Source organism: Paracoccus sp. 228, from assembly GCF_000967825.1.
Lineage (GTDB): Bacteria > Pseudomonadota > Alphaproteobacteria > Rhodobacterales > Rhodobacteraceae > Paracoccus > Paracoccus marcusii.
In genome coordinates this window covers 37,168-266,211 of the sequence record NZ_JYGY01000001.1, presented here as the reverse complement: position 1 = coordinate 266,211, position 229,044 = coordinate 37,168, and the positions used below count along the sequence as shown (strand labels likewise).

The window sequence follows — 229,044 nt, the reverse complement described above, 5'->3', positions numbered from 1 at the left end:
GAGGCAAGTCGCCTCAGATCGTCTTTGACGACGCCGACCTGGACCGGGCGATCCCGGTTCTGGTCGGGGCCTGCATGCAGAATGCCGGGCAGACCTGTTCGGCCGCGTCGCGCGTTTTGGTACAGGCCGGTGTCTATGACGAGGTGCGTCGCCGCATGTCCGACATCTTCAACGGGCTGGTGGCAGGACCGGCGCCCGACAGCCACGACCTGGGTCCGCTGGTGTCGTCGCGCCAGAGGCGACTGGTGCAGGATTTCATCGATCTTGGCACCCGCGAACTAACCTTGGCGGCACAGGGGCGCCTGCATCCTGACGCGGCGGCCGGCGGCCATTTCGTGCGACCCACGCTGTTTGCGGATGTACCCCCCGATCACGCCTTGGCGCAGCAGGAGATCTTTGGCCCGGTGCAGGTCATGATGCCCTTTGCCGATGAGGCGGAGGCCCTTCGCATTGCCAACGGCACCGAATACGGACTGGTCGCCGGCATATGGACCCGCGACGGGGCGCGACAGCTGCGCCTGGCGGGCCGGCTGAACTGCGGCCAGGTCTTCATCAACAACTATGGCGCGGGGGGGGGGGTCGAGCTGCCCTTCGGCGGCATCGGCAAGTCGGGGCATGGTCGCGAAAAGGGGTTCGAGGCGCTGTACGGCTTCACCCGCACCAAGACCATCGCGATCCACCACGGTTGAAAGGCAGGGCGCCATGCGCCCCGCCTTGGCGATCAGAACACCGTCACCTGTGTGCCGATCTCTGCGACCGCATACAGCTTTTCGACATGCTCGTTATAAAGGCCATAGCAGCCCGACGACGACCGCCGCCCGATCTTGCGCGTGTCATGGGTGCCGTGGACCAGATAGGCCGGCCAGCCCAGGTACAGGCCGAACTTGCCCAACGGGTTTTCGGGCGCGCCCCCCTCGACCCGCTGCGGCAGGGTCGGATCCTTGACGCGCATGCTGGGCGTGGGCGTCCAAGGCGGGTTGGCGACCTTGCGCACGATCTCGGTCTGGCCGCGGCGGGTCAGTTCGTCTGTCATCGGGATCGCGCAGGGAAAGACGAAATGCACGCTTTCGTCACCCGACCAGAAATGTACCGCACGCGAGGTCACGTCGGCCAGCAGGACCCCCTTGCCCAAGGACGGATAGAAATCCTGCCAATGCCGCGCGCGGAACGACGACTGGTTGCGCTGCGGTCCCGGGTTTTCCTGGCCATAGGCCATGGCGGGGATCAGGACGCCCGTCGCCGCAAGACCCTGAAGGAAGGTTCTTCGGTCGCCGAAGGGACGATTCGTGGACATGCTGCTGCCTCGTGCTTGTGTTGGGCTTTTCAGCGACAATAGCCCCGCGCGTGCCTTCCCCCAAGCCCCCGCCGCAAGGTTGGCGGCCCACCCCGGAGATTCTGCAACAGATGCAGGGGCACGCGGCCGATCACGCCTGCGGCAACGGTCCCGCGGGACGCACCGCCTGCAACAGCGCGTTCAGCGCCGCCCGGCTGAGCGGCTTGACCAGCGACCGGTCCATCCCGGCCTGACGAAAGCTTGCCAGATCCTCTGGCATGGCATGGGCCGTCAGGGCCACGATGGGGCAGTCGCGGTTGGGGCCGTCACCCGCGCGAATGCGCCGGGCCGCGTCGATGCCGTTCATGCGGGGCATGCTGATATCCATCAGGATGAGGTCGAACCGACGCTGTTGGGCGGCGGCGACGCCGGCAAGGCCATCCTCGGCCTCGGTCACCTCGCATCCTTGGCGGCGCAGCATCTCGCGGGCAACCAGACGGTTGATGGCATTGTCCTCGACCATCAGAATGCTGAGGCCGGGACAGTCCGGACTGGCCACCGCCTGCTGGGGCACCGTGTCGGGCGCAACGGGCGCAGGCTCCAGGGGCAGCGTGATCCGGAACGCGGTCCCCCTGCCCGGCTGGCTTGAGACCGTGATCTTTCCGCCCATGGCATCGACCAGGCCCTTGACGATGCTGAGGCCAAGTCCCGTCCCCTCGACCTTGCGGTCAAAGGTCGAACCCAAGGTGACGAACGCATCGAAGATCCTGTCCAGATCGTCTGCGGGGATGCCAATACCCGTATCGGTCACGCGCAACGTGACGTGTCCCGGCGGCCCCGACGTATCGACCAGCACGGTGATATGTCCGTTCTCGGTGAACTTGATGGCGTTGCCGACCAGGTTCACGACGATCTGTTCCAGCCGCGCCGCATCGCCCAGGACCGGCGCCATATCGTCGCCGGAATATACCGCCATCAATTGGTTGCCCGCCGCCTGTGCCTGCGTCTGCAGACCCAGGATCGCCGAATCGACCAAGCTGCGCAGGTCGACCGGGTTCCGGGCCAGAACCAACTGCCCGCTGCGCGCCCGCGAGGTGTCCAGCACATCGTTGACATGGCCCAGCAGCATGCGGCCGGAATGCTCCATCGCGGCGACGTACTGGCGCTGGCGGTCGTCCAGTTCGGTCAGGCTCAGCAGGTCCAGCAAGCCCAGAATGCCGTTCAGGGGGGTCCGCATCTCATGGCTCATCACGGCGATCATGCGCGTCTTGGCCTGTTCGCCCGCGACGGCGCGGTCACGGGCCTCGATCAGTTCGGCCTCCTCGGCCGCCCGTCTGGACACGTCGCGCACGAAGGCGACCACCAGCGGTCCGTCCTCTCCTCGGGCGACCGACATGGACAGTTCGACGGGGATGATCCGGCCTGACTTGTGCCGGGCGGCGGTCTGCATGATATCGGGCCCGCCGGCGCGCGGGCGGGTGGTGCCGTCACGGACCCGGGCCAGAACCTCGCGCACCTTGGCACGCCGGTCGTGCGGGGTCAGCAGGTCGACGACATCGGCGCCCACGGCCTCGGCCCGGTCATATCCGTAGATGCGCTGTGCTGCGGCGTTGAAGCCCAGGATCCGCCCATCGGGGCGCGCCACCAGGATTGCGTCGATCGACGCCTCGAACAGCGAATTCAGTCGATTACTGACCGCGGCGATGCGGCGGTTTCGTTCGCCTGCGCTGCGCACCATCGCGGCTAGGACCACGACGCTGCCCGCCAGCACCATGAACAACGGAACGACCAGCAGCGACAGGGTCGTCAATGCGCGGGCCACACCTTCGCGGCGCAGCGCGGATTTCTCGGCGAACAGCCGCACCCCCTCCAGCGACACCTGCCTGACCAGGGGCACGGCGGCGTCGACGATGGGCATGATCCGGGGCAGCCCCGCGATCAGTCCCGCGTCATCGCCGTCGATCACCGGCACGGCGGCGTCCAGCCCGGACTGGATCGCCTGCAGCGCGGTCGAGATGCCGGGTTCCGCGCGCAGGTGGTCATAGGTCCGCCCCTGCTGCAGCGTCTGGATGCGCGAATAGAAGATGTCGAACCGCTGCCGCAGATCCCGTGCCTGATCCGCGCCGGCACCCGGCGCGGCCAGCAGCAACGCGGCACGCTGCAGGGCCAGAACCTCGACCTCGGACTGGGCCAGGAACCATTGGGTGTTGTCCGTGGCCGCGGTCCCCATCTCGTCGATCTGACGGCGCGCATCGACCTGCAGCAGCCAGACGACCAGCCCCAGGGCCAGGATTACGCAACCGAAGAAGGCGGGCATCATCCTGACCGCCCGCGCGATGCGCGGGGGATGCAGGTCGGTGCCCACCGCGTTGATCACCGCACGGCCTCGATCCGGACCAGCTGCCAGATGCTGCGGGCATAGGTCACCTCGGACTGCAGCGCAGGATCGGAATCATAGGGATAGATGACCCAGAGCGGCCCCTTGTCGCGCACGGACATCGCCTGCCCGTCCTGCTGGAACGCGACGATGGGATAATCCGCCGTCACCTCGTCCACGGGAATCTGCACGGCGTAGTCATTGATCGCCACGGCCGAGACCGTGCCCTCATCGATGCCCGCATCGGTCAGGATCGTCTGCAGCGGGACCCCGGTGAAGGTCGGCTGCCCCTCCGTCCAGATGGTCGAGGTGGCAAAGCTGACCGGCCCAAACGCCTGAAGCGCCGCCTGGTCATAGGTCTGCGTGCCGTCCGGGCCGACCACGGTCAGCAACGGATCGTCGGCCAGCGCCGGACCCGCCAGCGCAAGCAAAAGGGAGAGGGCTGCGATCTTCATGGGACTGCCTTCGACAGGGTTGGTCGGGGTTGCGGTGTCGCGTCATCTTGACGCCCGCCGCGCCATTCTGGCAGCGAATCCTTTCTAAAATGCTATCGATTGACCGATGCCCTTTACTGGTATGGAAGTATGGTATAAATTTGGGGAAAAGGGCTCGACATGATTCCGATCCGCGCTGCCACGACCGCCCAGCAGGTCCATGACTGGTTGTACCGCTGCGTCCTGCGCGGCGACCTGCTGCCGGGCACGCGCCTGTCGGAGACGGAGATCGCGGCGCAGGTCAACCTGTCGCGCCAACCCGTGCGCGAGGCCTTCATCCGGCTTGCCGCCGATGGCTTGGCCGAGGTGCTGCCCCAACGGGGCACCTATATCGGGCGCATCTCGATGCGGGCGGTCCTGTCGGCGCGCTTCATCCGCGAGGCGGTGGAAAGCGACCTGGCCCGCCATGTGGCCGCCACCCGCCCCGACCTGACCGCGATGGCCGCCGAATTGACCGTGCAGGAAAGGTGCGATGTCGAAGGCGACGTGCCGGGGTTCATCGAATCGGACGACCGGTTCCACCGCGCCATGGCCTTGGCGGCGGATCAGGGCGCCGTCTGGCAGGATCTGGAACGGCTCAAGGCCCAGATGAACCGCCTGCGGCACCTGTCGATGCGCGTCTTCGACCGCAGCCAGACCATCGCCCAGCACCGTGCCGTCCTGACCGCGCTGCAGGCCGGCGACGCCGATGGCGCCGAAGATGCCATCCGCACGCATCTGCGCCAGATGCTGACCGAACTGCCGCAGATGGCCGCGGCGCATCCCGACTATTTCACCGACTGAAAGATCCCAAAACATGCCGCAAGCCGACCCCATCCGCATCCTGTCCATCGGCGAGGCCATGGTCGAGATGTCGCGCGCCCCAGATCCGGATCTGTGGCGGATGGGCTTTGCCGGCGACACGCTGAACACGGCCTGGTATCTGCGCCGCCTGTTGGACGACGCCTGGCAGGTCGACTATCTGACGCGGGTCGGCACGGGCGACTTTTCGACCCGGATGGTCGAGTTCCTGCGGGCCGAAGGGCTGGGCACCGCCCATGTCAGCCGTCAGCCCGATGCCGAGATCGGCCTCTATGCGATCAGCCTGACGAACGGGGAACGCAGCTTCTCCTACTGGCGCGACACGTCCGCGGCGCGGCGGCTGGCCGACGACCCGACCCTGCTGCACGCCGCCCTTCAGGGCTGCGCAATGGCCTATCTATCGGGGATCACGCTGGCGATCCTGCCCCCGCAGGGACGCATCGGCCTGATTCAGGCGCTGGACCGGGCGCGGCAGGCCGGCACCACGGTCGTCTTCGACACCAACCTGCGCCCGCGACTGTGGGCCGACGTGGACACCATGCGTGCGGTCACGCAGGACGCTGCCGGCCGCGCGGATCTGGTCCTGCCCAGCTTCGACGACGAGGCCGCGCTGTTCGGCGATGCCGATCCGCAGGCGACGCTGGACCGCTATCTGGCCCTGGGCGCGGGCCAGGTGGTGGTCAAGAATGGCGGTGGGCCGATCCGGTTCGGCGGGCGCGATGGTGCGGGCCACATCGACGATCTCAGCGTCGAGCCCCCGGTCGACAGCACCGCCGCGGGCGACAGCTTCAATGCGGGCTATCTGGCGGCACGGCTGACAGGGGCCGATTGCGCCGGTGCCATCCGGGCCGGGCACGCGCTTGGCCGACAGGTGATCCGCCATCCGGGCGCGTTGATCCGGCAGGCGGTCGAGGACGCGCGGCGCTGACTACAGCACCGCGCCGATCTGCCAGGGCAGGAACTCGTGGTCGCCCAGGCCCAGGGCCTCGCTTCGGGTGACCTGGCCCGATGCGGTGCGCAGGATCAGATCGACGATCTGGCGGCCCTTGTCGTCAAGGCTGACGCCGGACAGCACGTCGCCGCAGTTCAGATCCATATCGTCGCGCATTGCGGCGAACAGGGCATCGTTCGTCGCCAGCTTGAGGGTGGGCGCGGGTTTCGACCCGAAGGCTGATCCGCGCCCGGTGGTGAACACGATCAGCTGGGCCCCCCCGGCGATCTGACCTGTGGCCGAGACCGGGTCGTAACCCGGCGTGTCCATGAAGTTCAGGCCCGGCGCGGTGATGGGTTCGGCATAATCCAGCACGGCGTTCAGCGGCGTGGCGCCCGCCTTGGCCACCGCGCCCAGGGATTTCTCAAGGATCGTCGTCAGCCCGCCCGCCTTGTTGCCGGGGCTGGGATTGTTGTCCAGCGAGGCACCGTTCATCGCGGCATACCCCTCCCACCAGCGCAGGCGGGCCAGCAGACGGTCGGCCAATGCGGGGTCGGCGGCGCGGTCCAGCAGCAGGCGTTCCGCGCCGTGGATCTCGGGCGTCTCGGACAGCACGACCGATGCGCCCTGCGCGGCCAGGATATCGCAGGCCACCCCAAGTGCGGGGTTGGCCGTGATGCCCGAAAATCCGTCCGACCCGCCGCATTGCAGCCCGATCCGCAGGGCCGATGCCGGGGCGGGTGCGCGCGTCACCGCATTAACCTGCGGCAGCATCTGGCGGACGCGGGCCTTGATGGCGTCGATGGTCGCGCGGGTGCCACCGTTGTCCTGGATCGTCAGCCCATGAAAGCGCGCGGCCTGGCCCAACTCCTGCTTCATGCGGGCGATCTGCATCACCTCGCAGCCCAGCCCTACGAACAGCGCGGCCCCGACGTTCGGGTGCCCGGCATGCCCGGTCAGCACCCGCTGCAGCGCGATCCACCCCGGACCGCTGTCGGCCATCCCGCAGCCCGATCCGTGGGCAAAGGCCACCACCCCGTCAACATTCGGATAATCGGCCAGCGCGCCCTCGGCCTGCAATTCGTCGGCGGCGCGGCGGATGACCGTCGCCGAACAGTTGACCGTCGCCACCAGCGCCACGAAGTTGCGCGTGCCGACCTGTCTGCCGTCGCGGTGATAGCCCTGAAACTGCAACTCCGGCCCGCGATGCCGGTCAAGAGCCGCCCGCGCGGCCGCAAGCCCGGCGCCGGGGGACTGGTCGCGGTCGTGATCACCAAAGGCCAGGTTGTGGCTGTGAACGTGATCGCCCGCCGCGATGTCGCAGGTGGCATAGCCGATCACCTGCCCGTACTTCACCACCGCCGCCCCCCGCGCGATGTCCGCGCGGGCGATCTTGTGTCCGGCAGGCGCCACGCCGCGCGTGGTCAGGATGGCGACGGTGTCCGACGGGTTCAGGACCAGCGGTTCAGCCACTTGCGGCGACCCGCGCGCCATCACGCACCAGCTTCGTCAGCGCATCGGTCAGCTCCGCGCGGAACCCCGTGTCGTCGCGCAGCACGGCGGGAAAGACCTGCGACAGGGCCAGGAACCCGTCGACCGTCGCCGCCGGATCGTCGCGCCACAGCGCGGCCATCTGCGGGGCCAGCGGGTCTTTGACCTCGATCGTTCCACCCGTCTTGTCGCGCCCCGAGGCATAGCGCATCCAGGCCGCCACGGCCAAGGTCAGCCCCGGTACGGGCCGCCAGGCGGCGCGGCCTTCGGCGATGGTGCCAAGGATGCGCTGCGGCATTTTCTGGCTGCCGTCCATGGCGATCTGCCAGGTCCGGTGACGGATTGCCGGATTGGCATAGCGCGCCGCCAGCGCGTCGGCATAGGCCGCAAGGTCGGTGCCCGGCGGCGGCGTCAGCGCCGGGATGATCTCGGACCGCCACAGACGGTCGACGAACTGCGCCATCACCGGGTCGGCCATCGTGTCGGCGATGGTCTGGTGCCCGGCCAGATAGCCCAGATAGGCCAGGCTGGAATGGGTGCCGTTCAGCATCCGCAGCTTCATGTGCTCGAACGGCGTCACGTCGTCGACCAGTTGCACGCCGACCGCACCCAGGTCCGGGCGACCGTTGCAGAACCGGTCCTCGACCACCCATTGGCGGAAGGGTTCGTGCATCACCGGGGCCTCGTCACGCCGGCCCGTCAGGGTCTCGACCCGGTCCAGATCGGCGGGCGTGGTGGCCGGAACGATGCGGTCGACCATGGTCGAGGGGAAGGCCCCTTGCGCCTCGATCCAGGCGGCGAGATCGGGGTCGATCAGCCGCGCCAGGTCCAGCACGACGCCACGCACGACATGGCCGTTTTCCGGCAGGTTGTCGCAGCACAGCACGGTAAAGGGCGGGATGCCCGCCGCGCGGCGCGCCTGCAGGGCCCGGACCAGAAAACCCGGCGCCGATCTGGGCAGCGGATTGTCCAGATCGTAGCGGATGTCAGGGTGATCGGCGTTCAGCCGCCCCGTGGAAGGCTTATGGCAATAGCCCTTTTCTGTGACCGTCAGGCTGACGATCCGCACCGCGGGTGCGGTCATCGCGTCCAGCACGGCCTGGGGGTTTTCCGGCGCGACCAGAACGTCGCGCAGCACGGTGACGACCTGCGCGGTCTCTCCCTCCGGGCCCAGCTGCAGCGCGGTATAGGCCCAGCCCTGCGGGGCCAGCCGGTCGCGCGTGCCGGGCGATTGCAGCGACACGCCGACGATCCCCCAGTCACCGCCCGAAGCCGCCATGGCTTGTTCGACATAGATGGCGCCATGCGCGCGAAAGAACGCGCCCAGGCCCAGATGAACGATGCCCGCGGGTTCGGCGGACGGGGTATGGTGCAACCTAGCGGGCAAGCCAGCCTCCATCGACGTTGAGGATCGCGCCGTTGACGTAATCGGACGCGGGCGCGGCCAGGAACACGGCGGTCTGGGCGATATCCTCGGGGCGACCCCACCGGCCTGCGGGGATGCGCTCCAGGATGGCGCGGCTGCGGTCGGGATCGGCGCGCAGTGCCTGCGTGTTGTTCGTCTCGATATAGCCCGGCGCGATGGCGTTGACGTTCAGCCCGCGCCCGGCCCATTCGTTGGCCATCAGCTTGGTCAGCCCCGCCACGCCATGTTTCGACGCGGTATAGGACGGCACCCGGATGCCGCCCTGAAAGGACAGCAGCGACGCGATGTTGATGATCTTGCCCCTTCCCCGTGGCAGGGCGGCGCGCGCAAAGGCCTGGCAGGTAAAGAACAGCGCCTTGGCGTTCACGTCCATCACCGCGTCCCAATCGGCCTCGGTGAAATCGACCGCATCGTCGCGGCGGATGATGCCCGCATTGTTCACCAGGATGTCGATCGGCTGGTCCGCGAACACGTCGCGCGCGGCCATCGGATCGGCGAAATCCAGGGTCAGCGAGCGCCCCGCCTTGTCAGACACCTGGCCCATCATCGCCACCGTCTCGGCGCAGTCGCGCCGGCCACTGGCGATCACGTCCGCCCCGGCCTGCGCCAAGGCCACGGCGATGGCTTGGCCGATGCCGGTATTCGCGCCGGTGACCAGGGCTGTGCGTCCCTCAAGGGAAAAGGGGGTCACCGCAGGTCCTCCGGCTGGATGAAGTCCATGTCGGTGTAATCGACATTGTCCCCCGCCATCGCCCAGATGAAGGTGTATTCGCCAATGCCCGCGCCGGAATGGATCGACCAGGTCGGCGACAGCACCGCCTGTTCGTTGGCCACGAACAGGTGGCGCGTCTCTTGCGGTTCGCCCATCAGGTGCAGGACCCGCGATTCCGGCGCCATGCCGTGATAGAGGTATGCCTCCATCCGGCGGTCATGGACGTGGGCGGGAATGGTGTTCCAGACCGACCCTTCCTGCAGCGAGGTATAGCCCAGCACCAGCTGGCAGCTTTCCATGACCAGCGGGTGGATGAACTGCTTGATGACGCGCTTGTTCGAGGTCGCGGTCGCGCCCATCTCGACCTTCTTGGCCTGATCGACGGTGATCAGCCGATGCGGCAGCGCGCGATGGGCAGGCGCCGAGGTGATGTAGAACCGCCCCCCGCCCGAAAACGTCACCGCCCCCGCACCCATGCCCAGATACAGCACGTCGCCATTGGCCATGTCCCAGCCCTGCCCCGCGGCCTCTACCCGGCCCGGCCCGCCGATATTGACGATGCCCATCTCGCGGCGGTCCAGAAAGCTGGGCGTGCGGGTCTCGTCGATGGCGTCCAGGGTCAGGGGCGCCCCGTCCGGGACCGCGCCGCCAACCACGAAGCGGTCGTAATGCGTATAGGTCAGGCGGACCTGACCGGCGGCGAACAGACCCTCGACCAGGAAATGCTGCCGCAGCTGGGCGGTGTCCATGCCGCGGGCGTGGTCCGGGTGGATCGCGTGGCGGGTTTCGACATGGGTCATCAGGGGTCCTTTCACAGAAAATCGTCGCGGCGGGGGGTGAAGCTGTCGATCAGCACACCCTCCTCCAGGCACAGGCAGCCGTGTTCGGCGCCCGAGGGGATGATGAAGGCGTCGCCGGGCCCGACCTCGGACGACTGGCCGTCGACGGTGAAGCGGTAGCGGCCCGACTTGACATAGGTCGACTGCACATGCGGATGGCTGTGCAGCGCGCCCCGGTCGCCCGCCGCAAAGGCAAAGCGGACGACCATCAGGTCCGGCGCATGGGCCAGGACGGTGCGGACGGGATCGGTCATTGCGACACCTTCATCAGCGGAACACGGAGGGCAGCCACAGCGACAGCGCCGGGACATAGGTGACCAGCATCAGCGTGGCGAAGGCCGCGCCGTAGAACGGCCAGATCGTGCGCATCGCCTGCCAGATGCTGATGCGGCCCACCGCGCAGCCCACGAACAGCACCGCGCCGACGGGTGGCGTGCACAGGCCGATCCCCAGGTTCAGGATCATGATGACCCCGAAATGCACCGGATCGACGCCGAAGGCGGTGGCGACCGGCAGAAAGATCGGCGTTGTGATGACGATCAGCGGCGACATGTCCATGAACGTCCCCAGGATCAGAAGGACGATGTTGATCATCAGCAGGATCACGATGGGGTTGCTGGACACGCTCTGCAGGATCTCGACCAGCTGTGTCGGCACGCGCAGATAGGCCAGCAGCCAGCCGAAACAGGCCGCGCAACCGATCACCAGCAGCACCATGGCGGTGGTGCGCACCGCGCCCTTGGTCGCCTCGACGAATTCGGACCAGGGCAGGCTGCGATAGACCAGGGCCGTCACCAGCAGCGCATAGACCACCGCCACGTTCGAGGACTCGGACGCCGTGAACCAGCCCGACCGCACGCCCCCGAAGATGATCGCGATCAGGATCAAGCCGGGCATGGCGGACACGAACAGCGCGCCCAGCATCCGCAGGCCCGGGAACGGCTCGGTCGGATAACCCTTCCGGCGCGCGACCCACCAGGCGGTGACCATCAGCGATACCGCCAGCAGCAGGCCCGGAATGATGCCGGCGGTGAACAGGTCTGCGATGGACAGACGGCCCCCGGCGGCGATGGAGTAGATGATCATGTTGTGGCTGGGCGGGATCATCAGCGCGATGATGGAACTGACGACCGTGATGTTCACGGCGTAATCGACGTCGTATCCGCGCGCCTTCATCTGGGGGACCATCAGGCCGCCCACCGCGCTGGCGTCGGCCGCGGCCGACCCGGACACGCCGCCGAACATCAGCGAGGCCATGATGTTGACCTGGCCCAGCCCGCCGCGCATGTGCCCGACCATCGCACCGGCCAGCGCCACCAGGCGCCGGGCGATGTCGCCCCGCACCATCAGGTCTCCCGCGAAGATGAAGAACGGGATGGCGATCAGCGCAAAGACCGAAATGCCACTGTTCAGGCGCTGGAACACCACCACCGGCGGCAGTCCCATATAGAGGACGGTCAGAAAGCTGGCCACACCCAGGCAGAAGGCCACCGGCGTGCCGATCATCAGCAGCGTCACGAAGCTGCCGAACAGGATCCACAATTCCATGATCTCAGGTCCTTTCGCGGGGGCGCGCAGCCTTGCCGTCCAGAAGGTCATCGGCGCGCACCGCACCCGGCGCGCCGTCGACGACGCCGTCCGCGGCATCGTCCATGTCACCAAAGCGCATCGTCTTCAGCCCGGCGGCGCGGCGCAGGATGCGTTCGACCGAAAACAGCATCAGCAGGATGCCGCCCCCGATCAGCGGCGCGAAATCCCACAGGCGCGAAATGCCGATGCCCGGCACCACGCCGCTGGCCGCACGCGCCGCCAGCTGCCAGCCGAACCACGCCATGCCGAAGCCGAAGGCCGTCACGACCACGTCGGACAGGCTGTGGAACCACGGCCGCCAGCTTTCCGGCACGACCATCAGGCCGACGTCGAAGGACAGGTGATAGCCTTCCTTGACCCCCACGGCGGCGCCCAGGAAGATGAACCAGCCCATCAGCATGACGGCGGCCGGTTCGGCCCAGAACAGGCTGGACCCCATCACGTAACGGAAGAACACCTGCGCAAAGACAAAGGCGGTCATCAGGACCAGCCCGATCCCCGCCAGCCACAAGGCCGCCTGCGCGACCGCGCCGGTCAGCGTGGCAAATCTGATCATCCCCTCGCGCATCGCGCATCCCCCGGAAAAGAAAAGGCCGCCCGCGAGGTCCGCGGGCGGCGTGATGTCACTGGGTCGCGCGGATGCGTTCGACCAGGTCCTTGTTCTCGGGGGTGGTCACGTACTTGTCGTAGACGGGCACCATCGCCTCGATGAACGGGGTCTTGTCGATCTCGGTGATGACCTCGGCACCGGCGGCGGTCACCTTGTCCAGCGATTCCTGTTCCTGCGCCGCCCACAGGTCGCGCTGCAGGGTCGAGGAATTCTGCGCCGCCTCGCGCAGGATCGCCTGATCCTCGGGGGTCAGCTTGTCCCAGCTGGTCTTGGACATCGCGACCAGTTCGGGAACGATCAGGTGCTCGTCCAGGGTAAAGTACTTGGCGACCTCGGCGTGGCCCGAACTGTCATAGCTGGGAAAGTTGTTCTCGGCCCCGTCGATCACGCCGGTCTGGATGCTGGAATAGACCTCTCCATAGGGCATCGGCGTGGCGTTGGCGCCAAGCGCGTCCATCATGTCGACGAACACGTCGTTCTGCATGACGCGGAACTTCATCCCCTCGAGGTCGGCGATCGACTGGATCGGCCGCTGCGAGTTGTAGAAGCTGCGCGCCCCGCCATCATACCAGGCCAGCGCCACCAGATCGCGCTCCTCGAACGCGGCGGCGATCTCCTCGCCGATGGGACCGTCCAGGACCGCGTGGCTGTGTTCGACGGACGTGAACAGATAGGGCAGCGACATGATCTGGGTGACCGGCACGATGTCGTTGAACGACCCGAAGCTGGCGCGGACCATGTCGATGACGCCGAACTGGGTCTGCTCGATCGTGTCCTTTTCCTCGCCCAGCTGGGACGACGGGAACACCTCGATGCAGATGCGGCCGTCGGTCTTCTCGCGGACCTCCTCGGCCATGGCCTTGACGCCCTCGACCGTCGGATAGCCGTCGGGATGGGTGTCGGACGACCGCAGCGTGATCTCGCAGGCGGTGGCGAAGCTGGCCGAGGCCAGCAGGCCCGCCAGGGTTGTCATCAGCAGTTTCATGTTATCCTCCCAGATACAGATGCTCAAAGCTTGTAGGCCCGCTTGGCCAGGCCATAGGTCAGGTCGCGCGCCACCTCGGGGGCCTCGTCCTCCTCCAGACGTCCCGATGCGACCAGGTCGGCCAGCCAGGCGCAATCGACCCTGCGCGCCACGTCGTGACGGGCCGGGATCGAACAGAAGGCGCGCGTGTCGTCGTTGAACCCCACGGTGTTGTAGAACCCCGCCGTTTCCGTGGTCATCTCGCGAAAGCGGCGCATCCCTTCGGGGCTGTCGTGGAACCACCAGGCCGGACCCAGCCGCAGGCAGGGCCAGACCCCGGCCATGGGTGCCAGTTCGCGGGCATAGGCGGTCTCGTCCAGCGTGAACAGGATCACCGTCAGGCGCGGGTCCATGCCCACCGCATTCAGCAGCGGCCGCAGCGCGGTCACGTAGTCGGTGCGGCCAGGGATGTCGAAGCCCTTGTCGCGGCCGAACATCGCCAGCACGTCGTCGGAATGGTTGCGGCGCGACCCGGGGTGGATCTGCAGGACCAGCCCGTCGTCAAGGCTCATGCGCGCCATCTCGGTCAGCATGTGGCCGCGGAACGCGTCGGCCTCCTCTGCGGTGCAGGTGCCGCGCAGGGCCTTGGCGAACAGCGCAGCGGCCTGGTCGCGGGGCAGATCCTCGGTCCGGGCCGACGCGTGGCCATGGTCGCTGGACGTCGCGCCATGGTCGATGAAGAACGCCCGACGCGCCCGATGCGCGTCCAGGTATCCATCCCAGGTCGCGGTGTCGAACCCGGTCTGCTGGCCCATCAGCGCGACATTGTCGACGAACCCGGCCATCTCGGGGTCGATCACGCCGTCCGGACGATAGGCGGTGATGACCCTGCCCCCCCAGTCGCTGTCGCGGATCATCCGGTGCCAGCGCAGATCGTCGGTCGCGGCCTCGGTCGTGGCGATCGCCTCGATGTTGAAACGGTCGAACAGCGCGCGGGGCCGGAATTCGGGCCGGGCCAGGCAATCGGCGATGTGATCGTAATACCAGTCAGCCGTGTCTTCGGACAGGCGGCGGTCGATGCCGAAGACGTGCTGGAAGCTGTGGTCCAGCCACAGGCGCGACGGCGTGCCGCGAAACAGCGGATAATGCCGCGCGAACAGCCGCCAGATGGTCCGGCCATCCGTTTCGGTCGGCCCGCCATCAGCGCGGGGCACCCCGAGGTCGGTCAGCGCCACCCCCTGCGAACACAGCATGCGGAACACGTAATGATCGGGCGTCACGAACAGCTGCGCGGGGTCGGGGAATGCCTCGTTTTCCGCAAACCAGCGCGGATCGGTATGGCCGTGCGGGCTGACGATCGGCAGGTCGCGCACCTGTTCGTACAGCGCGCGGGCCAGATCGCGGGCGCGGCCATGGGTCGGGAACAGGCGGTCGTCGTGCAGCAGTGTCATGTGATCCCCCTCCGACTCACTTGCCATTCCGCTAGTCGTCTAATATGCTAGTTTACAGGTTCGGTCAACGCGGGGATGATCATGTCGGTTCAGGAACTGGACAGCTTGCCACCGCTGCAGGATCTGCGCCCCCGCACCGTCACCGACCAGATCTTCGAGCATCTCTATGCACGGGTCGTCGGGCTGGACCTGCCCCCCGGCGCGAAGCTGTCCGAGGCCGAGGTCGCGGCCCGGACGGGCGTATCGCGCCAACCGGTGCGCGACGCCTTCTATCGGTTGTCGCAGCTGGGCTTCATCCAGATCCGCCCACAGCGGGCGACCACCGTCACCCCGATCTCGACCGAGGCGGTGATGCAGGCCTATTTCATCCGCAGCGCGCTGGAACAGGCGACCATGCGGGTCGCGGCGCTGACGTTGCAGCCGTCGGACTGGGATGGCCTGGAACGCCTGATCGATCTGCAGGAGGCCGCCAGCCGGGAGGACCGGCGCAGCGATTTCCATGCCTTGGACGACCAGTTCCACCGCGACATCTGCGCGGCGGCGGGCAAGGAATTCGTCTGGAACCTGGTGCGCGACAACAAGGGCCACATGGACCGCGCGCGTTTTCTGTCGCTGTCCTACGGCGCCTCGACCGCGTTCATCGAGCATCGGGAAATCCTGGCCGCCCTGCGCGCCCGCGATCCCGAGGCCGCCGCAGGCGCCCTGCGCGACCATCTGAGCCATATCGAACACATCCTGGAACGGCTGCGCATCGACCAGCCGGGCATCCTGGCCTAGCCGGCCGGGACCACCAGCACCGCCCGGAAATCGTTGACGTTGGTCAGCGTCGGCCCCGTGCAGATCAGGCTGTCCGTCGCGTCGAACAGGCTGTAGCTGTCATGCCCCGCCAAGGCCGCGCGCATGTCCAGGCCCAGCTCCGCGACCCGCTGCGGCAGATCGGGGCCGATGATGGCGCCTGCCGCGTCCTCGGTCCCATCGATGCCGTCGGTGTCCGCGGCAAGCGCGTGGATGCCCGGCTGCCCGCGCAGCGCCACGGCCAGGGACAGAAGAAACTCGGTGTTGCGCCCGCCGCGGCCGGGATCGCCCAGACCGATGGTCACGGTAGTCTCTCCGCCCGACAGCAGGACCGCGGGGGCCGTGGCGGGGGTGCCATGGGCGGCGGTGGCGCGGGCGATGCCGGCCATGGCGATGCCCAGCTGCGCGGCCTCTCCCTCCAGCGCGTCGCCCAAGAGGACGGGCGTCACCCCGGCCCGTTCCGCCACGCGGGCGGCCGCCAGCAACGACATCTGCGGCGTGGCGATCAGGCGGTAATCGGCGTCGAAGGCCGCGGCGGGCTGCGGCGGCGCCATCAGCAGATCACGCGCCGCCTGCGGCAGGTCGGGGCCTAGCCGGTCGACCAGCCAGGACAGGTCCTGTCCGGCGGTGGGGTCCGGCACCGTCGGACCGGACGCGATGGCCGCCGGATCGTCGCCCGGAACGTCGGAAATCGCCAGCGTCACCAGCCGTGCGGGCGCGGCCGCCTGCGCCAGCCGCCCGCCCTTGATCGCCGACAGGCGCCGGCGAACGCGGTTCATGTCCTCGATCGTCAGGCCCGACCGCAGCAGCAGGCGGTTGACCACGATCTTGTCCTCCAGCGTCAGCGGCGCGCGGGGCGCCGCCATCAGCGCCGACCCCCCGCCCGAGATCAGCGCCAGCACCAGGTCGTCCGGTCCCGCCGCCTTGGCCGCAGCCAGGATTCGTTCGGCGGCATCCTGCGACGCCGCGTCAGGCACCGGGTGGGACGCCTGGCACACCGTGATGCGCCGCGTCGGAACCTGGTGCCCATGTCGTGTGACCACGATGCCGGACAGGTCGACATCGGGCCAGGCGGTCTCCAGCGCGGCGGCCATGGCGGCGGCGGACTTGCCCGCGCCCACCACGATGCAGCGGCCCTGCGGCTTGGGCGGCAGATGATCGGCCAGCACCTGCGCGGGATCGGCGGCGCCCACCGCCGCATCGAACATGTCGCGCAACAGCGCCTGTGCCTGGTCCTGGTTCATTCCGCCTCCGTCGGTGATCGCGTCGCCCGGGGGCACGCCTGTGGCGCCATCATAGGGATGGTGCCGCGGTTTGCCAGCACCGCCGCCGCTGGCCCATGCCCCGCCGATCTGCTAGGGCGCCCCGGATTGCGGCCCCGCGCCGCCCCAACCCGCCCGAGGCCCCGGTGACCCAGCATGTTCTGCGCAGCGTCCTTCGCGACGGCACCGGCGATCTGCACGCCACGCTGGACGCGCAGGTGGGCGCGCTGGACAGCCCGACGGCCTATCTGGCCTATCTGCGCGGCAGCCACGCGTTTCGCAGCGCCATCGATCCGCTGCTGGAGGCCGGCTCGGCCCGGATCGGCTGGCGGCCGGTGATGCTGTCGGATGCGACGGCGCGTGATCTGGCGGACCTTGGCGCAGGGCGCTCAACCCCGGTGACCCCGCCCGCCCTGCCCGACGCTGCGGCCGTCGCGGGCGCGCTGTATGTGGTCGAGGGGTCGTCCATCGGTGCGACGCTGATCGCGCGCAGGGCGGCGGCCTTGGGATACACCGCGGGCCACGGTGCGTCTCACCTGGCGCTGCAAACGGGCGATCCGCGCCGGTGGCGGCGGTTCCTGGACTGGCTTCATGCCGCGGACCCGGACCCCGCGCGGGCGGTCAAGGCAGCGCGGGCAGTGTTCCAGACCGCCATGACTGCATTTACGCAACGGTAAACGAAAAGCAATTGGACGGCTGACGTGGTCCGCCTTAGAAATCCGAAATGTCCACAGCCCTGCCCAACCCTGCCGATGCCCGTGATCTGACTGCCTGCGACCGCGAACCGATCCATGTTCCCGGATCGATCCAGGCGCATGGCCACCTTCTGATCGTCGACCCGGGCGATGGCCGGATCGTCGGCGCCGCGGGACGTGCCGACGGCCTGACGCGCGACCTGATCGGCCAGACCCTGTCGCAGGCGCTTGGCGGTGTGCTGCGCAATGCGATCGACGATCTGCCCGATATCGGTCCCGTTCCCCTGGCACCCGTGATGATCGAGGGGGCATCCTGGGACCTGCTGGCCTATCGCAGCGGCGGGCATGTCGTGATCGAGATGCTGCCCGCGCTGGATCAACCGCCGCTGGATGCACGTTTCCTGGGCCGGATGCAGGCGCTGGACGCGGTGCTGGAACGGGCGTCGTCCCTGCCCGACCTGATGCGGAACGCGGCGGGCGTGTTCCGCCAGCTGACCGGCCACGCGCGGGTGATGATCTATCGCTTCATCGACGACGAGGCCGGGGCCGTGGTGGGCGAAAGCCGTGCCGAGGGCATGGGCACGTTCATGAACCACCATTTCCCGGCATCCGACATTCCCCGCCAGGCGCGCGCCCTCTACGTGCGCAACCGCGTGCGGGTCATCGCCGACGTGCATGCCCCGGTCCAGCCGATCACCGGCAGCGTTCCCGGGATCGAGGCCATCGACCTCAGCGATTCGATGCTGCGCAGCGTCTCTCCGGTGCACCTGCATTATCTGCGAAACATGGGGGTGGGTGCATCGGCGTCGATGTCGATCATCAAGGACGGGGCGCTATGGGGTCTTGTCGCCTGCCACCATCCCGAACCGCGCGACCTGTCGCTGGCCACGCGTCTGGCCTGCCAGTCCCTGGCCGACAGCCTGGCCCGCCAGATCCGCCTGCGCGAGGAGACGGTCCTGTACCGTGAACGCATCCGGCTGCGCGCGCACGAGGATACCGTGCTGGCCCGCCTTGGTCCTGACGACCAGCTGGACCAGTTCTTCGCGCAATCCGCGGGACCGCTGGCCGAGCTGGTGGGCGCCGACGGCTTTGCCGCCGTTCAGGGCAACGAGTTGTTCTCGTCGGGCAGCTGCCCCGATCCGGCGGCGCTGCGCCATCTGGCCGACCATGTGCGCCAGTCGGCGGCGATCACCCCCTTTGTCAGTTCCGACCTGGAACGCGTCATCCCTGCGGCGGCGGCCTATCGCGACGTCGCCAGCGGCATGCTGTCGGTCACCATGTCGACCGAGGTGCCGACGATCCTGATGTGGTTCCGCGCCGAAAAGCTGCAGGTCGTGACCTGGGCCGGCAACCCGCACAAGGACGTCCCCACGGTCCCCGGCGCCACGCTGGAGCCGCGCGCATCCTTTGCGGCCTGGTCCGACGAGGTGCGCGGCAAGTCGCGCCCCTGGACCGCCGCCGAGGTCGAGGCCGCCAGCCGCCTGGTTCGCCTGATGCTGGAAGCCCGCAGCTCGCGGCGCATCCGCCGGCTGAACGCCGAACTGTCCATCACGCTGCGCGAGAACGAGAGCCTGATCCAGCAAAAGGAATTCCTGCTGCGCGAGGTCAACCACCGCGTCCAGAACAGCCTGGCCCTGGTGGCATCCTTCCTGCGCATGCAGGGCCGCGGCGCCGATCCCTTGGTCCGCACCCAGCTGGACGAGGCGCAAAGCCGACTGTCGGCCGTCAGCCTGGTCCATCGCCGCCTTTATCAGGACGACAGCGCCCAGATCGTGGACCTGGCGATCTATCTGGACGACCTGCTGCGCGACATGAAATCGTCGCTGGACCCGGCTTGGGCCGACGCGATCCAAACCGAATTCGCGCCCATCCTGGTATCGGCGGATCGTGCGGTCAGCATCGGCCTGCTGACCAACGAGATCGTCGCGAATGCGATCAAGTATGCCTATGATGGCCAGCCCGGCCCGGTGTCGGTCGTGCTGTCGCAGACGCGCAACGGGATGCTGTTGTCCGTGACCGACAACGGCGTGGGGTCGGACGGGTCCATCAAGGGCACCGGCTTTGGCATGCGGATGGTCGCGTCGCTGGTCGAGCAGCTGGGCGGCAAGCTGCAGTCGGACACGAATGCGCCCGGTCTGCGGGTGGTGATCACCGCTCCCCTGGACTGACGCCCCATTGCGCGGCGAAGGCGGGCGAGGCCACGAAGCTGCCGGGTTCGGGCGACACGGGGGGCGGATCGCACACGCCCTCCTCTAGATATTTCAGCGCGGCGACGAATCCCGCCGATGAGAACGGCTTGGCGATGACGCCATGCGCGCCGTCGAAATCGTCGGGGATCTTCTTCGGGTTGGCCGTGACAAAGACCACGATGGTGTCGGGCCACTGCTTCTGGATGGCGCTGTTGACCTGCAGGCCGGTGCTGCCGCGTGCCAGCTGCATGTCGACCAGCGCGACGTCCGGGGCCTTGTCCGTGGGCAGGGCCATCACGTCCTGCAGCGACGATGCCACGGCCAGCACCTGATGTCCGGCATCCTCGATCATCATCTCGATATCCATCGCGATGATGAACTCATCCTCGACCACGAGGATCGACAGCGGCGGCTTGGGGCGGTTCATGGAATTTCCTTGTCGATGACGACGCTGACCTGAATCGACCCCATATCGGTCCTGGACCAAGCCACGCGCGTTCGTGTCTGTGCGGCAAGCCGAGAGATGATCTGTTCGTTCACCCCGGACGGCGAATAGACCGGATCGGCCTCGGCGTCCCCCTGGCCCGGAGGTCCGAAGCCGATGGACAGCTCGACCCGCGCGGGCGTCGTCCGCGACGAGATGTCGAAGACCTGGCCCTCCGCGACGTTTTCAGGTCGGATCATGTGCGCCAGGATCTCGTTCACGATCAGCCCGATCGCCGCCGCCTGCCCCGCAGGCACCTCGGCCCGGCCCAGATCGGCGCGGATGCGGATGTCGCAATCGGCGCGGCTTTGCGTCAGGTCGGAGGCAAGGTTGACGGCATAGGATCCGATGTCGAACCGCGTGACGTCGTCGGACTGGTACAGGTGGCGATGCACCGTGGCCAAGGCGTCGATCCGGGTCATCATCGCACGCAGCATGTCGGCCGTGTCGCTGTCCGCCGCCTCGCGCAGCTGCAGGCGCAGGATCGACCCGATCATGGTCATGTTGTTCTTCACGCGGTGATCGACCTCGTGCAGCAGCAAACGCTGTGCATCCAGCGAATCGCGCAGTTCGGCGACGCGGCGGGCCACCTCGGCCTCGACCCGCGATTTCTCGCGCGCCATGCGGGACTGCACGTCGATCCGGTCGGTGACGTCCAGCTGCGAGGCAAAGAAGAACCGGATGCGGCCCGCATCGTCGCGCACCGGGCTGAGATACAGCGCGTTCCAGAACGACGTCCCGTCCTTGCGATAGTTCAAAATATCGACCGAGATGTCGGTCCCGTTCTCGACCGCCTCGCGCAGGCGGCGGATCGTGTCCTGATCTGTCTGCGACCCCTGCAGGAACCGGCAGTTGCGGCCCATCAGCTCGTCGCGGTCGTACCCGGTCAGACGCTGGAACGCGTCGTTGGCAAAGACGATGGGATTGTCGGGCAGGCTGGGGTTGGTGATGATCATCGGCATGCGCGTCGCGCGCACCGCGGCCGCGAAGGGATCGCCGCGTCCGTGTTCATGATGCAGCGCCTCGGTCAGGTGCCAGTCGTCCCGTTCGTCCACGTCGCGTCCCTTGTAAGCCTGCACCAGACCCTGTCGTCTGCTTCAAGGCACTGCCGCCTTGAATGGTTCCGGAATATCGGAAAAGGATCGCGGTGACAGGCCCTCAAAGGTGACATGATGACCACGACGACAGATCTTCCCGACCTGAGAGAGCGCCTGCGGACCATGGCCCGCAGCCCCGGCCGGACCATGATCGCGTTGGCGGGCCCTCCGGGCGCGGGCAAGAGCCATGTCACCGACGCGCTTCTGGCCGATCTGCCGGGGGCGGCGCTGCTGCCGATGGACGGGTATCACCTGGACGACCGGCTGCTGTCGGCACGCGGCGATCTGCCGCGCAAGGGGGCGCCCTGGACGTTCGACCTGAACGGCTTTGCGGTCATGCTGGAGCGGCTGGCCGCCGATGACGGCCGCGACGTGCTGGTCCCAGTCTTCGACCGTGACCTGGAGATCAGCCGCGCCGCCGCGCGTGAGATCCCGGCCTCGGCCCGGCTGATCCTGGTCGAGGGGAACTATCTGCTGCTGGACCGGCCCGGCTGGCGCGACCTGGGGCGTCATTTCGCGCTGACCGTGATGCTGGACGTGCCGCAGGCGGTGCTGCGGGCCCGCCTGACGGCCCGCTGGCGCGATCTGCCCCCCGATCAGGCCCGCGCCAAGCTGGAGGCCAACGACCTGCCCAACATGGAGCTGGTGCTGACCGCCAGCCGTGCACCCGACCTGATCCTGCCGAACGGCTAGGCCGCGCGCCGGCGCCGCGCGACCTCATAGGCGATGGCCCCGATGACTGTGGCCACGATGATGATCAGCGCCAACGCGTTCACCGCGGGCGTCAGGCCGGTGCGGACCTTGGTCGCGATGAAGACGGTCAGGGGCGTCTCGAACCCGCGCACGAACAGCGTGGTGTTGTAGTTCTCGATCGATTGCAGCACCGCGAGGCCGGCCGACGCGATCAGCGCGGGCCGCAGGAACGGCAGCGTCACGCGGCGGAACACCATCACGCGGCTGGCGCCGAGACCCAGGGCCGCCTCCTCCTGCGTGCGGTCGAACCGCTGCAGGCGGGCCATGACCATCAGCATGACATAGCAGATGATGAAGGTGGACTGCGCCAGCACGATCAGGAACACCCCGCCGCCCACGCCCATCTGCCGCCACAGGATCAGGGTCGAGATTCCGATCACCACCCCCGGCGTCAGCAGGGGAGACACCATCACCGCATAGGCAAAGCTGCGCGCCCGCGCATGCAGCGATGTCAGGACCAGCGCCGCCGCCGTGCCCACCGGCACCACGATGACCACCACGCAGACCGCGACCAGCACGGATGTCCACAGCGACTGCCACATGGCATCGTCCGCCCACATGGCGGCGAACCATTCCGTCGTGGTCCCCTGCCACGGGATCACCGTGGGAAAGCGGCTTTCATTGAAGCTGGCCGCGCCCATGATGATCAGCGGTGCGAACAGATAGGCCGCGAAGACCATCAGATACAGCCAGAACATGGCGCCGAAGATGCGTTCCGCCCTCATTTCGCGACATCCGTCAGGTTGACGCGGAACAGCCGCAAGGTGATCAGGACGACCGCCAGGCACAGCACCAGCAGCACCAGCGCATAGGCCGCGCCGCGGTTCCAGTCGCCGCCCTCGAAGAACCAGTTGTAGATGATCTCGGTGAACCATCGGCTGCCGGGCGATCCCAGCAGCGCGGGCGCGACATAGCTGCCGGCGGCCAGCATGAAGGTGAACACGAAACCCGTCGCGATCCCGGCCTTGGCATGGGGGATCACCACGCGGGTATGGATGCGCCAGGGCGACGCGCCCAGGTCGCGGGCGGCCTCGATCTGGGCTTTGTCCAGCGATTCGATGGCGTTGTAGATCGGCAGCAGCATGAACAGGATATAGGCATAGACCATCGCTGCCAGCACGCCGCCGTCGCCCTGCCAGCGGATCGGTGCGTCGATCAGGCCGATATTCGTCAGCACCGCGTTCAGCGGCCCGCGATAGGCCAGGATAATGAACCAGGCCAGCGTCCGCAGCACCTCGTTGATGAAGAAGGGGATGATGATCAGCATCATCGCGATGGCCAGCTGTCCCGTCGTGGCCCGCTGCGCCATCCAGAAGGCGATGGGATAGCAGACGGCAAAGGTCACCGCCGCCACCAGGCCGCTGGCCCAGATCGTCTTGAAGAAGATCGCGCGGTGCGTGGGCTCTCCGGCAAGATACAGGATGTTCGACAGCGTATAGGTGTCGTCCGGCCCCCCAAGCGCCGCGGGCGGCAGGTTCGGCCGCAGGGCATAGTCGATCATCATCAGGTTCGGGGCCAGGACCATCACGGCCAGCCAGAACAGGACCAGGATCAGGAAGATCGTCGAAAGCCCCGGCCCGAAACGGTTTTTCAGATCACCCATCGCCCAGCACCACCGCATGTCCCGCGTCGAACCCGAACCCCGCCCGGCTGCCAGGAACCGGCGCATCGGCCAGCCGCGTCGAGGGCACCGATGCCGTTAGCGCCGTCCCGCCGTCGAACCGGCCGTGGACCAGCGCAAAGGAGCCTTCGAAATCGACACGCTCTATCTGCGCCTGCAGGGGGTTTTGGCCGATACCGGGCACCAGCGCCTCGGGGCGGACATAGATCGTGCCCTGCACGCCCGGCGCGGCACCCTGTCCCGCGCGACCGGTCAGCGGCCCCAGGTCGGTCTCGATCCGGGCGGTGCCGGCCTGCACGTCGGTGATGCGGCCGGGAATGGCGTTCGTCTCGCCCACGAAGCGGGCCACGAAGGGCGTGGCGGGGTTGTCGTACAGCTCTCGCGGCGTGGCGACCTGTTGCAAGAGACCCGCCGACATCACGGCGACGCGGTCGGACATGGCCAGCGCCTCGGACTGGTCGTGGGTGATATAGATGAAGGTGACGCCCGTGCGCTTCTGCAGGGCGCGCAGTTCGGCCCGCATGTGCTGGCGCAGCTTCAGGTCCAGGGCGGAAAGCGGTTCGTCCAGCAGCAGGACGCCCGGTTCCACGGCCAGGGCGCGGGCGATGGCCACGCGCTGACGCTGGCCGCCGGACAGTTCGCCCGGCATGCGGTCGCCGTATCCCTCCAGCGCGATCAGGCGCAGCAGGTCGTCGGCCTTGGCCCGGCGTTCGGCGCGGCCGACCCCGCGGGCCTCCAGGCCGAAGGCGATGTTGTCGCGCACCGACATCAGCGGGAACAGGGCCAGCGACTGAAAGATCATCGCGGTCGGGCGCTGGTTGGGGCCCAGCCCCTTCATGTCCCGGTCGCCGATCAGCACGCGCCCCTCGGTCGGCTGTATGAAGCCCGCGATCATGCGCAGGATCGTGGTCTTGCCGCAGCCCGACGGCCCCAGGATGGAGAAGAACTCTCCGGCCTCGACCTTGAAGCTGACATCGCTGACGGCGCGGGTGGTGCCAAAAGTCATGCCGATGCCGGCAAGTTCGACCGAATGGGACATTGTGTCTCCTGCAGGAATTGGGGGGCAGCGAAAACCGCCCCCGGTTGGGTTCAGGCCGACAGGAAGCGGTCCTGATACTCGTTGCGCTTGGTGATGTACCAGCTTTCCTGGATCGGCCACCACCACAGCTTCTCCAGCGCGTCGCCCGGATAGGCGGCGGCGAAGAAGGCCTTGGCCTCGTCCGAGGTCAGCTGATCGGAGCCCACCGCGGTCGAGTTGATCTTGGTCGCGTTGGTGTACATCGCGCCGGCCTCGGGCGTCAGGAACCAGTTGATGAAGGCATAGGCACCGTCCAGGTTCGCCGCCCCCGTCGGGATCGACAGACCCTCCATCCAGGCCAGCGCGCCTTCCTTGGGCGCGATGAAGCCCACGGGCAGACCTTCGGACGCCAGGGCGGCCGCGGTCGAATCCCAGGTCTGGCCCACGGTGGCGCCGTTGACGCGGAACGCGCCCTGAGCCTCGTTCTCGTTGGTCCAGAACTGGATGATGTTGCCCTTGCGCGCGATGGCCTCGGCCAGGATCACGTCGAAGATCTCGATCTGCGCATCGGGATCGGTGAACGCATCCAGCAGCGGCCGCGGCAGCTTGCCCTCGGCCTCCAGCCACAGCCCCAGGCCGATCAGCGAGGAATGCCCGCGCACGGTCGCCTGCGCGCCGTCCTTCCACAGGTCGCCATAGGACGCGGTGCCGTATTCCAGCGGGTTCTGTTCGGTATCGAAGGCGATCGCCTCGGTGCCCCAGTCGGTCGGCACCTGATACCGCTTGCCGTCCACGACCGCGCCCAGGTTGACCGAGTTCTCCCAGGCACTGGGCAGGACCTTGGCGACCTCGATGCGCGATTCGTCCAGCGGCTGGATCAGGCCGAACTCGACATAGTTCGGGACGCGGTCGACGGTCGGCCAGATCAGGTCGAACCCGGCGCCGTTGTTGGCACGCAGCTGGTTCAGCAGTTCGTCGTTGGTGCCATAGGGCGTGAAATTCGGGGTGATGCCCGTGGCCTCCTGAAAGGCGCCCAGGATCTCGTCGTTCAGATAGCCGGCCCAGGCAAAGATGTTCACCTGCCCCCCACCCTGCGCCATGGCGCCGCGCGCCAGATAGGGAGAGGCCAGCGCCACGCCAGCCGTGGCCGCAGCCCCGCGCAGAAGGCCGCGTCGGTCGATCCGTGTCATAGAAAGATCCTCCATGTCGTTGTCACTCAGCCGTTTCCCGTTATCGGGCATGCATGTCGATAAAATGACACGACGCCAAGGGCTTTGGCTTGGCCCGCAGCCTAGACCGGGGCCGCGCCAAGGCAAAGTGTCTTCTTGGTCAGCCCGTCGCGGCATGGAAAAAGGGCCGCCCCGGACGGGACGGCCCTTGCGGCGCAGCCGACGCCGCGATCAGCGGGCGGTTTCGCGCACCAGCTGGCCCTGCGGGTCCAGTTCCAGGGTGACGGTCTCCCCGTCGGGATTGGTCGCGTCCAGCAGGACGCGCAGTCCCTCCTGGCGCATCAGGCCGAACGCGCTGTAGCCCGCCTGCGTCAGGCGCTGGTTCGCCGCGACGGTGTCGAACTGCGGCGCGGGGGGCATGTCGCCGCGCGGACCGTCACCCCGGGAGCCTTCGGCACGCGGGCCATCACCCCGGGGGCCTTCGGCGCGCGGACCGTCGCCGCGGGGACCATCGCCGTGGGGGCCGTCACCCCGCGGGCCGTGTCCGCGCGGGCCGCGATCATGATCACGCCCGCCGCGGCGGTCGTCGTCGCGGCCGAACCGCAAGACGGCCCCCGCCTCGTCAAAAGCCGCGCGCATGTCCTGGCCCCCGGTATCCTCGCCCTTGACCTCGAAGCGGCCGTATTCAGCCTTGATCTCCTCGATCATGCCGAACTGGGCCATGACCTCGTTGCCGCGCACGGCCTGCGGCAGGATCGCGTCGATGATCGGCCGCGGCAGGGCGGTGTCGTCGGTCTCGATCTCGATCAGGGTATTGTCGGGGGCGAACTTGACCTCGACCTCGGCGCCGTTCTCCTGCCAACCCTTGACCTCCAGGTGGCGCGGGGTCTGCTTGATCCCCTCGAAGCGGGCGAACAGCGCCATCGCGGGCGTGCCGCGCACGGCACCGGGCAATGCGGCATCGATCAGCGGCGCGGGCAGGCTGCCGTCGTCGGCCTCGATCTTGATCAGATTGCCGGCCATGTCGAACTCGGCCTCGATCTGGGTGCCGTCCGGCAGATAGCCCTCATATTCGCGCTGGCCGTCGCGCTTGGTCTCGAAGCTGATGCGGTCCAGGTCCAGCCCCTGCAGCATGGAGGGCAGCTCGACGCCGGGGGTCTGGGCGATGGCGGGGACGGTCCCGGCCATGACGGCGATCAGGGCGGCGGTGGATGCAAGATGCTTGCGGGTCATGTGACACTCCTTTGGGTCGATGTCGGCCGGCGGGTCCGGCCTTCTGCGAATCGCTTCTAGCCCAACGCACCCGAACGGATCGCCAATGCGCCGTTTGGTTTCCATTTCCCCCGGACAGGGCATAGTGGCCCCATGACACGTGCCCCGAATCCTCTGATCCTGGTCCTGGCCCTGATGGCGCCGCTGGCGGCACTGCCCCAGCCTGCGCCCCCCCCGCCCGACCCCTGGGCCACCAGCTTTCAGCCGCAACCGTTCCACCGCATGGCCGAGGCGGTCACAGCGCGCTATGACGGCCGCCTGGTCGCGGCCGAGACGCGCCCGCCCCGCCCCGCCGAACGCGCCGCGGGGATCGAGCTGGTCTATGAATTCCGCCTGCTGACCACGCAGCGCAACATCCTCAATATCCGCGTGGACGCCCGAACCGGGCGTTTTTTGGAAGTGGCCGGACGCGGCCAGCTGGAGGCGCGCCGCGCGCCCCGCACCCAAGACTGAAGGACCTGACATGCGCGCCCTGATCGTCGAGGACGACCCCCTGCTGGCCGACCAGCTGTCCCAGGCCATGATCCAGGCCGGCTTCGTGACCGACATCGCCCCCGACGGCACCCAGGGAGAGTTCCTGGGCGCCACGGAAAGCTATGACGTGGCCGTGCTGGACCTGGGCCTGCCCGGCCTGCCCGGCATCGAGGTCCTGACCCGCTGGCGCGACCAGGGTATCGCCATGCCGGTCCTGATCCTGACCGCGCGGGGCGACTGGACCGACAAGGTGGCGGGCTTTCGCGCGGGCGCCGACGATTACGCCGTCAAGCCCTTCCGCCTGGACGAGGTCGTGCTGCGCGCCCAGACCCTGATCCGCCGTGCCGCGGGCCATGCGCGCCCGCAGATCGCGGCCGGGCGGCTGCAGCTGGACGGCCAGCTGGGCGTCATCACCCTGGACGGGATGGCGCTGCGGCTGACGGCGTTTGAACAACGCATCATGACCTATCTGATCACCCATCAGGACCGCGTCATCAGCCGGACCGAACTGTCCGAACATCTTTATGAGGCCGAGACGGACCGCGACTTCAAGTCGATCGAGGTCGTCATCGGCCGCCTGCGCAAGAAGGTCGGCGACGGCATCATCGAGACCCGCCGCGGCGAGGGCTATGTCCTGAGGTCGGCGTGACGCGGTCGATCCGTGGCCGGCTGCTGCTGCTGGCGGCGGTCTGGCTGACGGCGGCGCTGCTGGGGGCATTCCTGCTGATCGCGCAGCTGCTGGAGGATTTCGTCACCGACCGGTTCGACGCCGAAACCCTGGCCATCGCAGACAGCCTGATCGGCCAGCTGGAGGTCGACGATGGCCGGGTCGAGCTGGACGACACGCCGCTGGACGTGCGCTTCACCCTGCCGCTGTCGGGCTGGTACTGGCAGGTCATGGCGGGGGATGCGACGGTGGCGCGCTCTCCGTCGCTGCTGGACGGGCAGCTGACCGGGCCCGCGGGCGATCTGACCGGCGCGACGGGCCGCGACGCCGATGCGGCGGGCCTGCGCGTCCTGCGCCGAGAGCTGACCATTCCCGACAGCGACGCCCTGATCGCGGTCACCGTGACCGCCCCCCTGGCCGAGATCGAGGGAAGCCTGGCGCAGATCGTGCGCCCGCTGGCGGTCGCTCTGGTGGTGCTGGGGCTGGGTCTGGCCGCCGCCAGCGTGATCCAGGTGACGCTTGGCCTGCGCAGCCTGGACCGCCTGCGGGCCGACCTGGCCCGCGTGCGCGCGGGCGACAGCGACCGACTGGCCCGCCCCGACGTGTCCGAACTGCGTCCCCTGGCGTCAGAGATCAACGCCGCGCTGGACCAGAACGCGGCCCTTCTGACCCGCTCGCGCCAGCATCTGGGGAACCTGGCCCATTCGCTGAAGACGCCGCTGGCGGCCCTGTCGAACGAGCTGCCGCCCGATCATCAGGGCCAGGCCCTGATCACGCGGATGGATCGCCTGATCGGCTGGCACCTGCGCCGCGCGCGACAGGCCGGGCCGCGCCTGCTGGGGCAACGGACCCCAGTTGCGCCGGTCGTCGTCGACATCCTGCTGGTGCTGCGCTGGCCCCTGGCCGACCGCGGCATGACCGCCGATGTCGATTGCCCCCCGGACGCGGCCTTTCCCGGCGAACGCCAGGACCTGGAGGAGATGATCGGCAACCTGTCCGAGAATGCCGCCAAATGGGGGCGCACGCGCCTGCGGATCACCGTGCGCACCCCGCCGGACCGCCTGGTCCTGCGGATCGAGGATGACGGTCCCGGCCTGCCGCCCGACCAGGCGCCCCTTGCCCTGATGCGCGGCGCGCGGCTGGACGAACTGGGCGCCCCCGGCGCGGGACTGGGCCTGGCCATCGTGGCCGATCTGGCGGCGCTGCATGGCGGCGAATTGCGGCTGGAACGGTCCGATCTGGGCGGTCTGGCCGCCGTCCTGGACCTGCCTGCCTGAAATTTCCGCAAAGCTTTACGGCCCATATTTTACCATTTGATAAAAAAATGGACCTGTGTCAGCCTGATTTCACCAACAGGTGAGCCAGGAGACGAAAATGTCCCAAGCGAGATTAAGCCCCGGCGTTGTGCCGGGACGACTGACCCCCGACCAGCTGGCGGCGAACTTCGTCGATGTCGCCCCGCCGCTGGACCGACACGAGGCGCATGTGGCCGCTGACCGGTGCTATTTCTGCCATGACGCGCCCTGCATCACGGCCTGTCCGACCAGCATCGATATCCCGCTGTTCATCCGCCAGATCGCGACCGACACGCCGGACGCGGCGGCGATGACCATCTTTCACGCCAACATCCTGGGCGGCATGTGCGCCCGTGTCTGTCCCACGGAACAGCTGTGCGAGGGCGCCTGTGTGCGCATGGAGGCCGAGGGCAAGCCGGTCGAGATCGGTGCGCTGCAGCGTTACGCGACCGACGGGCTGATGGCGCAAGGGTCGCACCCCTTCAAGCGCGCCGCCCCCACGGGCAAGCGCGTGGCCGTGGTCGGCGCGGGCCCCGCGGGTCTGGCCTGTGCACACCGCCTGGCCGCCAAGGGCCATGATGTGGTGATCTTCGAGGCGCGGCCCAAGCCCGGCGGGCTGAACGAATACGGCATCGCCAGCTACAAGGCCGTGGACGGTTTCGCGCAGGCCGAGGTCGACTGGCTGATGGGCATCGGCGGGATCGAGCTGCGCCACGACCAGGCGATCGGCCGTGACATCACCATGGCCTCGCTGCAGTCCGAATACGATGCGGTGTTCCTGGGCATGGGCCTGGGCGGCGTGAACGCGCTGCGCGCAGACGGCGAGGACCGCACGCATGTGCTGGACGCCGTCAGCTTCATCCGCGACCTGCGCCAGGCCAGCGATCTGGGCACCCTGCCCGTCGGCCGCGACGTGGTGGTGATCGGCGGCGGCATGACCGCCGTGGATGCTGCCGTGCAGGCCCGCCTGCTGGGCGCCGAGAACGTCAGCATCGTCTATCGCCGCGGTCAGGACCGCATGGGCGCCAGCCGCCATGAACAGGACCACGCGACCGCCAGCGGCGTGCGGATCATCTGCAATGCGGCGCCGCTGGCGGTCCATGGCAACGGCGCGGTGACCGAGGTCGAGTTCGCCTATACCCAGGACGGCCCCGACGGGCTGCACGTGACCGAGGACCGGTTCCGCCTGCGGGCCGACCAGGTGTTCCGCGCCATCGGCCAGCGCCTGGACGGCGCGCCCGAGGGACTGGAGCTGGCCGGCGGCAAGATCCTGGTGACCGGGCCGGGCCGCACGACGCTGGACGGGGTCTGGGCCGGGGGCGATTGCGCATCCGGCGGCGACGACCTGACCGTGACCGCGGTGGCCGAAGGCCGCGACGCGGCAGAAGACATCGACGCCCGGCTGACCGGACGTCCCGTCGAAATCCCCGGCTGAGGACGAACCCATGGCAGACCTGCGCAGCAATTTCATCGGGATCAAGTCCCCGAACCCCTTCTGGCTGGCCTCGGCCCCGCCGACCGACAAGGAATACAACGTCCGCCGCGCCTTCCAGGCCGGTTGGGGCGGTGTGGTGTGGAAGACGCTCGGGTCCGAAGGCCCGCCCGTCGTCAACGTGAACGGCCCGCGATACGGCGTGATCCACGGTGCCGACCGCCGCGTCCTGGGCATCAACAACATCGAGCTGATCACCGACCGACCCCTTGAGGTGAACCTGCGCGAGATCAAGTCGGTCAAGCGCGACTATCCCGACCGGGCGCTGATCATCAGCCTGATGGTGCCCTGCGACGAGGACAGCTGGCGCGACATCCTGGCCAAGATCGAGGATACCGGAGCCGACGGGGTCGAGCTGAACTTCGGCTGCCCGCACGGCATGGCCGAGCGCGGCATGGGATCGGCCGTGGGCCAGGTGCCGGAATACATCGAGATGGTGACCCGGTGGGTCAAGCAGTATTCCCGCATGCCCTGCATCGTGAAGCTGACGCCCAACATCACCGATGTCACCAAGCCCGCCGAGGCCGCCAGGCGCGGCGGCGCCGATGCGGTCAGCCTGATCAACACGATCAACTCGATCACCTCGGTCGATCTAGACCTGTTCGCGCCCCAGCCCACCATCGACGGCAAAGGCAGCCATGGCGGCTATTGCGGCCCGGCGGTCAAGCCAATCGCCCTGAACATGGTGGCCGAGATCGCGCGCAACCCCGCAACCGCCGGCCTGCCCATCAGCGGCATCGGCGGCGTCACCACCTGGCGCGACGCGGCCGAGTTCATGGCGCTTGGCGCGGGCAATGTGCAGGTCTGCACGGCGGCGATGACCTATGGCTTCAAGGTGGTCCAGGAGATGATCACCGGCCTGCACGATTATCTGGACAGCCATGAGATGGGCCTGTCCGACCTGATCGGCCGCGCGGTGCCCAACGTGCGCGACTGGCAGCAGCTGAACCTGAACTATGTCACCAAGGCGGTGATCGACCAAGATGCCTGCATCAGCTGCGGCCGCTGCTATGCCGCGTGCGAGGATACCAGCCACCAGGCCATTGCCATGAAGCCGGGCCGCGTGTTCGAGGTGATCGAGGAGGAATGCGTCGCCTGCAACCTGTGTGTTGATGTCTGCCCGGTTGAGGACTGCATCACCATGCGTGAGCTGGAGATCGGCGAGATCGACAAGCGCACCGGCATTCCGCGCGGCGAATACGCGAACTGGACCAGCCATCCGAACAACCCGATGGCCCGCGCCGCCGAGTGATCCGATGGTCCAGGGGGCCTTGCGCCCCCCCGGGCCATCCGCAGGGTATATGGCCAACGAAAAAGCCCCGCGGCGCCGGCCGCGGGGCTTTGTCATGCGGGACGATCAGAGACCGTAGATGCGGCCGAACTTCTGTTCCAGATAGTCCAGCAGCGGGTCGGGGCCGATGGGCCGGCCCGCGGCGGTCTCGATCACCTCGGTCGGGGTCATCAAGCCGCCGTGGCGCTGAACGTTCTCGCGCAGCCATTCGGTGGCGGGGGTTGCGTCGCCCTGGGCCAGGGACGCGTCCAGATCGGGCACCGCGCCGCGCAAGGCCTGGTTCAGGCAGCCCGCATAGACATTGCCCAAGGCGTAGGTCGGGAAATAGCCGAAAAGGCCCACCGACCAATGGACGTCCTGAAGGACGCCATTCGCGGGACGATCGACCGCGACGCCGAAATCCTTGAGGAAGCGCGCGTTCCACGCCGCCTCCAGGTCCTGCGTATCCAGCCGCCCCGAGATCAGGTCACGCTCCAGATCAAAGCGCAGCATGACGTGCAGGTTGTACTGCACCTCGTCCGATTCGGTGCGGATATAGCCGGGCGTCACGCGGTTGACCGTCGCGTAGAAGGCGTCGGGATCGGTGATGTTCAACCCGTCGAAGGCCTCGGACATGCGTTCGAACAGCCATCCGGTGAAGGCGCGACCGCGGCCCAGCTGGTTCTCATAGATGCGGCTCTGGCTTTCGTGGACGCCCATGGACACGCCGCGCCCCAGGGGGGTGAAGGCGTAATCGGGGTCTATACCCAGCTCATAGCTGGAATGGCCGACCTCGTGGATGGTGGAGTAGAGACAGTTGAACGGATCCGTCTCGACCACCCGGGTGGTGATGCGGCTGTCCTGCCAGCGCCCAGAGCTGAAGGGATGCACGGCCAGATCCATCCGCCCCCGCGTCCAGTCGTAACCGAAGGCCGTGGCGCAGGCGCGGGCCAGGCGCAGCTGGGTCTCCTGCGGGAAATGGCCCTTCAGCGCCTGCGGTTGATCGGCACCTAGGACGTCGTCGCGCAGCGCGACCAGGCGCGGGCGCATCGCGTCGAACAGCGTCGCCAGACGCGCCCCGCTCATGCCGGGTTCGTAATCCTCCAGCAGGGCGTCATAAAGATCGCCGCCATCGGCCAGGCAGGCGGCCTCCTCGCGCTTCAGCATCAGGACCTGATCCAGGGTCGGCAGGAAATCCGCGGGCGCGTCCTTGGCGCGGGCCTCGGCCCAGATGCCCTGGGCCAGCGAGGTCAGACGCGCCAACTCGGAGGCCAGCCGCGCGGGAATGCGGCTGCTGCGGGCATAGTCCCGCGCGATCAGGGCGACGGCGCGGCGGTCGGCGGGGCTTTGCGGATCGGCCGCGTCCAGCCATTCGCCGATGCGCGGATCGGTGCGGCGGTCATGCAGCACCTCCTCCATCGCGCCCATCTCCTCGGCGCGTTGTTCGGCGGCGCCGCGGGGCATCACGGTCTCCTGGTCCCAGCCCAACCGTTCGGCGACGGAGGACAGGGCTTCGGTCTGGCGCTGGAAGGCCAGCAGGTCGGTCAGCGCGGTCATCGGATCGCCCCCCGGATCGAGGTTTCAAAGGGATAGCGCGCATGGTGGCGCGCCCGCAGGATCATCGCGAACAGCACGACGGCGCCGAACTGGTGCGTCAGGGCCAGGTGCAGGGGCGATGCGTGGATCACGTTCAGGATGCCCAGCCCGATCTGCGCGGCCATCGCCACGATCATGACGCTGAAGGCGCCGCGCGTCACCGGATGGGGCGAGCGGCGCGCCCGCAGCCACACGACGACGGCGAAGATCGCCAGCAGATAGCCGGTCATGCGGTGAATGAACTGGACCAGGGCCGGGTTCTCGAAGAAGTTCCGCCAGCCCAGGGTGCCGTCCCAGATCGCCGCCGGGATCCATTCGCCGCCCATGGTGGGCCAGCCGGTATAGGTGCGGCCGGCATCGATGCCCGCGACCAGCGCGCCCAGCAGGATCTGCACGAAGGTCAGGTGCATCAGCCCCGTGGACATGCGGAACAGCTTGGCCTCTCCGGCGCGGCGCGCGCGCATCAGCTCGGCCTCGGACCGCGACAATTGCAGGACGTACCAGGTGATCAGGCCCAGGATCAGGAAGGCGATGCCCAGATGCGTGGCCAGGCGATAGGACGCGACACGCAGCATCCCCTCGTTCAGGCCCGAGCTGACCATCCACCAGCCGATCGCGCCCTGCAGGCCGCCAAGCGCCCCCAGGGACAGCAGGCGGGGCGTCCAGCCCGTGGGAATGCGCGATGTGGCCCAGAAGAAGACGAAGCCCAAAGCCCAGACCAGACCGACCACGCGGCCCAGCAGGCGGTGCCCCCATTCCCACCAGTAGATGTACTGGAACTCCGACAGCGACATGCCGCGGTTCAGCTCCTGGTACTGCGGGATCTGGCGATAAAGGTCGAATTCGCTCTGCCAGTCGGCGGCGTTCATGGGCGGGATGGCCCCGGTCACGGGTTTCCATTCGGTGATCGACAGGCCCGACCCGGTCAGGCGCGTGGCGCCACCCACGACGATCATCGCCAGGACCAGCACGAACAGCACGGCAAGCCAGGCGCGGATCGCGCGCCGCGCGCCGCGGGGGCGGGCGTCGATCATGCCGGTGGTCTGGACGGGTCGGGCTGCGGTCGGGTCCGAGACTTCCTGGAAGACAGGTCGCTTGGCCATCGCAAGGCTCCTTTCGGGCGGAGGTTAGGGGCGGGTCAGCGCCGGGTCAACTGACGCAGGACGCCGTGCAGGATCCGCACGTCGCCCTTGGTCAGGGTCAGACGCGACCACATGTTGCGCATGTTCAGACGCATCGACGCGGCCTTGGTTTCCGGGAAGAAGAACCCGGCCTGGGTCAGCTGGTCGTCGTAATGGTCGCCCAACCGCTCGATCTCGATGCGGTCGGCAGGGGCTTCGGCCTCGGACCGGCGCAGATGGGGCGCGGGTTCGGGCGGCAGGATGTCGCGGCCGAATTCGTATCCCATCAGCAGGACGGCCTGGGCCAGGTTCAGCGACGGGAAATCGGGGTTCACCGGCACCGTCACGATGGCGTTGGCCCGCGCGATGTCGTCATTCTCCAGCCCCGTGCGTTCGGGGCCGAAGATGATCGCCGAGCGGCCATCATGGGCGCGGGCCTGGGCCATCGCGGTGGCGGGCGTGAAGACGGGCTTGGTCAGTTCGCGCCCGCGCGCGGTGGTGGCATAGGCATAGTCGATGCCCTCCATCGCCAGGGCCAGCGTGGGATAGACGCGGGCCGTGTCCAGCACGCGGCCCGCTGCCCCCGAGGCCATGGCGACGGCCTTGGGGTTGGGCCAGCCGTCGCGCGGATCGACGATGCGCATGTCGGTCAGGCCGAAATTCAGCATGGCGCGGGCGGCCGCGCCGATGTTCTCGCCCATCTGCGGGCGCACGAGGATGATGACGGGTTGGCGTTCGATCTGCATGGTCCGGCAGATAGTCCGTCTGGCGGCGGCGGGCAAGCTGCGCTATCTGCGACACAAAGGAGATCGCCATGACCGACGCCCCTCAACTGTACCTGATGACCCCTGCCGGCGCCCAGGCATCCAGCCTGGCACCGATGCTGGCCGAGGTGATGGACCGCGTGGCCCCCGCCTGCCTGCGCATCCGCGGCGGCGCCGAGGAGGACGAGCTGGGCCGTCTGGCCGACATGGCACGCGAGATCGCCCATGCCCGCGACGTGGCAGTGGTGATCGACGATCACGTCAAGCTGGCGCTGCGCCACGGGCTGGACGGGGTGCACCTGAACGACGGGGCCAAGGCCGTGCGCTATGCCCGAAAGGAGCTGGGCGACGACGCGATCGTCGGCGCGTTCTGCGGCACGTCGCGCCACGAGGGCATGAACGCGGCTGAGGCGGGTGCGGATTACGTGGCCTTTGGTCCGGTCAGCGACAGCGCGCTCTATCGTGGCGATCCGGTCGAGCTAGAGCTGTTCCAGTGGTGGTCCGAGATGATCGAGGTGCCGGTCGTGGCCGAAGGCGCCATCACGCGAGAGCTGATCACCCAGCTGACGCCGATCACCGACTTCATCGCCCTGGGCCCCGAGATCTGGACCCAGGAAGACCCGGCCGCGACACTGGCCCTGCTGTGGGGCTAAAGGACCAGGGGCGTCCGGTCGCCTGACGCGAACCGCCGCAGCACCGCCGGGTACAGGCGGTGTTCCTGCACCAGCACACGCGTGGCCAGGGTCGCGGCGTCATCGCCGGGCATGATCGTCACGCGCGCCTGACCCAGGGCAGGCCCTGCGTCCAGTTCCGGCGTGACCAGGTGCACGGTGCAGCCGGCCTCGGCGTCACCGGCGGCGATGGCGCGGGCATGGGTGTCGAGACCGGGGTATTTGGGCAAAAGAGAAGGATGGATGTTCAGCATCCGCCCCTGAAACCGCTGCACGAATTCGGGCGTCAGGATGCGCATGAAGCCGGCCAGACAGATGATGTCGGGCCGGGCCGCCAGCAGCGGCTGCAGCAGCGCCTGTTCGAACCCCGCCCGGTCGCGCGGAAAGTCGCGGTGATCGACGGACGCGGTCGGCACGCCCAGTTCGGCGGCACGGGCCAGCCCGCCCGCCTGCGGATCGTTCGACGCGACCAGTACGGGGCGCGCCGGGTGATCGCCGGTCATGTCCTGCAGCAGGCGGATCATGTTCGACCCGCCCCCCGAGATCAGGATCGCGACCCGTTTCACGCAAGCGTGCCGGAATAGCGTACGCCCGCGCCCGCCGTGACGGTGCCAAGGCGATGCACCGTCTCTCCCTGCTGGGACAGCAGGTCGGTCAGCGCATCGGCGCGGTCGGCGGTCACGACCAGGATCATGCCGATGCCGCTGTTGAAGGTCTTGAGCATTTCGGACGTCTCAATCCCTCCGGCCTGGGCCAGCCAGGCGAAGACGGGGGGCAGCGGCCAGCGGCCCAGGTCGATGTCCGCGCCCAGGTCCTTGGGCAGGACGCGGGGCAGGTTCTCGGTCAGTCCGCCGCCGGTGATATGGGCCAGCGCATGCACGCCGCCCGCGCGGATCGCGGCCAGGGCGGGCTTGACGTAGAGCCGCGTGGGCGTCAGCAGCGCCTCTCCCAGGGTGGTGTCGGCAAAGGGGGCGGCGTCGGACCACGCCAGACCGGCGCGTTCCGCGACCTTGCGGACCAGCGAATAGCCGTTGGAATGCACGCCGTCCGAGGCCAGGCCCAGCAGCACGTCCCCCTGCCCCACGCCCGCGGGAAGCGCCGCGCCGCGGTTCATCGCGCCCACCGCAAAGCCAGCAAGGTCGAAATCGCCGTCGTGATACATGCCGGGCATCTCGGCGGTCTCTCCGCCGATCAGGGCGCAGCCGGCGGCCTTGCAGCCGCGGGCGATCCCCTCGACCACGCGGGCGCCCTCGTCGACGGACAGCTTGCCGGTGGCGAAATAGTCCAGGAAGAACAGCGGCTCGGCGCCCTGGCAGACGAGGTCGTTCACGCACATCGCGACCAGGTCCTGGCCCAGACCGTCCAGATGTCCGGTGTCGATGCCGATGCGCAGCTTGGTGCCCACGCCATCGGTGGCGGCGACCAGGATCGGGTCGTCATAGCCCGCAGCCTTGAGGTCGAACAGCGCGCCGAACCCGCCAAGCGCATCCATGACGCCCGGCCGCTGCGTGGCGGCGGCGGCGGGCTTGATCCGTTCGACCAGCGCGTTCCCCGCGTCGATGTCGACGCCTGCGTCGCGATAGCTGATCCCGTTCTGTGTCATGTCGGCCCCCGGCTGATGTCGGCCCCCCGATAGCGGAACCGCACCCATTGGGCAACGCCCAAGCTTGACCTGACCGCCATGCGGCACTAGGCAATGCGTGCTGCGGGGGCCTGTAGCTCAATTGGTTAGAGCAGGGCGCTCATAACGCCTTGGTTGCGGGTTCAAGTCCTGCCGGGCCTACCATCCCCATACCGCCGACCGATCCCACGCATGGACGTCTTCCGCGCTGCGAGGTTGCGGAACCAGCGTCGTGCAAGGATCGGCCTGAATCGTCCCAAGCTGAAATTATCCTGCCAATTCCGAGCCAATCCGCGTAGAGCGTGTTGATCGCGCGTTCGTGAGCGGTTGGGGGATGGATGAGTTTGGTGACACGGGTGATGGTTCTGGGCGGGTCAGGGACGGGAAAGTCCTGGCTGGCGATGCGGCTGGCCGCGTTGGCCGGCCTGCCCGCGTACCACATGGACCAGCTGAGCTGGATGCCGGGCTTTGTCCATCGCAGCACCGGCGAGCTTGATGCCCTGACCCGCGAGATCCATGCGCAGGAGCACTGGATCATCGAGGGCGGTCATTACGAGACGATGCATGAACGCGCCGCCCGCGCCCATCTTCTGATCTGGGTCGATCCGTCCAGGCCGGTGCAGGTCGCCCGCGTCGCATGGCGGTCACTGCGTTATCACAACCGCACGCGGCCGGGCATGGGAGAGGGGTGCCGCGAGACGTTCGGCTGGCACACGCTGGATGCCATCGCCTATGCCCGCACCTCGCGGCAGTTTCATCGCGACCGCGCGACCGAGGTCATCGCCGCCGCAGGACCCCGTCTGGCGCTTGCGCATATCCGGTCAGGGTGGCAGGCGCGGCGGTTCCTGCGCCGCTGCGCGCCCGTGCCGCGCACGCGGGGTTTTCTGCTGCAACCGTAAAGGATGCAGGACGGCCTTCAGCGGGCCGGCCCCACGCTTTCCGGGCTGTCGATCAGCAGGCGGCGTGCCGCCCACCAGCTGGCCGCCGCCATCGCGCCGGCGGTGGCCAGGCACAGCGGCAGCCCGCCGGCCTGATAGGACAGGCCCGACAGCAGCGTCCCGATCAGGCGGCCCGCCGCGTTCGCCATGTAGTAGAACCCGACATCCCGCGTGATCCGCTGTGCCTGACCAAAGGCCAGGATCAGGTATGAATGAACGGACGAATTGACAGCAAAGACGAAGCCGAAGACCAGCAGGCCCAGAACCAGCAGCATCGTCAGCCACGGCGCAGGATCGCCCGCGATCACGACCGCCGCCGCCATCACGAAGGGGATGGGCACCAGCCGACCTGCCCACCGGACCGCGTCCCGGGTGATCTGCGCCTCGGGTCGGCCGGCGCCGCCCAGGATGCGCGGGGCGGCGGCTTGAACCGCGCCATAAAGGATGATCCACAGCGCCATGAAACCGCCGACCAGAAAGAAGGCCTCGCGCCGCCCTTCGGCAGTTCCATCGGACAGGACGGCCTGAAAATAGATCGGGATGCCCACCACGAACCACACGTCGCGCGCACCGAACAGGAACATGCGCGCCAGGGACAGCCGGTTCACGCGGCTGTCCCGCGACCGCCAGCCTGACCATCCTTCGGCCGCCTTCACCCGACCGGGCAGGCCCGCGGGCAGGAACAGGACCACCGCCACCAGGATCGCGGCCAGCACCGCGGCCATGCCCCAGACCGCCGCCTGGAACCCCGCAAAGGCCAGTAGTGCGGCGCCCAGGAAAAAGCCCAGGCCCTTGACGGCGTTCTTGGACCCGGTCAGCGCAGCCACCCATCGGAACAGCCCGCCATCGGCGGCAGGGGCAAGGACCTTGACCGCCGATTTCGACGACATCTTGGACAGATCCTTGGCGATACCCGACGCGCCCTGCACCGCCATCACGAACATCACCGATGCCGTGACGCTCCATGCCGGGTCCAGCTGCGCCAGCGTCGCCAAGGCCGCGATCTGGATTCCCAGGCCCGCGTACAGGGTCGCCGCCAGCCCGAACCGGGCCGCCAGCCAGCCCGCGGCCAGGTTCGTGACGATCCCCGCAGCCTCGTACAGCAGGAACAGCCATGCCAGCTGGACCGGGGAAAAGCCCAGTCCGTTGAAGTGCAGCAGCACCAGCATGCGCAACGCGCCGTCCGACAGCATGAACGCCCAATAGGCCGCCGTCACCGCGGCATAGGCGCGGACCGGGTTCATGCCATCCGCCCCGCGACCATGCGCGCGACATCGACCAGCCGGCAGGCATAGCCCCATTCGTTGTCGTACCAGGCATAGATTTTGACCTGTGTCCCGTTCACGACCATCGTCGATCCCGCGTCGATGATCGCACTGCGCGGATCGTTGACATAGTCGGTGGACACAAGCGGCCGCGTCTCATAGCCCAGGATGCCGTCCAGCGGTCCCGCCGCGGCGGCGGCGAACAGGGCGTTGACCTCCTCCACGCTTGTCGGACGCTCGACCTCGAACACGCAGTCGGTCAACGAGGCGTTCAGCAGCGGCACCCGGACCGCGTGGCCGTTCAGCCGACCCTTCAGTTCGGGATAGATCAGCGTGATCGCCGTGGCGCTGCCGGTCGTCGTGGGAATGAGGTTCATGAGCGCCGAGCGCGCGCGGCGCATGTCCTTGGCCGGTCGGTCGACGATGGTCTGCGTGTTGGTGACGTCATGGATCGTGGTGATCGACCCGTGGCGGATGCCCAGGGCCTCGTGGACGACCTTGACCACCGGGGCCAGGCAGTTCGTCGTGCAGCTGGCCGCCGTCACGATCCGCTGGCTGCCGTCATAGAGATGATGGTTCACGCCATAGACCAGATTCAACGCCCCGCCATCCTTGACCGGTGCGCTGACCACGACACGCGCCACGCCCGCATTGAAATAGGGCGCGATCCGGTCCGCGGTCTTGAACACGCCCGTCGCGTCGATCACCAGGTTGACCCCCAGGTCACGCAGCGGCAGGGCGTCGATGGTCCGGTGATGCGTCAGCGGAATGCGGTGGCCATCCAGAATCAGCGCCGCGCCGTCTGCCGCGACGGGCTTGGACCAGCGGCCGTGAACGCTGTCGAATTCCATCAGCAGGGCGTGCTGATCGGCATCGCCCGCCGCGTCGTTCAGCAGGACGATCCGGTCCCCCAGGCCCAGGTCGATCATCCGGCGCAGGGCCAACTTTCCGATGCGGCCAAGGCCGTTCAGTGCGATTCGGGTCATGGGGTCAGTCCTTGGCAAGTTCGCGGGCATCGATCTGATCGACCCGGTTCTGAAGCGAGATTCGGTCCAGGCTTGCCACCGGCAGGGCGGCAAAGGCTTCGATCCGGCGGCGCAGGGCGGCATAGGTCCGGGCAAAGACCAGCGCCCGTTCGGCGTCCGCCCCTTGCGCCTTGACCGGGTCGGGCAGCCCCCAATGCCCGGTGATCGGCTGGCCGGGCCAAGGGGGGCATTCCTCGGCCGCGGAGGTGTCGCAGACGGTGAAGACGAAATCCATCCTGGGGGCGTCGGGTGACTGGAACTCGGACAGATGCTTGGACCGCAGGGTGGTCGTGTCGTGGCCGTTGCGGTCCAGCACCTGCAGCGCAAGGGGGTTCGGATGCGTCCCCGCCCGGGTGCCTGCCGAATGGGCGATGAACCGATCGCCGCCCAGATCGCGCAGCAGCGCCTCGGCATAAAGCGATCGTGCGGAATTGCCTGAACAGATGAACAGGACATGGAAACCGGTATGCGTCACGGTCGGCTCCTTGGATTGTGGGATGCTGGTCAGAACGTCCGGGCGCGCGCGGCCAAGGTCCATTGCCAGATAGCCCAGCAGGCGGCCCGTCGCATCGACATCGATCGAATAGAGCAGCGACCGCCCCTGTCGCCGCACGGCGACAAGGCCGCATCCCGTCAGGTCGGACAGGTAGTGCGACAGGGTGTTCGGCTTCAGCCCCAGCGCCTGAGCGATCTCGGTCGGGCGAACGGCGCGGGGGGCAAAGCGCATCAGAAGCCGGGCAACGGCAAGGCGACCGGGGTGGCCAAGGGTGGCAAAGGCGTGGGCGGCGCGGTCATGTTCCATGATTCCCGAATAATGGAATAATGACCGCGGCGCCAGTGAAGCTTTCATGACAGGACCGCGTCACCGGGCCGACAGCAGATACCCGAAGCCGCGCTGGTTGTGGATCAGCCGCGCATCGCCGTCCTGGTCCAGCTTCTTGCGCAGATAGGCGATATAGACCTCGACGATGTTGGTCTGCGGGTCGAAGTTGTATCCCCAGACACCCTTCAGGATATCCACGCGCGACTGAACCTTGTCGGGACGCTCTGCCAGAAACCGCAGCAGCGAGAACTCGGTCGCCGTCAGGTCCAGATCGCGGTCGCGTCGCGTCGCGGTCTTGGTGTCCAGGTCCAGACACAGATCGCCGATGACGATGCGCGACGGGCGGTCCTCGCGCGCAGGCGCACGGCGCAGCAGGACCGCGATGCGAGCCAGCAGTTCCTCGAAGGCAAAGGGCTTGGTCATGTAGTCGTCGGCCCCCGCCCCCAGCCCCTCCAGCTTCTCGGCCAGCGCGTCCTTGGCGGTCAGCATCAGGATCATCACGTCATGGCCCACCCCGCGAATCTCCCGGCACAGGTCGGCGCCGTCGCCGTCGGGCAGCATCCGGTCCAGCACGACCAGGTCATAGCCCCCGTCCCGCAACCGCTGGTCCAGCCCCGCCGCGCAGTCGGCCAGATCGACGTGATAGCCCTCGGCCGTCAGGCCACCGGCCAGCAGGGCGGCGATCTCGGTGTCATCCTCGACAACCAGGACACGATCGGGGCTCATGCGACGGCCCTGCGTGCCAACGGCATGGTGATCTCGACCACGGCGCCGCGGCCGGGCGCGCTGTCGATGCGGATGGCGCCGTCATGCTGGTCGACGATCCATTTCGCGATGGACAGCCCGAGGCCCAACCCGCGACCCGACCGCGGCCGCGACGGGCGCGCGCTGTAGAAGCGGGTGAAGGCGCTGCCCAGTTCATCGCCCGTGAAACCCGGTCCCTGGTCGCGCACGCGGATATGGGCGTGATCCTGTGACTGCGCCAGTTCCAGGCTGACGGTGGTGTCGGCGGGCGCCAGGCGGATCGCGTTGTCCAGCGCGATCAGCACGGCCTGACGCAGGCGGTCGGGATCACCGCGCACCTCGACCGGTTCGCTGGGCTGGCTGGGACGGATGCGCACGCCGGGGCGCATCGCCATGTTCTGGCCGTCCAGCAGCACGTCGCCCACGATGTCCTGCAGCACGACACGCGTGCGGTTGACCATGATCGAGCCCGATTCCGACCGCGCCAGGAACAGCAGGTCATCGATCAGCCGCCCGATCTGGTCGGTCTTGCGGACGATCTCGGACAGCACCTGCTGCAGGGTGGCGGCATCGGCGTCAGGGGTGCGGATCGCCATCTCGGCCTGGCCGCGCAGGATCGTCAGCGGCGTGCGCAGCTCGTGGCTGATATCGGCGAAGAAGTTCGCGCGGCTGGCATCGACCGACCGCAGCCGATCGTTGCTGGCCACCAGCGCCTCCGACCGTTCGCGCAGTTCGCGGGTGCGCTCCTCGACCTGCTGGGACAGCGTGGACTGCGCCTGCAGCAGGCTGTCGCGCTGGTCGCGGATCTGTCCGGTCATCTGGTTGAAGCGGCGCGACAGGTTGCCCAGCTCGTCGGGCGACGGATTGTCGATCACATGCGTCAGATCGCCCCGCCCGACCGCCTCGGCCCCCGCGTAGAGCGCCGAGACGGGGCGCAGGATCGCGCGGTTCATCATCACGATGTTCGCGACACCCAAGACCGCCACGACCACGATCAGCCCGATGGCCAGATCCACGGCGCGCTCCGACAGGCGGGACGAACTGGCCAGCGCCTCGGCAACCTCGGCGCGTTCGCGCACGGTCGCCTCCTCGACCAGCTCCAGCAGCACCTGCCCCAGCTGGTGATAGATGCGAGTGTTGAACACCTGCAGCGCCTCCGCGCGCCGGCCCGCCTGCAGGTGATCCTGGATCAGCAGGCGCGACTGGTCGATCTCCTGCACCTTGATCTCCATCTGGGCGACGCGGTCCAGTCCGCCCCAGGTCGCATCGGGCTCTCCGGCCAGCGCATGCTCCTCGCGGATCAGGTCGCGCTGGCGCTGCAGCCCGGACAGCAGCGAATCGCGCGCCTCGCGGATCTCGGCGTCCTGGTCCCCGGCGACGAACAGTTCTGCGATCTGGGCGGACAGCTTGTTTGCGTCGACCGCCACCAGGTTGATGTTGCGCAGCTGCGCATAGGACGTCTGAAGCTGTCGCCGGTCCTCGCGCGTCAGGCCCAGCCCGATGATGATCGCCAGACATACAAGCGTGACCGTGACCAGGCCGGTCAAGTGACTGAGCATGATTTTCGTGCGGATTCTCATGGCGTTGCGTTCCCGGCCGGTGGCGGCTTGGTGCCGCCTGAGACGGCAGACTAGCGCAACTTCGCTGCCGTAAAAACGCCGATGCGCGGCTCTAATGATCTTCTAATTTGCAGCTTTGGATCGCACGCCAATATTTTGGAAGCACGAAGACGCCGCCGTCCAAGCACCTCCGCACCCCCAGATCCCGAGGGCCCGATGACCAAGATGAACCTCGCCGATCCGCTGCAATACGCCGCCGCGCTGCGCCGTCAGCGGACCCGCGCGCCGCGGGTGGTCCTGTATTCGCACGACACTCTGGGCTTTGGTCACTTGCGGCGCAACATGCTGCTGGCGCAGGCGATCCGCGAATGCGGTCACGACCCCGAAGTGCTGCTGGTGGCCGGCATGCGCGAGGCCGGGGCATTCGCCCTGCCCGCGGGCGTCGACTGCCTGACGCTGCCGGCCTATGCCAAGGCCTCGGACGGCACCTATCATGCCCGCGACCTGGGGATCGGGGTCGACGCGCTGTGCGACATCCGCGCGGCGACGATCCGGGCCGCGGTCAAGAACTTTCAGCCCGACCTGATGATCGTCGACAACGTCCCCCGCGGTGCCCAGTACGAACTGGGCCCGACCCTGCGCGCACTGAAGCGGTCGGGCCGCACGCGGATCGTGCTGGGGCTGCGCGACATCATCGACCGGCCGTCCGTCATGCGCCAGCAATGGCTGCGCCAGCGCAATTTCGAGGCGCTGCAGGATCATTACGACGACATCTGGGTCTATGGCGACCCGGCGTTCTTTCCCACGGCCGACGAATACGGGCTGGGCCCCGAACTGTCCGCCCGCGTGACCTATACCGGCTATCTGGACCAGCGGGCGCGCCTGTCGCCCGATGCGCAGGGGGCCGACCCGCTGCAGGTGACGGGAGGCGATGCGCGCCCGTTCGTTTTGTGCCAGGTGGGCGGCGGGCGCGACGGGGTGGCCCTGTGCACGGCCTTTGCCGCGGCGCCCATGCCCGCGGGCCATCAGGGCATCCTGATCACCGGCACGCAGATGCCGCCCGAGGCACGGGCCCGCGTGGCGGCGCTGGCACAGGGCCGGACCGACCTGACCGTGGTCGATTTCGTGGCCGAACCGGTGGGGCTGGCCGCGCGCGCGGCGGCGCTTGTGGCGATGTGCGGTTACAACACCGCATGCGAGATGATGTCGTTCGGCCTGCCGTCGCTGGTGGTGCCGCGGGTCCGGCCGCGCACCGAACAACTGATCCGCGCGCAGCGCATGCAGGATCGCGGCATCGCCGACATGATCCATCCCGATGCGCTGTCGCCCGCCGCCATCGGCGACTGGCTGGGCCGCGCGGTGACCCGGCAGGCCGGACCACGCGGCGTGGACCTGGACGGGCTGTCGCGCGTCACCGCGATGGCTACGCGGATGCTGGCCCCCCGCAAATCCCTGCGCCGCCTGGCCTGAAGACCTGTCACAAGGAAACGTCCTCCCATGTCCGCACCCAAGATCGGCTATGTCCTCAAGCGCTATCCCCGCTATTCCGAGACGTTCATCGTCAACGAGATCCTGGCGCACGAGGCCGCGGGCCAGCCGATCGAGATCTTCTCGCTGCGCCCGGTCGAGGAGACGCACTTTCAGGACAACCTGGGCAAGGTCCGCGCGCCCGTCACCCGACTGACCGAACGGCTGAAGAACCCCGACGCGTTCTGGCGGCTGATGATGCGCGCCCGGGCCGGGCTGCCCGCGGCGTCATGGACCCTGCTGGGCCAGATGAAGAACAGCAGCGGCCAGGATGTCGCGCAGGCGCTGGAGCTGGCGCTGGCCTGCCGCGAACGCGGGGTGGCGCATCTGCACGCGCATTTCGGCACCGTGTCCACGACGGTGGCGCGGCTGGCGGCACAGCTGGCGGGGATCGGCTATACCTTCACGGCGCATGCCAAGGACATCTATTTCGACTACGAGGAGAACATCCGCCTGGACGAGAAGCTGCGCGACGCGGCCCATGTCGTCACCGTGTCGGACTACAATGTCGGCTATCTGGAACAGCGGTTCGGCCAGGACGCGACCAATGTCAGCCGCATCTACAACGGCCTGGACCTGGACCGTTTCGCCCATCAGAACCCCGCACCCGATGCGACCGACATCCTGGCGGTCGGACGCCTGGTCGAGAAGAAGGGGTTCCACATCCTGATCGAGGCCGTTCGCCTGCTGCGCGACCAGGGCCGCAGCGTGCGCTGCACCATCGTGGGCGGCGGGGACGAGGCGTCCTATCTGGCGGCCCAGATCGCTGCCGCCGACCTGGCCGATGCGGTCACCCTAGCGGGTCCGCGTCCGCAATCCGAGGTGATCGCGATGATGCGTCGGGCTGCCGTCTTCGCCTGCCCCTGCGTGGTGGGCCACGACGGCAACCGCGACGGCCTGCCCACCGTCCTGCTGGAGGCGATGGCCCTGGGAACGCCCTGCGTCTCGACCGCCGTCACAGGCATCCCGGAACTGGTCCGCGACGGGCAGACCGGGTTCTGCGTCCCGGAAGGCGACCCCCAGGCGCTGGCCACGGCGCTTGCGCGGATGCTGGACGATGCGGACCTGCGGCAGCGGTTCTCGACCGCGGGACGCGCGTTGATCGCGCAGGAATTCGACCAGCACGTCAACGCCGCGCGGCTTCGCGCCATCTGGCACGACGCCATCGCGGGCACCGACCTTCCCCAGCAGAGGTCCGCGTGATGCACGTCGCCTATGTCACCACCGATCCTGGCATTCCGCCCTTCGGCACCAAGGGTGCGTCGATCCATGTGCAATCCGTGCTGCGGGTGCTGCTGGCGATGGGTCACCGGGTGACGCTGTTCTCTCCGTGCCTCACAGTGGCGCCGGCGGCGGAGTTCGCGACGGTGGCGCTGCACCCCCTGCCCGGGGCGCCGCGTGGCGACGACGCGGAAGCGCGTGCCGCTTGGGCGTTGGCGCTGAACGAGACGGTCGCCGCGGCGCTGACGCAGGCGGGGCCGTTCGACCTGGTCTATGAACGCCATGCGCTGTTCGCGCATGGGGCGATGGAATGGGCCGGTCGCGGCGGTGTGCCGTCGGCGCTGGAGCTGAACGCCCCCCTGATCGCCGAGCAGACCCGTCACCGCCACATGGTCCGCCAGTCGGACGCCCAAGCCAGCGCCCGCCGGGCTTTCGGGGCCGCCCGTCTGGTCGCGGCGGTGTCGGCGGTGGCGGCGGATTACGCCCGCGACCTGGGGGCCCTGCCCGACCGGGTGGCGGTCATCCCCAACGGCGTCGATGCGGCACGTTTCGACGGCAGCCCTGCGCCGGATGGGCCGTTCACCGTGGGCTTCGTCGGCACGCTGAAGCCTTGGCACGACACCGCGACCCTGGTCGAGGCCTTTGCCCTGTTGCGACGCGGCCCCGTTCCCGATGCGCGCCTGCTGATCGTGGGTGACGGGCCGCAACGGGCGGCGATCCTGGACCGGTTGGACCAGTTGTCCCTGTCGGACGCGGCCCACCTGACGGGGGCGGTCCAGCCCGACCAGATCCCCGGCTGGCTGGCGCGGATGCATGTCGCCACGGCCCCCTATCGGGCCGATCAGCCGTTCTATTTCTCTCCGCTGAAGCTCTACGAATACATGGCTGCGGGGCTGCCCGTGGTGGCCAGCGACGTGGGCGATCTGGCCCAGGTGCTGGACCGGGGCCGGCTTGGCGCCACCGTGGTACCGGATGATCCGGGCGCTTTGTCCGCGGCCCTTGCGGGTCTGGCCCGCGATCCCGCGGCGGCCACCGCGATGGGCGTACGCGCCCGCGCCGAGGTTCTGGCCCATCACGGGTGGGACCGCATCGTGTCCCGCATCATCGCCCGTGCCGGCGCCGCAGGGCAGGAGGCCGCGTGATGTCACGATCGCGTCCCGAGACGCTGACGGAATCGCTGCCCGGACTGCGCCGCGTGCTGCATCGGTTTGCCCCCTATCTGCGCCCGCATCGGGCGGTGCTGGCGGGGGCGACCACCGCGCTGGTCAGCGCCACGCTGATGCGGCTGCTGGAACCCTGGCCGCTGAAATTCGTCATCGACCGCGTGGTGCCGTCCGGCACGGCGGGAACAGGCGGATCGGGTGTCGCGGCGGTGGATACGCTGGACCCCATGACGCTTCTGGCGCTGTGCGCAGTTGGCTTGGTGGGCATCATCGGGCTGCGCGCGCTGTTCCAGTACCTGGCGACCATCGGCTTTGCGATCGTCGGCAACCGGGTGCTGACCCAGGTCCGCGGCGACCTATTCCGGCACCTGCAGGGACTGTCGCTTGGCTTTCACACCCGGTCCAAGGCGGGCGATTTGACCATGCGCCTGATCGGCGACGTGGCCATGCTCAAGGAGACTGCCGTCACTGCCGCCCTGCCGCTGGCCGCAAACGTGCTGGTCCTGCTGGGCATGGTCGCCGTGATGATGGTGCTGGACTGGCAGCTGGCGTTGATCGCGCTGATTCCGCTGCCGGTTCTGTGGTTCGCGTCCATCCGCGCGGGAAAGAAGATCCAGGCCGCCAGCCGCAAGCAGCGCAAGATCGAGGGCCAGATGGCCGCCACCGCGGCCGAGGCGATGTCCTCCATGCGCACGGTTCAGGCCCTGTCGATCGAGGATCGCGCGGCCGACACCTTCTCCGGTGCGAACGGCACCAGCATGGCGGGCGACGTGCGGGCCAAGCGCATCGCGGCGGGGCTGGAACGGCTGGTCGATCTGCTGGTCGCCTGCGCCATCGCGCTGGTTCTTTATTTCGGCACGTTGCAGGTGCTGCGCGGGCGGCTGACGCCGGGCGACCTGCTGGTCTTCATCACCTATCTCAAGGCGACGTTCCGGCCCATCCGGGGCTATGCCAAATACGCGTCCCGCCTGGCCAAGGCCAGCGCCGCGGGCGAGCGGGTCGTCCAGCTGCTGGACGAGGTGCCCGAGATCCGCGACCGCGCCGATGCCGTGGCCGCCCCTGCCTATGCCGGCCGGATCACCTTCGACGGCCTGACCTTCGGCTATGGCGGAGGTCGGCCCACGCTGGACGGGCTGACGCTGGACATTCCGGCGGGCACGAACGTGGCGCTGACAGGGCCGTCCGGGGCGGGCAAGTCGACGTTGGCCGGACTGCTTCTGCGCCTTTACGATCCGTCGGGCGGGCGCATCCTGATCGACGGGCAGGACATCCGCTACGTGACGATGACCAGCCTGCGCCGCCAGATCGGCTTTGTCCCACAGGAGACGGTCCTGTTCAGCGGCACGTTGGCCGACAACATCGCCTTGGGCGCGGGCCGCGACGTCACCCGCGACGAGATCGAGGCCGCCGCCCGCTTGGCCAACGCGCATGACTTCATCGCGGCCCTGCCCGACGGCTATGACGCCCAGGTCGCGGAACGCGGCGCCACCCTGTCGGCAGGTCAGCGCCAGCGCATCGCCATTGCCCGCGCCGCCCTGCGCCGCTGTCCGGTGCTGGTCCTGGACGAGCCCACGACCGGCTTGGACAGCAGCAACGAGGCCACCGTGTCCGAGGCGATCTGGCGCCTGGCCAAGGGCCGCACCAGCCTGCTGATCACCCATGACCTGTCGCAGGCCGCCCGCGCGGACCGCATCGTGTTCCTGGAGGCGGGCCGGGTGGCCGAACAGGGCAGCCATGCCGACCTGCTGGCGCGCGGGGGACGCTATGCCCGTCTGTGGGCGCTGCAGGGTCGTGGTCAGGATGGGGGGGCGCTGCGTGCTGTCTCCGGCTGATCGCGCGATCTGCGACCGTGATCCGGCGCTGGTCGGTCTGCCGCTGATGCTGGACGCGCAGGCGATGGCGGCGGCCCTGGGGCGTGACGCCTTGCAGCCGGCCTATCTGCGCTACAAACCCGGGGTCAGCTGCGTCGCGTCGTTCCTGTCCACGGACGGAGAGGCGCTGGCCGCCTATGCCTATGCCCCCGACCGGTATGCCGAGGAAAGCCGCCGGTCCCGTTGGCGCGACAACCCCGATGTCGTGATGCTGCCCGACCGCGGTGTGATCGTCATCCCGGCGCGGCTGGACCGTCATCTGCGCAGTCTTGCGCGGTTCCTGGACCCTGCACGGCGACAGGGCGCCCTGCGGCGCGTGACCGGCGTGCAGCCGCATCTGGCCGCAGGCGACCTGATCCTGCTGCGCTACAAGCCGGGGCGACGGCTGGTGGCCCGCCTCGACCTTGACGGCCAGCCGCAAGGGGTTCTGAAGATCATGGCCGGGGCGGGCTTTGACCAGGCGCTTGTCGGCGCGACTGCGGCCATGGCGCATGGGCAGGCCGCCCTGCTGGGGGCCGACAGCGGCTTGCGCGCGATGATGACCGCGTGGGTGCCGGGCCGCCCCGTCTGCCCGCAGATGACCGGTCACGCGCCCGACGCGGACACCTGCACGCGGATCGGCGCGGCCCTGGCCGCGCTGCATGCCGATCCGTTCCGACCCGCCGCCGCATGGACCGCCCAGGCTGATGCAAGGTCGGTCCTGACCGCCGCCGCCGATCTTGCGCCGCTGGATGCCGACCTGAGCGTCCTGGCCCATGGCATCGCGACCGATCTGGCCGACCGGCTGGCCCAGGCCACGTTCGATCCGGTGATGGTGCACGGCGATTTCAGCGCGGATCAGGTGGTGATGGGGGCCGCTGGTCCCGTCATCCTGGACTGGGACAACGCCGGCTGCGGCGATCCGGCCCGTGATCTGGGCAGCTTCCTGGCCCGGATCGATGCGCAGGTGGTGGACGGGATCCTGTCGCGCGTCCAGGCCGATGCCATAGCGGGCGCGGTCCTGGGCGGCTATGGCGACGGGCCCGTCACGCTGCCCCTCCACCATGCCCGCGCCCTGATGTTGCTGGTGACCGAGGGGTTTCGTGCCCGCCATCCCGACTGGCCTGCGCGCGCGCGGACCCTCTTGGACCGTGCGGCCCAGGTCATGCGCGGCGCATCCGCGGACCCCACCATGCCACAGCTGGACGCCGCCCTGGACCCAGACCAAGCGCGGCCCGCGCTGCAGGCGGCGACGGAGCTTGATCTCACGGGCCGGCCCCAGCTCCTCCGCCACAAGCTGGGCCGCAGGGCACTGGTCCGCTATCCGACTGGCGGGGCGACCACGGCCATCCTGGGCAAGCTGCGTGCTAAGGGGACGGACGGCCGCATGCCCGCCATCCACGATGCCCTGCGCGGTGCCGGTCTGGACGGTCGGGCATCGCACGGGGCGGGTGTCCCGCGCGCCCACGGCATCGTCGACACGATGCGGATGTGGTTGCAGGACGAGGTGTCCGGCCGACCCCTGACCCCGACGGATGTCGCGGCGATGGCGCAGACCGGCGTGGCGCTGGCCCACCTGCACAACGTGCCGCCCGTCACCGACCGCCGCTGGACCCACGCGGACGAGCTGTCGGTCCTGGATCGCGCCCTGACCCAGGCGGCAGAGCTGTTGCCCGCGCGACAGGCGGAACTGCGGCGCATCCTGCACGCCGCCAGGGATCGGATGGGACGGCTTCGCGACGACCAGCATTGCGGCATCCACCGCGACTTCTATTTCGACCAGGTGCTGATCGCCGATGCGCAGGTCTGGCTGGTCGATCTGGACCTCTACGCGGTGGGCGACCCGGCGGTGGACCTGGGCAATTTCCTGGCGCATCTGGACGAATACGCCCTGCGGAGCACGGGCGACGTCGGCGCGCTGAGCGCATCGGCCCGGGCCTTCCTGGACGGCTATGCTGGCATCCGCCCCCTGCCCTGCCCCCGGCGCATCGCAACCATGCGCACGCTGTCGCTGGCCCGCCACATCCGCATCAGCCTTCGTTTCGATGATCGCAGGCACACCACTGACGCGCTGATCGAGCAGTCCCTCAGAGCCTTCGCCACCTGCCACCAGCTAACCTGATTCCCAAGAGAGAACTTGCGCATGGACCGTATCGGCCCCCTGCTGATTGCCGCGACCCTGTCCCTTCCCGTCCCGGCCCTGGCCGATCCGCCCGCGATCGAGTTCCGTCGGTCGCTGCAGCTGGACCTGGCCTATGAACGGCAGACGGATGATGGCGACCGGGACCGTGAGGGGGCCGTCAGCCCGCTGTTCCGCCTGATCGGCGAGGTCGCGTCAGAGGAAACCTGGTCCGGCTTCTTCGAATTCGACGTCTTCTCCGAACGGGTCTGGGAACGCGGAGAGCCGCGCAGCACGACCAACACCGCGCGCGTCAATCAGGCCTATCTGCAGTATGACGACGGCTTTCGCATTCGCGCCGGGCGGTGGCTGTACCGCGATGAACGCGAATGGCTGATTGATGAGAACATCGACGGTGTCATGGCCCGCTTCGACGCAGGTCCGGTACGCGTCGACGCGCTGGCAGGCCGCGTGGGCTGGCTGCCCCGCACCCTGTTCGAGCCGGGGTCGCGCGGCGACCGCATCGCCTATTACGGCCTGCTTGCGCAGATGGAACCTGTTGATGACCGCTTTGTCGAGGCATTTGCCATCCTTGGCGACGACCGCGAGAGGGGCGCCGGAGAGCAGCTGTCCCTGGGCCTGCGGTCCTGGGGAGAGTTGGGCGACGGCCTGACCTATTGGGCGGATGCGGGGCTGTCGCGCGGATCGGACGACGACCGCCGCCTGAAGGGATACGGGTTCGACATCGGCGCGACCCGCCTGTGGGAGGATCACAACCTGCAGCCCCGCGTGACGGTGGCCTTTGCCCAAGGCAGCGGCGACGGCGACCCCGACGACGGCACCGACCGCGCCTATCGCCAGACCGGGCTGCAGTCGAACGAGGCGCGTCTGGGCGGGTTCGCCAAGCTGAAATACTATGGCGAGGCGCTTGATCCCGATCTGAGCGACATCCGCATCGCGACCGCGGGCGTCGGCCTGACCGCAAACGACGCGGTATCGGTCGATCTGCTGTACCACCACTATCGCAGCGTGTCGGTGACACAGGGACAGGACAGCCACCTGGGCGACGCGCTGGACCTGGTCCTGGGCCTTCGTCCGACCGATGCACTGGAAATCGACGCGGCGATCGGCTGGTTCGCCGGGGGGTCCGACGCGGCCGACCCCGACCGCGGCATGGCTGCCCGGATCGAGATGGAATACGCGTTCTGACGCGCCTGCCAGCGGGCATGCAGGGCCAGGAAAGTTTTCGCGGAACGGAGCGAGCGGGCGGGCCGTTGATGCGGGAGCTGTGAAAACAGGCAATCGTGCGGACCGGACGACCCGTGACCGTGCGCCTGCCCAAGCAAGGACAAAGCGAATGACCAAGATCGTGTACGAGATCGTCGAGCATGACGGTGGCTGGGCCTACAAGCTGGACGACGTGTTCTCGGAAACCTATCCCACAAAGGAACAGGCGACCGCGGCCGCCAACGACGTCGCCGCGCGGCAGCAGTTGAGCGGCGAGTCGGAGGTCGTCCAGTACCAGGACGAAAAGGGCAACTGGCGCGAGGAGGACGTGTCGGGCGACGACCGCCCCGAGGTCGACGTCCGCGACGGCGTGAAATAAGCAGGATAAGCCTTATAGTTGACAGCGTCGGCGCAACCCCCTGTGCCGACGCTGATGTTTCCGTCGCCGCAAGACCGCCACCCTGCGACGCCCTCGTTGAGGGGCCCTAAAGTTGACTATTTTCGTTGCCGACCTGATCCGGCGGTGCTATCGGCCCCGCAACGTCATACACGATCAGGCAGCAGACCATGCACCAGCCCCCCCGATTCATCCTTGCGGCCTTGGCCTGTCTTGCAGCGCCCGCGACGCTGTGGGCCGAACCGACGCAGTATCCGCTGACGCTGGAGAACTGCGGCGTTGAGATCACCATCGAGCAGGCACCCCAGAATGCCGTGGCTTTGGGCCAGAACAGCGCCGAGATCCTGCTGATGCTGGGGCTGCAGGACAGGTTGGCCGCGTCGGCCTTCTGGCCCACCAAGGTGCTGCCCGAGCTGGAAGAGGCGAATGCCGCCGTCGAGATCCTGACCGTCGAACAGCCCACCTTGGAAGGGATCCTGACCAAGGAGCCGGACTTCGTGGCGGCACAGCTGCCGCTGCTGCTAGGCGATGACAGCAAGGTCGCCAAGCGACAGGACTTTGCCGATCTGGGCATTCCAAGCTATCTGTCGCCCGGCATCTGCAACACCCGCGACGATGCCGGCGACATCTATGGCAGCCGCGATCAGCTGTGGAACATGGACCTTCTGTACCAGGAGATCGACGAGCTGTCGCGCATCTTCGACGTGGCCGATCGCGGGCAGGCGCTGATCGCCGACTTCCGCAAGCGCGAGGCCGACCTGCGTGCGCGGTTTAACCGCGACGACGACACGACCTTCCTGTTCTGGTTCTCCAGCCCCTCGGCCGGAGAGGACGCCTATCTGGGCGGCAAGAACGGCGCGTCGGGCTTCATCGCCGACATGCTGGGCGGCCGCAACGCGATCACGACCGAGGCGGAATGGCCGACCGTCGGGTGGGAGGGCATCATCGCCGCCGATCCGACCTATATCGTCGCCGCATCGCTGGACCGCGACCGGTGGGACCTGGACCGCGCCGACAACAAGATCGCGTTCCTGGAAAGCGACCCCTCGGTCAGCCAGATGCCCGCGGTGCAGCAGGGCCACATCCTGACCATGAACGGCGCGGCGATGAACCCGACGATCCGCACCATCTATGGCGCCGAGGAGCTGGCCCGTCAGCTGGACGCGCTGCAGGGGAAATGAGCGTTTCGGCCCATCGCGGCAGGGGAGGTTTCGCCGCCCTGCTGATGATCGCGACCGCGGCCCTGACGGTCGCGGTGGCCTTGGCCGTCAGCATTGGAGAGATGCGGATCCCGCTGGCGACCGTCGGCCTGTCGGCCACCAACCACCTGGGCTGGACCGATGCCCAGATCAGCCGCATCCAGGACAGCGTGATCTGGGACCTGCGTCTCAGCCGGGCGCTGGTCGCGGCGCTGTGCGGGGCGGGATTGGCGATCTGCGGTGCGATCCTGCAATCGCTGCTGCGCAATACCTTGGCCGAACCCTATGTGCTGGGCGTGTCCGCGGGCGCGTCGACGGGGGCCGTGGCGGTGATCATCCTGGGCGTCGGCGCGGGCACCGTGTCGCTGTCGGCCGGCGCCTTTGCGGGGGCGTTGGCGGCCTTTGCCTTCGTGGCGCTGCTGTCGGATGGCGGACGCGGCGGGCCGGATCGCACGATCCTGGCCGGGGTCGCTGCCGCACAGCTGTTCAACGCGCTGACCGCCTATGTCGTCACCACCTCGGGCAACGCGCAGCAGGCGCGTGACGTGATGTTCTGGCTGCTGGGCAGCTTTGGAGGCGTGCGCTGGCCGGAATTCCAGCTGCTGGCCGTGGTGATGCTGATCGGGCTTGTCGTCTGCATCTGGTATGCACACGCGCTGGATGCCTTCACCTTCGGCGACGACGCGGCCGCATCCATGGGGATCGCGGTGGGCCGGGTGCGGATCGTCCTGTTCGCGACGACGGCATTGATCACCGCGACCATCGTCAGCATGGTCGGATCCATCGGCTTTGTCGGGCTGGTCGTCCCCCACGCGGTGCGGTTCCTGATCGGGCCGGGACACATGCGTCTGCTGCCCGCCTGCGCGGTGGTCGGCGCGGTGTTCATGGTCCTGGCCGACATCGTCTCGCGCAGCGTGATGACCCAGCAGACCCTGCCCATCGGCATCGTCACCGCGCTGGTGGGCGTCCCGTGCTTTTCACTGATCCTGTACCGCGCGAGGGCCACGGCATGAGCATCGCAGCCACCAACCTGTCCTGGGGCGTCGGGCGCAAGGCGATCCTGCATGACGTGTCGCTGCGCGTCCAGCCGGGCACGATCCTGGGGCTGTTGGGGCCGAACGGGTCGGGCAAGTCCTCTCTGCTGCGGCTGTTGGCGGGGCTGCGGCCGCCGGACCGGGGCCAGGTCACGCTGGATGGACAGGACATCGCGGGAATGCGCCGGCGCGACCTCGCACGGCGCGTGGCTCTGGTCCAGCAGCACGCGCAGACCGAGATGAACGTGACCGTCCAGGAGGTCGTGATGCTGGGACGGACACCCCACCGCGCGCCTCTGGCGGGATGTTCGACGGCCGACATGATCGCGGTCGAACGGGCGCTGGAACAGGTCGACATGACCGCGTTCCGCCATGAAAGCTGGCAGGGCCTGTCGGGCGGCGAGCGTCAGCGCGTCCAGATCGCCCGTGCCCTGGCCCAGCAGCCCCGGGAGCTGTTCCTGGACGAGCCGACCAATCATCTGGACATCCAGCATCAGCTGGACCTGCTGCGGCTGGTTTCCAGACTTGGGCTGACCAGCATCGTGGCGCTGCACGATCTGAACCACGCGGCCATGTTCTGCGACCGCCTGCTGGTGCTTGACCAGGGCCGCGTCGTGGCGGATGGTCCCCCGGCCGAGGTGTTGACGCAGGACCTGTTGGCCGACGTGTTCCGGGTGACATGCGATTTTCATCACGCGCGCGACGGACGGCGTCACATCCTGTTCCAATAGGACCAGCGGTCGCACCAACAACCTGGACGGAAAGACATGGCGCCTTCCGCAATTAAGCGTTGAAATTAAGCGATTTTTTGCCGTTCAGCGGGGATAACCGGAACTTGACGTGACACGCGGGCGGGGTCCGTTATGCATCCCACAACGCGTGCAACGCCCCGGTGGCTGATCAAGGTGCCGGGACGCACGCATCACAGCAAAGGCCCGTGACATGACCCAACGCCGCAGCCAGCTGACAGCCCGCCTTGGGGCGCTGACCATGACCGCCTGCCTGATCGCCGCGCAGGCGGGGGCGCAGGGCAATGCGGGGGGCATTCCCACGGCGCAGGACATCTGGCGGCACCTGCCGCCCCTGCCCGGCCAGACTGCCGCGCCCGAACCGCAGCCGACGCCCGAAGCCCCCCCGGCGCCCCGACCCGAGCGGGCGGCTCCGGCGGAACCCGCTCCCCGCACGCCGGTCGCCGTCGCGCCACCCAGCCCGCCTGTCGCGGCGCCGGTACCCGTGCCCGTCGCGCCATCACCGGCGCCCGTGCCGGTTCCTGTGCCTGTGCCCGTTGCGCCATCGCCGGTGCCCGTCTCACCTCCCGGTGCACCCGTGTTCACGCAACCCCCCGCCACGACGGCCCCCGTGCCGTGGAATGGCATCCCCGCGGCGACACCGTCCTTCGGATCGCGGACATTGGCGCAGGCGCGGGTCGTGATCCACTATCCCGAACGCGGCGGGTTCGAGCGTTCGCAGGAAATCAGCCGCCTTCTGCGCGCCCTTGGCACGGCCGAGGTCGAGACCCGTCCCGTCCGCTACGCAGTCGACCGCCAGAGCATCCGTTATTTTCAGGACGCCGACCGCGAGGTTTCCGGGACCATCGCCGACTTGATCGGCGGGGGTGGCCGGGAGACGGTGGCAGACTTCACCTTCTTCCGCCCCACCCCGCGGGACGGCACGATCGAAATTTGGCTGCCGTGATTGGGGGCGTCTGTATTGGCGCCTCCGGAGAGCGGAGTACTCTGGCGTGAAGCCAAGGCGATCGTGACTTGCCTTTCCGGGTAGGCTGGCCTTTCCCCTATAAAACAGGCCATGAAAACGCCAGCGCATAGTACTAGGCGTCTCGATTGCGCTGGCCTGCCGATCATTTAAAAGCTCAGTATACTTGCAGTTTTTCTGAACGCTCCGGTGGTGCCAAAAGCGAAAAACTTTTCTCCAATATTCGCTACATGGTTGATAGATTATTTTCGTATCAACCTTTTGGAGAATAAGGCTCAATCATCCATGTCGGTAAAAGAAGTGGAATATGCTGTTCTATACTTAAAAGTCCGGGCAGGACTTTCTATTATGCGCATGCGCCACGGAATCAACAGATGCAAAGCCGTCTGCGCCAATAACGCCCAGAAGGACATTTTAAGATACCAAAAGGATTAACGTGGAGACGTACACTATTTAGTAGATGTTGCTCGCTAAACCCCAAGGCTATTATCTTACATGAATTTGATTTATAAAAAAAATTCTAGAAAAAATCCTTGCGGATATTCTAGCCTAACCCTAAACGCATCTGTCGGTCATGCCATAAAAACTAGCCCATACTGGTATCATTTAAAAATTTCGGCATTTTAGGCGATCATACTAAAGACCCCTAAATAATATATATGCCAAATATTTTCTCGGAGCGTCTGTAAAGGTTTCAACAGAGGCGTTCATCATGGCACCGTCATACCGCCGGACAATACCAACAATTGACATGCACTTTTCAGGGACCTGAGCAGGTGGCCGATGGACCCTCGCGCCATTCTTGTTTACCTTGGTTAACAGAGCATTTCGATTGTGTGGCATCCGTTGCGGTATGCTTGGACCTCGTGCCTTGGTGGAGAGAGCAGTGGACAACGCCTTTGATACACTGTCCTGCCCCTGCTTCGCGTCGGCACCGGGCCGGCATCAACTGTATCTGACCGAAGCGCATCGCGATCATCTGGCGATGATCAAGGCCTGGACCAAGTTCGATCGTGGGCTGCTGGTCCTGTCGGGGCCGGCCCGGATCGGGAAGACCGTCCTGACGTCGGAGTTCATCGCGCAATCCTCCGGTGACATGAAGATCGGACGGGTCACGCTGGATCGTCCGGGCATGGATCTGTCGCAGGAAGCGCCCAAGGCGTTCGGCATCAGTTCCCCAGACCCGCTGACGGAACTGACACGGCTTCTGGAGAAAGGTCGCTCGACCTACCGGAAATGTGTCCTGATCGTCGACAATGCGCATCTGTTGTCCGAACCCTCCAAGGAATTCCTGGAGGAGATCACGGCCGCCTCGGGCTTGCCGCAGCCGCTGTATGTCCTGCTGGTCGGACGCGGAGAGGCCGCCGCCCTGCTCGACCCCCCAATTCATGACGAGTTGCGGCGCAGGATCGGGGGGCATCTGCGGATGCAGCCCCTGACGCAGGCAGAGACCGCCGACTATATCGCGCATCGCTTCCGCGTCCGGAAATGCCCCTGTCACGGGGGACGCCAGCCCTTTGATGCCGGCGGGCTTTGGCTGATCCATGAGGCCTCCGGCGGCAATCCCGGCCAGATCGACCGTCTGGTGCGGCACTGCTTGTCCCGGGAGCGGATGGCTCCAGGCGGCCGGATGGACGAGGTTTACGTTCATGTCTGTCTGTCCGACTTGGCGCAGGCCGGGACCCTGCCCCACCCGTTGCCCGACCTGCCTGCAGGCGGGTACCGCGATGAAGCGGCATCCATCGAAGAACCCGCTGCACCGCCGTCTTTCCCGGAACCCTATGTTGGGACAGCGCCCGCGGGGCATGTGCCCTTGCTGCTGGAGGAGCCGCCCGCGCGTCGGTGGCAGACGCCCGCCCTGGCCGGCGCGGCCGTGATCGGTCTTGTCGCAATCGGCGGCTATGTGCTGACCCCGGACCGGGCGCCCGTCGATCAGGCCGCGGAAACTCCGGCGGTGACTGTCCAAGCACCAGAAGCGGCGTCCCCTGCACCCGCGCCCATCGCACCGGAACCCGTGGCCGAACCCGCCCCGCGGCAGGCCGCGATCGTAACGGAGGTCGAGGAGAACGCTCCGGACGCGCAGATTCTCCTGACGCAGGCGCTTGAGGCGGATATCGTCGATCAGGCGGCGGCGCTGGCGCTGTACAAGCGTGCTGCGCTGTGGGGCAACGAACGGGCCGCGTACTATCTGGGTCAGCTGTATGAGACCGGCATCGGGGTCGAGGCCGATCCGAACAGCGCCCGCGCATGGTATCGCAAGGCACCCGATATCTCGGGCGCCGTTGCACGGCTGCGCGAGCTTGATGTCGCCGATGCGTCCCCCGCAGAGGTTCCCGGCATGCCCACCCCGAACCGCCAGACCATCCTGACGGCAGGTCAGTCCGAACTGTACTGGTCCGCACCCGATGGGCCGGACCCGGTGCAGTATCGCGTGGAATTCAACGTCGAAGGATCGGAGCAGATCGAACAGATCGACACCGACCTGACAGCAGCCCTGATTGAACAGCCCGTTGCACGGTGGCGGGTCGCGGCCCTGCGCGCCGACGGTACGCCCGGCCCGGCATCGGACTGGGCGGTGCCGACGGCGCCCTGATCAGCAGCCCAGAACGGCGCAGATGTTGCGGCGATAGGCCGCGTTGGCCTCGCTGTCGGTCGGCGTCTCGGCCTCTGGCGCGACGGGGGTGCAGCTGGGCACGTATTCCGGGTCGATCCCCCGGTTCACGCAGGTCGAGATGTCCCAGCCCAGCGGAATGTCGGTCAGGTTGACCGACTGCCATTTTGCATGACCGTCGGAGCGCAGGGTGTCGATGTTGGACAGGATCAGCGACGACAGGTCCGACACGCCGCGGCAGCTGGCCTGATGATAGCGGTTGCCACGTGGATCGTATTCATAGGTCATCAGCACCGCCTTGACGGCGACCAAGTCCACCGGGTCCGGCTGAAAGGCATAGGTCCCGCCCGCCAGCGTCGCCGGGGTATAGACCGCCTGCAGCGTGTCATCCTGGATTGGCAGCAGGTGGAACTGCTCTCCGTCGATCTCGTTTTCGGCATACAGTGCGGCGGGCGCCCCCGCGACATAGAAGAAGGCATCGATGTCGCCCGCTTCCAGCTGCGGCAGCGCATCGCCGGGTGCGATGGGCAGCACCTCGGCCGGTTCGATGCCGGCCAGAGAGATCATCAGCGATGCGGTCAGATAGGTGCCGCTGTCTTCGACCCCGATGGCGACCCGCTTGCCATTCAGCCCGCCGAAGTCGGCGATGTCGCGGCGCGCCAGGATGTGGACTTCCTCCTCGTACAGGGGAAAGGCGATCCGAACGCCGGCGATGGCCCGCGCCACGGCAGGATCATCGCTTGCGAATGTCTGCATGTACTCCAGCACGTCGTTCTGGACGATGCCGAACTGAGTGTTGGGGCGCTGACGCACGGCCAGGAAATTCTCCAGCGAGCCGGCCGATTCGACGACCTCCAGGTTCTGGCCGCATTGCTGCATCAGGCCGCTCAGGTCGCGACCGATCTGGATATAAGTGCCGGTCGGCGATCCGGTCATGATCGTCATGTCGGCGTTCTGGGCATGGCCTGCGACGGACATGCCGGACGCCACGCAGATCCCGAAGGCAAGGCGTTGCAGAAGCTTGGAAATTGGCATCGTCGTCTCTTTCCGCTTGAGGAATGTCAGCATCCGTCCAGCCCGGCCAGAAGGACAAGCAACGCTTGGCGGTTGATGGGGTTCTGGACCTCGCGCAGCGCGTCGATGGTGCACTGGCCTTCGACCAGCAGGTCGCGCAGCCGGTCGCGCGACGCCTGTGATTGCGGAAGACCGGGCGTGGTGGCCAGGATGGCGCTGACCTGATCCGCGTCCCGCGGTTGCAGAGCCGAGCCGTCGTCGCCGGTGACCGCCAGTTGCGCGTCTGCCGCAGGTTCCTGCGTTGCCACGGGGCCCGGTTCGGCGGGCGCATCCGTCGGCGGCTCGGGGGCGGCTGCCTGCTCCGGCTCAGCCTGCTGTGCGGCCAAGTCGGTGCTCAGCGTCTCGATTTGCGTCTGCAACGCTGCGGCACGCTCCTCCTGCTCCGCGATCTGTGCGGCAAGGCTCTCGGACCGGTCCAGCTCGGCCTGCATCGCGTCACGACGCGTGGTCAGTTCCGCCAGTTCCGACTGCACTGCATTCAACTCGGCCTCGGCCGCGGCCGCCTGTTCCTCCTGCTCCGCGATTTGCGCGGAGAGGTTTTCAGACTGCTCCAACTCAGCCTGCATCGCATCGCGACGCGTGATCAGCTCTGCCAGTTCCGCCTGGAGGGCATTCAGCTGCGACTCCGCAGCGGCAGCCTGCTCCTCTCGCTCCGCAACCTGCGTGGAGAGGCCTTCCGCCTGTTCAAGCTCCGTCTGCATCGCATCGCGACGCGCGGTCAACTCCGTCAGTTCCGTCTGAACTTCGTCCAACTGGGCCTGAGCGGCGGCCATCTGATCCTCCCGCTCTGCAACCTGTGCAGAGAGGCCTTCGGATTGCTCCAGTTCCGCTCGCACCGCGTCGCGACGTGTGGTCAGCTCAGCCAGTTCAGCCTGCGCGGCAGCCAATTGCGCCTCGACGGCAGCCGCCTGTTCCTGTCTCTCTGCAACCTCTGCAGAAAGGCTTTCGGACCGCTCCAATTCCGCCTGCATCGCATCGCGACGCGTTGTCAGATCCGCCAGCTCCGCACGCATCGCGTCAAGCTGCGGTTCAATCTCCTGCCGCGCAGAGGTCATCTCGTCACGGCTGGCGGTGGCGGCTGCTATCTCCTCCTCCAGCACGGCAAGTCTCTGTGCCTGCTCCTGCTCGGTCGTGCGAAGATCTTCCGTCCGTTGAGCCAGTTCCTCCGCCTCGGCGCGCCGCGCTTCGAGGGTGGTGTTCAAGTCCTCAAGTTCCGCCTCAGCCGCCGCGATCCGGGTTCTCAGATCAGCTTCCTGCGCCTCTGCACTCTCGGTGCCGCTTTGAACCGTGCCCTGGTTCTCTTGCGCGCCCGCAAGGCTTTCCTGCTCCTGCGCAAGCTGGCTGGTCGCCGCCTCGATCCTGGCCGTCAGCTCGCTCAGCTCCGTACGCGCCGCCTCGACCTGAGGCTCCAGCTCGGCAGCCTCAAGCTCCATTTGCGCGATGATCTGACGCAAGGCCTGCGCCTGCGCGGCCAGGTCATCCGGCGTCGCCTGCGCCGATGCCAAGGGAGCTGTCCCCAGAAAGCCGACCGCTGCCAGAGCGGCTATCGGAACACGAGAAAACACGAACACAATTAAAATCCTCCGTAGTTTCATAATGAAGCCACATGACGGATTGTCAAGTTTGGCCAGCCCAGACGCGGGGATTCATCTGTAGAGAAATCCCCGCAAACGCTCCTGATAGCGCGTAGCGCATCTGAACCACCACCGTGCAAATCCGGCGCGCTATCGCCTGATCGGAACGCCAAATTTGCGGACGTACATGTCGCCGCAACACGAGAAAACCTACGCTGTCAAGGACGGGCAGCACGCGAGCTTCTGCATGCATTGAAACTTCAGCTCTGCGAGATGCCTATTTCGGGATAGAGAGATCTGTCCGCGAACTTGGCGGCAGAGTCGCAGGTTCTATTGAGCCTAGGTACCATGCTACAGACGCACAGACAGTCATGTCCCTCCTCGGTATTTGTACATTCAATCGCGGAGCAACAAGGTAATTAGGGCCGGCTGTAATGTTACGAACGTGTCCTGTTCCCTGCGCGATGAAATGATAGCAACGAGCGTCAGTTCTGAGACTGATCCAGTCGCTACCTGACATAAGGATTTACCAACAAGCCGGCACGCCGTGGCCATGCCGACCAGACCAGAACCGATCCCAATCACAGGAACCGCGTCCGATTCGGACGGGTCCTTTTCGTTACTCGACCAATATCAAGTCGATCCGATTATGCCCTCGCTCGGTTCCACCGTGGGCATCATATCGATTGGATACGGCACAGTATGACTGGTCTCGGCGGCGGCCGATACCCGGATGGACTACAACAGCCCCTGCTCCCGGAATGACGCCTCCGCATCCTTGCCGATGATGACGTGATCGTGGACCGAGACATCGATCGCCTCACAGGCCGCCGCAACGCGGGCGGTCATGGTGATGTCCTCGTCACTGGGGGTCGGATCGCCGGAAGGATGGTTGTGGACCAGGATCACGGCGCTTGCGTTCAGCTCCAAGGCCCGCTTGGCCACCTCGCGGGGATAGACCGGCACGTGCCCGACGGTACCGCTGCCCAGGGCCTCATCGGCGATGATCGTGTTCTTGCGATCCAGGAACAGCACCCGAAACTGCTCGGTCTCGCGATAGGCCATGCAGGTGCGGCAATAAGAGATCAGCGCCTGCCAGGACGATAGCACCTCGCGCTGCAGAACCTTGGCCTGGGCCATCCGCTGCGCGAACGCGTCGACCAGCCGCAGTTGCAGATAGACCCAACGGTCCGCGCCCTCGACCTGCCGGATGCGATGTTCGGATGCGGCGACGACGCCGTTCAGGTCCCCGAATGTGGCAAGCAGGCGCTTGGCCAAGGGCTTGACGTCGATCTTCGGCACGGCGTTGAACAACAAAAGCTCCAGCATCTCGTAATCGGGCATCGGCGCATGACCGCCCTCAAGAAAGCGGGTCCGCAGCCGTTCACGATGACCCCAGTAATGCGGCCGGGCGGTCCCGTCGGTCCCTGTCACCAGCCCACCGCCCGCCGCGGCGTCGGGTTTCAGCCGGTCCGTCATGCGGAAGGACCTGGTGAACGCGGGCTCGGTCACCGCCTCGGGGGGCGGCATGCGGGCCTCGAGGTCGGCCAGACCCTTGAGCGCCTCTTCAGAGAACCCGCCCGGTGATCGGACCGGAAGCTCGACCGTATCCCGCGCCTCCTCCGTCTGCGACGCCTGCACCTTGCCGCTTCGACCCCAGATCATGATGCGCCCCCGTCATATCGAAATACGATGCCGGGCAATCGCCTTGCGCATTCCCGGCCCTCAGCGGGCCACATTGCGCACATAAGGTAAATCAATCCTTAACGGGCAACACGGCAGGCACCGAAAATGCGGGCTTGCTGCAGGAAACTCATTGCCGGTTGCCCAAGCCACGACGTGCGTTTCATTACCGCGGTTGGTGCTGAAGCAGGGGACCAAGATCTCTCGCACAGGCCTGCATCGTCGCTCTCTCTGCCACTCAGGAGATCAGGCCCACACGCCGCCGAATGGCCTCGTCGCGCAGCGAGATCTCGGCACCCAGAAACGCATCCGCATCCGACCCGCACATCCACAGCAGTGCACGTGCGGGCCATTCCGGCGGGATATGCACCGTCCAGTCCAACTGGCTGATCGGATTGACGCCGCTGTCGCGGATTGCCGCCTGCATGTCTGTCGCCACGGTACCCGGCGACAGGCTGATCGCCCGAACGCCGTCCGCCCGCGCCTCCTGATCCACCGCGCGCGTCAGCATCAATGCGCCTGCATTGCTGGCACAATATGCGCTCCACCCCTCCTGAGGAGCATGGGCGGCGCCCGACCCCACCGTCAGGATGGTCCCGCCGCCGGCGGACCGCATGACCGGCAGTGTGGCACGGATCCCGTAAAAGACGCCCTTCAGGTTGATGTCGATGGCCTGCCCCCAGGCATCCGGATCGGCATCGGCCATGCCGGCGATCGGTCCGATGACACCGGCATTGTTGATCAGAACGTCCAACCGGCCCGCGCGATCACAGAAGGACGCGACCGCCCGCTCCATGTCGGCGGCACGTGCGACATCGCCTTCCAAAACCATGCCGCCAAGTTCGTCGGCCAGCGGTGAGATCGCGCGTGCATCACGGGACATGAGGCCGACGAGCGCCCCGGCCTCGGCAAGCACCCGCGCCGTCGCCGCACCGATGCCCCGGCTTGCCCCGGTCACCAGAACCCCCTTGCCCCTCAGATCGACCATTCCTCACTCCTGCCTTGCCATCAGTTTCACGGACACGGCCAGCAAGCCGGTCCACCAGACTACGACATTACGGCACCGCTGCGTGCATCCCAAGCCGCCTGCGCCATGCAATCGCAGGAATTTCTCCAAATATGCGCCACAACCTGTGCGAAAAGGCAGGTTCTCAGGACAGTAAGTGTCGGCTAATTAAATTTGTATAGTTTATTGAGTTGGATTTTTCCTATGCACCAGAACCAGACCGATCTGCGTCCCGTCGTTTCGGCGAAAGACCTGGCGATGATCCTTTCTGCCATCGGCGCCTATTCCCACAACGCAGAGTTCCGCGACCTTCGCGACAGGCTGCAGCATCAGGCCGTCACCTGGGGCGTGTTCCGCGCAGGCTGAGCCCGATAGTTGGCTCAATTAACGCCACTGACATGCCTTCGGAATATAGACGATAAGTCACATCACGCGGCATGCTAGCTCCGTGTGGCGTCATATTCGTGATCCAATCGCAGCCTGTCCACAATCCAGACAATGCGTGGGCCCGCCAACCTCCCTTCCTGCCCACTGCACGCCTGTCCATCTATTGTCGCGTAAAAGGTTCACCATGTTCATTCGAAAGTCATCCCGCCTCCGCACCGTCACGATCGATGACGGCAGCATCCTCAGCGTCGCCGATCTGCCCGATGCCGACACGTGTTGGGTTGCCTCGCGCAAGCAGACAGTGGTGCTCGCCGTGCTGCACGGACTGATCGACAGGGATGATGCATTGCGGCGCTATGGCCTCTCGGACGACGAGTTCAACTCGTGGTGCCGTGCCAGCGCGGCCCGTGGAAAGACAGCCCTGACGGTGACCGCACTGCTGCAGTACCGTCAGCCACAATCTGATCAATCGACTGATACTTCTGCGGACTAGCTACAAAGGTCAGCATCGGCTTGAGCATCGGTCTTGCGATTGTTTCATCGACGATTACGTTTTGCCAAATAGCACAGCATGTGCTCGACAAGTCATCTCAGCTACTTAGGGGTCGTCGTGTAGTTTGACACCGACCGCGTGATGTGGCAAAGGAGCGCCTTTCGTTTCCAAAGGACATGCATTCGTCGCGGCTTTAATTTGCAGATTACTTACGGTGCTCCTAGTATAACCCTAGGTAATCACACTCACATTAAAGCGCAAAATGCCTACAGCCGATATGAGTTAATTGGCTGAGAATAGTGAGATTATTTGTGCCCGGAGACGGTGTCCTTGACCTTGCCGGTCTTGGTTAGGCTCCCGTTGCAGGCACCTTGGCAGCTATTTACCTCAACAAATCAATGGCTACTGGTCGTCCGAGGCTGTGTCAACGGGCACATATTGTACTACGGTATGTTCTACGGCTAGGGCCTGCTGAATAATGCTTCGGCAGTCGTTCAGATGTCCCCGGGGGGCGAGTGCCACCCCCACCCCTACCCGATACCGTATACATCCCCGACCGTTGTTGGGCGAAATAGCTAGTCAACCTGCGTTCATGGCTTAGCGGGCTGTTCAGTCGATGCACCGTGCGTTTTTCGTAATGTGACAGATCTTGAAATCAGGCGGGGTGGCCTTGGCTGTGGGTGATTTGCTGTACCGAATTGGGCGATGGTGATCAGAAGCGTCTAGTGACATGGCCGGATTGTTCCGTCGTCCGGCAGTCCAACACGGGGGCTCACGGACCTGCTATGGGGACAAGGTCTAATTAGATATCTATAGGACCTTGTCCCCTTAAGCCCAAAGCAGCCGTGGCTGATGAACCCCCGACCAACCCGAACCGGTGATCTCCGGATCGCCATTCTCGAGGTAAGCAACCCAATCAGCGAAGGGGATATGCCCAGCTGAGAGGTTGATGGATGACGCGGCAGGAAGCCGTTCTGCTTGCTGGTTAAGGAGTATGAACAGGTGCTGATGAGTGGCAGTACGGCCCGCATTCGTAGCTTTGAACTCGATGACAAGCAGGCCTGTCTGAGAAAGAATTGGTAATGCCCTCAGCCGGCTGGGGTCCTTGACCCGACTCCGCTGCAACATTTTCTTGGCTTGGGGGGCATTCGTGGCCAAGTCCGGACGCATCCGAAGAAGCCCCGCGGCAGACAGCGGGACATTACCCTTGCGGATCAATTCAATCTCCAGCCGATCAGGCATCAACTCGTCAAAGCGGACAAACTGATCCACCGGCATTTCGACTGGCAGATTGCCGAGCAGAATGACATTCTTGACGAATGGTGCATGAACCAGACGAAGCCGGGCGATGGCCTGGATAGTTTCTGCTTCTCGACTCTGCCGGTGCAAGGCCTCGATGCGTTCATCTGTGAACGATCTGACCTCTACACCGGATTGCGGATGAGGGTTTGCGCCACTTTGCAGATAGCCCCTCAACACCGTGGGCAATCGCGGTAGTGCCGTTCCCGTCGCAGGTAAGAAGCTTGCCTCATCGTGGCATAGGGGCTGATCAGCGGCCCAGAATACAGCCCTAGCCTTTATATCGATGGTCCAAGCTGGTGGAGAATTCCGCCCTGTGATGAATACGGCAGAAGCGTGCTCCGCAGCATTGCTGCCCCGAACGTTCTGGAAGTGATTGACCATAACGCTCTCGTCCAGATCACTGCGTTCCCGAAGCTGGTCTGCGAGTTTCTTGTGGCTGATTAACAGCGGATGCTCGCCCAGTCGCGCCCAGACATTTAGGATACTTACGAGATCAGCTACCGGGGCTGTGTCTCCATTCCAAAACGAGTTGCTGCCGGTGCGGTCGTAGACCTGCGTGGTGAAAGCGCGCTGCTCGATATCGATCGTACGAAATTCAACAGGGCCTACGATCTCTTCAAGCAGGTCCTGATCGCCAGTGGCATCTAAGATTAACAGAGGCACGTTGTCTGGGATCTCGGGACTGTGCAGTCGTACTATGACGGCTTCGTCAGTGCGTGGGTCATAGATAACACGCTCCACCTGCGTGCGGTTCTTGAGGCTAAGTTCCTCACGCAGGACCTCCAGAAGCACGGACAAGCTCCTGTGCAGCGTCGCGCTCGGCAGGGTGACCGGCTTGTTACCGGCGGCCATGAAAGGTGCCGGCGGCCGAAGATGGTTCAGTTCCACATCACCTAAATCCGTCGGCACTACACCCGCCGTCTGTAGAGACTGTAGGAGCGGCTGTCCCGTAACCAAGGCATCCGCGAATAGGGCACCAATATTGGGGTGACGAGGCGTCTTGATATGCCTACGGATGTCAGTTAGCCGAACAAGTTCTTCCTTGATCAGGTCATTGAGGAAGGCCTCGTCTATGATAACTAGGTCTGGATCGTTCTGGATGGGGTTCCTCGGCAGGCCCAAGTAGCTGTGGACCCCAATACGGACCACATTGCCTTGTGCCGTAGCTAGACTGGGGTCACGAAATTGTTCAATGTAGCCACAGGCGTCGTAGAATTCACAGTGTTGGCCATCAGCCGAACGGCAAGCTTTATGGAATATCCCAACGCCAGACTTCCTCAAGCTTTTCACATAGTCCGCACGACGACACAGGATCGGCAGGTTTCCTGAACTTCCGCCATCGCGCGGAACAACGTGAACGACCTTTGCAGCTACAGGTACGCCTGCCTTAAGCTTCTCAACATATTCGGCAGCAAGGTCGTGACGGGGCACGTAGATTTCGATACGCATACCGAAACGACCGGCAAGAAATGCCTTTAGGTGCTCAATAACCTGCCGGGTCTTTCCGGCACCCATGGTCACCCGCAAAGCAAGCCGTGGTTCCCGCTCGGATAGGTTGGAAAAGAAGCGGGTCAAGGCTTCACCAAGCGCCTTCATCCCAGTTTCGCGGTCAACGAAGGCAGGTGCAATAGACGGTGCATGAGTGGGATAAAGAGTGGTCGCGTCTTGTCGGCTGGTAAAGTCGTAGGTCCCTGTCCGCAGCTTCTCCAGTCGTTGCTCAGCTTCGACCATAGCATCCAAAACGGACCACTTGCCATCTGAGATATCGGCGCCTTTGCTGAACACGGCCCATGTCATCTGAGCTAGTTCTTCGACGGCGATCTTCTCGGCTTGCCCTGCCTTCACAACAGCCGTGGTGGCCTTGTTGCTGGCCTGCAGCAAGAACATGCGCCGTCCATCAACGACTAAATTCGTATTAGGGTCACGTACAATCCTGGTGCCGCTAAAGCCTGCCGGTCGCCCAGCCCGTCCGCGTCTCGTCGCAGATGCCGAGGTAGGCGCAACCTCAAATTCATCAGGTACAGTCACGGTAGTGACTTGCCGGCCTGCACGGTAAAATCCAGAGCGGTCAGGCATGGGATCACATACGCCGTCTGCAAGCACTGGGGCAGCCGTATAGTGCGGTTGAACTGGATTGTAGACTGCCAGATCCACTGGGTATCCCTGCAGCCAAGCCTTTAGCTCGTTGTCCCTGACAGGACGATCTAGCCAAAACCATAAGTGGAGCCGGATGCGATTCGTCTTGACGCCCATTGAGCCAGAAAATTGGTACCAGCAGTCGACCGTGGCGAATTCCGGGGGCAAGTGAGCTATGGCTATGGAGACAAGGCGCTCTTTATTAGCTCGAAAGTCGTCGACGTCGGAAGGAAGCGGCAATTCATCGATATCGATCATACACCATTCGCGTGGGCAGGCCTCGAACGTCGCCGGCACACCGCCTTGAGGCTTTAATAGGCGGCGCACGCCGCTACACGAACGACCACAAATTAGCTGACCACGGATCACAAACTTCGATGGATTACCTTCTAGATTTCCCAACGCTTCGCCAAGACTTTGGAGATCGGTCACGTCCAGCCTTGCGACGTCATGACGGAAAGAACGTGGTACTCTTTCAATCACCAGCGTCCCCAGATCGTTCCTAGTAATGAATTTTGCTGCAGGTCGCCCGTCCTCAGTGGTCAGAACGGTCACTGTCTCTGTCGCACGTTCACTCACACGGTCGTTCCTGCTTGCATCCAGCGGAGCACCACTAGGCCTTGCCACATGATGACACCCGCAAAATCGCGGCGCTCGCCATACTGCACAAAGCGGTAGACGTAATCCTGGACTCGGCTTTTCCGCGCTCGGGTCTCGCCATCGTTCATCAGGTCTCTCTCTCGCAACTTCGTTGAAATCCCATCTAGCACACATCAGGTTTGATTCGTAACTTATTGTTAATAATAAATAAGATTACCCTAACTGAGGTAACTACAACGGTCGCTTTTGGGGACCAGTTAAGGGAACTTACGGTGAGGATCGCTATCGGCTGTTTTTGTATGACCTGACCCACCGGTCGAAGCGCAGCCCTCTCGCCATAGCCGGTTAGTCATGATGCCAAACGATTTCGGAAAAACGGGGGGCGCGAGGCATACAGGGCTGCCAGAGTGGCATGTGTGCGGATGATTTCCTTAGGAAAATAGTGGAACCAACTGGGAAGAATGTTGCTGGCCCCAACCCTACCAAACACCACCCGGACATCAGGAGCACAGCGCGCTAGTCTTTATCCGGTTGCCACCCCCTAGCGGCTCCTGCATCTAGGTCTAACGCTTCGGTTGGAGTTGATCGGCGGCATAAGGCATGGGGAAACATGACATCAATGAGCAAAGAAGAGCCCAACGGCGTCGAATATGAAGAGGCGGCAGTGACCGTCGTCGACCCGTCTGAAAATAGCCCCATGACGATTGGTGGGAAGCCCGCACCTATTACGATCACTGATTACATTTCGGGCAAAGAAGTTCGTGCGACACCCGAAGAGGTAGACGCGGTGCAGGTCTTTGCGCGTAGACTTGTTGATGAACTAGGGTACCCCAGGACCCATATTCAGACGCGCCCTCAGTTTCGGGTCCGCTCGACGCCTTCCGCTACGAGGGCGAAGAGCTACCCTGTTGATATAGTCGTATTCTCATCGGGCAACAGGCTCGAATCCGATGCTTAAATTGTTGTGGAGTGCAAGAAAAAAACGCGCAAAGACGGCGAGGAGCAGCTCAAGATCTACATGACGATGTCGTCGGCGCAAATCGGTGTTTGGTTCAATGGACTGGACCACCTTTACCTTTTGAAAGAGTACCGTGAGGGCGGGGAAATCCACTGGTCAACTCTTCCGACCTTGCCCAAGTTCGGGCAGACGGTTGCGGAAATTGGCACGCTTCACCGGCGAGACCTTATCGCACCTACTAACCTTAAGTCGGTACTTAGGGACATCCGCAATCATCTCGCCGGAAACACCACCGGAATTACTCGTGATCAGGGTCTTGCCATCGAGATCACGTCAGTACTATTTTGTAAAATCTACGATGAACTCAATACTGCGCCCGACGACCTGCCGCAGTTCCGCACGGTGCACCGGGAACCTTCCGATCGCATAAAAGCGCGCATTGACCAGCTATTCGATGCGGTGCAGCAGGAATACCCGGACGTCTTCCGCGAAAACGAGGAAATCGGCCTTGATCCCGAGAGCCTCCGTTATGTGGTAGGCGAACTGCAAAACTACTGCATACTCGAAGCCTCACGTGATGCCATTGGCGACGCGTTTGAGGTGTTCATAGGACCCGCTGTGCGTGGGGAGGAAGGCCAGTTCTTCACCCCCCGAAACGTGGTACAGATGATGATAGACGTTATCGACCCGAAGCCCACAGAGACCGTTATTGATCCAGCTTGCGGGTCAGGCGGGTTCCTTATCGTTGCGCTGGAGCATGTTTGGAAGACGCTTGAAAATGAAGCGGCGGATAAGGGATGGAGCGAGGCTATTCTTGAACGCCGAAAGCGCGAAACGGCGCAACGGGGTTTTCGAGGACTTGATAAAGATTCGTTCCTTACGAAAATTACAAAGGCCTACATGGCTATAATTGGTGATGGACGTGGCGGCATCTTCTGTGAGGATTCCTTAGCGCCTCCCGCGGTATGGCATGAAGATGCGCGGCTTAAAGCAAAAATGGGTAGCTTTGATGTTGTGCTTAGCAATCCACCATTTGGTTCGAAAATAAAGGTGACGGGTGCCCAAAAACTTGGGCAATATGAGCTAGCGAAACTTTGGACGAAGCCGTCCAAAGGTCAGACAGATTGGACCGCTGGAGGAAAGCGTCGTACTGAGCAATCGCCACAGATATTGTTCATCGAGCGCTGCGTGCAACTCCTAAAGCCTAACGGGCGGCTCGGGATTGTCCTGCCGGAGAGTATTTTCGGCATGCCTGTTTATGGCTATGTGGTGCAATACTTGATGGATAACTTCTCGCTGCGCGGGTTTGTCAGTTTACCAGAGGAAGTGTTTCAGCCCTACACCCATGCGAAGACATGTGTACTGTTTCTGCAGAAACGTCAGCCCGATCAAGCTGAGAATATTGAAATGGCGATAGCGGATTGGTGCGGTCATGATAGCCGCGGCAACCCTACTGTGCGTTTGACAGCGCAAGGCATGGAGCTGCTTGACGATCTCCCTGAAATTGCAACGCGTATGGCGGCTAAAGGAATCTGGGCATGACCTCCGACAGCGATAGCCATCTGTCCTTCACAGTTGCTCGGTCTGAGCTGCGCGATCGAATTCTGATACCGAAATACTATGACCCGGAACTCGAGGTAGCAGCTCGATGTGCGGAAGAAGACTTCGTGCTTCCTAGGCTAGGTGACCTTCTTCTCCCCGGTGCAGAAGGGTCACGACTTGGATCATGGATTCGGCGCGAGCACTACGGCACTGGCCAGATCCCCTATGTCCGCACCAGTGATTTAAACGGATGGAAGATCCGGTCAGACTACAAAAAGGGGGTGTCATCCACGGTGTATGCTGGCGTCGCCGAACGACAGAACGTGCAAGCGGGGGACATCCTATTTGTGGCCCATGGCACCTACCTTGTGGGAACGGTGGCAATGGTGACCAAGGACGATCTTCCTTTAGTGCTACAGGATCACGTTTTTCGCTTACGTCTCGATCCTGAGCTTGATTTGCCTGGTGTTGGCACTATCGACAGCTGGCTTGTGTTAGCTGCACTTTCCACGCAATTCGTCCGGCGGCAAGTTCGGGTCCGTCAGTTCTCCGCGAACATCATCGATAAGGTGGGTGAGCGTCACCTTGAACTCCGGCTGCCTGTGCCTCGTGATGAAAATAAACGCGAAGCTATATCGAAGGATGTACGTAAGGTCGTCGAGGAACAAGGGCGCGTTCGCAGCAAGATATCTTCTTTGTTAGGGTCGAAATTGCGGATGACCCGCGAGCGTGCGGCTACGAGACACGGCTTCTCAATCAGTCGAGAAAAGCTGACGCATCGGGTATTAATTCCGAAATACTATGACCCGGAACTATATGCCCGGGTAATCCTCCCCGTTTTAACGGGGTTTGGTCGTAGAACTCACGCAGCCATTTTCAGTTTCTGTGCGGGTGTTATGCCGCCGATGCCCATGTTGGGTCGCTCGTTGTTGTAAGTCCAGAGCCAGTCGGTTGCGATACTCTGTGCCTCCGCGATGGTTTCAAAAATGTAGAGGTCGAGCCATTCATGGCGGACGGTGCGGTTGTAGCGCTCGACGTAAGCGTTCTGCTGCGGTTTGCCGGGCTGGATGTGGGTCAGGACAATGCCCTGCTTTGCGGCCCAGATTGCCAAGGTTGCGCTGATGTATTCCGGGCCGTTGTCGACCCTGATGGCCATGGGCTTGCCGCGCCACTCGATGATCTGGTTCAGCGCCCGAACCACGCGCTCGGCCGGAAGCGAAAAGTCGACCTCAATGCCCAGACCCTCGCGGTTGAAGTCGTCGAGCACGTTCAGCAGCCGGAATTGGCGACCATCGGCCAGACGGTCGGCCATGAAGTCCATGGACCACACGAGGTTCGGCGCGTCTGGAACCGAGAGCACGTCCGGCTTGTGCCGCTTGATGCGCCGCCTTGGCTTGATCCGCAGGTTCAGTTCCAGTTCGCAGTAGATCCGGCGAACGCGCTTGTGGTTCCAGGCATGGCCACGGACATTGCGCAGATACAGGAAGCATAGGCCGAAGCCCCAGGTTCTGTGCGCCTTGGTCAGGCCCTCAAGAAGATCCGCGATGGTCTCGTTCTCGGCACAGCGCTTCGGGCTGTAACGAAAGCACGTCTCGCTGACCCCAAATGTGCGGCAGGCCAGCGCAATGCTGACCCCCTTCGTTGCCACCGCCCTCGCGGCCAACTCGCGGCGTTGAGCTGGCCGCGTCACTTTTTTCCCAAAGCTTCCTTGAGCAGGTCGGCCTGCATGCTCAGGTCCGCGAACATGCGCTTCAGCCGCCGGTTTTCATCCTCCAGCGCCTTCATCTGGCTCATCATGGACGCATCCATACCGCCATACTTCGCCCGCCATTTGTAAAAGCTCGCGCTGCTGATCCCATGCTCTCGGCACAGCTCCGGCACCGCAACACCGCCTTCGGCCTGGCGCAGCACAGCCATGATCTGCGGCTCGGTAAATCGGGTCTTTCTCATTCGAATCTCCTCAGCTCACGCTACGAGAAAATTCTACGAATAAACCCCCTTAACGATGGGGAGGATTACCTACCGAATATGCGGGTGATACTGCTCCCGGCCATTCCTCGTGCGACCAATGCATCCCGAAACGCGTTTGCATCTTTTCGCGTATAGTCGCTCAAGCCTTTGTCGCCGCAGACATCAATGACATAGCCGCAGGAACGTTCAGCTGCCCGCCGGAAAGTTTCTGGTTTCCCGCACCCCTTGAGGCGAATGTACGTTGCCACACATTCAGAGAGCTTAAGCTGATTATTGGTGAGGGAAGGCTCATCTGGTTGTGGAGAAGCTGCCTGCTTGCTCATGTTCAATCGTAACATATGCTTGCCCGGTAGCTCGCTATCCTGTGCTCTAAGATGAAACCAGTATTCATCGAGTTGGCTGGCTGCACGAACCGCTCGTGCCGCCGCAACAGCAACCGATCTAGTTCGCAGCGAGTACGCAATCTTGTTTGAGGTGTAGTGCTTCTGCAGTTCCACAGGAATGCGCCGCACGAAGTAGAACACCCCCTCCTTGATAAAAGTATGAGGTGCTAATTTGTATACCGCCATGTTCTACGCCTTTGCCAAGATCGGACTTAGCTGAGGCTTTTCAATAGCTTGAATAAGCAAGTGGTGCCCGGAGACGGATTTGAACCGCCGACACGCGGATTTTCAATCCGCTGCTCTACCAACTGAGCTATCCGGGCCCCGGTGGACCCTGGCGGGTCTTGGGTAGGCGGTGTTTACGAAGCGACGGCAGAACTGTCCAGACCGAATCTGCGGTTTTTCGACGACCTGCGGCGCTTTTCGGCGCGCTGCTTAGTCGTCACCGGCATCATCGTGCGGCAGGTCCTCCAGCGGCGGGCCGGGGATGACATAGGCTCCCCGCAGCCACTTGGCCAAGTCGACATCCGCACACCGCTTGGAACAGAAGGGACGATACTGCGGCTGGCTGTCCTTTTTGCAGATCGGGCAGGCCATCACGCGTCCCCGCTTGCGGAGGCCAGTCGTGCCAGCGGCACGCGGTCACGCTTGCGCGTCAATTCGTAGAGACCCATCGCGGTCCAGCCGACCAAGGTCGTTTCCGACCCAGCCCACCGGAAGGCCCCCTGCAGGACCTGATCCAGCGTCGCGCGGTCTCGCTTTGGCATAGGCGCAAAATCGACCACGATCTGTCCGCCCAGACCGCGCAGCGCCAGTTGCCGGGGCAGTTCGCGAGCCAGCGCGATATTTGCCTTCAGTCCCGCAGCCAGCGAGGTGTCGTTGCCGGTGTTCACATCGACCGCGACCAGCGCACGGGTTGCCTCGATATGCGCGTCGCTGCCGCCCGGCAGGGGCACGCGGGACGACAGCAGAGCATCGACGGCGTCGAGCACGCCGCAGCGATCAAAGCTGTCTTCGCCTTCCTCGACGGCGTCGGGGGCGGGCTCGGCCCAGTCCATCCATGCCTGCTCCCACGGCGTGGGCGCGTCCAGCAGCAGTTCCGGCGCGCCCACGATTTCGGCGCAGACGCGATCCGCCAGTTCGATCAGGTCGTCCAACTCGGCGCGGATGTCGTCGTCTTCCGCGTCCAGGCAGACGCTGCGGAGGATCAGGCCATGATCGCGATCGCCCAAGGACGCCCGGCCGATCGCCTCCAGCTCATCCCGGCGATCCTCGTCGCGGATGCTGCGCGACACGTTGACCCCCGGCGCGCCCGGCGTGACCAGCGCGTGACGGCCGCGAAACAGCAGCCGCGTGGACAGGGGCACGGCTTTGCCGTCCTCGGCCACGCCCGCGACCTGGACCAGCAGCGGCTTGCCCTCGGACACGCCCTTGCGATCGCGCAGATAGCCTGTCTGGCCATCCGGCAGGCGCAGGAACACGCCGCCCTGCCCCTTCATGAAGCGGTCGGTCGAGGCACGACAGATCGCACCGGGCGCCAGCGCGGTCAGCGGATCGCTGGCGACCAGCAGGTCGATCAGCTGACCGTCCTGCATCAGGGCTGCGGCTTCGAGGCCAAACAGATGCCCCAGAACGACTTGGCGACCCTTCATCGGGCGTCTTCCTTGATCTTGGGATGGATGCCGATCGCGGCCAGCATGGCGGCGGTTTCCGACAGAGGCAGGCCGACGACGGCCGAGAACGACCCCTCCAGCCACGGGATGAAGGCGGCCGCCGCCCCCTGGATGGCATAGCCGCCCGCCTTGCCCTGCCAGTCGCCCGCATCCAGGTACCGCTCCAGCGCGGCCGGATCGATCGATCGCATGCGGACCTTGGTCTCGACCAGGCGCAGGGCGGTGCGGGATCCGTGGCGCAGCGCGATGGCGGTCAGCACGACGTGCCGGCGCCCCGACATCAGCCGCATGAAGGCCGCAGCCTCGTCCCGATCGGCGGGCTTGCCCAGGATGCGGCGGCCCACGGCAACCGTGGTGTCGGCGGTCAGCAGTGCCTCGCCCTCGGCCAGATCCAGCGCGGCGGCCTTTTCGGCGGCCATGCGGCGGACATAATCACGGGGCGGTTCGGCCTTGCGGGGAGTCTCGTCGATATCGGCGGGGCGCAGCGCGTCGGGAACGATCCCGATCTGGGCCAGCAGTTCCAGCCGCCGCGGGCTGGCTGATCCCAGGATCAGCCTGGGGGGCGTATCGGCCATCATGCGGCCTCCGGTGGTGTCGGCCGTCCCGGGGGACGGCTTACTTGAAGCGGTAATTGATCCGCCCCTTGGTCAGGTCATAGGTGTTCATTTCCACCTGAACCTTGTCGCCTGCCAGAACACGGATGCGGTTCTTGCGCATCTTGCCTGCCATATGCGCGATGATCTCATGGCCGTTTTCAAGCTCGACCCGGAATGTCGCATTGGGCAGGAGTTCCTTCACGACGCCGGGGAATTCGAGCATTTCTTCCTTGGCCATGGTCACTCCGTTCTTGTCATCCCGTCAGATTCGGGACCGACGTTACATGCGACCAGAATGCGGGGAATTCAAGGAAAAAGCGCCCGGTCAGCCGCGCAGCGCCGTCAGGTCGGTGCCCGTGGCAAGCCCCAGGTCGTCAATCGACAGGCCCTGGGCGCGAAACGGGTCGGGCTGGGACAGGTCGCCAGGGGCATGCGCCGCCATCATCGCGGCTGCCTGGCCCATCACCGGGACCATGCCGTCATCGGTCGCCGCCGACGCGGGGTCGCGCAGACGGATCGCGTGGCATCCCTCGGCCTCGCCGAACTTTCCGGTGGCCAGGACCTGGCCGTCCTGCGTCTCCAACGTGGCCTGTGTCAGGCAGGTGCGTGGCAGGCTCAGCAACCGCCCGTCCAGAAAACCCCGCAGCTCGGCCAGCGACACGCGCTTGCGGCACAGCACGCCGGTCACCGAGACGGGGGCGTCCTGCATCGCCGCGGCCAGGCTGACCCGAACGGGGGCGGCGACCGGCGGCGCCGGAGCCGCGACAGGGGCGGCATCGGGGCGCGGACGCGCCTGGTTCGCGGGCTGCGGCAAGGCCAGCAGCACGCGTCCCTCGCGCATGTCGGGCGCCCCCATCGCAAGGTGGAACGACAGGCTGCGCAGCGGCCGATCCTCCAGCATCAGGGACAGGGGCCGGGGATCATCCAGATGGGTCAGGAACTGATAGCCGCCGACGGTCTCGAACCCCTCGACCCCCTCCATCTCGGCAGTCAGCTCTGTCAGCAGGGCGTTGATGAAGTCGGAACACAGCAGCGCGTCGCTGCGGGTGGGTCGGCGCCGCTCCAGCCCGCGCGACGTCACGCGTCCAAGGGCCTGCCATTCGACCAGCGCCGCCACCGCCTGCGGGCACAGCGCGATCGCCCCCAGCAGATCGCCCGGACCCTGCAGCACGACGACCAGCGGCAGTTCCGGCAGCAGCTCCGGCAGCTCTGCCAGCGTCAGCGCGCCGGGCTGGACGGACAGTGCCCGGACGGGCAGCTGGTACAGCCGGTCGGCGGCGCGTCCGATCGCGGTGGCGGCGGCGCGGGCCGGGGTCGGCGCGGGAGATGCGGGCAGCTGCGGGGCCCCGCCTTGGCCCAGCCTGACCTGCGCACGCGCCTGCAGCATGCGGCGCAAGACGCCAGGGGCTTGGGTGGCGGGGTCTGCATGGGTCATGTCACGTCCGAATCAGGCTGTCGCTGCCCGTTCAAAATGGACCGTCAGGATTGAGAAAGGGTTAACCGGAGGGCACCGGCGGCCGCGCCGGCAGCTGGATGCGGAACGCTGCACCCCCCTGCCCCGGCAGATAGCTGATGTCGCCGCCCAGGGTCAGCATGATCTCGCGGCAGATGGCCAACCCCAGGCCTGCGCCACCCGCACGGGCGGGGTCGTTCAGACGCGCGAACTTCTCGAAGATCAGCGTCTGGCGGCCGCTGTCGATGCCGCTGCCGTTGTCGACGATGTCGATGACCGCGCCGCCCCCTTCGGGATGACGGACGCGGATGATCAGCACCGGATGCGCCGCGTCGCAATACTTGCGCGCATTGCTGATGACGTTGATCAGCACCTGCAGCAGGCGGTCCGCATCGGTGATCAGGCCCAAGTGCTCCGACGGCAGGTCTCGGTCGATCAGAAAGCCGCGTTCCGGCCGCGTGGCCGACGCCGCGGCCAGCGCGCGCGTGATCAGGTCGTGCAGGTTTGCGACCGAGATCGTCAGCTGCGCCCGCCCGCTTTCCAGCACGGACAGATCCAGAAGGTCGTCCAAGAGCCGCGTCAGGCGGCCGGCCTCGTCATGGATAATGCCTGCGAACTTGCCGCGCTCCTCTGGGGTCAGGTCGGGCTCCTTGAGGATCTCCGAGAACGCCCGGACCGAGGTCATGGGCGTGCGCAGCTCGTGGCTGATCTGGCCCAGGAAGGCGTCCTTCTGGACCGACAGGGCGGTCAGCTTGTCGTTGGCCTCGCGCAGCTGGCGGGCGGTGCGGGTCAGTTCGGCCTGCGCGGCCTCAAGGCGCTGCGTCTCCTCCTTGGCGCGCTGCGCCTCGTCTGCGACCTGCAGGAGGTCGGCCACCGTCAGCGCGACGCCCCCCGCCACGCGGTCGATCATCGCGTGCGCCGTGGCCGATCCGATGGACCCCGCCAGCCGCCGCTCCAGCCGGGTCAGGAACCGGGGCGTTAGGTCGGGCAGATAGCCGGTCTTGCCCTGCGCCCGCGCCTCGGCCTGGAAATAGCGCAGCGCGGCGTCCGGTCCCCAGACCCGCCGCGCCATGGCCAACAGCGGCTCGGCCCGGTCGTCGGCGCGCAGCATGCGGCTGTGGCGGATCGGCTCGACCGCGGACACGAAGGACAGGCCCTGCAGGCGTTCCACCGGGTCCGGGAACCCGAAGATCGACACTCCGATGAAGGCCAGCGTGTTCAGCGTCAGGGACAGCGCCACGGCGGCCGTCCAGGGATCGACCCCCGGCGGCACCGGCAGATCGCCCCCCACCCCCACCGACGGCAGGAAGATCAGCGCCATCCACAGGACCGACCCCGTGCCGATGCCAGCATAGGCGCCCTTGCGGTTCGCGCCGCGCCACAACAGCCCACCCAGCATCGCGGGCAGCACCTGCGCCATGCCGGTGAAGGCCACAAGCCCCATCGCGGCCAGTGCCGCCGTGCCCCCCGACGCCTGGTGATAGACCCAGCCCGCCGCGACCACCGCCAGGATCGCGACCCGCCGCGCGTTCAGCACGAAGCCGCGCAGATCGTCGGTCTCGTCCGGGGCGGGGATGCGGCGCAGCGCCAGCCAGGCGGGGACCAACCAGTGGTTCGACACCATCGTGGCGACCGCGATCGCACACATGACGACCATCGACGTCGCCGCCGAAAACCCGCCCAGGAACACCAGCAGCGCCAGCATGTCCTGGCCCGCCGCCGCGGGAAGGGTCAGCACGTAGAGGTCCGGGTCCGACCCCGCAGGCAGCAGTTCGCGCCCCATCACCGCAATGGGCAGCACGAACAGCGACATCACGAACAGATAGGCCGGAAAGGCCCAGCCCGCGACATGCAGGCGCTCCTCGTCCGCGGCCTCGACCACCATGACCTGGAACATGCGCGGCAGGGTCAGGATGGCGGCGGCGGACACCAGGATCAGCGCGGTCCAGCGGTCGGGCTTGAGCAGCCAGCCCTGCGCCACGTCGGGATCGGCCGCGGCACGGGCGATGCGCGCCAGCATGTCCGCAGGCCCGTCGGCCAGCCCCCAGACCACGAACAGTCCAAGCGCCACGAAGGCCGCCAGCTTAACGACCGCCTCCAGCGCGATCGCCGTGACGACGCCGTGGTGGCGTTCATCCGCCGCCAAGTTGCGGGTGCCGAACAGGATGGTGAACAGCGCAAGCCCCGCCGCGACCCACAGGGCCGTTCCCCCCATCGCGCCCGCATCGGCGCCGTTGGGAACGTCGGTGGCGAAGATGTCGAAGGACAGGCGCACCGATTGCAGCTGCAGCGCGATATAGGGGGTCGATGCGATGACCGCGATCAGCGTGACGATGGCCGCCAGCCGGTTCGATTTCCCGAACCGGGCCGAGATCAGGTCCGCGACCGAGGTGACGTGATGCATCCGCGCAACCCGCACCAGCCGCCTCAGCCCCCACCACGCCCCGGTGAAGACCAGCGTCGGTCCCAGATAGATCGTCGCGAATTCCAGCCCGGACCGGGACGCATAGCCCACCGCGCCATAGAACGTCCATGCCGAACAATAGACCGACAGCGACAGCGTATAGACCAGCGGATGGTCCAGCCAGCGTACATGCCCGCGCGCCGCCGCCCGGTCGGCGGCATAGGCGACCCCGAACATCAGCGCGACATAGGCAAGGCAGGCGCCGACCAGCGCCTCAAAGGGCATCGGGGTCCCCCGTCGGTGCCTCGGCGCGCATGGTCGCGGCCTCTGCCCGCAGCAGGGCGCGGTGCAGCGCGCGGATGACCACGATCAGCACCGCCCACAGGCCGAACAGCCAGACCGCGCCCCCGGCATAGGACAGGCTGCCCGGCATCCACCAGACCGGCACCAGCAGCAGCATCATCGTCATCACCGGCAGCACCCGCGCCGCATCGCCAAGGCGGCGGCGGTGGAACGAGGCGCGTTCCAGAAACAGCGGCCGGTCGGGCATCAGGCCAGCATCCGGCGCACCGTCGCACGCAGTTCCTGGTTGTCGAAGGGCTTCGCCAGCACCGCATCCGCGCGCGCGCCGTCGTCGCCGGTCTGCCCCCGCGCAGTCAGCATCAGCACCGGCGTCGCGGCCAGGTCGGCGTCATCGGCGGCGCGCAGATCCTGCAGGATCTCGGTCCCCGACCGATTGGGCAGCATCAGGTCCAGGATCACCAGGCGCGGGCGCGCGGCCAGGATCGCCTCGATGCCCCCGGCGCCGTCGGGATGCAGGTCGACCGACCACCCCTCGCGCGACAGGATGAAGCGTACCGCCTCGGCGATGTTGGGCTCGTCCTCGATCATCAGGATGTCCGGCTGCATCCGCCCTCCCCGCGTACGGCCCGGCGGGCCGGGGCGGATCATGGGCCGGATCACGGCCCCGTGTCAAAGGGACCTTTGCGCCTGCCCGCCCTGCGGCACCAGGATCGAGGGTTCGCGGCGCGCCGGACAGTCGGCACGCGGGCAGATCCGGCAGGCGGGCCCGATGGGCAGCGCATCGTCGGGGGGCGATCCGTCGAACGGCAGGATCAGCATCAGCGCCTCGGTCAGCAGCGGGCCATCCAGGCCCAGGGGCTGACGGCGCTTCGCAAAGGACAGGGTGCGGAACGCGCGACCGTCCGGCGTGACGACGATCCGTGCCAGCGCCACCTGCGGCACCGCCAGGGCATGATACAGCGGCCACAGCGCACAGCTGTCACCAGGTCGTGGCAGCGCAAATCCCTGCGCGGCGCGACGCAGGGTCAGGACGCCCGATCCGTCGCAGACCAGCAGGCCCGCGCCCTGGAACCCCTCGGGGCGCAGATCGGCCAGCCGCCGGATCACCAGGTCCAGGGGCTGGCCAAGCCGCGCGGCCAGCCGCACCGGGTCGGGCGGCGTTCCCGCCGCGGGGATCGCCTCGGTCAGCGCGCGGTCCGACAGCGCGTCCCGGTCGTCCAGGAGCCCGGCCAACAGATCCGCGGCCATCGCCCGCGCCGCATCCGAGGTCAGATCGCCCGGATCCGGGTCCGCATCGCCGGGTTCGGCCAGCCAGGCCTCGACCTCCTCCTGGGGGGTGGTGGCCTGACCTTCGGCCTCGAAGCTGTCCAGATAGGCGACCAGGGCCTGTGCGGTCAGCGACAGACGCTGGCTGTCCTGGTGCAGGTTCGCATGGAACCGCTGGCGCCATTCGGCGGAAATCTCGCCCTCCTCGACCAGGATCGCCGCGGTGGAGCGGACCGAGGTCACGGCCGACAGCACCTCGTGCAGTGTGGTCAGCAGATAGGGATCGCGGGTCATGCGGTCGGACAGGTCGACCAGTTGCCGTTCCAGTCCGGCACCCCGCCGCGCATGGGCGATCAAAAGGCCCGACCAGCCCGGAAAGCGGGCCAGGAATTCGGTGATCTGGTCCAGTTCTGGCACGGTGCCCACGGCGACGGGATGGGCCGCGGCCTCGCGCAGGGCCGCGATGCGGACCTCCTCGCGGCCTTCGGCCAGCTCGTCGGGGGGAACCTCCAGAACCTCGGCCAGGCGGGCGATCAGGTCGGCGCCGACGGGGCGGCGATTGTGTTCGATCAGGTTCAGATAGGCGGGAGAAATGCCCACGGCGCGCGCGATGTCGGCCTGGCGCCGGGCCATCGCCAGGCGGCGTTCCCGGATCCGCGTCCCCGTCAGGACGGTGGCTGCGCGTGCGGGCACGGCCTAGACCGCCAGACCGTGGCGCCCGGCAAGATCGGTGAAGAACTGCCACGCGACGCGTCCCGATCGCGCACCGCGCGTGGCCTGCCATTCGATCGCCTGCGCCCGCAGATCACCGGGATCGACCGAAAGCCCGTAGGCCGCGCAATAGCCGTCGATCATCGCCAGGAACTGATCCTGGTCGCAGGGATGAAAGCCAAGCCACAAGCCAAAGCGGTCAGACAGGGACACCTTTTCCTCGACCGCCTCTCCGGGGTGGATGGCGCTGGCGCGTTCGTTGTCGATCATCTCGCGCGGCATCAGGTGGCGGCGGTTCGAGGTCGCATAGAGGATCACGTTCGCGGGCCGCCCGCTGATCCCGCCATCCAGCACCGCCTTCAGCGACTTGTACTGGGTGTCGTCGTGGCTGAAGGACAGATCGTCCGCGAACAGCACGAAGCGCCGCTCGGGTGCCGCGCCCAGGATCGCTAGCAGCCGTCCGACCGAATGCAGGTCGTCGCGGGCGATCTCGACCAGGACCAGCGGCAGGCCTTGGGCCACGGCCTCGGCATGGACCGCCTTGACCAGCGACGACTTGCCCATGCCGCGCGCGCCCCACAGCAGGGCGTTGTTAGCCCCAAGGCCACGCGCGAACTGCAGCGTGTTGTCCAGAAGCGTGCGCCGCGACCGGTCGATGCCGATCAGCTGGTCCAGCGGCACCCCGGCGACATGCGCCACGGGCACCAGCCGGTCGGGGTCGGCCTGCCACACGAATGCCGTGGCCTCGTCGAACCGGGGCACCGGAACGGCCGGCGGGGCCAGCCGTTCAAGCGCATCGGCGATGCGCGTCAGCGCAGCCGTCATTCGTCATCCTCGATCCACAGGCCCTGGGCCCGCAGGTCACGCTCGCGCACCACCTCGATGCGGCGGACGATCTGGATCGAGATCTCGTAAAGGCCATAGACGACCGAGAACAGCACCAGCTGGCTGCCGACATCGGGCGGCGTCAGGCAGGCGGCCAGCGTCAGGATGATCACCACGGCATAGCGGCGCGTGTTGGCCAGCGATTGCGACGACACCAGCCCCGCCCGGCCCAGCAGCGCCAGCGCGACGGGCAGCTGGAACGACAGGCCAAAGGCTAGGATGAACCGCGTGGTCAGGGTCAGATACTCGCTGACAGAACCCTGGAACACGATGCCGGCCAGCCGGCTTCCCTCGCCCGCCACGGCCGCCGGATCGTCCGGCAGGGCCAGCGGACCCTGCTGAAAGCCCAGGAAGAACGCGAAGACCATCGGCAGGATGATGTAATAGGCGAAGGCGGCGCCCAGCACGAACATGATGGGCGATGCCAGAAGGAAGGGCAGAAAGGCGCGGCGTTCACTTTTGTACAGGCCCGGCGCAACAAAGCGCCACAGCTGGTACCCGATCACCGGAAACGACAGGATGAACCCGCCGAAGAAGGCGATGCGGATCGCGACCGAGAAGCCCTCCTGCAGCTTCAGCAGGATCAGGCCGCATTCCTGGCCCCGCTCCTCAAGCGCGGCGCAGATGGGCCGGGTCAGGAAGTTGTAGATCGGGTTCCAGACCAGGTAGGCCAGGATCATCGCCACAACCAGGGCCAGCACGGACCAGATGATCCGCGTGCGCAGTTCCTTGAGATGTTCGATCAGGGGGGCCGAGCTGCCGTCGAGATCGTCGTCGATCGGGGTATGCGCTGACACTTACAGGTCCTTCGTGTCCGTCCGCCGCACGCCTGAGATGCGGCGGCGCGAATCGGGATTGGGCGCCACGTCGGCGGCAGGCTGGGTGGCCGTGTTCGCAGGCTGGACCGTCGGCACGGCGGGCGCCGCGGGGATGGCCGCATCTGCGCCCTTGTCCGTGACCGGGGCCGCGGGGTCTGGCTGGATGCGCTGGCCCATGTTGGTCTTGGGGTCCCACTTCTCGAACTTGGTGACCGCGCGGTCCAGCGCGTCCAAGCCACGGCTGTTCTTCGAGGTCATCGAGGACAGGTTCTTCATCCCCTTGGCCGCGTCGTCCAGGCCGCTGGCCTTGGCCGCATCCTCCATCGCGCTGGTGAACTCGCGGGCCATCGACCGGGCGCGCGAGGTCAGCCGCCCAAGCGTATGGAACAGCTTGGGCAGGTCCTCGGGGCCGATGACGACAAGCGCGACAACCCCGATCAGCAGCAACTCGCTCCAGCCGATATCAAGCATTCGGGCACTCGACCTTGGGGCGCACGATTCAGGTGCGGGTGTCGGTATGCGGCGTCACGTCGCGTGCATCGGTGCCCGGGACGGTGTGGACCGGTGCGACGGGCTGGGTCGGGGTGTCCAGGCTTGCCGCAGGCTTGTCGGCGGTCTGTTCGGCGGAAGGATCGTTCAGGCCCTTCTTGAAGGCGGTGATTCCCTTGCCGAATTCGCCCATCAGGGACGAAACCTTGCCGCGTCCGAACAGGACGAGGACGACGATGGCGATGACCAGAAGGGCCATGGGGGACGGTGCGTGCATTTCAGTTCTCCGTACCGGTGTCAGGCCGTTGACCTGATTTCAAGGACTGCAACCAACTATAGGCCCAGTCCGCAGCCGTTGAAAGCCCACCCGGCGCGATAAAGCCCCACCCCCCTCCGCCGCAGCCTGCGATGACGCGATTTTGACGGCGCGTCCCGGCTTGGCAGGGGCGGCGCGGCACGCGATAAGGGCCGCATGGACCTGCAGCTGTACCTGACCGCCTTCGTCACCCTGTTCGTGGTCATCGACCCGATCGGCCTGGCCCCGATCTTCATCGCGCTGACCCCCGGCCAGTCGGGGGCGGAACGCCGCCGCATCGGCGCGCGGTCGTTGGTCATCGCCGCCGTCCTGCTGACGCTGTTCGGCCTGACGGGCGATGCGATCCTGTCGGCGATCGGCATCTCGATCTCGGCCTTCCGCATCGCGGGGGGGCTGCTGCTGTTCCTGACCGCGCTGGACATGCTGTTCGAACGCCGGACCGAACGCCGCGAAGGCCAGGCCGACGGAGACCAGCCCAGCCACGACCCCTCGGTCTTTCCGCTGGCCATGCCGCTGCTGGCCGGGCCCGGCGCGCTGGCCACCATGATCCTGCTGGTCGGAGAGAACCAGGGCGTGGGTCATGTCGTCATGGTCCACCTGATGATGCTGATCGTGCTGGGCATCTGCATGGTGCTGTTCGCGCTGGCGACGCCCCTGGCGCGCGCGCTTGGGCGCACGGGGGTGATGGTCGTCACCCGGCTGCTGGGCATGCTGCTGGCCGCACTGTCGGTGCAGTTCGTGATCGACGGGCTGCGCGGATCGGGCCTGTTCGGGTGAGCGGCGACGACATCGCCCGCCTGGCCTTCTATGCGATGCTGCTGGTCGTGATCGGCGGCGCGATGGTGTTCGAATTCGCGGGCCGGGGCGGCCGCGCCCTGCGCGCGCTGCTGATGTGGGCGGTGATCATCGCCGGGCTGGCGGCCGGATATGACTGGTGGCAGCAGACCTATGGCCCCCGCCAGCAGGTGCTGGAAAACGGCGCCCGGATCGAGGTTCCCGCAGGCCCCGGCGGCCATTTCCACTTGGAGGCCGTGCTGAACGGCACGCCCATCAACTTCATCGTGGACACCGGCGCCACTAGTATTGCGCTCAGCCGCGACGATGCGCGTGCGATCGGGCTGGACCCCGACACGCTGCGTTTTGGCGGCCAGGCAGTGACGGCCAACGGCCGCGTGGCGACGGCCCCCGTGACCATCGCCGAATTCGCCATCGGCGAGGCGGTGGACCGCGACGTGCGCGCCGTGGTGATCGACAGCGCGCTGCAGGACAGCCTGCTGGGCATGTCCTATCTGCGCCGCTTTGCCCGTGTCAGCTTCGAGGGCGACCTGCTGATCCTGGAACGCTAGCGCGGCATCGCGCCGGCCATCTGGCGGATGGTCGCAAAGATCACGTCGATGCCGCGCGCCAGCTGGGCATAGTCGGTCCATTCCTCGGGAGCATGCGATATGCCGCCCCGGCTTGGCACAAAGATCAGCCCCGTGGGCGCGAAACCCGCCATGATCATCGCGTCATGGCCCGCGCCGCTGACCATGACCCGATGCGACACGCCAAGCGCCTCGGCCTGCGCGGACAGGGCCGCGTGGATCTGACCCGACAGCGGCGTGGGCGCGGCATAAAGCTGTCGTTCCACCTGGGCGGTCAGGCCGTTGCCCTGCGCATGCGCCACGGCGCCCTGCACCATCTCAATCAGGCGCAGCACGTCCTCCTCGGCGGGGGCGCGCAGATCGACGGTGAAGGTCACCAGATCGGGAATGACATTTGCACCACCGGGCAGCACCTCCATCTTGCCCACGGTCAGCACCGATTGCCGCCCCACCTGCCGCGCCAGATCAGGCAGCAGCGACAGGATGCCGACCGCACCGGTCAGCGCATCGCGGCGCTGATCCATCGGCGTGGTGCCGGCATGGCCCGCCTGACCGCGCACGGTCACGCGCAGCTGCGCCAACCCCACGATGCGGTCGACGATGGCGATGTCCTGACCCTCGGCTTCCAGCACCGGGCCCTGTTCGATATGCAGTTCCAGAAACGCATGCACCGATCCGGGCGCCAGGGCCGCCTGCCCCGCGCGTGCCGGGTCCAGTCCGTAATCGGTCATCGCCTGCGCGGCCGACACGCCCGCATCGTCGCGCAGGTCGTCCAGACCGGCCGGGTCCACCTGCCCGGTCAGCAGCCGCGATCCGAACAGGCCGCCGCCGAAGCGGGTGCCCTCCTCCTCGATCAGGGCCACCACCTCGACGGGGCGATCCGGCTGCAGGCCGAGGTCGCGGAACAGGAACGCGGTCTCGATCCCCGCCACGACGCCCGCGGGTCCGTCGAACCGCCCGCCGTTGGGCACCGAATCCAGATGCGATCCGACCAGGATCGGCGCCAGATCCGGGCGCCTGCCCTCCAGCCGGCCAAAGACGTTGCCGACGGCGTCCTCTCGGACCTCCAGCCCGGCCTCGACCATCTGGCCCGCCACGAAATCGCGCGCGGCGCGGTATTCGGGGCTGTAGGTCAGCCGCGTCGTACCCCTGCCGGGGGTCGCATTGAAACGGTCGATGCCCTCGATCAGCGCCTCGATCCGGCGTGCATCCGCAAATCCTGTCATCCGATCAGCCCCACGAACAAACCTGCCAGCACGACCGACACCATCGTCACCGTGACAAAGCCCGCGACCAGCATCGGCGGCAGCAGATGCGCGGTCAATGCCTCGCGTTCGGCGGCATCGTCGGTCAGCGTGTCGATGACGTCTTTGGTGATGATGTAATCGGCGGGAAACCCGTACAGCGCGGTCAGCGAGCAGGCAAAGGCCATCGCAGGCGTGATGCCCAGCAGGCGCCCCACGATCCAGGACGCGATGTACATCCCCACCAGCCCGATCGCGATGATGGTGACCAGCGGCACGGCCAGTTGGCCCAGCATCTCGGGCGTTGCGCGCTTCAGCCCGTCGAAGATGAAGACCATCAGGATCAGCACGGTAAAGCCGAAGGCATTGGCCTTGCGCAGCGGTTCACGCTCTAGGAAACCGACCGACGTCGCGATGACGCCGAACACAAGGCACAGCACGAAGGGGCTGATGGTGACGACCGGCGCGGCCAGTTCCGACAGGCCCCAGGCCGCAAAGGCCACGACCCCAAGCCGCAGCATCTTGAAGTAGACGGTGTCATAGGCGGCGGGCAGGCGTGCGAACAGGCGCGGCGGCATCGGCGCATCGGCGCTGTCGGCCACCGGTGCCGCCCCCTGCCAGCGGCCCGCGCGGTGCAGGTCCAGAACGCGCCGCCCCTCGCGCTTCAGCATGACGGCGGTCAGCGGATAGCCCGCAAAGCCCTGCATCACGTAGATCAGGATCGCCAGAACCGACAGCGCCTGCAGGCCCGCGTCCGCCGCCGCCTGCGACATGATCAGCGACGCCACCACCCCGCCGACCAGCGGCGGCGTCGCCACGACCACCGTCTGCAAGTCCAGCAGCATCACGCCCAGGGTGAACAGCAGCGCCACGATGCCGCCGATTCCGGCCAATGCGACGACGACGGTGCGCCACTGCCGTGCCAGTTCGGCAAAGGACAGAAGCGTCCCCATGTTGGTGATCAGCAGGTACATGGCCAGAAAGACGATCGGCGTCTGGAACCCGGCCACCTGGACGATGTCCTCGGGGAAGAAGGTCCAGTAGCCCACCAGGAACAGGATCGCACAGACGAAGACCGACGGCAGCCAGGACCGCGTCCGGGTCGAGACGACATCGCCGATCCACAGGATCAGCGCCAAGATGGAGAAGGCCAGCAATTGCGGCATGGGTCCAAGCCTTTCGGATCAGGATCTGTCAAAGAGCGGCCGCATGACGCAACAAACCCCGCGCGCCGGCCGTGATGCGCGTTACAATTGATCCATCTGGATGTATTGTGCAACGGTCAATCGTCGCGTCCACGCGACGGCCACGACAGGAGGAGCCGATGCAGACCGACGACCCCGATGCGATGCTGGTGCAGCTGCTGGACAGCGACCTGTCAGAACTGCTGTCGATCAGCTATGTCGTGCTGGCCAACAACCAAGTGACGAACCGCCATATCGAGCGTGTCCACGACATGCCCGTGCAATGCTGGTCCGCGCTGCTGGCGACGGTCAGCTTTCCGGGACTCCGGGCACGCGATCTGCTTCACCTGTTCCCGCGCCCGCAGAACACCGTCAGTCGCGCCTTGGCCCTGCTGGAAGCGCGCGGCCTGATCGAACAGCGTCCCTGCCCTCAGGATGCGCGGGCCAAGCGGCTGTATCCAACCCCGGACGGGTCCGACCTGCTGGCCACGATCCGCCAGACCGCAAGGCTACGTCAGGACGAGATATTCGGCGTGCTGGATGCCGGGGAACGGGCGACCTTTCTGGCATTGTGCCGAAAGATCGCCGCGGGACCACGGCTGGTGAGATCCCAGGTGATGCCCGATCAGGCCAGGCGGACCGGGATGCCCTTGGATGCCGGGGTGTCCGATGCCAGATCCCCACGCGACAGCGGCGACAGCGGGTTCAGCTCCGGGAAGTAGCCGGCCAGACAGCCGCGCGGGATGTCATAGGGGATGACGCGCAGCCCCTTGACCCGCCGCACGATCCCGTCCTCGGCGGCCGAGGTGAGGGTGATGCGCTGCTCCGCAGCCAGCCCCGCCGCCGCCATGTCGTCGGGCGACATCATGACCAGCATGCGGTCGCCCTCGATCCCGCGCAGGCGGTCGGACATGCCATAGACGGTGGTGTTGAACTGATCATTCGACCGCAGCGTCATCAGGCGGTACACGCCTTCCTGCGCGCCAAGGCCTGTCGCGTCCAGATCGGCGGGTCGCGTGAACTGCGCGCGGCCGCTCTCGGTCTCCCAGACGCGGTTGCGGGCGGCATTGTCGCGATAAAATCCGCCCGGCTGGTTCATGCGGGTTTCGAAATCGCGGAAATCATCAGGATAGACTGCCTCGATCAACGCGCGGATGCGGGCATGATCGCCTGCCCAATGCCTCCACGGCATCTTGGGGTTGGGGTCCAATGTTGCGTCGGCCATCCGGGCGACGATCTCGGTCTCGGACAGCAGGTGCTGGCTGGCGGGCGTGCGATTGCCGATCGATCCGTGGATATGGCTGAAGCTGTCCTCGACCGAGACCTGCTGGTTCACGCCACCCTGCATGTCCTGTTCGGCCCGGACCAAGCAGGGCAGGATCCAAGACGCCTGTCCAGGCATCAGATGGGTGCGGTTCAGGCGCGTCGCCACGTGGACGGTCAACGGCATCGACCGCCAGGCGTCGGCCACGCGATCGGTGTCGGGCACCGCGCGCGCAAGGTTGCCGCCCAAGCCCACGAACCCCGTGGCCCGCCCTTCCAGCAGCGCCTCGACGAAGGCGGTGGTGTTCCACCCCTCCTCCATCGGCGGCTGCATGTCGAACAGCGCGCGCAGGTGGTCGTTCGGGACCAGTTCGGGCTTTTCGGTGATGCCGACGGTGCGCTGCCCCTGGACATTGGAATGGCCACGGACCGGGCTGCAGCCCGCACCCTTGCGCCCGATATTTCCGCGCAGCAGCAGCAGGTTGACCAGCGCGCCGATGGCGTCCGACCCATGGACATGTTGCGTCAGGCCCATGCCATAGACGCCGATCACGGCGCGCGACCGGGCATAGACCGCACCGATCCCCTCCATCGCCGCGCGGGTCAGGCCGCTGACTTGCTCCAGTTCGGTCCAGTCGGTCGCATCGACCCAATCCATCCAGTCCTGCAACCCATGTGCATGCCTGTTCAGGAAGTCATGATCCAGCACGCCGCCCCGGCTGCGTTCCAACGCCAGCACATGCTTGGCGATACCGGTCAACGCGGCGATGTCGCCGCCCGCGCGCACCTGCAGATAGCGGTCGGCAATCTCGGTAGGTGCGCCCACGGTCATCTGCCACGGGCTTTGCGGGTTCGCGAATTCCAGCAGACCCTTTTCGCGCAGCGGGTTGATGGCGACGATGCAGCAGCCGCGCTTGGCCGCCTGCTGCAACGGGTGCAGCATGCGGGGGCTGTTCGTGCCGGGGTTCTGGCCGATCTGCAGGATCATGTCGCAATGGTCGAAATCCTCCAGCACGCAGGTGCCGACGGGTGATCCGACAACGGTCTTGAGCCCCACGGATGTCGTCTCATGGCACATGTTCGAGCTGTCGGGCAGGTTCACATGCCCATAGGCACGCGCATACAGCCCATACAGGAACGACGCCTCCAGCCCCGCCTTGCCCGAGGCATAGAATGTCACCGTCTTGGGATCCAGCGAACGCAGGCCCTGACCGATCTCGGCAAAGGCCTCATCCCACGTGGTTTCCAGATAGCGGTCGCTGGACGCGTCATAGCGCAGGGGGTGGGTCAGCCGTCCCGCCATCTCCAGGTCGTATTCGGACCACGTGGCCAGTTCGGCCACCGTGTGGTCCAGAAAAAAGTCGGGCCCGCAGCGTTCCGAGGTCAGGTCCCACAACGTCGCCTTGGCGCCGTTCTCGCAGAATTCGACGACGTGCGGATTGGGCGGCTTGCCCCAGGCGCAGGACGCGCACATCATGCCGCCCGCCTTGTTCTGACCGCGCAAGGTTTCCAACGCCCCCGGCCCCGGCTTTGCGGCACGGGCCACCTGGGCCATCCCCTTCGCCGATCCCCACCCCCCGACAGGGCCGTCATAGGAAAAAACGCGGTCGTCGGTCTTGGGCTGGTCGTCGGACATGTCGGGCTCCTGTCAGGGGTTCGGGGGCGGCGCACCGCCCCCGCATGCGATCACGCCGCCGGGGCGAAAGGATCGGGCAGATGGGCCAGCAGCTTGTCCGGCGTCATCGGGAAATCGTGCAGACGCACGCCGCAGGCATTGTAGATGGCATTCGCCACCGCCCCCGCCGCCCCGCAGATGCCCAGTTCGCCGACACCCTTAGCCTGGATGGGCGATGCGTGCGGATCGCGCTCCTCCAGCAGGATGACCTCCATGTCGGGAATGTCCGCATGGACCGGCACATGGTATTCGGCCAGATCGTGGTTCACCAGATGACCGTCGCGGCTGTCAAAGGACAGCTCCTCGGTCAGTGCACTGCCGATGCCCCAGACCATGCCGCCCAGGCATTGCGACCGCGCCGTCTTGGCGTTCAGCACCCGGCCAAAGCCGAAAGCCCCGGTCATACGGCGCAGACGCGTCTCTCCGGTGAAGGCATTGACCGCAACCTCGCAGAAGAAGGCGCCGTAGGTCGACTGGTTGACCTTCTCCATCAGCTTGCCCGGTTCGATCTTGCCGGTCCGCGTAAGATCCTCGGACAGAAGGTCGGTCACGGGACGCGGCTCGACGCCCTCGGCCCAGGCCTTGCCATCCTGCAGCAGCAGGTCGTCGGACGCACAGCCAAGCGCCTGCGCCAGGGTCGCGCGGATCGCCTCGCACGCCAGGAACACCGCCGAACCCGTCGATGACGCGCCCCAGCTGCCCCCCGAACCGGCGCCGGACGGCAGGCGGCTGTCGCCCAGACGGACGGTGGTGCGCTCGATCGGCTGGCCAAGCATCTCTGCAGCAACCTGACCCAGGATGGCATAGCTACCGGTGCCGATGTCGGTGTGATCGGTCTCGACCACCACATGGCCATCGGCGGTCAGGGTCACGCGGGCCTCGGCCTTGGCCAGGATGTTCACGCGGGCGGCGGATGCCACGCCCATGCCGATCCACCATTCACCCTCGCGCCGCGCGCAGGGGGTGGCGCTGCGCTTGTCCCAGCCAAAGGCCGCAGCGCCAGCGTCCAGCGCCTCGACCAGTCTGCGCGAGGAATAGGGCGTACCCTCGCCCGGCACCTCGTCGGGCAGGTTGCGTTTGCGCAATTCGACCGGGTCAATGCCGGTGGCTTCGGCCAGTTCGTCCATCGCGACCTCAAGGGCCTGCATGCCGACGGCCTCGCCCGGCGCACGGACAGAACCGGCGGTCAGACGGGTGATGTCGGACTTGCGCACTGCCAGCAGGCGGTTCTCGCCGGCGTAGAGAAATTCGGAGGCCTGCGTCACCGGTTCGGAGAAGCTTTCCCCGGGAAGGTTCGACACCAGCGCCTCATGGGCAAAGGCGGTCAGGCGGCCGTCGGGGCCGCACCCCAGACGGATGCGCTGTTCGGTTTCCGACCGGCGCATGATCGATTGGAACACCTGCTGGCGGCTCATGACCACACGGACTGGGCGCCCCAGTTCCTTGGCGGCAATCGCCGCGGCGACCGCCTCGTGCGAGATGCCCAGCTTGGACCCGAACCCGCCGCCGACATAGGGCGACAGCAGATGCACGTGCTTGGGGTCGATTCCTAGGCTGTCGGCCAATTCCGCCACGTTATAGGTCAGCATCTGCAGGCTGCCCCACAGGGTCAAATCCTTGCCGTTCCATTCCGCAACCGCCGCATGCGGCTCCATCGCGGCACTGGCATGGCCGGGGGTCGTGAAGGTCAGATCAACGGAATGCGCAGCGTCGTGCATGGCCTTGTCCAGATCGCCGGCCTTGATCGGCTCGGCGGCCGGTTCCGCATCTGCGGCGCCGGGCAGGAACTGCGCGTCGCCGGACTGGTCCTCGTATTCGATGTCCAGCGCCTTTGCGGCATTGGTCGCCTGTTCGAACGTCTCGGCGACGACCAGGGCCACCGGCTGCATCGGAAAGTCGACCTTCGAGACGTCCTGCTCGGGCGCCTCGCCCGCGGTGCCTTGCGCGGCACGACGCAGCATCCGTTCCGAGGAATATACGCCCAGAACGCCGGGCATCGCCATCACGACGTCGCGGTTGATCTTCCTGACCCGACCGGTGCTGATCGTTGCGCCGACCAGCACGCCCTCGGCGCAGTTCTCACGTGCATATTCGGCGGCATAGGTCGCGGTGCCCGCTACCTTCAGCGGGCCTTCCGGCCGGTCCAGCGGCTTGCCGATCACCCCTTGGCGGGTGCGATCCAGCATGTCGCGGGTGTCGGGGGTGTCATAGGTATCGCTCATCGTCATTCCCCCGTGGCTTCCGCCAGCACCGCCGCAAGGGCGCGGCGGACCAGCGTGATCTTGAAATCGTTGTGTCCCTGGCCGCGCGCATCCTCCAACAGAAGGTCGGCGGCCTTGTCGAACAGCGCCGGCGTCGGGCGTTCCCCGACCAGCAGCGTCTCGACGCGGTCGTCTGTCCACGGCTTGTGGGCAATGCTTCCGAACGCCAGTTGCGCGGCGTCGATGCGGCCGTTGTCCATGCGGACCGCCGCAGCCACGGACACCAGCGCAAAGGCATAGGAAGCCCGGTCGCGCACCTTGCGATACAGCTGACGTCCCCCGAACGGTGCGGGCAGGCAGATGGCGGTGATGACCTCGCCCGCCTTCAGCACGTTGTCGCGCGACGGATCGTCCCCGGGCAGGCGGTGGAAATCGCGCATCGGAATTTCACGGGTGCCGTCAGGACCTTCGGTCTCGACCGTGGCGCGCAGGGCAGACAGAGCCACGGCCATGTCGCCCGGATAGGTCGCGATGCAGGCATCGGACGCGCCCAGGATCGCATGATTGCGGTTCACGCCACCCTGCGCCGCGCAGCCGGTACCCGGTTCGCGCTTGTTGCAAGGCGACCGCCCGTCCATGAAATAACCACAGCGCGTGCGCTGGCACAGGTTGCCGCCCATCGTCGCCTTGTTGCGCAACTGCGGGCTGGCACCGGCCAGAATGGCGCGCGACAGCAGCGGCCAGTCGGCACGGATGCGCGGATGCGCCGCGCAGTCCGAGTTGCTGACCAGCGCGCCGATGCGAAGACCGGCTCCTTCGGGGGTGATCTCCTTGAGGCCGACGCGGGTGATGTCCAGCAGGGCATCGGGGGTCGCGACCTCAAGCTTCATCAGGTCCAGCAGGTTGGTGCCGCCGGCGATCAGCATTGCGGGGCTGCCGACGGCTTGGGCCAGATCGCCCGCGCGGTCGTATTCGAATGCCTTCATTGCGCGGCCTCCGTCTGGGCCATGGCGTCGCGGATGGCGGCCAGGATGTTGTCATAGGCGCCGCAGCGGCACAGGTTGCCGCTCATCCGTTCGCGGATCTCGGCATCGGCGACGGCGGGCTTGTCGGTCGGATCGGCGGTGACGGCACTGGGCCAGCCCTGCCGGATCTCCTCGATCATCGCGGTGGCCGAACAGATCTGGCCGGGCGTGCAGTAGCCGCACTGGAACCCGTCATGGGCCACGAAGGCCGCCTGCAGGGTCGACAGCGCATCGGGCGTGCCGATGCCTTCGATCGTGGTGATCTCATCTTCGTCATGCATGACGGCCAGCGTCAGGCAGGAGTTGATGCGGCGGCCGTTGACGATGACGGTGCAGGCGCCGCATTGACCGTGGTCGCAGCCCTTCTTGGTGCCGGTCAGGCCAAGGTCCAGACGCAGGACGTCAAGCAGGCTGCGGCGGGGGTCGCCGTGATATTCATGGGATTGGCCGTTGACGGACAACCTGGCGGCGGGGCGTTGTGCCATTGGGGGCTCCTTGGACCGCGGTGCTGGGTCCAAGGCAACGTGGGCCGGGCAACCCGGTTCCCATGTCTTTTCGCCCTTACGCCACCAGGGCTGTGGCGTTCCGCCGCGCCCGGTTCTGCGCGATCATCGCGCAGATCAGCAGCTGCGCCATGTGATAGACCAGGACGGGCAGGACGGTGGCCCCGACCGTCTCGGCCGGGAACAGCGCGGTGGCGATGGGCAGACCCGTCGCAAGGCTCTTGGTGGACCCGCAGAAGAACAGCACGATCCGGTCCTCCAGCGGCAGGCCGAAGGCGCGGCCCGCCCCGGCCATCATTCCGAAGACGCAGGCCAGCAGCACCAGCATGACCGCGATCAGCGCGATCAGGGCGGTCGGCGGGATCGACGCCCACAGGCCCGACACCGTGCCCGCACTGAAGGCCGAATAGACGATCAGCAGGATCGCGCCCCGGTCCACGACCAGGGTCAGCGTCTTGCGGTTGCGCACGAACGCGCCCACCCACGGGCGCAGGATCTGGCCCAGAACGAAGGGCAGCAGGATCTGCGTGCCGATGCGCAGCACGGCGTCCAGGCTGACGCCGCCCTCTCCGGTCTTCAACAACACCGCGACCAGCGCCGGGGTCAGCGCCACGCCGACCAGGTTCGACAGCGACGCCGCGCAGATCGCCGCGGGGACGTTGCCCCCCGCCATCGACACGAAGGCGATCGAGCTTTGGATCGTCGAGGGCAGCACTGCCAGAAACACCAGCCCCAGCGTGACCTGCGGTCCCAGCAGATCGCCGAAGATCAGCGCGAATGCCATGCCCAGCACCGGGATCATCAGATAGGTCGCGGCGAATGTCAGTCCCTGCAGGCGCCAGTTCAGCATCCCCGCCTTGACCGAAGCCGGGTCCAGCTTGGCCCCGTACAGAAAGAACAGCAGCGCCACCGCCCAATAGGTCACCTGACCCAGGGCGTCGGCCGCCACGCCCCGCGCCGGCAGCACCAAGCCCACCATGACGGTGCCCAGCAGCATCAGCATGTAGCTGTCGATTCCGATGCGTTTCAGAAAGCCCATCTCCGTCTCCTTACAGGCCGATGGCCATGCCGTCCTTGCGGCTGTCCGACCCGCCTTCCAGCAGGCCGTCGCCGATGCGGATCGCCTGCGCCCCGCCCATCGGGCCGGTCAGGCGCTTGATGACATGGCCGCGCGCGGCCAGGTCGTCGCAGATATCCTGCGGCAGGGTCGGTTCCACCTGCAGCACGCCGTCGGTGGCAAAGGTCCGCGGCTCGTCCATGGCCGCCTGCAGCGACAGGCCGCGGTCGATCACCGCCGACAGGAAGGCCGCGTGGCCCGCCGCCTGGTACTGTCCGCCCATCACGCCGAAGGGCATGACCGTGCGGCCGCCCTGGGTCAGCATGCCGGGAATGATCGTGTGCATCGGGCGCTTGCGCGGGCCGATCGCGTTCGGATGGCCGGGGATCAGACGGAACGACGCACCGCGGCTTTGGAACAGTACGCCGGTCGCGGGGTCCAGCCGCCCGGACCCGAAGCCGTGGAAGATCGAATTGATGAAGGATACCGCATTCCCCTCGGCATCCACGACGCACAGATAGATGGTGTCCTTGTGCTCGGGCTCGTCCCACAGCGCCGGGGCCTGGGCGCGGGCCATGTCGATGCGGGCGCGCAGGGCCGCGATGGCGGCCTGCGACATCAGTGCCTCGGTCAGCCCGGCGCAATGATCGGGATCGCCCAGCAGTTCGTCGCGGTGATGATAGGCAAGCTTCGTCGCCTCGGCCTGGACATGGATGCGGTCGGCCACGGACAGCGCGGCCATGTCGAACCCCTCGATGATCTTCAGGATCAACAGCGCGGCCAGCCCCTGTCCGTTCGGCGGGCATTCATGGACGTCGAACCTGCGATAGCGGGCGCAGATCGGTTCGACCCATTCGGCGCCGTCGGTGGCATCCGCGAAATCCTGCTGGGTGTGCAGCCCGCCCAGGGATCGCAGATGCGCGACCATGCGTGCCGCGGTGTCGCCCTGATAGAAGGCGGCCGGACCGTGGGCCGCGATCTCCTCAAGGCGGTCGGCCAGCAGGGGTTGGGCAAAGCGGGCGCCGGCAGGCGGGACCGGCAGGAAATGCGCCGCCGCATGCGGATCGCCTGCGACGGTGGCCTGCCCTTCGGCCCAGTCCTGGGCGACGCGGGGGGTGACGGGAAACCCGTCGCGGCCATAGCCGATCGCGTCGCGGAACAGGCGCGACAGCGGCAGGCGGCCCAGATCGGCATGCAGGCGGCACCACGCGGAGATTGCGCCGGGCACGGTCACCGCATGCGCGCTGGTCTGGGGAATGGTGTCGGTCAGACCCGCGGCCTGCAGCGCCTCGACCGTTGCCGCGGCGGGGGCGCGGCCCGACCCGTTCAGCGCGCGCACCGGCCCGTTTGCCGGCGCATAAAGTGCAAAGCAGTCGCCGCCGATCCCGGTCATCAACGGGTCGACCACCGCCTGCACCGCGCTGGCGGCGATGGCGGCGTCGACCGCGTTCCCGCCCTCGGCCAGGATGGCCAGTCCCGCCGCGCTGGCCAGCGGGTGCGAGGTGGCGACCATCGCGCGACCGGCAAGGGTGGACGGCCTGCGGCCCGACAGGAAATCGAATGCGGTCATGGAACAGGCTCTCCGGCGAAGAATCACATGGTCAAGCGGCTGTGGTATGTATACATGTGGCAGGCACAGGAATACAATTGACGGAATTCCCGATGCCTCCCATCCGTTCGGCCGATCAGATCCACGATGCGCTTTCCGCGCAGATCATCGCGGGCACGCTGCGTCCCGGCGACCCGTTGGGAGAGACGACCCTTGCCGCGCGGTTCGGCTTGTCCCGGACCCCGGTGCGTGAGGCGTTGCAGCGGCTGGCCGCCGAAGGGCTGGTTGAACGCGGCCCCCGCCGGGCGTTCCTGGTGCGCCGCATGGGCAGCGACGCCCTGCGCCACCTGTTCGAGGCCCTGGCGGAACTGGAGGCACTGTGCGCCAGCCTGTCCGCGCTGCGGATGACCCCGACCGACCATGCGCTGCTGGCGGGCATCCTGGACCGCGACGACCTGCCCGGCGCGGATTACGCCCAGGCCAACATGCGCTTTCACGAGGCCTTGCGCCAAGGCGCGGGAAACGCCGTGCTGGCCGACCTGCTGGCCGACCTGAACCGGCGCAGCCTGCCGTGGCGCAACGCGCAGTTCCAGGTCCGCGCGGCGCGCATCGAAACCTCGCGGGCGGAACATCGCGCGATCCTGGGGGCGATCACGGCGCGCGACGCGGATCGCGCGGCAGACCTTATGCGGGCGCATATGGGCACCTCGCTTGGCGTCATCCTGGAGATGATCGCGGGGCGGGAATGACCGCTATTCCGCGGGCTGAGGATCGGTTGCGGGCACGTCCCGGCGCCCGATCCGTTCGATCAGCACATAGATCACCGGCGTCAGCAGCAGCGTCAGCACGAAGGCCAGCGACAGCCCGCCCACAATGACCGCACCGATGGCGCGGCGGCTTTCCGCCCCCGCCCCCGTCGCGGTCGCCAAGGGCACGGCCCCCAGGATCGTGGCGATGGTCGTCATCAGCACGGGCCGCAGGCGCGTCACCGCCCCCTCGCGCGCCGCAGTGACCAGATCGCGGCCCTCCTCGCGCAGCTGGTTGGCGAACTCGACGATCAGGATGCCGTTCTTGGCCATGATCCCGATCAGCAGGATCATCCCCACCTGTGAAAAGATGTTCACCGACGCCCCCGTCAGCAGCAGCGTCGCCACCGCCCCCGCAAGGCCCAGGGGCACCGTCAGCATGATCGTCAGCGGTGTGCGAAAGCTCTCGAACTGCGCCGCCAGCACCAGGAACACGATCAGCAGCGCCATTCCGAAGACCGTCGCGACGCCGCCCTGGTTCTCCTGGTAATCCGCCGCCTGACCGCGCCAGACCAGCAGAGCGCCCGCCGGCAGCTCGGCCGCGGCCTGTTCGACAAGGGTGATCGCGCGGGCCAAGTCGGTCCCCTCGACCAGATCGGCCTCGGTGTTGACCGAGATCAGGCGGTCGTTCCGCGCGATCGACGGGACCGTGGCCCCGGTCGTGACGTCGGCAAAGGCCGACAGCGGGATCAGGTCGCCGCGCGTGTTGCGGATCAGCACGGACAGCATGTCCTGAACGCTGTCGCGGTCTTCGGGGGCCGCCTGCAGGATGACCGGGTACTGGCGGCCGTCGCTGGTGTATTCACCGACGGTGCGGGACGCGAATAGCACCTGCAGGGTCTGGGCCACGGTTTCGCTGTCCAGGCCAAGGTCCTGGGCGCGGGTGCGGTCGATGTCCAGCGACGCACCCGGCTGGTTGGCCGCGTAATCGACCTCGATCCCGGACAGGCCCGGCGCATCGGCCAGTCGGGCGGCCACGTCCTCGGCCCATGCGGCGGCGCGGTCCAGGTCCGGCCCGCCGATGGACCAGCTGATGCTTCCGCTGCCGCCGCCAAGGCCCAGGCCACCAGACGGGCGGATCGAGGTCGACACCTCGGTCATCGCGGACAGTTGCGGGCGCAGGTCGGCCATGACCTCCTCCACGCTGACATCGCGGCCGTCCCACGGCGACAGGTTGACGAACAGCAGCGCCCGGCGCGCATTCGCGCCAAGCCCGACGATGGCGGTGACATTTTCCACGATGCCCTGATCGCGCAGCGGCTGGATCATCGCCTCGACCTTCCGGGTCGCCGCGTCGGTATATTCCAGGTTCGACCCCTGGGGGGCGTTCAGGATGATGCGGAAGCTGCCGCGATCCTCGTCCGGGGTCAGCTGGCGCGGCAGCGCCTGATAGACGGACACCGCCCCCGCGACCAGGAAGGCCGTGCCCGCCAGGATAACCACGGGCCGTGCGATCAGCACCCGCAGGATGCGGTCATAGCCGCGTTCCAGCCAGACGATCGCCCGGTTCATGGTGCGGGTCAGCAGGTTCGGACGATCCTCGCGCGGCATCACCCGCGCGGCCAGCACCGGTGACAGGGTCAGCGCGACAAGGCCCGACACGGCCACCGCAATGGCCAGCACGATGCCGAATTCCGCGAACAGCTGGCCCAGTTCCCCGTCCATGAAGCTGACCGGGACAAAGACGGCGATCAGCACGGCGGTGGTGGCGATGACGGCAAAGCTGACCTGCCCCGCGCCCTGCCGCGCGGCCTCGGCCCGCGACTTGCCCATGGCGCGGTGGCGCTGAATGTTCTCAAGCACGACGATGGCGTCGTCGACGACCAGGCCGATCGCCAGGATCAACGCAAACAGCGTCAGGATGTTGATCGTGAACCCCAGGGCCAGCATCCCCAACGCGGCGCCCAGGGCCGATACCGGGATGGTCACGATGGGCACCAGCGACAGCCGCAGCGACCCCAGAAACAGGAAGATCACCGCCGTGACCAGGGCCACCGCCTCCAGGAACACCTTGAGGACCTGTTCGATCGAGCTTTCGATGAACACCGCCTCGTCCGTGGTGATGGTCAGCGCCATGCCGTCGGGCAGGGTGTCGCGAATGCGGTCCAGTTCCGCGCGGACGGCGGTCGAAATGGCGACTGTGTTCGACTGCGCCTGCGGCTGGACGCCCAGGCCCAGGGCCACGGTGCCGTTGGCGCGATAGATGGTGGTGGTATCCTCGGCCCCCTCCTCGATCCGCGCGACGTCGCCAAGACGCAGGGGGCGCCCGCCCTCGTCGCGCAGCACGACCTGGCGGAACACGTCGGCCGAGGTAAAGCGCGTCTGCGCCAGCACCTGCAGCTGGCGGGCGTTCGTCTCGATCTGGCCCGCGGGCAGTTCGACGTTGTTGGCCTGCAGCGCGCTGATGATGTCGCCGGTGGTGATGCCATAGGCGGCCATGCGCGACTGATCCAGCCAGATGCGCATCGACGGCGCGCGCTCGCCAAAGATCTGCGCATTGGCCACGCCCGGCAGGCGCGCCAGGCGGTCGGTGATGAAGCGGCTGGCGTAATCGGACAGTTCCAGCGGCGTCATCGACGGGCTGGACAGGGCCAGCCGGATCACCGGGTCGCCCTCATCGTCGTTCTTTTCCACGCGGGGCGTGTCCGCCCCGTCGGGCAGGTCGTTCAGCACCCGTTCGACGGCGGCGCGCACGTCGTTGGCGGCGCTGTCGATGTCGCGTCCCGGATCGAATGTCAGCACGCTGCGCATCCGTCCCCGGTCAGAGCTGGTGCGCATGGCGGTCACGCCGCTGACCCCGGCCAGCGCGCCCTCGATCACCGTGGCCAGCTGGTTGTCGACCACATCGGGTGCGGCGCCGGTATAGTTCACGCGGACGCTGACCTCGGCCGCCTCGACCGAGGGCAGCTCGCGGACCGGCAGGCGGGTGATGGCCACCGCCCCGATCAGCACGATCAACAGGTTGATGACGGTTGCGAAGACCGGGCGGCGCAGGGCGAAATCGGGGACGCTCATCCGTCGGCTCCGACCAAGGGTTCGGCGGCGGCGGTCCGGTCGGGGCGCGGCGTGGCGGCGACGACGGTGCCGGCGTCGACGCGGTGCAGGTTCGACACGATGATCTGGGTGCCCAGGTCCAGACCCGCCAGGACCTCGACCAGTCCGTCGGACTGCTGGCCCACCTGAATGTCGGCCCAGGCCGCCTCGTTCCCCTGCACGATCAGGACGCGCTGGACGTCGCCCTCGACGCTCAGCGCGGATTCGGGGACCGCGGGGCGTTCGCGCTGATCCAGGACCAGCTCGACCTGCAGGAACATCCCGCCGGTCAGGGCGCGGTCGGGGTTCGGCATCTGCGCCCGCAACGCGATCGACCGCGTGGCGGCATCGACCCGCGTGTCGATCAGGCTGATCGTCGCGTCGAAGACCCGGTCGGGCCAGGCCGAGGACCGCAGCTGGACCCCCTGCCCGACCGCCAGGCGCGGCAACAGCGTCTCGGGCACGCCGAAGTCCACCTCGATCACCTCCAGGTCGTCCAGCGTGGCGATGGGGGTGCCGCTGTCCAGCATCTGCCCCTCGACCAGGTCGGTCAGGCCGATGACGCCGGAAAACGGGGCGCGCAGCAGACGGTCCTCCAGCAAAACCTGGGCGCGGTCGCGTTCGGCCTGCGCGCGCAGCTGGGCCGCGCGGGCGGTCTGAAAGGCGGCGTCCGACGACGATCCGCTTGCGTTCAGCTGTTCCTGGCGGGCAAAGGCGGCGTCGGCCTCGGCCAGGGTCGCCTCGGCGGCGGCCAGATCGGCCTGTTCGGCGCGGTCGTCCAGTTCCAGCAGGACATCGCCGCGTTCGACCTGCGCGCCGGGGCGAAAGGCGATGCGGGTGATGCGGCCGCTCGCCTCGGGCATCAGTTCGACCGCGCTGCGGGCACGCGCGGTGCCGACGGCGCGGACGCTGTCGACGAACCGCGCGGTCTGGACGGCCACGGTCTCGACCGGCACCGCCTCTCCGGCGCCGTCGGACGGGCGGCGGGCCTGTTCGGGTTCGCTCAGCAGACGGTCCGACAGCGTCATGCCCCCGGCGGCCGCGGCGATGATCACGATGGCGCCGATGGTTGCCTTGACGAAGCGCATGGTCTGTATTCTCCCGTGACGGGCCTGGGGTCGGTCGGCCTCCTGCCGCCCTTGTCGCCGGGCGGTGCTGCGCGCAGATTGCCCCTTGGTGCGCATCGTGCAACTGATAATCCCGTGTAGGGGGCCCGATACGCCCCCGTTGCCTCCGCAGGGGGCATGCGGCCCGCCCCCTGAAAGGATCCCCGATGGGTACCACCGACGACCTGACCCTGGCGATCGACGCCGCCCATGCAGCCGGAGCGCTGCTGCAGGCGCATTGGAACGACCGCGACCTGCTGACCATCGACGCCAAGCGTCAGGGCGACTTCGTGTCGCAGGCCGACCACCAGTCCGAGGCGCTGCTGCGCGACCGCCTGCTGGGCGCCAACCCTGACGACGGGTGGCTGGGCGAGGAGACCGATGCCCGTCCCGGCCGGCGCCGTTGGATCGTGGACCCCCTGGACGGCACGACGAACTTTCTGCGCGGGATCGCGCATTGGGCGGTGTCCATCGCGCTGGAACAGGACGGACAGCTGGTGCTGGGCGTGGTCCACGACCCGCTGAAGGCAGAAACGTTCAGCGCCATGACAGGGTCGGGGCTGCAGCTGAACGGGCGCCGCCTGGACCCTGCCGCGCCGCCGGGCTTTGACACGGCGCTGTTCGGGACGGGTCTGCCGTTCGGCAACATGCCTTACATCGACGATCACGCGGCCGACCTGGCGCGGGTGCTGCCGGGCACGGCGGGGGTGCGCCGGATGGGTGCCGCGGCGCTGGATCTGGCCTATGTGGCGGCCGGGCGGCTGGACGGGTTCTGGGAACGCCGCCTGCGTCCCTGGGACATCAGCGCCGGCCTGGTCCTGGTCCGCGAGGCCGGGATGCGGGTCGAAGGCTGGACCCCCGACGAACGCCCCGAGGAGACGGGGACCGTCATCACCGCCCCGGCGCCGATCTTCGACCGGTTGGCCGCGACATTGCGCGCGGACCGCTAGGCCAGCCGCGCGTAAAGATCGCCGGATCCGCCCTGCGGGTCGAGGCCCTTCAGCCAGGCGCGCACGGCATCCGCGTCGCGCCAGTCGTCCCACAGGAACCCGCCCGCCTCGCCGGTCACCGGATTGAAGCGGTAGAGGCCCAGATCCTGCAGCCGGTCGATCACCGCCAGCGTCCGGTCGCGGAACGCCGGCAGGTATTCGACCGACAGCATCGGCAGCGGCTGGCTCAGACCGGACAGCACGTCCAGCTCGAACCCCTCGACGTCGATCTTGACGAAATCGGGCAGGCCATGTGCCGCGATCAGCGCATCCATGGTGGTCATCCGCACCTCTTGGCTGCGGTCCCACCGGACATGCTCGAAGCCGGGGGCAGCGGCCGCCTCGGCCGCAAAGCTGGTGCTTAGCGACGACACCGTCGGATGCAGCGACGACACCGCCATGCGGGCCACCGTCTCCGTCGGGCCGACGGCCTGCTGCACCAGCACGATGTCGCGCGGCAGGCTGCGGCGCAGAAAGCCCGCGAACGGCTCCTGCGGTTCGCAGGCCACGACCCTCGCCCCGGCGGCCCGCATGGCGCGCGCCCGGCTGCCCACATGCGCGCCGATGTCGAAGGCCAGGTCGCCCGGTTGCAGCAGCCCGCCATAGAACGCCCGCAGCTGTTTGCGCCGCAGCGGGTTGTAATAGATGGCAAGCGACCGGATCAGCCCCAGATAGGCACGCAGTTGCATCGGGTATCCTCAGGTTTGAACGGTCGCAGCCTAGGGCCATCGGCGGCCCGCGTCCAGAAAACCGGGGCGTGCCGAAACGCCGCGCGAAACTTTGCGACATTCTGCCACAACGCCGCAACCTTTGCGGAACTGCTACGTGTTTCAAGACGTTGCGACTTGCGTGACACCTCAATTTGCAGGGACGAAGGTTGACCAATGCACGTATTTCCCCCGACCACCCCCGCCGCGCTTTCGGTCACCGCGACCGGTGATCCGCTGGCGCTGTGCACGGCCGAACGGGTTGCGCGCATGGTCTCCGATCTCAGGCTTGGCCTGCCGGTCGTGCTGCTGGGCGAGCCTGCCGCGGCGCTGATCCTGCCGGTCGAGACGCTGTCGCCGGAACGGTTCGCGGCCCTTGGTTCCGGGGGTGAACTGGTGCTGACGGCCCGCCGTGCGGACGCCCTGCGCCATCGTCCCCACGAGGGCGAGGTCGCCCTGATCCCGGTTCCCGCCGGCGCGCGTCTGGACTGGATCCAGGCGCTGGCCGATCCGTCGCGCCAGATGCCCGCATCGGCCGCCGTGCCCCAGGCACCGCAGCACGCCCCCGCCCCGCTGCACCGCGCCGCCATCCGTTTGGTCAAGGCGGCCGAACTGCTGCCCGCCGTTCTGGTCGTGACCGGCCCCGATGTCGTCGAGACCGCCCTGCGCAACGATCTGGGCATCCTGGCCGCCGATGACGTCCTGAACCAGATCCTGCTGCCCCGCGATCCCCGCCCCGTGTCGGACGCCCGCGTGCCGATGCTGGCGGCGCGAAACGGACGATTGCACGTGTTCCGCGCGCCCGACGGCGGCCCCGAGCATTATGCGGTCGAGGTCGGCACGCCCGATCGCAACCAGCCCGTGCTGGTGCGCCTGCATTCCGCCTGCTTTACCGGCGACGTGCTGGGCAGCCTGAAATGCGATTGCGGCCCGCAACTGCAGGCCGCCCTGCGCGCGATGGAGGCGAACGGGACCGGCGTCCTGCTGTATCTGAACCAGGAAGGTCGTGGCATCGGCCTTGCCAACAAGATGCGCGCCTACAGCCTGCAGGATCAGGGACTGGATACGGTCGAGGCCAATCACCGCCTGGGGTTCGAGGATGACGAACGCGATTTCCGCACGGGCGCGGCATTGCTGCGCCAGATGGGGATCGGTCGCGTGCGCCTGATGACCAACAACCCCGCCAAGATCGCCCGCCTGGACAGCGAGGGCATCGAGGTCGTGGACCGCGTCGCGCTCAAGGTCGGCCGCGGCCCCGAGAACACCCGCTATCTGGACACCAAGGCACGCAAGTCGGGACATCTGCTGGCATGACGGCCCGCGCACTCTGGTGCACCGCACCGGGCGAGGCGCAGTTGCGTCCCGCGCAGGTCGGCGACGGCATCCATGTCCGCAGCCTGTTTTCCGGCATTAGCCGGGGCACAGAACGGCTGGTCCTGTCGGGAAAGGTGCCGTCCAGCGAACATGACCGCATGCGCGCGCCGTTCCAGGAAGGCGACTTTCCGTTTCCGGTCAAGTACGGCTATGCCAATGTCGGTCAGGCAACAGGCGGCGCACTTGCCGGTCGCATGGTCTTTTCGCTGTTCCCCCACCAGACCGAATTTCGCCTGCCGGAGGATGCGCTGATCCCGCTGCCCGACGGGCTGCCGCCGGAACGCGCGATCATGGCCGCAAACATGGAGACCGCGCTGAACATCCTGTGGGACAGCGGCGCGGGCGCGGGTGACCGCGTCGCCGTGGTCGGAGGCGGGCTGGTGGGGCTGCTGACGGCCTCTCTGGCCGCGCGGCTGCCGGGGGCAGAGGTCACGGTGATCGACCCCCTGCCCGAACGCGCCGCCATCGCGCGCGACCTGGGTTGCGCCTTTGCAACCCCCGATGATGCCCCCGGGGATCAGGACGTGGTGATCCACACCAGCGCATCCCAAGCCGGGCTGGTGCTGGCGCTGTCCTTGGCGGGGCCGCAGGCCACCATCGCCGAAGCCAGCTGGCACGGCGCCGAACAGGTGTCCCTGCCCTTGGGTGGTTCGTTCCACAGCCGTCGCCTGCGCATCGTCAGCACGCAGGTGGGCGGTATTCCGCCCGACCGTGCGCCGCGCTGGACCTATCGCCGCCGCCTGACCAAGGCGCTGGACCTGCTTCGCGATGCGCGGCTGGACGCCCTGATCTCGGGGCAGACGGCGTTTGCCGACCTGCCCGTTGCCTATCCCGGCATCCTGGCGGACCCCGCCACGCTGTGCCACCGCATCATCTACTGACCCTGGAGAGACCATGTTCGCCGTTGAAGTCCGAGACCACATCATGATCGCCCATTCCTTCCCCTCGCCGACCTTCGGTCCGGCACAAGGGGTGCATGGCGCGACATTTACCGTAGACTGCGCCTTCTTCGCCGCCGAGATGGATGACGAAAGCCTGGTCGTCGACATCGGCCTTGCAACCGAAGCCCTGGCCGAAACGCTGGCTCCGTTGCGCTACAAGAACCTGGACGACATTCCTGAATTCAAAGGGAAAATGACCACCACAGAATTCCTGTGCAAGCATATCTTCGATCAGATGGCCGGCACCGTGCGGGCCGGCGGGCTGAAGGATGGCGGCCGCGTCAAGAAGCTGCGCGTCCTGCTGCACGAAAGCCACATGGCCCGCGCCTGGTACGAAGGGGATATCTGAGCATGGGGTTCTCGGCGGAATGGCTGGGCTTGCGCGAACCCGCCGACATGGCCGCCCGCGACGCGACCCTGATGGCGCAGGCGGCGGTCCTGGCCGGGCCGGACCCGGTCGTGCTGGACCTGGGCTGCGGTACAGGATCGACCCTGCGCACGCTTGGCCCGCATCTGCCCGACAATGCCCGCTGGCACCTTGTCGACAATGATCCAGCCCTGCTGGAGCGCGCCGCGACCGAGGCGCCGGGCCGCGCCACTGTCCACCAGTTGGACCTGCGCGATCTGGAGGGGCTGCCGCTGAATGGCGTGACGCTGGTCACGGCATCGGCCCTGCTGGACCTGATGCCCGCTAATTGGATCGCCGCGCTGGCCACGCGACTGGCCGATGCCGGCGTGCCGTTCTATGCGGCACTGTCCTATGACGGCATCATGACGTGGGACCCGGCGCTGCCGCGCGATGCGGACGTCACGCGGGCGTTCAACGACCATCAGCGCGGCGACAAGGGGCTTGGCCCCGCGCTTGGGCCCGATGCGGCCGTGACCGCCACGCAGATCTTCCGTGACGCGGGCTTCGACGTCCACACCGGCCAAAGCCCGTGGCGGATCGGCCCCGATCAGGCCCCGCTGCACCGCGCGCTGGTCCAAGGCATCGCCGAGGCCGCATCCGAGACCGGCCTGTCCGTCGCCACCGATTGGGGCCGCAGCCGGATCGCCATGGCAGGCGACAGCCGTTGCCTGATCGGGCATCATGACATGCTGGCCCTGCCCCCCGGCACGGCCTGACACCCAGAGGAGGACCGCCCATGCATGCCGTCGATGTCACCCCTCGGGTCTGGGACCGGCTTCTGTCGGTCCGCACCGGTCAGGCCTGCGCCTGCTGCGGTCGGTTCAGCGCCGGCGAACGCGCGGCGCTTGACCTCTATGCGCCGGTCGCACGACGCGATCTTGGTCCGGTCACGATCGCGCAGATCGGACAATCGCTGGACGGGCGGGTCGCGACGGCCGCCGGCGATGCGCGTGACGTGTCCGGCCCCGAAGGTCTTGCCCATCTGCACCGCCTGCGCGCGCTGGTCGACGGGGTGGTGATCGGGGTCAAGACCGCGCTGCATGATCAGCCGCGCCTGACCGTACGCCTGTGCAGCGGCCACAACCCCGCGCGCATCGTCATCGACCCGCGCGGGCGGCTGCCCGACGATGCGCTTGTGCTGATGGCGGATGGTGCGCGGCGGATCATCGTCACCGGCGTAAACCGACCCCGCGCCCCGGGGATCGAGGTGTTGCGCCTGCCCGCCCCGGACGGACGTCTGGACCCGGTGCAGGTGCTTGAGGGCCTGCGGAACATGGGCCTTGGATCGCTGCTGATCGAGGGTGGCGGCATCACCATCACCGGTTTCCTGGAGGCTGGCCTGCTGGACCGATTGCAGGTGTCGATTGCACCGCTGATCATCGGATCGGGGCCGCAGGGGCTGACCAGCCTGTCCCCGGTGGACAAGCTGAAGGACGCGCTTCGCCCTGACACGCGCGTTTTCGGCATGGGCAGCGACATCGTCTTCGATTGCGCATTTGGCGATCAGGCGGCGCGGGCGATCCTGCCGCTGCATGCGCCGCAGCCGCTGGTCACCGCCGCCAGCTGAACGAACCCTCGCCCAGGGCCGGGGCGGCACCGTCTGCCACCGTCGGGCTGCGGGACAGGGTGATGGGCGTGCGCAACCCTGCGATGCCCTCGGGCGACACGACCATGCCCCGCGCCTGCGCCTGCGGGTCGGACAGCGCCTCGGACACACGGTTGATCGGACCTGCAGGCACTCCGGCCGCGGTCAGCGCCGCGATCAGGTCGGCGCGGTCGCGCGATGTCATCGCCCGCGCCAGGGTAGCGCACAGCACCTCGCGCCCCGCCACCCGCTGCGCATTGCTGGCCAGCGTCGGATCATCCGCCAGCGCAGGCAGGTCCAGCGCCAGGCACAGCGACCGGAACTGACGGTCGTTCCCGCAGGCAACGATCAGATGGCCGTCCCGCGCCGGAAAGACCTGATAGGGCACGATGTTCGGATGGGCATTTCCCAGCCGCGCGGGTTCGACCCCGCCCAGCAGATGGTTCGCCGCCTGATTGGCCAGCACCCCCAGCGCACAGTCGAACAGCGCCAGATCGACCTGCTGCCCCCGCCCCGACCGGGCCCGTTCCGCCAACGCCGCCTGGATGCCGATCACGCCATAGAGGCCGGTGAAGATGTCGATCCAAGCCACGCCGACCTTCTGCGGATCGCCTGCAGGATCGCCGGTCAGCTCCATGATGCCGCCCATGCCTTGGATCATGAAGTCGTATCCCGGCTGGCTGGCTCGGGGCCCGGTCTGCCCGAACCCCGTGACCGACGCATAAACCAGCCCCGGATTGCGCGCAGACAGCGTCGCATAATCCAGCCCGAACCGCGCCAGGCCACCTGCCTTGAAATTCTCGATCACCACATCGGCGCCGTCGATCAGCGCACGCAGACGCTCTAGGTCGTCCGCATCGTTGAAATCGCAGGTGACGCTGGTCTTGCCACGGTTGGTGGCGTGGAAATAGGCCGCGACCGTCTCGACCGTGCCGTCGGCGCGGGGGCGGTCGATGAATGGCGGGCCCCAACGGCGGGTGTCGTCGCCTTCGGGGGCCTCGACCTTGATGACCTCGGCGCCCAGATCGGCCAGGGTCTGGCCGATCCAGGGACCGGCCAGGATGCGCGCCAGTTCGACGACGCGCAGGCCGGACAGCGGGCCTTCAGGCAAAGGCCTGCAGCCCCGTCTGCGCGCGGCCCAGGATCAGGGCATGCACGTCATGCGTGCCCTCATAGGTGTTCACCGTCTCCAGGTTCTGGGCGTGGCGCATGACGTGATATTCGGCCTGGATGCCGTTGCCGCCATGCATGTCCCGCGACAGCCGGGCGATATCCAGCGCCTTGCCGCAATTGTTGCGCTTGATGATCGAGATCATCTCGGGCGCGAAGCGGCCCTGATCCATCAGGCGACCGACGCGCAAGGACGCCTGCAGGCCCAGGGCGATCTCGGTCTGCATGTCGGCCAGCTTCTTCTGGAACAGCTGCGTCGCGGCCAGGGGGCGGTTGAACTGCTTGCGGTCCATGCCATAGCGATGCGCGCGGAACCAGCAATCCTCGGCCGCCCCCATCACGCCCCAGCTGATGCCGTAACGCGCGCGGTTCAGACAGCCGAAGGGGCCGGACATGCCGCTGACATTGGGCAGCAGCGCGTCCTCGGACACCTCCACGTTCTCCATGACGATCTCACCGGTGATGGAGGCGCGCAGGGACAACTTGCCACCGATCTTGGGGGCGCTGAGGCCTTTCATGCCCTTCTCCAGGACAAAGCCGCGGATCTTGCCGCCATGCGCCTCGGACTTGGCCCAGACCACGAAGACATCCGCGATCGGGCTGTTCGAGATCCACATCTTGGCCCCGTTCAGCACATAGCCGCCTTCGGTCTTGGTCGCGCGGGTCTTCATGCCGGCGGGGTCGGAGCCTGCATCCGGTTCGGTCAGGCCGAAGCAGCCGATCCATTCGCCCGATGCCAGCTTGGGCAGGTATTTCATCCGCTGCTCCTCGGACCCATAGGCATGGATCGGGAACATCACCAGGCTCGACTGCACCGACATCATCGACCGGTATCCGCTGTCGATCCGCTCGACCTCGCGGGCGACCAAGCCATAAGCAACATAGCCCGCGCCCACCCCGCCATATTCCTCGGGGATAGTCACGCCCAGCAGGCCGCTCGCGCCCATCTCACGGAAGATCTCGGGGTCGGTCTGTTCGGACAGATAGGCGTCGGTGACGCGCGGGGCCAGCTTGTCGGCGGCGAAGGAGGCGGCGGTGTCGCGGATCATCCGCTCATCCTCCTCCAGCTGGTCGTCCAGCAGGAAGGGGTCCTCCCAGGCAAAGGCCGTGCCCTTGTGATCGACGGTGGTCTTGTCCAGCATGGCATCATTCCTGCATCGGGTGACTGTTGCGGACAGCCTACCCCAACGCAGGCCGCATGAAAAACGCTGTTTCCTCATGCATTCATGCATTCTATGAATGAACCCATGCGCCAACGCCGGTTCCTGCCCAGCCTGTCCCAACTGATCGCCTTTGAGGCGGTGATGCGCCACGCCTCGGTCACGGCCGCCGCCGACGAGCTGCACCTGACGCAGAGCACCGTCAGCCGGCTGGTCGCGTCACTGGAACGGCAGCTGGGCAAGCCCCTGTTCACCCGCGACCGCAAGCGCCTGACCCCCACGCCAGAGGCCGTGACCTATGCCGCGTCCGTCACCCAGGGGCTGGACGTGATCCAGCGCGCCAGCATGGGGCTGATCGCCAATCCGGGCGGGGGCGTGCTGTCGCTGTCGGTGCTGCCGACCTTCGCTACGCGCTGGCTGGCGCCGCGGATCGGACAGTTCCTGTCGGACAATCCCGGCATCTCGATCAACCTGTCGACCAAGATCCAGCGTTTCAGCTTTGCCAGCGAAGCCTTTGACGCGGTGATCTTCTTCGGCCAGCCCGACTGGCCCGACGCGCATCACCTGCGGCTGTTCGACGAACGCCTGACGGCCTGCGCCTCGCCGCAGATGCTGGCGCATCATCCGGTGGCGCATCCCTCGGACATGGCGGGCCTGCCCCTGCTGCAGCTGGAGACGCGGCCTTCGGGCTGGTCCGCGTGGTTCGCGGCCCAGGGCGGCACGCCGCCGGCTGTGTCGGGCATGGTGATGGACCAGTTCTCGATGATGATCCAGGCGGCGATCGCAGGGCTTGGCGTGGCGCTGCTGCCCAGCTATCTGGCCCAGCCAGAGATCGACGAGGGCCGCCTGCAGCCGATCCTGCGCGCGGGCGTTCCCGGCGAGGGCGCCTATTGGCTTGCATGGCCCGACCGCCGTCAAGGTGACCCGGCCTTCGCCCGGTTTCGCACCTGGATCGCGGATCAGGTCACGGCGGGGTAAGCTCGACGATCGCCTCGACCTCGACCAGCGCGTTGGCAGGCAGCGAGGCCACGTTGACCGCGGTGCGGGCATGGCGTCCCGCAACGCCCCACAGGTCGATGAACAGCTGCGACGCACCATTCACGACCGCCGGTCCATCGCCATAGCCCGGCGGCGCGGCGACGAACCCGCCAAGCCGGATCACCTGCGACACCCGTGACAACGAGCCAGCCACCGCGCGGATCGAGAACAGCAGGTTCAGCGCGCACATCCGCGCCGCCGCCTGCCCGTCCGCCATGTCAAAGTTGGGACCGATGGGGCCGAAATACTGCGGCACCCCTTCCCATTCACAGATCTGGCCCGACAGGAACAGCAGGTTGCCGCTGACCTTGCCGGGCAGGAACAGCGCCCGCGACGGGGCGGATGGCGGCAGCGCGTGACCCAGGTCGGCCAGGCGCGTTTCTATGGGACAGGTCATGCGGCCTCCTGCGGTTGGTGGGACAGTTGGCAGGCCAGCGCGATCAGCGACAGGTCGGACCCGCGCGGCCCGATCAGCGACAGGCCGAACGGCGCACCGTCGACGGTTCCGGCGGGAAACACGACCTGCGGCAGCCGCGCCATGCCAGCCACGCACAGCAACCGCTGCGCATCGTGGCGAAAGCCGTCGAACACCGCCTGGGACGCGTCCAGGCGGAACGGCGCGTCATGCACGACCGGGGCTAGCAGGACGCCATTCGCGCCCAGCAGGGCGTCCATGTGCCGCGCGAACGCCTCGCGCGCGCCGCGACCCTGGGCGATCTGGTCGGGGGTCAGCGCGTCGGCCGCGTCGGCGCGCCCGTCGATGCCGCGCACCAGCGGCATGCGCGACGCGCGGATGAAGGGCAGGATCGTTTCCTTGGCATCCGCCATGACCGCGGTCAGGAACGTCGCATAGGCCGCATCCACCCCGTCGGGATAGACACTTACCCCGCGCGCAGGCAGATGTCCGAACCCGTCCTGCCACACCGCGCGCGCCTCAGGCCCCAGCAGGGCCAGCATGTCGGTGGGCACCATCAGGTCCGGCGCGGTCACGGGGGCTGCATCCGCGACCAGCACGGCGGCGGCACGGGCCAGCACCGTCCCGTCGCGCGCGAACAGCCCGCAGGCGTCGAAGCTGGGCGCCAGCGCCATCGCGCCCGCCATCGGGATCAGGCCGTGGGTCGGCCGCCACCCCCATGTCGCGCAAAAGCTGGCCGGTGCGCGGACCGAGCCGCCGGTATCCGACCCGATGGCGATGTCGGCCAGCCCGCCCGCCACCGCAACCGCCGACCCCGACGACGACCCGCCGGGAATGCGGTCCGGGGCGGCCGGGTTCACGGGCGTCCCGAAATGGGCATTCATGCCGTACATGGACCACGCCAGTTCGTCCGTGTGGACCTTGCCCACAAAGCGCGCGCCGGCATCCAGCAGGCGCTGGACGCAGGGGGCGGTGTCCGCGTGGACCGGGCTTTCCGCCAGATACAGCGGGCACCCCGCCCCGGTGCGGTATCCGGCGACGTGATAGATGTCCTTGACCGCAAGGGTCAGGCCCGACAGCGGACCATAGTCCGCATGGGGAACCGGGACGGGCGGATAGGGCAGAAAGGCGTGCCAGGGGTCGGTCATGATCTACTCTGCGGCAAGGGTTTCGCCTGCGCGCAGGCAGGCCACGCGGCGGCGGGGGCCGGGCGTGAGGATGGGCGGCAACGCCTGTCGGCAGGCCGGCAGCGCCATCGGACAGCGGGGCGCAAAGGAACAGCTGTCCGGCCGCACCTCCAGCGACGGAGGGGCACCGGGGATCGCGTCCAGCCGCGCGCCACGCGCCACGTCATGCAGGTTGGCGGCCAGCAGCCCCTGGGTATAGGGGTGGCGCGGGTTGCGGATGACGTCGCGTGTGGTGCCTTCCTCGACGATCTGGCCGGCATACATGACAGCGATACGTTCCGAGACTTCGACCGCCACGCCGATGTCGTGGGTGACGAAGATCACCCCCATGCCGAATTCTCGCTGCAATTCGCGCAGCAGCAGCAGGATCTGGATCTGCACGGTCGCGTCCAGCGCGGTCGTCGGCTCGTCCGCCAGCAGCAGACGCGGACGGCAGGCCAGCGCCAGCGCGATCATCACCCGCTGCCGCATGCCGCCCGACAGCTCGTGCGGATAATTGGCCAGCCGCCGTTTCGGCGACGGGATGCGCACGCGGTGCAGCATGTCCAGCGCCACGTCCATCGCGTTCTCCCGGGACAGGCCCTTGTGGCGCATCACCGTCTCGGCGATCTGCTGGCCCACGGTATAGACCGGGTCCAGCGCCAGGCCTGGGTCCTGGAAGACCATCGACACGTCGCCCCCGCGATAGGACCGCAACGCCCGCCCCGACAGGGTCATGATGTCGGTCCCGTCAAAGCGGATGTCGCCCGACAGGTCGGTGCGTTTTTCCGGCAGCAGGCGCAGCAGGGTCTTCAGCGTGACGCTCTTGCCCGACCCGCTCTCGCCCAGCAGGGCCAGGGTTTCGCCCGGCATCAGGGTCAGGGACAGGTCGTTGATGGCATGGATGGTGCGCCCGCCCTTGAAACGGACGTCCAGATTGTCGATCTGCAGCAACGGCGTCATGCGGGCACCCCCTGTCCGGCGCGCGGATGGCCGGATGCCGGGTCGTGCAGGTGACAGGCGACCCAATGCGGCGACCCGGCCACCATCGGCCCCAGGGCGGGGTGACGGGTCTTGCAGATGTCGGCCGCGAAGGCGCAGCGGGTGTGGAACCGGCAGCCCGGCGGCGGGTCGATGGGGTTCGGCGGATCGCCGGTCAGCGGCGGCTTCTGCGTGCGGTTGTCCGGGTCCATCGACGGCATCGCGGAAAACAGCGACCGGGTATAGGGGTGCGCCTGTTCGGCCCAGATCATGTCGACCGGGGCCAGTTCCACGACCTCGCCCAGATACATCACCAGGATGCGGTCCGAGATGTAGCGCACCACGTTCAGATCGTGGCTGATGAAGATATAGGTCAGCCCGAATTCCGCGCGCAGGTCCGACAGCAGGTTCAGGACCTGCGCCTCGACCGATTTATCCAGCGCGCTGACGGCCTCGTCCAGGACCACGACCTTGGGCGACATGACCAGGGCGCGGGCGATGTTGATGCGCTGGCGCTGCCCGCCCGACAGTTCGTGCGGATAGCGGCCCGCAAAGCGGTCCGGGTCCAGCCCCACCCGCGCCATCAGGCGGCGCGCCCGGCCCTCGGGATCGTCCAGGCCCTGGACGCGCGCGCCAAAGGCGATGCTGTCCAGGATGGTCATGCGCGGGTTCAGCGAGGCATAGCTGTCCTGGAACACCATCTGGATGTCGCGGCGCAGCGCGCGCAGGCTGATGTCGCGGCCAAGCGACTTGCCGTCCAGGTCGATATCGCCCTCGTCCCGGTCCACCAGGCCGATCAGCAGCTTGGCGGTCGTGGATTTCCCGCAGCCGGATTCGCCGACGATGCCCAGGGTTTCCCCCGCGCGGACGTCGAAGCTGACGCCGTCCACGGCCTGGACCATAGCCTGGGTGCGGCCCAGGATGCCGCCCTTGATGGGAAAATGCTTCTTCAGGTCGCGGACGCTCAGCAGGGGTTTGTCAGTCGCGGACATTCATCGCACTCCTCAGACCGTCGCTGAGCAGATTGAGGCACAGCGAGGTGGCAAAGATCATCACCCCCGGCAGCGCCGCCAGCCACGGGTTCACATAGATGGCCGACCGCAGCGTGTTCAGCATCAGCCCCCATTCCGGTTCGGGCGGGCGCACGCCGATGCCCAGAAAGGACAGCCCCGCCGCCAGGATCATGCAGACGGACGTCAACGAGGTCGCATAGACGAAGATCGGCGACAGCACGTTGCCGATCACATGCACCCTGATCACCGTCAGCGCATTCGCCCCCGAGGCCCGCGCCGCGTCGATGTAGTCCAGGCTGCGCACGCCCGATGTCACCGCCTCGGCCACGCGGGTCACGGGGGGCACGAAGACGATGGTCAGCGACACCAGGCTGTTCAGCACCCCCGCGCCCAGGGCGCCCGAGATGGCGATGGCCAGCAGGACCGACGGAAAGGCAAAGAACACGTCCACGACCCGCATGATGATCGTGTTGGTGATGCCACCGACATAGCCCGCGATGATCCCCAGGGTGCCGCCGATGAAGAAGGCAAGCACCACCGGCATCAGCCCGATGAACAACGTCAGCCGCCCGCCATGGATCAGCCGGGACAGCATGTCGCGGCCCTGCTCGTCCGTGCCCAGCAGGTGGCCGGGCGTGCCGGGGGCGGCCAGGCGCTTGATCATGCTGCCCTGATAGGGGTCGGCCAGGCCCAGCCACGGCGCGAAGACCGCCGACAGGATCAACAGCGCCAGCACGCCTGCGCAGATCATCGACACCGGATCACGCCGCAGCCGCGACAGCACGCCCGACCAGTAGCCGCGCTGCGCGGGCGGGACGGCGGGGATGGTCGTGGTCACCTGAACCATGCGCTCAGCTCCTTTTCACGCGGGGGTCGATGGCGGCCTGAGCCACATCGACGATCAGGTTCATGCCGACGAAGAACATGGCCAGTACCAGGATCGTCCCCTGTAGCAGCGGCAGGTCGCGCTGAAAGATCGCATTGGACAGAAGGAACCCCGATCCGGGCCAGTTGAAGACCGTCTCGATCAGGATCGACCCGCCCAGCAGGTATCCCAGCTGCAACCCCATCACCGACAGGGCGGTGGCGGCGGCGTTGCGGGCCACATGGCGCAGCACGTCGCCCCGGCTGAGGCCCTTGGCATAGAGCGCGGTCACGAAATCCATCGACAGGATGTCCCCCGCCAGCGCCCGCACGGTGCGTGCGACGATGCCGATGGGCACCACCGCCAGCGTCACCGCAGGCAGGACCAGGTGGCGCATATGCGCCCAGTCCCACTGCCAGTCCTGCGACCCGCCCGGCCCCGCGCCCATCGAGGGCAGCCAGCCCAGATTGACCGAAAAGATGATGACCAGCACGATGCCCAGCCAATAGTTCGGTACCGACACCCCGGTGATCGACAGCGCCGTCACCGCCCGGTCCAGCGCCGTGTCGCGGAAATATCCCGCCAGGAACCCCAGGAAGATGCCGATCGGAAAGGCGATCACCGCCGCCGCCGCCGCCAGCAGCAGCGAATTGCCGACCGCGCCAAAGACTTCGGCCGCGACGGGGCGGCCCGACGCGATCGAGCGGCCCATCTCTCCCTGCAGCAGGTTGCCGACCCAGATCAGGTATTGCACCGGCACCGGCTTGTCCAAGCCGTATGCCGCGCGCATCGCGGCCTGCTGTTCGGCGGTGGCATCGACCGGCATGATGGCCGTCAGCGGGTCGCCCGGCGCGATCTGCACCAGCGCGAAACAGACGACCGACACCCCGAAGGCCACCGGCAGCACCAGGATCAGGCGTCGAAGGAAATAGCTGAGCACGTCATGCGTCCCTGGCTGGGCCGCACCCGCAACGGGCGCGGCCGGTTGCGGGTCACTCGGCCATCGTGATGGACGAGAAGTTCAGGTACCAGTTCTGCGGTTGCACGAAGCCCTGTACCTTGGGCGACATGGCGCGGGGCGCCACGTCATGCGTGACCATCAGGAACAGCGCATCATCGACGAACTTTTCATGCGTGCGGCGCAGGACCGCGTCCTGTTCGGCGGGGTCGAAGGTCGTCTTGATCTCCTCGAACAGGCCCTGCATGTCCTCGTCGCAGTAATGGCCCCAGTTGGTGCCGTTCGGCGCCACCAGGTCGCAATCCAGATGCCGGATGAAACCGGTGAACGGATCCTGGATGAAGTAGGTGAAGTTGATCGACTGCGACCCCTCGACCGACGGATCGGCGGCGCCCGCGCGCCACAGGTTGATCATCTGGTTCCACTCGACGACCATGAACTCGACATCGATCCAGGCCTGGGCCAGCGACTGCTGGATGTATTCGTTCATCGGCAGGGGCAGCATCTGGCCCGACCCGGAGGGAGAGATCAACGCCTTGACCTTCAGCCGGTTGTCGGCGCCGAACCCGGCTTCGGTCATCAGGGCCTGCGCGGCCTCCAGGTCATAGGTCACGTCGAAGCTCGGCGCGCCGAACCATTGCGACCCCGGCGGCACGAACCCCTTGGCCGGGATCATCAGCCCGCCCAGCAGCGCGCCCATCGCCTCGCGGTCGATGGCCAGGTTCGCGGCCTTGCGCACGCGGATGTCGTTCCAGGGCGACCCCTCGACCCGGCTCAGGTGCCAGGTCCAGTTATGCGGCAGCGCGTTCTGGGTGATGGCAAAGCCGTTGCCCTGCATCGCGGGGATGGTGTCGGGGGCCGGCGCCTCGATCCAGTCGACCTGCCCCGACATCAGCGCGGCCGAACGTGCATTCGACTCCGGCAACGGGATCAGCACCAGCCGGTCCAGCTTGGGGATGCGCGTCTCGTCCCAGTAATCGGCAAAGGGCACCAGCTCGGCCCGTTCGCGCGGGACAAAGGATTCCATCATCCACGGCCCCGTCCCTGACGGCTTGGCCGCGACCTGCTCCCAGTCCTTGCCCAGGGCCTCCCAGTTGGCCTTGGACGACATCATCACCCAGGCCAGCTGATAGGGCAGCGTCGCGTCCGGCTCATGCGTGATGATCTCGACCGTCAGATCGTCCACGGCGCGATAGCTGGCGATGGCGGGAATGCGCGACTTGCCCTGCGCCGATTGGCGCGGATCATACTGTTCGGCGCTTTCGTCCAGCAGCTTGTCCAGGTTCCAGACCACGTTCTCGGCGTTGAACGGGCTGCCGTCGTGGAAGGTCACCCCCTCGCGCAGCGTGAAGGTCCAGCGGGTGCGGTCGGCCTCGTCGGCCTCCCATGCGGTGGCCAGACCCGGCACCAGGCCCGAAGGCCCGTCGCCCTGCGTCAGGTCCCAGTTGATCAGCGCGTCATAGACCGTATAGCCGATGAAGCGCAGCCCCTCGCCGCCCTGATCGGGCTGGCCGGTGGTCAGCGGGATGTCGGCGGCGGTCATGCCGATGCGCAGCGTGCCTTGGGCCATGGCCGCAGGTCCGGCCAGCACCGCCACCGAAAGCGCCAATGCGGCAATGCCTTTTCTCAGATCAAGCACGGTCGTTCTCCCTGTTGGCCGGGGTCGTTGCTGCCCCGAATTGGGGTCACCTTGGACCGCCCCGGCAGGGCTGCGCAGCGGCGGGCGGCCATTGTGTGGGGGGCGGTTCGCAAAAAACCTGCGCGATGCACGCCGGGCGGTCAGATTGCTGACAATTCCTGCACGCAATGTTTTCGCCACCGCGGCCGGTCTTTCGGGATGGACAGCGCATCGATAAGCGGGCCACAGGCGCGGGATGATCCTGCTGGCCAATCCCAATGCGAACCCGGTCACGACCGCGGCGATGTGCGCGATCGCGGCGCCGTGGCTTGCGGACCTTCAGGGGTGGACGGCGCCCACAGGGCCGCAGGTGATCGTCACCCCGGACCAGCTGGACCGTGCGGCCGACGGCATCGCGGCGCTGCACCCGCCCGCGGAGTGTCGCGGCGTGATCGTCGCCGCCTTCGGCGATCCGGGCGCGGATCGGCTGGCAGCCCGCCTTGCGGTGCCTGTGATCGGCATCGGGGCCGCAGCCGCGCGGGCGGCGGCGCAGGGGGGGCGCGCCTTTGCGGTCGCGACCACCACCCCTGCCCTGCGGGACCGGATCGACGCGCTGATGCAGGGGCAGAACGGGCGCTATCTGGGCTGTCACATGACCGACAGCCCCAATGTGATGCGCGATCCCTACGCGCTGGATCACGCCCTTCTGGACGCCGTGATGGGGGCCGCGGCAGCCGGTGCCGAGGCGGTGATCATCGGTGGCGGCCCGCTGGCGCAGGCGGCGGTCCGGCTGGCGCCCCTGTCCCCCGTGCCGCTGATCCAGCCCGTCCCCGAGGCCGCGCGCGCGATGGCCCGGCTGCTGGCCCGCTGAGGTTACAGGTCCTCGATCCGGACATGGGCGCGGGTGCCGCCCAGGGACTGGAACGCCCGCTGGCGGCAGGTCAGGACCAGCACCTGCTGATCGGCGGCGACGCGGTGCAGGGCGGTGAACATCGCCTCGATCCGGTCGTCATCGGTGTGGACCAGCGCATCGTCCAGGATCACCGGGACCGGCCGCCCGGCCTGCGCGAACAGGCGCGCAAAGGCCAGCCGCGTCAGGATCGCCACCTGTTCGCGCGTGCCGCCCGACAGGATGTCCAGCGGTTCGGCCTGGCCATCACGGGTCAGCGCATGCGGCAGCAGGGTCTGGTCGTCGATCTGCAGCGCCGCGCCGGGATGCAGGATCGACAGCAGCGGCTGCAGCTCGCGCACCACCGGCTTGAAATAGGCATCGCGCTGGCGCGTGCGCGCCTGCTCCAGCGTGTCGCGCACGCGCGTCAGGGCGGCCATCTCGGCGGCGTAACGGTCGGCGCGGGCCTGGGCCTCGGCGCGCTGGCCGGACAGTTCGTCCAGCGTCTCCTCGATCCCCTCCTCGGCCAACAGCGCGATGCGGGTGTTCAGCGCGGCAAGGTCGCGCTCCATCGTCTCCGCGTCGCGCCGGGCCTGTTCGGCGGCGCTGGTGGCACGCGACAGCGCGGCCTGGGCGGTGGTCAGGTCGGGGGCCGCATCCGACAGGGTGGCGCACAGCCGGGCGGCCTCGGCGCTGCGGGCCGACAGGTCGGGCAGCGTGGCGGCCAGCGCATCCAGACGCGCCGCCAGATCGTCCAGCGATCCGGCCTCGGCCAGCACATCCGCCAGCGCGCGTTCGGCGGAACGGCGCTCTCCCTCAGCATCGGCACGCGCCTCCCCGGCGGCGGTCGCGGCCTCATGGGCGCTGCGGGATTGGGCCTGCGCCTGCGCCTCGGCGGTATCGGCGGCGGTCAGCAGGGGTTCCAGCACCGCGGCATCCTCTGCATCCGCGGGGGCATCGGCGGCCTCGGCCGTGGCCAGGGCCAGCGCCTCGTGCAAAGCATCCAGGCCCTGCGGCGCCAGATCGTCCAGCGCCTGCGCCCCCTGGCGCAGCGCATCGTCCAGCCGCGTCGCGCGGTTCAGCCGGTCACGCGCATCGGCCAGATCGGCCGCCCCGCAATCCTGCAGCGCCCTTGCCACGTCCCGCTGCGCCTGCGCCAGATCGGCGGCCAGCTGCGCCCCCCGCCCCGATCCCGGATCGACGCTGATCGCACCAAAGCCCGGCAGCGTGACGTGCATCCGCCCCGGCACCGCCCATGCACCCTCGACAGAGGTCCCGTCCGCCAGCGTCGCCAGAGGCCCGTCCGCGTGAAATTCGATGGTCACCGCCTGTGCCTCGGCCCGCGCGGCCAGGCGGTCCAGCACCGTCTGTGCCTGATCCAGCCGTGCCATCGTCTTCGGCGTGATGGTCAGCCGCGCCCGCTGTGCCCGATCAGCGTGCAGCTGCGCCTGCAGTGCCTGCGCCCGGTCCAGCCGATGGGTCAGATCGGCAACCCGCGACCGCGCCGCAAGCGCCAGCCGCGCCTGCTGTGCCCGCGACAGGCGTCCGCGCAGATCGCGCGCGATCTCGCCAGCCTGGCGGTGCGCCTCGGCCGCCTGCGAATCGCGCATGGCCAGCGCCTCGGCGCGATCGCGGGCGGCCACCGCGCGCGCTTCGGCCAGGCGCAGCGTCTCGCGGGCCTGGGTCACGCGGTCGGACAGCTGTCGGGTCTGGTCGATCTGCTGCCGGGCGGTCGTCTCGGCCATCCGGGCCAGCGTCAGGTCGCGTTCCGCCTGCGCCAGCCGGTCTGCATGCTTGCGGGCGGCCTGATGCGCCTCCTCGGCCTGCGTCAGGGCAGCCTGGCGGGCGCGGGCGGCCTCCGGGTCTGTCACGCGGGCCAGCATGCGCGTCACCTCGGAGCGGCGTGCCAAGTCGCCGGACAGGCGCGCGGCCTTGTCGCGGGCCTCGGTTTCGGCACGGGACAGTCGCTCGGCCTCCTCGATGGCGCGCTGCCATTCGCCCCCGGCCCTGGGGCGGCCGGTGGCGGTGGCCAGCCGCGCCATCTCCTGTCCGACGCGGTCCAGGACCGCATCCATGCGCCGCCCCCCGGTCATCATGTCGATCTCTCCGGCGACGGAAGACAGCAGGTCGCGCCGGGTTCCAAGGTTGCGATCGCGGTCTTGCCGGTCCGCGGTGCTGTTGCCTTCCGGCTCCAGCCCCAGCAGGCCCTGGCGGACCCACAACAGACCCGACGGTCCGGCCAGCCCCCCGTCCAGCAGGCGGTCGATCCAGGCCTCGGCCTCGTCCTCTTGGGCGATCAGCCGGCCTTGCGCGTCCGTGATCCGCGCCTGCGCCCGCGACAGGAAACGCTTGTGGATGCGGAACCGCCCTTGGGTGGATTCGATCTCGACCGCCACCTCCGGCGCGCCGCCGGCATGGGGCTGCAGCGCCTTGACCGGTGCGCGGCTGCTGCGGTGGCGTTCAAAGAACAGCGCGTGCAGCGCGTCGAAAAAGGTGGATTTGCCGAATTCGTTCGGTTCGGACAGAACCGTGATGCCGTCGCCCAGGTCGGACAGCACCGCCCGGCGCCCGGCAAAGCGGCGAAGGTTGGTCAGCTCGATCGCGCGCAGCTTCATGCCTGCACCTCCTGCGCAAAGCTGTACAGGCGCGACAGCGCCGCGGCCGAGATGTCGCGGTCGGCCTGCGACCGCTGCGGGTCGGTCGTGTCCGCCAGCAGCGCGTCGGCGGCGTGGCGCAGCGCGCCCGCGCGGTCGATCAGGTCCAGATCGTCGGGCCGGGCCTCGACCTGCAGGGCGGACAAGTCGGCGGCGAACCAGCCGTAATCGGGCGCAGCCGCCTGCAGGGCCGCGTCCAGCACCGCACGGTCCGACAGGGCCAGCCTGCCGCCTGCCGTCACGCTGACCAGATGATCGCGCGCGCGTTCCGTCGGCAGGGCGCGCGTCAGCGCCGCCCGCACATCCGCGCCCGGCAGCAGGTCCAGGTGCGGGCGGCTCCAGCGGAATTGCCCCACGGGCACCGCCCGCGCCGTCACCTGGACGCCCAGTTCGACCAGCAGCGCACCCGCCGGGCCGTCATGCTTGAAGCTGTCGGCCTCGGGCGCGCCCGAATACCAGGTCGCGGGGCCGATCTGACGCTGTCCGTGCCAATCGCCAAGTGCTAGGTAATCCAGCCCCGACCGCGCCGCACGGTCGGGCGGAATGATGCCCGTTCGCCCGTCGCTCTCGTCGAAATCCGTCACCGGGCCGTGGCCCAGGCCGATCCGCCGCGCGCCTTGCGGCGTGGCCGCGTCCATCGCCTGCGTCAGGTCGCGTCCGGCGCGACGCTGCGTGCACGGCGCGGGCAGCAGCCAGACGTCGTCGGCCAGGGTCACCGGGCTGTCATCCAGCAGGGGTTGCAGGTTCGCCGGTCCATCGGTCGCGATACGCCGCCACAGCTCCGTCGCCGCCAGGCTGTCATGGTTGCCGGGCAGCATGATCCAGCGGATGTCTGCCTCCTCCGCCATCGCGCGAAGGGCCTGGCGCAGGGTGTCGGGGGCCGGGGTTTCCGCGTCGAAACTGTCGCCCGCCAACAGCACGACCTGTGCACCGCCCTGCCGGGCGGACTGGGCCAGACGCCCGATGGCGGCATGACGCGCCTCGCGCAGGCGGTTGCGGATACCCTCGGGATAGCCGCCGAAGGGCTTGCCCAAATGCAGGTCCGATGCGTGCAGAAAGCGGAATGTCATGCGTGAAAATCCTTGTCGTTCAACGGGTCGCAGTCACGGATCAAGGTCGATCCGCAATTGCAGCGGGTCGGTGCCCATGTCGAACGCGGCCTCGTCAAAGCGCGGCGCGCGCAGGCGCGGTGCAGGCCCGACAGAAATGCCCCAGCGTTCCTGCGGCATTCCCAGCACGTTTGTGTCCAGCCGCCCGTTGCCATTCGCGTCATGCAGCACCGCCACCGCATAGCGCCCCGGCGTCACGCCCTCGAACGTGCAGACAGCCTGGCCACCGCGCGGCGGGGACGCGTCATGGACCGCGCCCGCCCCGTCGGGAAACCCCGCGGGATCGGCATGCAGGCTGCAGGCCAGCACGCCGCGGTCATCGGGGATGCCGGTCACCGTCACCTGGATGGTGCCCGCGATCGCGGGCGCGGCCAGCGTGGTTGCGGCGACCAAGGCCGCGATCCCGATCCTGCGACGATGCTGCATCCGTTCCCCCGTGGCGGCCGTGACATGACGTGGCAGGTCACCACGAAACGCGGTGCCGGACAACCGCCGCCAGGGCCTGATACGCAGATGGCCGCGCCTTTGCGGGCGCGGCCATCGACACGTCACCGTGAGGGACGATCAGATCTGGCGTTCGGGCATCTGCACGACCAAGCCGTCCAGCGCCTCGGTCACTTTCAGCTGGCAGGTCAGGCGCGACCGCTCGGGGTCGGGCTTGTAGGCAAAGTCCAGCATGTCCTGCTCCATCGGGTCCACCGGCGGCAGCTTGTCCGTCCATTCCGGCGCCACATAGACATGGCAGGTCGAACAGGCGCAGGCGCCGCCGCAATCGGCGTCGATGCCGGGGATGCCGTTGTCGCGCGCACCCTCCATCACGGTCATGCCGGGGCGGACCTCGACCTGGTGGCGGGTGCCGTTGTGTTCGATATAGGTAATCTTCGCCATGAGTGCTTGTTCCCTTGTGTCCCCCGGAATTACGGGATCGGACGGCCATTGAAAAGGGGCAGCCCCGAAAGGCCGCCCCTCTTTTGCCATGGGCCGCAGCTTATTCGACCGGAGCCGTGTCCTCGTCCGCGGGGGCGGTCTCTGACAGGGGCAGCGCCACGAACAGCGGCTCTCCGCCACGGCGGATCAGCATCAGGACCGACCGGCGACCGGCCTCGCGGGCCTCGTCGATGCGGGCGTTCAGGTCGGCCACGCTGGCGACGGACTGCTGGTTGACGTCGGTGATGATGTCACCGGGGGCCAGGCCCTTCTCGGCGGCCGCACCCTCGGGGTCGATGCCGGTGATCGCCAGGCCGGTCGCGTCGCGCGGCGCACCCAACTCGGCCGCCATTTCAGGCGTCAGCACCGTCACGGTCATGCCCAGGACATCGCTCTCCGACGGCTCTGCCGCCGCGGGCGATTCCGACGCGCCGTTCTGCGCCGTCTCGCGGCGACCCAGGGTCACGTCCAGCGTCAGTTCGTCGCCGTCGCGCATCACCACGACCTGCGCGGTCTCTCCGGCCGGGGCCTCGGCCACGCGGCGGACCAGGCCGCGGGTGTCCTCGACCTCGGTGCCGGCAAAGCTGGTGATGACGTCGCCCGTCTGCAGGCCTGCATCGCGCGCCGGGCCTTCGGGAACGTCGGTGATCATCGCGCCGCCAGCCACGTTCAGACCCATCGCCTCGGACATTTCCGGGGTCACATCCTGGATCATGACACCCAGCCACCCGCGACGGGTCTCGCCGAATTCCTGCAGCTGTTCAACGACTTGCGACACGACATTCGACGCCATCGAGAAACCGATGCCGATCGATCCGCCGTTGGGCGACAGGATCGCGGTGTTCACGCCGATCACCTCGCCCTTCAGGTTGAACAGCGGCCCGCCGGAGTTGCCGCGGTTGATCGCCGCGTCGGTCTGCAGATAGTCGTCATAGGTCCCCGACAGCTCGCGGTTGCGCGCCGACACGATCCCGGAACTGGCCGAAAAGCCCTGACCCAGCGGGTTGCCAAGCGCAAGGACCCAGTCGCCCACGCGGGCGCTGTCGCTGTCGCCGAAAGTGACGAAGGGGATCGGCGTCTCGCTGGTGACCTTCAGCAGGGCCACGTCGGTGTTCGGGTCGGTACCCACCACCTCGGCGGGCAACGTCTCGCCGGAATAGAACTCGATCTCGATCTGGTCGGCGCCCTCGATGACATGGTTGTTCGTGACGATGAACCCGTCGGCCGAGATGACGAAGCCCGAACCCAGCGCGTTGGACCGCTGCGGGCTGCGGGGCGTCGGCATCCCTTCCGGTGCACCGGGGCCGCCGGGCAGGCCGAATTCGCGGAACAGGTCGGCAAAGGGGCTGCCCTCGGGGAAGGCCGGCCCGCCGGTCGGCTGCGACACGACCGAGGTCGTGGTGATGTTCACCACCGCGGGCGAGACCTGCTGCGCCAGGTCGGCAAAGCTGCCGGGCATGACCTGGGACGTGTCGGCGGTCGCGGCATCCGCCCCCAGCGGCTGGTTGGCCTCGGCGGCCTCCTGGGCCTGCTGGCTGACCTCGGGGGGCACGTCGTCATTGGCCGGGTCGACGGCCTGCGCGCCGGCTTGGCCAAGCCCCACCGCCAGCGCCAGTGCCGACGCGGTCAGGATATGGCGAGGGAAAAGCGGTTTCATGCGGGATGTCCTCATCTCTCGACGGCAGCGATCAGGGGCGGGTGCCCGGACTGCCTGTTGGATATGACGCCAATGTAGGGTGCCGTGGCAAATAAACCACGCTCTCGACTTGTGAACAGATCGTGATTTTCATTGCAGAAACGGGCGAAGGTTTCCCTCCGCCCGCCTCGGGTTCGTCAGTTGGCGGGCGTGGGTTCCGCCGCCGTATCCTCGGCCGGGGCCTCGGGGGCCGGGGCTTCCTCGGCTGGCGCATCCTCGCTCTGGGCAGCGCCCTCCACCGGGGCGTCCGGCGACAGGATCTCGGACGGCTCCTGCGGGGGCGTGGCCAGGTTCTCGGGCACCGGGGTCAACTCGATCCCGGCGGATTCGCCCAGGCGGTTGCCGTCGCGGTCGACCACCTCGGGAACGACCAGCTCCTCGCCTTCGGGCGTTTCGGCGGGACCGTTCAGGCCCAGCCGTTCGGCCGAATTGCCCGGCGGCACCGGGGTCGATGCGGGGTTGGCGTTCGCGGCCCCGTCGCTGGACAGATAGCTGAAGAACTCGCTGTCCGGCTGCATCACCAGCGAGCTGTTGCTGCCCTGAAGCGCGCGCTGATACGAGGTCAGCGAGCGGGTGAAGGCAAAGAACTCGGGGTCGCGGCCATAGGCGTCGGCATAGATCGCGTTGCGCTGCGCGTCGGCCTCGCCTCGGACGATCTCGGAACGGCGGCCGGCCTCGGAGGTCAGCTCGACCACTGTCCGGTCGGCGGCGGCGCGGACACGCTGCGCAGCCTCGTTGCCGCGTGCGACCTCGTCGGCGGCCTCGCGGGCACGCTCGGCCCGCATCCGGGCATAGGTCGCGTTCAGGTTCTGCTCGGGCAGGTCGGTGCGGGTCAGGCGGACGTCGATGATCTCAATCCCCAGACCGCCCGAATTCGACCGCGCCTCGTCGCGGATCTGGTTCATCAGGCTGGTCCGGTCATCCGACAGGACCGAGGTCGAGGGCACCGTACCCAGAACGCCGCGAATGGCGTCGATCACGATCGGCTCCAGGCGCATTTCGGCGGCCTGGATGCCCTGCACGCCGACCGCCTGACGGAACCGGACCGGATCGGTGATGCGCCAGCGGGCGAATGCGTCGACCACCAGGCGGCGGTCGTCCAGCGGGGTGACCTCCAGCGGGCTGGTCGGCAGACCCAGGATGCGCCCGTCGTACTTCACCACGTTGTCGATGAAGGGCAGCTTGAAGTTCAGGCCCGGCGTCTCTTGCACGTCGACGACCCGGCCAAGACGCAGCACCAGCGCCTTTTCCCGCTCGTCCACGATGAACAGGGCCGATCCGGCCAGGACGGCGACGACGACCACGGCCGGCAGGGCCAGGGCGGTCAGCAGGTTCTTGCGCGCAGCCATCAGTTCGTCCCTCCGCTGGTCGTGGTGGTGCTGGGCTGGGTGCCCGCCTGCGTGCCGGTGGTCTGGCCCGCACCTTGGCCGACGGTCGGCGCCGGGGGCGTGGCGCCGCCCTGCCCCGTGCCGCGCAGCTGGTCCAGCGGCAGATAGGGCACGATGCCCGAGCCACCCTCGCCACCGCCGATGCCCTCGCCGATGATAATCTTGTTCACGCCGCCCAGGACCTGCTCCATCGTCTCCAGATACATCCGGCGACGGGTCACGTCGGGCGCGTTCACATATTCCTCGTAGATCGAGTTGAAGCGCGCGGCCTCACCCGCGGCGGTGTTGACCGCCTCGGCGCGATAGGCTTCGGCCTGTTCCAGGATCTGGGCCGCCTGACCCCGGGCTGCGGCCAGTTCGCGGTTGGCATAGGCGTCGGCCTCGTTCTGCAGACGGTCACGCTCTTGCTGGGCGGCCTGCACCTCGCGGAAGGCATCGATGACCTCCTCGGGCGGGTCGGCGCGGTCCAGGTTGACGCGGATCACGTTGATCCCCGACTGATAGCTGTCCAGCGTGCTTTGCACGGCGGCGCGCAGGTCGCTGGCGATCACGCCGCGGTCGCGGTTCAGGATCGGGGCCAGTTCGCTGCGCGCGATGATGTCGCGCATCGCCGCCTCGGACACGGCGCGGATCGTGTCTGCGGGGTCGGCCAGGTTGAACAGGTACATCTGCGGATCGCGGATGTTCCAGACCACCTGGTATTCCATGTTCACGATGTTCTGGTCGCTGGTCAGCATCAGGCCGCTGTCCATCGGGCCGGCCTGGCCGGTGCCGATCTCGGTCACGCGTTCGTTCGTGACGGGCACGACCTCGGCGGTGACGACGGGCCAAGGGGCAAAGTTCAGACCCTCGGTTCCCACGGCGATGGCGCGGCCGAACAGGAACTCGACCGACTGTTCGTTGGTCTGGACACGATAGAAGCTGGCAAAGGCCCACAGGCCGACCGCTGCCAGGCCCGCCACGACCAGGGTCGAGCGGTTCAGGCCGAAGTTCGGACCCATCGGGCTACGACCGCCGCCGCCGCCCCCGCCCGTGCCGCCGCCGGTGCCGCGACCGCCCATCAGCACGCGCAGACGTTCTTGGCCCTTCTTCATCAGGTCCTCGATCTCGGGGCGCTGCGGATCGTTGTTCGGACGGCGCGGCCCGCCGGGGGGCGGCTGTTCGCCCCAGGGACGGCCGGCAGGCTTCTTGTCACGATCCCCGTCATCCCGGCCGCCGTTGCCGCCGCCGCCTCCGCCCCAGGGGCCCTGATTTGCCATCCGATAGACCTTCTTTCGTAGAAATTTCCGTTAGTTGAAAACTGGGGCGCGGGGCCGAAATGTCAACCCTGACACCCGCCCCTGGCCGCGACCCAAGGCCGCGCCCACGGGATTGTCAGCCCGCCACGCCCTGATGCCGGCGCGCGGGCTGGCGCATCGTCACCAACTCCTCGGCCGCGGTGGGGTGGACGGCCACGGTCGCGTCGAACTGCGCCTTGGTCGCGCCCATGGTGATGGCGATGGCGGCCAGCTGGATCATCTCCCCAGCCTCGGGGCCGAAGATGTGACAGCCCAGCACGCGGTCGTCCGCCGGATCGACCAGCAGCTTCATCATCACCTTGGCGTCGCTGCCCGCGAACATCGACCGCATCGGTCGGAAGGTCGTCGCGAAGACGTCGACCGGACCGCGGGCCTTGGCCTCCTCCTCGGTCAGGCCGATGCTGGCCAGCTCGTGCGGGCGCAGATAGACGGCGCTGGCGACCAACCCGTGATCGACCGTCCGGGGCCGCGCGCCGAACACCGTGTCGGCAAACGCATGCCCTTCGCGGATCGCGACCGGGGTCAGGTTGACGCGGTCGGTCACGTCGCCCACCGCAAAGATCGACGGCACGCAGGTCTGCGACCATTCGTCGACCTCGATCGCGCCGTTGGGTTTCGTGCGGACCTCGGTCGTCTCAAGGCCCAGACCCCGGGTATAGGGGTCGCGCCCGGTCGCCATCAGCACGGCGTCGAAACGATCGTCCGATCCGTCGTCGAACCGCACGCGGATGCCGTCGCCGTCGCGTTCCAGCGCCGCGGGCGTCAGGCCCAGGCGCAGGTCCACGCCCACCGCGCTCAGCTGCAGCGTCGCAAGGTCGCGCGCCTCGCGGTCGAAACCGCGCAGCACCGCGTCGCCGCGATAGGCCTGCACCGTGTCCACCCCCAGCCCCGCCAGGATCGTCGCGAATTCGCAGGCGATGAAGCCGCCGCCGACCAGCAGGATGCGCCTCGGCAGCCTGTCCATCAGGAACAGGTCGTCCGAGATCATCGCCAGCTCCTCTCCGGGAATGCCGATGGGCGCGGGACGGCCGCCGGCCGCAATCAGGATGTGGCGGGCGGTCTTCGTCGTACCGTCGGCCAGCCGGACCCGGTGATGGCCGTCCAGCGTGGCACGCTGGTCGTGGATCTCGACCCCCGCGCGGGTCAGGCCGGCGCGATAGATCACCTCCAGGCGCGACAGTTCGGCGTCCAGCTTCTCGCGGAACACCTCCCAGTCGAATGCCCCGGCCTGCGCGTCGCACCAGCCATAGCCGCGCATCTCCTCGGCCATCAGCCCGGCCTGAGAGGCAAAGATCATCAGCTTTTTCGGGACGCAGCCGCGGATGACGCAGGTGCCGCCCATGCGGCTCTCCTCGGCCAGGCCGACCTTGGCGCCGTGCTCGCCCGCCGCGATCCGCGCCGCGCGCACCCCGCCCGAGCCGCCGCCGATGACAAACAGGTCATAGTCGAAGGTCACGTCATTCCCCTTCCTGCGCCAGCATGTCGGCGTCGATGTCGTTGCGCGCCAGTTCGATCACGCTGCCATCCTCGCGGCCGATGATGGCCAGATCGCACATCCCCAGGAACAGCCCGTGTTCGACGACGCCGGGAATGCAGGACAGCGCCCGCGCCAGGCCGGACGGATCGGGGATCACCTCCAGATGCAGGTCCAGGATCAGGTTGCCCTCGTCCGTGACGACCGGGTCGCTGCCCTTCAGGCGTTGCAGGATGTCGTGCTCGCCCAGCTCCAGCCCCTCCAGCGCGCGGCGGATCAGCTTGCGCGTGGTCTCGAACCCGAATTCCAGCACCTCGACCGGCAGGGGAAAGGCGCCCAGCGTCTCGACCACCTTGCCGGGATCGGCGATGACCACCATGCGGTCGCTGGCGGCGGCCACGATCTTCTCGCGCAGATGCGCCGCACCGCCGCCCTTGATCAGGTGCAGGTCGGGATCGACCTCATCCGCGCCGTCGATGGTCATGTCCAGCCAGCCGATGTCGTCCAGGCTCTCGATGCGCAGGCCCAGGCTCTCGGCCAGCTCGGCCGTGGCGCGCGACGTCGCGGCGCAGCGCAGGGACAGACCCTCGGCCTGCACGCGGGCGGCCAGTTCGCGCACCATGACGCTGGCGGTCGAGCCGGTGCCAAGGCCCAGCCTCATCCCGTCCTCGACCAGCGCGACCGCCGCCTTGGCGGCGGCCAGCTTGGCGGGATCGACCTGCGGTGATTGCGACATGACGACATCCCCTGAAAAATCCGTTCGCCCGCTTATAGGCCAAGCCACCGCCAAGGGCGAGAGGCCGCGACCCGTCAGCCGCGCGCCAGCCCTTCGGGCAGGATCACGGTAAAGCGGCTGCCCTGCCCCACCCGGCTCTCGATCCGCAGCCGGCCACGGTGGCGGTTCACGATGTGCTTGACGATGGCCAGACCCAGCCCGGTACCGCCCTGTTCGCGCGACCGGTGGGTGTCCACGCGATAGAACCGCTCGGTCAGGCGCGGCAGGTGCTGCTCCTCGATGCCATCGCCGCGGTCCTCGATGGCCACGGCCCAGGCCGGCCCGCGCAGCAGCGGTTCGTGCGCGATGCGCGACAGCGTGACGCGCAGCACGCCGCCCGATCCGCCGTATTTCACCGCGTTCTCGATCAGGTTCTGGAACACCTGGGTCAGCTGGTCGCCGTCGCCGGGCAGGCGCAGGTCGATGTCCAGCCCCTCGGTCGCGACGCTTACCCCGACGGTCTGGATGCGCGGCGCCAGCATGGCCAGCGTTCCACGCAGCAGCCCCGGCAGATCGACCCGGCCCGAGGGGCGCGACCGCTCCTCGGCCTGCACCCGGCTCAGCGACAGCAACTCGCTGATCAGGCGGTTCATGCGCGCGGCCTCGCGTTCCATGATGTCCAGAAACCGGTCGCGGGCGCGGGCGTCGTCGCGCGCCGGACCGCGCAGCGTCTCGATGAAGCCGGTCATGGCGGTCAGCGGGGTCTTCAGCTCGTGGCTGACATTGGCCACGAAATCGCGGCGCATCTGCTCGGCCTCCTCGGCCACGCTGCGGTCCAGGACGGCGACCGTCGCGCCACGCCCCAGGGGGCTTGGCAGGGGCGCCACCGTCACCTCGGCCAGGATCTCGCGGCCGTCGGCGACGCAGGTGGCGCGCAGGGTGGCGACCCCGTCCGGCGCCGTGGGCAGCGTCTGATCAGGCGTAGGCGCAGGCACCCCCTCCGGGTCCAGGACCCAGTCCACGGCCTGCACGATGGCAGGATGGCGCAGCACGGTCACGAACGGTCGCCCGACCAGGCCCGGACCGAACAGCGCCAGCGCCAGCGGATTGGCGGCGATCACCCGCGCCTCGCGGTCGACGGCCAGCATGGGCAGCGGAATGCCGTCCAGGAACCCTTCGACCCGGCGCGGCCCGGCCGCCATCGCGTCAGTCCCCCGCCGGCGACAGCCCGGCCCGGAACCGCGCTGCGTTGTCCCGGTACCGCGCCGCGGATGCCCGCAGCCCCGCCTGCGCATCGGCGTCCAGCATCCGGACGACGCGGCCCGGGGCGCCCATGACCAGCGCGCCGCCGGGGATCACCTTGCCTTCGGGAATCAGCGCCCCCGCCCCGATCAGCGCACCCGCGCCGATGACCGCGCCGTTCAGCACCGTCGCCCCCATGCCGATCAGCGCACCTTCGCCGATCCGGCACCCGTGCAGGATCGCACGGTGCCCGATCGTGCAATCGGCCCCGATCACCAGCGGATGGCCCGGATCGGTGTGCAGCACGCACAAGTCCTGGACATTGCTGCCCTGCCCCACCTCGATCACCTCGGTATCACCGCGCAGAACCGCACCGAACCAGACCGAGGCGCCCGGCGCCAGCACGATCCGCCCCATCACCTGCGCGTCCGGCGCGACCCAGGCCTGCGGGTCGATCTGCGGCGTGATCCCGTCCAGCGACCAGATCATGCGACACCTTCGGACATCAGGTCGCGGACAAAGGCGCCCAGCCCCGCCTGCCGGTCGCGACGCAGGCGTTCCGCCGTCAGGATGGCACGCATCCGCGCCTCGGTCTGGTCCAGGTCGTCGTTGACAAGAACGTAATCGTATTCGGCCCAGTGGCTGATCTCGGATCGGCTTTTCTGCATGCGCCCGGCAATGACCGCGTCGCTGTCCTGACCGCGGCCGCGCAGGCGGCGTTCCAGTTCGGGCAGCGACGGCGGCAGCACGAAGATCGACACGACATGCGCCCCAAGGGCCGATGCCCGGATCTGCTGGCCGCCCTGCCAGTCTACGTCGAACAGCGTGTCGCGCCCGGCCAGCATCGCCTGTTCGACCGGCCCGCGCGGGCTGCCGTAAAGGTTGCCGAAGACCTCGGCATGTTCCAGCATCTGCCCCTCGGCGACCATCCGCAGAAAGCCGTCGCGGGTGGTGAAATGGTAATGCTCTCCGTCGATCTCTCCGGGCCGCGGCGCCCGCGTGGTGGCCGAGACCGAGAAGCGCAGCCCCGCGTCCCAGTCCATCAACCGCCTGGCCAGCGTGGATTTCCCCGCCCCGGAGGGCGATGACAGGATGACCATCAGGCCGGTGCGTTCGATCATGGCGGCATGTTCCCTGGCGGTTGGTCGCGATGCGTCCGGGGATGCCCCGTCGCGCCGCAGGGGTCAAGACCCGCAACCGGAAGGCATCTTAACCATTCGTTCATTAAATGACTCGGCGAGCGGGCGGGGAACGCGCTATTGTCAGGGGTGAGCAGTGACCGGCCGTGGCCGGAGAGAGTAAAGGGTTGACCGTGCCGGACCGGGAAGACGGACCAGACACCAAGCCGGGAATGCCGCCCCAGGACGCCATGGGACGGATCGTGCGCCTGCAGGACTATGAGACCTGCACGCCGGACCGCGTTCTGCGCGAGATGCGCGAATACTGGGACGGCATCCGCAAGGGCCGGGCGATCCCGGCGCGGTCGGATGTCGATCCGCGGGGCATCGCGCGCACGCTGGATTATGCGTTCATCCTGGAACGCATCGCGCCGGGCGCGGGTCGCCTGCGTCTGGCGGGGCGGCACCTGATCGACCTGATGGGCATGGAGGTGCGCGGCATGCCCGTCTGCGCCTTCCTGAACACCTCGTCGCGGGGACGGTTCTCGGACGTGCTGGAAAGCGTGTTCAAGGCGCCCCAGATGGCGCGGCTGACGCTGCAGGGCAAGCCCGACTATGGCCGCCCGCAGCTGCACGCCCAAATGCTGCTGCTGCCGCTTCGGTCGGATCTGGGCGACGTCACCCGCGCTCTGGGCTGCCTGGTGGCGGAGGGCGACACCGGCATCGCGCCCCGCCGCTTCGACATCCTGGCGGATGAGGTCATGCCGATCATCGAAGGCGGCACGACGGTCAAGCCCTCGCCCTCGGCCATCGGCTTTGCCGAAGGACGCGCCGATTTCAAGCCGCGCGGGGCCGTGCCGGACAAACCCGCAGCGGAAAAGCCCCTGCGCGGTTTCCCCCAGGCCGAAACCCCCGAGGAACGGCGTGCCCTGTTCCGGGTCATCCAGCCCCGACAGCCCGACGCCTAGCCCAGCAGCCCCGGCCGCCAGCGATACAGCGCGGCCGGCGCCGGCGACGCACGCCCAAGGCTCTGCAGCTCCAGATCCTCGCCACGACGGAAACCGAGGTTCTTCAGGATCTTGCGCGACGCATCATTGTCGACGAAGGCGCCTGCCAGAACCTCGGGCGGGTCGAACCGGGCCACCAGTTCGGCAAAGACCGCGGCGACCATCTCCTGCCCCAAGCCCTGTCCGGCATGGGCGGGGTCCAGGAAATAGTTCAGGCGCGGCGGTGGGCCTTCGGACAGGCCGACGATGCCGACGACCTGCCCCCGGTATCGGACCGCTAGCCGCAACGGCGGAAGCAGCGCGCTCTGCATCAGCAGTGGCTGGACATCGTCCAGCGTCATCGCGGGGTCATAGCGCAGCAGCATCCGTGCCACCTCGGGCTTGGTCACGATGCGGTGCAGCGCGGGCAGGTCGTCCGGGGTCACCGCGTCGATGCGCAGGCGCGGCGTCGTCAACGCGATCGCGTGGCGCTGCTGGAACGTGTCGCGGTCCAGATGCAGCATCTCGGCCTGAACCTCGGCCCGCAGCGGGCGCGACCGAAGCACCGTCCGACCACAGGGCCGAAACCCCAGCCAAGCCAGAAGGCGCGCTGAACGGTCGTTGCCGATCAGACAATGGGCATGCACCTCGGTTGCGCCGGAGAGGAACAGGCGCGACAGGGCCAGCACGCCCGCGCGCCGGCCGATCCCCCGCCCCTGCCGGTCCGGTGCGATCCATATGCCAAAGACGCGGCCCGCCTGGACCATGCCGACCAGCCGTCCGTCCTGACGGATCGCATGTTCGTCCAACCCCGCGGCCGCGATGAAATCGCGCGCGTCAGCCGTGCCATAGGGCCAGGGCAGCGTGGTCAGCCAGCGCACGACGTCCCAATCGGCCAGGGCTGCCGCGATGTCGTCGGCATCCTCGGGCCAGGGGCGCGTCAGGGCGACCGGCGGGTGCATCGCCTATCCGACCGGCACGACCCGGACCGCGCCGCCCTTGGCCGACAGCGCGATCTCCCCGGCGGCCAGGCGCAAAGCGTCGCGGCCAAAGACCTCGGCCCGCCAGCCCTGCAATGCCGGCAGGTCACGGCTGCCGGTGGCCAGCGCGTCCAGTTCGGACGACGACGCGATCAGCTTGGGCGCGACGCCAGCCGCATCGGCCTTGGCCTTCAGCAGCACGCGCAGCAGGTCCGACAGGGCGGCATTGCCGGGCTTGCCGGGTTCGTCGCCCTTGGGCTGGGGCAGGTCCTTGGATTCGATCCCGGCCTTGACCGCGGCCAGGATGCCGTTGGCGATGTCGCCCTTGCGCGCCTCGCGCAGCAGAAGACGGGACTTGCCCAGATCGGCCTCGGTCAGCGGCTTGGTCGAGGCCAACTCGATCATCGCGTCATCCTTGTAGACGCGGCTGCGGGGGATGTCGCGGGCCTGGGCATAGCTTTCGCGGAACCGCGCCAGTTCGCGCAGGATCGCCAGAAAGCGGGGCGAGTTGGTGCGGGTGCGCACCTTGAGCCAGGCCTCCTCGGGGCGGGTGATATACGTCTCGGGGTCCTCCAGGACCGCGATCTCCTCGGCCAGCCACGCCTCGCGGCCGGTCTTCTTCAGCTCGGCCGACAGGTATTCATAGATCACCCGCAGATGGGTCACGTCGGCCAGCGCATAGGCGGCCTGCGCATCCGACAGCGGACGGCGCGACCAGTCGGTAAAACGCGACGACTTGTCCAGGTCGGCCCGGGCGATCTTGCGGACCAGCGTCTCGTAGCCGACCTGTTCGCCAAAACCGCAGACCATGGCCGCGACCTGAGTGTCGAACAGCGGCACCGGGAACAGTTGCGCGTCATGATAGAAGATCTCCAGATCCTGGCGGGCGGCATGGAACACCTTGACCGTCGCCTCGTGGCGGAACAGGTCATAAAGCGGCTCCAGCGACAGCTCCTCGGACAGGGGATCGACCAGGACGGCGTCGCCCCCGCCGGTCTTGGCCGTCGATGCCGGCGGGATCGCCAGCTGGATCAGGCACAGCTTGGACCAGTAGGTCCGCTCGCGCAGGAACTCCGTGTCGACGGTCACATAGGGGGCAAGCTTTGCGGCCTCGCAGAAACGGGCGAGGTCTTCGGTGCGGGTGATGGTGGGGATGTCCTGGCTCATGCGCTCTTTCAGATCGGGCGGTTCGTCCGCCAATTGGACAGCTTTACGCCCACGGCAGCGCGTTGAAAAGCCCCGTCGCCCGCCGCCGGGGCACAGGCCCTAGTCCGGCGCCTGCTCGCCCGGACGGGCGCGCAGCGCGTCGGCCACGCCGTCCTCGCAGACGGTCCGGTCGACCATCGGCACGCCCGTGCGAAAGGCCGCTCGGCCGATCAGATGGGCCGCGACCGGCGCGGTCATCAGCAAGAACAGGATTGCCGCCACCGCCCGCGCGATGACCGTCCCTTCGGCGAATTGGACAGCCACGGCCACCAGGATCAGGCCCGAACCCAGCGTTCCCGCCTTGGTCGAGGCATGCATCCGCGTCAGCAGGTCGGGCAGCCGCAGCACCCCCATCCCCGCCGCGAAACAGAAGATGCCGCCGGACAGCACCAAGATCGCCACGATGATGTCATGCATCATGTCAGTTCCTCCGCCTTGAGCAGGATGCGACGCTCCAGATAGCGCGCCAGGCACACGGTCGCCAGAAAGCCGACCAGTGCCAGCACGACGGCCACGTCCAGAAAGCCCGCGCTGCCCGACAGCAGCGCCGTCAGGCCGCCGAACGAGACCAGCTGCACCGTCATCAGGTCCAGCGCCACGATCCGGTCCGCCAGGCTTGGCCCCCGCACCAGCCGGATCGCGGCCAGCACGACGCCCAGGATCACCAGGGCAAAGCCGAACAGGATTACAAATTCCAGCAGGGTCATGTCGTTCACTCCGTCGCCTCGCGGACCCAGACCTCGAACCGGTCGCGGATCTGCGCGCGGATCGCGTCCGGGTCGTCGCCGAACATTGCGTGGATATACAGCGTGCTGCGGTCCTCGGACACGTCGAGGCTGAGCGTGCCCGGGGTCAGCGAGATGAAGTTGGCCAGCAGCGTGATCTGCAGGTCGGTCGTCACCGTGATGGGCACCGCGATCAGCGCGGGCTGCGACGACTGTCCTGGCGTCAGCACGTCGCGCACGACCGGGATCGAGCTGACCACCAGTTCATAGACGAACATCACGATCAGCCGCGTCCAGTAATAGAGGCGCCGGAAATAGACCCCGGTATCGGGAAACAGCGGACGGACCAGCCACATCGCGGCCATGCCGACCAGATAGCCGGTCGTCAGTCCCCCCAGGGTCAGCCCGCCGGTCAACGCGACCCAGGCAAAGGCCAGCACCATGTTGATGGCGAACAGGTTCATGGCTGCACCCCCAGGACGGTCGTGACATAGTCGGTCGGATCCAGCAGCTGCGCGGCCGCGTGTTCGGCGAACAGCACGAAGGATTCCGGGAACAGGCCGATGATGCAGGTCAGCGCGGCCAGCGCGACGATCGGCAGCATCAGCGCCATCCGGTCGCCCATCGGCAGGTCCGACAGGCGCGGCTTGACCCCGTCGGGATGCGCGGGCCAGAAGGCCGAGCCCCAGATCTTGGTCATCGAGAAGATGGTCAGCAGACCGACCGCCAGCGACACCCCGGCCACGAACCACATTTCCAGGTCCAGCGCGGCCTTGACGACCACGTATTTCGCCCAGAAGCCCGACAGCGGCGGAAAGCCAGCCAGCGAGAATGCCGGGATTAGGAACAGGAAGGCCAGCACCGGGGCATGGGCGTAAAGGCCGCCGATGCGTGCCAGATCGGTCGATCCGGCAATGCGCTTGGCCACGCCCGCGACAAAGAACAGGTTCGCCTTCACGATGATATGGTGGACCAGGTAGAACACCGCCCCCATCAGGCCAAGCGGCGTATAAAGCGCCAGTCCCAGGACCATGTAGCCGATCTGGCTGATGATGTGGAATGACAGGATGCGACGGAAGTCGTTCATCGCCGCCGCGCCCAGAACACCCGTGACCATCGTCACCACCGACGCCCACAGCAGGATCGTGTGCGTGAACCCGACATCCTGGTCGAAGACCAGCGTGAACATCCGGATCAGGGCATAGACGCCCACCTTGGTCAGCAGGCCCGCGAAGATCGCCGACACCGCCACCGGGGGCGTGTGATAGGAGGCGGGCAGCCAGAAGAACAGCGGGAACACCGCCGCCTTGACGCCGAAGGCCACCATGAACATCACCGCGACGGTGGTCAGCAGGCCGGTATTCTCGACCTCGCGGACGGCCAGGTGCAGGTCGGCCATGTTCAACGTGCCGGTCAGGCCGTACAGCAGACCGGTTCCCGCCAGGAACATGATCGTCGAGACCAGGTTCAGCAGCACGTACTTGATGCCGCCGTCCAGCTGTTCGCGGCTGGCCCCCAGCACCAGCAGGCCGAAGCTGGAGATCAACATGACCTCGAACCAGACATACAGGTTGAACAGGTCGCCCGTGACGAAGGCCCCGCAGACGCCCATCAGCAGCGTCTGCAGCAGGGCGTGAAAACCCAGCCGTTCCAGGCGTTCGGGAATTTCGGACAGGGTATAGATCACGGTGGCGAGGCCGGTGATGGCGGTGATGACGACCATGACCGCGCCCAGAAGGTCGGCCACCAGCGTGATGCCGAAGGGCGCCTGCCAGTTCGACATCTGGGCGGCGACGACGCCCTCCTCCAGCACCTCGGCCATCAGGACGACGCTGGCCAGCAAGAGCGCGACCGCCCCCGCGACAGAGATCCAGCGCCCGGCGGGCGATTTGCGGAACAGATAGGACAGCACCGCCGTCAGCAGCGGGATCAGGATCGGATAGACCAGAAGCCAGCTCATTTCCCGGCCTCCTTGCCCGCATCGACGGGCTCGGCCACGCGCATCTCGTCGCTGTTGACGGTGCCCAGGGTCATGAACGCGCGATAGACCAGCGCCAGGGTGAAGGCCAGCAGGCCGAACCCGATCACGATCGCGGTCAGCACCAGCGCCTGCGGCAGGGCGTTCGCGACGACGCCGGTGGGCGCATATTCGCCCGCATCGATCAGCGGAGGCGCGCCTGGGGTCAGACGGCCGCTGGCAAAGATCAGCAGGTTGACCGCGTTCGACAGCAGCGCCAGCCCGAACAGGAAGCGCAGGATGTTGCGGTCCAGCATCAGATAGACCGACGCGGCGACAAGGACGCCGACGGACAGGGCAAGCAGCATTTCCAAATCAGATCTCCTGTTCCAGGGCAAAGACCAGGGTCAGGATTCCGCCGAAGACGGCCATGTAGACTCCGATGTCGAAGACGAGGACGGTGGACAGCGGCACATAGCTGTCGCCGTCGCGAAACAGGAACAGCCACTGTCCGGTGAAGAAGGGCTGGCCCGCGAAGGCCGCGCCGATGCCCCCCAGGGCAGCAACGCCCAGGCCCGCCATCGCCAGGTTCGACGGATCGATGCGCAGCGCGGCCTGCGCCTCCTCGACCGAGGTGGCGATGGTATAGAGGATGAACGCCGTGGCCCCGATCAGCCCGCCGATGAAGCCGCCGCCGGGCAGGTTGTGCCCGCGCAGCAGCGCATAGACCGAGAACATCAGCAGCAGGGCCGCCAGCAGGCGCGTGGTGGTGGTCAGGATCAGCGACTGCATCTCAGCTCTCCTCCTCGGGCTTGCGGCGGGTGGCACCGCGCAGCAGGGCGAACGCGGCGATGGCGGCGATGGCCACGACGGTGATCTCTCCGAACGTATCCAGGGCGCGGAAGTCGACCAGGATGACGTTGACGATGTTGCGGCCATGCGCCTCCGGATAGGACGCGGCCTCGAAGAAGGACGTCAGGCGGCGGTCGAAATCGGTCGCCATCACCGACATCAGCAGGAAGGTCGTGACCAGGCCCGCGCCCCCCGCGATGACCGCGTGTCCGGTGCGGAACCGGGTCTTGGACCGGCGCGGCAGATAGGGCAGGCGCAGCATGACGACGCTGACCAGCACGACGACCAGCACCTCGACCAGCAGCTGGGTGATGGCCACGTCGGGGGCGCTGAACATGATGAAGATCAGCGACACGCCGATGCCCGACGCGCCCATCCCGGCGATGGCCGTCATGCGGCTGTGCGTCCAGACGGTCAGGATCGCGCCCGCCACGATCAGGCCCAGCACCGTCCATTGGATCGGGTGCACGCCCTCGGCCGACAGGCCCGGCACGCCCTGGAACGCGCCCTTGATCAGATACGAGCCGCCGACCATCACGACAAAGGTCGCGAACATCACGGCCATGTAGCGCTGCAGGCTGCCGGTCTGGATCAGGTTGGTCTGCCAGGCGGCGAAGGCCTTGAACCCGTCCAGCAGACGGTCCCAGCCCGCGTCGAAATCGATCGGGCTGCGCGCCTCGAACGCGGCCAGGCGGTCGCGGATCGCCTGATGGCGGCGATAGACCAGCCAGCCGGCCAGGAAGGTCAGCAGCGACAGGATCAGCGCCATATTGATGCCGCCCCACAGGTACAGGTGCACCTCGCGGACCTCTCCGAAGACGGCATGGGTGGCGGGTCCGACCAGGTAGTGGCCCAGCACGCCCGGCAGCAGGCCGAAGATCAGCGACAGTGCGCCAAGGACCAGCGGACCCGCCAGCATCGCCCACGGCCCCTCATGTGGAGTGGTGGGGGTCGGGCGCAGATCGCCGCGGAACGGCTTGAGCGCGACGATGCCGCCGACGGCAAACATCAGGACCGATGCCGCGAAGGCCATCGCGGTCACCCAGAACGCGCCGAACCCGTCCAGCCCCAGGCCGGCCTTGTACATAAATTCCTTGCCGATAAAGCCGATCATCGGCGGAATGCCCGCCATGCTGATCGCGGCCAGCGCGGCGGCAAGCCCGGTCAGCGGCATCGCCTTGGACAGGCCGCCCAGGACGCCCGCATCGCGCGTGCCGGTGGCATGATCGACGATGCCGATCATCAGGAACAGCGCCGCCTTGTAGAGCGAGTGCACCACCAGGAACAGCATCGCCGCGACGATGGCGTAATGCGTGCCCGCGCCGATGAACATCGTCAGCGTGCCCAGCGCCATCAGCGTGGTATAGGCCAGCACCTGCTTGATGTCGGTCTGGCGCAGCGCCATGACCGAGGCGAAGACCGCCGTGACCCCGCCGAACAGTGTCAGGATCCAGAACCACGCATCCGTCCCGCCCAGCGCGGGGTTCATGCGCGCCATCAGGAACACGCCCGCCTTCACCATCGTGGCCGAATGCAGATAAGCCGATACGGGCGTAGGGGCCGCCATCGCGTTGGGCAGCCAGAAGTGGAACGGCACCTGCGCCGATTTCGTGAACGCGCCCGCCAGGAACAGCAGCAGGATGCCCAGGTACCAGGGATGCGCGCGGATCATGTCGCCCATCGTCACGATCTGCGACAGCTGCGACGTGCCCGCGACCGTGCCCAGCACGATCAGGCCGGCCAGCAGGATCAGGCCCCCCGTCCCCGTCACCAGCAGCGCCTGCAGCGCGGACCGGCGCGACGCCGCGCTGTCGGCGTTGAAGCCGATCAGCAGATAGGACGCGATGGTCGTGATCTCCCAGAACACGAACAGCATGATCAGGTTGTCGGCCAGGACCAGGCCCAGCATGCCGACCATGAACATCAACAGATAGGTGACGAAACGCGGATAATCCGGGTGATCGCCCAGATAGCGCGCCGAATACAGCGTGACCGCCGCGCCGATCCCGGTGATCAGCAGGGCGAATGTCATCGACAGCCCGTCCAGAAGGACCGACAGCTGCACCCCCAGCGAGGGCACCCAGTCAAAGCCATAAACCTGCGGGCCTTGCGCGATTTCCGGCAGCAGTCCCAGGAAGTACAGGAACAGGATCGTCGGGAACGCGATCGAGATCCAGCCCGCAGGCCCTCCCATGACGCGGTCCACCGATGGATAGTCGTCAGCCATGTCTCGAACCCTTGTCGCGGCATGCAATTGGCGGATGGCTTAGCACCCTTGGTCGGCGGAAAACAGTCGCTTGGGGCGGCTAAATCGGCGCTGACGACCGAAAATTGCGCATCGGGGCACGGTGGCCGCCCTTACGTGCGCGCGCGCCCTGTAAATAGGTATCGGGTTTCCGGCCGCATCCGTCCGGTGACCCCGGCGGTCGCCGGATTGCGACATTTTGGCGCAGCGTTTCGAGCATCGAAAACGTTGCGCCGACAGGGCCTTGCGGCCGCATGTCCGGCGCCTGTCATCTGAAGGCTTGTGCGTGCCCCCCCGTTTGGGGTCTGATGCGCGGCAACCGGGGCGCAGCAGGCTGCCCTCGATTCGCGACATCTCGATGAAAGGGACATCCCATGCTGCTCGCACGCGACCGCATCGCCGAACAAAGCCTTGGCGCCAAGATCGGACTGACCCTGGCCGCCGCCGCGCTGATCGCGCTTGGCGCCAAGGTGCAGGTGCCCTTCTGGCCGGTGCCGATGACGCTGCAGACGCTGGCGGTGCTGGTCATCGCCGCCGGTCTGGGGCCGCGCCTCGGCCTGGCCGCGATGGGGGCGTACATGGCGGCGGGGCTGGCCGGGCTGCCGGTCTTTGCCGGTTCGCCGGAACGCGGGCTGGGCCTGGCCTATCTGGCGGGGCCTACCACCGGCTTTCTGATCGGCATGGCCCTGTCCATGATCGTGACCGGCGCGCTGGCGCAGGGCCGCGGCCTGGGCATGCGGGCGGTGGCGATGCTGGCCGGGACCGTGGCGATCTATGTGCCCGGCCTGATCTGGCTGTCGGCCTTCGTGCCGGCCGACCGGCTGCTTGCCGTGGGCGTCGCACCCTTCATCCTGGGCGACATGGTCAAGATCGCCCTGGGCGCGCTGGCCCTGCAGGCGGTCACCCGCCGCGGTTGAACCAGACCGCCGAATGACCGCGACGGGGCCCCATGCGGGCCCCGTTTCGCATGGTGACCCCGCGTCCGCCCCGCCATCGGGGCTTTTCCCCTGCCCCGCCCGCGCCCAGACTGCGCCCAAGCCAGCAGGAGGAGCAGCGCTTGACCCCCACCACCCTGACACCCGACACCATCGCCCGCATCGAGGACAGCTTTCGCGACCAGGGCCTGATGCGCCATCTTGGTGCCGAGATCGCCGCCATTCGCCCTGCCGAGGTCACGCTGCGCCTTCCCTTCCGGCCGGAACTGACCCAGCAGATGGGATATTTTCATGCCGGCGCGACCACGGCCTTGGCCGACAGCGCTGGGGGCTATGCCGCGCTGACGCTGTTCGCCCAGGGCGACGACGTGCTGACCACCGAATTCAAGCTGAACCTGCTGAACCCCGCGCAAGGCGACTGGCTGGAGGCCATCGGCCGGGTCGTCAAGGCGGGCCGGACGCTGACCGTGTGCCAGCTGGACGTCCATGCGGTCCACGGATCCGCGCGGACCCATGTCGCGACTGGGCTGCAGACGCTGATCTGCGTCCGGGGCCGCGCCCCCGTGACACCGCCCGGCCGTTAGCGTAAACCGCGACCAAACTATCCGCAGGAGGACGGCGATGGCGCAGGCAGAAATCGGGCTGATCGGGCTTGGGACGATGGGGGCCGCCCTGGCCATGAACATCGCCGAAAAGGGTTTTCCCATCGCCGTGTGGAACCGCACGACCGAGGTCACGCACCGCTTTGCTGCCCAGGCCGGCGATCTGGCCCCCCGCGTGATCCCCACCGATTCCCTGCAGGCGCTGGTTCAGGCCATCACGCCGCCGCGCGCGATCATCCTGATGGTCCCGGCGGGACAGGCGGTCGACGATCAGCTGCAGGCGCTGGCGCCGCTGCTTGACGCCGACGATCTGGTGATCGACGCGGGCAATGCGGATTTTCACGACACCAACCGCCGCGCCGCGGCCGGCCTGCCCTTCCGGTTCCTGGGCATGGGCGTGTCCGGCGGAGAGGAGGGCGCACGCCACGGCCCCGCGATCATGGGCGGCGGCGACGCCGCGGACTGGGACCGCGTGGCGCATGTGATGACCGCCATTTCCGCCAAGGCCGATGACGGCACCCCCTGTGCCGCACGGATGGGCGACGCGGGCGCGGGGCATTTCGTCAAGATGGTCCACAACGGCATCGAATATGCCGACATGCAGATGATCGCCGAGGCCTATGGCCTGATGCGCGACGGGCTGACGCTAGAGGCCCCGGCGATCTCCGACATCTTTGCCGACTGGAACCGCGGCACGCTGTCCAGCTATCTGATCGAGATCTCGGCCAAGGTCACCGCGGCGCAGGACCCGCATACCGGGGCCGCGATGCCCGACGTGATCCTGGACCGCGCCGGCCAGAAGGGCACCGGCCGCTGGACCGCCATCGAGGCGCAGCACCTGTCCGCGCCCATCCCGGTGATCGAGGCTGCGGTGATGGCCCGCAACGTCAGCGCGCGCCTGGATGAACGGCAGGCGGGCCAGGCCCGATTCGGTGCCGCCCCCGGCGCGGTCGACCTGACGCCCGACGATCTGGAACAGGCGCTGATCGCGGGCAAGATCCTGTGCTATGCGCAGGGCTTTACGATGATCGCAGGCGCCTCGGAACGGTTCGGCTGGACGCTGGACCTGCCGGAGATCGCACGTGTCTGGCGGGCGGGGTGCATCATCCGGTCGACCATGCTGAACGACATGGCCGACGCGCTGGCGGACGATCCGGCCCGCAACCTGATCATGGCGCCGTTCTTCGCCGACCTGATCGAAGGCGCGCTGCCGGGTCTGCGCCGGGTGGTGTCGCAGGGCATCGCCGCGGGCCACGCCCTGCCCGCCCTGGCATCCGGGCTGATGTGGTTCGACATGATGCGCACCGCGCGCGGCACCGCGAACATGATCCAGGCGCAGCGCGACTTCTTCGGTGCCCACGGGTTCCAGCGCCTGGACGGGATCGACGATCCGCACGGCCCTTGGGGCAGCGCGACCTGATCAGCCGCGCGGGCGGCTGATGTCGCCCAGGGTCAGCAGTGGCGATGCATCGATGCCTTGCGCGTTCAGCATCGCCGCGACGCGTTCCAGCGATGCCACCAGCATCGCCTGTTCCCAATCCTGCAGGGCCTGGAAACCGGTCACGAAATGCTGCTGCAGCGCGTCGGGCGCGTTGCGCAGCGCGTCCAGCCCGGCATCCGTCAGGATCACGTGCAGCTGCCTGCGGTCGGTGCTGGACCGCTGACGCTGCGTCAGGCCCAGCTTGTCCAGCTGATCGACCAGCGCCGTCACGGTCGCCTGGCTGACGCCCATCTGGGTCGACAGCTGGGTCGGCATGGCGGACCGCGTCTCGGTTCCGGCAAGGATCTGCAGGACGCGCAGCTTGGCAGGGGTCAGCTTGGCGGCCTGGGCAAGGTCGCGTTCATAATGTTCGGTGGCGCGCAGGATCCGCCGCAGCGCGATCAGCGCGGCGTCGGTACGCGGAATGGCGGGCGGCTGGCTCATGCCCTCCTGTATGCCATTAGCGCGCGGAACAGGGCAATATGGCATGCTTTCGGAACCTGATATTTCGGCAGGCGAACCTCGCGGTCACGCGGCCGTGTCCAAATATCACGCCAGCGTAAGGTCTTAGACGAATTCCCGCGTATTTTCCACGCCAAGGTTGCAACCAAGGCACGTTTTGACTAGTTAGAGGGTCGAAGCAATTGAGGATCCGCCGCCCATGCCCAAAGATGTGCAAGAACTCGAACGCCCCCGCCAGCTGACGCTGCGCAAGCCCGACCCGACCGATGGCGCCGCCATCTGGGAGCTGGTCCGGGCCTGCAAGCCGCTGGACGAGAATTCGATGTATTGCAATCTGGTGCAGGCCGAGCACTTCCGCGACACCTGTGTCGTGGCCCTGCTGGACGATCAGATCGTGGGCTGGATCTCGGGGCACATGATCCCGAACGAGGACGCGCTTTTCGTGTGGCAGGTTGCTGTCGGACCGGATGCGCGCGGTCTGGGATTGGCCCGCAAGATGCTGACGCATCTGGTGGAACGCGATGAATGCGCCGATGCGCAGCGGCTGAACACGACGATCACCCGCGACAACGATGCGTCCTGGGCGCTGTTTCGCAGCTTTGCCCGCCAGCAGGGCGGACGGCTGAGCGACGATCCTCACTATACCCGCCACGATCATTTCGACGGACGGCACGCGACCGAGCATATGGTCACGATCACCCTGCCCCGTCACGCCGATCAGGCCCGCGCCGCCTGATCCCTTTGCCCGTCGAAGCATTCAGACTGACGCACATGATGCGAAAGGACTTTCCATGCCCAAAGACATGACCGCCACCATGCCCGGAACCGCCATTTTCGAACGCCGCGAAAGCGCGGCCCGATCCTATTGCCGGGGGATTCCCACGGTCTTCACCAAAGCCAGCGGCTCGGTGATGACCGGGGCGGACGGACGCGACTACATCGACTTTCTGGCCGGTTGCTCGTCGTTGAACTATGGTCACAACGATCCGGACATGAAGTCCGCGCTGATCGACCACATCGCGGGTGACGGAATCGCCCACGGCCTGGATCTGCACACCACGACCAAGGCGGCGTTCCTTGACGCCTTCGAACGTCACATCCTGACGCCGCGCGGCATGGATCATCGCGTGATGTTCACCGGCCCCACCGGTGCCAACGCAGTCGAGGCGGCGATGAAGATCGCCCGCAAGTCGACCGGCCGTACCAATGTCGTCGCCTTCACCAACGGCTTTCATGGCGTGACGATGGGCGCGCTGGCCGCGACCGGAAACGGATACCACCGCGGCGGCGCCGGGATGGAGACGCAGGGCGTCACCCGCGTGCCGTTCGACGGCTATGCTGACGGGCTGGACAGCGCGGCCCTGCTGGACCAGATGCTGTCGGACAATTCGGGCGGCATCGACGCCCCTGCCGCCATCATGCTGGAGGCCGTGCAGGGCGAAGGCGGCCTGAACGCCGCGTCCGCCGAATTCGTCCGCGCCATCGCGGACATCGCCAAGCGCCACGGCGCCCTGCTGATCATGGACGACATCCAGGCGGGCTGCGGCCGCACGGGCAAGTTCTTCTCGTTCGAGGAGATGGGCGTGATGCCGGACTTGGTGCCGCTGGCAAAGTCGATCTCTGGCTTTGGCCTGCCGCTGGCGATGGTTCTGGTGCGCCCGGAACATGACGTCTTCGGCCCGGCGGAACACAACGGCACGTTCCGCGGCAACACCCATGCCTTCGTGACCGCCCGCGTTGCGATCGAGAAGTTCTGGTCCGACGACGCGTTCGAGGCCGACCTGGCGCGGCGCGCCGACCTGATCCAGGCCCGGCTGACCGAACTGGCCGAACTGGTGCCCGGCGCCTATCTGAAGGGTCGCGGCCTGATGCGCGGCGTCGACGTCGGATCGGGCGATCTGGCGGCCGCCATCTGCAAGCGCGCCTTCGACGGCGGGCTGATCATCGAGACATCGGGCAACGAGGATCAGGTCGTCAAGGTCCTGGCCCCGCTGACCACCCCCGACACGCTGCTGTCGCGTGGCTTCGACATCCTGCTGGATGCCGCCCGCGACGTCCTTGCCACCACCAAGATTGCTGCGGAGTAATTCACATGATCGTACGTGATTTCAACAAACTGAAGGGCACCGACCGTTCGGTGTCGGATGCCCAATGGAATTCGGTGCGGATGCTGCTGGCCGATGACGGGATGGGCTTTTCGTTCCACATCACCACGCTGCAGGCCGGGTCGGAGCACCAGTTCCACTACAAGCACCATTTCGAAAGCGTGTTCTGCATGCAGGGCAAGGGCTCGATCACCGATCTGGGCACCGGAGAGACGCATGAGATCACGCCGGGCGTGATGTATGCGCTGAACCTGCATGACAAGCACATCCTGCGGGCCGAGGAGACGCTGGTCATGGCCTGCTGCTTCAACCCGCCCGTCACCGGGACCGAGGTGCATCAGGAGGACGGCAGCTACGCCCCTGCCGAGACCGCGTGATGGGTCATACGGTCGAGAAGATCGGCGGCACCTCGATGTCGCGCGTGCACGAGCTGCGCGACACGGTGCTGATCGCCGACCGCGACGCGCCCTATGGCCGGATCTTCGTGGTGTCGGCCTTTGGCGGCATCACGAACCTGCTTCTGGAACACAAGAAGTCCGGAGAGCCGGGCGTCTATGCAGCCTTCGCGTCGGGCGACGGTGATCACGGCTGGCTGGCCGCGCTGGACCACGCCAGCGACGCGATGATCGAGGCGCATCGGGCGGTTCTGGATCATCCCGGTGACCTGGAACGCGCCGACGCCTTCGTCCGCGACCGGCTGGTCGGGGCGCGCAACTGCCTGATCGACTTGCAGCGCCTGTGCTCCTATGGCCATTTCCGGCTGGAGGAACACATGCTGCACACGCGCGAACTGCTGTCTGGACTGGGAGAGGCGCATTCCGCCTTCGTCACCACCCTGATGCTGCAGCGCGTGGGCATCCAGGCACGGTTCGTCGACCTGTCGGGATGGCGCGACACGGAACAGGTCACGCTGGAGGAGCGCATCACCGGCGCGATGGCCGGCGTCGATCCCGCGACCGAAATGCCCATCGTCACCGGCTATGCCCAGTGCACCGAGGGGCTGATGCGCGAATTCGACCGCGGCTATTCCGAGGTGACGTTTTCAAGGCTGGCGGCACTGACCGGCGCCCGCGAGGCGATCATCCACAAGGAGTTCCACCTTTCCTCGGCCGACCCGAACCTGGTCGGGGCGGATGCGGTGCGCAAACTGGGTCGTACGAACTATGACGTGGCCGACCAGCTGTCGAACCTGGGGATGGAGGCGATCCACCCCAAGGCCGCCAAGACCCTGCGCCAGTCCGGCGTCCCGCTGCGCGTGACCAACGCGTTCGAGCCGCACGATCCCGGCACGCTGATCGACGACCAGCCCGCCCCCACCCCGGCGGTGGAGATCGTGACAGGCCTTAACGTCTTTGCGCTGGAACTGTTCGAACAGGACATGGTCGGCGCCAAGGGCTATGACGCGTTCATCCTGGAGGTGCTGACCCGCCACCGCGTGCGCATCGTCAGCAAGGTGTCCAACGCCAACACGATCACGCATTACGTCGATAGCAGCCTCAAGGTGCTGCGCCGCGTGGAAAAGGACCTGGCCGAACGCTATCCCTCGGCGCAGGTGTCGTCGCGGGCGGTGGCCATGGCCTCGGCCGTGGGCCGCGACCTGGAGGGCCTGGCAGTGCTCAGCCGCGGTCTGAACGCGCTGGCGGCCGCGGGGCTGGAGGCGATCGGTGCGACGCAGGGACCGCGGCCGGTGGACGTGCAGTTCATCCTGGAACGCACGGCGCTGGCGCCCGGCATCAAGGCCCTGCATGGCGCGCTGATCGAACAGACCGCGCAACCCTTGGCCAAGGTGGCCTGAGGCACAAAACGAAACGGGCGGCCGCAAGGGCCGCCCGTTCGCATTCTGGAGGGCGCAATCAGCGCGCCATCGCTTCGCCGGTCGTCGGATCGACGCGCATCTCGACCTCGCGGTTGTCCTGGGTGCGGTATTCGACCTCGTAATAGCCATCGTCGTCCCACTGGATATCCTCGATATAGCCCAGCTCTGCGGACAGGTCCGTCTCCATCTTGGCGACGATCTCGGACAGGGCCATCGCATCGGCCGGCGGGGCACCGCGCATGGCCTCCTGCGCCATCAGCGCGGTGGGCGACAGGATCAGGGCGGCGGCGGTCAGGGTGCGGAAGGTCATCGTTCTCTCCGGTTGTGGGTCTGCGGTCAAACCCGCACCCAAGGCCCGGGGTTCCGACCCCTTGCCGCATCCGTGCCGATGACCTATATCGGTCCTGTCGGAAGCAATTCCGACTATGGACATAAACGCGCTCGTAATAAGCGGATCGGACCCGGGGGCGGTACCCGGCGGCTCCACCAAACAACCCTTCATTGGGGGCGAATGGGGCCGAAACAGGATCGACGAACGTCTAAAGGGGTTATGCTTTGTCTCGGTGAGCTACTACCGTTATCGGTGCAAAACGTACAGTTGCCAATGACAACCGTGCTCCGGTCGCGCTGGCTGCGTAAGCAGTCCGCAAGATCGAAACCTAAGCCCTTGCGCCTAGCAGCGTAAGGCGGGGCCCGCAGGAGCCTGGCAACAGAATCCTGCACCTTATCCCCCGTGATATTTTTGAACCGCCCTGTCCGGTATTCAGCGTTCCTTAACGCGCGGGGTCTATTGCTGCGCTTGTCCGCCTTTGCCATGCGAAAGGATCAAGCGGTGACACACCCCGATTCCCACGACACGATCCACCTGCAGGACAGGCTGGACTTTTTGGGCCTGGACGCCCCGGCGCAGGCCCGGCTCAAGGCCCTGGCCCCCCGGATCGCGGCCAGCGTCGGCCCGGCCCTGTCCGAATTCTACACCAAGATCGCGGCGACCCCCGTCCTGCGCCGATATTTCACCGACAATGCCCATACCGAGCGCGCCAGAAGCAGCCAGGCCCAGCACTGGGCCCGTATCGCATCCGGAGAGTTCGGCGCCGACTATGCGCTGTCGGTCCGCCGCATCGGCGCGGTGCATGCACGGATCGGGCTGGAGCCGCGCTGGTACATCGGTGGCTATGGCCTTGTGCTGGACTATGTGATCCGCGACATGCTGGGCGAACGCCGCACCTGGACCGCCGCCAGCCGCAAGCGCCTGGCCGATGACATCTCGGTCCTGATGCGGGCGTCCCTGCTGGACATCGACCTGTCGATCTCGACCTATCTGGACCAGATCGACGGTCGCCGCAAAGAGGTCGAGGATGCCCAGCAACGTGCCTTCGAGGCCCTGTCGGGCGCCCTTGGCCGTCTGGCCGAAGGCGATCTGACCACCCGGCTGGACCCGGAACTGTCGGCCCGCACCCGCTTCAACGAAACGGTCGAACAGCTTGCCAGCATCATCGGATCGGTGCGCCATTCCGCCGGCCAGATCGGCAACGGCACCGGCGAGATCGCAGCGGCCTCCGACGATCTTGCGCGCCGCACCGAACAGCAGGCGGCCAGCCTGGAGGAAACCGCCGCCGCGCTGAACGAGATGACCGAGGCCGTGCGCGATTCAGCCACGCGCAGCCGCCAGGCGGAGGAGATGGCGGCCCGCGCCCGCCAGGTCGCCGCGCATGGCAGCCAGATCATGGATCAGACACGCACCGCGATGGACGACGTCTCCTCCAGCGCCGGAGAGATGGGCCAGATCATCGGCGTGATCAGCGAGATCGCCTTCCAGACCAACCTGCTGGCCCTGAACGCCGGCGTCGAGGCCGCCCGCGCCGGTGAGGCCGGCCGCGGCTTTGCCGTCGTCGCCGCCGAGGTCCGCGCCCTGGCCCAACGATCGGCCGAGGCGGTGCGCACCATCCAGACCCTGATCGACCGCAGCGTCCAGCAGACGACACATGGCGTGTCGCTGGTCGGCGCGACGCACCAGGCGCTGTCCGACATCATCCTTGTCTTCAACGAGATCGAGGGGATCGTGACCGAGATGTCCTCCACCGCCCAACGCCAGTCGTCGAGCATCTCCGAGATCAACAGCGCGGTCCGGTACCTGGACGACGTGACCCAGCAGAACGCCGCGATGGTCGAGGAAGCCAACGCCACCAGCACCCTGCTGAACGCAGAGGTCAAGGACCTGACACGCATCGTCAGCAGCTTCACGATGGCGGCCCCGCGCCCGCAGCTGCATCAGCAGACCTACCGTCAGGCCGTCTAACCTTGCGCCGCGCGCCCCAACAGGGCGCGCGGTTCAGTCATCCCGCCGCACGCCGATCCAGATCACGTGCCGCGATCCGCGGCCCGACCCGCCGGCGCGCACCCCATGCGTGCTGACGGCAAAGCCGCACCCGGCCAGGCGTCGTTCGAACGCGGCGTCCGGCTCTGCCGACCAAACGGCCAGCACGCCGCCGGGCGACAGCGCGCGCCGCGCCGCCTGCAGACCGGCCGTCCCGTACAGCGCATCGTTCCCGGTCCGCGTCAGCCCGTCGGGACCGTTGTCGACATCCAGCAGGATCGCGTCGAACGCCGTCGTGGCCTGACGGATCTGCGCGCCGACATCGCCGATCCGCACCTGAACCCGCGGGTCGGACAGGCAGCCGCCAAAGACCGCCGCCATGTGCTGCGTCGCCCATCCGACCAGTTCGGGCACGATCTCGGCCACGATCAGCCGGGCCTGGGGGCTGGCCACGGCCTGGGCCGCGCGCAGGGTGAACCCCATACCCAACCCGCCGATCAGCACCCGCGGCGCGGGCCGGTCGGCCAGCCGGTCCAGCGCAAGCGTCGCCAAAGCCTCCTCGGACCCACCCAAGCGGCTATTCATCAGCTCGTTTCCGCCCTGCAGCCTGATCGAGAATTCGTCGCCCCGCCGCATCAGCCGCAGCGTGTCGCCATCCGGCGCGATCGCGCTGGCCAGTTGCACCCAAGGCAGCATGCCGATGTCCCATTCTGCGTAACCCGGTCCTGATCTAGCCGATCGGGGCCGTGCCGGAAAGGCACTTGGGCATGGCCGCAATGCGAAACCCGCGCCGACAGGATCGGCGCGGGTCGGACATGGTGCAGGTCGCTTCGGTCAGAACTCGAACATCTGGCCTTCGCCGCGGCCACCCACGACACGCAGGGGGACCGGTTCGACCACGGGAAGCGGCGCCGATGCACGTGTGCGGACCACCTCGGGCCGGCTGGTGCGGCTGCCGATCCGGAACCCGGCGATCTCGCGGATCAGATCCTCGGACCGCTGCTGCAGCGATGCGGCGGCGGCGTTGGCCTGTTCGGCCACGGCGGCGTTCTGCTGGGTCACTTGATCCAGCTGGTTCACGCCCGTGTTCACCTCGGCCAAGCCGATCGCCTGTTCGTTGGCCGCAAGCGAGATCGCGGTGATCTGTTCCGACACCTCATGCGCCTTGGACAGGATCTGGCCAAGGCTGTCGCCCGTCCGCCCCACAAGGGCGGACCCCGCCTTGACCTGCGATGCGGACTGCGAAATCAGCGACTTGATCTCCCGCGCGGAATCCGAGGCGCGCTGTGCAAGGCCCCGCACCTCTGAAGCGACGACCGCAAAGCCGCGGCCGGCCTCTCCGGCACGGGCGGCCTCGACGCCCGCGTTCAGCGCCAACAGGTTGGTCTGGAATGCGATGTCATCGATGACACCGATGATGCGGGTGATCTGGTCGGACGACGCCTCGATTCCGCGCATGGCGGTCACGGCGTCGCGCACGACCTCGGCGCTGGTTTCGGCGATGTCGCGGTTCTGACGGCTGGCCTGCTCGGCATTGCGCGCGCGTTCTGCGGTCGAGGTGACGCTGGCGTTCATCTGGTTCAGGGCCGCGGCGGACTGCTCCAGCGTAGCGGCCTGCGTCTCGGCCCGGGAGGCCAGGTCCTGCGCGGCAGAGGTGATCTCGCTTGCGCCACCCCGGACCTGATCGGCGACGTCAGTGATGCGGTTGATGGTGCCGGTCAGGTTCGCCACGACGCTGTTGAACGCCTCTCTCAGCCCGTCATAGCCGGCCGGGAACGGGTCCGACGGCGGGTTCGGGATCTGCTGTGTCAGGTCTCCCTGCGCCAGCCTGTCCAGCCCGGCACCGATGTCGCGCACGACCCGGGCCTGCTGGCGGGCCTCGATGTCGCGGGCGGCGGCAGCCTCGTTCTCAAGGCGGCGGGCCTCGTCGGCCAGGGCGCGCGCCTCGACTGCGTTCTGGCGAAAAATCGCCAGGGCCTGGGCCAGCTGTGCCAGCTCGTTGCGACCCTCGGTTCCGCGGATCTCGACGTCCAGATCACCCCGCGCCAACCGGTTGGTCTGGTCGACCGTCACCGCCAGGCGACGCCCCAGATCACGCGAGATCCATGCGGCAATGACTGCGCCGATCACGATCGTGGCCGCGACCCCTGCCAGCAGTGACATCACCGTGGCATCCATCACCGCCGCTGCCTCCTCCTCCAGCCGGGCAAGGCTGGACATGGCGTCGTCGCGGATCCGTTCGACGGCGGCCAGGACCTCGATCTCGGTCAGCGACAGCGTCGCCAGATGGTCGCGCACGACCAGCTCCAACGTCCGGCTCTGCTGCGCCATCGACCAGTATTCGTCGATACCGGACAGCGTGGTTGCCAGCAGCGTGCGCGCGTCACCGCCCATCACGCGGGGCTGCAGATCGGACAAGGCCTGCCGTGACCTTTGGAAGGGCGCGGCCGCGTCGTCGAAATCCTTGACGGCGCTGCCTTCCAGAAAGCGGTCGATGCGCACACGCGCGACCAGGAATTCGTTGGCGGCCTGCAGCGCGGCATAAGCCGCATCGCGATCACCACGCTGCTGGTACAGGGTCTGCAGCTGTTCCATGTTGCGACGGTGGGTAATGCCCAGTTCGCGCATCTGTGCCGTCAGCGCAGACAGCGGCTGGAAGCTGTCGAACAGCTGTTCGGCCTCGGTCACATGCCGCTCCTTCAGCGCGACCAAGGCCCCGGCATGCGGACTGCCCAGGGCCTGCGCCTTTTCCGCCAGCACCATGACCGAGGTCATGCCGTCCTGCACCCGCTGACGATCCGCATCCGAGGCCGAAACCATGAAATCGTCCAGCGCCAGACCGGCCTGGGCCACGCCGAAATTGATGTCCGCCGCCGCCAGCGCAAGCACCTCGGCATCATGGGCCTGGGCATCGATGGCCTGCAACCGGTCCATCCGGTTCCAGGTAAAGCCGGCAAGCACCGCCAGCATCAGCAGGATCAGGCCAAAGCCTGCCGCGATGCGCGTCGCGATGCGGGTATTCTTCATCATCATGTCTTTCTCCGGAACGGGGATGGCGAGGCGCCACGAGGGCGCATCGCGGGTCGATGTGTCAGTTGGGCCGCGGCTGTCGGCGGATGTCGGTCAGAAAAGTTCGACGTCGCCGCCACGCTGCGGCATCGGCTGTTCGCGAACGGGTGCGCGGGCCTCGCCCAGCAGGTGCAGCTGCACCCGACCGATGACGGGCCAGAACCGGATGCGCCGCGCCTGCGTGCCGCAGAGGTCGCTGGCGATCAGCGGAATGCCCTCGTCCTGCAGGAAGCGGCGGGCGGCGTCGGCATTGCGCTGGCCGATGTCGGGCAGGCCGGCCATCATCCGGGCGCCGCCGAACAGCTTGGCGCGCAGGCGGCTGCGCACGGCGCCGCGGCGCATCAGCCCGTTCACCAGAACCTCCATCGCGGCGGCCGCATAGCGGATGTCCGGACCGCCCGGCCCCGCATCGGGCAGCAGAAAGTGGTTCAGCCCGCCGATGCCCCGGTCCGCATCCATGATGCAGGCCGACACGCAGGACCCCAGGACGGTGGTCAGGATCGTGTCAGGATCGTCGCTGATGGCATGTTCGCCCTGAACGACATGAATGACGCGCGTCGCGGCATCGCGGATCATGACAGCCTCCGCAGGCGGGCGGGTTCCCGCGTCAAAAGCGTCTGGCCGATGCGCGTGAGGGGCAGCACGTCGATCGCACCGCCAAGCTCCACCGCGACGCGCGGCATGCCCCAGACGACGGATGTGGCACGGTCCTGGGCGATCGTGTGCGCCCCTGCCCGACGCAGCGCGCACATCCCCTGCGCGCCGTCGGCCCCCATCCCCGTCAGCAGCGCGGCACGGATGTCCAGACGATCGGCAATCGCCGCACCGTCGGAGAACAGCACGTCCACGGACGGACGGTGCCCGGACACGGGCGGGGTCGCGGACAGACGCGCGCGGGGTCCGCCCCGCAGGGTCACGCCCAGATGCCTGTCAGGCGCGGCGGCCAGATAGACGACGCCCCGACGCAGGGGCATGTTGTCCTGCGCCGCGACGACCTGCGGCGCCAGCAGTTGATCCAGCCGGCGGATCAGCCCTTCGGCAAAGCCCGGGCGAATATGCTGCACGATCATCGTCGGTGGACAGTCGGCGCGAAATCCGGCCAGCACGGCCTCCAACGCGGTGATTCCGCCGGTCGAGGCGCCCAGCAGGATCAGCCCGGCCGCCGCGTCCGTGGGTGGTACGGGGTCTGCGGCACGGATCGGTGCGGCGCGGGCGGGCTGCAGCCCTCCGAACAGGCGCGACAGCATCTGTTCCGGGCTGGACATCACCGGATATCCGCCCGCCGGCACACGCATCTGACCATAGATGACCACGCCCGCGTCGATCATCGTCAGGATGTCCGCCAATGCGTCGAATTCGATCGATTCGGCGAATTCGGCGGCCACGGCCACGCGGCGCGGCAGGTGCAGTTCGATCAGCACATAGGCCTCGCCGGGCGTGGTGGCGCCCAGCACGGTCACACCGCCCTGTTCCTCGCATCGGCGCAGCAGGGCGGTCAGGCGGGCGGGGTTCGGGTCAACGATCAGCAGGACCGGATTCGACACAGGGACACTCCTGGATGGGTCAGGGGACCATCGCCGGGAAAGATTAAAATATCGTTTCCCGTGAGAGACTTGCCGGACGCGAAATTAATCCATGGCAGCAATGGTTCCTTAACTCATGGCTGTTAGCGATGGGGACGCCGACGACAATACGAGGTAGTTGAGATGCATGCCCTGCCCCTGCCCGAGACGTTCGACCGCAAGGCCGTCTCTGCCTTTGCCCGCACCCTGCTGGACCATCGGGGCGCGGATGCGGTCCTGGATGCGTCCGGGGTCGCGCGCATGGGCACCCTTGCGGTCGAACTGCTGATCGCAGCGCGCAAGCAGTGGCAGGCCGACGGCAAGACGCTGTCGATCCGTGACGCCTCGGACCCGTTTCTGACCACGATCCAGGCTGTCGGCGCCTCGGTCCAGCTTCTTCAAACCGGGGGACCCGCATGACGACCCGTATCCTGGCGGTCGACGATTCGCCGACAATCCGCGCGCTTGTGTCCAAGGCCCTGCGCAATGCGGGCTTTGACGTGTTCCTGGCCGTGGACGGCGTGGACGGCGTCGGCGCGCTGAGCGAGGCCAATCCGCATCTGATCATCACCGACATCAACATGCCGCGCATGGACGGCTTCGGCCTGATCGAGAACGTCCGCGCGACCGGCGCCTATGCCGACGTGCCCATCCTGGTCTTGACCACCGAAAGCGGCGCCGACCTGAAGGCACGCGCCCGCAGCGCAGGGGCCACCGGCTGGATCGTGAAACCCTTCGAGGATGAGCGTCTGATCGCCGTCATCGACAAGGTCCTGGGGCGCTGACGATGGCTGACATGGACGAATTCCGCGACATGTTCTTCGTCGAATGCGACGAGCTGCTCGAGGTGCTGGCCACCGGCCTGCGCCAGATCGAGCAGCCCGGCTTCGACGTGGAAACGGTGCATGCCGTGTTCCGCGCCGTGCATTCGGTCAAGGGGGGCGCTGCCGCCTTCGGCCTGACCACGCTGGTCACCTTTGCCCACCGCTTCGAGACTGTGCTGGACCTGGTCCGGTCGGACCGGCTGGACGTGACGCCCCAGATCATGGCGCTGCTGCACCGCTGTTCGGACTGCCTGACGGACCTGGTCGCCAGCGCCCGGTCGGGCCGCGATACGGATCAGGCCCAGGTCGACGGGCTGATGACCGAACTGGCAGCCCTGATCGACACGGAAACCCCCGAGGAGACCGCGTTCGAGTTCACGCCGATCTCGCTGGACTTCGACATGCCGCTGTCCTTCGATCCGGTCCCGCCGCCGGCGTCGGGCCTGCTGGTCCAGATGACGCCCACCTTTCAGCTGTACCGTTCGGGCAACGATCCGATGGCCCTACTGAACGCCCTGCGCAAGCTGGGCGATGCGGACGTCCATCTGGACTGCGACGCGGTCGCTCTGCTGGAGGACTGGTCGCCCGAACAGCCCGCGCTGTCGTGGCGGGTCCGACTGACCGGCGCGGCAAGCCAGTCCGATGTCATGTCCGTATTTGAGTTCGTCGAGGATTGCTGCGCGCTGACGGTCCGCCCGCTGACCGAGGACGACCTGCCCGCGCCCACCCCCGAACCCGCAGCCGCGCCTGCAGACACCGCCCCCGTCGCCCAGATCGTCCGCGATGCCCCCACCACCGCCCCGCCGCGCGCGGTCCAGCAACAGGACAGCGCCCCGGCCGCACCGACCATCCGCGTGGCGCTGGACCGGGTCGATCGTCTGATGAACATGATCGGTGAACTGGTCATCAAGGAGGCGATGCTTTCCCAGGTTATCCAGACGGCGGGCCTGCACGAACAGCCCGACGTCGTCGCCGGCCTGGATGCGATCCGGCAATTGGCAAGCGACATCCAGGAAAGCGTGATGGCGATCCGGGCGCAACCGCTGAAGCTGGTGTTCCAGCGCATGCACCGCATCCTGCGCGAGGCGGCCGACGCCACCGGCAAGCCCGTCCGCATGATCACCATCGGCGAGCAGACCGAGGTCGACAAGACCATGATCGAACGCCTGGTCGAACCGCTGACGCACATGATCCGCAACTCGGTCGATCACGGGCTGGAGGACAGCGTGACGCGCCAGCGTCGCGGCAAGCCTCAGGAAGGCACGATCACCCTGTCGGCCGCCCATCGGTCCGGTCGCGTCCAGATCGAGGTGTCGGACGATGGCGGCGGCATCAACCGTGCCAAGGTGCGCCAGATCGCCGAGGATCGCGGCCTGATCGCGCCCGGCGCAAACCTGTCGCCCGCCGAGATCGATCAGCTGCTGTTCCTGCCAGGCTTCTCCTCCAAGGACGAAGTGTCGGCCCTGTCCGGTCGCGGCGTCGGCCTGGACGTGGTGCGCCGCGAGATCATGAACCTAGGCGGCCGCGTGATGATCCAGTCGACCGAGGGTCAGGGCACGACCTTCTCGATCGCGCTGCCGCTGACGCTGGCGGTCGTCGAGGGAATGCTGATCCAGCTAGGCGACCAGACGATGGTCCTGCCGATCACCGCGGTCCAAGAAACCCTGCGCCCCGAGAACACGATGCTGCACGGCGTGGGCCACGGATCGCAGCTGCTGTCCAACCGCGGAGAGCTGATCCCGATCATCGACCTGTGCACCAGCTTCGGCGTCACCCGGCCCGCGGAGGGTCCCGACACCGGCGTGCTGATCGTGGTCGAGACCGACAGCCGCAGGCGCGCGGCCTTCCGGGTCGACGCGATCTTCGATCAGCGGCAGGTGGTGATCAAAAGCCTGGAGCAGAACTATGGCCGCGTGCCGGGCGTGTCGGCCGCCACGATCCTGGGCGACGGAAAGATCGCCCTGATCATCGATCCCGAAGAAATCCTTCTTTCCATGTCCAACGACCAGGGCCGCCGCATGGCCGCCATGGCATCGAACGGGTGACGCATGCTGCAATCCATCTCGCATAATTCCGTCGGCAAAAGCGACGTCGTGGCCTTCAAGCTGGCCGACCAGGACTTCTGCATCGACATCGGCCTGGTCCGCGAAATCCGCGGCTGGACCCCCACGACCATGCTGCCCCACGCGCCTGACTACGTCAAAGGCGTGATCAACCTGCGCGGATCGGTCGTGACGGTCGTCGACCTGTCGGCACGGCTCGGCTTTGGCGCGGCGACGCCGTCCCACCGCCATGTCGTCATCATCGCGATGCATGCCGGGCGGATCGTGGGGCTGCTGGCGGACCTGGTGTCCGACATCCTGCCCATCAACGACGATCACATCCAGGCGGTGCCCGACATCGCATCGAACCCCGCGCGCGAGTTCATCGTCGGCATGATCACGCTGGAGGACGGACGCATCCTACGCAAGATCGATCTGGCGCAGCTGCTGCCCGCAGCCCACGGGGTCGACGCGTGAGAACGGCACCCCTTTCGGCCCCCACCCCCGCGGGGCCGGTCCTGACCGATGGACAATTCCGCAAGATCGCCGCGATCGTGCATCAGGACAGCGGCATCATCCTGTCGGAATCCAAGCGCAGCCTGCTGATGGCGCGCCTGAACCGCCGCCTGCGGGTCCTGACGCTGCCCGATTACGGTGCCTATTGCGATCGTCTGGAAGGGCCTGACGGACCGCAGGAACGCCGCCACCTGCTGTCGGCCATCACGACGAACGTCACGGCCTTCTTCCGCGAGAGTCACCATTTCCAGGCCTTGGCGCAGGAGGTCCTGCCCCCGCTGATCGCCCAGGCCCGCGCCGGACGGCGGCTGCGGCTGTGGTCCGCGGCCTCCTCCTCGGGCGAGGAGCCCTATTCGATGGCCGTGACGCTGCTGGACGCATTTCCCGATGCGGCGCAGCATGACGTTCTGATCCTGGCCACCGACATCGACCCCGAGATGGTGGACCGCGCCCAGCAGGGCCGCTTTGCATCCGATGCGCTGGCACCGGTCCCCCCTGCCCAGGTCAAGCGGTATTTCCAGCCCCATGCCGCGGGCTTCGAGGCCAAACCAGAGGTCCGGCGCATCATGCGGTTCGGCGAACTGAACCTGCATGACGACTGGCCATTTTCCGGCAGGTTCGACGTGATCTTCTGCCGCAACACCGCGATCTATTTCGACAGTGCCGCGCGCCAGCGCCTGTGGCTGCGCTTCGGTGACGCCCTGAACGAGGGCGGCGCGCTGTTCATCGGTCATTCGGAACGGCTGGACGGCCCGGCCGCGGGCCTGTTCGCCGCAACAGGCACAACCCAATACCGGCGCAATGTGACGCCGGCCTCTGCCAGGACGTGAAAGGGACAACATGGCACTGAAATCGAACCTTCATGTGATGGTGGTGGACGACATGACCATCAGCCGATCGCTGATCGAACAGGCGCTGGACTGGGCCGGCCTGGTCAACGTCCAATACGAGGCGAACGGAGAGACGGCGTTCCGCAGGCTGGCCGCGGCGCCCGTGCATCTGGTCATCTCGGATTACAACATGCCCGGAATGGACGGCCTTGGCCTGCTGGAGGCGCTGCGACAGAATCCCAGCACCCAGCGCATCGGCTTCATCCTGATCACCGGCACCGCCACGCGCGAGATGATCGAGCGGGGCCAACGCGCCGGCATGAACAACTTCATCGCCAAGCCCTTCACCAAGGAGGCGTTGCTACGCTGCATCGAATCGGTGACGGGCAAGCTGCAATGACGGCGACGCCCGATCCTTGCCTGAACGCGGCCCTGCATCGCGCCGCCGCCGAGGCGCATCGCATCGCCCAAGGCCTGGGGCGGATCGATGCCGCCCTGGGCGCGATGCTGCAGGTGACCGATGCGGCGGCCCAGTCACTGCAGGCCGCCGACCTGCTGCGTCAAGAGGTCGAGGGGCTGTCGCGGTTCCTGAGCGTGCTGGCGCAGCAGACCCCGCCGGGGCAGCCCTGCGACCTAGGCCAAGCGGCGGCTGGCTTGGATCTGCGGGCGCAGGCCGTTCGCCTTGGCGGCATGGCGCTGGCGGCCGACAGTACCCCGACAATCGACCTGTGGTAGCGGACGCGCCAATACCTGCACGTTCTTGGGATATACTTGACATAAATAATAAACAATAATAACCCACACCTTGCCAGCATCTGCCAGCCTCGTGATCCCACGGCCCATGGCCGCACTCCGAGGCGCAGATGACCTTTTCCGACCCTTGCCTGTTGGCTGTCCGTCATCCTGACCAAGCAGGTCCGGGGGCCGGCACCCTGCCCGATCCGTGCCCTGCGTCCGACGCGCAGGGCATTGCCGATCTGGCCAGCCTGCGCGCGCTGCTGATCTGCGACAGGCGCGAGCTGGGCGGCGGGTGCGATCTGGTCCCGGTCGCCGGCGGCTGGTTGGAAGTCGTGACCGATGCGCCGATGGCATCGGGCCTGCCGCGCATCCGCGGGCTGATCCGGCACGGGCCGGACGGATCGCGCCCCATCCACCCGGCCCTGGCGCTGTCGTTGATCCTGGATCGACTGACAGGCGATCACGGACCTGCAGGCGCCGCCTTGGCCCGCCGCGTGCAGGCCAGCCGTCATCGGATCGCCACGATCTGCGGACAGCGCCTGGCGCGGCCGCACCCGGCACCCGACTGGTTGACCGCCGAACAGGCGGTGATCTTTGGCCACTGGATGCATCCCTGCCCCAAGGCGCTGTCCGGCATGTCCCTGCCCGAGGAACGCGCGATGACCCCGGACTGGTGCGGCGCGTTGCACCTTGTCGGCCTGTCGGTCCGCAAAGACCTGATCGCAGGCACCGACCCTGACCGTGTGCGCGATCTGCCGGGCATGGATCTGGACCCCGGTCTCGGACGCATCCTGCTGCCCGCGCATCCGCTGACCTGGGACCGCGCCCGCCGCGATCCGGCCATTACCACGCTGCTGTCGCAGGGCGCCATCCGCGAGCTGGGACCGGTGGGTCCGGCATGGTGGGCGACATCCTCGGTGCGGACGTTGTGGCGCGGGGACAGCCCGTGGCAGGTCAAGGTGTCGCTGCCGGTCACCATCACCAACTCGCAGCGCGTGAACAAGCGTCACGAACTGCTGGCGGGCGCGACGATGTCGGCCCGCATCGGCGCGCTGCAGGGACGGTTCGGGCGGCTGCGGCTGATCGACGACCCGCATTGGCTGACCCTGGCCGTGCCCGGTCGCGCCGAATCCGGGCTGGAGGTGATCCTGCGCCGCAACCCGTGGCGCGGGGGACGCGGGGGGCAGGTGATGCAAGTCGCGGGCCTGGTCGCCGAACCTCTGCCGGGACGGCCGTCGATGCTGACGCAGGTCATGGCGGGTCACGACCCGGCCGCCTGGTTCGACGCCTATCTGAACTGCGCTGTCGCCCCCTTGCTACGCCTGTATGACGCCACCGGCATCGCGGTCGAGGCACATCAGCAGAACGCCCTGCTGGACCTGTCCCAAGGTGTGCCGCGCCGCTGCGACATCCGCGACAACCAGGGCTTCTATGTGGCCGACGACATGGCCTGCGCCACGCTGCGCGCCATTCCCAACCTGGTCTATCCGCGCGCCGAGGCAGAGGACGCGCTGACCTATTCGCTGATCGTGAACCAGGTGTTTGGCGTGGTCCACCGCATGGCGCTGGACGGGATCTGGCCAGAGCGGCGGGCGCTGTCCGCGCTGGCGGCCCATATTGGCGGTCTGACCCGCCTGCCGGGTCATGGCGGCGCCCTGGCCCGCCGCTGGCTGACGCAGCCGCATCTGCCCGCCAAGGGCAATCTGCTGACCCAGCTGGGCGGTGTGGACGAGCTGCTGATCCCCGGGGAACGCGCACCGATGATCCGCGTGCCAAACCCCCTGCCCGCGCTGGCCCATGCCGGGATGCTGTCCGATGTCGCCTGAGACCCGCGCCCTGCGCCAGACGATAGAGGCGCTGGCCTTTGAAGGCATCCTGCGCCCGGCGCAGGGCGGCTGGACGGTGGGTGACCTGGCCATCCGGGCGCCACATCGACTGCAGGCCAGCGGCCGTGTCAGGCTGCTGGACGACCCGCGCGATACCACCGGCGGATTGCTGAAACCGGACGACCTGGAACGCGCGCTGGCCAAGGCCGGCCACGATCCCGCGGCGCTGATGACCGCCATGCGGCGCAGCGCGCATTTCCTGCGCGCGGCGGGGCCGGTTCGCGACAACCGCCTGTCGCTGAAAGGCCCGGCGCTGGAGGCGAGCCTGATCGAGGGGCATCCCTATCATCCCGGCTTCAAGACCCGCGCCGGGTTTTCGGACGCCGACAATGCCGCCTTCGGCCCCGAAGGCGGCAGGACCATCGTGCCGGTCTGGCTGTCGGTCGACCCCGCAATCGTGACGCGTGCAGGAACGGACCCCGCGCAGGGCTGGGCGCCGCCGGGGGCCATCCCGGTCCATCCGTGGCAGTGGCGGTGCCTGCAACGTGACCCGGCGGTGCAGGCGCTGATGGCGCGCGGGGCCTTGCAGGCGCTGCCGGCGGAGGGGCCGCGGATGCAGGCCACGGCGTCGCTGCGCACATTGGCCGCCTGCGACGGGGGCGATCACCTGAAGCTATCGCTTGGCGTGGGGGTGACCTCCTCGGTCCGCGACCTGGTGCCGTGGTCGGTGGCGGTAGCGCCGGCCATCTCGGACTGGCTGGGGCGCGTGGTGGCGTCCGATCGGCACCTGGCCGGGCTGACGATCCTGCCGGAACATGGCGCGGCCATCGTCGCACGCGAGCTGCTGGGCGGCAGGCTGGCCGCGATCCGGCGCAGCCCCCCGCCCCCAGGTGCCATGCCCCTGTCGGCCCTGTCGCTGACCCAGTCGGACGGGCGCGCACTGATCGCGCCCTGGCTGGCCACGCATGGCACCCAGGCGTGGACCGCGCGGCTGCTGACGATCCTGCAACCCGTCTGGCGCATGATGACCCATCACGGGATCGCGCTGGAGGCGCATGGCCAGAACCTGCTGATCACCCATGACGGCGGCTGGCCGACCGGGCTGGTGGCCCGCGATTTCAGCGAAAGCCTGGAATACCTGCCGGACCGGCTGAGCCTGCCCGCCCCGGACCTTGCGGCCATCGAACCGGCGATGGCGGGGGCACCGGACGGCACCTATCACCGCATGGGCCGGGCCACCGACCTGCGCGATCTGGTGGCCGACTGTCTGGTTACCCACGTGCTGTCGGATCTGGCGGATCTGCTGCACCGCACCGGCCATCTGCCCGAAGCGATCTTCTGGCGGCTGGCCCGCGCCGCCCTGCCCCATGCCCCCAGCCTGCGCACCGACGCCGCGACGGTTCCGGCGGAAAGCCTGGCCGCGGGGCTGCTGGGCCGCACCGAAACCCACGCTGCGCCGAATCCGCTGAAGGAGCCCGCCATGACCTGCCTGTTCCACCTGAACGACACGCTGATCGATCCGTTCGGCCCGGACGCCCCCGACCTGCTGGCCGGCCGCGACCCCGACCGCACGCGCATCGCACTGTTGATGACTGACCGCGCCGCCTGCCTGACGCAGATCCTGCGCCTGCGGGATGCGGGCGCGTCCTGTCATCCGATCCACCCGGAAACGCCACCCGATCAGGCGCGCGATCTGGCAAGGCGGGCGGGCTGCGACCTGATGATGACCGATGAGGGTCTGCAGGGGTTGGGACAGGACGCGCCGCATGCGCCGGGTGGGGTGCTGATCCAGACCAGTTCGGGCACCACCGGCGCACCCAAGATCATCGCCCGCAGCTGGGCCGCCATCCAGACCGAGATCGACGCCTATCTGCACGCCTTTCCGCAGGCGGCCGGGATGACGCCGGTGATCGCGGCCCCGATCACCCACTCCTATGGACTGATCGCCGGGGTGCTGGTCGGACAGGCACGGGGACATGCTCCGGTGGTGCTGGACCACGCCAACCCGCGCGCCATCCTGCGCCAGCTGGCCCAGTTCCGCGATCCGCTGATCTATGCCGCACCGCCGCTGCTGCATGTGCTGGCGCGGTTGGCCGGGGCGCAGGAACTGCACGCGGTGATGTCGTCGGGGACGGTGCTGCCGCAGCCGTGGTTCGACGCGATCCGCGGGGCGGCGCGCCACCTGTTCCAGCAGTACGGCTGTTCCGAGGCGGGATGCCTGGCCATCGCCCAGAACCCCGACCGGCCCGAGGATATGGGCCTGCCCCTGCCGCATGTCCGACTGCAGGCCGGACGGGACGCACCCGGCCCCGTCTCCGTCCATGCCGCAGGCGCGACGGTGCAGACCGGCGATCTGGGCGTGATCGACGCCCGCGGCCACCTGATCTTTGCCGGGCGCCAGGCCGAGGTGATCGATGTCGCGGGCCTGAACGTCTATCCCGCCCAGATCGAGGCCGCGGCCCTGAGCCTGCCGGGCATCACCGACGCGGTGGCATTCGCCGTCCCGGACCCCGTCGCGCATCAGCGCCCCGCACTTGCCTATGCCGGCGACATCGCCGAGGCGCGGCTGGACGCCCATCTGGCGGCCCTGCTGTCGCCGCGCCAGCGGCCGGTGCGTCTGGTCCGCCTGCCAGCCCTGCCGCGTGGCGCGAACGGCAAGATCGCCCGCCGTGCCCTTGCCGAAACCCTGTCGGAGGCCCCCGCATGACCGACCCCCGCCCCATCCCCGCCCCGCAGGACATGCGGGACCGCATCCGCGCGATCCTGGCCGGTCCTATGGCCTGCCCGCGCATGGCGGCCTTTGGTCCCGACGCGCGGCTTGGCCATGACCTGGGCCTGGATTCGGTCGCCCTGATGACGCTGATGCTGCACCTGGACGAGGCGGGCATCACCATGGCCGAGGATACGTTCGACCGCGCCCCCGGAATGACCGTGCAGGCGCTGTCGATGGCGCTGGCGGGCGTGACCCCCGCACCCGATGAACCTGTCGACATCAAGGTCCATTGCGTCGTCAGCTGCCTGTGTCAGGCGCTGAAGGACCGCGGCGGGATCGACCACCGCCCGCTGTATCTGGGCCTGTGGGACGGGCAGGTGATCGTCGACGACAGGATGCGCCTGTCCTATCACGCGCCGGGGATCGATCACGGCTTCTATCTGCATTGGGCTGGTCGCCTGTTCGGCCTGCAGGTGACGCGCTGGCATGAGGATGCCGCGCCGGGTGCGCGGAACCTGGACCGCCTGCACGCCCTGCTGGCCGATTGGCAGCCCGGCCGCTACGTCATGCCGATGGTCGACATGGCGCTGCTGCCGCAACGCGACAACAAGTTCGCCCAGGCCAGCTTTCCCCACTATGCCCTGCTGGAGCCCACGGCGGACCCCGACACCTGGCTGATGCGCGACCCGGATTTCCGGTGGGAGGGGCCGCTGCCCGCCCGCGACCTGCGGGCGGCATTCCTGGCACCCACCGTGGCCGGGGGCTTTGCCTTCGACAATGCGGGCGCGCATCCCGCGGACGACGCGACCATCGCCGCGATGCACCACGCGACCTTCGACGCGCAGGCCGTGCCGCTGATCGACGCGATCCGCCGCATCGTGCAGGCCCATGTCGCCGACCTGCCGCGCGCCGACCTGGAACCCGCGCTGCGCGAACTGCCGGTCATCGCGATCCGCAAATACGCCTATGAGCACGCGCTGGCGATCTTCGGCGACATCGAGGGCGCCGATCACGACGCGTTCGAGGAATGCTGCGACCGGATCGCGGCGCTGCATGGCGGGCTGAACGCGGCCCATCTGCGCGCGGTGGCCTTTGCCCGCGGCGGCGACGGCGACGATCTGCTGCAGGTGCTGGCCGATCTGGACCGGCTGACCCTGCTGGAACAGGGCATCAAGGCCACCGTGGGCCAGTGGTTCGACCGCTGGCAGGGGGCGCGCGCATGAGGATCAATGCCTGTTCCGTGGCCTTCCGCCACCTGGACGTGACCGCCCGCGACCTGGCCCGCTATGTCGCCCGCGAAGGGTTCGACGGGCTGGAGATCTGGGCCCCGCATGCCCGCACGCTGGCCGTCGAATGGCGTGACCTGCCGCAGCGTCCCCCGGTGCCGATGCTGGCGGGCTATCTGCCCCTGGGCACTGCCGGTTTCAGCCGCGCCGACGCGGCCGACCTGCTGGACCTGACCCGGACCTGGGGCGCGCCACGGCTGCGGCTGTTCGCGGGGGGCGTAGGGCGCGATCAGGCGGGGGCGGACCAGCGCCGCGCGATCATGCGCGACCTGGGCACGACGGCCGACATGGCCCATGACCGCGGCCTGCGCATCGCGGTCGAGACGCATCCGCAGACCCTGGCCGACAGCCTGCCCGCGACCTTGGACCTGCTGGATGCGCTGGACCACCCCGCGGTCGGCGTGAACTTCGACGTGCTGCATGTGTGGGAGTCGGGCGCCGACCCCGTATCTGCATTCGCCGCGCTGCGCGAACATGTCGATCACCTGCACCTGAAATCCGTGACCGCGCGCGACCGCCTGTCGGTCTTTCACCCGGACAACGTCCACGATCCGCGCAGCAGCCGTGACGGCATGTGCCCGCTGCTGACGGGTGCCGTCGATTATGCGGCGTTCCTGCGCGTGGTGCCGGCGGGGATGGGTGCATCGCTGGAATGGTTCGGCCCAAAGCCCGCGGCGACCATGGCGGCCGATCTGCGCGCGTTGCGGCGGGACCTGTTGGACCGCGCGGCGTGAGGGGACGCGGAATCCACCTCCGCCCCCCTTTTCATCCCCGGTCATATCCCTATGCTTGCCGGCAAGAAAAGGTAGGGTGACGTCATGGCGCGATCGGGACTGGATTACGGCGGAATGATGCATCGCGCGATGCAGGGGCTGATCGCCGAGGTGCTGCGCCAGGTCGCCCGCGACGGTCTGCCCGGAGAGCATCATTTCTTCATCACCTTCGACACCCGCGACGACGGTGTCGAGATGGCGGACTGGCTGCGCGAACGCTATCCCGAGGAGATGACCATCGTCATCCAGCACTGGTTCGACAACCTGACGATCCAGCCCGACCATTTCACCATCACGCTGAACTTCGGCAACCAGCCGGAACCGCTGAAGATCCCGTTCGATGCGCTGCGCACCTTCGTGGACCCGTCCGTCGAATTCGGCCTGCGCTTCGAGACGCAGGACAGCGACGACGACGAGGATGAGGACGCCGAGGCCGACGCCGAATACCAGCTGGACGCCGAGGATGACGGCGACGACACGCCCCCGTCGGGCGGCGCCGATGTCGTGCGCCTGGACCGCTGGCGGAAATAGCGCCATGACCATGCGCGGCCTGTCGGCCTTTCCGATCACGCCGACCGACGCCGCGGGCCGTCCCCTGCCCGCCGACCTGCGCCGCCTGATCCTGCGCCTTGCGCGGGCGGGCGTGGACAGCATCGGCGTGCTGGGATCGACGGGCGGCTATGCCTATCTGGAGGCCGACCAGCGCCGGGAGGTGCTGGAGACCGCGCTGGACGCCGCCGGCGGCAGGGTGCCGGTGATCGCGGGCGTGGGCGCGTTGCGCAGCGACACCTCGGCCGCGCTGGCGCGTCATGCGGCAGATGCGGGGGCGACGGGCCTGCTGTTGGCCCCCATGTCCTACACCCCCCTGACCGAGGATGAGGTCTTTGGGCATTTCGAAACCGTCGCGGGGGCGTCGGACCTGCCGATCTGCATCTACAACAATCCATCGACCACGCATTTCACCTTTTCGCCCGCGCTGATCGCCCGGCTGGCGTCGCTGCCGACCGTCACGGCGGTCAAGATGCCGCTGCCCGCAGGCGGGGACTTCGCAGGCCAGATCGCGGCCCTGCGCGCCGATCTGCCGCCCGATTTCGCCATCGGCTACAGCGGCGACTGGGGCTGTCCCGACGCGCTTTTGAACCATGCCGACGGCTGGTTCAGCGTGGCGGCGGGCCTGTGGCCCGACCAGACGCTGACCTTGGCCTGTGCCGCCCGTGCGGGCGACCGGCCCGAAACGGCCCGCTGGCAGGCGCGGTTCCAGCCGATGTGGGACCTGTTCCAGGCCCATGGCAGCCTGCGGGTCGTTCATGCCTGCGCCCGGCTGATGGACCTGACCGACGCGCAGCCGCCCCGACCGATCCTGCCCCTGCCCGACGCGCTGACCCCGCGCCTGCGCGCGGCGATGCATGCGCTGGACGACTGAGCGCGCTGTTTGCGCCAGCATACCGTTGCATACGAATTGCGCCCGATGGCCCGGACCGCTACAACCCGCCACGAAACCGTGAGGGAGCGACCCGATGACCAAGACCCGCACCGAAACCGACAGCTTCGGCCCGCTGGAGGTTGACGCCTCGAAATACTGGGGCGCGCAGACGCAGCGTTCGATCATCAACTTCCCGATTGGCTGGGAACGCCAGCCGGTGCCGATCATCCGCGCCCTGGGCGCGATCAAGCTGGCCGCCGCGCGGGTGAACCGCGCCTCGGGCGACCTGCCCGCCGATCTGGCCGATGCAATGGAGCAGGCCGCGACCGAGGTGTTCCAAGGCAAGTTCGACGACAACTTCCCGCTGGTCGTCTGGCAGACCGGGTCCGGCACCCAGTCGAACATGAACGCCAACGAGGTGATCTCGAACCGCGCGATCGAGATCATGGGCGGAGAGATGGGGTCCAAGAAACCCGTCCACCCGAACGACCATTGCAACATGGGGCAGTCGTCGAACGACACCTTCCCGACCGCGATGCATGTGGGCATCGCCATGCTGGCGCGCGACACGCTGCTGCCGGGTCTGGAGAAGCTGGCCGCCGCGCTGGAGGCCAAGTCCGCCGAGTTCAAGGACATCATCAAGATCGGCCGCACCCACACCCAGGATGCGACGCCGCTGACCCTGGGTCAGGAATTCGGTGGCTATGCCCATCAGGTCCGCAAGGGGATCGAGCGGGTCAAGGCCTGCCTGCCCGACATCTATGAGTTGGCCCAGGGCGGCACGGCCGTCGGCACCGGCCTGAACACCAAGAAGGGCTGGGACACCGCCATCGCCGCGGAAATCGCCAAGATCACCGACCTGCCCTTCGTCACCGCGCCGAACAAGTTCGAGGCGCTGGCCGCCCATGACGCGATGGTCATGTTCTCAGGCGCGCTGAAGACGGTGGCCGGATCGCTGTTCAAGATCGCCAACGACATGCGTCTGCTGGGGTCGGGACCGCGTTCGGGTCTGGGCGAACTGATCCTGCCCGAGAACGAGCCGGGATCGTCGATCATGCCGGGCAAGGTGAACCCGACCCAGGCCGAGGCGCTGACCATGGTCTGCGCGCATGTGATGGGCAACGACGCCGCCGTGGGCTTTGCCGGGTCGCAGGGGCATTTCGAGCTGAACGTCTACAACCCGATGATGTCCTACAACGTGCTGCAATCCATGCAGCTTCTGGGCGATGCGGCCTCCAGCTTCACCGATAACATGGTCGTGGGCACTCAGGCCAACGTGAAGCGCATCGACCAGCTGATGCGCGAATCGCTGATGCTGGTGACGGCGCTGGCGCCCACCATCGGCTATGACAACGCCACCAAGGTCGCCAAGACCGCGCACAAGAACGGCACGACGCTGCGCGAGGAGGCCATCGCCCTGGGCTTCGTCGACGGAGAGACCTTCGACCGCGTCGTCCGCCCCGAGGACATGATCAGCCCCAAGGGCTGACCCTCTTGACCCAAGGCCGGGGGGCGCGCCACAGTGGCGCGCCCTTCGTCGTTTCACGGACCGCCATGACCCGCATCATCAACCTGCGCCAGGCCCGCAAGGCCCGTGACCGCGACGCCAGGCGTGCCAAGGGCGACGCGAACGCCGCCCTGCACGGAGAGGCCAAGCCGCTGCGCGACGCGCGCCAGGCCGAACGCGACCGCGCGGCCCGCGTGCTGGACGCGCATCGGCGCGACACGCCCGACGAATGATCGACCTGCCCGCCATGACGCCGCCGCTGAAGCGGTCGGTGACCATCGACGGGCACCGCACGTCGGTGTCGCTGGAAGATGCGTTCTGGAAGGCGCTGGCGACCCAGGCCGCGGCGCGCGACCTGACCCGCGCCGCCCTGATCGGACAGATCGACCATGCCCGCCCGCCGCAGATCGGGCTGGCCACGGCCCTGCGCCTTTATGTGCTGTCCACCCTGCAGGCGCAGGATCCCTGACCCGCCCTTGGGTCAGTCAGCCGCCTGGCCCCGCAGGTCGGGCAGGACGTGGTCGCGGAACTGCTCCCGCAGGGTCAGCTTGCTGATCTTGCCGGTCGCCGTCAGGGGCATCTCGTCGACATAGACAACGTCGTCAGGCAGCTGCCAGCTGGCCAGATGCGCGCCCAGATGGGACCGCATTTCCTCCAGCCCAGGTCGGGCGGCCCCCTTGGGCTTGATCACCAGCAGCGGGCGTTCATCCCATTTGGGATGGGGCAGCGCGATGACCGCGCATTGCGCCACGTCCGGATGGGCGACCGCCAGGTTCTCGACGTCGATCGAACTGATCCATTCGCCACCCGACTTGATCAGGTCCTTGGCCCGGTCGCGAAGCGTCAGGATGCCGTCGGCGCTGATCGAGGCGATATCGCCTGTCCCGAACCAGCCGTCGGCGTCGATCGCGCGCGCCGTCGCACCGGCATTGTCGTGATAACCGGCGGCCACGGTGTTGCCGCGCACGAACAGCTCTCCCATGGCTTGGCCGTCATGGGGCTGGCGCGTGCCCGCGTCGTCCACGATCTTCATCTCGACACCGAACACCCGCCGCCCCTGCGCCTGCTTCAGCGCCATGCGCTGGTCGAACGGCAGATCGCGCTGCGCCGGCGTCAGCGACCCCTGGCTGCCCAGCGGAGAGGTCTCGGTCATGCCCCAGGCGTGGTTCACGTCGATGCCCAGACGTTCGAAGCCCTCGGTCAGGCTGCGGGGCATCGCGCTGCCGCCGACGACGATGTGGCGCAAGTTTGCGGGCTTGGCCCCGCGGGACTGGATCTCGGCGAACAGCCCCTGCCAGATGGTGGGCACGCCCCAGGCGCTTTCGACGCCCTCGGCCTGGCACAGGTCCCACAGGCTGGCTCCGTCCAGCGCCGGGCCGGGCATGATCAGGCTGGCCCCGATCAGCGGGGCCGTGAAGGGCAGACCCCAGGCGTTGACGTGAAACAGCGGCACCACCGGCAGGATGCGGGGCTGCGGTCCCAGGTCCGGGCCCAGCACCGCCGCAGTGGCCAGCGCGTGCAGCATGTTCGAGCGGTGCGAATACAGGACGCCCTTGGGATCGCCCGTCGTCCCGGACGTATAGCACAGGCCCGATGCGGTCGTTTCCGGAAAATCCGGCCAGACCCGGTCGGTCGGCTGCCCCGCCAGCAGGTTCTCATAGCACAGCGCATCCAGCGTCGTCTGCGGCATGTGCGCCGCGTCGGTCATGACGACATAGCGCATGGGCGGCAGGCGGTCCTGCAGCTTTTCCAGCAGCGGCACGAAGCTCAGGTCGGTGAACAGCAGCCGGTCGCCCGCGTGATGCGCGATGAAGACCATCTGGTCGGCCGACAGCCGCGGGTTGATCGTGTGGCAGACCGCCCCGATGGACGGCACGGCGTGATAGATCTCCAGATGGCGGTGCCCGTTCCAGGCCAGCGTCGCGACCCGGTCGCCGGGCGCCACGCCCAAACCCTCCAGCGCGAAGGACAGCTGGACCGCGCGGGCACGGGTCTGGACCCAGCTCTGTCGGTGCAGGTCTCCCTCGACCCGGCGCGACACGATCCGCGCTTCGGGAAAGCTCTCGGCGGCGAAGTCCAGAAGCCCGCTTTGCAGCAGCGGGCGGTGCATCATCAGACCGTCCATGACGTCTCCTCCATCATGGCGCCATGATGACGCGATTGCCGGGCGTTTCAACCCGCCCGGCGCGATGGTGCCGCAGGGTCAGCGGGCACTGACATGGGTCGAGGTCAGGTCCAGCAGCACCGCCCCGTCCGCATCGGTGACCTGCGTGCGCACGGTCGAGATGCGACGCCCGCGGCGCATCCAAGATGCCAGCGCGGTCAGAACCCCGTCACGGCGGTTGGTCAGCAGCTGGGCGTTCAGCGTGATCGCCACGGGAAAGTTGTCCATGCCCTCCTGCGGCTGCTCTCCGCCCAGGACCAGGTTCGTCGCGACCACGTCCGCGAACCAGACCAGCGCACCCGCATGGATGGTTCCGAACGGGTTCAGGATGCCCGCGGTCACGGTCATCTCTCCGGTGGCTTCCTGCTCGTTCACGCCGGTGATCTCGAACTCGATCTGTCCGGCAAGGCTGTGATCCGCCATCCCCCAAGTCCCTTCGTTAGAGGCGGACATCCCGCCTTTTGTCGTTCCCCGTCCCTAGCGGGTCACCCCGTCCCTAGCGGGTCAGCCGCGCGATCAGGGACGAGGTGTCCCACCGGCCGCCGCCCATCGCCTGCACGTCCTTGTAGAACTGGTCGACCAGTGCCGTGACCGGCAGCGCCGCGCCCAGCTGGTCCCCTGCCTGCAGGCAGATCGCCAGATCCTTCCGCATCCAGTCGACAGCGAATCCGTGTTCGAATTCGCCGCGATGCATGGTCGCATGACGGTTGACCATCTGCCAACTGCCGGCCGCACCCTGACTGATCACCTCGACGACATCGGCCACGTCCAGCCCCGCCTTCTGCGCGAATGCCAGCGATTCCGACAGCGCCTGAACCAACCCCGCGATCGCGATCTGGTTGCACATCTTGGTCATCTGTCCCGCGCCCACATCGCCCATCCGGCGACAGATCTTGGCATAGGCATCGATGACCGGCGCGGCGCGATCGAAATCCGCGACCGTGCCCCCGCACATGATTGACAGCTGGCCGTTTTCGGCCCCCGCCTGACCGCCGGATACGGGTGCATCGACATAGCCGATGCCCGCCTCTGCCGCCGCCTGCGCCAGCTCCTCCGTCACCTTGGCCGACACCGTCGTATGATCGACGAAGACCGCACCCTGCGCCATGCCCGCGAATGCCCCGTCGGGCCCCAGGCATACCTGGCGCAGGTCGTCGTCATTGCCCACGCAGCACATCACCAGATCCGCGCCCTGCGCCGCCTCGCGCGGGGTCGCCGCAGAGGCGCCGCCGTGCCGGCCGACCCAGGCCTCGGCCTTGGCCGGGCTGCGGTTGAACACCGTCACCTGATGTCCCGCTGCGGCCAGATGCCCGGCCATCGGAAAGCCCATCACGCCCAGTCCCAGAAACGCCGTCTTGGCCATGCAAATCTCCCTCGGGTCGCTGCCCGTCGCGCGGGGGTGCGTTGAAATGCCCGCGCGCCTGTCCTATGCAACACACCACCATCCATGCGCCGCAGGGTCAACCCGTGCCGCGCCCCCGGCCAAGGACCTGCCCGCACATGCTGACCTTGTTTCGCTGGCTTCTGCGGCTGACCATCGCGCTGATCGTCCTGGCGGTCCTGTCCGCCGTGCTGGTCTGGTATTTCGCCGTGCGGTCCCTGCCCGACTATACCGCCAGCTATCCGGTGACGGGCATCACCGCCCCGGTCGAGATCGTGCGCTCGACCGAGAATGTGCCGCACATCTTCGGCAAGACCGACGCGGACGTGTTCTTTGCCCTGGGCCTGGCCCATGCGCAGGACCGGCTGTTCCAGATGACTCTGCTGCGCCGCGCGGCGCAGGGCCGGCTGGCCGAGGTCCATGGCCCTCGCGCCCTGCCCGCCGACGACCTGATCCGCAGGCTGGGCCTGCAGCGCGCGGCCCAGGCTTCGCTGGAGGTGCAGGACGATGACACGCTTGCGGCGCTGCAGGCCTATGCCGACGGGGTGAACCAGTGGATCCGCATCGTCAACGACGGTGCGATGGGGCGCGGCGCGCCCGAATTCTTCCTGTTCCCGGATGTCATCACCTTCTGGCAGCCCGCCGATTCGCTGGCGATCCTGAAGCTGATGGCGGCGGCCGGAACCGATTCCGCGGGAGAGGAGATCCTGCGCGCCCGGCTGGCCCTGGCCTGGCCCGAACGCGGCATGCAGATCGTCGACCGGGCCGGCATACCTGCCGCCCTGCCCGACTATGCGGGGCTATTTCCCGGTGCGCGCCTTGGTGCGCCCGAACGGCGCCTGGACCCGCAGGCGGATTATGACCCGCTTGGCTTCCTGCGCCCCGAACAGGCGCTTGGCGGCAACGCCTTCGGCGCCGAGGCACAGCGGACGGCCGCGGGGGCCGCGCTGCTGGCCAACGACCTGCATGCCGGGCTGACGGTGCCGTCGCTGTACTATTTGGCACGGTTGGAGCTAAAAGGCGGCGGGGTGATCGGGGCCACGGTGCCAGGCATGCCGCTGGTCCTGTCGGGGCGCAATCCGACGCTGTCCTGGGCGCTGACGCCGCTGGACCTGGACGTGGCCGACATCGCCATCGAGGAGGTCCAGCCCGGCAACACCGACCGCTATCGCGGCACGCAGGGCTGGACGGAGTTCCAGACCCGGACCGAGGTGATCCGCGTTCTGGACGCGCCCCCCCAGACCATCACCCTGCGGGAGACGCAGAACGGTCCCGTCGTTCCCGGCTTGGACCCGGGTCTGCGCGACGTGACGCCCATCGGGCATGTCCCATCGCTGCGCTGGACGGGGCTGTCGCAGCGCGACCGCACGATGTCCGCGCTGATGGCGCTGATGCGGGCCGGCGACGCCGATCAGGCGACCCGCGCCCTGGCCGACGTGGTCGCCCCGGCGCTGGACGTAACCCTGGCGCAGGGAGAGATCGTCACCCGGCTGGCCGCAGGCGCGGCACCCCAGCGGGCCGACGACCATCCGACCAAGGGCGCGTTGCCCTCGCCCGGCTGGCTGACCGAAACCGCATGGCAGGGCACCGTGTCGCTGGCGACCCAGGCGCGCCGCCCGCAGGACGGGCTCGCCCTCGCGACGGAGGAGCCGGACGCCGATGGGCTGCGCCATGACCGGCTGTCCGGGCTGCTGGGCGGGCGCGAGGTGCATTCCCGCGACAGCTTCATCGCCGCACAGCTGGACGTCGTCAGCCCTGCGGCCCGCGCCCTGCTGCCGTTGGTGGGGGCGAACCTGTGGTTCACCGGCGATCCGGCGGCGCCCGGCACCCCGGAACGCCAGCGTCAGGACGCCCTGACCCTGCTGGCCGAATGGGACGGCGCCATGAACGAGCATCTGCCTGAACCCCTGATCTATGCCGCCTGGATGGGCGCGCTGCAGGACCGTCTGGTCCGGGATGAGCTGGGGCCGCTGGCCGACGACCTGATCCGCCTGCAACCGCATTTCATCGACGCGGTGTTCCGCGATCGCGACGGTGCCGCCGCCTGGTGCGACGTGGTCCAAAGCGCCGCGACCGAGGATTGCGCGACCATCGCCCGCCAGTCGCTGGACCGCGCCATCCTGGACCTGACCGCCGAATACGGTCCCGACGTGACCAGCTGGCGGTGGGGCGACGCGCATCAGGCGCGTCACGTGCATCCGGGCTTGGGCGCCCTGCCCGCGCTTGGCTGGATCATGAACATCACCCAGTCGATCTCGGGCGGAGAGTTCACCGTGGCCCGCACCGGCATGATCGGCACCGGCGACGACCCCTATCAGGCGATCGGCGGGGCCGGCTATCGCAGCGTGATCGACCTGGCGGACCCGGACAGTTCGGTGTTCATCACCTCGACCGGACAGTCGGGTCATCCGCTGTCGCGCCATTACGACGACCTGGCAGGCCTGTGGCGGCGAGGCGAATACATCGGCATGTCGCTGGACCCCGACCTGGCCCGTGCCGCGGCCGCGGGCATCACCACGCTGACACCGGCCGACTAACGAAAAAAAAGGGGGGCAAAACCGCCCCCCTTCGTTCCCGTGTTCCAGCCGCGATCAGAAGTGGATGGCCCGCCCGTATGCGTCCAGCACGGATTCGTGCATCATCTCGGACAAGGTAGGATGCGGGAAGACCGTCTCCATCAGGTCCTGTTCGGTCGTCTCAAGCTGGCGCCCGATGACATAGCCCTGGATCAGTTCGGTCACCTCGGCGCCGACCATGTGCGCCCCCAGAAGCTCGCCCGTCTTGGCGTCGAAGATAGTCTTGATCATGCCTTCCGGTTCCCCAAGCGCGATGGCCTTGCCGTTGCCGACGAAGGGGAAGCGGCCGACCTTGATGTCCAGCCCCTGCTCCTTGGCCTTGGCCTCGGTCAGGCCGACCGAGGCGACCTGGGGGTGGCAATAGGTGCAGCCCGCGATGCTGCCCGGCTTGATCGCATGGGGGTGCTTGCCCGCGATCAGCTCGGCCACCATCACGCCCTCATGGCTGGCCTTGTGCGCCAGCCAGGGCGCGCCGGCCAGATCGCCGATGGCATAGACGCCCTCGACCCCGGTGCGGCAGTATTCGTCGGTGATGACATGGGTGCGATCGACCTTGATCCCGGCCTCCTCCAGGCCCAGTCCCTCGGTGTTGCCGACGATGCCCACGGCAGAAATCACCGTGTCGAACTCCTGCGTCTCGACCTTGCCGCCGACCTCGATATGGGCGGTGACGGTCGAGCCCTTGCGGTCCAGCTTCTTGACCGCGGCCTTTTCCATGATCGTCATGCCCTGCTTGACGAATTGCTTCTTGGCAAAGGCGCTGATCTCGGCATCCTCGACGGGCAGGACGCGGTCCATGACCTCGACCACGGTCGTCTTGGCGCCCAACGTGTTGAAGAAGCTGGCGAATTCGATGCCGATGGCGCCCGACCCGATGACCAGCAGCTTCTTCGGCATATGCGGCGGGACCAGCGCGTGCTTGTAGTTCCAGACCAGCTTGCCGTCCGGCTCCAGCCCCGGCAGCTCGCGCGCCCGCGCGCCGGTGGCCAGCACGATGGATTTCGCGGTCACCTCCTCGGTGCCCTTATCGGTCTTGACGGTGACCTTCCCCTTGCCGGCCAGCTTGGCCTCGCCCATGATCACCGTCACCTTGTTCTTCTTGAACAGGTGGCCGATGCCGCCGGACAGCTGCTTGGCAACGCCGCGCGACCGCTTCACGACCGCGTCCAGGTCATAGCCCAGCCCCTCGGCCTTCAGCCCGAATTCCTTGGCCCGGTGCATCAGGTGATAGACCTCTGCAGAGCGCAGCATGGCCTTGGTCGGGATGCAGCCCCAGTTCAGGCAGATGCCGCCCAGATGCTCGCGTTCGATGCAGGCCACCTTCAGGCCCAGCTGCGCGCCCCGGATCGCGGCCACATAGCCGCCCGGCCCTGCGCCGATCACCACCAAGTCGAAATTCTGGGCCATCGGGTCCCCCGCTGATGAATTATAGTTCAGCGTTAAACCATTTGCCCCAAGGCGGCAAGCGGGCGGTCAGGTCGCAGGCTGGGGCGACGGGTCGTCCGACTGCGCCTCCTCCAGCACCGCATCGACCGCCAGGGGGGTCGCGTTGGGCGTGATGACCGCAAAGCTGCCCTGTTCGTCCGGGGTCAGGGCACGACGCTGCGTGGTGCGCCATCCCGCATAGGCCGTCAGCAGCGCCAGCAGGACGCCCATGTAGACCCAGTACCCGTCGGGCCCGATGATCCCCATCATCCAGCCGGTGATGATCGGCCCGCCCATGCTGCCGATGCCATAGATGAACAGAAGGCCCGCCGATGCCGACGCCATGTCGGACTGATCCAGATAGTCGTTGGTATAAGCCAAGAGCAGCGCATAGACCGGGTTCGCGACCCCGCCCATGATCGCCCCAGCGATGACCAGGCCAAGGGTTCCCGGCTGCGCCGCGACGGTCACCAGACCGCACAGCCCGCCGATGGCCGACATGCCCAGGACCAGCTTGCGCCGGTCATAGCGGTCCGAAATCCAGCCGATCGGATATTGCAGGACCAGCCCCCCTGCATAGATCGCGGCCACGAACAGGCTGATCTGCGCCACCGACAGCCCGATCTGGGCGCCCCAGACCGACGACATGCCCGACAGGACCGAGAACACGCCCCCGATCAGGAAGATCCCCACGCAGCCCAGCGGCGATGCCTTGTACAGCTTTGCAAAGGACATCCGCTTGATCGTCTGGAACTGCGGCGCGGGCTGGGCCGACAGCAGGATCGGCGTGAAGGCCAGCGACACCAGCACCGACGGGATGATGAACAACAGATAGCCCGCCGGGCTGCTGACGTTCAGCAGGGCCTGCGCGATCACGATGCCCAGCAACTGCACGATCATGTAGAGCGACAGCGCCTGGCCGCGGTTCTCGTTCGTCGAGCCGGCGTTCAGCCAGCTTTCCGCCGTGACATAGACCCCGCAGAAGCAGAACCCGATCAGGAACCGCAGGACCGTCCAGCTGATCCAGTGCGGCTCGACCGCGAACAGGACCAGCACGGCGCTGATCAGCGACCCCAGGGCGGCAAAGACGCGGACATGGCCGACGTTCTTGATCAGGTCCGGCACGGTCAGGCTGCCCAGCAGGAACCCGCCGTAATAGCTGGCCATGACGATGGACATCTGGAAGGTCGGGATGCCCTCGATCCCGCCGCGGATGCCCAGCAGGGTGCCCTGCATGCCGTTGCCGACCATCAGCAGAAGGATGCCAAGCAGCAGCGGCCATGTGGTGCGCAACACCGAAATCATCGCGGGTCTCGTCTTGTTCAGGGGCGTGGGGGCGGAATGCCCGACCTATGCCCGACGGGGCCCCGATGCCAGCAGGAAACCGACCTCAGGGGATCAGCAGCGACGCATCGCCATAGCTGAAGAAACGATAGCCCCGTTCGACCGCATGTCCATAGATTTCCCGGATTTTCTCGGACCCCATCAGGGCCGAAACCAGCATCAGCAGCGTGGATTTAGGCAGGTGAAAGTTCGTCATCAGCCCGTCGGTCACCCGGAATTGATAACCGGGATAGATGAAGATGTCGGTCGTGCCCCGGAACGGCGCGATCCGCCCGACCTGGGGGGCGGCCGCTTCGATCAGGCGCAGGGCGGTGGTGCCCACCGGGATCACCCGGCGGCCCTCGGCCTTGGCGCGGTTGATCGCCTCGGCGGCCTCGGGGGACACCTCTCCCCATTCGGCGTGCATCCGGTGGGTGGTGACGTCGTCGACCTTGACCGGAAGGAACGTCCCCGCCCCCACGTGCAGGGTCACATGCACGAACTGGACGCCCTGCGCCGCCAGCGTCTCCAGCAGGGGGGCGTCGAAATGCAGGCTGGCCGTGGGGGCCGCGACCGCGCCCTGCCGCGCGGCCCAGACCGTCTGATAGTCATCGCGGTCCTGGTCGTCCGGCGCCCGCAGCGCCGCAATATAGGGCGGCAAGGGCATCGCCCCCACCTGTTGCAGCGCCGCGTCGAACGCATCACCCGTGGCGTCGAAGACCAGGCGCAGGCCGGTCGCGGTCATCTCGGCCACGGTGGCGGACAGGGCGTCGCCGAACCGGATCACCTCGCCCACGCGCAGCTTGCGCAGCGGCTTGGCCAGCGCCTGCCAGCCCTCGGCCGCGGGTTCCAGCAGCGTGACCTCGATCCGCGCCACGGCCTCGCCCTGCGGGGTCTGGCGGGCGCGGGTGCCGGTCAGGCGGGCGGGAATGACCTTGGTGTCGTTCAGCACCAGCAGGTCGCCGGGGCGCAGGATCTGCGGCAGATCGCCCACATGGCGATCGGCGATCACCCCGCCTTCCGCCAGCAGCAGGCGTGCGGAACTGCGCGGCTTGGCGGGCCGCGTGGCGATCAGGTCGGCGGGCAGGTCGAAATCGAAATCGGACAGCTTCATGGCACGGGGTTTTGCGGCCCGCCCACGCCCGCGTCAAGCAGCCGTGATGCCAAAGCGAAAACGTCGGACTTTACAAGCCCGACAGAATTGGTAAGTCTCCGCCCGACAGGAGCCCGCCATGATCGTCTGCCACTGCGCCATGATCTCGGATCACGACATCCGCGCCGCCATCGACTGGATGCGCGCGGCGGATGCCCAGACCATCATCACGCCGGGCAAGATCTATCACGCCCTAGGCAAGCGCGCCGATTGCGGGGGCTGCATGCCGCTGTTTCTGGACACCATGCGCGCGTGCGATAAGCTGGGCGTCGCACCGCCGATTTTGCGGGCCAGAACCGACAGCAAGAAGGATGCCACCCATGAAGGGCGACGCAAAGGTCATCGAGTATCTCAACGCCGCACTGCGCTCTGAGCTGACGGCGGTCAGTCAGTACTGGCTGCATTATCGTCTGCAGGAGGATTGGGGCTTCGGCAAGATCGCCGCCAAGTCGCGCGCCGAATCCATCGAGGAGATGAACCACGCCGACAAGCTGATCCAGCGGATCATCTTTCTGGAGGGTCATCCCAACCTGCAGCGTCTGGACCCGCTGCGAATCGGACAGAACCTGCGCGAGACGCTGGACAGCGATCTGGCCGCGGAACATGACGCGCGCACGCTGTACATCGAGGCGCGCGACCATTGCGACGCCGTCGGCGACTATCCCAGCAAGATGCTGTTCGAGGAGCTGATCCAGGACGAGGAAGGCCATATCGACTTCCTGGAGACGCAGATCCACCTTTTCGAGACGATCGGCGCCCAGAACTATGGCCAGCTGAACGCCAAGTCCGCCGACGAGGCCGAATAGGCCCTCAGCCCAGCCAGTCGCGGGCGATGGCGGGCAGCTGGTCGAAATGCGCCAGCAGAACCTCGGGCGCCAGGCGAGAGATCGCCTCGCCCTCGGGACCGAAGCTGACCAATGCGACGCGCACCCCGGCAGCCGCGGCCGTCTTGCGGTCGGTCTCGGTATCGCCCACCAGGAAGGACTGCGCGACGGTGCCGCCCGCGCCCTCGACGGCGGCCTGATAGGGGCGCGGGTCGGGCTTGCGCACCGGCAGCGTGTCCGCGCCTATCATCGCGCCGAACCGGTCCCGAATGCCCAGTTCGCGCAGCAGCGTCTCGGCCAGGGCCTCTGGCTTGTTGGTGCAGACGGCCAGGCGGTGCCCGTCGGCGGCCAGACGGTCCAGCGCCGCCTCGACCCCCGGATACAGCCGCGTGTGCACGGCGATCGCCGCACCGTAATGGGACAGCAGGCTGTCGAAATCCTCATCCTCGGCACCGGGGGGCAGCAGCGTGTCGCTCGACATCCGGCCATAGCCCGCCCGCAGCATCGCCCGCCCGCCATGAAACGCGATCAGCGCATCCGCGACCGGGTCCAGCAGGTCGCCCAGGCCCCGCGCGCGAAAGCACGCATTCGCCGCCGCGACCAGATCGCCCGACGTATCCGCCAGCGTTCCGTCCAGATCGAAGACCACCGTACCCGCCATGCGCCATCCCCCGTGGAAATGTTCGGAAAACAAAGGTGACCGCGCCGGGCCTTTCCAGCGCGTCCCGCCCCGATTAGAACGCCATGAAGAAAAAGCAAACAGGCGATGAGGGCGGTGATGTCGGAAGCTGGATTGGCGGTCGTGGTTCTGGCGGCGGGACAGGGCAGCCGGATGCAATCGGACCTGCCCAAGGTCCTGCACCGTCTTGGCGGGGTGCCGCTGGTCGGGCATGCGCTGCGCGCGGCGCGCAACCTTCAGCCGGAACAGATCGTGGTCGTGACGGGCCACGGCGCGGACGCCGTCGCCCGGGCGGTGGCCAAGCTGGATCCCGAGGCCGCGACCGTGCTGCAGGCCGAACAGCTGGGCACCGGGCACGCCGTGCGGCAGGCCCTGCCCAGCCTGGAAGGATTTGAGGGGCGGGTGATCATCCTGTATGGCGACACCCCCTTCATCGCCCAGGACACGCTGGACGAACTGGCAGCCCACCCCGCCGATCTGGTCGTCCTGGGCTTCGAGGCGGACGATCCCGGCCGCTATGGGCGGCTGGTCGTCACCGACCGCGGGCTGGAGCGTATCGTCGAGTACAAGGACGCCGACGCTGCGACCCGCGAGATCGTGCTGTGCAATTCCGGCGTCATGGCGCTGCAGGCCGATCTGTTGCGCCGCCTGATCGTGGGACTGGGCAACGACAATGCCGCGGGCGAGTACTATCTGACCGACCTGGTGGCCCTGGCCCGCGCCGAGGGGCGCCGCGCCGACGTCGTGATCTGCGACGAGGCCGAGACGCTTGGCATCAACACCCGCGCCGAACTGGCCGCAGCCGAGGCCGCCTTCCAGGCCCGTGCCCGTGCGGCCCTGATGGAGGATGGGGTGACCCTGACCGATCCGGGCAGCATCTTTTTGGCGCTGGACACGGTCATCGGGCGCGACGCGGTGATCGGGCCGAACGTCGTCTTCGGCCCCGGCGTGACGGTGGAATCGGGCGCCGAGATCCTGCCCTTTTGCCATCTGGAGGGTTGCCATGTCAGTGAAGGGGCCACCGTCGGACCCTTTGCCCGTCTGCGCCCCGGCGCCGAACTGGGCACGGATGTCCATGTCGGCAACTTCGTCGAGATCAAGAACGCCGTCCTGGACGAGGGCGTCAAGGTCGGCCACCTGACCTATCTGGGCGACGCCCATGTGGGCGAGCACACGAATATCGGCGCTGGTACCATCACCTGCAATTACGACGGCGTCTCCAAGCATCGGACCACGATCGGCCCGCGCGCCTTCATCGGCAGCGACACGATGCTGGTGGCCCCCGTCCATGTCGGCGCGGACGCCATGACCGGATCGGGCAGCACCATCACCGAGGACATCCCGGACGGCGCCCTGGCCATCGGCCGGGCCCGCCAGGTCACGAAACCGGGCCTGGCGACCCGCCTGATGGCGGCGCTGCGGCTGAAGAAGGAGGCGCGCTGATGTGCGGCATCATCGGAATCCTGGGCAACCACGAGGTTTCCCCGCAGCTGGTCGATGCGCTGAAGCGGCTGGAATACCGCGGCTATGACAGCGCCGGCGTGGCGACCGTGGACGCGACCGGACAGCTGTCGCGCCGGCGCGCGGTGGGCAAGCTGGTCAACCTGTCGGACCTGCTGGTCCATCGGCCGCTGACGGGGCATGCGGGTATCGGACACACGCGATGGGCCACCCATGGCGCCGCGACCGAGGTCAACGCCCATCCCCATCAGTCCGGCCCCGTCGCCGTCGTCCATAATGGCATCATCGAGAATTTCCGCGAACTGCGCGCCGAACTGGCCGATCGGGGCATCATGCCCGAATCGCAGACGGACACCGAAACCGTCGCGCTGCTGACCGCGCATCACCTGGATCAGGGCCTATCGCCGGTGGAGGCCGCCCGTGCCACGCTGGCCCGCCTGCAGGGGGCCTTTGCGCTGGCCTTCCTGTTCCAGGATCAGCCCGACCTGCTGATCGCGGCCCGCAAGGGCAGCCCGCTGGCCGTGGGCCATGGCGACAAAGAGATGTATCTTGGTTCGGACGCGGTGGCGTTGGCGCCCTTCACGGACCGCATCACCTATCTGGAGGATGGCGACCACGCCGTTCTGACGCGCGCGGGCGTGCAGATCTGGGACGCGGAGGGCCACCAGGTCCACCGCGCCACCGCCCGCATCGATGTCGGCGCGACCGTCATCGACCGTGCCGGGCACCGTCACTTCATGGCCAAGGAAATCGCTGAACAGCCGGTGGTGATAGGCGACGTGCTGAACCATTACGTCAAGGGCGACCGCATCGTCCTGCCGGACGGCCTGGATTTCGCGGGCTTGGACCGGGTGACCCTGGTCGGCTGCGGCACCGCGCATCTGGCGGGGCATGTGGCGAAATACTGGTTCGAACAGCTGGCGGGCCTGCCCTGTGACATCGATGTCGCCTCCGAATTCCGCTATCGCGAACCGCCCTTGTCGGATCGCAGCCTGTTCATCGCCGTCAGCCAGTCCGGAGAGACGGCGGACACCCTAGCCGCCCTGCATTATGCCCGCGGTAAGGTGGCGCGGACCGTGGGGCTGGTGAACGTAGGCACGTCGGCCATCGCGCGCGACGCCGACATGGCGCTGCCGACCCTGGCGGGGATCGAGGTCAGCGTGGCGTCGTCCAAGGCCTTCACCTGCCAGCTGGCCGTGCTGGCCGTGCTGGCGCTGAAGGCGGCGCATGACCGTGGTCGGCTCGACGATGCCGCCCTAACGGCCCATCTGCGCGACCTGCGCGCCATCCCCGCGCTGCTGGCGCAGGCGCTGGCCCTGTCGGACGACTGCCGGATGCAGGCCGACTGGCTGGCGCAGGCCCGCGACGTCCTCTACCTGGGACGGGGTGCATTGTACCCCGTCGCGCTGGAAGGCGCGCTCAAGCTCAAGGAGCTGAGCTATATCCACGCCGAGGGCTATGCCTCCGGCGAGCTAAAGCACGGCCCCATTGCGCTGATCGACGGCGACGTGCCGGTGGTGGTGCTGGCGCCGCATGACGCGCTGTTCGACAAGACCATCTCGAACATGCAGGAGGTGATGGCCCGTCACGGCCAGGTGCTGCTGATTTCGGACGCTGCGGGGATTACGGCGGCGGGCGACGGCATCACGGCCAGCCTGGCCCTGCCCACCGGCGGCGGAGTGTTCCAGCCGATCCTCTATGCCGTGCCGATGCAGTACCTTGCCTATCACACAGCGGTCGCCAAGGGCACTGATGTCGATCAACCCCGCAACCTGGCAAAATCCGTCACCGTGGAATGAAAAAGGCCCGCTTCGGCGGGCCTTTCCCTACAGACGGCGAAAGGTCACGTAATGGGGCGGACGCCCCTCGCGCAGGGCCTTCTGCTCGTAACGGGTGCTGATCCAGTCGTCCCATGCGACAGGGGTGTCGTCGAGCGTCTCGAACCCGGCGGGCGGCACCTCCTCGCGGGTCTGACGGATATAGTCCGGGATGTCGCTGGCGACGCGAAAGATCCCGCCGGGGCGCATCACGCGGGCCAGGGGGCGCAGGTGTTCGGGCGTCACGAACCGCCGTCGATGGTGGCGCGCCTTGGGCCAGGGATCCGGATACATCAGGAAGGCGCGCTCGACGCTGGCATCGGGCAGCACGTCCATCAGGTCGCGCGCATCGCCCGGGTGGACGCTGACATTCGTCACGCCCGCCGCCCGGATCTTTCCCAGCAGCATCGCGACGCCGTTGATGAACGGCTCGCACCCGATGATGTTGATGTCGGGATAGGTGGCGGCCATGTGGACCATGTGCTCGCCACCGCCAAAGCCCACCTCAAGCCAGACGGGGCGGTCGTTGCCGAAGATCGCGGCAGGGTCGACCGGGGTGCGTTCCGGGTTGTCCTGCAGGGTGATGCCGCAGGGCCGCAGCTCGCCCAAATCCTCGGACAGATAACCCTTCTGGCTCTGCCGCAGGGTCTTGCCGTGCCGCCGTCCATAGAAGTTGCGGCGGGGCGGGTTCGGATCAAAGCCGGATTCGGATGTGTCGCTCATGACGCCGGGCATTGCCGCAAGCGCGGCGCGGTTTCAAGCCCCCTGTGCGCCTTTGCGTCCCGCGGTGGCCGGGGGGCTTCGCACCCCCCGGACCCCCTGCGGGATAATCGAGCCTTCGCCTCCGCTCCGTGGGACATCGGGGGGTCCGGGGGGCTGGCCCCCCGGCCCGTCGCGGGACGCAAGCCTGGTTCCGGTCAGTCGGCCATCAGGCGGCTGATGCTGACGGTGACCTCGGGCTTCTTGCCGATCTCCTCCATCGCGACCTGGCGGGTGATCTTGCGAATCGCCTCGTCCATCTTGCCGTCGTCGCGCACGGTGCGTGCATCGGCACGCTCTAGGAACTCGGACAGCTCGGCCTCGATCTGGCGCGCCAGCTCGCCGCCCGAACGGGTCCGCTCGGACAGGCCCATCAGTTCGACCCAGGCATCGGGCAGGACATTGTCGTCCTCGTCCACGATCACACTGACCATCGCGTGCCCGTTCAGCGCCATGCGGATGCGGTCGCGCACGACCCCGTCCATCGCGCCGATCAGCAGGTTACCATCCAGATAAAGGCGCCCCGTTTCGACCTGATCGCAGACCTTGGGGCGATCGCCCGTCAGGTCCAGCATCGTGCCGTTGGTCACGATCTCGGCGGTCATGCCCTTGGCACGGGCCAGCATCACATGCTCGCGCAGGTGCAGGTGCTCGCCATGCATGGGGATCACGACCTTGGGCCGCAGCAGGTCGTGCATCGCCTCGATGTCGGGCCGGTTCGCGTGACCCGAGACGTGGTAGAGCCCGTCATCGGCGTCCCAGACCTCGACTCCGGCCTCGCTCAGCGCATTCATGATGCGGCCGACCGACTTCTCGTTGCCGGGAATGGTCTTGGAGCTGAAGAGGAAGCTGTCGCCTTCCTTCAGGGACAGGCCCAGATAGCGGCCGCGCGACAGCTGCGCGCTGGCGGCGCGACGTTCTCCCTGGCTGCCGGTGACCAGCAGCAGGACCTTGTTGCGCGGCAGCTTGGCGGCCTCCTCGGGCCCGATCGTCTCGGGGAAATCCTTCAGGATGCCACTGTCGAAGCCCACGCTGACCATGCGCCGCATCGCGCGGCCCAACAGGCATACCTTGCGCCCCGAAGCGCGCGCCGCATCGGCCAGCGTCTTCAGACGGGCGATATTGCTGGCAAAGGTGGTGGCCACGACCAGGTTCGGCTGCGCCATGACCCATTCCAGGATCGGGGTCGCCAGAACCGCCTCGGACCGACCGGGATGGGTCGAAAAGATGTTCGTGCTGTCACAGGCCAGGACCTTGACGCCCTTGCCCTCGGCGGCGATCTGCGACAGGCCGACCGGGTCGAAGGCGTCGCCCACGACCGGGGTCACGTCCATCTTGAAGTCGCCCGTATGCACGACGCGACCCGCAGGCGTGTCAATGATCAGCGCGCTGCTTTCCGGGATCGAGTGGCTGATCGGCACGAACTGCACCCCGAAGGGGCCTACATTGGTCACGGCAGGGCGCGCTTCGGTGATGTTGACCACCTCGGTCGGCAGGCCGTGCTCCTCCATCTTCAGGCGCACCAGCGTCCCGGTGAAGCGGCGTGCATAGATCGGCACGTCCAGCCGCTTCCACAGATGCGCGATGGCACCGATATGGTCCTCGTGGCCGTGGGTGACGAAGATCGCCTCCAGCCGGTGGCGGTTCTTCTCCAGCCAGGTCAGGTCGGGCATGATCAGGTCGATCCCCGGGCTGCCCTCCATGTCGCCGAAGGTGACGCCCAGGTCCACCAGGATCAGCCGCTCCTTGCCGGGCAGGCCGTATCCATAGACATAGGCGTTCATGCCAATTTCGCCCGCTCCGCCGAGCGGCAGATAGATCAGGCGTTCAGCCATTTCCCATCTCCTTGTTAAAGTCGTGAATGAGCCGAAGCCCGTGCATCGTCAAATCGTCTTCAATCGCATCGAACAGGTCGAACCCCTGATCGAACAATGGCGCAAGCCCGCCAGTGGCTATCACTTTCATGGGTCGGTCGCGCTCGGCGCGGATCTTGTCCACGATACCGTCGACCAGCCCCACATATCCCCAGAACACGCCTGACTGGATACATGCAACCGTATTCGTGCCGATCACCGTCGCCGGCATCGTCACATCGACATGCGGCAGGGACGCCGCCCCCATGTGCAGCGCCTCCAGCGACAGGTTCACACCCGGCGCGATGACGCCCCCGATATAGGCGCCGTCGATGTCGACCACGTCGAATGTGGTGGCCGTGCCGAAATCGACCACGATCAGGTCCGGGCCGTGCCGGTCATAGGCGCCGACCGTGTTCACCAGCCGGTCGGGCCCCACGGTCGTCCCCGCATCGACCCGCGGCGGCACCGGCAGCAGGCAGTCGGGCTTGCCCACCACCAGGGGCCGCGTGTCGAAATAGCGGTTGCACAGCACCCGCAGATTGAAGACCACCCGCGGCGCCGTGGCGCTGATGATGCAGGCGTCGATCTGCAACTCGAACCGCTGCACCGCGATCAGCGTGGACAGCCAGACATAGTATTCGTCCGCCGTCCGCCGATGATCCGTGCGGATCCGCCAGTGGGACAGGAACCGCGTCCCGTCCCAGATCGAGAAGACAGTGTTCGTGTTGCCGGTATCGATGCACAGCAGCATGGATCTAGCCCCCGAAATGGATGTCTGCGGCGGAAATCGCCTGGCGGCCGCGCGGACCCGTCAGGATAAGGGCGCCGGTTTCGTCGATACCGTCGAAGCGCCCGGTGATCTCGGCGGTGCCGGTTCGGGCGGTGATCGTCTCTCCCAGCCTTGCGGCGCGGGCCAGCCAGGCCGCGCGGATCGGCGCAAAGCCATAGGCCGCCATCTGCCGCATGCCGTCGTCGAAACGGACGGCCAGCGCGTCCAGCAGATCGTCGGGCGTCACGGTCAGGCCGGTCTCTCCGGCCAGGCTGACCGGACGCAGAGCGCCGGCCTCGACCTCGGACGGCTCCGGGGCCTGCGCCAGATTGACGCCGATGCCGATCGCCAGGACCGCGACCTGTCCCCCTGCCCCGCTGCTCTCCAGCAGGATGCCGGACAGCTTGCCGCCGTTCAGCAGGACGTCGTTGGGCCATTTCAGGGACAGGTTCAACGCCGGACCGCACAGGTCGCGCAGCGCGTCATGCACGGCCAGCGCCGCGACGAAGGACAACCGCGCCGCATCGGCCGCAGCTCCCTGCGGCCGCAGGACCAGCGTCGCGGCAAAGTTTCCGGGCGGATCGGTCCAGGCGCGGCCGCGGCGACCACGTCCGGCCTGCTGTTCGCGCGCCATGATCCAGGCCGGGCCACCAAGCGTCGGGGCCAGCCTGAAGGCTTCCGCGTTGGTGCTGTCCACACGGTCCAGGACATGGCGTGCCACGCCCTGGGGCCATGTGGCGGGCGGGTTATTCACCTGCAACCGGGGCTTCACCGACAAGCGACTGCGCGGCCAGCGCCGCGGCATCGTCGATGCCCAGCAGGGTGATCGAACCCAGCAGCAGCGCGAAGGCCGGCACCAGCAGGGCGGCGTACTGCACGCTGCCCATGCGGCTGGTCACGCCCTCGGTCTCGGCGCCGAAGTACATGTAGTACACGATGCGCAGGTAATAGAACGCGCCGATGACCGATGCGATCACGCCGGCGACCGCCAGCCATGCCATGCCGCCATCGACCGCTGCCGACAGCACGCCGTACTTGGCCCAGAAACCGACCAGCGGCGGCACGCCCGCAAGGCTGAACATCAGCAGCAGGACCGCCATCGCCTTCAGCGGCTCGGCGCTGGCAAAGCGGTTCAGGCTCTCCAGGTCGGTGATCGGGCGGCCGTCGCGTTCCAGCGACAGGATGAAGGCAAAGCTGCCCACGTTCATGACCGCATAGATGGCCATGTAGATCAGCATGGCCTGCACCCCATAGGCGGTGCCCGCAGCCAGGCCGACCAGCGCAAAGCCCATATGCGCAATCGAGGAATAGGCCATCAGACGCTTGATGTTGCGCTGACCGATGCCCGCGATCGAGCCCAGGAACATCGACAGCAGCGCCAGCACCGCGATGATCTGACCCCAATCGGCCGGCACGTTCCCGAAGGCGTCGAACATCAGCCGCGCGATCAGCGCCATCGCCGCGACCTTGGGCGCAGTGGCCAGGAACGCGGTCACCGGCGAGGGCGAGCCTTCATAGACGTCGGGCGTCCACATGTGGAACGGCACGGCGGACACCTTGAAGGCCAGGCCGACCAGAAGGAACACCAGACCGAACAGCAGGCCCAGGGGCAGGCTTCCGGCCTGAACGGCCTGCATGATGCCGGCGAATTGCGTGGTGCCGGCAAAGCCGTAGACCAGCGACGCACCATAGAGCAGCAGGCCGGAGCTGAGCGCGCCCAGCACGAAATACTTCAACCCGGCCTCGGACGATTTGACGCTTTCGCGGCGCATGGCGGCGACGACGTACAGCGCCAGCGATTGCAGCTCCAGGCCCATGTACAATGACAGCAGGTCGCCGGCCGACACCATCACCATCATGCCGACGGTCGCCAGCACGATCAGGATGGGGTATTCAAACCGCATCAGTCGATGCCGTTCCATGTACTCGGCGCTCATCGCCAGGACGGCGGCACCGGAAAGCAGGATCGTGACCTTGGCGAAACGGCCGAAGGCGTCGTCCATGAACATCCCGAAGAACGCGCTCTGCTGCGGGCGGTCGGCCATGCCCACCACCATCGCCGCCGCCAGAAGCGCCGCCACGCTGGCCCACAGGATCTGCCGTGCGATCCGGTCCTTGCCCAGATAGGCCCCCGCCAGCAGCGCGGCCAGCGCATAGATCGCCAGCAGCAGCTCGGGCAGAATGGTGGAGATATCCAAACCGGTCATCGTGCGTTCCTCAATGGCTGGCGGTGGCCGAGGCCAGGTCGCCCGTCGCCGCATCAGCAGGCAGCGCGTCGTTGTAATTCACCAGCAGCGCCTGGACCGAGGGGCCGGTGATGTCGGTGACCAGGCGCGGATAGACGCCCAGGATCAAGGTCATGGCGATCAGCGGCGCAAAGATCCAGCGTTCGCGCGGGGTCATGTCGGTGATCGTGCGCAGGCTTTCCTTGATCAGCGCGCCCATGGTGACGCGGCGGTAAAGCCACAGCGCATAGGCCGCCGAAAGGATCACGCCGGTCGCCGCGACAAAGGCCACCCAGGTGTTGGCATGGAACGTCCCCATCAGGGTCAGGAACTCGCCCACGAAGCCCGATGTGCCGGGCAGGCCCACGTTGGCCATGGTGAAGAACATGAAGACCAGCGCATAGACCGGCATCCGGTTCACCAGACCGCCATAGGCGTCGATCTCGCGCGTGTGCATGCGGTCGTAGATGACACCCACGCAGAGGAACAGCGCCCCCGAGATGAAGCCGTGCGACAGCATCTGGAAGATCGCCCCGTCCAGACCCTGCTGGTTGGCGGCAAAAATGCCCATGGTCACATAGCCCATGTGGGCGACCGACGAATAGGCGATCAGCTTCTTCATGTCCGACTGTGCCAGCGCCACCAGCGAGGTGTAGACGATCGCGATGGCGGACATCCACAGGACGACGCCCTGCAGCAGGTCGGACGCCACTGGGAACATCGGCAGGCTGAAGCGCAGGAAGCCGTAGCCACCCATCTTCAGCAGAACCGCCGCCAGGACTACGGAGCCCGCAGTCGGCGCCTGCACGTGCGCGTCGGGCAGCCAGGTGTGGACCGGCCACATCGGCATCTTGACCGCGAAGCTGGCGAAGAAGGCCAGGAACAGCAGCGTCTGCATGCCGCCGACGATGCTGAAGCCCATGATCGCCATCGTCTCGGACGGGAAGTCGAAGGCCAGCAGCTGGGCGATGTCGGTGGTGCCCGCAGTGCGTGCCATCGCGATCATCGCGACCAGCATCAGCACGGAGCCGATGAACGTATAGAGGAAGAACTTGAACGAGGCATAGATGCGGTTCTTGCCGCCCCAGATGCCGATGATCAGGAACATCGGGATCAGCCCCGCCTCGAAGAACAGGTAGAACAGGATCAGGTCCAGCGCCGCGAAGACGCCGATCATCAGCCCTTCCAGCACCAGGAAGGCGATCATGTATTCCTTGACCCGCATCTTGACGTCCCAGCAGGACAGGATGGTCAGCGGCATCAGGAAGGTGGTCAGCATGATGAACAGGACGGAGATCCCGTCGACGCCCATCTTGTAGCGCAGGCCCATGATCCAGGCGTGATCCTCGACGAACTGGAAGCCCGTGTTCGCAGGCTCGAAGCCCGACAGCAGGAACAGCGACACAAGGAAGGTCGCGCTGGTCGCGATCAGGGCCAGCCACTTGGCGTTCTTCTGCGATGCTGCGTCGTCGCCGCGCAGGAACAGGGCCAGGATGCCCGCCGCCACGATCGGCAGGAAGGTGATGATGGAGAGAAGGTTCGTCATGTCAGTGCGCGCCCCGCATCATCACCCAGATCAGCAAGCCCACGATGCCCAGAACCATCGCGAAGGCATAGTGGAACAGATAGCCCGACTGCACCCGTCCGGCGAACCGGGTCAGGCGCGGGATGATTCCCAAGGCCAGCCCGTTGATGGCGCCGTCGATAACGGCTCCGTCACCTGCCGTCCACAGCTTGCGGCCGATCCAGCGCGCGGGACGCACGAAGATCGCGTCATAGGCCTGGTCGAAGTACCACTTGTTCAGCAGGAACTGGTACAGGCCCCGCTGTTGCGCCGCCAGCTGGCCGGGCAGTTCGGGACGGCGGATGTACATCAGCCAGGCCAGACCGAACCCGATCAGCATCGCGATGAACGGCGACACCTTGACCCAGGCGGGGACATAGTGGGCGTCATGCATCACGTGGTTGTCCGGCCGCATGTAGATCGCACCGGGCGTCACGGTATAGCTGGCGATGTCGGCCGGATCCTCGGCCGCGCCTGCGGCGGCGTGGGTTGCGGCACCCTCGGGCTCTGCTGCGGGGGCCTCGGCCACGCTGCCTTCCAGGGCCGTGCCGGTGCCCGCGACGGCGACGCCTTCGGCATGGCCGGCCTCCTCGTGGTGGACGGCGGCCTCGATCCCGAAGAAGCCGGCAACGCCCTCCTCCTCGAAGAAGCTGTTGTACCAGATCATGCCCGCGAAGATCGAGCCGAAGGCCAGCACGACCAGCGGCGCGGTCATCACGCGCGGGCTCTCATGCGCGTGGTCATGCGCATGATGATCGCCGCGCGGCGAGCCGAAGAACGTCATGAACATCAGCCGCCAGGAATAGAAGCTTGTCATCAGCGCCGCGATCACCAGCATCCAGAAGGCGTAGGTGCTGCCGACGAAAGCGCTCTCGATCACGGCATCCTTGGACAGGAAGCCCGCGAAGCCGATATGGGTCAGCGGGATGCCCACGCCCGTGATGGCCAGCGTGCCGATCATCATCGCCGCGAAGGTCAGCGGGATCTTCTTGCGCAGCCCGCCATAGTTCCGCATGTCCTGTTCGTGATGCATCGCGTGGATCACCGAACCCGCGCCCAGGAACAGCATCGCCTTGAAGAAGGCATGCGTGAACAGGTGGAACATGGCGACCGAATAGACGCCGACGCCCGCCGCCACGAACATGTAGCCCAGCTGCGAACAGGTCGAATAGGCGATGACGCGCTTGATGTCGTTCTGGACCAGACCGACAGTCGCCGCGAAGAAGGCGGTGGTCGCGCCGATATAGACAATGAACATCTTGGCTTCGGGCGCGAATTCGTAAAGCGGCGACATCCGGCAGACCAGGAACACGCCCGCGGTAACCATGGTCGCCGCGTGGATCAGGGCCGACACCGGGGTCGGGCCCTCCATCGCGTCGGGCAGCCAGGTGTGCAGGAACAGCTGCGCCGACTTGCCCATAGCGCCGATGAACAGAAGGATCGCCAGCACGTTGGCCGCGTTCCAGTCACGCCATAGGAAGGTCATCTCGGTCTGGGCCAGCATCGGGACCTGGGCGAAGATCTCGTCGAACTGGATCGACCCGGTCATCCACCACAGGCCGAAGATGCCCAGCAGGAAGCCGAAGTCACCCACGCGGTTGACGATGAACGCCTTCATCGCGGCGGCGCCAGCCGACTGCTTCTTGAAATAGAAGCCGATTAGCAGATAGGAGGCGACGCCCACGCCTTCCCAGCCGAAGAACATCTGAAGCAGGTTGTCGGAGGTCACCAGCATCAGCATCGAGAAGGTGAAGAACGACAGATAGGCGAAGAAACGCGCGCGATAGGGCTCGTCATCGCCGAAATTCTCGTCATGCGCCATGTAGCCGAAGCTGTAGAGGTGCACGAGCGCCGAGACCGAATTGATTACGATCAGCATGATCGCGGTCAGGCGGTCCAGGCGGATCGCCCATTCGGAGGTGAAGTCGCCCGAGACGATCCAGTCCATGACGGGGATGCTCTGCGGCTCGCCCAGGGTCAGGAAGACAACCCAGGACAGGGCCGCGGCGGCGAACAGGATGGCTGTCGTCAGGATCTGCGCGCCGCGCTCTCCGATCAGGCGCCATCCGAAGCCTGCAATCAGCGCACCCAGCAGGGGCGCGAAAAGAATGAACTGAGCCATGACCCTAACCCTTCATCACGTTGACATCTTCCACCGCGATCGTGCCGCGGTTGCGGAAGAAGACGACCAGGATGGCCAGGCCGATGGCCGCTTCGGCCGCGGCGACGGTCAGGATGAACATGGTGAAGATCTGCCCGCCCAGATCGCCCAGATGGGCCGAAAATGCGACGAAGTTGATGTTGACCGCCAGCAGCATCAGCTCGATCGACATCAGGATGACGATGACGTTCTTGCGGTTCACGAAGATGCCGAAGATCCCGGCGACGAACAATATCGCGCCCACGACCAGGTAATGTGTCAATCCGATCATCAGTTCAGTCCCTCCGGGCTCTCTCACCCGTTGATATTCCGTTGGCTGGGGCGGAGGCTTACAGCCCCTGCCCCGGCTTGACGTCGCGCAGCTGCATGGCCTTGGCCGGATCGCGGTGCATCTGGGCGATCACGTCCTGGCGCTTGACGTTGGTGCGGTGCCGCATCGTCAGCGTGATCGCCCCGATCATCGCGACCAGCAGGATCAGGCCCGAAATCTGGAACGGCAGGATGTAGCGGTCATAGAGCAGCAGACCGATCGCGTTGGTGTTCAGAACCTCGGTCGCCATCGGCACGGACCGCAGGGTCGCCGACTGGTCGCTGCTTTCCCACGCGCCATAGGCGATGGCCAGCTGCGCCAGCAGGACGATGGCGATCAGGCCGGCCAGCGGCAGATAGCGGGCGAACTCGCCCTTCAGCTTGGTGAAGTCCACGTCCAGCATCATGACCACGAACAGGAACAGCACCGCGACCGCGCCGACATAGACGATGATCAGCAGCATGGCCACGAACTCGGCGCCCAGCAGGACGAACAGCCCCGCGGCCGACAGGAAGGCCAGGATCAGCCAAAGCACCGAATGGACCGGGTTGCGCGCCAGCACCACCATGAAGCCGGCCGTGCAGACAGAGATGGCGAACAGGTAGAATGCGAATGTCATCATGACTGGGGGCTCCCCTCGGATTCGGTAAAGACGCCCTGGGCGATCTCCAGCGCCTTCTGCATCGCCGGCAGGCCGCCGAACATTCCCATCTGATAGATCACCTCGGCGATCTCGCGCGGGGTGGCGCCTGCCTCGATGGCGTGGCGGATCGTCATGCGCATCTGCGGTTCGGCCAGCGCGCCCTGCACGGTCATCGCCGCGATGGTCACCAGCAGGCGGGTGCGCGCATCCAGGCCGTCGCGGTTGAAGGTCTTGCCGAACCACATCTCCAGCATGTCCGCGGGCATGGTCGGGAACATCTTCTCGAACGCCTTGACGTCGAAATGCTCCAGCGCCGGATTGAAGGTCCGCGCCATCTCCTGTCCCTGGCTCAGCATCTGCTGGAACATCTTGGTGAAGGGATCGGTCATCTGTAGGGCGCGTCCATCGCCAGGTTGCGCGCGATCTCGGACTCCCAACGGGCGCCATTGTCCAGCAGCTTGTCCTTGTTGTAGAACAGCTCCTCGCGGGTCTCTGTGGCGAATTCGAAGTTCGGTCCTTCGACGATCGCGTCGACCGGGCAGGCCTCCTGGCAGAAGCCGCAATAGATGCACTTGGTCATGTCGATGTCATAGCGTGTCGTGCGGCGCGAGCCGTCGTCGCGCGGTTCGGCATCGATGGTGATCGCCTGCGCAGGGCAGATCGCCTCGCACAGCTTGCAGGCGATGCAGCGTTCCTCGCCGTTGGGATAGCGGCGCAGGGCGTGCTCGCCGCGGAAGCGCGGCGAGAGCGGACCCTTTTCGTGGGGATAGTTGATGGTCGCCTTGGGCGCGAAGAAATAGCGCATGCCCAAGCCGAACCCTTTGATGAAATCCACCATCAGGAAGTACTTGGTGGCGCGGACGACGTCGAAAGCCATCTTTTACACTCCTGCCCAACGGGCCCAGAAGGTCCCGAAGACTTCGAATTTCGCAAGGAACGCCACGATCACGACCCAGCCCAGTGACAGCGGCAGGAACACCTTCCAGCCGATCCGCATCAACTGGTCATAGCGGTACCGCGGCACGATGGCCTTCACCATGGCGAACATGAAGAACCAGATGACCATCTTGAGGAACATCCAGATCGCGCCGTCCGGCAGGCCGGGGATGGGCGACAGCCAGCCGCCGAAGAACAGCAGGCTGATCAGCGCGCACATCAGCCACATGGCGATGTATTCGCCGGCCATGAACAGCAGATAGGGGGTCGAGGAATATTCGGTCATAAAGCCCGCGACCAGTTCGGATTCCGCTTCCGGCAGGTCGAAGGGCGGGCGGTTGGTCTCGGCCAAGGCCGAGACGAAGAACAGCACGACCATCGGCAGGTGCGGCAGCCAGAACCACGACAGCAGTCCCGCCCCGCGCTGCGCCTCGACGATGGCGGTCAGGTTCATCGAGCCCGCCGAGATGATCACGCCGATGATGATCAGGCCCAGGCTGACCTCATAGCTGATCATCTGCGCCGCCGACCGCAGCGAGCCCAGGAACGGGAACTTGGAGTTGGACGCCCAGCCCCCCATGATCACCCCATAGACCTCCAGCGATGAGACCGCGAAGATGAACAGGATGCCCACGTTGATGTCTGCCATGACCCAGCCCGGCGCGAAGGGAATCGCCACGAAGGCCAGCAGCGCCAACATCATCGACAGGAACGGCGCCAGGAAGAACACGAACTTGTCCGCGCCCGCGGGCACGACGATTTCCTTGACCACGAATTTCAGCGCGTCGGCGAATGTCTGAAGGACGCCCCAGGGCCCGACCACGTTGGGTCCACGGCGCATCTGCACCGCCGCCCAGATCTTGCGGTCGCCATAGACCATGTAGACCAGCGACAGCATCACGAAGACGATCAGCGCCAGGCCCTGCGCCAGCAGGATCAGCGCGATGCCCCAGGAGGATGCCCAAAATTCAGCCATGATGCCAGTCCCTTTGCCTTACGCCGTTGGAATGCCGCGTGCGTCGCATTCGCGCAAGGTCTCTTCCGTTTCCATCACCCGCAATCCCATCGGCTTGCTGTCCGACAGCAGGAACGCCGATCCGATCAGCAGCTTGCCGTTCCGTTCGGCCTGAAGCGTGCGGACATGCCGACCATAGGGGTTGCCGTTGTCGCGGGCCCAACCGGCCAATGCGCAGGTGGCATACGAGAACGCGATATCCGCGTCCACCCCCTGCTGCAGATTGGCCGTCACCTCGACCAGATCGGCGCCCGCGCCGCGGTTCAGCGGCACCACCTGCACGGCGATGAAGGATTCGGGCGCGATCTCGGTCCCCTCGGCCAGCACCGGCAGCGCGGGCTGGGTCCGGGCGGCGAACGCCTCCAACGCCTTTTGCTGCGCGGTCTTCTCCCGCGGGCGGTTGGGCGCGACCAAGCCTGCGAAATCCAGGTCCAGGTTCTGGTTCAGCGCCTCGAGGTCGGCCTCAGTCACAGCAAAGGCGTCGCGGCCGCCGGGGCTGTCCAGATCCATCGTCGTGACGCTGCCGTCCTCCTCCAGGATCAGGATCTCTCCCGACTGGCTGGACACGCGGGCGCGGCCAAGCCTGTCGCCCCCCGCCACCGAGGCCGCCACCGGAGGACGCGCCTCCGCCCCCCCACCGGTCGAGGTCTGCATGCAGCCCGACAGGGCCAAGACGGCCCCGATCAGGGCCGTCACCGAAGCGCTTGTCCGAACAGTGGGGGTCATCCTTGTTACTCCGCAGCCAACGCGGGCATATGGCGCGCCGCAGCCATGCGCGACAACTCTCCCATCAGCGGAGAGCTGCGTGCGATCGGGTTCGTCAGGTAGAAATCACGGATCGGGTTCACGAAGGCCGCCTGGCCCAAGTCCCGCATCGGCAGGGGCTGCCAGTCGCTCTCGACGACCTGATCGACCTGGCCCAGATGCGGCACCGCCTCGACCAGCGCACGACGCAACTGCGCCAGGCTGTCCCACGGCAGGGTCTGGCCCAGCTCGGCCGACAGGGCGCGCAGGATGGCCCAGTTCTCCTTGGCCTCACCAGGCGCGAAATTGGCGCGCATGGCCAGCTGGGGACGGCCCTCGGTGTTCACGAACAGGCCCATCTCCTCGGTATAGCAGGCGGCGGGCAGGATGATGTCGGCGCGATGCGCGCCCCGGTCGCCATGGCTGCCCTGATAGATGACCACAGGACCCGCGGCGATCTCGACCTCATCGGCGCCCAGGTTGAAGATCACCTGCGCCCCGTCGATCACGGCGGACATCCCGCCCTCGGTCACGGCACCCACGTCCATCGCACCCACGCGGCCCGCGGCGGTGTGCAGGACCAGCAGGCGCGCACCGGTGGTCTGGGCCAGGGCCTGGGCGGCAGCCAGCACGGCCTCGCCGTCGGCCTCGCGCAGGGCGCCCTGCCCGATGATGATGATGCCCGCGTCCTCGGACTGTTCGGCCTTCTCCAGCAAGGCAAACAGCGCCGCGCGGTCGGTGCCCGCATGGTCATAATCGAAGGTCAGATCGACTGCCGGACCGACGACCGTGACCTGCGCGCCGCGTGCCCAGGCTCGGCGCAGGCGGGCGTTCAGCACGGCCGCCTCGTCGCGCGGATTGGTCCCGATCAGCAGGATGGACGCGGCGGTGTCGATATCCTCGATCACCGCATTGCCGACATAGCCCGACCGGTTGCCCGCGGGCAGGCGCGCGCCGTCGGTGCGGCATTCCACCGAACCGCCCAGCCCCTCGACCAGCGTCTTGAGGCTGAAGGCCGCCTCGACCGAGGCCAGATCACCGACCAGGCCCGCGACCTTGCCGCCCTGCATCGCGCGGGCGGCAGCCGTCAGCGCCTCGGGCCAGGTGGCCGGGCGCAGGCGACCGTTCTCGCGCAGATAGGGGGTATCCAGACGCTGGCGGCGCAGACCGTCCCAGACGAAGCGGGTCTTGTCGCTGATCCACTCCTCGTTCACCGCGTCATGGTTGCGCGGCAGGATCCGCATCACTTCACGGCCCTTGGTGTCCACGCGGATCGCGCTGCCAAGCGCGTCCATGACGTCGATCGTCTCGGTCTTGGTCAGCTCCCACGGGCGGGCGGTGAAGGCATAGGGCTTCGACACCAGCGCGCCAACCGGGCACAGGTCGATGATGTTGCCCTGCAGGTTCGATTCCAGCGTCTGGTTCAGATAGCTGGTGATCTCGCTGTCCTCGCCGCGGCCGGTCTGGCCCATCTGGGTGATGCCCGCGACCTCGGTCGTGAAGCGCACGCAGCGGGTGCAGCTGATGCAGCGCGTCATGTGGGTCTCGACCAGCGGCCCCAGGTTCAGCTCCTCGGAGGCACGCTTCGGCTCGCGATAGCGGCTGAAATCGACGCCGTACGCCATCGCTTGGTCCTGCAGGTCGCATTCGCCGCCCTGGTCGCAGATCGGACAATCCAGCGGATGGTTGATCAGCAGGAACTCCATCACGCCTTCGCGGGCCTTCTTGACCATCGGGCTGTTGGTGCGGATCTCGGACGGGGCGCCGTCGGGACCGGGGCGCATGTCCTTGACCTGCATCGCGCAGGAGGCGGCGGGCTTGGGCGGGCCGCCCACGACCTCGACCAAGCACATCCGGCAGTTGCCCGCGATGGACAGCCGCTCGTGATAGCAGAAACGCGGGATCTCGATCCCGGCCTGCTCGCAGGCCTGGATCAAGGTCAGGTTCGGATCGACCTGGATCTCGATGCCGTCGATCTTGATTGTCCGCAATTCGGCCATGATGACTTCCTTATCTGGCACTCAGCAGCGATCCTGCGACCGTCTGCCGTGCGATTTCGTCCCGCCCGAGGCGGCAAAAGGTTTCCGGCTGTCCGTTCACGACACCGTTCTGGACCATATAGCGGTCTGCTTCGGCATAGATGCGTCGGCGATCCTCGCGGCTGTCCAGAAAGGTCTCGATCTCGGTCTCGGAATAGCCCTGATCCAGGGCATAGCGTTTCAGCGCGCGCGCCTCGCTGAAGGCACGGATCATCCGCGCGCTGATGTCGGGGCATCCCCGGCGCAGCATGTCGGCCACACGGGCCTGGACCAGCCGGTCGTTGATGTAGGTCTCCTGGCTCAGCGGCACCTGCGCGACGGCAGGAAGGGCCAGAAACGCCAGGGCGATGGCGGCAAGCATGGGTCGTTTCATCACGGCATCCTTTCGGTGATCACGTGCCTCCACGTAATCACCGGCCGGGCGCATTGCCCGACACGACCCCGTGCGGGGATCGTGATATGCCGCCGTCATGCTCATTCCGCGGCCAGCGCGCCCGTGCGCCCGGTCTTCTTGGCGATCAGGCGATCCTCGATCTCTCCGCGGAAATTGCGGATCAGGCCCTGGATGGGCCATGCCGCCGCATCGCCCAAGGCGCAGATGGTGTGGCCTTCGACCTGCTTGGTCACGTCAAGCAGCATGTCGATCTCCTCGACCTCGGCCTCGCCGGACACCAGGCGCGCCATGACGCGCATCATCCAGCCGGTGCCCTCGCGGCAGGGCGTGCACTGGCCGCAGCTTTCGTGCTTGAAAAAGGCGGACAGGCGCCAGATCGCCTTGATGATGTCGGTCGACTGATCCATCACGATCATGCAGCCGGTGCCAAAACTGGATTTCAGCTCGCGCATGCCGTCGTAATCCATGATGGCGTTCTCGCACTGCTCGGCCGTCAGGACCGGGCAGGAGGCACCACCGGGAATCACCGCCTTGAGGTTCTTCCAGCCGCCGCGCACGCCACCGCCATGCTTCTCGATCAGCTCTTTCATGCTGATCGACATGGCCTCCTCGACCACGCAGGGAGCGTTCAGGTGTCCGGTCAGCCCGAACAGCTTGACGCCCGCGTTGTTCGGACGGCCGAAGCCCGCGAACCACTCCGCCCCGCGGCGCAGGATCGTCGGCACGACGGCGATGGATTCGACGTTGTTCACCGTGGTCGGGCAGCCATAGAGACCCGCGCCCGCCGGAAACGGCGGCTTCATGCGCGGCATGCCCTTCTTGCCTTCCAGGCTTTCCAGCAGCGCGGTTTCCTCGCCACAGATATAGGCGCCGGCGCCGTGGTGCAGGTACAGGTCGAAATCCCATCCCGACCCGGCCGCATTCGCGCCCAGAAGCCCCGCGTCATAGCATTCGTCGATGGCGGCCTGCAGGGCCTCCTTTTCGCGGATGTATTCGCCGCGCAGGTAGATGTAGCAGACATGCGCGTTCATCGCGAAGCTTGCGATCAGCGCACCCTCGATCAGGGTGTGCGGATCATGGCGCATGATCTCGCGGTCCTTGCAGGTCGCAGGCTCGGATTCGTCGGCGTTGATCACCAGATAGCTGGGCCGGCCGTCCGATTCCTTGGGCATGAAGGACCATTTCAGACCGGTCGGAAAGCCTGCGCCGCCGCGTCCACGCAGCCCCGAAGCCTTGACCTGCTCGATGATCTTGTCGCGCCCGCGGCCGATGATGTCGCCGGTCCCGTCCCAATGGCCACGCTTCTGCGCGCCGGCCAGGCTGCGGTCGCCCATGCCATACAGGTTGGTGAAAATGCGATCCTGGTCTTTCAGCATCCGATACGTCCTTTATTCCCGGCGTCACGCATTCCTGCGCCGCCAGATACGCCAGGTCACGATCAGCGACCAGACAAAAGCGCCGATGGCGGCAAGGTCGGCCAGAAAGGCCCACCGCGCCGCCCAGTCATAGTGCTGCCCGATCGCCTGGATGGCGAGCCAGATCAGCATGGTCGTCGCGATCACGATCGCGACCAGCCGCATCTGGCGGGCGTCCTGCGCGGGGTCCGCCATCACCCCGCCTCCTGCCTGCGTGCGGCCAGCGCGCGCGCCTGCCCCACCCAATCGTCATTGCGGATGCGCGACGCGGCGCGGCCGATCCCGGCCGCCATGCGATCCACGTCGGCATCGTCCCAGGCCGCGATCTGCGCGAACCGCGTCACGCCCGCCTGTTCCAGCGCCTGCTGGACCTTGGGCCCGATGCCCTTGATGGCCCGCAGGTCGTCCGGCCCGCCGGCATAGATACTGCGCGCGGCGTCCGGCGTCTCGCGCGGGGCGGCCGGCGGAATGGCATCCCCCGACGGCGCAATCTCGGGCGCAGCCGCAGGCGCCGGTGCCTGCCGGACGGGCGCGGCCGCGACAGGCTGAGACGGCAGCGGCATCGCGTCCCAATCCGGCGCGTCCATTCCGACCCCGCGGGGATCGCCAAGCCAAGCCACCATCAGGGCCAGCAGGCCACCCGCGATCAGCGCCAGCACCAAGGCCGCCAGCCAGCCCATCTGCCCGAACAGGCCGATGCCCAGAAAGACCAGCAGCGCCGTGACGGCTCCGGTGGTTCTGCTGGCGGGTGTCATGGCTGGCATCCTTTCTGCGGGTCGTCGGGCTGCGGTCAGTCGCGGTCCTTGTCATCCTTGCGCACATCGGCCGGTTCGCGCGCCGAAACCGGGCGCGCGGCCGAACTGGCCTGCGCCTCCTGCTCGGTCACGCCGGTCGAATCGACCGGTGCCCCGTCCGACGGGCGCGGTTCGCGTTCCGGCGCGGTGTCCACGCCGGTCTGGTCGTCCGCCGCGGCATCGGGCTTGCGGCGCCATTTCGTCAGGATCGGAACCTCGGTCCCGTCGATCCGCTTCAGCGTCTCGCCCAGGTCAGAGGCCAGTTGCACGCTGGCGTTGTGACCCTCCTGCCCCTTCAGATCGGCCAGGCTGGTCAGTCCGCTGACGGGTTCGGACGCAAAGCGACCGGTCTGCGATCCGGGCACGGGAACCTCTCCGGCCGACATGCGGTCGATCAGCGCCTCGAGGCTCTCGGGCGTCAGATCTTCATAGTAGTCCTTGCCAATCTGGGCCATCGGGGCGTTGGCGCAGGCGCCAAGGCATTCGACCTCCTCCCAGCTGAACTTGCCGTCGGCCGACAGGGTATGCGGCGTGGGCGCGATCTTGCGCTTGCAGACCGCGACCAGGTCCTCGGCCCCGCAGATCATGCAGGTCGTGGTGCCGCAGATCTGGATGTTCGCAACAGTCCCAACGGGTTGCAGCTGGAACATGAAGTAGAACGTCGCCACTTCCAGCGCCCGGATATAGGCCATGCCCAACAGTTCCGCGCAATATTCGATGGCAGGACGCGACAGCCAGCCTTCCTGTTCCTGGGCACGCCACAAGACAGGAATGATCGCCGATTGCTGACGACCCTCGGGGTATTTGGTGATCTGTGCCTGCGCCCATTCCAGGTTCGCAGGCGTGAATTCGAAACTGTCCGGCTGGACGGGGTGCAGGCGGCGCAGCATCAGCGGTCAACCTCTCCGAAGACGATATCCTGGGTGGCGATCAGGGCCGGGACGTCGGCCAGCAGATGGCCCTTGGACATCCAGTCCATGGATTGAAGGTGCAGGAACCCCGGCGCGCGAAGTTTTGCACGATAAGGGCGGTTGGTGCCGTCGCTGACCAGATAGACGCCGAACTCGCCCTTGGGGGCCTCGACGGCGGCATAGACCTCTCCGGCGGGAACGCGGAAGCCCTCTGTGTACAGCTTGAAGTGATGGATCAGGCTTTCCATGTCCCGCTTCATGTCGCCCCGCTTGGGCGGGGTCAGCTTGCCGCGGGCCAGAACCTCGCCCGGCCCTTCGGCCCGCAGCTTGGCGATCGCCTGCTTCATGATCAGCGTCGATTCACGCATTTCCTGCATCCGGCACAGGAAACGGTCATAGCAGTCGCCGTTCGTACCGACCGGGATCTTGAAGTCGAACTCGTCATAGCATTCGTAAGGCTGGCTGCGACGCAGGTCCCAGGCCATGCCCGATCCGCGCACCATCACGCCCGAGAAACCCCAATCCAGCGCATCCTGTTCGGACACGATGCCGATGTCGACCAGCCGCTGCTTGAAGATGCGGTTTTCGGTTAGCAGCGTGTCCAGATCGTCCAGAACCTTGGGGAAACGCTCGCACCACGCCTCCATGTCGTCCAGCAGGTCGGGGGTCAGGTCCTGATGGACGCCGCCCGGCCGGAAATAGGCCGCGTGCAGACGCGCGCCCGATGCGCGTTCATAGAAGATCATCAGATCCTCGCGCGCCTCGAAGCCCCACAGCGGCGGGGTCAGGGCGCCGACGTCCAGCGCGCCGGTGGTCAGGCCCAGAAGATGGTTCAGGATACGCCCCACCTCGCAGAACAGCACCCGGATCAGGCTGGCGCGGCGCGGCACGACCGTGCCGGTCAGACGTTCGATCGCTAGGCACCAGGCGTGTTCCTGGTTCATCGGCGACACATAATCCAGCCGGTCGAAATACGGCAGGTTCTGAAGATAGGTCCGGCTTTCCATCAGCTTCTCGGTGCCGCGGTGCAGCAGGCCGATATGCGGGTCGGCGCGTTCCACGACCTCGCCGTCCAGCTCCAGCACCATGCGCAGAACGCCATGCGCGGCAGGGTGTTGCGGACCGAAGTTGATGTTGAAGTTGCGAATGCGCTGTTCGCCGGTCACCAGGTCGTGGCTGCCGTCGTCATAGCTGTTCGCGCGGATGTCGCCGTCCATCATTTCGCGGCCCCCTTTTCGTCGCCGGGCAGGGCGTATTGCACGCCTTCCCAGGGCGACAGGAAATCGAACTGCCGGTATTCCTGCACCAGCGACACGGGCTCATAGATCACGCGCTTTTCGGCGTCGTCATATCGAACCTCGACATAACCGGTGGTCGGAAAGTCCTTGCGCAGCGGATGGCCGGAAAAGCCATAGTCGGTCAGGATGCGGCGCAGGTCCGGATGACCGGTGAACAGGATCCCGAACATGTCGAAGATCTCGCGCTCGAACCAGTTTGCGGCGGGATAGATCGCGGTCAGCGTCGGCAGCATCTCATCCTCGCGGATGGCGACCTTCACGCGGATGCGGTGGTTCTGGTACATCGACAGGAAGTGCCAGACGACGTCGAACCGCTGCTGGCGCGATGGGTAATCGACGGCGGTGATGTCGACCAGCGTGGAGAACCGGCAGCTGCTGTCGCTGCGCAGGAAATCCAGCAGGTCCAGGATGCCGCTGGCCGTGGCCGTCACGGTCAGTTCGCCAAAGGCCACGTCGGTGCCGATGACCTCGTTCGGGCGGCGCAGCTTGATGTGCTCGGCCAGCTGGTCCAGCGCGTCGGGATCGGTATAGGTCGCCATAATCACCTCACCAGCGTGCCGGTGCGCCGGATGCGGCGCTGAAGTTGCAGGATGCCGTAAAGCAGCGCCTCGGCGGTCGGCGGGCAGCCGGGGACATAGATGTCCACGGGCACGATCCGGTCGCATCCGCGCACCACGGAATAGCTGTAATGGTAATAGCCGCCGCCATTGGCGCAGCTGCCCATGCTGATGACGTAACGCGGTTCCGGCATCTGGTCATAGACCTTGCGCAGCGCCGGGGCCATCTTGTTGGTCAGCGTGCCCGCCACGATCATCAGGTCCGACTGGCGCGGAGAGGCGCGCGGTGCGGTCCCGAAGCGTTCCAGGTCATAGCGCGGCATCGAGGTCTGCATCATCTCGACCGCGCAGCAGGCCAGGCCGAACGTCATCCAGTGCAGCGAGCCGTTGCGCGCCCAGTTGATGATGTCCTCGGTCGTGGTCAGCAGGAAACCCTTGTCCTGCAGCTCCGCGTTCAGGGCCTTGGTCGCGTATTCGCGATCGGGTCCGGCGGTGTTCGCCCCTGCCATCACGCCCATTCCAAGGCTCCTTTCTTCCACTCGTAGGCAAAGCCCACGGTCAGCACGCCCAGGAACGCCATCATCGACCAGAACGCGGTCTCGCTGATCGCCTGGAAGCTGACCGCCCAGGGGAACAGGAACGCGACCTCGAGGTCGAAGATGATGAACAGGATCGACACCAGATAGAATCGCACGTCGAACTTCATCCGCGCGTCGTCGAACGGGTTGAAGCCCGACTCATAGGCACTGACCTTTTCGGGGTCGGGATTGCGCACGGCGATGACGAACGCGGACAGCAGCAAGATCAGCGCAAGCGCCGAGGCCATCGCCGCGAAGACGAGGATGGGCAGATAGTCCTGCGTAATGTTTTGCACGGGTGACGATCCCCTTGTCGGTCGCGGGGATCACGGCTGACCCCGCGACGGGTTGGCTGAGTGCGGTTTAGACCCGTGACCGTCCGGGGTCAACGGGCGCAGGGGATCGAAAGCGCGGCGAATTGTTGCAATGCGGCGCGGATCAGTCGCGGATTTCGCCCGCGTCCACGCCCCAGATCGCCGTCTTGGGCACCCAGCCCCGCTGGCCGCCGCCCGACACGCGGCACCATTCCGGTTCGCATTCGTTCAGCCGCAGGATGGCCCCGGCCTCGGCCCGCGCCACGATGTCGGAATCGCGATGCGGCCGGGCGCGCAGTTCCAGCATGTCCTGGGTGACCAACGCTGTGCGGACCCCCGACAGCAGCGCATAGTGGATCCAGCCCCCTGCCCCGTCCTTGTCCTCGACCCGGCGCCAATGACCGAATTCGGCCACCACCCGCAGCGGCATCCCCGCATGGCGGAACACCCAGTCGATGCGGTGCGACAGGCTGGGCCCGCGACGGGCGTTGCCTTCGTTGCCCTTCAGGCTGACATAGCGGGGCAGCGGCAGGTTGGTCACCGGACCCCGCTGTTCGGTCGCACCTTGGCTTTGTTGCGGTTCGCTTTGGGCCATCGCCTGCGGGGCAGCAGCCCCCATTATCGCCACAAGCGCAAGTGCCACCCTTGCGCCCGTCCTGCCTGGCCGTGCCGTCATGCGTTGTCCGTTCCTGTCCTGTGCGGGGCGCGGACGCCCCTTCTGGGGTCTTGTGCCTGCCCCTCAACGCGGGCAGTTTGCCAAAAGCGTCCGCCGATGGGAAGGGCGTGCCTGCAGGCGACCGATCAAGGCTCTGACACAGTGAGGTGACCATGCCCGCCACCCCCGCAGCCCCCCGCAGCAGACTGCGCGTCGCCGTGACGCGCCGCCTGCCCGAGGCGGTCGAGACCCGCATGTCCGAACTGTTCGACGTGGCCCTGCGCGACGACGACCGCAAGATGTCGTCCGATCAGCTGGTATCGCTGATGCAGGACGCGGACGTCCTGGTGCCGACCGTGACCGACCAGATCACCGCTGCCATGCTGGCCCGCGCGGGCGAGCGGCTGAAGCTGATCGCGAATTTCGGCGCGGGCATCGACCATATCGACGTGATGTCCGCCCGCCAGCGCGGCGTCTTGGTCAGCAACACCCCCGGCGTCGTGACCGAGGACACCGCCGACATGACGCTGGCGCTGATCCTGGCCGTGACCCGCAAGATCCCCGAGGGCCTGGCCGAGATGCAGGCCGGACGCTGGCAGGGCTGGTCGCCCACCGCCCATCTGGGCGGGCGCGTCGGCGGGCGGCGTCTTGGCATTCTGGGCATGGGCCGCATCGGCCAGGCCGTCGCGCGCCGAGCCGCCGCCTTCGGCATGCAGGTCCACTATCACAACCGCCGCCGCCTGCGCCCCGAGATCGAGGAGGCCCTGGGCGCGACCTGGTGGGAGAGCCTGGACCAGATGCTGGCGCGCATGGACATCGTCAGCGTGAACGCGCCGCACACGCCCTCGACCTTCCACCTGCTGAACGCGCGTCGGCTGAAGCTGATGAAGCCGACCGCCGTGATCGTGAACACCTCGCGCGGCGAGGTCATCGACGAGAACGCCCTGACCCGCATGCTGCGGGCCGGAGAGGTCGCGGGCGCGGGCCTGGACGTCTTCGAGCATGGCCACGAGATCAACCCCCGCCTGCGCGAGCTGCCCAACGTTGTCCTGCTGCCGCATATGGGCAGCGCGACCGTCGAGGGCCGCGCCGAGATGGGCGAGAAGGTGATCATCAACATCAAGACCTTTGCCGACGGGCACCGCCCGCCCGACCTGGTCGTGCCGTCGATGCTGTGATGACGATGCGTTGGGCCGTGTCGGCCCTGTTTTTCGTGAACGGCCTGCTGGTGGGCAGCTGGGCGCCGAAAATCCCCGTCCTGATGGAACGGCTTGGCATCACCGAGGCCAGCGCCGGGGTGATCGTGCTGGGGCTGGGCCTGGGCTCGATCTGCGTGATGCCGCTGTTCGGGGCGATGGTCGCGCGGGCCGGATCGGCCAGCGCCGTGCGGCTGGCCGCATGGCTGGCCGCGCCGTCGATGATCTGGATCTCTCTGGCGCCGACCTATTGGACCGTGGCGGCGACCGTGGTGCTGTTCGGCGGCATGGTCGGCGGCATGGACGTGGCGATGAATGCCAACGCGGTCGCCGTGGAACGCGCGCGCGGCCGGGCGATCATGTCGTCCTGCCACGGGTTCTGGAGCCTGGGGGCCTTTGCCGGCGCGGCCGCGGGCGGCTGGCTGATCCAGCGATTCGGGGAGCTGGCCCATGCCGCCGTCATCACCGCGGTCTTTGCGCTGGTGCTGCTGTGGGCGCTGTCCCGCCTGCTGGAGGACGCCCCCGAGGCGGGCGCGCCCAAGGCGCCGCTGCGCCTGCCGCGCAGCCCCCTGCCCTGGCTGATCGGGCTGATGGCCCTGGCCGCGATGATTCCCGAAGGCGCGATCCTGGATTGGGCCGCCGTCTATCTGCAGCGCGAGATGGGCGCGTCGCTGTCGGTGGCGGGCCTGGGCTTTGCTGCCTGCGCGGGCACGATGGCGGCGATGCGCTTTGCGGGCGACGGGCTGCGCCGCCGCTTTGGCGCGGTCACCACCCTGCGCGCCAGTTCGGCCGTGGCGATGGCGGGCCTGGTCCTGGCCGGGCTGTCGAGCAGCCCCGCCCCGGCGATCGCGGGATTCGCGCTGGCGGGCATCGGCATCGCGAACATGGTGCCCATCGCCTTTTCCGCGGCCGGGAACGTGCCGGGACTGGCCGCTGGCATGGGCCTGTCGGTGGTCACGATGATGGGCTATTCCGGCATCCTGCTGGCGCCGGGCAGCATCGGTTTCCTGGCCGAACACCTCAGCCTTGGCACCATCTATCTGGGCCTTGCCGCCCTGCTGCTGATCCCGCTGCTGCTGTCCCGCCTGGCCGCCACCGCCGATTTCGAACCGCGCGACGACTGAGCGCGTCTTAACGGTACAGTTCGGCCGCGGCCGGAAAGCTGCGGTCACGGACCGCGGCCGCATAGGCGGCGATGGCCTGGTCGGCCTCTTTGCCCAGTTCTCCGAAACGGCGGACAAAGCGCGGCACGCGACCCGACAGGCCCAGCATGTCGTCCAGCACCAGGATCTGCCCGTCGCAGCGCGCGCTGGCGCCGATGCCGATGGTCGGCACGGCGATGGCATCGGTGATCTGATCGGCCAAGGCCTCCATCACCCCCTCGACCACGACGCTGAACGCGCCCGCATCGGCGACGGCGCGGGCATCCGCGACGAAGGCGGGCCAGGTGGCCGGATCGCGGCCCTGCGTCTTGAACCCCCCCATCGTGTTCGTGGCCTGCGGCGTGAGGCCGACATGGGCCATGACCGGGATGCCGCGGTCGACCAGAAAGCGGATGGTGGGGGCCATGCGGGCGCCCCCCTCCAGCTTGACGGCGCCGGCGCCGGTCTGAGCCATCACGCGGGCGGCGTTGCGGAACGCCTGTTCCGGCGCTTCCTCATAACTTCCGAAGGGCATGTCGATCACGACCATGGCGCGGTCGGACCCGCGCATGACGGCCTGGCCGTGCAGGATCATCATCTCCAGCGTGACCCCGATGGTCGAGGGCAGGCCGTGGACCACCATGCCCAGGCTGTCGCCCACCAGGATCACGTCGGCATGGGCGTCGACCATCGCCGCCATCGGCGCGGTATAGGCGGTCAGCGCGACGATGGGGGCCGCACCCTTGCGGTCGGCGATCTGGGGCGCGGTGACGCGGCGGACGGGAGCTTGCGCGGACATGGGTCGGCCTTTCAAGGGGATGCGCGGGGCTGCGCGGGTCAGGGATGGGCGGTGCGCTGGTCGATCAGCAGCACGTCGCCGAAACGGACGGCCAGCAGGATCGCCACCGGACCGCCCACGACGGCGATGCGAGACAGATCGCGCGCGTCGCGGATGTCGATCGAGCGGATGTCGGCCCGCGGTTCCGTGGACAGGATGGCGCGGATCTGGCGGCGCAACAGGCTGACGGGTGTACCCATCGCGACCGATTCCGCCGCATGGTCCAGCGCACGGGCCAGCACCGGGGCGGCTGCGCGATCCTCGGCCGTCAGGCGCTGGTTGCGCGAGGACATGGCCAGCCCGTCGGGTTCGCGCACGGTGGGCACCGGCAGGATGGTCACGGGAATGTCCAGGTCCTCGACCATACGGGTGATCAGGGTCAGCTGCTGATAGTCCTTTTCGCCAAAGGCCGCGGCCTGGGGCTGGACGATGTTGAACAGCTTGGTGACCACGGTCGCCACGCCGCGGAAATGGCCGGGGCGCAGGCGGCCCATCAGGATGCCGCCCAGCTGCGTCACCTGCACATGGGTCTGCGCACCGGGGCGCCAGATGTCGGACACCTGCGGCAGGAACACCGCGTCGCAGCCGGACTCGCGCAGCAGGTCCAGGTCCTGCGCCTCCTGCCGGGGATACTTGTCCAGATCCTCGTTCGGGCCGAACTGCGCGGGGTTCACGAAGATCGAGGTCACCACCCGGCCGCCACCCTGCCCGTCCAGCCAGTCGCGGGCCCGCGCGACCAGGGTCAGGTGGCCCTGATGCAGCGCACCCATCGTCGGCACCAGGGCTGTGCGGCCCGCGTCCCGGCGCCAGGCGCGCATGGCGTCGGTGCTGCGGCAGATGTCCATGGTGCCCCCTTGTTGGCGTGGGCCGCAACCTAGCGACGGGGGCGGGTCTGGGCAAGGCCATGTCGTTTTTCGCCCGCAGATGTCGGGCGCCTTTGACGCGGCGTTTCACCGATGGGGCATCACAGGCGAAACGGTTCCAACAGGAGAGCGCGATGACGTCGCATGTGAAGGTTCTGGTCGTGGGCGGGGGCGCGGTCGGATGCGGCATCGCGCTGCATCTGGCGCGCGCGGGCTGGGACACGCTGCTGGTCGAACGCGACGAGCTGACCGCCGGATCGACGTGGCACGCGGCGGGTCTGCTGCCCCTGTTCAACATGGGCTATGCGACCAGCCACATCCATGATTACTCGGTCAAGCTCTATGCCGGGCTGGAGGCCGAGACGGGGCTGAACGCGGGCTTCACCCGCTGCGGCAACCTGCGCATGGCGCAGACGGATGCGCGGATGGACGAATACATGCTGTATTCCGCCACCGCCGAGACGATCGGGATCGAGCATCAGTTCCTGACCCCCGCCCAGATCAAGGAGCGCTGGCCGCTGGTCCGCACCGAGGATCTGAAGGGCGCGCTGTTCCACCCGACCGACGGATACATCAACCCCGCCGACGTGACCCAGGCCATGGCCAAGGGCGCGCGGATGGCGGGCTGCCGGATCGAGCGCAAGATCCAGGTGAACGCCTATCGCTGGACCGGCAGCGAATGGGTCGTGACGGTGGAAAAGATGGTGGATCGCGGCGGCAACCTGATCCCGTCCGGAGAGGTCTATGACATCCACGCCGAACATGTGGTGACCGCGACCGGCAACCACGCACAGCGCACGGCCAAGCTGCTGGGCATCAAGATCCCCGCCATCCCGGTCGAACACCAGTTCATCGTGACCGAGCCGGACCCGGCGCTGATGCGCTGGCGCGCCGAAGGCAACCCCGAGCATCCGGTCCTGCGCGATGCCGATGCCAAGTGGTATGTCCGCGAGGAGCGCGGCGGCTGGATCCTGGGCCCCTATGAAAAAGGCGCGCCTGCGCGCTTCGAATACGGCGTGCCGGACAGCTTCCGCGCCGACCTGTTCCCCCTGGACCTGGAGCGGATCGAGGAGGAGTACATGGCGATGATCCATCGCATTCCGACCTCGGAGACGGTGGGTCTAAAGGACGACTTCAACGGTCCGATCTGCTATACGCCCGACGGCAACCCGCTGGTCGGCCCCGCGCCGGGCCTGCGCAACATGTGGCTGGCCGAGGGGTTCAGCTTTGGCATCACCGCAGCCGGGGGCGTGGGCCATTACCTGGCGCAGATGATGACCGAGGGCGAGGCCGAGATCGACATGGCGTCGCTTGACCCCCGCCGGTTCGGCAGCTGGATGACCACGGAATACGCCGCCCGCAAGAACGAGGAGGCCTATGACCACGTCTTCATCCTGCACCATCCCGACGAGGAGCGGCCCGCCTGCCGACCCCTGCGTACATCCCCGGCCTATGACCGGCAGGCGGCGCATGGCGCGCAGTTCGGGCATGTGAACGGGTGGGAACGCCCGAACTACTACGCGCCCGAGGGCTTTGACGACCATGACAGCCGCAGCTTCCGTCGCGGCGGCTGGTGGCAATACGCCAAGGCCGAGGCCGAGGCCGTGCGCCAGACAGCGGGCCTGGTCGATGCGACGGCGTTTGCCAAGCACACCGTCACCGGGCCGGGGGCGACCGCCTTCCTGGACTGGTTGACCACCAACAAGCTGCCCAAGGTGGGACGGATCAACCTGACCTATGCGCTGACCGATGCAGGCACGGTCCGGACCGAATACACCATCGTGCGGCGTGGAGAGCAGGACTATTACCTGGTCAGCGCCGGGGCATGGACCGATTACGACCGCGACAACCTTGTGAAGTCGGCGCAGGATTTCATGGCCGCCGGGGGCGAGTACGTCCATGTGCAGGACGTGACCACGCAATGGGGCGTCTTTGCCTTGGCAGGGCCTGAGAGCCGGAACATTTTGGCCCGGATGATCCGTGACGCGGAACCCGCGACCGCCCTATCGAACAAGCGCTTTCCCTGGCTGTCGATGCGCAACATCGAGCTGGGCATGGTACCGGTCATGGCCATCCGCGTCGCCTATACCGGCGAGCTGGGATGGGAGTTGCACCACCCGATCGAGATGCAGAACCACCTGTTCGACAAGCTGATCGCCGCCGGAGAGCCGTCGGGCATGAAGCTGGTCGGCGCGCGTGCGCAGAACTGGCTGCGCCAGGAGAAGTCGTACCGCGCCTTCGGCACCGAACTGGGCCGGGATGCGACGCCGCTGGAGGCGGGGTTGGACCGGTTCGTGGACCTGGGCAAGGAGTTTCGCGGCAAGGCCGCGATGCAGGCCAAGGGGATCCGGTCCACCTGCGTCACGCTGCTGATCGACGGGCCGGCGGATGCGGACCCCTGGGGCCGCGAGGCGCTGTTCCTGGACGGGGAAAAGATCGGGCGCCTGACCTCGGGTGGGTATTCGGCGGCCTTCGGCAAGCAGATCGGCATGGGCTATGTCCGCCCCGACCTGGCGACGCCCGGCACCAAGCTTCAGGTGCGGATGTTCCGTGAGCTGTATGACGCGGTGGTGACCGAGGACAGCCCGCACGACCCGCAGAACGCCCGCATTCGCGTCGACGGCTGACAAGGTTGCGCAGGCGGTCCCCCGTGATCGCCTGCGCACGGACGCAAAGGGTGCCGATGGTTGGATCGGCGTATATCGTCACCGATCGACCGGCGTACGGGGCAGCGGGACTGACCATCGTCGCCGCATCCGGAGGATCATCCTTCGGGTGCCAACAAAAGCTGTTTGTGCATCGGATTTATCCAGACCATTGTCGCAGGCAATCATGATGGAATTCGGGCTAATGCCGCCTGACACCAAGCCGCAGGCCACAAATGACAAAGGCCAGACCCGAAGGTCTGGCCTTTTATTTTTGGAGCGGGCGAGGCGATTCGAACGCCCGACCCTAACCTTGGCAAGGTTATGCTCTACCCCTGAGCTACGCCCGCACTCCAGTTCCTCTTGCGATCCGTTTCACCATCTCGCCTTCGGTGAGCGGGTATTTACGAAAGCCCGCCGGGGGGTGCAAGAGGAAAAAACGCACCATCGGCGATTTTCTTTTGAACCCCCTGCCCTACTCCGCGGCGCGGCTGCGGGCCGGGTTCAGCATGGGACCAAGATAGCGCCCGGTATGGCTGGCCTCGACCTGCGCGACATCCTCCGGCGTGCCTGCCGCCACGATCACGCCGCCCCCGTCGCCGCCCTCGGGGCCGATGTCGATGATCCAGTCCGCCGTCTTGATGACGTCCAGGTTATGCTCGATCACGATGACCGAATTGCCCTGGTCGACCAGCTCGTGCAGCACCTCCAGCAGCTTGCGGACATCCTCGAAATGCAGACCCGTCGTCGGCTCGTCCAGGATATACAGCGTGCGGCCGGTGGACCGGCGCGACAGCTCCTTGGACAGCTTGACGCGCTGCGCCTCGCCACCCGACAGGGTCGTCGCCTGCTGGCCCACCTTGATGTAGCCGAGGCCCACCTGCATCAGCGCGTCCATCTTCTCGCGAATCGAGGGGACGGCGCTGAAGAATTCCTGGGCATCCTCCACGGTCATGTCTAGCACGTCGGCGATGGACTTGCCCTTGAACTGCACCTCCAGCGTCTCGCGATTATAGCGCTTGCCCTTGCAGGTCTCGCACTCGACATAGACGTCGGGCAAGAAGTGCATCTCAATCTTGATGACGCCGTCGCCCTGGCAGGCCTCGCAGCGCCCGCCCTTGACGTTGAAGCTGAACCGACCCGGCTTGTAGCCGCGCGCCTTGGCCTCGGGCAAGCCCGCGAACCAGTCGCGGATGGGCGTGAAGGCCCCGGTATAGGTCGCCGGGTTGGACCGCGGCGTCCGCCCGATGGGGCGCTGGTCGATGTCGATGACCTTGTCCAGATGCTCCAGCCCGCGGATCGTCTCGCAGGGCGCGGGGGTCTGGCGGGCGCCGTTCAGGCGCAGGGATGCGGTCTTGAACAGCGTCTCGATGGTCAGCGTGGACTTGCCACCCCCCGACACGCCCGACACGCAGACGAAGCGGCCCAGCGGGAATTCGGCGGTGACATTTTTCAGGTTGTTTCCGGTGGCCTTGACCACGGTAACCTTCTTGCCGTTGCCCTTGCGGCGGGTCTCGGGGACCGCGATCGCACGCTTGCCGGACAGATACTGGCCGGTCAGGCTGTCGGGATCGGCGGCAATCTCGGCAGGCGTGCCCTTGCTGACCACGGTGCCGCCATGCACCCCCGCCCCCGGCCCCATGTCAAAGACATAGTCGGCATGGCGGATCGCATCCTCGTCATGTTCGACCACCAGGACCGAGTTGCCCTGGTCGCGCAGGTTCATCAGCGTGGTCAGCAACCGGTCGTTGTCGCGCTGGTGCAGGCCGATCGACGGCTCGTCCAGAACGTACAGCACGCCCGTCAGGCCCGACCCGATCTGGCTGGCCAGGCGAATGCGCTGGCTTTCGCCGCCCGACAGCGTGCCCGCCGCGCGCGACAGGGTCAGATAGTTCAGGCCCACATTGACCAGGAATCCCAGCCGCTCGCGGATCTCCTTGAGGATCGCGGCGGCGATCTCGGCCTTCTGCTTGGACAGGTGGTTCGGCGCGTCGGTGATCCAGTCCAGCGCCTCCTGGATCGAAAGCTGCACGACCTCGCCCACGTGGTTGCCGGCGATCTTGACCGCCAGCGCCTCGGGCTTCAGGCGATAGCCGCCGCAGGCGCCGCAGGGGCGGTTGTTCTGGTAACGCTCGAACTCCTCACGCACCCAAGCGCTGTCCGTCTCGCGCAGGCGGCGTTCCATGTTGGGAATCACCCCCTCGAAGACGCGGCTGATCTCATAGACACGGCCGGCGTCGTCGAAGCGGAACTTGATCTCGTCCTTGCCCGACCCGCGCAGGAACATCTGCTGGACGCTGTCGGGCAGGTCCTTCCACGGGGTCTTCTTGTCGAAGCCGTAATGCTTGGCCAGCGCGTTGATGGTCTGGGTCAGATAGGCCGATTTCGTCTTGGCCCAAGGCACGATCGCGCCCTTGTCCACCGACAGGGCCGCGTCGGGCACGACCAGGCGGTCGTCGAAGAACAGCTCGACTCCCAGACCGTCACAGACCGGGCAGGCGCCGAACGGCGCGTTGAACGAAAACAGCCGCGGCTCGATCTCGGGGATGGTGAAGCCGCTGACGGGGCATGCGAACTTCTCGGAGAAGGTCAGGCGCTCGGGTTCGCCCTCGGCCCCCTCCTCCTGCGCAAGCTCCAGATGGGCGATGCCGTCAGCAAGGTTCAGCGCGGTGCGCAGACTGTCTGCCAGCCGCGTCTCCAGCCCCTCGCGCACGACGATGCGGTCGACCACGATGTCGATGTTGTGGCGGAACTTCTTGTCCAGGGTCGGCGCGTCGTCCAGGTCGTGGAAGGTGCCGTTGATCTTGACCCGCTGAAAGCCCTGGCGGCGCAGCTCGGCCAGCTCCTTCTTGTACTCGCCCTTGCGGTCGCGGACGATGGGGGCCAGCAGATAGGCGCGCGTCCCTTCGGGCAGGGCCATGGTGCGGTCGACCATGTCCTGCACCTGCTGCGCCTCGATCGGCAGGCCGGTCACGGGGGAATAGGGCGTCCCGGCGCGCGCGAACAGCAGACGCAAATAATCGTAGATCTCGGTAACCGTGCCCACGGTGGAACGCGGGTTCTTGGAGGTGGTCTTCTGCTCGATGCTGATCGCGGGGGACAGGCCGCTGATATGGTCGACATCGGGCTTGCCCATCATGTCCAGGAACTGGCGCGCATAGGCCGACAGGCTTTCGACATAGCGGCGCTGCCCCTCGGCATAGACCGTGTCGAAGGCCAGGGACGACTTGCCGGACCCCGACAGACCGGTGATCACCACCAGCTGATCGCGGGGGATATCCATGTCGACGTTTTTCAGATTGTGTTCGCGCGCGCCGCGAACCTCGATGAACTTCTGTTCCATACGTGCCCCTCTGACCAGTCGCATCAGATAGGGACGCTTGGGCGAAAAGCAAGTTCCATCTGCGAACGAAGGCGGAACATCGCTGCGGCACCGTAACATCTGCTGCGTGACCTATCAGCTTTTGGTCGCAGATCGCGGGGCGGAGGCTTCTGGTTATCGCTAACACTTGCGCTGCATCGCAGCACGGATAGGATGCTTGGCAACGAGGAAGGGGGCTTGGCATGTTCAAGAAGATTTTGGTGGCGAACCGGGGCGAGATTGCCATTCGCGTGATGCGCGCGGCCAACGAGCTGGGCAAGAAGACGGTCGCCGTTTATGCCGAGGAGGACAAGCTGGGCCTGCACCGCTTCAAGGCGGACGAGGCCTATCGCATCGGCGAGGGGCTGGGGCCGGTCGCGGCCTATCTGTCCATCCCCGAGATCATCCGCGTGGCCAAGCTGTCGGGCGCCGACGCAATCCATCCGGGATACGGCCTGCTGTCGGAAAACCCCGACTTCGTCGATGCCTGCACGGCGGCCGGCATCACCTTCATCGGTCCGCGCGCCGACACGATGCGCGCGCTTGGCGACAAGGCCAGCGCGCGGCGCGTGGCGATCGAGGCGGGCGTGCCGGTGATCCCCGCGACCGAGGTGCTGGGCGAAGATTTCGACGCCATCAAGCGTGAGGCGGCGGATGTCGGCTATCCGCTGATGCTGAAGGCGTCCTGGGGCGGTGGCGGTCGGGGCATGCGTCCGATCAACAGCGAGGCCGAGCTGGTCGAGAAGGTCCGCGAGGGTCGCCGCGAGGCCGAGGCGGCCTTCGGCAATGGCGAGGGTTATCTGGAGAAGATGATCCTGCGCGCCCGCCATGTCGAGGTGCAGCTGTTGGGCGACACGCATGGCGGCCTGTATCACCTCTATGAACGCGATTGCACCGTGCAGCGCCGCAACCAGAAGGTCGTCGAACGCGCCCCCGCCCCCTACCTGACCGAGGCGCAGCGCGCCGAGGTCTGCGGCCTGGCGCTGAAGATCGGGCAGGCGGTCGGCTATCAGAACGCCGGCACGGTCGAGTTCCTGATGGATATGGACAGCCAGCAGTTCTACTTCATCGAGGTGAACCCCCGCGTCCAGGTCGAGCATACCGTGACCGAGGAGGTCACCGGCATCGACATCGTGCAAAGCCAGATCCGCATCGCGGAGGGCGAGACGCTGGCCAGCGCCACGGGCCATGCCAGCCAGGCCGACATCACCCTGTCGGGCCATACCCTGCAGTGCCGGGTGACGACGGAAGATCCGCAGAACAACTTCATCCCCGATTACGGCCGCATCACCGCCTATCGGTCGGCCACCGGCATGGGCATCCGCTTGGACGGCGGCACGGCCTATTCGGGGGGCGTCATCACGCGCTATTACGATTCGCTGCTGGTCAAGGTAACGGCCTGGGCGCAGACCCCCGACCAGGCAATCCGCCGCATGGACCGCGCGCTGCGCGAGTTCCGGGTGCGTGGCGTTTCCACCAACATCGACTTCGTCATCAACCTGCTGAAACATCCGACCTTTCTGGATGACACCTACACGACCAAGTTCATCGACACGACCGATGACCTGTTCGACTTCAAGAAGCGTCAGGACCGCGCGACCAAGATCCTGACCTATCTGGCCGACATCAGCGTGAACGGGCATCCCGAAACGGCGGGCCGCGCCCTGCCCCCGGCCCAGGCCCGCGCGCCGGTCCCGCCCGCCCCCAAGGCCGCTCCTGCGCCCGGCACCCGCCAGCTGCTGGAGACCAAGGGCGCCCAGGCCGTGGCCGACTGGATGGCCGCCCAGACCCAGCTGCTGATCACCGACACCACGATGCGCGACGGGCACCAGTCGCTGCTGGCGACACGGATGCGGTCGATCGACATGATCCGCGTGGCGCCCAGCTATGCTGCGAACCTGCCGCAGCTGTTCAGCGTGGAATGCTGGGGGGGCGCGACCTTCGACGTGGCCTATCGCTTCCTGCAGGAATGCCCCTGGCAGCGCCTGCGCGACATCCGTGCGCAGATGCCCAACCTGATGACGCAGATGCTGCTACGCGCGTCGAACGGCGTGGGTTACACCAACTATCCCGACAACGTGGTGCAGTTCTTCGTGAAGCAGGCCGCCGAGACCGGGGTCGATGTGTTCCGTGTCTTCGACAGCCTGAACTGGGTCGAGAACATGCGCGTCGCGATGGACGCGGTGATCGACAGCGGCAAGGTCTGCGAAGGCACGGTCTGCTATACCGGCAACATGCTGGACCCCGACCGGTCCAAATACGACCTGCAGTATTACGTGAAAACCGCGCAGGAGCTGAAGGCCGCGGGCGCGCATGTGCTGGGCCTGAAGGACATGGCGGGCCTGCTGAAGCCGCCCGCCGCCCGCATCCTGATCAAGGCCCTGAAGGAGGAGGTCGGCCTGCCGATCCACTTCCACACACACGACACCAGCGGCATGGGCGGTGCCACCATCCTGGCCGCCGCCGATGCGGGCGTCGATGCCGTCGATTGCGCGATGGACGCGCTGTCGGGCAACACCAGCCAGCCGACCCTGGGGTCCGTGGTCGAGGCATTGGCCCAGACCGATCGCGACACCGGCCTGGACATCGGCGCCGTCCGCGCGATCAGCAACTATTGGGAACGCGTGCGCGAAAGCTATGCCGCGTTCGAATCAGGCCTGCAGTCCCCGGCCTCCGAGGTCTATCTGCATGAGATGCCCGGCGGGCAGTTCACCAACCTGAAATCGCAGGCGCGGTCGATGGGCCTGGAGGATCGTTGGCACGAGGTGGCGCAGGCCTATGCCGACGTGAACCGGATGTTCGGCGACATCGTCAAGGTCACGCCGTCGTCCAAGGTCGTGGGCGACATGGCGCTGATGATGGTGTCCCAGAACCTGACCCCCGAGGACGTCATGAACCCCGACCGCGACATGTCCTTCCCCGATTCGGTGGTGGACATGATGCGCGGCAACCTGGGCCAGCCCCCCGGTGGCTGGCCACGGGCGATCCAGGCCAAGGTGCTCAAGGGAGAGACCCCTATCACCGACCGCCCCGGCGCCCATCTGGAGCCCGTCGACCTGGAGGCCGAGCGCGCCAAGCTGTCAGAGATGCTGGACGGCAAGACTATCGACGACGAGGATCTGAACGGATACCTGATGTATCCCAAGGTCTTCACCGACTACATGCAGCGCCATGAGACCTATGGACCGGTGCGCACCCTGCCGACCCGCACCTTCTTCTACGGCATGGAGCCGGGCGATGAGATCAGCGTCGAGATCGACCCGGGCAAGACCCTGGAGGTCCGCCTTCTGACCCTGGGAGAGACCGACGAGACCGGCCAGATGAAGGTCTTCTTCGAACTGAACGGCCAGCCGCGTCAGGTCCGCGTTCCGAACCGCTCCGCCACCGGCGCGCAGGCGGCGCGTCCCAAGGCCGATGCCGCGAACCCCGGCCATGTGGGCGCGCCGATGCCGGGCGTCGTGGCGTCCGTCGGTGTCGCCCAAGGTGCCCAGGTCAAGCAAGGCGATCTGCTGCTGACGATCGAGGCGATGAAGATGGAGACCGGCCTTCACGCCGACCGCGACGGCACCATAAAGGCGCTGCATGTCGGCCCCGGCCAGCAGATCGACGCCAAGGACCTCCTGGTCGAGATCGAATGAGCCACAGGGCCGGGGAACGCCGCCTCGGCCCAGCACGACCGCGCCGCGTCAGCGGCGCCTCAGGCCCGGGCGGCAGCACGCCGACCATCGGCCGGCACCCCCGCCCCGGCCCGTCACACCCTCAACCGTCGCAGCGCTGATAGACGCGGGTGCCCCCCGAATCCGTCAGGCGCAGCGCCGCCCCTTCCATCGTGGCGCTGACGGCACGCGTGTCCGTCATGCCCTCGCTGGAACAGCTCAGCGTCACCGCCCCGTCCGCCCTCACAGCACTGCGCGTGCAGCGTGCCTCATAAAACCGCCAGCTTTCCCCCGCCAGCGTCAGCCGCGTCTCCGAGGCCGGATCTCCGCAGGCCTCGGCCCGCAGATCATAGGTCCCGTCGACCAGCGCCGTGCTACCCTGCGCGGGGGGCGGCACGGCGCCGCCGCCGGTCTCGGTCTTGCAGGCCGCGAGGGCCAGCGCCGCCAGAAGGGCGGCGGGCAGGATGGGGGTCATGGGTCTTCTCCTTCTTCCTGTCGCGCGGGCCTCAGTCCAGCCCGCGCCCTTTCAGCAGGGCATCGACGCCCGGCATGCGGCCCCGAAAGGCCATCCACAGCTGATCCGCCGGGGCAGACCCGCCCTTGGACAGGATCGTCTCTTCCAGCCGCCGCGCCGTTGCGGGGTCGAAGATGTCGCCCGTCTCGGCGAAGGCCGCGAAGGCATCCGCGTCCATCACCTCGGACCACATGTAGCTGTAATAGCCCGCCGCATAGCTATCGCCCGCAAAGACATGCGCGAAATGCGGCGTCGCATGGCGCATGGGGATGGCGTCCGGCGCCTCCAGCGCCGTCAGCACGTCGGCCTGCCGTGCCATCGGGTCGGATGCCGGCGCACCTTCGTGAAAGGCCAGGTCCACCAGCGCGCTCTCCAGATATTCCACGGTCGAGAACCCTGCCCCGGCCTTGCCCGCCGCCAGCATCCGGTCGCGCAGATCGGCGGGCAGGGCATCGCCCGTCTCATGGTGGCGCGCATGGGCATCCAGCACCGCGGGCTGCTCCAGCCAGTGTTCATAAAGCTGGCTGGGCAGTTCCACGAAATCCTGCGCAACCGAGGTCCCCGAGATCGAGGGCCAAGTCACGTCCGACAGGATGTGATGCGTCGCGTGGCCGAATTCGTGGAACAGCGTGCGCGCATCGTCCCAGGACAGGAAGGCCGGCCCACCCGGTTGGTCCGGCGGGGTGAAGTTGCAGACGTTGACCACGATCGGCCTCTGACCGTCACCGATCTTGTGCTGCATCTGCAGGGCCGAACACCACGCCCCCGACCGCTTGGACGGCCGCGCGAAATAGTCGCCCACAAAGACGGCCATCAGCTGATCGCCGCGGGTGATCCGCCAGGCGCGCACGTCGGGCGCCCAGAGCGGCGCCTCCAGCGGCTGGAACTCCAGGCCGAACAGGCGATGCGCCACGTCGAAGACCGCACCCAGCATCGCGTCCAGCGTCAGATAGGGGGCCACGTCATCGGCGTCGAAATCATGCGCGCGGGCGCGATGCCGTTCGGCATAGAGGCGCCAGTCCCAAGCCTCCAGCGGACCGTTGACGCCGTCCTCGTGCAGCATTTGGGCCAGCACCTGCTGATCGGACAGCGCGCGGGCGCGCGCCGCGGTCCAGACCTGGGACAGCAGATCGCGCACGCGGTCGGGCGTCGCCGCCATCTGCGTTTCCAGCTTGTAGCCGGCAAAATCGGCATAGCCCAACAGCTGCGCGCGCTCATGGCGCAGGGCCAGGATCTCGGAGACCAGCGGCAGGTTGTCGGTCGCCGCGCCGCCTGCCCCCGAACCCGACCCCCGTGCGGTCCAGGCCCGGAACGCCGTCTCGCGCAACGCGCGGTCCTGCGCATGTTCCAGGAACGGGACGATCAACGAACGATTCAGCGTCACCACCTGCCCCGTCATGCCGCGTTCGCGCGCCGCCGCCCGCATGGCACGGACCAGCCAGTCGGGCAGACCCGCCAAGGCATCGTCGGCCACGGACAGCACAAAGTCGCGTTCGTCCGTCAGCACGTTCTGGGTGAACTCGGTGGTCAGCACGGCCAGCCGGGCGCGGATCTGGGCCATGCGGGCGCGGCCCGCCTCGTCCAGGCCCGCCCCGGCCCGCGTCAGGTCGCGCAGCGCCAGTTCGGTGATGCGCCGATCCTCGGGCGACAGGCCTTCGGCGGCGGCCGCCACGGCACGCACGCGGGCGTACAGACGCGGATCCATGCTGATCCGGCTGCCGTATTCGGCAAGCCTAGGGGCGAAATCACGCTGCAGCGCCTGGCGCACGTCGTTCGAATCGACCCCGGCCAAGGTGTAGAACACCGAAAGGACGCGGTTCAGATCCTCGTCCGCGGTCTCCATCGCCGCGATGGTGTTGGCAAAGTCGGGCGCGTCGGGGTTGGCGGCGATCGCCTCGTTCGCGGCTTCGGCCGCGGCCAGCGCCTGGTCGAAGGCGGGGGCGAAATCCGTATCGTGGATCAGGTCGAAACGCGGCAGGCCTTCGGGGCCGGTCCAGCGGGTCAGTTGCGGGTTCATCAAGACCTCCTGTCGTCGACAGGCAGCCTAGGGTTGCGCCGCGCCGGGTTCCAGCGCCGATTGCGCCCCGCAGACCGGACAGGCCGGGTCCTGCGCGCAGGCGATCGTCCGGGTTTCGCCATAGAGCCCGTCGAACAGCATCATCCTGCCGCGCAGGCCCTGTCCCGCGCCGGTCAGGTGCTTGATCGCCTCCAGCGCCATCAGGCTGCCGATCACGCCGGGCAGCGCGCCGACCACGCCCGCCTCGGCGCAGGGGGCGTCGCGTTCGGGGGCCACGGGGAACAGGCAGGTCATGCAGGGCCCGCCGCGGGCCGGGTCGAAAAGGGTCACCTGCCCCTCCCACTGGCCGATGGCGCCCGACAGCAGGGGCACGCCCGCCGCCACGCAGGCCCGGTTGATCGCGGCGCGGCCCGCGAAACTATCGGTGCCGTCGATGACCAGATCATGTCCCGCGATCAGGTCGCTGTCGCCTTCGGTGATGCGGCGGATCAGGGGCGTCACGTCCAGATGCGGGTTCAGCCGCAGCATCGCCTCGGCCGCGGCATAGGCCTTGGGTTCGCCGCGCAGATCGTCGCGAAAGATCACCTGGCGCTGCAGGTTGGACAGGCTGACCGTGTCGTCATCGGCCAGCGTGATCCGCCCCACCCCGGCTGCAGCCAGGTACAGGCAGACGGGCGAGCCCAGCCCCCCTGCCCCGACGACCAGCACCCGCGCGTCCTTCAGCCGCATCTGACCCGCACCGCCGATCTGGTGCAGGACCAGATGGCGGGCATAGCGGTCCAGCTCTGCGTCCGACAGCCCGGCATCGCGGGTCACGGGGGCGGGCGCGGGCGTGGCCTGAACGCGCAGTCGCGCCAGCAGCCGGCGATAGCCGATGACCAGCATCACCACCGCGCCCAGAACCAGCCAGCCCGCCGCGCTGCCACCAAGGGCGGCGGCGGCACCGCTGCCCGGCGCGATCACCTGCAGCGACAGCATGCCGACCCACAGGATCCCCACCATCAGCAGCACCACCTGGCGTGGCAGATGCAGCACCCGGCCCAAAATCAGCAGCATCACGATCAGGAAGACGCCGGTCACAGCCCCGCCCCCCCGGTGGAACCGAACCCGCCCTGCCCGCGCGCGGTGTCGTCCAGCGAGTCGACCAGTTCGAACCGGGCCTGCGGCGCGGGGGCCACGACCATCTGGGCGATCCGGTCGCCGTGGCGGATGGTGAACGGCGCATCGCCCAGGTTCAGCACGATCACCCCCAGGGGGCCGCGATAGTCGCAGTCGATGGTGCCGGGGCTGTTGGGCAGGGTCAGGCCGTGCTTCAGCGCCAGCCCGGACCGGGGGCGGACCTGGACCTCCCACCCCTGCGGGATGGCCAGGGCCAGCCCGGTGGGGATGAGCGCGCGGCCCATCGGCTGCAGGGTCACCCCCTGCAGCCGGTCCGCGGGGGCCAGGTTGGCGCACAGGTCGGCTCCCGCCGCCCCCGCCGTCTGATAGGACGGCAGCGGAAGGGCGGAGTCGGCATCGGGAAGGCGCATCACGCGCAGGACAGGCTGGTGGGTCATGCCCCTATCCATGCAACGCAAAAGACCGCGCGGCAATGCCGCACGGCCTTTCAGCATGTCGCAGTCGGGATGGATCAGCGCGGAGCGATCATCATCACCATCTGGCGACCTTCCAGCTTGGGCATGGTCTCGACCTTGCCGGCCTCCCCGACGTCATCGCGGACGCGGTGCAGCAGTTCCAAGCCAAGATCCTGGTGGGCCATCTCGCGGCCGCGGAAGCGCAGGGTCACCTTGACCTTGTCGCCGCCTTCCAGGAACTTCAGCACGCTGCGCATCTTGACATCATAGTCGTGGGTATCGGTTCCAGGACGGAACTTGATCTCCTTGACCTCGATGACCTTCTGCTTCTTGCGGGCCTCGGCCTCGCGTTTCTGCATCTCGTACTTGTACTTGCCGAGGTCCATGACCTTGCAGACCGGGGGGGCCGCGTTCGGCGAAATCTCGACCAGATCCAGCCCGGCATCCTGTGCCATCTGCATGCCGACCGACGGCGGCACGACGCCGATGTTTTCCCCTTCGGGACCGATCAGGCGGATTTCGGACACGCGGATGCGTTCGTTGGTGCGGGGACCGGTGTCACGTTGGGGCGGTGCGTTATGCGGGCGGCGGGCTATGGCGTTGCTCCTTTTATGGCCAATGCGAAGTGACAGGAAAATAAGGGCGACCGCGCCATTATTCAACCGGAATTGATCAGGACGGGGCGCAATTCGGCCCTGCGGCGACCCGATCCGGGGGCAATCGGGGGGTGCGGCGCTTTTCCGGCGCGGGGGGCTGTGTCATAGAGTGTGCAAATGCCGTGAACATCAGGGGTCCATGATGCCGAAACTGTTGCCCATCGTCGTGATTCTGGTTCTGGCCGCGGGGGGCGCGTCATACCTGATGCAAGGCCGCACCGACGAACCCGTTGAAATGACCCAGGCCCCCGAGGCCCAAACCGCGGCCCCCGACACCGTCGCGGGCGACGCCGCGCGCCTGGCCGACGATGCCGCCGACGCCGCACAGACCGCCGCGGAAACCGCGGACGAGGCCCCCGCGACAGAGGCGACGGACAGCCAGAATGCGGCCAATGCCGCAGCCGATGCGGCCGCCGACGCCGCCGCCATCGCC

General features: G+C 67.4%; 212 protein-coding genes, 3 tRNA genes, 1 other RNA gene and 1 pseudogene (1 of these 217 only partly in view). 78 read left to right on the top strand and 139 right to left on the bottom strand.

Annotation, left to right across the window (positions count from 1 at the left end; genetic code table 11):
* Positions 1-689: the 3' end of an aldehyde dehydrogenase family protein gene (locus SY26_RS01230; protein ID WP_045998959.1), read on the top strand. The gene continues 769 nt to the left of window position 1, outside the view; only the last 689 of its 1,458 coding nucleotides appear in the window; its start codon lies off the left edge, out of view; the stop codon is at positions 687-689.
* A gap of 32 nt (positions 690-721) precedes the next feature.
* Here SY26_RS01230 and SY26_RS01225 read toward each other — a convergent pair whose 3' ends face one another.
* The 3 genes from SY26_RS01225 to SY26_RS01215 form a co-directional block, all read right to left on the bottom strand.
* Positions 722-1,294 carry a L,D-transpeptidase gene (locus SY26_RS01225; protein ID WP_045981684.1) on the bottom strand — a complete coding sequence of 191 codons (573 nt, stop codon included), beginning with the start codon at positions 1,292-1,294 and terminating at the stop codon, positions 722-724.
* Between the two features lie 130 nt (positions 1,295-1,424).
* Positions 1,425-3,650 carry an ATP-binding protein gene (locus SY26_RS01220; protein WP_052715072.1) on the bottom strand — a complete coding sequence of 742 codons (2,226 nt, stop codon included), beginning with the start codon at positions 3,648-3,650 and terminating at the stop codon, positions 1,425-1,427.
* The gene (locus SY26_RS01215; protein WP_045998958.1) at positions 3,647-4,105 is read right to left on the bottom strand and encodes a molybdopterin-dependent oxidoreductase; all 459 of its coding nucleotides are present in this window, start codon (positions 4,103-4,105) and stop codon (positions 3,647-3,649) included. Before SY26_RS01215 ends, SY26_RS01220 begins: the two co-directional genes overlap by 4 nt.
* A gap of 159 nt (positions 4,106-4,264) precedes the next feature.
* Here SY26_RS01215 and SY26_RS01210 point away from each other — a divergent pair, with 159 nt between their 5' ends.
* Both SY26_RS01210 and SY26_RS01205 read left to right on the top strand, forming a co-directional pair.
* Complete coding sequence (locus SY26_RS01210; RefSeq protein WP_045998957.1) at positions 4,265-4,927, top strand: GntR family transcriptional regulator; 663 nt, start codon at positions 4,265-4,267, stop codon at positions 4,925-4,927.
* Positions 4,928-4,940: 13 nt separating this feature from the next.
* Entirely contained in the window at positions 4,941-5,873 is a 933-nt protein-coding gene (locus SY26_RS01205; protein ID WP_045998956.1) for a sugar kinase, read from the top strand.
* Here SY26_RS01205 and SY26_RS01200 read toward each other — a convergent pair whose 3' ends face one another.
* From SY26_RS01200 to uxaC, 9 genes are all read right to left on the bottom strand, one after another.
* Complete coding sequence (locus SY26_RS01200) at positions 5,874-7,349, bottom strand: UxaA family hydrolase (protein WP_045999584.1); 1,476 nt, start codon at positions 7,347-7,349, stop codon at positions 5,874-5,876.
* Positions 7,342-8,766 (bottom strand): mannitol dehydrogenase family protein, encoded by a 1,425-nt coding sequence (locus SY26_RS01195; RefSeq protein ID WP_045998955.1) that lies wholly within the window; start codon positions 8,764-8,766, stop codon positions 7,342-7,344. Before SY26_RS01195 ends, SY26_RS01200 begins: the two co-directional genes overlap by 8 nt.
* Positions 8,744-9,484, bottom strand: coding sequence for a 2-dehydro-3-deoxy-D-gluconate 5-dehydrogenase KduD (gene kduD / locus SY26_RS01190; protein WP_045998954.1), 741 nt, complete (start codon positions 9,482-9,484; stop codon positions 8,744-8,746). Before kduD ends, SY26_RS01195 begins: the two co-directional genes overlap by 23 nt.
* Positions 9,481-10,305: a 5-dehydro-4-deoxy-D-glucuronate isomerase gene (kduI, locus tag SY26_RS01185; RefSeq protein WP_045998953.1), complete on the bottom strand. Its 825-nt coding sequence runs from the start codon at positions 10,303-10,305 to the stop codon at positions 9,481-9,483. The genes kduD and kduI overlap by 4 nt, the downstream gene beginning before the upstream one ends.
* Positions 10,306-10,316: 11 nt before the next feature.
* Positions 10,317-10,598: a cupin domain-containing protein gene (locus SY26_RS01180; RefSeq protein WP_045998952.1), complete on the bottom strand. Its 282-nt coding sequence runs from the start codon at positions 10,596-10,598 to the stop codon at positions 10,317-10,319.
* A 13-nt stretch (positions 10,599-10,611) separates the two neighbouring features.
* Positions 10,612-11,892, bottom strand: coding sequence for a TRAP transporter large permease (locus SY26_RS01175; RefSeq protein WP_045998951.1), 1,281 nt, complete (start codon positions 11,890-11,892; stop codon positions 10,612-10,614).
* Between the two features lie 4 nt (positions 11,893-11,896).
* Complete coding sequence (locus tag SY26_RS01170; RefSeq protein ID WP_232303234.1) at positions 11,897-12,490, bottom strand: TRAP transporter small permease; 594 nt, start codon at positions 12,488-12,490, stop codon at positions 11,897-11,899.
* Positions 12,491-12,557: 67 nt separating this feature from the next.
* Entirely contained in the window at positions 12,558-13,529 is a 972-nt protein-coding gene (locus SY26_RS01165) for a TRAP transporter substrate-binding protein (protein WP_045998950.1), read from the bottom strand.
* Between the two features lie 23 nt (positions 13,530-13,552).
* Complete coding sequence (uxaC, locus tag SY26_RS01160) at positions 13,553-14,959, bottom strand: glucuronate isomerase (protein ID WP_045998949.1); 1,407 nt, start codon at positions 14,957-14,959, stop codon at positions 13,553-13,555.
* Between the two features lie 81 nt (positions 14,960-15,040).
* On the opposite strand from uxaC, the gene SY26_RS01155 reads away from it, so the two are divergent.
* The gene (locus SY26_RS01155) at positions 15,041-15,736 is read left to right on the top strand and encodes a GntR family transcriptional regulator (RefSeq protein WP_157020374.1); all 696 of its coding nucleotides are present in this window, start codon (positions 15,041-15,043) and stop codon (positions 15,734-15,736) included.
* Here SY26_RS01155 and SY26_RS01150 read toward each other — a convergent pair.
* Positions 15,733-16,998 carry a glycerate kinase gene (locus SY26_RS01150; RefSeq protein WP_045998947.1) on the bottom strand — a complete coding sequence of 422 codons (1,266 nt, stop codon included), beginning with the start codon at positions 16,996-16,998 and terminating at the stop codon, positions 15,733-15,735. The genes SY26_RS01155 and SY26_RS01150 overlap by 4 nt on opposite strands.
* 164 nt (positions 16,999-17,162) lie before the next feature.
* Between SY26_RS01150 and SY26_RS01145 the strand changes: the two genes are divergently transcribed.
* Both SY26_RS01145 and SY26_RS01140 read left to right on the top strand, forming a co-directional pair.
* Positions 17,163-17,693, top strand: a complete 531-nt coding sequence (locus tag SY26_RS01145) for a biliverdin-producing heme oxygenase (RefSeq protein ID WP_045998946.1) — start codon at positions 17,163-17,165, stop codon at positions 17,691-17,693.
* Positions 17,694-17,740: 47 nt separating this feature from the next.
* Positions 17,741-19,879, top strand: coding sequence for a histidine kinase dimerization/phosphoacceptor domain -containing protein (locus SY26_RS01140; protein ID WP_045998945.1), 2,139 nt, complete (start codon positions 17,741-17,743; stop codon positions 19,877-19,879).
* Here the strand turns inward: SY26_RS01140 and SY26_RS01135 are convergent.
* Both SY26_RS01135 and SY26_RS01130 read right to left on the bottom strand, forming a co-directional pair.
* Complete coding sequence (locus tag SY26_RS01135) at positions 19,860-20,327, bottom strand: response regulator (protein ID WP_045998944.1); 468 nt, start codon at positions 20,325-20,327, stop codon at positions 19,860-19,862. The two genes, SY26_RS01140 and SY26_RS01135, sit on opposite strands and share 20 nt — an antisense overlap.
* Positions 20,324-21,439 carry a PAS domain-containing protein gene (locus tag SY26_RS01130; RefSeq protein WP_045999582.1) on the bottom strand — a complete coding sequence of 372 codons (1,116 nt, stop codon included), beginning with the start codon at positions 21,437-21,439 and terminating at the stop codon, positions 20,324-20,326. Before SY26_RS01130 ends, SY26_RS01135 begins: the two co-directional genes overlap by 4 nt.
* Positions 21,440-21,556: 117 nt before the next feature.
* On the opposite strand from SY26_RS01130, the gene SY26_RS01125 reads away from it, so the two are divergent.
* Positions 21,557-22,174 carry a hypothetical protein gene (locus SY26_RS01125; protein ID WP_045999581.1) on the top strand — a complete coding sequence of 206 codons (618 nt, stop codon included), beginning with the start codon at positions 21,557-21,559 and terminating at the stop codon, positions 22,172-22,174.
* Here the strand turns inward: SY26_RS01125 and SY26_RS01120 are convergent.
* From SY26_RS01120 to SY26_RS01100, 5 genes are all read right to left on the bottom strand, one after another.
* Positions 22,171-22,959, bottom strand: a complete 789-nt coding sequence (locus SY26_RS01120; RefSeq protein WP_045998943.1) for an ABC transporter permease — start codon at positions 22,957-22,959, stop codon at positions 22,171-22,173. The genes SY26_RS01125 and SY26_RS01120 overlap by 4 nt on opposite strands.
* The gene (locus SY26_RS01115; protein ID WP_045998942.1) at positions 22,956-23,837 is read right to left on the bottom strand and encodes an ABC transporter permease; all 882 of its coding nucleotides are present in this window, start codon (positions 23,835-23,837) and stop codon (positions 22,956-22,958) included. The genes SY26_RS01120 and SY26_RS01115 overlap by 4 nt, the downstream gene beginning before the upstream one ends.
* On the bottom strand, positions 23,830-24,894 hold the full coding sequence (locus tag SY26_RS01110) for an ABC transporter ATP-binding protein (RefSeq protein WP_045998941.1): 1,065 nt from the start codon (positions 24,892-24,894) through the stop codon (positions 23,830-23,832). The genes SY26_RS01115 and SY26_RS01110 overlap by 8 nt, the downstream gene beginning before the upstream one ends.
* 50 nt (positions 24,895-24,944) lie before the next feature.
* Entirely contained in the window at positions 24,945-26,063 is a 1,119-nt protein-coding gene (locus tag SY26_RS01105) for an extracellular solute-binding protein (RefSeq protein WP_045998940.1), read from the bottom strand.
* 210 nt (positions 26,064-26,273) lie between these two features.
* Entirely contained in the window at positions 26,274-27,275 is a 1,002-nt protein-coding gene (locus SY26_RS01100; RefSeq protein WP_045998939.1) for a hypothetical protein, read from the bottom strand.
* Between the two features lie 132 nt (positions 27,276-27,407).
* Between SY26_RS01100 and SY26_RS01095 the strand changes: the two genes are divergently transcribed.
* From SY26_RS01095 to preA, 5 genes are all read left to right on the top strand, one after another.
* Positions 27,408-27,767: a PepSY domain-containing protein gene (locus SY26_RS01095; RefSeq protein ID WP_045998938.1), complete on the top strand. Its 360-nt coding sequence runs from the start codon at positions 27,408-27,410 to the stop codon at positions 27,765-27,767.
* Between the two features lie 10 nt (positions 27,768-27,777).
* Complete coding sequence (locus SY26_RS01090; RefSeq protein WP_045998937.1) at positions 27,778-28,437, top strand: response regulator transcription factor; 660 nt, start codon at positions 27,778-27,780, stop codon at positions 28,435-28,437.
* Positions 28,434-29,732 carry a sensor histidine kinase gene (locus SY26_RS01085; RefSeq protein WP_045998936.1) on the top strand — a complete coding sequence of 433 codons (1,299 nt, stop codon included), beginning with the start codon at positions 28,434-28,436 and terminating at the stop codon, positions 29,730-29,732. The genes SY26_RS01090 and SY26_RS01085 overlap by 4 nt, the downstream gene beginning before the upstream one ends.
* Positions 29,733-29,829: 97 nt before the next feature.
* On the top strand, positions 29,830-31,185 hold the full coding sequence (locus tag SY26_RS01080) for an NAD(P)-dependent oxidoreductase (RefSeq protein ID WP_045998935.1): 1,356 nt from the start codon (positions 29,830-29,832) through the stop codon (positions 31,183-31,185).
* 10 nt (positions 31,186-31,195) lie between these two features.
* Positions 31,196-32,494 (top strand): NAD-dependent dihydropyrimidine dehydrogenase subunit PreA, encoded by a 1,299-nt coding sequence (gene preA / locus SY26_RS01075; protein ID WP_045982912.1) that lies wholly within the window; start codon positions 31,196-31,198, stop codon positions 32,492-32,494.
* A 105-nt stretch (positions 32,495-32,599) separates the two neighbouring features.
* Here the strand turns inward: preA and SY26_RS01070 are convergent, their stop codons facing one another.
* Genes SY26_RS01070 through SY26_RS01060 form a run of 3 tightly spaced genes read right to left on the bottom strand, consistent with a single transcriptional unit; the run spans position 32,600 to position 35,975 of the window.
* On the bottom strand, positions 32,600-34,069 hold the full coding sequence (locus tag SY26_RS01070) for a carboxypeptidase M32 (RefSeq protein WP_045998934.1): 1,470 nt from the start codon (positions 34,067-34,069) through the stop codon (positions 32,600-32,602).
* Positions 34,066-35,211: a heme A synthase gene (ctaA, locus tag SY26_RS01065; protein ID WP_045982910.1), complete on the bottom strand. Its 1,146-nt coding sequence runs from the start codon at positions 35,209-35,211 to the stop codon at positions 34,066-34,068. The genes SY26_RS01070 and ctaA overlap by 4 nt, the downstream gene beginning before the upstream one ends.
* Positions 35,212-35,246: 35 nt before the next feature.
* Complete coding sequence (locus SY26_RS01060; RefSeq protein ID WP_045998933.1) at positions 35,247-35,975, bottom strand: RNA methyltransferase; 729 nt, start codon at positions 35,973-35,975, stop codon at positions 35,247-35,249.
* A 68-nt stretch (positions 35,976-36,043) separates the two neighbouring features.
* Between SY26_RS01060 and SY26_RS01055 the strand changes: the two genes are divergently transcribed.
* A complete protein-coding gene (locus SY26_RS01055; RefSeq protein ID WP_127898765.1) occupies positions 36,044-36,646 on the top strand; it encodes a thiamine phosphate synthase in 603 nt (200 codons plus the stop codon).
* Here the strand turns inward: SY26_RS01055 and purN are convergent.
* On the bottom strand, positions 36,643-37,230 hold the full coding sequence (gene purN / locus SY26_RS01050) for a phosphoribosylglycinamide formyltransferase (protein WP_045998932.1): 588 nt from the start codon (positions 37,228-37,230) through the stop codon (positions 36,643-36,645). The genes SY26_RS01055 and purN overlap by 4 nt on opposite strands.
* Entirely contained in the window at positions 37,227-38,267 is a 1,041-nt protein-coding gene (gene purM / locus SY26_RS01045; protein ID WP_045998931.1) for a phosphoribosylformylglycinamidine cyclo-ligase, read from the bottom strand. Before purM ends, purN begins: the two co-directional genes overlap by 4 nt.
* 106 nt (positions 38,268-38,373) lie before the next feature.
* On the opposite strand from purM, the gene SY26_RS01040 reads away from it, so the two are divergent.
* Positions 38,374-38,450: transfer RNA gene (locus tag SY26_RS01040), tRNA-Ile, on the top strand.
* A gap of 173 nt (positions 38,451-38,623) precedes the next feature.
* Positions 38,624-39,184 (top strand): hypothetical protein, encoded by a 561-nt coding sequence (locus SY26_RS01035; protein ID WP_045998930.1) that lies wholly within the window; start codon positions 38,624-38,626, stop codon positions 39,182-39,184.
* A 17-nt stretch (positions 39,185-39,201) separates the two neighbouring features.
* On the opposite strand, the gene arsJ is transcribed toward SY26_RS01035, so the two are convergent.
* Genes arsJ through SY26_RS01010 form a run of 5 tightly spaced genes read right to left on the bottom strand, consistent with a single transcriptional unit; the run spans position 39,202 to position 44,639 of the window.
* Complete coding sequence (arsJ, locus tag SY26_RS01030; RefSeq protein WP_045998929.1) at positions 39,202-40,467, bottom strand: organoarsenical effux MFS transporter ArsJ; 1,266 nt, start codon at positions 40,465-40,467, stop codon at positions 39,202-39,204.
* On the bottom strand, positions 40,464-41,474 hold the full coding sequence (locus SY26_RS01025; RefSeq protein WP_045998928.1) for an ArsJ-associated glyceraldehyde-3-phosphate dehydrogenase: 1,011 nt from the start codon (positions 41,472-41,474) through the stop codon (positions 40,464-40,466). Before SY26_RS01025 ends, arsJ begins: the two co-directional genes overlap by 4 nt.
* 4 nt (positions 41,475-41,478) lie before the next feature.
* Entirely contained in the window at positions 41,479-42,315 is an 837-nt protein-coding gene (locus SY26_RS01020; RefSeq protein ID WP_045998927.1) for a helix-turn-helix domain-containing protein, read from the bottom strand.
* 60 nt (positions 42,316-42,375) lie between these two features.
* Positions 42,376-43,062 carry a response regulator transcription factor gene (locus SY26_RS01015; RefSeq protein WP_045998926.1) on the bottom strand — a complete coding sequence of 229 codons (687 nt, stop codon included), beginning with the start codon at positions 43,060-43,062 and terminating at the stop codon, positions 42,376-42,378.
* Complete coding sequence (locus SY26_RS01010) at positions 43,059-44,639, bottom strand: ATP-binding protein (protein ID WP_217845934.1); 1,581 nt, start codon at positions 44,637-44,639, stop codon at positions 43,059-43,061. Before SY26_RS01010 ends, SY26_RS01015 begins: the two co-directional genes overlap by 4 nt.
* 216 nt (positions 44,640-44,855) lie before the next feature.
* Here SY26_RS01010 and SY26_RS01005 point away from each other — a divergent pair, with 216 nt between their 5' ends.
* The 12 genes from SY26_RS01005 to SY26_RS00950 all read left to right on the top strand — a co-directional run bounded on the left by SY26_RS01005 (position 44,856) and on the right by SY26_RS00950 (position 60,682).
* The gene (locus SY26_RS01005; protein ID WP_052715069.1) at positions 44,856-46,109 is read left to right on the top strand and encodes a glycosyltransferase family protein; all 1,254 of its coding nucleotides are present in this window, start codon (positions 44,856-44,858) and stop codon (positions 46,107-46,109) included.
* Between the two features lie 27 nt (positions 46,110-46,136).
* Positions 46,137-47,369, top strand: a complete 1,233-nt coding sequence (locus SY26_RS01000) for a glycosyltransferase family 4 protein (RefSeq protein ID WP_045998924.1) — start codon at positions 46,137-46,139, stop codon at positions 47,367-47,369.
* Positions 47,369-48,529: a glycosyltransferase family 4 protein gene (locus SY26_RS00995; RefSeq protein WP_045998923.1), complete on the top strand. Its 1,161-nt coding sequence runs from the start codon at positions 47,369-47,371 to the stop codon at positions 48,527-48,529. Before SY26_RS01000 ends, SY26_RS00995 begins: the two co-directional genes overlap by 1 nt.
* Positions 48,529-50,382 (top strand): ABC transporter ATP-binding protein, encoded by a 1,854-nt coding sequence (locus tag SY26_RS00990; protein WP_045998922.1) that lies wholly within the window; start codon positions 48,529-48,531, stop codon positions 50,380-50,382. The genes SY26_RS00995 and SY26_RS00990 overlap by 1 nt, the downstream gene beginning before the upstream one ends.
* Entirely contained in the window at positions 50,366-52,522 is a 2,157-nt protein-coding gene (locus SY26_RS00985) for a phosphotransferase (protein WP_198143074.1), read from the top strand. The genes SY26_RS00990 and SY26_RS00985 overlap by 17 nt, the downstream gene beginning before the upstream one ends.
* Positions 52,523-52,543: 21 nt before the next feature.
* Positions 52,544-53,728, top strand: a complete 1,185-nt coding sequence (locus SY26_RS00980) for an alginate export family protein (protein ID WP_045998920.1) — start codon at positions 52,544-52,546, stop codon at positions 53,726-53,728.
* A gap of 148 nt (positions 53,729-53,876) precedes the next feature.
* Positions 53,877-54,125 carry a DUF2188 domain-containing protein gene (locus tag SY26_RS00975; RefSeq protein ID WP_045998919.1) on the top strand — a complete coding sequence of 83 codons (249 nt, stop codon included), beginning with the start codon at positions 53,877-53,879 and terminating at the stop codon, positions 54,123-54,125.
* 188 nt (positions 54,126-54,313) lie between these two features.
* Positions 54,314-55,324: an ABC transporter substrate-binding protein gene (locus tag SY26_RS00970; protein ID WP_045998918.1), complete on the top strand. Its 1,011-nt coding sequence runs from the start codon at positions 54,314-54,316 to the stop codon at positions 55,322-55,324.
* The gene (locus tag SY26_RS00965; RefSeq protein ID WP_045998917.1) at positions 55,321-56,355 is read left to right on the top strand and encodes an iron ABC transporter permease; all 1,035 of its coding nucleotides are present in this window, start codon (positions 55,321-55,323) and stop codon (positions 56,353-56,355) included. The genes SY26_RS00970 and SY26_RS00965 overlap by 4 nt, the downstream gene beginning before the upstream one ends.
* Complete coding sequence (locus SY26_RS00960; protein WP_045998916.1) at positions 56,352-57,107, top strand: ABC transporter ATP-binding protein; 756 nt, start codon at positions 56,352-56,354, stop codon at positions 57,105-57,107. Before SY26_RS00965 ends, SY26_RS00960 begins: the two co-directional genes overlap by 4 nt.
* Positions 57,108-57,318: 211 nt before the next feature.
* The gene (locus SY26_RS19740; protein ID WP_052715068.1) at positions 57,319-58,071 is read left to right on the top strand and encodes a hypothetical protein; all 753 of its coding nucleotides are present in this window, start codon (positions 57,319-57,321) and stop codon (positions 58,069-58,071) included.
* Positions 58,072-58,975: 904 nt separating this feature from the next.
* Positions 58,976-60,682 (top strand): AAA family ATPase, encoded by a 1,707-nt coding sequence (locus SY26_RS00950; protein WP_045998915.1) that lies wholly within the window; start codon positions 58,976-58,978, stop codon positions 60,680-60,682.
* Here SY26_RS00950 and SY26_RS00945 read toward each other — a convergent pair whose 3' ends face one another.
* The 4 genes from SY26_RS00945 to SY26_RS00930 form a co-directional block, all read right to left on the bottom strand.
* Positions 60,683-61,735 (bottom strand): TAXI family TRAP transporter solute-binding subunit, encoded by a 1,053-nt coding sequence (locus SY26_RS00945; protein WP_045998914.1) that lies wholly within the window; start codon positions 61,733-61,735, stop codon positions 60,683-60,685.
* Positions 61,736-61,761: 26 nt separating this feature from the next.
* Positions 61,762-63,279 carry a hypothetical protein gene (locus SY26_RS00940; RefSeq protein WP_139598748.1) on the bottom strand — a complete coding sequence of 506 codons (1,518 nt, stop codon included), beginning with the start codon at positions 63,277-63,279 and terminating at the stop codon, positions 61,762-61,764.
* An 807-nt stretch (positions 63,280-64,086) separates the two neighbouring features.
* Positions 64,087-64,878: a DNA repair protein RadC gene (gene radC / locus SY26_RS00935; RefSeq protein WP_045999578.1), complete on the bottom strand. Its 792-nt coding sequence runs from the start codon at positions 64,876-64,878 to the stop codon at positions 64,087-64,089.
* Between the two features lie 391 nt (positions 64,879-65,269).
* Positions 65,270-66,019, bottom strand: a complete 750-nt coding sequence (locus SY26_RS00930) for an SDR family oxidoreductase (RefSeq protein WP_045998912.1) — start codon at positions 66,017-66,019, stop codon at positions 65,270-65,272.
* 589 nt (positions 66,020-66,608) lie between these two features.
* Here SY26_RS00930 and SY26_RS00925 point away from each other — a divergent pair.
* A complete protein-coding gene (locus tag SY26_RS00925) occupies positions 66,609-66,917 on the top strand; it encodes a DUF1153 domain-containing protein (protein ID WP_045998911.1) in 309 nt (102 codons plus the stop codon).
* 828 nt (positions 66,918-67,745) lie between these two features.
* On the opposite strand, the gene SY26_RS00920 is transcribed toward SY26_RS00925, so the two are convergent.
* Together SY26_RS00920 and SY26_RS20895 are read right to left on the bottom strand one after the other, a co-directional pair.
* Positions 67,746-70,910: a hypothetical protein gene (locus SY26_RS00920; protein ID WP_198143073.1), complete on the bottom strand. Its 3,165-nt coding sequence runs from the start codon at positions 70,908-70,910 to the stop codon at positions 67,746-67,748.
* Between the two features lie 20 nt (positions 70,911-70,930).
* Positions 70,931-71,083, bottom strand: coding sequence for a hypothetical protein (locus SY26_RS20895; RefSeq protein ID WP_157020371.1), 153 nt, complete (start codon positions 71,081-71,083; stop codon positions 70,931-70,933).
* Positions 71,084-71,973: 890 nt separating this feature from the next.
* Between SY26_RS20895 and SY26_RS00915 the strand changes: the two genes are divergently transcribed.
* Together SY26_RS00915 and SY26_RS20890 are read left to right on the top strand one after the other, a co-directional pair.
* A complete protein-coding gene (locus tag SY26_RS00915) occupies positions 71,974-73,455 on the top strand; it encodes a class I SAM-dependent DNA methyltransferase (protein WP_157020370.1) in 1,482 nt (493 codons plus the stop codon).
* The gene (locus SY26_RS20890) at positions 73,452-74,390 is read left to right on the top strand and encodes a hypothetical protein (protein WP_157020369.1); all 939 of its coding nucleotides are present in this window, start codon (positions 73,452-73,454) and stop codon (positions 74,388-74,390) included. Before SY26_RS00915 ends, SY26_RS20890 begins: the two co-directional genes overlap by 4 nt.
* Here SY26_RS20890 and SY26_RS00910 read toward each other — a convergent pair.
* The 16 genes from SY26_RS00910 to SY26_RS21790 form a co-directional block, all read right to left on the bottom strand.
* Positions 74,318-75,405, bottom strand: a protein-coding gene (locus tag SY26_RS00910) for an IS3 family transposase (RefSeq protein ID WP_139599857.1) whose coding sequence is annotated in 2 segments (ribosomal slippage) — positions 74,318-75,156 and positions 75,156-75,405 — 1,089 coding nt in all. Because the reading frame shifts where the segments join, the coding sequence is not laid out codon by codon here. The genes SY26_RS20890 and SY26_RS00910 overlap by 73 nt on opposite strands.
* 65 nt (positions 75,406-75,470) lie before the next feature.
* Complete coding sequence (locus SY26_RS20885; RefSeq protein WP_139598322.1) at positions 75,471-75,995, bottom strand: DUF6538 domain-containing protein; 525 nt, start codon at positions 75,993-75,995, stop codon at positions 75,471-75,473.
* 61 nt (positions 75,996-76,056) lie between these two features.
* Positions 76,057-76,132, bottom strand: a tRNA-Phe gene (locus SY26_RS00900).
* Positions 76,133-76,244: 112 nt separating this feature from the next.
* Positions 76,245-76,406: a DNA gyrase inhibitor YacG gene (locus tag SY26_RS00895; protein WP_045998908.1), complete on the bottom strand. Its 162-nt coding sequence runs from the start codon at positions 76,404-76,406 to the stop codon at positions 76,245-76,247.
* Positions 76,406-77,461 carry a ribonuclease E/G gene (locus tag SY26_RS00890; protein WP_045998907.1) on the bottom strand — a complete coding sequence of 352 codons (1,056 nt, stop codon included), beginning with the start codon at positions 77,459-77,461 and terminating at the stop codon, positions 76,406-76,408. Before SY26_RS00890 ends, SY26_RS00895 begins: the two co-directional genes overlap by 1 nt.
* On the bottom strand, positions 77,458-78,060 hold the full coding sequence (locus SY26_RS00885; RefSeq protein ID WP_064503531.1) for a nucleoside triphosphate pyrophosphatase: 603 nt from the start codon (positions 78,058-78,060) through the stop codon (positions 77,458-77,460). The genes SY26_RS00890 and SY26_RS00885 overlap by 4 nt, the downstream gene beginning before the upstream one ends.
* Positions 78,061-78,097: 37 nt before the next feature.
* On the bottom strand, positions 78,098-78,316 hold the full coding sequence (infA, locus tag SY26_RS00880) for a translation initiation factor IF-1 (protein WP_010397442.1): 219 nt from the start codon (positions 78,314-78,316) through the stop codon (positions 78,098-78,100).
* Positions 78,317-78,403: 87 nt separating this feature from the next.
* Positions 78,404-79,513, bottom strand: a complete 1,110-nt coding sequence (locus tag SY26_RS00875; RefSeq protein WP_052715066.1) for a FliM/FliN family flagellar motor switch protein — start codon at positions 79,511-79,513, stop codon at positions 78,404-78,406.
* A gap of 61 nt (positions 79,514-79,574) precedes the next feature.
* Positions 79,575-82,220, bottom strand: coding sequence for a sensor histidine kinase (locus SY26_RS00870; RefSeq protein ID WP_045998906.1), 2,646 nt, complete (start codon positions 82,218-82,220; stop codon positions 79,575-79,577).
* The gene (locus SY26_RS00865) at positions 82,210-82,485 is read right to left on the bottom strand and encodes a hypothetical protein (RefSeq protein ID WP_045998905.1); all 276 of its coding nucleotides are present in this window, start codon (positions 82,483-82,485) and stop codon (positions 82,210-82,212) included. Before SY26_RS00865 ends, SY26_RS00870 begins: the two co-directional genes overlap by 11 nt.
* A complete protein-coding gene (locus tag SY26_RS00860) occupies positions 82,485-82,844 on the bottom strand; it encodes a response regulator transcription factor (protein WP_045998904.1) in 360 nt (119 codons plus the stop codon). The genes SY26_RS00865 and SY26_RS00860 overlap by 1 nt, the downstream gene beginning before the upstream one ends.
* A gap of 63 nt (positions 82,845-82,907) precedes the next feature.
* Positions 82,908-84,197, bottom strand: coding sequence for a helix-turn-helix transcriptional regulator (locus SY26_RS00855; protein ID WP_052715065.1), 1,290 nt, complete (start codon positions 84,195-84,197; stop codon positions 82,908-82,910).
* 3 nt (positions 84,198-84,200) lie between these two features.
* Positions 84,201-85,040 carry an ATP-binding protein gene (locus tag SY26_RS00850; RefSeq protein ID WP_045998903.1) on the bottom strand — a complete coding sequence of 280 codons (840 nt, stop codon included), beginning with the start codon at positions 85,038-85,040 and terminating at the stop codon, positions 84,201-84,203.
* Positions 85,037-85,897, bottom strand: a complete 861-nt coding sequence (gene tatC, locus SY26_RS00845; RefSeq protein ID WP_045998902.1) for a twin-arginine translocase subunit TatC — start codon at positions 85,895-85,897, stop codon at positions 85,037-85,039. Before tatC ends, SY26_RS00850 begins: the two co-directional genes overlap by 4 nt.
* Positions 85,898-86,389, bottom strand: a complete 492-nt coding sequence (gene tatB / locus SY26_RS00840; protein WP_045998901.1) for a Sec-independent protein translocase protein TatB — start codon at positions 86,387-86,389, stop codon at positions 85,898-85,900.
* Between the two features lie 28 nt (positions 86,390-86,417).
* Positions 86,418-86,684, bottom strand: a complete 267-nt coding sequence (locus tag SY26_RS21790) for a twin-arginine translocase TatA/TatE family subunit (RefSeq protein WP_045998900.1) — start codon at positions 86,682-86,684, stop codon at positions 86,418-86,420.
* 195 nt (positions 86,685-86,879) lie between these two features.
* Between SY26_RS21790 and SY26_RS00830 the strand changes: the two genes are divergently transcribed.
* Both SY26_RS00830 and SY26_RS00825 read left to right on the top strand, forming a co-directional pair.
* Entirely contained in the window at positions 86,880-87,500 is a 621-nt protein-coding gene (locus tag SY26_RS00830; RefSeq protein ID WP_045998899.1) for a MarC family protein, read from the top strand.
* The gene (locus SY26_RS00825) at positions 87,497-88,069 is read left to right on the top strand and encodes a TIGR02281 family clan AA aspartic protease (protein WP_232303232.1); all 573 of its coding nucleotides are present in this window, start codon (positions 87,497-87,499) and stop codon (positions 88,067-88,069) included. The genes SY26_RS00830 and SY26_RS00825 overlap by 4 nt, the downstream gene beginning before the upstream one ends.
* Here SY26_RS00825 and SY26_RS00820 read toward each other — a convergent pair.
* Together SY26_RS00820 and SY26_RS00815 are read right to left on the bottom strand one after the other, a co-directional pair.
* On the bottom strand, positions 88,066-89,313 hold the full coding sequence (locus tag SY26_RS00820) for a Zn-dependent hydrolase (RefSeq protein WP_045998898.1): 1,248 nt from the start codon (positions 89,311-89,313) through the stop codon (positions 88,066-88,068). The two genes, SY26_RS00825 and SY26_RS00820, sit on opposite strands and share 4 nt — an antisense overlap.
* Positions 89,310-90,497, bottom strand: a complete 1,188-nt coding sequence (locus tag SY26_RS00815) for a hypothetical protein (RefSeq protein WP_045998897.1) — start codon at positions 90,495-90,497, stop codon at positions 89,310-89,312. The genes SY26_RS00820 and SY26_RS00815 overlap by 4 nt, the downstream gene beginning before the upstream one ends.
* Positions 90,498-90,655: 158 nt before the next feature.
* On the opposite strand from SY26_RS00815, the gene SY26_RS00810 reads away from it, so the two are divergent.
* Positions 90,656-91,237, top strand: coding sequence for a MarR family winged helix-turn-helix transcriptional regulator (locus SY26_RS00810; RefSeq protein ID WP_064503530.1), 582 nt, complete (start codon positions 90,656-90,658; stop codon positions 91,235-91,237).
* Here the strand turns inward: SY26_RS00810 and SY26_RS00805 are convergent.
* The 6 genes from SY26_RS00805 to SY26_RS00780 form a co-directional block, all read right to left on the bottom strand.
* Complete coding sequence (locus SY26_RS00805; RefSeq protein ID WP_045998896.1) at positions 91,141-93,414, bottom strand: FdhF/YdeP family oxidoreductase; 2,274 nt, start codon at positions 93,412-93,414, stop codon at positions 91,141-91,143. The genes SY26_RS00810 and SY26_RS00805 overlap by 97 nt on opposite strands.
* 50 nt (positions 93,415-93,464) lie before the next feature.
* Complete coding sequence (locus SY26_RS00800; RefSeq protein WP_045998895.1) at positions 93,465-95,681, bottom strand: xanthine dehydrogenase family protein molybdopterin-binding subunit; 2,217 nt, start codon at positions 95,679-95,681, stop codon at positions 93,465-93,467.
* Positions 95,678-96,640 carry a xanthine dehydrogenase family protein subunit M gene (locus tag SY26_RS00795; protein ID WP_045998894.1) on the bottom strand — a complete coding sequence of 321 codons (963 nt, stop codon included), beginning with the start codon at positions 96,638-96,640 and terminating at the stop codon, positions 95,678-95,680. Before SY26_RS00795 ends, SY26_RS00800 begins: the two co-directional genes overlap by 4 nt.
* A complete protein-coding gene (locus SY26_RS00790) occupies positions 96,637-97,164 on the bottom strand; it encodes a 2Fe-2S iron-sulfur cluster-binding protein (protein ID WP_045998893.1) in 528 nt (175 codons plus the stop codon). The genes SY26_RS00795 and SY26_RS00790 overlap by 4 nt, the downstream gene beginning before the upstream one ends.
* Before the next feature lie 76 nt (positions 97,165-97,240).
* Positions 97,241-98,221: a bile acid:sodium symporter family protein gene (locus SY26_RS00785; RefSeq protein WP_045998892.1), complete on the bottom strand. Its 981-nt coding sequence runs from the start codon at positions 98,219-98,221 to the stop codon at positions 97,241-97,243.
* 10 nt (positions 98,222-98,231) lie between these two features.
* Positions 98,232-99,809: a gamma-glutamyltransferase family protein gene (locus SY26_RS00780; RefSeq protein WP_045998891.1), complete on the bottom strand. Its 1,578-nt coding sequence runs from the start codon at positions 99,807-99,809 to the stop codon at positions 98,232-98,234.
* A 92-nt stretch (positions 99,810-99,901) separates the two neighbouring features.
* Here SY26_RS00780 and SY26_RS00775 point away from each other — a divergent pair, with 92 nt between their 5' ends.
* Entirely contained in the window at positions 99,902-100,537 is a 636-nt protein-coding gene (locus SY26_RS00775; protein WP_045999571.1) for a GntR family transcriptional regulator, read from the top strand.
* A 3-nt stretch (positions 100,538-100,540) separates the two neighbouring features.
* Here SY26_RS00775 and SY26_RS00770 read toward each other — a convergent pair whose 3' ends face one another.
* Together SY26_RS00770 and SY26_RS00765 are read right to left on the bottom strand one after the other, a co-directional pair.
* Entirely contained in the window at positions 100,541-103,609 is a 3,069-nt protein-coding gene (locus tag SY26_RS00770) for an efflux RND transporter permease subunit (protein WP_045998890.1), read from the bottom strand.
* The gene (locus SY26_RS00765; RefSeq protein WP_052715063.1) at positions 103,606-104,715 is read right to left on the bottom strand and encodes an efflux RND transporter periplasmic adaptor subunit; all 1,110 of its coding nucleotides are present in this window, start codon (positions 104,713-104,715) and stop codon (positions 103,606-103,608) included. Before SY26_RS00765 ends, SY26_RS00770 begins: the two co-directional genes overlap by 4 nt.
* A gap of 185 nt (positions 104,716-104,900) precedes the next feature.
* On the opposite strand from SY26_RS00765, the gene SY26_RS00760 reads away from it, so the two are divergent.
* Complete coding sequence (locus tag SY26_RS00760) at positions 104,901-105,683, top strand: inositol monophosphatase family protein (RefSeq protein WP_045998889.1); 783 nt, start codon at positions 104,901-104,903, stop codon at positions 105,681-105,683.
* Here the strand turns inward: SY26_RS00760 and SY26_RS00755 are convergent.
* Complete coding sequence (locus SY26_RS00755) at positions 105,680-106,411, bottom strand: FkbM family methyltransferase (RefSeq protein ID WP_045998888.1); 732 nt, start codon at positions 106,409-106,411, stop codon at positions 105,680-105,682. The two genes, SY26_RS00760 and SY26_RS00755, sit on opposite strands and share 4 nt — an antisense overlap.
* A gap of 288 nt (positions 106,412-106,699) precedes the next feature.
* Between SY26_RS00755 and ribA the strand changes: the two genes are divergently transcribed.
* The 5 genes from ribA to SY26_RS00730 are packed head-to-tail and all read left to right on the top strand — an operon-like array spanning position 106,700 to position 110,720.
* Positions 106,700-107,743: a GTP cyclohydrolase II gene (gene ribA, locus SY26_RS00750; RefSeq protein WP_045999569.1), complete on the top strand. Its 1,044-nt coding sequence runs from the start codon at positions 106,700-106,702 to the stop codon at positions 107,741-107,743.
* Positions 107,740-108,684: a zinc-binding alcohol dehydrogenase gene (locus tag SY26_RS00745; RefSeq protein WP_045998887.1), complete on the top strand. Its 945-nt coding sequence runs from the start codon at positions 107,740-107,742 to the stop codon at positions 108,682-108,684. The genes ribA and SY26_RS00745 overlap by 4 nt, the downstream gene beginning before the upstream one ends.
* Before the next feature lie 13 nt (positions 108,685-108,697).
* Positions 108,698-109,093 (top strand): 6-carboxytetrahydropterin synthase, encoded by a 396-nt coding sequence (locus SY26_RS00740; RefSeq protein ID WP_045998886.1) that lies wholly within the window; start codon positions 108,698-108,700, stop codon positions 109,091-109,093.
* Positions 109,094-109,095: 2 nt separating this feature from the next.
* On the top strand, positions 109,096-109,869 hold the full coding sequence (locus SY26_RS00735; RefSeq protein ID WP_045998885.1) for a trans-aconitate 2-methyltransferase: 774 nt from the start codon (positions 109,096-109,098) through the stop codon (positions 109,867-109,869).
* Positions 109,870-109,889: 20 nt separating this feature from the next.
* Positions 109,890-110,720: a RibD family protein gene (locus SY26_RS00730; RefSeq protein WP_045998884.1), complete on the top strand. Its 831-nt coding sequence runs from the start codon at positions 109,890-109,892 to the stop codon at positions 110,718-110,720.
* Here the strand turns inward: SY26_RS00730 and SY26_RS00725 are convergent.
* Positions 110,704-111,849, bottom strand: a complete 1,146-nt coding sequence (locus tag SY26_RS00725) for a CaiB/BaiF CoA-transferase family protein (protein WP_045998883.1) — start codon at positions 111,847-111,849, stop codon at positions 110,704-110,706. The two genes, SY26_RS00730 and SY26_RS00725, sit on opposite strands and share 17 nt — an antisense overlap.
* Positions 111,842-113,050, bottom strand: coding sequence for an acyl-CoA dehydrogenase (locus tag SY26_RS00720; protein ID WP_045998882.1), 1,209 nt, complete (start codon positions 113,048-113,050; stop codon positions 111,842-111,844). Before SY26_RS00720 ends, SY26_RS00725 begins: the two co-directional genes overlap by 8 nt.
* A gap of 105 nt (positions 113,051-113,155) precedes the next feature.
* Between SY26_RS00720 and SY26_RS00715 the strand changes: the two genes are divergently transcribed.
* Positions 113,156-114,046, top strand: coding sequence for a LysR substrate-binding domain-containing protein (locus tag SY26_RS00715; RefSeq protein WP_045998881.1), 891 nt, complete (start codon positions 113,156-113,158; stop codon positions 114,044-114,046).
* Here the strand turns inward: SY26_RS00715 and SY26_RS00710 are convergent.
* The 7 genes from SY26_RS00710 to SY26_RS00680 are packed head-to-tail and all read right to left on the bottom strand — an operon-like array spanning position 114,033 to position 121,143.
* Complete coding sequence (locus SY26_RS00710) at positions 114,033-114,503, bottom strand: RidA family protein (RefSeq protein WP_045998880.1); 471 nt, start codon at positions 114,501-114,503, stop codon at positions 114,033-114,035. The genes SY26_RS00715 and SY26_RS00710 overlap by 14 nt on opposite strands.
* Positions 114,500-115,669 carry an amidase gene (locus SY26_RS00705; protein ID WP_045998879.1) on the bottom strand — a complete coding sequence of 390 codons (1,170 nt, stop codon included), beginning with the start codon at positions 115,667-115,669 and terminating at the stop codon, positions 114,500-114,502. The genes SY26_RS00710 and SY26_RS00705 overlap by 4 nt, the downstream gene beginning before the upstream one ends.
* Before the next feature lie 3 nt (positions 115,670-115,672).
* Positions 115,673-116,650: an ABC transporter ATP-binding protein gene (locus tag SY26_RS00700; protein ID WP_045998878.1), complete on the bottom strand. Its 978-nt coding sequence runs from the start codon at positions 116,648-116,650 to the stop codon at positions 115,673-115,675.
* On the bottom strand, positions 116,647-117,660 hold the full coding sequence (locus tag SY26_RS00695) for an ABC transporter ATP-binding protein (protein WP_045998877.1): 1,014 nt from the start codon (positions 117,658-117,660) through the stop codon (positions 116,647-116,649). Before SY26_RS00695 ends, SY26_RS00700 begins: the two co-directional genes overlap by 4 nt.
* Complete coding sequence (locus SY26_RS00690; RefSeq protein WP_045998876.1) at positions 117,647-118,528, bottom strand: ABC transporter permease; 882 nt, start codon at positions 118,526-118,528, stop codon at positions 117,647-117,649. Before SY26_RS00690 ends, SY26_RS00695 begins: the two co-directional genes overlap by 14 nt.
* A gap of 4 nt (positions 118,529-118,532) precedes the next feature.
* The gene (locus tag SY26_RS00685; protein WP_045998875.1) at positions 118,533-119,486 is read right to left on the bottom strand and encodes an ABC transporter permease; all 954 of its coding nucleotides are present in this window, start codon (positions 119,484-119,486) and stop codon (positions 118,533-118,535) included.
* Positions 119,487-119,538: 52 nt separating this feature from the next.
* Positions 119,539-121,143, bottom strand: a complete 1,605-nt coding sequence (locus tag SY26_RS00680) for an ABC transporter substrate-binding protein (RefSeq protein ID WP_045998874.1) — start codon at positions 121,141-121,143, stop codon at positions 119,539-119,541.
* Positions 121,144-121,378: 235 nt separating this feature from the next.
* Here SY26_RS00680 and SY26_RS00675 point away from each other — a divergent pair, with 235 nt between their 5' ends.
* Positions 121,379-121,993, top strand: coding sequence for an aspartate/glutamate racemase family protein (locus SY26_RS00675; RefSeq protein WP_045998873.1), 615 nt, complete (start codon positions 121,379-121,381; stop codon positions 121,991-121,993).
* 2 nt (positions 121,994-121,995) lie between these two features.
* Here the strand turns inward: SY26_RS00675 and SY26_RS00670 are convergent, their stop codons facing one another.
* The 12 genes from SY26_RS00670 to gmk all read right to left on the bottom strand — a co-directional run bounded on the left by SY26_RS00670 (position 121,996) and on the right by gmk (position 135,632).
* The gene (locus SY26_RS00670) at positions 121,996-124,626 is read right to left on the bottom strand and encodes an ATP-binding protein (protein ID WP_045998872.1); all 2,631 of its coding nucleotides are present in this window, start codon (positions 124,624-124,626) and stop codon (positions 121,996-121,998) included.
* Complete coding sequence (locus SY26_RS00665) at positions 124,623-125,735, bottom strand: DNA repair exonuclease (protein ID WP_045998871.1); 1,113 nt, start codon at positions 125,733-125,735, stop codon at positions 124,623-124,625. Before SY26_RS00665 ends, SY26_RS00670 begins: the two co-directional genes overlap by 4 nt.
* 33 nt (positions 125,736-125,768) lie before the next feature.
* Positions 125,769-126,200, bottom strand: a complete 432-nt coding sequence (locus SY26_RS00660; protein ID WP_045998870.1) for a DUF2141 domain-containing protein — start codon at positions 126,198-126,200, stop codon at positions 125,769-125,771.
* A gap of 138 nt (positions 126,201-126,338) precedes the next feature.
* On the bottom strand, positions 126,339-126,662 hold the full coding sequence (locus SY26_RS00655) for a 2Fe-2S iron-sulfur cluster-binding protein (protein ID WP_045998869.1): 324 nt from the start codon (positions 126,660-126,662) through the stop codon (positions 126,339-126,341).
* Positions 126,663-126,762: 100 nt separating this feature from the next.
* Positions 126,763-128,160, bottom strand: a complete 1,398-nt coding sequence (locus tag SY26_RS00650; protein ID WP_232303267.1) for a DegQ family serine endoprotease — start codon at positions 128,158-128,160, stop codon at positions 126,763-126,765.
* 374 nt (positions 128,161-128,534) lie between these two features.
* Positions 128,535-129,746 (bottom strand): protease modulator HflC, encoded by a 1,212-nt coding sequence (gene hflC / locus SY26_RS00645; protein WP_084693626.1) that lies wholly within the window; start codon positions 129,744-129,746, stop codon positions 128,535-128,537.
* Positions 129,746-131,044 (bottom strand): FtsH protease activity modulator HflK, encoded by a 1,299-nt coding sequence (hflK, locus tag SY26_RS00640; RefSeq protein WP_084693625.1) that lies wholly within the window; start codon positions 131,042-131,044, stop codon positions 129,746-129,748. The genes hflC and hflK overlap by 1 nt, the downstream gene beginning before the upstream one ends.
* Positions 131,045-131,159: 115 nt before the next feature.
* Positions 131,160-132,539: a glutathione-disulfide reductase gene (gene gorA / locus SY26_RS00635; RefSeq protein ID WP_045998867.1), complete on the bottom strand. Its 1,380-nt coding sequence runs from the start codon at positions 132,537-132,539 to the stop codon at positions 131,160-131,162.
* A 1-nt stretch (position 132,540) separates the two neighbouring features.
* On the bottom strand, positions 132,541-133,293 hold the full coding sequence (gene rpiA / locus SY26_RS00630; RefSeq protein ID WP_045998866.1) for a ribose-5-phosphate isomerase RpiA: 753 nt from the start codon (positions 133,291-133,293) through the stop codon (positions 132,541-132,543).
* Between the two features lie 74 nt (positions 133,294-133,367).
* Positions 133,368-134,474, bottom strand: coding sequence for an ATP-binding protein (locus tag SY26_RS00625; RefSeq protein WP_045998865.1), 1,107 nt, complete (start codon positions 134,472-134,474; stop codon positions 133,368-133,370).
* A 4-nt stretch (positions 134,475-134,478) separates the two neighbouring features.
* Positions 134,479-135,003, bottom strand: a complete 525-nt coding sequence (locus tag SY26_RS00620; protein ID WP_045998864.1) for a gamma carbonic anhydrase family protein — start codon at positions 135,001-135,003, stop codon at positions 134,479-134,481.
* Positions 135,000-135,632: a guanylate kinase gene (gmk, locus tag SY26_RS00615; RefSeq protein WP_176695079.1), complete on the bottom strand. Its 633-nt coding sequence runs from the start codon at positions 135,630-135,632 to the stop codon at positions 135,000-135,002. The genes SY26_RS00620 and gmk overlap by 4 nt, the downstream gene beginning before the upstream one ends.
* Positions 135,633-135,826: 194 nt before the next feature.
* On the opposite strand from gmk, the gene SY26_RS00610 reads away from it, so the two are divergent.
* The gene (locus SY26_RS00610) at positions 135,827-136,600 is read left to right on the top strand and encodes a PAS domain-containing protein (RefSeq protein ID WP_232303231.1); all 774 of its coding nucleotides are present in this window, start codon (positions 135,827-135,829) and stop codon (positions 136,598-136,600) included.
* Here the strand turns inward: SY26_RS00610 and SY26_RS00605 are convergent.
* The 9 genes from SY26_RS00605 to SY26_RS00565 form a co-directional block, all read right to left on the bottom strand.
* A complete protein-coding gene (locus tag SY26_RS00605) occupies positions 136,597-137,580 on the bottom strand; it encodes a GNAT family N-acetyltransferase (protein WP_045998862.1) in 984 nt (327 codons plus the stop codon). The genes SY26_RS00610 and SY26_RS00605 overlap by 4 nt on opposite strands.
* A gap of 3 nt (positions 137,581-137,583) precedes the next feature.
* Positions 137,584-138,753: a ribonuclease D gene (gene rnd / locus SY26_RS00600; protein ID WP_045999565.1), complete on the bottom strand. Its 1,170-nt coding sequence runs from the start codon at positions 138,751-138,753 to the stop codon at positions 137,584-137,586.
* A 111-nt stretch (positions 138,754-138,864) separates the two neighbouring features.
* A complete protein-coding gene (gene mnhG, locus SY26_RS00595; protein WP_052715061.1) occupies positions 138,865-139,224 on the bottom strand; it encodes a monovalent cation/H(+) antiporter subunit G in 360 nt (119 codons plus the stop codon).
* Complete coding sequence (locus SY26_RS00590; RefSeq protein WP_052715060.1) at positions 139,221-139,511, bottom strand: monovalent cation/H+ antiporter complex subunit F; 291 nt, start codon at positions 139,509-139,511, stop codon at positions 139,221-139,223. The genes mnhG and SY26_RS00590 overlap by 4 nt, the downstream gene beginning before the upstream one ends.
* Before the next feature lie 5 nt (positions 139,512-139,516).
* Positions 139,517-139,993: a Na+/H+ antiporter subunit E gene (locus SY26_RS00585; RefSeq protein ID WP_045998861.1), complete on the bottom strand. Its 477-nt coding sequence runs from the start codon at positions 139,991-139,993 to the stop codon at positions 139,517-139,519.
* Entirely contained in the window at positions 139,990-141,489 is a 1,500-nt protein-coding gene (locus SY26_RS00580; RefSeq protein WP_045998860.1) for a Na+/H+ antiporter subunit D, read from the bottom strand. The genes SY26_RS00585 and SY26_RS00580 overlap by 4 nt, the downstream gene beginning before the upstream one ends.
* Complete coding sequence (locus SY26_RS00575) at positions 141,486-141,854, bottom strand: Na+/H+ antiporter subunit C (RefSeq protein ID WP_232303266.1); 369 nt, start codon at positions 141,852-141,854, stop codon at positions 141,486-141,488. The genes SY26_RS00580 and SY26_RS00575 overlap by 4 nt, the downstream gene beginning before the upstream one ends.
* A 7-nt stretch (positions 141,855-141,861) precedes the next feature.
* Positions 141,862-142,278 (bottom strand): Na+/H+ antiporter subunit B, encoded by a 417-nt coding sequence (locus SY26_RS00570; protein WP_045998858.1) that lies wholly within the window; start codon positions 142,276-142,278, stop codon positions 141,862-141,864.
* A gap of 1 nt (position 142,279) precedes the next feature.
* Positions 142,280-144,565 carry a putative monovalent cation/H+ antiporter subunit A gene (locus SY26_RS00565; RefSeq protein ID WP_045998857.1) on the bottom strand — a complete coding sequence of 762 codons (2,286 nt, stop codon included), beginning with the start codon at positions 144,563-144,565 and terminating at the stop codon, positions 142,280-142,282.
* 392 nt (positions 144,566-144,957) lie between these two features.
* Here SY26_RS00565 and SY26_RS00560 point away from each other — a divergent pair, with 392 nt between their 5' ends.
* The 3 genes from SY26_RS00560 (at position 144,958) to gndA (ending at position 147,540) form a co-directional block, all read left to right on the top strand.
* Positions 144,958-145,500, top strand: a complete 543-nt coding sequence (locus tag SY26_RS00560; protein ID WP_045998856.1) for a biotin transporter BioY — start codon at positions 144,958-144,960, stop codon at positions 145,498-145,500.
* Positions 145,501-145,640: 140 nt separating this feature from the next.
* Complete coding sequence (locus SY26_RS00555) at positions 145,641-146,102, top strand: PaaI family thioesterase (RefSeq protein ID WP_045998855.1); 462 nt, start codon at positions 145,641-145,643, stop codon at positions 146,100-146,102.
* A 37-nt stretch (positions 146,103-146,139) separates the two neighbouring features.
* Positions 146,140-147,540: an NADP-dependent phosphogluconate dehydrogenase gene (gndA, locus tag SY26_RS00550; RefSeq protein ID WP_045998854.1), complete on the top strand. Its 1,401-nt coding sequence runs from the start codon at positions 146,140-146,142 to the stop codon at positions 147,538-147,540.
* Here the strand turns inward: gndA and SY26_RS00545 are convergent, their stop codons facing one another.
* Positions 147,541-148,044, bottom strand: a complete 504-nt coding sequence (locus SY26_RS00545; protein ID WP_045998853.1) for a MarR family winged helix-turn-helix transcriptional regulator — start codon at positions 148,042-148,044, stop codon at positions 147,541-147,543.
* 217 nt (positions 148,045-148,261) lie between these two features.
* On the opposite strand from SY26_RS00545, the gene ectA reads away from it, so the two are divergent.
* The 4 genes from ectA to SY26_RS00525 are packed head-to-tail and all read left to right on the top strand — an operon-like array spanning position 148,262 to position 151,962.
* Positions 148,262-148,798, top strand: coding sequence for a diaminobutyrate acetyltransferase (gene ectA / locus SY26_RS00540; RefSeq protein WP_045998852.1), 537 nt, complete (start codon positions 148,262-148,264; stop codon positions 148,796-148,798).
* A gap of 55 nt (positions 148,799-148,853) precedes the next feature.
* Positions 148,854-150,149, top strand: a complete 1,296-nt coding sequence (gene ectB, locus SY26_RS00535; RefSeq protein ID WP_045998851.1) for a diaminobutyrate--2-oxoglutarate transaminase — start codon at positions 148,854-148,856, stop codon at positions 150,147-150,149.
* Positions 150,150-150,154: 5 nt separating this feature from the next.
* A complete protein-coding gene (locus SY26_RS00530) occupies positions 150,155-150,544 on the top strand; it encodes an ectoine synthase (RefSeq protein ID WP_045998850.1) in 390 nt (129 codons plus the stop codon).
* Positions 150,544-151,962 (top strand): aspartate kinase, encoded by a 1,419-nt coding sequence (locus SY26_RS00525; protein WP_045998849.1) that lies wholly within the window; start codon positions 150,544-150,546, stop codon positions 151,960-151,962. The genes SY26_RS00530 and SY26_RS00525 overlap by 1 nt, the downstream gene beginning before the upstream one ends.
* A gap of 58 nt (positions 151,963-152,020) precedes the next feature.
* Here SY26_RS00525 and SY26_RS00520 read toward each other — a convergent pair whose 3' ends face one another.
* Positions 152,021-152,293, bottom strand: a complete 273-nt coding sequence (locus SY26_RS00520; protein ID WP_084693624.1) for a PepSY domain-containing protein — start codon at positions 152,291-152,293, stop codon at positions 152,021-152,023.
* A 57-nt stretch (positions 152,294-152,350) separates the two neighbouring features.
* On the opposite strand from SY26_RS00520, the gene ssrA reads away from it, so the two are divergent.
* Both ssrA and SY26_RS00515 read left to right on the top strand, forming a co-directional pair.
* Positions 152,351-152,707, top strand: a transfer-messenger RNA (tmRNA) gene (ssrA, locus tag SY26_RS20135).
* Positions 152,708-152,815: 108 nt separating this feature from the next.
* Positions 152,816-154,282: a methyl-accepting chemotaxis protein gene (locus SY26_RS00515; protein WP_232303230.1), complete on the top strand. Its 1,467-nt coding sequence runs from the start codon at positions 152,816-152,818 to the stop codon at positions 154,280-154,282.
* Positions 154,283-154,315: 33 nt separating this feature from the next.
* Here the strand turns inward: SY26_RS00515 and SY26_RS00510 are convergent, their stop codons facing one another.
* The 4 genes from SY26_RS00510 to SY26_RS00495 form a co-directional block, all read right to left on the bottom strand.
* A complete protein-coding gene (locus tag SY26_RS00510) occupies positions 154,316-154,996 on the bottom strand; it encodes a spermidine synthase (RefSeq protein ID WP_045998848.1) in 681 nt (226 codons plus the stop codon).
* Positions 154,997-155,134: 138 nt separating this feature from the next.
* Positions 155,135-157,333: a methyl-accepting chemotaxis protein gene (locus tag SY26_RS21785; protein ID WP_052715059.1), complete on the bottom strand. Its 2,199-nt coding sequence runs from the start codon at positions 157,331-157,333 to the stop codon at positions 155,135-155,137.
* Between the two features lie 90 nt (positions 157,334-157,423).
* Complete coding sequence (locus tag SY26_RS00500) at positions 157,424-157,945, bottom strand: chemotaxis protein CheD (RefSeq protein ID WP_045998847.1); 522 nt, start codon at positions 157,943-157,945, stop codon at positions 157,424-157,426.
* A complete protein-coding gene (locus SY26_RS00495) occupies positions 157,942-158,913 on the bottom strand; it encodes a CheB methylesterase domain-containing protein (RefSeq protein ID WP_045998846.1) in 972 nt (323 codons plus the stop codon). Before SY26_RS00495 ends, SY26_RS00500 begins: the two co-directional genes overlap by 4 nt.
* 162 nt (positions 158,914-159,075) lie before the next feature.
* On the opposite strand from SY26_RS00495, the gene SY26_RS00490 reads away from it, so the two are divergent.
* The 16 genes from SY26_RS00490 to SY26_RS00415 all read left to right on the top strand — a co-directional run bounded on the left by SY26_RS00490 (position 159,076) and on the right by SY26_RS00415 (position 173,878).
* A complete protein-coding gene (locus tag SY26_RS00490) occupies positions 159,076-159,351 on the top strand; it encodes an STAS domain-containing protein (protein ID WP_042250649.1) in 276 nt (91 codons plus the stop codon).
* Positions 159,348-159,716 (top strand): response regulator, encoded by a 369-nt coding sequence (locus tag SY26_RS00485; RefSeq protein WP_045998845.1) that lies wholly within the window; start codon positions 159,348-159,350, stop codon positions 159,714-159,716. The genes SY26_RS00490 and SY26_RS00485 overlap by 4 nt, the downstream gene beginning before the upstream one ends.
* A gap of 2 nt (positions 159,717-159,718) precedes the next feature.
* A complete protein-coding gene (locus SY26_RS00480; protein ID WP_052715058.1) occupies positions 159,719-161,800 on the top strand; it encodes a chemotaxis protein CheA in 2,082 nt (693 codons plus the stop codon).
* Between the two features lie 3 nt (positions 161,801-161,803).
* The gene (locus SY26_RS00475; protein ID WP_042250654.1) at positions 161,804-162,274 is read left to right on the top strand and encodes a chemotaxis protein CheW; all 471 of its coding nucleotides are present in this window, start codon (positions 161,804-161,806) and stop codon (positions 162,272-162,274) included.
* Complete coding sequence (locus SY26_RS00470; RefSeq protein ID WP_045998844.1) at positions 162,271-163,143, top strand: protein-glutamate O-methyltransferase CheR; 873 nt, start codon at positions 162,271-162,273, stop codon at positions 163,141-163,143. Before SY26_RS00475 ends, SY26_RS00470 begins: the two co-directional genes overlap by 4 nt.
* Positions 163,144-163,153: 10 nt before the next feature.
* The gene (locus tag SY26_RS00465; protein WP_045998843.1) at positions 163,154-163,543 is read left to right on the top strand and encodes a response regulator; all 390 of its coding nucleotides are present in this window, start codon (positions 163,154-163,156) and stop codon (positions 163,541-163,543) included.
* Positions 163,540-163,878, top strand: a complete 339-nt coding sequence (locus SY26_RS00460; RefSeq protein WP_045998842.1) for a hypothetical protein — start codon at positions 163,540-163,542, stop codon at positions 163,876-163,878. The genes SY26_RS00465 and SY26_RS00460 overlap by 4 nt, the downstream gene beginning before the upstream one ends.
* 128 nt (positions 163,879-164,006) lie before the next feature.
* Complete coding sequence (locus SY26_RS00455) at positions 164,007-165,707, top strand: IucA/IucC family siderophore biosynthesis protein (RefSeq protein WP_052715057.1); 1,701 nt, start codon at positions 164,007-164,009, stop codon at positions 165,705-165,707.
* On the top strand, positions 165,697-168,414 hold the full coding sequence (locus SY26_RS20130; protein WP_198143071.1) for an IucA/IucC family protein: 2,718 nt from the start codon (positions 165,697-165,699) through the stop codon (positions 168,412-168,414). Before SY26_RS00455 ends, SY26_RS20130 begins: the two co-directional genes overlap by 11 nt.
* The gene (locus SY26_RS21480) at positions 168,411-169,643 is read left to right on the top strand and encodes a DUF6005 family protein (RefSeq protein WP_052715056.1); all 1,233 of its coding nucleotides are present in this window, start codon (positions 168,411-168,413) and stop codon (positions 169,641-169,643) included. The genes SY26_RS20130 and SY26_RS21480 overlap by 4 nt, the downstream gene beginning before the upstream one ends.
* Positions 169,640-170,440 carry a sugar phosphate isomerase/epimerase gene (locus tag SY26_RS00440; protein ID WP_045998840.1) on the top strand — a complete coding sequence of 267 codons (801 nt, stop codon included), beginning with the start codon at positions 169,640-169,642 and terminating at the stop codon, positions 170,438-170,440. Before SY26_RS21480 ends, SY26_RS00440 begins: the two co-directional genes overlap by 4 nt.
* Before the next feature lie 84 nt (positions 170,441-170,524).
* On the top strand, positions 170,525-171,010 hold the full coding sequence (locus SY26_RS00435; RefSeq protein WP_045998839.1) for an SspB family protein: 486 nt from the start codon (positions 170,525-170,527) through the stop codon (positions 171,008-171,010).
* Positions 171,011-171,014: 4 nt separating this feature from the next.
* Positions 171,015-171,902 carry a dihydrodipicolinate synthase family protein gene (locus SY26_RS00430; RefSeq protein ID WP_045998838.1) on the top strand — a complete coding sequence of 296 codons (888 nt, stop codon included), beginning with the start codon at positions 171,015-171,017 and terminating at the stop codon, positions 171,900-171,902.
* Positions 171,903-171,996: 94 nt separating this feature from the next.
* The gene (gene fumC, locus SY26_RS00425; RefSeq protein ID WP_045998837.1) at positions 171,997-173,391 is read left to right on the top strand and encodes a class II fumarate hydratase; all 1,395 of its coding nucleotides are present in this window, start codon (positions 171,997-171,999) and stop codon (positions 173,389-173,391) included.
* 65 nt (positions 173,392-173,456) lie between these two features.
* The gene (locus SY26_RS00420; RefSeq protein WP_045998836.1) at positions 173,457-173,642 is read left to right on the top strand and encodes a DUF4169 family protein; all 186 of its coding nucleotides are present in this window, start codon (positions 173,457-173,459) and stop codon (positions 173,640-173,642) included.
* On the top strand, positions 173,639-173,878 hold the full coding sequence (locus tag SY26_RS00415; protein ID WP_084693622.1) for a ribbon-helix-helix domain-containing protein: 240 nt from the start codon (positions 173,639-173,641) through the stop codon (positions 173,876-173,878). The genes SY26_RS00420 and SY26_RS00415 overlap by 4 nt, the downstream gene beginning before the upstream one ends.
* Positions 173,879-173,890: 12 nt before the next feature.
* On the opposite strand, the gene SY26_RS00410 is transcribed toward SY26_RS00415, so the two are convergent.
* The 3 genes from SY26_RS00410 to SY26_RS00400 all read right to left on the bottom strand — a co-directional run bounded on the left by SY26_RS00410 (position 173,891) and on the right by SY26_RS00400 (position 176,936).
* Entirely contained in the window at positions 173,891-175,534 is a 1,644-nt protein-coding gene (locus SY26_RS00410) for a long-chain fatty acid--CoA ligase (protein ID WP_045998835.1), read from the bottom strand.
* A gap of 78 nt (positions 175,535-175,612) precedes the next feature.
* A complete protein-coding gene (locus SY26_RS00405) occupies positions 175,613-175,996 on the bottom strand; it encodes a PaaI family thioesterase (protein ID WP_045998834.1) in 384 nt (127 codons plus the stop codon).
* Between the two features lie 73 nt (positions 175,997-176,069).
* Positions 176,070-176,936, bottom strand: coding sequence for an NAD(P)-dependent oxidoreductase (locus tag SY26_RS00400; protein WP_045998833.1), 867 nt, complete (start codon positions 176,934-176,936; stop codon positions 176,070-176,072).
* 137 nt (positions 176,937-177,073) lie between these two features.
* Here SY26_RS00400 and SY26_RS00395 point away from each other — a divergent pair, with 137 nt between their 5' ends.
* Complete coding sequence (locus tag SY26_RS00395; RefSeq protein WP_045998832.1) at positions 177,074-179,491, top strand: penicillin acylase family protein; 2,418 nt, start codon at positions 177,074-177,076, stop codon at positions 179,489-179,491.
* A gap of 54 nt (positions 179,492-179,545) precedes the next feature.
* On the opposite strand, the gene lpdA is transcribed toward SY26_RS00395, so the two are convergent.
* From lpdA to queA, 3 genes are all read right to left on the bottom strand, one after another.
* Positions 179,546-180,937: a dihydrolipoyl dehydrogenase gene (gene lpdA / locus SY26_RS00390; protein ID WP_045998831.1), complete on the bottom strand. Its 1,392-nt coding sequence runs from the start codon at positions 180,935-180,937 to the stop codon at positions 179,546-179,548.
* Positions 180,938-181,003: 66 nt separating this feature from the next.
* The gene (locus tag SY26_RS00385) at positions 181,004-182,260 is read right to left on the bottom strand and encodes an MFS transporter (protein WP_045998830.1); all 1,257 of its coding nucleotides are present in this window, start codon (positions 182,258-182,260) and stop codon (positions 181,004-181,006) included.
* Positions 182,261-182,345: 85 nt separating this feature from the next.
* On the bottom strand, positions 182,346-183,392 hold the full coding sequence (gene queA, locus SY26_RS00380) for a tRNA preQ1(34) S-adenosylmethionine ribosyltransferase-isomerase QueA (RefSeq protein WP_045998829.1): 1,047 nt from the start codon (positions 183,390-183,392) through the stop codon (positions 182,346-182,348).
* Between the two features lie 118 nt (positions 183,393-183,510).
* Between queA and SY26_RS00375 the strand changes: the two genes are divergently transcribed.
* Together SY26_RS00375 and bfr are read left to right on the top strand one after the other, a co-directional pair.
* The gene (locus SY26_RS00375) at positions 183,511-183,804 is read left to right on the top strand and encodes a bacterioferritin-associated ferredoxin (protein WP_045998828.1); all 294 of its coding nucleotides are present in this window, start codon (positions 183,511-183,513) and stop codon (positions 183,802-183,804) included.
* Positions 183,752-184,237 carry a bacterioferritin gene (gene bfr, locus SY26_RS00370; RefSeq protein WP_045998827.1) on the top strand — a complete coding sequence of 162 codons (486 nt, stop codon included), beginning with the start codon at positions 183,752-183,754 and terminating at the stop codon, positions 184,235-184,237. The genes SY26_RS00375 and bfr overlap by 53 nt, the downstream gene beginning before the upstream one ends.
* Before the next feature lie 4 nt (positions 184,238-184,241).
* Here the strand turns inward: bfr and SY26_RS00365 are convergent, their stop codons facing one another.
* Complete coding sequence (locus SY26_RS00365) at positions 184,242-184,916, bottom strand: HAD-IA family hydrolase (RefSeq protein ID WP_045999555.1); 675 nt, start codon at positions 184,914-184,916, stop codon at positions 184,242-184,244.
* A gap of 117 nt (positions 184,917-185,033) precedes the next feature.
* Between SY26_RS00365 and glmU the strand changes: the two genes are divergently transcribed.
* Positions 185,034-186,377 carry a bifunctional UDP-N-acetylglucosamine diphosphorylase/glucosamine-1-phosphate N-acetyltransferase GlmU gene (gene glmU, locus SY26_RS00360; protein ID WP_045999554.1) on the top strand — a complete coding sequence of 448 codons (1,344 nt, stop codon included), beginning with the start codon at positions 185,034-185,036 and terminating at the stop codon, positions 186,375-186,377.
* The gene (gene glmS / locus SY26_RS00355) at positions 186,377-188,194 is read left to right on the top strand and encodes a glutamine--fructose-6-phosphate transaminase (isomerizing) (RefSeq protein ID WP_045998826.1); all 1,818 of its coding nucleotides are present in this window, start codon (positions 186,377-186,379) and stop codon (positions 188,192-188,194) included. The genes glmU and glmS overlap by 1 nt, the downstream gene beginning before the upstream one ends.
* Positions 188,195-188,221: 27 nt before the next feature.
* Here glmS and trmB read toward each other — a convergent pair whose 3' ends face one another.
* The 24 genes from trmB to SY26_RS00235 form a co-directional block, all read right to left on the bottom strand.
* Positions 188,222-188,935 carry a tRNA (guanosine(46)-N7)-methyltransferase TrmB gene (gene trmB / locus SY26_RS00350; RefSeq protein ID WP_052715133.1) on the bottom strand — a complete coding sequence of 238 codons (714 nt, stop codon included), beginning with the start codon at positions 188,933-188,935 and terminating at the stop codon, positions 188,222-188,224.
* Between the two features lie 194 nt (positions 188,936-189,129).
* Complete coding sequence (locus tag SY26_RS00345) at positions 189,130-190,806, bottom strand: ribonuclease J (protein WP_045998824.1); 1,677 nt, start codon at positions 190,804-190,806, stop codon at positions 189,130-189,132.
* Positions 190,799-191,578: a type III pantothenate kinase gene (locus tag SY26_RS00340; RefSeq protein ID WP_045998823.1), complete on the bottom strand. Its 780-nt coding sequence runs from the start codon at positions 191,576-191,578 to the stop codon at positions 190,799-190,801. Before SY26_RS00340 ends, SY26_RS00345 begins: the two co-directional genes overlap by 8 nt.
* A gap of 4 nt (positions 191,579-191,582) precedes the next feature.
* Entirely contained in the window at positions 191,583-192,317 is a 735-nt protein-coding gene (locus SY26_RS00335; RefSeq protein WP_232303229.1) for a biotin--[acetyl-CoA-carboxylase] ligase, read from the bottom strand.
* 25 nt (positions 192,318-192,342) lie between these two features.
* Positions 192,343-193,803, bottom strand: a complete 1,461-nt coding sequence (gene nuoN / locus SY26_RS00330) for an NADH-quinone oxidoreductase subunit NuoN (RefSeq protein ID WP_045998822.1) — start codon at positions 193,801-193,803, stop codon at positions 192,343-192,345.
* Positions 193,804-193,813: 10 nt separating this feature from the next.
* Positions 193,814-195,367, bottom strand: coding sequence for an NADH-quinone oxidoreductase subunit M (locus SY26_RS00325; protein WP_045998821.1), 1,554 nt, complete (start codon positions 195,365-195,367; stop codon positions 193,814-193,816).
* Between the two features lies 1 nt (position 195,368).
* Entirely contained in the window at positions 195,369-197,507 is a 2,139-nt protein-coding gene (gene nuoL, locus SY26_RS00320; protein WP_045998820.1) for an NADH-quinone oxidoreductase subunit L, read from the bottom strand.
* A gap of 4 nt (positions 197,508-197,511) precedes the next feature.
* Positions 197,512-197,817 (bottom strand): NADH-quinone oxidoreductase subunit NuoK, encoded by a 306-nt coding sequence (gene nuoK / locus SY26_RS00315; RefSeq protein ID WP_042248542.1) that lies wholly within the window; start codon positions 197,815-197,817, stop codon positions 197,512-197,514.
* A gap of 58 nt (positions 197,818-197,875) precedes the next feature.
* The gene (locus SY26_RS00310; RefSeq protein ID WP_045998819.1) at positions 197,876-198,478 is read right to left on the bottom strand and encodes an NADH-quinone oxidoreductase subunit J; all 603 of its coding nucleotides are present in this window, start codon (positions 198,476-198,478) and stop codon (positions 197,876-197,878) included.
* Positions 198,475-198,888, bottom strand: a complete 414-nt coding sequence (locus SY26_RS00305) for a carboxymuconolactone decarboxylase family protein (protein WP_045998818.1) — start codon at positions 198,886-198,888, stop codon at positions 198,475-198,477. The genes SY26_RS00310 and SY26_RS00305 overlap by 4 nt, the downstream gene beginning before the upstream one ends.
* A complete protein-coding gene (nuoI, locus tag SY26_RS00300) occupies positions 198,885-199,376 on the bottom strand; it encodes an NADH-quinone oxidoreductase subunit NuoI (RefSeq protein ID WP_045998817.1) in 492 nt (163 codons plus the stop codon). The genes SY26_RS00305 and nuoI overlap by 4 nt, the downstream gene beginning before the upstream one ends.
* Before the next feature lie 3 nt (positions 199,377-199,379).
* Entirely contained in the window at positions 199,380-200,411 is a 1,032-nt protein-coding gene (gene nuoH / locus SY26_RS00295) for an NADH-quinone oxidoreductase subunit NuoH (protein ID WP_045998816.1), read from the bottom strand.
* A gap of 18 nt (positions 200,412-200,429) precedes the next feature.
* The gene (locus SY26_RS00290) at positions 200,430-201,176 is read right to left on the bottom strand and encodes a hypothetical protein (RefSeq protein WP_045998815.1); all 747 of its coding nucleotides are present in this window, start codon (positions 201,174-201,176) and stop codon (positions 200,430-200,432) included.
* A gap of 5 nt (positions 201,177-201,181) precedes the next feature.
* On the bottom strand, positions 201,182-203,194 hold the full coding sequence (gene nuoG, locus SY26_RS00285) for an NADH-quinone oxidoreductase subunit NuoG (RefSeq protein WP_045998814.1): 2,013 nt from the start codon (positions 203,192-203,194) through the stop codon (positions 201,182-201,184).
* A 10-nt stretch (positions 203,195-203,204) separates the two neighbouring features.
* Positions 203,205-203,606: a DUF5333 domain-containing protein gene (locus SY26_RS00280; protein ID WP_045998813.1), complete on the bottom strand. Its 402-nt coding sequence runs from the start codon at positions 203,604-203,606 to the stop codon at positions 203,205-203,207.
* A gap of 101 nt (positions 203,607-203,707) precedes the next feature.
* Positions 203,708-205,003 (bottom strand): NADH-quinone oxidoreductase subunit NuoF, encoded by a 1,296-nt coding sequence (gene nuoF / locus SY26_RS00275; protein WP_045998812.1) that lies wholly within the window; start codon positions 205,001-205,003, stop codon positions 203,708-203,710.
* Positions 205,004-205,027: 24 nt separating this feature from the next.
* Positions 205,028-205,237 carry a DUF5337 domain-containing protein gene (locus tag SY26_RS00270; RefSeq protein ID WP_045998811.1) on the bottom strand — a complete coding sequence of 70 codons (210 nt, stop codon included), beginning with the start codon at positions 205,235-205,237 and terminating at the stop codon, positions 205,028-205,030.
* Entirely contained in the window at positions 205,237-205,797 is a 561-nt protein-coding gene (locus SY26_RS19730; protein ID WP_052715055.1) for a hypothetical protein, read from the bottom strand. Before SY26_RS19730 ends, SY26_RS00270 begins: the two co-directional genes overlap by 1 nt.
* Before the next feature lie 35 nt (positions 205,798-205,832).
* The gene (gene nuoE, locus SY26_RS00260) at positions 205,833-206,726 is read right to left on the bottom strand and encodes an NADH-quinone oxidoreductase subunit NuoE (protein WP_045998810.1); all 894 of its coding nucleotides are present in this window, start codon (positions 206,724-206,726) and stop codon (positions 205,833-205,835) included.
* A complete protein-coding gene (locus SY26_RS00255) occupies positions 206,726-207,967 on the bottom strand; it encodes an NADH-quinone oxidoreductase subunit D (protein WP_045998809.1) in 1,242 nt (413 codons plus the stop codon). Before SY26_RS00255 ends, nuoE begins: the two co-directional genes overlap by 1 nt.
* Entirely contained in the window at positions 207,964-208,584 is a 621-nt protein-coding gene (locus SY26_RS00250) for an NADH-quinone oxidoreductase subunit C (RefSeq protein ID WP_045998808.1), read from the bottom strand. The genes SY26_RS00255 and SY26_RS00250 overlap by 4 nt, the downstream gene beginning before the upstream one ends.
* Positions 208,585-208,586: 2 nt before the next feature.
* Positions 208,587-209,111 carry an NADH-quinone oxidoreductase subunit B family protein gene (locus tag SY26_RS00245; RefSeq protein WP_176695081.1) on the bottom strand — a complete coding sequence of 175 codons (525 nt, stop codon included), beginning with the start codon at positions 209,109-209,111 and terminating at the stop codon, positions 208,587-208,589.
* Complete coding sequence (ndhC, locus tag SY26_RS00240) at positions 209,111-209,428, bottom strand: NADH-quinone oxidoreductase subunit A (RefSeq protein WP_206692694.1); 318 nt, start codon at positions 209,426-209,428, stop codon at positions 209,111-209,113. The genes SY26_RS00245 and ndhC overlap by 1 nt, the downstream gene beginning before the upstream one ends.
* A gap of 190 nt (positions 209,429-209,618) precedes the next feature.
* Positions 209,619-210,089: an SH3 domain-containing protein gene (locus tag SY26_RS00235; RefSeq protein ID WP_052715054.1), complete on the bottom strand. Its 471-nt coding sequence runs from the start codon at positions 210,087-210,089 to the stop codon at positions 209,619-209,621.
* Positions 210,090-210,322: 233 nt separating this feature from the next.
* Between SY26_RS00235 and SY26_RS00230 the strand changes: the two genes are divergently transcribed.
* Both SY26_RS00230 and SY26_RS00225 read left to right on the top strand, forming a co-directional pair.
* Positions 210,323-211,327, top strand: coding sequence for a D-glycerate dehydrogenase (locus SY26_RS00230; protein ID WP_045998805.1), 1,005 nt, complete (start codon positions 210,323-210,325; stop codon positions 211,325-211,327).
* Positions 211,327-212,469, top strand: coding sequence for an MFS transporter (locus SY26_RS00225; RefSeq protein WP_045998804.1), 1,143 nt, complete (start codon positions 211,327-211,329; stop codon positions 212,467-212,469). Before SY26_RS00230 ends, SY26_RS00225 begins: the two co-directional genes overlap by 1 nt.
* A 7-nt stretch (positions 212,470-212,476) precedes the next feature.
* On the opposite strand, the gene panB is transcribed toward SY26_RS00225, so the two are convergent.
* Both panB and panC read right to left on the bottom strand, forming a co-directional pair.
* On the bottom strand, positions 212,477-213,286 hold the full coding sequence (gene panB, locus SY26_RS00220; protein WP_045998803.1) for a 3-methyl-2-oxobutanoate hydroxymethyltransferase: 810 nt from the start codon (positions 213,284-213,286) through the stop codon (positions 212,477-212,479).
* A gap of 38 nt (positions 213,287-213,324) precedes the next feature.
* The gene (gene panC, locus SY26_RS00215; RefSeq protein WP_045998802.1) at positions 213,325-214,170 is read right to left on the bottom strand and encodes a pantoate--beta-alanine ligase; all 846 of its coding nucleotides are present in this window, start codon (positions 214,168-214,170) and stop codon (positions 213,325-213,327) included.
* Between the two features lie 152 nt (positions 214,171-214,322).
* Between panC and SY26_RS00210 the strand changes: the two genes are divergently transcribed.
* Positions 214,323-216,815 carry an FAD-dependent oxidoreductase gene (locus tag SY26_RS00210; protein ID WP_045998801.1) on the top strand — a complete coding sequence of 831 codons (2,493 nt, stop codon included), beginning with the start codon at positions 214,323-214,325 and terminating at the stop codon, positions 216,813-216,815.
* A 293-nt stretch (positions 216,816-217,108) separates the two neighbouring features.
* Here SY26_RS00210 and SY26_RS00205 read toward each other — a convergent pair.
* A tRNA-Gly gene (locus SY26_RS00205) sits at positions 217,109-217,183 on the bottom strand.
* Positions 217,184-217,308: 125 nt separating this feature from the next.
* A complete protein-coding gene (gene uvrA / locus SY26_RS00200; protein WP_045998800.1) occupies positions 217,309-220,176 on the bottom strand; it encodes an excinuclease ABC subunit UvrA in 2,868 nt (955 codons plus the stop codon).
* 221 nt (positions 220,177-220,397) lie between these two features.
* On the opposite strand from uvrA, the gene SY26_RS00195 reads away from it, so the two are divergent.
* Positions 220,398-223,832, top strand: coding sequence for a pyruvate carboxylase (locus tag SY26_RS00195; protein WP_045998799.1), 3,435 nt, complete (start codon positions 220,398-220,400; stop codon positions 223,830-223,832).
* 121 nt (positions 223,833-223,953) lie between these two features.
* On the opposite strand, the gene SY26_RS00190 is transcribed toward SY26_RS00195, so the two are convergent.
* The 5 genes from SY26_RS00190 to infC all read right to left on the bottom strand — a co-directional run bounded on the left by SY26_RS00190 (position 223,954) and on the right by infC (position 228,551).
* Positions 223,954-224,325: a hypothetical protein gene (locus tag SY26_RS00190; RefSeq protein WP_045998798.1), complete on the bottom strand. Its 372-nt coding sequence runs from the start codon at positions 224,323-224,325 to the stop codon at positions 223,954-223,956.
* A gap of 31 nt (positions 224,326-224,356) precedes the next feature.
* Positions 224,357-226,381 carry a M3 family metallopeptidase gene (locus tag SY26_RS00185; RefSeq protein WP_157020368.1) on the bottom strand — a complete coding sequence of 675 codons (2,025 nt, stop codon included), beginning with the start codon at positions 226,379-226,381 and terminating at the stop codon, positions 224,357-224,359.
* 27 nt (positions 226,382-226,408) lie between these two features.
* Positions 226,409-227,437: a HesA/MoeB/ThiF family protein gene (locus SY26_RS00180; protein ID WP_045999551.1), complete on the bottom strand. Its 1,029-nt coding sequence runs from the start codon at positions 227,435-227,437 to the stop codon at positions 226,409-226,411.
* Between the two features lie 20 nt (positions 227,438-227,457).
* Positions 227,458-227,937, bottom strand: a complete 480-nt coding sequence (dut, locus tag SY26_RS00175; protein ID WP_045998796.1) for a dUTP diphosphatase — start codon at positions 227,935-227,937, stop codon at positions 227,458-227,460.
* A 74-nt stretch (positions 227,938-228,011) separates the two neighbouring features.
* Entirely contained in the window at positions 228,012-228,551 is a 540-nt protein-coding gene (gene infC / locus SY26_RS00170; RefSeq protein WP_045999550.1) for a translation initiation factor IF-3, read from the bottom strand.
* 199 nt (positions 228,552-228,750) lie between these two features.
* On the opposite strand from infC, the pseudogene SY26_RS21475 reads away from it, so the two are divergent.
* Positions 228,751-229,044, top strand: a pseudogene (locus SY26_RS21475) (hypothetical protein); the annotation flags it as partial.

Bases quoted from the DNA above. Each gene is read 5' to 3' on its own strand.
- SY26_RS01225 (WP_045981684.1), bottom strand. From the start codon at position 1,294: ATGTCCACGAATCGTCCCTTCGGCGACCGAAGAACCTTCCTTCAGGGT.
- SY26_RS01215 (WP_045998958.1), bottom strand. From the start codon at position 4,105: ATGAAGATCGCAGCCCTCTCCCTTTTGCTTGCGCTGGCGGGTCCGGCG.
- SY26_RS01210 (WP_045998957.1), top strand. From the start codon at position 4,265: ATGATTCCGATCCGCGCTGCCACGACCGCCCAGCAGGTCCATGACTGG.
- SY26_RS01205 (WP_045998956.1), top strand. From the start codon at position 4,941: ATGCCGCAAGCCGACCCCATCCGCATCCTGTCCATCGGCGAGGCCATG.
- SY26_RS01195 (WP_045998955.1), bottom strand. From the start codon at position 8,766: ATGGAGGCTGGCTTGCCCGCTAGGTTGCACCATACCCCGTCCGCCGAA.
- kduI (WP_045998953.1), bottom strand. From the start codon at position 10,305: ATGACCCATGTCGAAACCCGCCACGCGATCCACCCGGACCACGCCCGC.
- SY26_RS01180 (WP_045998952.1), bottom strand. From the start codon at position 10,598: ATGACCGATCCCGTCCGCACCGTCCTGGCCCATGCGCCGGACCTGATG.
- SY26_RS01175 (WP_045998951.1), bottom strand. From the start codon at position 11,892: ATGGAATTGTGGATCCTGTTCGGCAGCTTCGTGACGCTGCTGATGATC.
- SY26_RS01170 (WP_232303234.1), bottom strand. From the start codon at position 12,490: ATGATCAGATTTGCCACGCTGACCGGCGCGGTCGCGCAGGCGGCCTTG.
- SY26_RS01165 (WP_045998950.1), bottom strand. From the start codon at position 13,529: ATGAAACTGCTGATGACAACCCTGGCGGGCCTGCTGGCCTCGGCCAGC.
- uxaC (WP_045998949.1), bottom strand. From the start codon at position 14,959: ATGACACTGCTGCACGACGACCGCCTGTTCCCGACCCATGGCCGCGCC.
- SY26_RS01155 (WP_157020374.1), top strand. From the start codon at position 15,041: ATGTCGGTTCAGGAACTGGACAGCTTGCCACCGCTGCAGGATCTGCGC.
- SY26_RS01150 (WP_045998947.1), bottom strand. From the start codon at position 16,998: ATGAACCAGGACCAGGCACAGGCGCTGTTGCGCGACATGTTCGATGCG.
- SY26_RS01140 (WP_045998945.1), top strand. From the start codon at position 17,741: ATGTCCACAGCCCTGCCCAACCCTGCCGATGCCCGTGATCTGACTGCC.
- SY26_RS01135 (WP_045998944.1), bottom strand. From the start codon at position 20,327: ATGAACCGCCCCAAGCCGCCGCTGTCGATCCTCGTGGTCGAGGATGAG.
- SY26_RS01125 (WP_045999581.1), top strand. From the start codon at position 21,557: ATGACCACGACGACAGATCTTCCCGACCTGAGAGAGCGCCTGCGGACC.
- SY26_RS01120 (WP_045998943.1), bottom strand. From the start codon at position 22,959: ATGAGGGCGGAACGCATCTTCGGCGCCATGTTCTGGCTGTATCTGATG.
- SY26_RS01115 (WP_045998942.1), bottom strand. From the start codon at position 23,837: ATGGGTGATCTGAAAAACCGTTTCGGGCCGGGGCTTTCGACGATCTTC.
- SY26_RS01110 (WP_045998941.1), bottom strand. From the start codon at position 24,894: ATGTCCCATTCGGTCGAACTTGCCGGCATCGGCATGACTTTTGGCACC.
- SY26_RS01105 (WP_045998940.1), bottom strand. From the start codon at position 26,063: ATGACACGGATCGACCGACGCGGCCTTCTGCGCGGGGCTGCGGCCACG.
- SY26_RS01100 (WP_045998939.1), bottom strand. From the start codon at position 27,275: ATGACCCGCAAGCATCTTGCATCCACCGCCGCCCTGATCGCCGTCATG.
- SY26_RS01095 (WP_045998938.1), top strand. From the start codon at position 27,408: ATGACACGTGCCCCGAATCCTCTGATCCTGGTCCTGGCCCTGATGGCG.
- SY26_RS01090 (WP_045998937.1), top strand. From the start codon at position 27,778: ATGCGCGCCCTGATCGTCGAGGACGACCCCCTGCTGGCCGACCAGCTG.
- SY26_RS01080 (WP_045998935.1), top strand. From the start codon at position 29,830: ATGTCCCAAGCGAGATTAAGCCCCGGCGTTGTGCCGGGACGACTGACC.
- preA (WP_045982912.1), top strand. From the start codon at position 31,196: ATGGCAGACCTGCGCAGCAATTTCATCGGGATCAAGTCCCCGAACCCC.
- SY26_RS01070 (WP_045998934.1), bottom strand. From the start codon at position 34,069: ATGACCGCGCTGACCGACCTGCTGGCCTTCCAGCGCCAGACCGAAGCC.
- ctaA (WP_045982910.1), bottom strand. From the start codon at position 35,211: ATGGCCAAGCGACCTGTCTTCCAGGAAGTCTCGGACCCGACCGCAGCC.
- SY26_RS01060 (WP_045998933.1), bottom strand. From the start codon at position 35,975: ATGCAGATCGAACGCCAACCCGTCATCATCCTCGTGCGCCCGCAGATG.
- SY26_RS01055 (WP_127898765.1), top strand. From the start codon at position 36,044: ATGACCGACGCCCCTCAACTGTACCTGATGACCCCTGCCGGCGCCCAG.
- purM (WP_045998931.1), bottom strand. From the start codon at position 38,267: ATGACACAGAACGGGATCAGCTATCGCGACGCAGGCGTCGACATCGAC.
- SY26_RS01035 (WP_045998930.1), top strand. From the start codon at position 38,624: ATGAGTTTGGTGACACGGGTGATGGTTCTGGGCGGGTCAGGGACGGGA.
- arsJ (WP_045998929.1), bottom strand. From the start codon at position 40,467: ATGAACCCGGTCCGCGCCTATGCCGCGGTGACGGCGGCCTATTGGGCG.
- SY26_RS01025 (WP_045998928.1), bottom strand. From the start codon at position 41,474: ATGACCCGAATCGCACTGAACGGCCTTGGCCGCATCGGAAAGTTGGCC.
- SY26_RS01020 (WP_045998927.1), bottom strand. From the start codon at position 42,315: ATGGAACATGACCGCGCCGCCCACGCCTTTGCCACCCTTGGCCACCCC.
- SY26_RS01015 (WP_045998926.1), bottom strand. From the start codon at position 43,062: ATGAGCCCCGATCGTGTCCTGGTTGTCGAGGATGACACCGAGATCGCC.
- SY26_RS01010 (WP_217845934.1), bottom strand. From the start codon at position 44,639: ATGCTCAGTCACTTGACCGGCCTGGTCACGGTCACGCTTGTATGTCTG.
- SY26_RS01005 (WP_052715069.1), top strand. From the start codon at position 44,856: ATGACCAAGATGAACCTCGCCGATCCGCTGCAATACGCCGCCGCGCTG.
- SY26_RS01000 (WP_045998924.1), top strand. From the start codon at position 46,137: ATGTCCGCACCCAAGATCGGCTATGTCCTCAAGCGCTATCCCCGCTAT.
- SY26_RS00995 (WP_045998923.1), top strand. From the start codon at position 47,369: ATGCACGTCGCCTATGTCACCACCGATCCTGGCATTCCGCCCTTCGGC.
- SY26_RS00990 (WP_045998922.1), top strand. From the start codon at position 48,529: ATGTCACGATCGCGTCCCGAGACGCTGACGGAATCGCTGCCCGGACTG.
- SY26_RS00980 (WP_045998920.1), top strand. From the start codon at position 52,544: ATGGACCGTATCGGCCCCCTGCTGATTGCCGCGACCCTGTCCCTTCCC.
- SY26_RS00975 (WP_045998919.1), top strand. From the start codon at position 53,877: ATGACCAAGATCGTGTACGAGATCGTCGAGCATGACGGTGGCTGGGCC.
- SY26_RS00970 (WP_045998918.1), top strand. From the start codon at position 54,314: ATGCACCAGCCCCCCCGATTCATCCTTGCGGCCTTGGCCTGTCTTGCA.
- SY26_RS00965 (WP_045998917.1), top strand. From the start codon at position 55,321: ATGAGCGTTTCGGCCCATCGCGGCAGGGGAGGTTTCGCCGCCCTGCTG.
- SY26_RS00960 (WP_045998916.1), top strand. From the start codon at position 56,352: ATGAGCATCGCAGCCACCAACCTGTCCTGGGGCGTCGGGCGCAAGGCG.
- SY26_RS19740 (WP_052715068.1), top strand. From the start codon at position 57,319: ATGACCCAACGCCGCAGCCAGCTGACAGCCCGCCTTGGGGCGCTGACC.
- SY26_RS00945 (WP_045998914.1), bottom strand. From the start codon at position 61,735: ATGCCAATTTCCAAGCTTCTGCAACGCCTTGCCTTCGGGATCTGCGTG.
- radC (WP_045999578.1), bottom strand. From the start codon at position 64,878: ATGCCGCCCCCCGAGGCGGTGACCGAGCCCGCGTTCACCAGGTCCTTC.
- SY26_RS00930 (WP_045998912.1), bottom strand. From the start codon at position 66,019: ATGGTCGATCTGAGGGGCAAGGGGGTTCTGGTGACCGGGGCAAGCCGG.
- SY26_RS00925 (WP_045998911.1), top strand. From the start codon at position 66,609: ATGTTCATTCGAAAGTCATCCCGCCTCCGCACCGTCACGATCGATGAC.
- SY26_RS20895 (WP_157020371.1), bottom strand. From the start codon at position 71,083: ATGAACGATGGCGAGACCCGAGCGCGGAAAAGCCGAGTCCAGGATTAC.
- SY26_RS00915 (WP_157020370.1), top strand. From the start codon at position 71,974: ATGACGATGTCGTCGGCGCAAATCGGTGTTTGGTTCAATGGACTGGAC.
- SY26_RS20890 (WP_157020369.1), top strand. From the start codon at position 73,452: ATGACCTCCGACAGCGATAGCCATCTGTCCTTCACAGTTGCTCGGTCT.
- SY26_RS20885 (WP_139598322.1), bottom strand. From the start codon at position 75,995: ATGGCGGTATACAAATTAGCACCTCATACTTTTATCAAGGAGGGGGTG.
- SY26_RS00895 (WP_045998908.1), bottom strand. From the start codon at position 76,406: ATGGCCTGCCCGATCTGCAAAAAGGACAGCCAGCCGCAGTATCGTCCC.
- SY26_RS00890 (WP_045998907.1), bottom strand. From the start codon at position 77,461: ATGAAGGGTCGCCAAGTCGTTCTGGGGCATCTGTTTGGCCTCGAAGCC.
- SY26_RS00885 (WP_064503531.1), bottom strand. From the start codon at position 78,060: ATGATGGCCGATACGCCCCCCAGGCTGATCCTGGGATCAGCCAGCCCG.
- infA (WP_010397442.1), bottom strand. From the start codon at position 78,316: ATGGCCAAGGAAGAAATGCTCGAATTCCCCGGCGTCGTGAAGGAACTC.
- SY26_RS00875 (WP_052715066.1), bottom strand. From the start codon at position 79,513: ATGACCCATGCAGACCCCGCCACCCAAGCCCCTGGCGTCTTGCGCCGC.
- SY26_RS00870 (WP_045998906.1), bottom strand. From the start codon at position 82,220: ATGCCCTTTGAGGCGCTGGTCGGCGCCTGCCTTGCCTATGTCGCGCTG.
- SY26_RS00865 (WP_045998905.1), bottom strand. From the start codon at position 82,485: ATGCCCGACCGGCCGCTGTTTCTGGAACGCGCCTCGTTCCACCGCCGC.
- SY26_RS00860 (WP_045998904.1), bottom strand. From the start codon at position 82,844: ATGCAGCCGGACATCCTGATGATCGAGGACGAGCCCAACATCGCCGAG.
- SY26_RS00850 (WP_045998903.1), bottom strand. From the start codon at position 85,040: ATGACGGCTGCGCTGACGCGCATCGCCGATGCGCTTGAACGGCTGGCC.
- tatB (WP_045998901.1), bottom strand. From the start codon at position 86,389: ATGCTTGATATCGGCTGGAGCGAGTTGCTGCTGATCGGGGTTGTCGCG.
- SY26_RS21790 (WP_045998900.1), bottom strand. From the start codon at position 86,684: ATGCACGCACCGTCCCCCATGGCCCTTCTGGTCATCGCCATCGTCGTC.
- SY26_RS00830 (WP_045998899.1), top strand. From the start codon at position 86,880: ATGGACCTGCAGCTGTACCTGACCGCCTTCGTCACCCTGTTCGTGGTC.
- SY26_RS00820 (WP_045998898.1), bottom strand. From the start codon at position 89,313: ATGACAGGATTTGCGGATGCACGCCGGATCGAGGCGCTGATCGAGGGC.
- SY26_RS00815 (WP_045998897.1), bottom strand. From the start codon at position 90,497: ATGCCGCAATTGCTGGCCTTCTCCATCTTGGCGCTGATCCTGTGGATC.
- SY26_RS00810 (WP_064503530.1), top strand. From the start codon at position 90,656: ATGCAGACCGACGACCCCGATGCGATGCTGGTGCAGCTGCTGGACAGC.
- SY26_RS00805 (WP_045998896.1), bottom strand. From the start codon at position 93,414: ATGTCCGACGACCAGCCCAAGACCGACGACCGCGTTTTTTCCTATGAC.
- SY26_RS00800 (WP_045998895.1), bottom strand. From the start codon at position 95,681: ATGACGATGAGCGATACCTATGACACCCCCGACACCCGCGACATGCTG.
- SY26_RS00795 (WP_045998894.1), bottom strand. From the start codon at position 96,640: ATGAAGGCATTCGAATACGACCGCGCGGGCGATCTGGCCCAAGCCGTC.
- SY26_RS00790 (WP_045998893.1), bottom strand. From the start codon at position 97,164: ATGGCACAACGCCCCGCCGCCAGGTTGTCCGTCAACGGCCAATCCCAT.
- SY26_RS00785 (WP_045998892.1), bottom strand. From the start codon at position 98,221: ATGGGCTTTCTGAAACGCATCGGAATCGACAGCTACATGCTGATGCTG.
- SY26_RS00780 (WP_045998891.1), bottom strand. From the start codon at position 99,809: ATGACCGCATTCGATTTCCTGTCGGGCCGCAGGCCGTCCACCCTTGCC.
- SY26_RS00775 (WP_045999571.1), top strand. From the start codon at position 99,902: ATGCCTCCCATCCGTTCGGCCGATCAGATCCACGATGCGCTTTCCGCG.
- SY26_RS00770 (WP_045998890.1), bottom strand. From the start codon at position 103,609: ATGAGCGTCCCCGATTTCGCCCTGCGCCGCCCGGTCTTCGCAACCGTC.
- SY26_RS00765 (WP_052715063.1), bottom strand. From the start codon at position 104,715: ATGCGCTTCGTCAAGGCAACCATCGGCGCCATCGTGATCATCGCCGCG.
- SY26_RS00760 (WP_045998889.1), top strand. From the start codon at position 104,901: ATGGGTACCACCGACGACCTGACCCTGGCGATCGACGCCGCCCATGCA.
- SY26_RS00755 (WP_045998888.1), bottom strand. From the start codon at position 106,411: ATGCAACTGCGTGCCTATCTGGGGCTGATCCGGTCGCTTGCCATCTAT.
- ribA (WP_045999569.1), top strand. From the start codon at position 106,700: ATGGTCTCCGATCTCAGGCTTGGCCTGCCGGTCGTGCTGCTGGGCGAG.
- SY26_RS00745 (WP_045998887.1), top strand. From the start codon at position 107,740: ATGACGGCCCGCGCACTCTGGTGCACCGCACCGGGCGAGGCGCAGTTG.
- SY26_RS00740 (WP_045998886.1), top strand. From the start codon at position 108,698: ATGTTCGCCGTTGAAGTCCGAGACCACATCATGATCGCCCATTCCTTC.
- SY26_RS00735 (WP_045998885.1), top strand. From the start codon at position 109,096: ATGGGGTTCTCGGCGGAATGGCTGGGCTTGCGCGAACCCGCCGACATG.
- SY26_RS00730 (WP_045998884.1), top strand. From the start codon at position 109,890: ATGCATGCCGTCGATGTCACCCCTCGGGTCTGGGACCGGCTTCTGTCG.
- SY26_RS00720 (WP_045998882.1), bottom strand. From the start codon at position 113,050: ATGCTGGACAAGACCACCGTCGATCACAAGGGCACGGCCTTTGCCTGG.
- SY26_RS00715 (WP_045998881.1), top strand. From the start codon at position 113,156: ATGCGCCAACGCCGGTTCCTGCCCAGCCTGTCCCAACTGATCGCCTTT.
- SY26_RS00710 (WP_045998880.1), bottom strand. From the start codon at position 114,503: ATGACCTGTCCCATAGAAACGCGCCTGGCCGACCTGGGTCACGCGCTG.
- SY26_RS00705 (WP_045998879.1), bottom strand. From the start codon at position 115,669: ATGACCGACCCCTGGCACGCCTTTCTGCCCTATCCGCCCGTCCCGGTT.
- SY26_RS00700 (WP_045998878.1), bottom strand. From the start codon at position 116,650: ATGACGCCGTTGCTGCAGATCGACAATCTGGACGTCCGTTTCAAGGGC.
- SY26_RS00695 (WP_045998877.1), bottom strand. From the start codon at position 117,660: ATGTCCGCGACTGACAAACCCCTGCTGAGCGTCCGCGACCTGAAGAAG.
- SY26_RS00690 (WP_045998876.1), bottom strand. From the start codon at position 118,528: ATGGTTCAGGTGACCACGACCATCCCCGCCGTCCCGCCCGCGCAGCGC.
- SY26_RS00675 (WP_045998873.1), top strand. From the start codon at position 121,379: ATGATCCTGCTGGCCAATCCCAATGCGAACCCGGTCACGACCGCGGCG.
- SY26_RS00670 (WP_045998872.1), bottom strand. From the start codon at position 124,626: ATGAAGCTGCGCGCGATCGAGCTGACCAACCTTCGCCGCTTTGCCGGG.
- SY26_RS00665 (WP_045998871.1), bottom strand. From the start codon at position 125,735: ATGACATTCCGCTTTCTGCACGCATCGGACCTGCATTTGGGCAAGCCC.
- SY26_RS00660 (WP_045998870.1), bottom strand. From the start codon at position 126,200: ATGCAGCATCGTCGCAGGATCGGGATCGCGGCCTTGGTCGCCGCAACC.
- SY26_RS00655 (WP_045998869.1), bottom strand. From the start codon at position 126,662: ATGGCGAAGATTACCTATATCGAACACAACGGCACCCGCCACCAGGTC.
- SY26_RS00650 (WP_232303267.1), bottom strand. From the start codon at position 128,160: ATGCCCGGCAGCTTTGCCGACCTGGCGCAGCAGGTCTCGCCCGCGGTG.
- hflC (WP_084693626.1), bottom strand. From the start codon at position 129,746: ATGGCTGCGCGCAAGAACCTGCTGACCGCCCTGGCCCTGCCGGCCGTG.
- hflK (WP_084693625.1), bottom strand. From the start codon at position 131,044: ATGGCAAATCAGGGCCCCTGGGGCGGAGGCGGCGGCGGCAACGGCGGC.
- rpiA (WP_045998866.1), bottom strand. From the start codon at position 133,293: ATGTCGCAATCACCGCAGGTCGATCCCGCCAAGCTGGCCGCCGCCAAG.
- SY26_RS00625 (WP_045998865.1), bottom strand. From the start codon at position 134,474: ATGGCGGCCGGGCCGCGCCGGGTCGAAGGGTTCCTGGACGGCATTCCG.
- SY26_RS00620 (WP_045998864.1), bottom strand. From the start codon at position 135,003: ATGATCTGGTCGCTGGACGGGATCACGCCGCAGATCGACCCGCAGGCC.
- SY26_RS00605 (WP_045998862.1), bottom strand. From the start codon at position 137,580: ATGCACCCGCCGGTCGCCCTGACGCGCCCCTGGCCCGAGGATGCCGAC.
- mnhG (WP_052715061.1), bottom strand. From the start codon at position 139,224: ATGATGCATGACATCATCGTGGCGATCTTGGTGCTGTCCGGCGGCATC.
- SY26_RS00590 (WP_052715060.1), bottom strand. From the start codon at position 139,511: ATGACCCTGCTGGAATTTGTAATCCTGTTCGGCTTTGCCCTGGTGATC.
- SY26_RS00585 (WP_045998861.1), bottom strand. From the start codon at position 139,993: ATGAACCTGTTCGCCATCAACATGGTGCTGGCCTTTGCCTGGGTCGCG.
- SY26_RS00580 (WP_045998860.1), bottom strand. From the start codon at position 141,489: ATGAGCTGGCTTCTGGTCTATCCGATCCTGATCCCGCTGCTGACGGCG.
- SY26_RS00575 (WP_232303266.1), bottom strand. From the start codon at position 141,854: ATGCTGCTTGCCCTGTCCGTCGGCGTCCTTGTCGCCGCGTCGGTCTAT.
- SY26_RS00570 (WP_045998858.1), bottom strand. From the start codon at position 142,278: ATGCAGTCGCTGATCCTGACCACCACCACGCGCCTGCTGGCGGCCCTG.
- SY26_RS00565 (WP_045998857.1), bottom strand. From the start codon at position 144,565: ATGGCTGACGACTATCCATCGGTGGACCGCGTCATGGGAGGGCCTGCG.
- SY26_RS00560 (WP_045998856.1), top strand. From the start codon at position 144,958: ATGCTGCTCGCACGCGACCGCATCGCCGAACAAAGCCTTGGCGCCAAG.
- gndA (WP_045998854.1), top strand. From the start codon at position 146,140: ATGGCGCAGGCAGAAATCGGGCTGATCGGGCTTGGGACGATGGGGGCC.
- SY26_RS00545 (WP_045998853.1), bottom strand. From the start codon at position 148,044: ATGAGCCAGCCGCCCGCCATTCCGCGTACCGACGCCGCGCTGATCGCG.
- ectA (WP_045998852.1), top strand. From the start codon at position 148,262: ATGCCCAAAGATGTGCAAGAACTCGAACGCCCCCGCCAGCTGACGCTG.
- ectB (WP_045998851.1), top strand. From the start codon at position 148,854: ATGCCCAAAGACATGACCGCCACCATGCCCGGAACCGCCATTTTCGAA.
- SY26_RS00530 (WP_045998850.1), top strand. From the start codon at position 150,155: ATGATCGTACGTGATTTCAACAAACTGAAGGGCACCGACCGTTCGGTG.
- SY26_RS00525 (WP_045998849.1), top strand. From the start codon at position 150,544: ATGGGTCATACGGTCGAGAAGATCGGCGGCACCTCGATGTCGCGCGTG.
- SY26_RS00520 (WP_084693624.1), bottom strand. From the start codon at position 152,293: ATGACCTTCCGCACCCTGACCGCCGCCGCCCTGATCCTGTCGCCCACC.
- SY26_RS00510 (WP_045998848.1), bottom strand. From the start codon at position 154,996: ATGCTGCCTTGGGTGCAACTGGCCAGCGCGATCGCGCCGGATGGCGAC.
- SY26_RS21785 (WP_052715059.1), bottom strand. From the start codon at position 157,333: ATGATGATGAAGAATACCCGCATCGCGACGCGCATCGCGGCAGGCTTT.
- SY26_RS00500 (WP_045998847.1), bottom strand. From the start codon at position 157,945: ATGATCCGCGATGCCGCGACGCGCGTCATTCATGTCGTTCAGGGCGAA.
- SY26_RS00490 (WP_042250649.1), top strand. From the start codon at position 159,076: ATGCATGCCCTGCCCCTGCCCGAGACGTTCGACCGCAAGGCCGTCTCT.
- SY26_RS00485 (WP_045998845.1), top strand. From the start codon at position 159,348: ATGACGACCCGTATCCTGGCGGTCGACGATTCGCCGACAATCCGCGCG.
- SY26_RS00480 (WP_052715058.1), top strand. From the start codon at position 159,719: ATGGCTGACATGGACGAATTCCGCGACATGTTCTTCGTCGAATGCGAC.
- SY26_RS00475 (WP_042250654.1), top strand. From the start codon at position 161,804: ATGCTGCAATCCATCTCGCATAATTCCGTCGGCAAAAGCGACGTCGTG.
- SY26_RS00465 (WP_045998843.1), top strand. From the start codon at position 163,154: ATGGCACTGAAATCGAACCTTCATGTGATGGTGGTGGACGACATGACC.
- SY26_RS00460 (WP_045998842.1), top strand. From the start codon at position 163,540: ATGACGGCGACGCCCGATCCTTGCCTGAACGCGGCCCTGCATCGCGCC.
- SY26_RS00455 (WP_052715057.1), top strand. From the start codon at position 164,007: ATGACCTTTTCCGACCCTTGCCTGTTGGCTGTCCGTCATCCTGACCAA.
- SY26_RS20130 (WP_198143071.1), top strand. From the start codon at position 165,697: ATGTCGCCTGAGACCCGCGCCCTGCGCCAGACGATAGAGGCGCTGGCC.
- SY26_RS21480 (WP_052715056.1), top strand. From the start codon at position 168,411: ATGACCGACCCCCGCCCCATCCCCGCCCCGCAGGACATGCGGGACCGC.
- SY26_RS00440 (WP_045998840.1), top strand. From the start codon at position 169,640: ATGAGGATCAATGCCTGTTCCGTGGCCTTCCGCCACCTGGACGTGACC.
- SY26_RS00435 (WP_045998839.1), top strand. From the start codon at position 170,525: ATGGCGCGATCGGGACTGGATTACGGCGGAATGATGCATCGCGCGATG.
- SY26_RS00430 (WP_045998838.1), top strand. From the start codon at position 171,015: ATGACCATGCGCGGCCTGTCGGCCTTTCCGATCACGCCGACCGACGCC.
- fumC (WP_045998837.1), top strand. From the start codon at position 171,997: ATGACCAAGACCCGCACCGAAACCGACAGCTTCGGCCCGCTGGAGGTT.
- SY26_RS00420 (WP_045998836.1), top strand. From the start codon at position 173,457: ATGACCCGCATCATCAACCTGCGCCAGGCCCGCAAGGCCCGTGACCGC.
- SY26_RS00415 (WP_084693622.1), top strand. From the start codon at position 173,639: ATGATCGACCTGCCCGCCATGACGCCGCCGCTGAAGCGGTCGGTGACC.
- SY26_RS00410 (WP_045998835.1), bottom strand. From the start codon at position 175,534: ATGGACGGTCTGATGATGCACCGCCCGCTGCTGCAAAGCGGGCTTCTG.
- SY26_RS00405 (WP_045998834.1), bottom strand. From the start codon at position 175,996: ATGGCGGATCACAGCCTTGCCGGACAGATCGAGTTCGAGATCACCGGC.
- SY26_RS00400 (WP_045998833.1), bottom strand. From the start codon at position 176,936: ATGGCCAAGACGGCGTTTCTGGGACTGGGCGTGATGGGCTTTCCGATG.
- SY26_RS00395 (WP_045998832.1), top strand. From the start codon at position 177,074: ATGCTGACCTTGTTTCGCTGGCTTCTGCGGCTGACCATCGCGCTGATC.
- lpdA (WP_045998831.1), bottom strand. From the start codon at position 180,937: ATGGCCCAGAATTTCGACTTGGTGGTGATCGGCGCAGGGCCGGGCGGC.
- SY26_RS00385 (WP_045998830.1), bottom strand. From the start codon at position 182,260: ATGATTTCGGTGTTGCGCACCACATGGCCGCTGCTGCTTGGCATCCTT.
- queA (WP_045998829.1), bottom strand. From the start codon at position 183,392: ATGAAGCTGTCCGATTTCGATTTCGACCTGCCCGCCGACCTGATCGCC.
- SY26_RS00375 (WP_045998828.1), top strand. From the start codon at position 183,511: ATGATCGTCTGCCACTGCGCCATGATCTCGGATCACGACATCCGCGCC.
- bfr (WP_045998827.1), top strand. From the start codon at position 183,752: ATGAAGGGCGACGCAAAGGTCATCGAGTATCTCAACGCCGCACTGCGC.
- SY26_RS00365 (WP_045999555.1), bottom strand. From the start codon at position 184,916: ATGGCGGGTACGGTGGTCTTCGATCTGGACGGAACGCTGGCGGATACG.
- glmU (WP_045999554.1), top strand. From the start codon at position 185,034: ATGTCGGAAGCTGGATTGGCGGTCGTGGTTCTGGCGGCGGGACAGGGC.
- glmS (WP_045998826.1), top strand. From the start codon at position 186,377: ATGTGCGGCATCATCGGAATCCTGGGCAACCACGAGGTTTCCCCGCAG.
- trmB (WP_052715133.1), bottom strand. From the start codon at position 188,935: ATGAGCGACACATCCGAATCCGGCTTTGATCCGAACCCGCCCCGCCGC.
- SY26_RS00345 (WP_045998824.1), bottom strand. From the start codon at position 190,806: ATGGCTGAACGCCTGATCTATCTGCCGCTCGGCGGAGCGGGCGAAATT.
- SY26_RS00340 (WP_045998823.1), bottom strand. From the start codon at position 191,578: ATGCTGCTGTGCATCGATACCGGCAACACGAACACTGTCTTCTCGATC.
- nuoN (WP_045998822.1), bottom strand. From the start codon at position 193,803: ATGACCGGTTTGGATATCTCCACCATTCTGCCCGAGCTGCTGCTGGCG.
- SY26_RS00325 (WP_045998821.1), bottom strand. From the start codon at position 195,367: ATGACGAACCTTCTCTCCATCATCACCTTCCTGCCGATCGTGGCGGCG.
- nuoL (WP_045998820.1), bottom strand. From the start codon at position 197,507: ATGGCTCAGTTCATTCTTTTCGCGCCCCTGCTGGGTGCGCTGATTGCA.
- nuoK (WP_042248542.1), bottom strand. From the start codon at position 197,817: ATGATCGGATTGACACATTACCTGGTCGTGGGCGCGATATTGTTCGTC.
- SY26_RS00310 (WP_045998819.1), bottom strand. From the start codon at position 198,478: ATGATGACATTCGCATTCTACCTGTTCGCCATCTCTGTCTGCACGGCC.
- SY26_RS00305 (WP_045998818.1), bottom strand. From the start codon at position 198,888: ATGACCGATCCCTTCACCAAGATGTTCCAGCAGATGCTGAGCCAGGGA.
- nuoI (WP_045998817.1), bottom strand. From the start codon at position 199,376: ATGGCTTTCGACGTCGTCCGCGCCACCAAGTACTTCCTGATGGTGGAT.
- nuoH (WP_045998816.1), bottom strand. From the start codon at position 200,411: ATGGCTGAATTTTGGGCATCCTCCTGGGGCATCGCGCTGATCCTGCTG.
- SY26_RS00290 (WP_045998815.1), bottom strand. From the start codon at position 201,176: ATGACCCCCACTGTTCGGACAAGCGCTTCGGTGACGGCCCTGATCGGG.
- nuoG (WP_045998814.1), bottom strand. From the start codon at position 203,194: ATGGCCGAATTGCGGACAATCAAGATCGACGGCATCGAGATCCAGGTC.
- SY26_RS00280 (WP_045998813.1), bottom strand. From the start codon at position 203,606: ATGAAACGACCCATGCTTGCCGCCATCGCCCTGGCGTTTCTGGCCCTT.
- nuoF (WP_045998812.1), bottom strand. From the start codon at position 205,003: ATGCTGAAAGACCAGGATCGCATTTTCACCAACCTGTATGGCATGGGC.
- SY26_RS00270 (WP_045998811.1), bottom strand. From the start codon at position 205,237: ATGGCGGACCCCGCGCAGGACGCCCGCCAGATGCGGCTGGTCGCGATC.
- SY26_RS19730 (WP_052715055.1), bottom strand. From the start codon at position 205,797: ATGACACCCGCCAGCAGAACCACCGGAGCCGTCACGGCGCTGCTGGTC.
- nuoE (WP_045998810.1), bottom strand. From the start codon at position 206,726: ATGCTGCGCCGCCTGCACCCCGTCCAGCCGGACAGTTTCGAATTCACG.
- SY26_RS00255 (WP_045998809.1), bottom strand. From the start codon at position 207,967: ATGATGGACGGCGACATCCGCGCGAACAGCTATGACGACGGCAGCCAC.
- SY26_RS00250 (WP_045998808.1), bottom strand. From the start codon at position 208,584: ATGGCGACCTATACCGATCCCGACGCGCTGGACCAGCTGGCCGAGCAC.
- SY26_RS00245 (WP_176695081.1), bottom strand. From the start codon at position 209,111: ATGGCAGGGGCGAACACCGCCGGACCCGATCGCGAATACGCGACCAAG.
- ndhC (WP_206692694.1), bottom strand. From the start codon at position 209,428: ATGGCCTCGGCGCTTGCGCTGATCTTGCTGCTGTCCGCGTTCGTCATC.
- SY26_RS00235 (WP_052715054.1), bottom strand. From the start codon at position 210,089: ATGGCCCAAAGCGAACCGCAACAAAGCCAAGGTGCGACCGAACAGCGG.
- SY26_RS00230 (WP_045998805.1), top strand. From the start codon at position 210,323: ATGCCCGCCACCCCCGCAGCCCCCCGCAGCAGACTGCGCGTCGCCGTG.
- SY26_RS00225 (WP_045998804.1), top strand. From the start codon at position 211,327: ATGACGATGCGTTGGGCCGTGTCGGCCCTGTTTTTCGTGAACGGCCTG.
- panB (WP_045998803.1), bottom strand. From the start codon at position 213,286: ATGTCCGCGCAAGCTCCCGTCCGCCGCGTCACCGCGCCCCAGATCGCC.
- panC (WP_045998802.1), bottom strand. From the start codon at position 214,170: ATGGACATCTGCCGCAGCACCGACGCCATGCGCGCCTGGCGCCGGGAC.
- SY26_RS00210 (WP_045998801.1), top strand. From the start codon at position 214,323: ATGACGTCGCATGTGAAGGTTCTGGTCGTGGGCGGGGGCGCGGTCGGA.
- uvrA (WP_045998800.1), bottom strand. From the start codon at position 220,176: ATGGAACAGAAGTTCATCGAGGTTCGCGGCGCGCGCGAACACAATCTG.
- SY26_RS00195 (WP_045998799.1), top strand. From the start codon at position 220,398: ATGTTCAAGAAGATTTTGGTGGCGAACCGGGGCGAGATTGCCATTCGC.
- SY26_RS00190 (WP_045998798.1), bottom strand. From the start codon at position 224,325: ATGACCCCCATCCTGCCCGCCGCCCTTCTGGCGGCGCTGGCCCTCGCG.
- SY26_RS00185 (WP_157020368.1), bottom strand. From the start codon at position 226,381: ATGAACCCGCAACTGACCCGCTGGACCGGCCCCGAAGGCCTGCCGCGT.
- SY26_RS00180 (WP_045999551.1), bottom strand. From the start codon at position 227,437: ATGCTGCTGATTTTGGGCCGGGTGCTGCATCTGCCACGCCAGGTGGTG.
- dut (WP_045998796.1), bottom strand. From the start codon at position 227,937: ATGACCCACCAGCCTGTCCTGCGCGTGATGCGCCTTCCCGATGCCGAC.